229 protein-coding genes, 1 tRNA gene and 2 pseudogenes (1 of these 232 running past the window's edge) are annotated in these 220,643 nt (G+C 64.7%); 92 read left to right on the forward strand and 140 right to left on the reverse strand.

Annotation, left to right across the window (positions count from 1 at the left end; all coding sequences use genetic code 11):
• Positions 1 to 252: 252 nt before the first annotated feature.
• From U8L64_RS09930 to U8L64_RS10000, 15 genes are all read right to left on the reverse strand, one after another.
• Complete coding sequence (locus U8L64_RS09930) at positions 253 to 1,521, reverse strand: OprD family porin (protein WP_333396782.1); 1,269 nt, start codon at positions 1,519 to 1,521, stop codon at positions 253 to 255.
• 113 nt (positions 1,522 to 1,634) lie between these two features.
• Entirely contained in the window at positions 1,635 to 2,861 is a 1,227-nt protein-coding gene (locus U8L64_RS09935; RefSeq protein WP_043296351.1) for a benzoate/H(+) symporter BenE family transporter, read from the reverse strand.
• A 144-nt stretch (positions 2,862 to 3,005) separates the two neighbouring features.
• On the reverse strand, positions 3,006 to 3,944 hold the full coding sequence (catA, locus tag U8L64_RS09940; RefSeq protein ID WP_333396785.1) for a catechol 1,2-dioxygenase: 939 nt from the start codon (positions 3,942 to 3,944) through the stop codon (positions 3,006 to 3,008).
• A gap of 73 nt (positions 3,945 to 4,017) precedes the next feature.
• Positions 4,018 to 4,308 (reverse strand): muconolactone Delta-isomerase, encoded by a 291-nt coding sequence (catC, locus tag U8L64_RS09945; protein WP_138299593.1) that lies wholly within the window; start codon positions 4,306 to 4,308, stop codon positions 4,018 to 4,020.
• Between the two features lie 16 nt (positions 4,309 to 4,324).
• A complete protein-coding gene (locus tag U8L64_RS09950) occupies positions 4,325 to 5,446 on the reverse strand; it encodes a muconate cycloisomerase family protein (protein ID WP_333396789.1) in 1,122 nt (373 codons plus the stop codon).
• A 28-nt stretch (positions 5,447 to 5,474) separates the two neighbouring features.
• Positions 5,475 to 6,818 (reverse strand): MFS transporter, encoded by a 1,344-nt coding sequence (locus U8L64_RS09955; RefSeq protein ID WP_138299591.1) that lies wholly within the window; start codon positions 6,816 to 6,818, stop codon positions 5,475 to 5,477.
• A gap of 60 nt (positions 6,819 to 6,878) precedes the next feature.
• A complete protein-coding gene (locus U8L64_RS09960; RefSeq protein WP_333396794.1) occupies positions 6,879 to 7,658 on the reverse strand; it encodes a 1,6-dihydroxycyclohexa-2,4-diene-1-carboxylate dehydrogenase in 780 nt (259 codons plus the stop codon).
• A gap of 71 nt (positions 7,659 to 7,729) precedes the next feature.
• The gene (gene benC / locus U8L64_RS09965; RefSeq protein ID WP_043296338.1) at positions 7,730 to 8,740 is read right to left on the reverse strand and encodes a benzoate 1,2-dioxygenase electron transfer component BenC; all 1,011 of its coding nucleotides are present in this window, start codon (positions 8,738 to 8,740) and stop codon (positions 7,730 to 7,732) included.
• Between the two features lie 10 nt (positions 8,741 to 8,750).
• Positions 8,751 to 9,239: a benzoate 1,2-dioxygenase small subunit gene (gene benB / locus U8L64_RS09970; RefSeq protein ID WP_008568001.1), complete on the reverse strand. Its 489-nt coding sequence runs from the start codon at positions 9,237 to 9,239 to the stop codon at positions 8,751 to 8,753.
• The gene (gene benA / locus U8L64_RS09975; RefSeq protein ID WP_008568002.1) at positions 9,239 to 10,600 is read right to left on the reverse strand and encodes a benzoate 1,2-dioxygenase large subunit; all 1,362 of its coding nucleotides are present in this window, start codon (positions 10,598 to 10,600) and stop codon (positions 9,239 to 9,241) included. Before benA ends, benB begins: the two co-directional genes overlap by 1 nt.
• Positions 10,601 to 10,828: 228 nt before the next feature.
• On the reverse strand, positions 10,829 to 11,782 hold the full coding sequence (locus tag U8L64_RS09980; RefSeq protein WP_054093847.1) for an AraC family transcriptional regulator: 954 nt from the start codon (positions 11,780 to 11,782) through the stop codon (positions 10,829 to 10,831).
• Between the two features lie 252 nt (positions 11,783 to 12,034).
• On the reverse strand, positions 12,035 to 12,541 hold the full coding sequence (locus U8L64_RS09985; RefSeq protein ID WP_077683708.1) for an acyloxyacyl hydrolase: 507 nt from the start codon (positions 12,539 to 12,541) through the stop codon (positions 12,035 to 12,037).
• Positions 12,542 to 12,568: 27 nt separating this feature from the next.
• Positions 12,569 to 14,026, reverse strand: a complete 1,458-nt coding sequence (locus U8L64_RS09990) for an efflux transporter outer membrane subunit (RefSeq protein WP_043296330.1) — start codon at positions 14,024 to 14,026, stop codon at positions 12,569 to 12,571.
• Positions 14,023 to 17,169 (reverse strand): efflux RND transporter permease subunit, encoded by a 3,147-nt coding sequence (locus U8L64_RS09995; RefSeq protein WP_333396806.1) that lies wholly within the window; start codon positions 17,167 to 17,169, stop codon positions 14,023 to 14,025. Before U8L64_RS09995 ends, U8L64_RS09990 begins: the two co-directional genes overlap by 4 nt.
• Positions 17,170 to 17,183: 14 nt before the next feature.
• Positions 17,184 to 18,335, reverse strand: coding sequence for an efflux RND transporter periplasmic adaptor subunit (locus U8L64_RS10000; protein WP_333396808.1), 1,152 nt, complete (start codon positions 18,333 to 18,335; stop codon positions 17,184 to 17,186).
• A 211-nt stretch (positions 18,336 to 18,546) separates the two neighbouring features.
• Here U8L64_RS10000 and U8L64_RS10005 point away from each other — a divergent pair, with 211 nt between their 5' ends.
• The gene (locus tag U8L64_RS10005) at positions 18,547 to 19,326 is read left to right on the forward strand and encodes an IclR family transcriptional regulator (RefSeq protein ID WP_043296323.1); all 780 of its coding nucleotides are present in this window, start codon (positions 18,547 to 18,549) and stop codon (positions 19,324 to 19,326) included.
• Here the strand turns inward: U8L64_RS10005 and U8L64_RS10010 are convergent.
• Positions 19,317 to 20,216 (reverse strand): LysR substrate-binding domain-containing protein, encoded by a 900-nt coding sequence (locus tag U8L64_RS10010; protein ID WP_333396813.1) that lies wholly within the window; start codon positions 20,214 to 20,216, stop codon positions 19,317 to 19,319. The two genes, U8L64_RS10005 and U8L64_RS10010, sit on opposite strands and share 10 nt — an antisense overlap.
• A 134-nt stretch (positions 20,217 to 20,350) precedes the next feature.
• Here U8L64_RS10010 and ydiJ point away from each other — a divergent pair, with 134 nt between their 5' ends.
• From ydiJ to U8L64_RS10025, 3 genes are all read left to right on the forward strand, one after another.
• Positions 20,351 to 23,395 carry a D-2-hydroxyglutarate dehydrogenase YdiJ gene (gene ydiJ, locus U8L64_RS10015; RefSeq protein ID WP_333396816.1) on the forward strand — a complete coding sequence of 1,015 codons (3,045 nt, stop codon included), beginning with the start codon at positions 20,351 to 20,353 and terminating at the stop codon, positions 23,393 to 23,395.
• 614 nt (positions 23,396 to 24,009) lie between these two features.
• Entirely contained in the window at positions 24,010 to 24,387 is a 378-nt protein-coding gene (locus tag U8L64_RS10020; protein WP_138299560.1) for a hypothetical protein, read from the forward strand.
• Positions 24,388 to 24,850: 463 nt separating this feature from the next.
• A complete protein-coding gene (locus tag U8L64_RS10025; protein ID WP_138299559.1) occupies positions 24,851 to 25,297 on the forward strand; it encodes a hypothetical protein in 447 nt (148 codons plus the stop codon).
• Positions 25,298 to 25,413: 116 nt separating this feature from the next.
• Here U8L64_RS10025 and umuC read toward each other — a convergent pair whose 3' ends face one another.
• Positions 25,414 to 26,670 carry a translesion error-prone DNA polymerase V subunit UmuC gene (gene umuC / locus U8L64_RS10030; protein ID WP_333396822.1) on the reverse strand — a complete coding sequence of 419 codons (1,257 nt, stop codon included), beginning with the start codon at positions 26,668 to 26,670 and terminating at the stop codon, positions 25,414 to 25,416.
• Entirely contained in the window at positions 26,658 to 27,083 is a 426-nt protein-coding gene (locus U8L64_RS10035) for a LexA family protein (protein WP_138299557.1), read from the reverse strand. The genes umuC and U8L64_RS10035 overlap by 13 nt, the downstream gene beginning before the upstream one ends.
• A gap of 100 nt (positions 27,084 to 27,183) precedes the next feature.
• Here U8L64_RS10035 and U8L64_RS10040 point away from each other — a divergent pair, with 100 nt between their 5' ends.
• Positions 27,184 to 27,873 (forward strand): SOS response-associated peptidase family protein, encoded by a 690-nt coding sequence (locus U8L64_RS10040; RefSeq protein ID WP_333396825.1) that lies wholly within the window; start codon positions 27,184 to 27,186, stop codon positions 27,871 to 27,873.
• Between the two features lie 659 nt (positions 27,874 to 28,532).
• Here U8L64_RS10040 and U8L64_RS10045 read toward each other — a convergent pair.
• From U8L64_RS10045 to U8L64_RS10060, 4 genes are all read right to left on the reverse strand, one after another.
• On the reverse strand, positions 28,533 to 28,802 hold the full coding sequence (locus U8L64_RS10045) for a hypothetical protein (protein WP_156714228.1): 270 nt from the start codon (positions 28,800 to 28,802) through the stop codon (positions 28,533 to 28,535).
• Positions 28,803 to 28,835: 33 nt separating this feature from the next.
• Positions 28,836 to 29,387 carry a lysis system i-spanin subunit Rz gene (locus U8L64_RS10050; protein ID WP_333396828.1) on the reverse strand — a complete coding sequence of 184 codons (552 nt, stop codon included), beginning with the start codon at positions 29,385 to 29,387 and terminating at the stop codon, positions 28,836 to 28,838.
• Positions 29,384 to 30,016 (reverse strand): glycoside hydrolase family 19 protein, encoded by a 633-nt coding sequence (locus tag U8L64_RS10055; protein ID WP_333396830.1) that lies wholly within the window; start codon positions 30,014 to 30,016, stop codon positions 29,384 to 29,386. The genes U8L64_RS10050 and U8L64_RS10055 overlap by 4 nt, the downstream gene beginning before the upstream one ends.
• A gap of 64 nt (positions 30,017 to 30,080) precedes the next feature.
• Positions 30,081 to 31,064: a hypothetical protein gene (locus tag U8L64_RS10060; protein WP_333396833.1), complete on the reverse strand. Its 984-nt coding sequence runs from the start codon at positions 31,062 to 31,064 to the stop codon at positions 30,081 to 30,083.
• A 415-nt stretch (positions 31,065 to 31,479) separates the two neighbouring features.
• Here U8L64_RS10060 and U8L64_RS10065 point away from each other — a divergent pair, with 415 nt between their 5' ends.
• Together U8L64_RS10065 and U8L64_RS10070 are read left to right on the forward strand one after the other, a co-directional pair.
• Positions 31,480 to 31,839, forward strand: coding sequence for a hypothetical protein (locus tag U8L64_RS10065; protein ID WP_333396836.1), 360 nt, complete (start codon positions 31,480 to 31,482; stop codon positions 31,837 to 31,839).
• Complete coding sequence (locus tag U8L64_RS10070; protein ID WP_333396839.1) at positions 31,839 to 32,108, forward strand: hypothetical protein; 270 nt, start codon at positions 31,839 to 31,841, stop codon at positions 32,106 to 32,108. The genes U8L64_RS10065 and U8L64_RS10070 overlap by 1 nt, the downstream gene beginning before the upstream one ends.
• Positions 32,109 to 32,120: 12 nt before the next feature.
• Here U8L64_RS10070 and U8L64_RS10075 read toward each other — a convergent pair whose 3' ends face one another.
• From U8L64_RS10075 to U8L64_RS10225, 31 genes are all read right to left on the reverse strand, one after another.
• Entirely contained in the window at positions 32,121 to 32,534 is a 414-nt protein-coding gene (locus U8L64_RS10075; RefSeq protein ID WP_333396842.1) for a hypothetical protein, read from the reverse strand.
• Positions 32,531 to 34,081, reverse strand: coding sequence for a hypothetical protein (locus tag U8L64_RS10080; protein ID WP_333396845.1), 1,551 nt, complete (start codon positions 34,079 to 34,081; stop codon positions 32,531 to 32,533). Before U8L64_RS10080 ends, U8L64_RS10075 begins: the two co-directional genes overlap by 4 nt.
• A 21-nt stretch (positions 34,082 to 34,102) precedes the next feature.
• A complete protein-coding gene (locus U8L64_RS10085) occupies positions 34,103 to 34,561 on the reverse strand; it encodes a hypothetical protein (RefSeq protein ID WP_333396848.1) in 459 nt (152 codons plus the stop codon).
• A 12-nt stretch (positions 34,562 to 34,573) separates the two neighbouring features.
• On the reverse strand, positions 34,574 to 34,831 hold the full coding sequence (locus U8L64_RS10090) for a hypothetical protein (protein ID WP_333396850.1): 258 nt from the start codon (positions 34,829 to 34,831) through the stop codon (positions 34,574 to 34,576).
• Positions 34,828 to 35,406 (reverse strand): hypothetical protein, encoded by a 579-nt coding sequence (locus tag U8L64_RS10095; protein WP_333396853.1) that lies wholly within the window; start codon positions 35,404 to 35,406, stop codon positions 34,828 to 34,830. The genes U8L64_RS10090 and U8L64_RS10095 overlap by 4 nt, the downstream gene beginning before the upstream one ends.
• A gap of 20 nt (positions 35,407 to 35,426) precedes the next feature.
• Entirely contained in the window at positions 35,427 to 36,044 is a 618-nt protein-coding gene (locus tag U8L64_RS10100; RefSeq protein ID WP_333396856.1) for a hypothetical protein, read from the reverse strand.
• A gap of 12 nt (positions 36,045 to 36,056) precedes the next feature.
• Entirely contained in the window at positions 36,057 to 37,691 is a 1,635-nt protein-coding gene (locus tag U8L64_RS10105) for a hypothetical protein (RefSeq protein ID WP_333396860.1), read from the reverse strand.
• On the reverse strand, positions 37,688 to 38,122 hold the full coding sequence (locus tag U8L64_RS10110) for a hypothetical protein (RefSeq protein WP_138299547.1): 435 nt from the start codon (positions 38,120 to 38,122) through the stop codon (positions 37,688 to 37,690). The genes U8L64_RS10105 and U8L64_RS10110 overlap by 4 nt, the downstream gene beginning before the upstream one ends.
• Positions 38,123 to 38,124: 2 nt before the next feature.
• Positions 38,125 to 39,816, reverse strand: coding sequence for a hypothetical protein (locus tag U8L64_RS10115; protein ID WP_333396865.1), 1,692 nt, complete (start codon positions 39,814 to 39,816; stop codon positions 38,125 to 38,127).
• A complete protein-coding gene (locus U8L64_RS10120; protein ID WP_333396869.1) occupies positions 39,817 to 40,326 on the reverse strand; it encodes a hypothetical protein in 510 nt (169 codons plus the stop codon).
• A gap of 2 nt (positions 40,327 to 40,328) precedes the next feature.
• A complete protein-coding gene (locus U8L64_RS10125) occupies positions 40,329 to 42,458 on the reverse strand; it encodes a tape measure protein (protein WP_333396872.1) in 2,130 nt (709 codons plus the stop codon).
• A 176-nt stretch (positions 42,459 to 42,634) separates the two neighbouring features.
• Positions 42,635 to 43,000, reverse strand: a complete 366-nt coding sequence (locus U8L64_RS10130; protein ID WP_333396874.1) for a hypothetical protein — start codon at positions 42,998 to 43,000, stop codon at positions 42,635 to 42,637.
• Between the two features lie 57 nt (positions 43,001 to 43,057).
• Positions 43,058 to 43,429 carry a YqaE/Pmp3 family membrane protein gene (locus tag U8L64_RS10135; RefSeq protein WP_333396878.1) on the reverse strand — a complete coding sequence of 124 codons (372 nt, stop codon included), beginning with the start codon at positions 43,427 to 43,429 and terminating at the stop codon, positions 43,058 to 43,060.
• A gap of 49 nt (positions 43,430 to 43,478) precedes the next feature.
• A complete protein-coding gene (locus U8L64_RS10140; RefSeq protein ID WP_333396880.1) occupies positions 43,479 to 44,009 on the reverse strand; it encodes a DUF4124 domain-containing protein in 531 nt (176 codons plus the stop codon).
• Between the two features lie 86 nt (positions 44,010 to 44,095).
• A complete protein-coding gene (locus U8L64_RS10145) occupies positions 44,096 to 44,623 on the reverse strand; it encodes a hypothetical protein (protein WP_333396883.1) in 528 nt (175 codons plus the stop codon).
• Between the two features lie 60 nt (positions 44,624 to 44,683).
• Complete coding sequence (locus U8L64_RS10150; protein WP_333396885.1) at positions 44,684 to 45,139, reverse strand: hypothetical protein; 456 nt, start codon at positions 45,137 to 45,139, stop codon at positions 44,684 to 44,686.
• Entirely contained in the window at positions 45,136 to 45,417 is a 282-nt protein-coding gene (locus tag U8L64_RS10155) for a hypothetical protein (protein ID WP_333396888.1), read from the reverse strand. The genes U8L64_RS10150 and U8L64_RS10155 overlap by 4 nt, the downstream gene beginning before the upstream one ends.
• A gap of 40 nt (positions 45,418 to 45,457) precedes the next feature.
• A complete protein-coding gene (locus U8L64_RS10160) occupies positions 45,458 to 46,456 on the reverse strand; it encodes a major capsid protein (protein WP_333396890.1) in 999 nt (332 codons plus the stop codon).
• A 64-nt stretch (positions 46,457 to 46,520) separates the two neighbouring features.
• Positions 46,521 to 47,156 carry a head decoration protein gene (locus tag U8L64_RS10165; protein WP_333396892.1) on the reverse strand — a complete coding sequence of 212 codons (636 nt, stop codon included), beginning with the start codon at positions 47,154 to 47,156 and terminating at the stop codon, positions 46,521 to 46,523.
• The gene (locus U8L64_RS10170) at positions 47,157 to 48,311 is read right to left on the reverse strand and encodes a head maturation protease, ClpP-related (protein ID WP_333396895.1); all 1,155 of its coding nucleotides are present in this window, start codon (positions 48,309 to 48,311) and stop codon (positions 47,157 to 47,159) included.
• Positions 48,308 to 49,759 carry a phage portal protein gene (locus U8L64_RS10175; RefSeq protein ID WP_333396899.1) on the reverse strand — a complete coding sequence of 484 codons (1,452 nt, stop codon included), beginning with the start codon at positions 49,757 to 49,759 and terminating at the stop codon, positions 48,308 to 48,310. The genes U8L64_RS10170 and U8L64_RS10175 overlap by 4 nt, the downstream gene beginning before the upstream one ends.
• On the reverse strand, positions 49,759 to 49,983 hold the full coding sequence (locus U8L64_RS10180) for a hypothetical protein (protein ID WP_333396902.1): 225 nt from the start codon (positions 49,981 to 49,983) through the stop codon (positions 49,759 to 49,761). Before U8L64_RS10180 ends, U8L64_RS10175 begins: the two co-directional genes overlap by 1 nt.
• 17 nt (positions 49,984 to 50,000) lie before the next feature.
• The gene (locus U8L64_RS10185) at positions 50,001 to 51,992 is read right to left on the reverse strand and encodes a phage terminase large subunit family protein (protein ID WP_333396905.1); all 1,992 of its coding nucleotides are present in this window, start codon (positions 51,990 to 51,992) and stop codon (positions 50,001 to 50,003) included.
• A 4-nt stretch (positions 51,993 to 51,996) separates the two neighbouring features.
• A complete protein-coding gene (locus U8L64_RS10190; protein WP_333396907.1) occupies positions 51,997 to 52,563 on the reverse strand; it encodes a terminase small subunit in 567 nt (188 codons plus the stop codon).
• Between the two features lie 186 nt (positions 52,564 to 52,749).
• The gene (locus U8L64_RS10195) at positions 52,750 to 53,484 is read right to left on the reverse strand and encodes a hypothetical protein (RefSeq protein WP_333396910.1); all 735 of its coding nucleotides are present in this window, start codon (positions 53,482 to 53,484) and stop codon (positions 52,750 to 52,752) included.
• Positions 53,485 to 53,487: 3 nt separating this feature from the next.
• Entirely contained in the window at positions 53,488 to 53,835 is a 348-nt protein-coding gene (locus U8L64_RS10200) for a phage holin family protein (RefSeq protein ID WP_333396912.1), read from the reverse strand.
• Positions 53,828 to 54,178: a putative holin gene (locus U8L64_RS10205; protein ID WP_043296268.1), complete on the reverse strand. Its 351-nt coding sequence runs from the start codon at positions 54,176 to 54,178 to the stop codon at positions 53,828 to 53,830. Before U8L64_RS10205 ends, U8L64_RS10200 begins: the two co-directional genes overlap by 8 nt.
• Positions 54,179 to 54,455: 277 nt before the next feature.
• Complete coding sequence (locus U8L64_RS10210) at positions 54,456 to 55,028, reverse strand: hypothetical protein (RefSeq protein WP_333396915.1); 573 nt, start codon at positions 55,026 to 55,028, stop codon at positions 54,456 to 54,458.
• Entirely contained in the window at positions 55,025 to 55,357 is a 333-nt protein-coding gene (locus tag U8L64_RS10215; RefSeq protein ID WP_333396917.1) for a hypothetical protein, read from the reverse strand. The genes U8L64_RS10210 and U8L64_RS10215 overlap by 4 nt, the downstream gene beginning before the upstream one ends.
• A complete protein-coding gene (locus U8L64_RS10220) occupies positions 55,354 to 58,074 on the reverse strand; it encodes a DUF5906 domain-containing protein (protein WP_333396920.1) in 2,721 nt (906 codons plus the stop codon). Before U8L64_RS10220 ends, U8L64_RS10215 begins: the two co-directional genes overlap by 4 nt.
• A gap of 30 nt (positions 58,075 to 58,104) precedes the next feature.
• A complete protein-coding gene (locus tag U8L64_RS10225; RefSeq protein WP_333396921.1) occupies positions 58,105 to 58,335 on the reverse strand; it encodes a hypothetical protein in 231 nt (76 codons plus the stop codon).
• Between the two features lie 25 nt (positions 58,336 to 58,360).
• Here U8L64_RS10225 and U8L64_RS10230 point away from each other — a divergent pair, with 25 nt between their 5' ends.
• The gene (locus tag U8L64_RS10230; RefSeq protein WP_333396924.1) at positions 58,361 to 58,684 is read left to right on the forward strand and encodes a hypothetical protein; all 324 of its coding nucleotides are present in this window, start codon (positions 58,361 to 58,363) and stop codon (positions 58,682 to 58,684) included.
• A 19-nt stretch (positions 58,685 to 58,703) separates the two neighbouring features.
• On the opposite strand, the gene U8L64_RS10235 is transcribed toward U8L64_RS10230, so the two are convergent.
• The 3 genes from U8L64_RS10235 to U8L64_RS10245 form a co-directional block, all read right to left on the reverse strand.
• Positions 58,704 to 58,925: a TraR/DksA C4-type zinc finger protein gene (locus U8L64_RS10235; protein WP_333396927.1), complete on the reverse strand. Its 222-nt coding sequence runs from the start codon at positions 58,923 to 58,925 to the stop codon at positions 58,704 to 58,706.
• Positions 58,918 to 59,403 (reverse strand): phage regulatory CII family protein, encoded by a 486-nt coding sequence (locus U8L64_RS10240; protein ID WP_333396929.1) that lies wholly within the window; start codon positions 59,401 to 59,403, stop codon positions 58,918 to 58,920. The genes U8L64_RS10235 and U8L64_RS10240 overlap by 8 nt, the downstream gene beginning before the upstream one ends.
• A gap of 339 nt (positions 59,404 to 59,742) precedes the next feature.
• Complete coding sequence (locus U8L64_RS10245) at positions 59,743 to 59,967, reverse strand: hypothetical protein (RefSeq protein ID WP_333396932.1); 225 nt, start codon at positions 59,965 to 59,967, stop codon at positions 59,743 to 59,745.
• A gap of 98 nt (positions 59,968 to 60,065) precedes the next feature.
• Between U8L64_RS10245 and U8L64_RS10250 the strand changes: the two genes are divergently transcribed.
• The 12 genes from U8L64_RS10250 (at position 60,066) to U8L64_RS10305 (ending at position 66,554) form a co-directional block, all read left to right on the forward strand.
• Positions 60,066 to 60,731, forward strand: a complete 666-nt coding sequence (locus tag U8L64_RS10250) for a LexA family transcriptional regulator (protein ID WP_333396936.1) — start codon at positions 60,066 to 60,068, stop codon at positions 60,729 to 60,731.
• 141 nt (positions 60,732 to 60,872) lie between these two features.
• Complete coding sequence (locus tag U8L64_RS10255; protein WP_333396939.1) at positions 60,873 to 61,199, forward strand: hypothetical protein; 327 nt, start codon at positions 60,873 to 60,875, stop codon at positions 61,197 to 61,199.
• A gap of 786 nt (positions 61,200 to 61,985) precedes the next feature.
• Positions 61,986 to 62,258, forward strand: coding sequence for a DUF1654 domain-containing protein (locus U8L64_RS10260; RefSeq protein ID WP_333396942.1), 273 nt, complete (start codon positions 61,986 to 61,988; stop codon positions 62,256 to 62,258).
• Positions 62,259 to 62,366: 108 nt separating this feature from the next.
• Positions 62,367 to 62,564 (forward strand): hypothetical protein, encoded by a 198-nt coding sequence (locus tag U8L64_RS10265; RefSeq protein WP_081973318.1) that lies wholly within the window; start codon positions 62,367 to 62,369, stop codon positions 62,562 to 62,564.
• A complete protein-coding gene (locus U8L64_RS10270; protein ID WP_333396948.1) occupies positions 62,561 to 63,214 on the forward strand; it encodes a hypothetical protein in 654 nt (217 codons plus the stop codon). The genes U8L64_RS10265 and U8L64_RS10270 overlap by 4 nt, the downstream gene beginning before the upstream one ends.
• 11 nt (positions 63,215 to 63,225) lie before the next feature.
• The gene (locus U8L64_RS10275) at positions 63,226 to 63,501 is read left to right on the forward strand and encodes a hypothetical protein (RefSeq protein ID WP_138299519.1); all 276 of its coding nucleotides are present in this window, start codon (positions 63,226 to 63,228) and stop codon (positions 63,499 to 63,501) included.
• Positions 63,498 to 63,893 carry a hypothetical protein gene (locus U8L64_RS10280; RefSeq protein WP_333396952.1) on the forward strand — a complete coding sequence of 132 codons (396 nt, stop codon included), beginning with the start codon at positions 63,498 to 63,500 and terminating at the stop codon, positions 63,891 to 63,893. Before U8L64_RS10275 ends, U8L64_RS10280 begins: the two co-directional genes overlap by 4 nt.
• On the forward strand, positions 63,890 to 64,150 hold the full coding sequence (locus U8L64_RS10285) for a pyocin activator PrtN family protein (protein ID WP_333396955.1): 261 nt from the start codon (positions 63,890 to 63,892) through the stop codon (positions 64,148 to 64,150). The genes U8L64_RS10280 and U8L64_RS10285 overlap by 4 nt, the downstream gene beginning before the upstream one ends.
• Positions 64,151 to 64,190: 40 nt before the next feature.
• On the forward strand, positions 64,191 to 64,538 hold the full coding sequence (locus tag U8L64_RS10290) for a hypothetical protein (protein WP_043296248.1): 348 nt from the start codon (positions 64,191 to 64,193) through the stop codon (positions 64,536 to 64,538).
• A gap of 41 nt (positions 64,539 to 64,579) precedes the next feature.
• Positions 64,580 to 65,419 carry a DUF2303 family protein gene (locus U8L64_RS10295; RefSeq protein WP_333396959.1) on the forward strand — a complete coding sequence of 280 codons (840 nt, stop codon included), beginning with the start codon at positions 64,580 to 64,582 and terminating at the stop codon, positions 65,417 to 65,419.
• A gap of 53 nt (positions 65,420 to 65,472) precedes the next feature.
• Positions 65,473 to 65,958, forward strand: a complete 486-nt coding sequence (locus U8L64_RS10300; RefSeq protein WP_333396961.1) for a hypothetical protein — start codon at positions 65,473 to 65,475, stop codon at positions 65,956 to 65,958.
• Entirely contained in the window at positions 65,955 to 66,554 is a 600-nt protein-coding gene (locus U8L64_RS10305) for a phosphohydrolase (RefSeq protein ID WP_155552365.1), read from the forward strand. The genes U8L64_RS10300 and U8L64_RS10305 overlap by 4 nt, the downstream gene beginning before the upstream one ends.
• A 41-nt stretch (positions 66,555 to 66,595) precedes the next feature.
• Here U8L64_RS10305 and U8L64_RS10310 read toward each other — a convergent pair whose 3' ends face one another.
• Positions 66,596 to 67,102: a hypothetical protein gene (locus U8L64_RS10310; protein WP_333396966.1), complete on the reverse strand. Its 507-nt coding sequence runs from the start codon at positions 67,100 to 67,102 to the stop codon at positions 66,596 to 66,598.
• A gap of 122 nt (positions 67,103 to 67,224) precedes the next feature.
• Between U8L64_RS10310 and U8L64_RS10315 the strand changes: the two genes are divergently transcribed.
• The 3 genes from U8L64_RS10315 to U8L64_RS10325 all read left to right on the forward strand — a co-directional run bounded on the left by U8L64_RS10315 (position 67,225) and on the right by U8L64_RS10325 (position 69,609).
• Positions 67,225 to 68,817, forward strand: coding sequence for a DNA cytosine methyltransferase (locus U8L64_RS10315; protein WP_333396968.1), 1,593 nt, complete (start codon positions 67,225 to 67,227; stop codon positions 68,815 to 68,817).
• A 214-nt stretch (positions 68,818 to 69,031) separates the two neighbouring features.
• On the forward strand, positions 69,032 to 69,334 hold the full coding sequence (locus U8L64_RS10320; protein WP_333396971.1) for a hypothetical protein: 303 nt from the start codon (positions 69,032 to 69,034) through the stop codon (positions 69,332 to 69,334).
• Positions 69,331 to 69,609, forward strand: coding sequence for a pyocin activator PrtN family protein (locus tag U8L64_RS10325; protein ID WP_333396973.1), 279 nt, complete (start codon positions 69,331 to 69,333; stop codon positions 69,607 to 69,609). The genes U8L64_RS10320 and U8L64_RS10325 overlap by 4 nt, the downstream gene beginning before the upstream one ends.
• Here the strand turns inward: U8L64_RS10325 and U8L64_RS10330 are convergent.
• Complete coding sequence (locus U8L64_RS10330) at positions 69,580 to 70,743, reverse strand: tyrosine-type recombinase/integrase (protein WP_333396976.1); 1,164 nt, start codon at positions 70,741 to 70,743, stop codon at positions 69,580 to 69,582. The genes U8L64_RS10325 and U8L64_RS10330 overlap by 30 nt on opposite strands.
• Positions 70,744 to 70,849: 106 nt before the next feature.
• On the opposite strand from U8L64_RS10330, the gene dusA reads away from it, so the two are divergent.
• Positions 70,850 to 71,860, forward strand: a complete 1,011-nt coding sequence (gene dusA / locus U8L64_RS10335) for a tRNA dihydrouridine(20/20a) synthase DusA (RefSeq protein WP_333396979.1) — start codon at positions 70,850 to 70,852, stop codon at positions 71,858 to 71,860.
• Between the two features lie 130 nt (positions 71,861 to 71,990).
• Entirely contained in the window at positions 71,991 to 72,917 is a 927-nt protein-coding gene (gene tal / locus U8L64_RS10340; protein WP_333396982.1) for a transaldolase, read from the forward strand.
• On the opposite strand, the gene rssC is transcribed toward tal, so the two are convergent.
• Together rssC and rssB are read right to left on the reverse strand one after the other, a co-directional pair.
• Entirely contained in the window at positions 72,918 to 73,400 is a 483-nt protein-coding gene (gene rssC / locus U8L64_RS10345) for an anti-sigma factor antagonist RssC (RefSeq protein WP_003288338.1), read from the reverse strand.
• On the reverse strand, positions 73,397 to 74,581 hold the full coding sequence (gene rssB, locus U8L64_RS10350; protein ID WP_043296229.1) for a two-component system response regulator RssB: 1,185 nt from the start codon (positions 74,579 to 74,581) through the stop codon (positions 73,397 to 73,399). Before rssB ends, rssC begins: the two co-directional genes overlap by 4 nt.
• Before the next feature lie 206 nt (positions 74,582 to 74,787).
• Between rssB and U8L64_RS10355 the strand changes: the two genes are divergently transcribed.
• Positions 74,788 to 75,087, forward strand: a complete 300-nt coding sequence (locus U8L64_RS10355) for a PilZ domain-containing protein (protein WP_043296228.1) — start codon at positions 74,788 to 74,790, stop codon at positions 75,085 to 75,087.
• Between the two features lie 52 nt (positions 75,088 to 75,139).
• On the opposite strand, the gene U8L64_RS10360 is transcribed toward U8L64_RS10355, so the two are convergent.
• Positions 75,140 to 75,838, reverse strand: a complete 699-nt coding sequence (locus U8L64_RS10360; protein ID WP_043296226.1) for an MlaA family lipoprotein — start codon at positions 75,836 to 75,838, stop codon at positions 75,140 to 75,142.
• 217 nt (positions 75,839 to 76,055) lie between these two features.
• Between U8L64_RS10360 and U8L64_RS10365 the strand changes: the two genes are divergently transcribed.
• Positions 76,056 to 76,322: a DUF4404 family protein gene (locus U8L64_RS10365; RefSeq protein ID WP_043296224.1), complete on the forward strand. Its 267-nt coding sequence runs from the start codon at positions 76,056 to 76,058 to the stop codon at positions 76,320 to 76,322.
• A 15-nt stretch (positions 76,323 to 76,337) separates the two neighbouring features.
• On the opposite strand, the gene queF is transcribed toward U8L64_RS10365, so the two are convergent.
• The 3 genes from queF to U8L64_RS10380 form a co-directional block, all read right to left on the reverse strand.
• Complete coding sequence (gene queF / locus U8L64_RS10370) at positions 76,338 to 77,168, reverse strand: NADPH-dependent 7-cyano-7-deazaguanine reductase QueF (protein ID WP_333396989.1); 831 nt, start codon at positions 77,166 to 77,168, stop codon at positions 76,338 to 76,340.
• Positions 77,169 to 77,246: 78 nt separating this feature from the next.
• Complete coding sequence (locus U8L64_RS10375; protein ID WP_054093837.1) at positions 77,247 to 78,026, reverse strand: ABC transporter permease; 780 nt, start codon at positions 78,024 to 78,026, stop codon at positions 77,247 to 77,249.
• A complete protein-coding gene (locus tag U8L64_RS10380; protein ID WP_054093836.1) occupies positions 78,023 to 78,955 on the reverse strand; it encodes an ABC transporter ATP-binding protein in 933 nt (310 codons plus the stop codon). The genes U8L64_RS10375 and U8L64_RS10380 overlap by 4 nt, the downstream gene beginning before the upstream one ends.
• A gap of 160 nt (positions 78,956 to 79,115) precedes the next feature.
• Here U8L64_RS10380 and U8L64_RS10385 point away from each other — a divergent pair, with 160 nt between their 5' ends.
• From U8L64_RS10385 to U8L64_RS10395, 3 genes are all read left to right on the forward strand, one after another.
• Positions 79,116 to 79,940 carry a M23 family metallopeptidase gene (locus U8L64_RS10385; RefSeq protein WP_102827274.1) on the forward strand — a complete coding sequence of 275 codons (825 nt, stop codon included), beginning with the start codon at positions 79,116 to 79,118 and terminating at the stop codon, positions 79,938 to 79,940.
• Between the two features lie 17 nt (positions 79,941 to 79,957).
• The gene (locus tag U8L64_RS10390) at positions 79,958 to 80,500 is read left to right on the forward strand and encodes a hydrolase (protein ID WP_273526800.1); all 543 of its coding nucleotides are present in this window, start codon (positions 79,958 to 79,960) and stop codon (positions 80,498 to 80,500) included.
• A gap of 90 nt (positions 80,501 to 80,590) precedes the next feature.
• Entirely contained in the window at positions 80,591 to 81,880 is a 1,290-nt protein-coding gene (locus tag U8L64_RS10395) for a mechanosensitive ion channel family protein (RefSeq protein WP_043296214.1), read from the forward strand.
• 158 nt (positions 81,881 to 82,038) lie between these two features.
• Here U8L64_RS10395 and U8L64_RS10400 read toward each other — a convergent pair whose 3' ends face one another.
• Positions 82,039 to 84,231: a TonB-dependent copper receptor gene (locus U8L64_RS10400; RefSeq protein WP_043296211.1), complete on the reverse strand. Its 2,193-nt coding sequence runs from the start codon at positions 84,229 to 84,231 to the stop codon at positions 82,039 to 82,041.
• 54 nt (positions 84,232 to 84,285) lie between these two features.
• Positions 84,286 to 84,669 carry a DUF2946 domain-containing protein gene (locus U8L64_RS10405; protein ID WP_077683490.1) on the reverse strand — a complete coding sequence of 128 codons (384 nt, stop codon included), beginning with the start codon at positions 84,667 to 84,669 and terminating at the stop codon, positions 84,286 to 84,288.
• Between the two features lie 322 nt (positions 84,670 to 84,991).
• Here U8L64_RS10405 and leuA point away from each other — a divergent pair, with 322 nt between their 5' ends.
• From leuA to U8L64_RS10430, 5 genes and pseudogenes are all read left to right on the forward strand, one after another.
• Positions 84,992 to 86,662, forward strand: a complete 1,671-nt coding sequence (leuA, locus tag U8L64_RS10410) for a 2-isopropylmalate synthase (RefSeq protein ID WP_077683491.1) — start codon at positions 84,992 to 84,994, stop codon at positions 86,660 to 86,662.
• Positions 86,663 to 86,802: 140 nt separating this feature from the next.
• Entirely contained in the window at positions 86,803 to 87,858 is a 1,056-nt protein-coding gene (locus tag U8L64_RS10415) for an NAD(P)-dependent alcohol dehydrogenase (protein ID WP_077683492.1), read from the forward strand.
• A gap of 160 nt (positions 87,859 to 88,018) precedes the next feature.
• Complete coding sequence (locus U8L64_RS10420; RefSeq protein WP_077683493.1) at positions 88,019 to 88,726, forward strand: endonuclease; 708 nt, start codon at positions 88,019 to 88,021, stop codon at positions 88,724 to 88,726.
• Between the two features lie 72 nt (positions 88,727 to 88,798).
• Complete coding sequence (locus U8L64_RS10425; RefSeq protein ID WP_077683494.1) at positions 88,799 to 89,428, forward strand: DUF2238 domain-containing protein; 630 nt, start codon at positions 88,799 to 88,801, stop codon at positions 89,426 to 89,428.
• A 5-nt stretch (positions 89,429 to 89,433) separates the two neighbouring features.
• Positions 89,434 to 89,787 (forward strand): annotated as a pseudogene (locus U8L64_RS10430) (DUF2784 domain-containing protein); the annotation flags it as partial.
• Positions 89,788 to 90,052: 265 nt separating this feature from the next.
• Here U8L64_RS10430 and U8L64_RS10435 read toward each other — a convergent pair.
• The 21 genes from U8L64_RS10435 to trmJ all read right to left on the reverse strand — a co-directional run bounded on the left by U8L64_RS10435 (position 90,053) and on the right by trmJ (position 108,627).
• Positions 90,053 to 90,847, reverse strand: coding sequence for an amidohydrolase (locus U8L64_RS10435; RefSeq protein ID WP_273526793.1), 795 nt, complete (start codon positions 90,845 to 90,847; stop codon positions 90,053 to 90,055).
• On the reverse strand, positions 90,835 to 91,983 hold the full coding sequence (locus tag U8L64_RS10440) for a pyridoxal phosphate-dependent aminotransferase (protein WP_234302045.1): 1,149 nt from the start codon (positions 91,981 to 91,983) through the stop codon (positions 90,835 to 90,837). Before U8L64_RS10440 ends, U8L64_RS10435 begins: the two co-directional genes overlap by 13 nt.
• 92 nt (positions 91,984 to 92,075) lie before the next feature.
• Positions 92,076 to 93,560 (reverse strand): ribosome biogenesis GTPase Der, encoded by a 1,485-nt coding sequence (gene der / locus U8L64_RS10445; RefSeq protein ID WP_043296194.1) that lies wholly within the window; start codon positions 93,558 to 93,560, stop codon positions 92,076 to 92,078.
• Positions 93,561 to 93,665: 105 nt separating this feature from the next.
• Entirely contained in the window at positions 93,666 to 94,814 is a 1,149-nt protein-coding gene (bamB, locus tag U8L64_RS10450; RefSeq protein WP_043296192.1) for an outer membrane protein assembly factor BamB, read from the reverse strand.
• Positions 94,815 to 94,817: 3 nt separating this feature from the next.
• Positions 94,818 to 95,459: a YfgM family protein gene (locus U8L64_RS10455; protein WP_043296190.1), complete on the reverse strand. Its 642-nt coding sequence runs from the start codon at positions 95,457 to 95,459 to the stop codon at positions 94,818 to 94,820.
• 27 nt (positions 95,460 to 95,486) lie between these two features.
• Positions 95,487 to 96,776 (reverse strand): histidine--tRNA ligase, encoded by a 1,290-nt coding sequence (hisS, locus tag U8L64_RS10460; protein WP_054093823.1) that lies wholly within the window; start codon positions 96,774 to 96,776, stop codon positions 95,487 to 95,489.
• A 16-nt stretch (positions 96,777 to 96,792) separates the two neighbouring features.
• Positions 96,793 to 97,905: a flavodoxin-dependent (E)-4-hydroxy-3-methylbut-2-enyl-diphosphate synthase gene (ispG, locus tag U8L64_RS10465; RefSeq protein WP_043296186.1), complete on the reverse strand. Its 1,113-nt coding sequence runs from the start codon at positions 97,903 to 97,905 to the stop codon at positions 96,793 to 96,795.
• Between the two features lie 2 nt (positions 97,906 to 97,907).
• Positions 97,908 to 98,894: a RodZ family helix-turn-helix domain-containing protein gene (locus U8L64_RS10470; protein WP_333397021.1), complete on the reverse strand. Its 987-nt coding sequence runs from the start codon at positions 98,892 to 98,894 to the stop codon at positions 97,908 to 97,910.
• The gene (gene pilW / locus U8L64_RS10475) at positions 98,891 to 99,646 is read right to left on the reverse strand and encodes a type IV pilus biogenesis/stability protein PilW (RefSeq protein WP_333397023.1); all 756 of its coding nucleotides are present in this window, start codon (positions 99,644 to 99,646) and stop codon (positions 98,891 to 98,893) included. The genes U8L64_RS10470 and pilW overlap by 4 nt, the downstream gene beginning before the upstream one ends.
• 10 nt (positions 99,647 to 99,656) lie before the next feature.
• A complete protein-coding gene (rlmN, locus tag U8L64_RS10480; RefSeq protein ID WP_003288301.1) occupies positions 99,657 to 100,805 on the reverse strand; it encodes a 23S rRNA (adenine(2503)-C(2))-methyltransferase RlmN in 1,149 nt (382 codons plus the stop codon).
• A 19-nt stretch (positions 100,806 to 100,824) separates the two neighbouring features.
• On the reverse strand, positions 100,825 to 101,256 hold the full coding sequence (gene ndk / locus U8L64_RS10485) for a nucleoside-diphosphate kinase (protein ID WP_003288300.1): 432 nt from the start codon (positions 101,254 to 101,256) through the stop codon (positions 100,825 to 100,827).
• 137 nt (positions 101,257 to 101,393) lie between these two features.
• Positions 101,394 to 101,594 carry a Fe-S cluster assembly protein IscX gene (iscX, locus tag U8L64_RS10490; RefSeq protein ID WP_043296180.1) on the reverse strand — a complete coding sequence of 67 codons (201 nt, stop codon included), beginning with the start codon at positions 101,592 to 101,594 and terminating at the stop codon, positions 101,394 to 101,396.
• Between the two features lie 16 nt (positions 101,595 to 101,610).
• Positions 101,611 to 101,949 carry an ISC system 2Fe-2S type ferredoxin gene (gene fdx / locus U8L64_RS10495; RefSeq protein WP_043296399.1) on the reverse strand — a complete coding sequence of 113 codons (339 nt, stop codon included), beginning with the start codon at positions 101,947 to 101,949 and terminating at the stop codon, positions 101,611 to 101,613.
• A gap of 5 nt (positions 101,950 to 101,954) precedes the next feature.
• Positions 101,955 to 103,817, reverse strand: coding sequence for a Fe-S protein assembly chaperone HscA (hscA, locus tag U8L64_RS10500; protein WP_156716446.1), 1,863 nt, complete (start codon positions 103,815 to 103,817; stop codon positions 101,955 to 101,957).
• A gap of 42 nt (positions 103,818 to 103,859) precedes the next feature.
• Positions 103,860 to 104,381 (reverse strand): co-chaperone HscB, encoded by a 522-nt coding sequence (gene hscB, locus U8L64_RS10505; protein ID WP_333397031.1) that lies wholly within the window; start codon positions 104,379 to 104,381, stop codon positions 103,860 to 103,862.
• 7 nt (positions 104,382 to 104,388) lie between these two features.
• The gene (gene iscA, locus U8L64_RS10510; protein WP_333397034.1) at positions 104,389 to 104,712 is read right to left on the reverse strand and encodes an iron-sulfur cluster assembly protein IscA; all 324 of its coding nucleotides are present in this window, start codon (positions 104,710 to 104,712) and stop codon (positions 104,389 to 104,391) included.
• A 13-nt stretch (positions 104,713 to 104,725) separates the two neighbouring features.
• Positions 104,726 to 105,112, reverse strand: coding sequence for a Fe-S cluster assembly scaffold IscU (gene iscU / locus U8L64_RS10515; protein WP_043296172.1), 387 nt, complete (start codon positions 105,110 to 105,112; stop codon positions 104,726 to 104,728).
• A gap of 41 nt (positions 105,113 to 105,153) precedes the next feature.
• Entirely contained in the window at positions 105,154 to 106,368 is a 1,215-nt protein-coding gene (locus U8L64_RS10520; RefSeq protein ID WP_333397037.1) for an IscS subfamily cysteine desulfurase, read from the reverse strand.
• Between the two features lie 32 nt (positions 106,369 to 106,400).
• A complete protein-coding gene (gene iscR / locus U8L64_RS10525) occupies positions 106,401 to 106,892 on the reverse strand; it encodes a Fe-S cluster assembly transcriptional regulator IscR (RefSeq protein WP_043296168.1) in 492 nt (163 codons plus the stop codon).
• 178 nt (positions 106,893 to 107,070) lie between these two features.
• Complete coding sequence (gene cysE, locus U8L64_RS10530; protein WP_054093817.1) at positions 107,071 to 107,850, reverse strand: serine O-acetyltransferase; 780 nt, start codon at positions 107,848 to 107,850, stop codon at positions 107,071 to 107,073.
• Positions 107,851 to 108,627, reverse strand: coding sequence for a tRNA (cytosine(32)/uridine(32)-2'-O)-methyltransferase TrmJ (gene trmJ, locus U8L64_RS10535; RefSeq protein ID WP_054093816.1), 777 nt, complete (start codon positions 108,625 to 108,627; stop codon positions 107,851 to 107,853).
• A gap of 147 nt (positions 108,628 to 108,774) precedes the next feature.
• Here trmJ and suhB point away from each other — a divergent pair, with 147 nt between their 5' ends.
• Entirely contained in the window at positions 108,775 to 109,590 is an 816-nt protein-coding gene (gene suhB / locus U8L64_RS10540) for a type III secretion system regulator SuhB (protein ID WP_333397043.1), read from the forward strand.
• A gap of 61 nt (positions 109,591 to 109,651) precedes the next feature.
• Here suhB and U8L64_RS10545 read toward each other — a convergent pair whose 3' ends face one another.
• The 6 genes from U8L64_RS10545 to queA all read right to left on the reverse strand — a co-directional run bounded on the left by U8L64_RS10545 (position 109,652) and on the right by queA (position 115,692).
• Positions 109,652 to 110,185 carry a glycine zipper 2TM domain-containing protein gene (locus tag U8L64_RS10545; protein ID WP_043296162.1) on the reverse strand — a complete coding sequence of 178 codons (534 nt, stop codon included), beginning with the start codon at positions 110,183 to 110,185 and terminating at the stop codon, positions 109,652 to 109,654.
• 107 nt (positions 110,186 to 110,292) lie between these two features.
• On the reverse strand, positions 110,293 to 111,201 hold the full coding sequence (gene secF / locus U8L64_RS10550; RefSeq protein ID WP_175415082.1) for a protein translocase subunit SecF: 909 nt from the start codon (positions 111,199 to 111,201) through the stop codon (positions 110,293 to 110,295).
• Between the two features lie 13 nt (positions 111,202 to 111,214).
• The gene (secD, locus tag U8L64_RS10555; protein WP_043296160.1) at positions 111,215 to 113,077 is read right to left on the reverse strand and encodes a protein translocase subunit SecD; all 1,863 of its coding nucleotides are present in this window, start codon (positions 113,075 to 113,077) and stop codon (positions 111,215 to 111,217) included.
• Between the two features lie 64 nt (positions 113,078 to 113,141).
• Complete coding sequence (gene yajC, locus U8L64_RS10560) at positions 113,142 to 113,471, reverse strand: preprotein translocase subunit YajC (RefSeq protein ID WP_043296158.1); 330 nt, start codon at positions 113,469 to 113,471, stop codon at positions 113,142 to 113,144.
• Between the two features lie 41 nt (positions 113,472 to 113,512).
• Positions 113,513 to 114,628, reverse strand: coding sequence for a tRNA guanosine(34) transglycosylase Tgt (tgt, locus tag U8L64_RS10565; protein WP_175415081.1), 1,116 nt, complete (start codon positions 114,626 to 114,628; stop codon positions 113,513 to 113,515).
• A gap of 14 nt (positions 114,629 to 114,642) precedes the next feature.
• The gene (queA, locus tag U8L64_RS10570; protein WP_054093813.1) at positions 114,643 to 115,692 is read right to left on the reverse strand and encodes a tRNA preQ1(34) S-adenosylmethionine ribosyltransferase-isomerase QueA; all 1,050 of its coding nucleotides are present in this window, start codon (positions 115,690 to 115,692) and stop codon (positions 114,643 to 114,645) included.
• A 109-nt stretch (positions 115,693 to 115,801) separates the two neighbouring features.
• Here queA and U8L64_RS10575 point away from each other — a divergent pair.
• The 3 genes from U8L64_RS10575 (at position 115,802) to U8L64_RS10585 (ending at position 117,180) form a co-directional block, all read left to right on the forward strand.
• Positions 115,802 to 115,888 (forward strand) — tRNA-Leu (locus U8L64_RS10575).
• Positions 115,889 to 116,371: 483 nt separating this feature from the next.
• Entirely contained in the window at positions 116,372 to 116,584 is a 213-nt protein-coding gene (locus U8L64_RS10580) for a cold-shock protein (protein ID WP_003246255.1), read from the forward strand.
• Between the two features lie 98 nt (positions 116,585 to 116,682).
• Positions 116,683 to 117,180, forward strand: a complete 498-nt coding sequence (locus U8L64_RS10585; RefSeq protein ID WP_043296155.1) for an RDD family protein — start codon at positions 116,683 to 116,685, stop codon at positions 117,178 to 117,180.
• 118 nt (positions 117,181 to 117,298) lie between these two features.
• On the opposite strand, the gene lptG is transcribed toward U8L64_RS10585, so the two are convergent.
• Both lptG and lptF read right to left on the reverse strand, forming a co-directional pair.
• A complete protein-coding gene (lptG, locus tag U8L64_RS10590) occupies positions 117,299 to 118,360 on the reverse strand; it encodes an LPS export ABC transporter permease LptG (protein ID WP_077683506.1) in 1,062 nt (353 codons plus the stop codon).
• Entirely contained in the window at positions 118,353 to 119,474 is a 1,122-nt protein-coding gene (gene lptF / locus U8L64_RS10595) for an LPS export ABC transporter permease LptF (protein WP_054093811.1), read from the reverse strand. Before lptF ends, lptG begins: the two co-directional genes overlap by 8 nt.
• Before the next feature lie 185 nt (positions 119,475 to 119,659).
• Here lptF and U8L64_RS10600 point away from each other — a divergent pair, with 185 nt between their 5' ends.
• The 9 genes from U8L64_RS10600 (at position 119,660) to rlmF (ending at position 131,148) form a co-directional block, all read left to right on the forward strand.
• Positions 119,660 to 121,147 carry a leucyl aminopeptidase gene (locus tag U8L64_RS10600; protein WP_333397074.1) on the forward strand — a complete coding sequence of 496 codons (1,488 nt, stop codon included), beginning with the start codon at positions 119,660 to 119,662 and terminating at the stop codon, positions 121,145 to 121,147.
• Positions 121,148 to 121,219: 72 nt separating this feature from the next.
• Positions 121,220 to 121,639, forward strand: coding sequence for a DNA polymerase III subunit chi (locus tag U8L64_RS10605; RefSeq protein WP_333397076.1), 420 nt, complete (start codon positions 121,220 to 121,222; stop codon positions 121,637 to 121,639).
• 31 nt (positions 121,640 to 121,670) lie between these two features.
• Positions 121,671 to 122,045: a DNA polymerase III subunit chi gene (locus tag U8L64_RS10610; RefSeq protein WP_333397079.1), complete on the forward strand. Its 375-nt coding sequence runs from the start codon at positions 121,671 to 121,673 to the stop codon at positions 122,043 to 122,045.
• Between the two features lie 102 nt (positions 122,046 to 122,147).
• Positions 122,148 to 124,982 carry a valine--tRNA ligase gene (locus U8L64_RS10615; RefSeq protein WP_333397083.1) on the forward strand — a complete coding sequence of 945 codons (2,835 nt, stop codon included), beginning with the start codon at positions 122,148 to 122,150 and terminating at the stop codon, positions 124,980 to 124,982.
• A 294-nt stretch (positions 124,983 to 125,276) separates the two neighbouring features.
• The gene (gene nhaD / locus U8L64_RS10620; RefSeq protein ID WP_054093807.1) at positions 125,277 to 126,659 is read left to right on the forward strand and encodes a sodium:proton antiporter NhaD; all 1,383 of its coding nucleotides are present in this window, start codon (positions 125,277 to 125,279) and stop codon (positions 126,657 to 126,659) included.
• 66 nt (positions 126,660 to 126,725) lie between these two features.
• Positions 126,726 to 127,022, forward strand: coding sequence for a winged helix-turn-helix domain-containing protein (locus tag U8L64_RS10625; RefSeq protein ID WP_043296141.1), 297 nt, complete (start codon positions 126,726 to 126,728; stop codon positions 127,020 to 127,022).
• Between the two features lie 6 nt (positions 127,023 to 127,028).
• Positions 127,029 to 128,861 carry an SLC13 family permease gene (locus tag U8L64_RS10630; RefSeq protein WP_333397089.1) on the forward strand — a complete coding sequence of 611 codons (1,833 nt, stop codon included), beginning with the start codon at positions 127,029 to 127,031 and terminating at the stop codon, positions 128,859 to 128,861.
• Positions 128,862 to 128,939: 78 nt separating this feature from the next.
• Positions 128,940 to 130,109: a YbfB/YjiJ family MFS transporter gene (locus tag U8L64_RS10635; RefSeq protein WP_102827302.1), complete on the forward strand. Its 1,170-nt coding sequence runs from the start codon at positions 128,940 to 128,942 to the stop codon at positions 130,107 to 130,109.
• 46 nt (positions 130,110 to 130,155) lie between these two features.
• Entirely contained in the window at positions 130,156 to 131,148 is a 993-nt protein-coding gene (rlmF, locus tag U8L64_RS10640; protein WP_333397094.1) for a 23S rRNA (adenine(1618)-N(6))-methyltransferase RlmF, read from the forward strand.
• Positions 131,149 to 131,159: 11 nt separating this feature from the next.
• Here rlmF and U8L64_RS10645 read toward each other — a convergent pair whose 3' ends face one another.
• From U8L64_RS10645 to U8L64_RS10655, 3 genes are all read right to left on the reverse strand, one after another.
• Positions 131,160 to 131,351 (reverse strand): hypothetical protein, encoded by a 192-nt coding sequence (locus tag U8L64_RS10645; RefSeq protein ID WP_003288256.1) that lies wholly within the window; start codon positions 131,349 to 131,351, stop codon positions 131,160 to 131,162.
• A gap of 150 nt (positions 131,352 to 131,501) precedes the next feature.
• Positions 131,502 to 131,624 (reverse strand): hypothetical protein, encoded by a 123-nt coding sequence (locus U8L64_RS10650; RefSeq protein ID WP_256055286.1) that lies wholly within the window; start codon positions 131,622 to 131,624, stop codon positions 131,502 to 131,504.
• Entirely contained in the window at positions 131,624 to 132,838 is a 1,215-nt protein-coding gene (locus U8L64_RS10655; protein ID WP_003288255.1) for an MFS transporter, read from the reverse strand. The genes U8L64_RS10650 and U8L64_RS10655 overlap by 1 nt, the downstream gene beginning before the upstream one ends.
• 126 nt (positions 132,839 to 132,964) lie before the next feature.
• Here U8L64_RS10655 and yejK point away from each other — a divergent pair, with 126 nt between their 5' ends.
• The 3 genes from yejK to U8L64_RS10670 are packed head-to-tail and all read left to right on the forward strand — an operon-like array spanning position 132,965 to position 135,652.
• On the forward strand, positions 132,965 to 133,972 hold the full coding sequence (gene yejK, locus U8L64_RS10660) for a nucleoid-associated protein YejK (protein ID WP_077683515.1): 1,008 nt from the start codon (positions 132,965 to 132,967) through the stop codon (positions 133,970 to 133,972).
• Positions 133,973 to 133,988: 16 nt separating this feature from the next.
• Entirely contained in the window at positions 133,989 to 134,825 is an 837-nt protein-coding gene (locus tag U8L64_RS10665; RefSeq protein ID WP_138299488.1) for a polyphosphate kinase 2 family protein, read from the forward strand.
• Positions 134,807 to 135,652 carry a DUF4344 domain-containing metallopeptidase gene (locus tag U8L64_RS10670; protein WP_333397105.1) on the forward strand — a complete coding sequence of 282 codons (846 nt, stop codon included), beginning with the start codon at positions 134,807 to 134,809 and terminating at the stop codon, positions 135,650 to 135,652. The genes U8L64_RS10665 and U8L64_RS10670 overlap by 19 nt, the downstream gene beginning before the upstream one ends.
• A gap of 6 nt (positions 135,653 to 135,658) precedes the next feature.
• Here the strand turns inward: U8L64_RS10670 and U8L64_RS10675 are convergent, their stop codons facing one another.
• Both U8L64_RS10675 and U8L64_RS10680 read right to left on the reverse strand, forming a co-directional pair.
• Positions 135,659 to 136,597, reverse strand: coding sequence for a glutathione S-transferase family protein (locus U8L64_RS10675; protein ID WP_003288250.1), 939 nt, complete (start codon positions 136,595 to 136,597; stop codon positions 135,659 to 135,661).
• An 82-nt stretch (positions 136,598 to 136,679) separates the two neighbouring features.
• Positions 136,680 to 136,952, reverse strand: coding sequence for a GIY-YIG nuclease family protein (locus U8L64_RS10680; RefSeq protein WP_043296123.1), 273 nt, complete (start codon positions 136,950 to 136,952; stop codon positions 136,680 to 136,682).
• 258 nt (positions 136,953 to 137,210) lie between these two features.
• Here U8L64_RS10680 and mltF point away from each other — a divergent pair, with 258 nt between their 5' ends.
• Positions 137,211 to 138,671: a membrane-bound lytic murein transglycosylase MltF gene (mltF, locus tag U8L64_RS10685; RefSeq protein ID WP_043296122.1), complete on the forward strand. Its 1,461-nt coding sequence runs from the start codon at positions 137,211 to 137,213 to the stop codon at positions 138,669 to 138,671.
• A gap of 15 nt (positions 138,672 to 138,686) precedes the next feature.
• Here the strand turns inward: mltF and ybaK are convergent, their stop codons facing one another.
• Positions 138,687 to 139,157 (reverse strand): Cys-tRNA(Pro) deacylase, encoded by a 471-nt coding sequence (gene ybaK / locus U8L64_RS10690; RefSeq protein WP_043296119.1) that lies wholly within the window; start codon positions 139,155 to 139,157, stop codon positions 138,687 to 138,689.
• Positions 139,158 to 139,225: 68 nt separating this feature from the next.
• Between ybaK and glpD the strand changes: the two genes are divergently transcribed.
• Positions 139,226 to 140,785 (forward strand): glycerol-3-phosphate dehydrogenase, encoded by a 1,560-nt coding sequence (glpD, locus tag U8L64_RS10695; RefSeq protein WP_333397116.1) that lies wholly within the window; start codon positions 139,226 to 139,228, stop codon positions 140,783 to 140,785.
• Here the strand turns inward: glpD and metE are convergent.
• Positions 140,776 to 143,100 (reverse strand): 5-methyltetrahydropteroyltriglutamate--homocysteine S-methyltransferase, encoded by a 2,325-nt coding sequence (metE, locus tag U8L64_RS10700; protein WP_333397119.1) that lies wholly within the window; start codon positions 143,098 to 143,100, stop codon positions 140,776 to 140,778. The two genes, glpD and metE, sit on opposite strands and share 10 nt — an antisense overlap.
• Positions 143,101 to 143,342: 242 nt before the next feature.
• On the opposite strand from metE, the gene metR reads away from it, so the two are divergent.
• Entirely contained in the window at positions 143,343 to 144,269 is a 927-nt protein-coding gene (metR, locus tag U8L64_RS10705; protein WP_043296115.1) for a transcriptional regulator MetR, read from the forward strand.
• A gap of 12 nt (positions 144,270 to 144,281) precedes the next feature.
• Here the strand turns inward: metR and U8L64_RS10710 are convergent, their stop codons facing one another.
• From U8L64_RS10710 to U8L64_RS10720, 3 genes are all read right to left on the reverse strand, one after another.
• The gene (locus U8L64_RS10710; RefSeq protein WP_043296114.1) at positions 144,282 to 145,109 is read right to left on the reverse strand and encodes an aldo/keto reductase; all 828 of its coding nucleotides are present in this window, start codon (positions 145,107 to 145,109) and stop codon (positions 144,282 to 144,284) included.
• A complete protein-coding gene (locus U8L64_RS10715; RefSeq protein ID WP_054093800.1) occupies positions 145,109 to 145,573 on the reverse strand; it encodes a VOC family protein in 465 nt (154 codons plus the stop codon). The genes U8L64_RS10710 and U8L64_RS10715 overlap by 1 nt, the downstream gene beginning before the upstream one ends.
• A 69-nt stretch (positions 145,574 to 145,642) precedes the next feature.
• Complete coding sequence (locus U8L64_RS10720) at positions 145,643 to 146,269, reverse strand: LysE family translocator (protein ID WP_043296108.1); 627 nt, start codon at positions 146,267 to 146,269, stop codon at positions 145,643 to 145,645.
• Between the two features lie 339 nt (positions 146,270 to 146,608).
• Between U8L64_RS10720 and U8L64_RS10725 the strand changes: the two genes are divergently transcribed.
• From U8L64_RS10725 to U8L64_RS10765, 9 genes are all read left to right on the forward strand, one after another.
• On the forward strand, positions 146,609 to 147,259 hold the full coding sequence (locus tag U8L64_RS10725) for a helix-turn-helix transcriptional regulator (RefSeq protein WP_043296107.1): 651 nt from the start codon (positions 146,609 to 146,611) through the stop codon (positions 147,257 to 147,259).
• Positions 147,256 to 147,642 (forward strand): curli production assembly/transport protein CsgE, encoded by a 387-nt coding sequence (csgE, locus tag U8L64_RS10730; RefSeq protein WP_008568106.1) that lies wholly within the window; start codon positions 147,256 to 147,258, stop codon positions 147,640 to 147,642. Before U8L64_RS10725 ends, csgE begins: the two co-directional genes overlap by 4 nt.
• Entirely contained in the window at positions 147,639 to 148,049 is a 411-nt protein-coding gene (locus U8L64_RS10735) for a curli assembly protein CsgF (RefSeq protein ID WP_043296105.1), read from the forward strand. The genes csgE and U8L64_RS10735 overlap by 4 nt, the downstream gene beginning before the upstream one ends.
• Before the next feature lie 21 nt (positions 148,050 to 148,070).
• Positions 148,071 to 148,907, forward strand: a complete 837-nt coding sequence (locus tag U8L64_RS10740) for a CsgG/HfaB family protein (RefSeq protein ID WP_008568108.1) — start codon at positions 148,071 to 148,073, stop codon at positions 148,905 to 148,907.
• Positions 148,908 to 149,121: 214 nt separating this feature from the next.
• Positions 149,122 to 149,601, forward strand: coding sequence for a curli production assembly protein CsgB (locus U8L64_RS10745; protein ID WP_333397131.1), 480 nt, complete (start codon positions 149,122 to 149,124; stop codon positions 149,599 to 149,601).
• 42 nt (positions 149,602 to 149,643) lie between these two features.
• Positions 149,644 to 150,858 carry a hypothetical protein gene (locus U8L64_RS10750; RefSeq protein ID WP_333397133.1) on the forward strand — a complete coding sequence of 405 codons (1,215 nt, stop codon included), beginning with the start codon at positions 149,644 to 149,646 and terminating at the stop codon, positions 150,856 to 150,858.
• A 268-nt stretch (positions 150,859 to 151,126) separates the two neighbouring features.
• Positions 151,127 to 151,789, forward strand: a complete 663-nt coding sequence (locus U8L64_RS10755) for a TetR/AcrR family transcriptional regulator (protein ID WP_234302029.1) — start codon at positions 151,127 to 151,129, stop codon at positions 151,787 to 151,789.
• A 59-nt stretch (positions 151,790 to 151,848) separates the two neighbouring features.
• The gene (rloA3, locus tag U8L64_RS10760) at positions 151,849 to 152,385 is read left to right on the forward strand and encodes a retropepsin-like aspartic peptidase RloA3 (protein ID WP_043296098.1); all 537 of its coding nucleotides are present in this window, start codon (positions 151,849 to 151,851) and stop codon (positions 152,383 to 152,385) included.
• Between the two features lie 32 nt (positions 152,386 to 152,417).
• Positions 152,418 to 152,870, forward strand: a complete 453-nt coding sequence (locus tag U8L64_RS10765) for a DUF305 domain-containing protein (protein WP_102827318.1) — start codon at positions 152,418 to 152,420, stop codon at positions 152,868 to 152,870.
• On the opposite strand, the gene U8L64_RS10770 is transcribed toward U8L64_RS10765, so the two are convergent.
• Positions 152,867 to 153,820, reverse strand: coding sequence for a class I SAM-dependent methyltransferase (locus U8L64_RS10770; protein WP_043296094.1), 954 nt, complete (start codon positions 153,818 to 153,820; stop codon positions 152,867 to 152,869). The genes U8L64_RS10765 and U8L64_RS10770 overlap by 4 nt on opposite strands.
• A 193-nt stretch (positions 153,821 to 154,013) precedes the next feature.
• Here U8L64_RS10770 and U8L64_RS10775 point away from each other — a divergent pair, with 193 nt between their 5' ends.
• The 6 genes from U8L64_RS10775 to U8L64_RS10800 are packed head-to-tail and all read left to right on the forward strand — an operon-like array spanning position 154,014 to position 161,164.
• A complete protein-coding gene (locus tag U8L64_RS10775) occupies positions 154,014 to 155,249 on the forward strand; it encodes an MFS transporter (protein WP_333397144.1) in 1,236 nt (411 codons plus the stop codon).
• Between the two features lie 44 nt (positions 155,250 to 155,293).
• Entirely contained in the window at positions 155,294 to 157,255 is a 1,962-nt protein-coding gene (locus tag U8L64_RS10780; protein ID WP_333397147.1) for a TonB-dependent receptor domain-containing protein, read from the forward strand.
• A 54-nt stretch (positions 157,256 to 157,309) separates the two neighbouring features.
• Positions 157,310 to 158,344 carry a FecCD family ABC transporter permease gene (locus U8L64_RS10785; RefSeq protein ID WP_152947549.1) on the forward strand — a complete coding sequence of 345 codons (1,035 nt, stop codon included), beginning with the start codon at positions 157,310 to 157,312 and terminating at the stop codon, positions 158,342 to 158,344.
• Positions 158,345 to 158,346: 2 nt separating this feature from the next.
• Complete coding sequence (locus U8L64_RS10790) at positions 158,347 to 159,390, forward strand: FecCD family ABC transporter permease (protein ID WP_333397152.1); 1,044 nt, start codon at positions 158,347 to 158,349, stop codon at positions 159,388 to 159,390.
• Positions 159,390 to 160,226, forward strand: coding sequence for an ABC transporter ATP-binding protein (locus U8L64_RS10795; RefSeq protein WP_333397155.1), 837 nt, complete (start codon positions 159,390 to 159,392; stop codon positions 160,224 to 160,226). Before U8L64_RS10790 ends, U8L64_RS10795 begins: the two co-directional genes overlap by 1 nt.
• Entirely contained in the window at positions 160,223 to 161,164 is a 942-nt protein-coding gene (locus U8L64_RS10800; protein WP_333397158.1) for an iron-siderophore ABC transporter substrate-binding protein, read from the forward strand. Before U8L64_RS10795 ends, U8L64_RS10800 begins: the two co-directional genes overlap by 4 nt.
• An 893-nt stretch (positions 161,165 to 162,057) precedes the next feature.
• On the opposite strand, the gene U8L64_RS10805 is transcribed toward U8L64_RS10800, so the two are convergent.
• Genes U8L64_RS10805 through U8L64_RS10835 form a run of 7 tightly spaced genes read right to left on the reverse strand, consistent with a single transcriptional unit; the run spans position 162,058 to position 175,468 of the window.
• Positions 162,058 to 163,503 (reverse strand): amino acid adenylation domain-containing protein, encoded by a 1,446-nt coding sequence (locus U8L64_RS10805; RefSeq protein ID WP_333397161.1) that lies wholly within the window; start codon positions 163,501 to 163,503, stop codon positions 162,058 to 162,060.
• Positions 163,490 to 168,058 carry an amino acid adenylation domain-containing protein gene (locus U8L64_RS10810; protein WP_333397163.1) on the reverse strand — a complete coding sequence of 1,523 codons (4,569 nt, stop codon included), beginning with the start codon at positions 168,056 to 168,058 and terminating at the stop codon, positions 163,490 to 163,492. Before U8L64_RS10810 ends, U8L64_RS10805 begins: the two co-directional genes overlap by 14 nt.
• Positions 168,059 to 168,068: 10 nt before the next feature.
• The gene (gene dhbA / locus U8L64_RS10815) at positions 168,069 to 168,833 is read right to left on the reverse strand and encodes a 2,3-dihydro-2,3-dihydroxybenzoate dehydrogenase (protein WP_442965284.1); all 765 of its coding nucleotides are present in this window, start codon (positions 168,831 to 168,833) and stop codon (positions 168,069 to 168,071) included.
• Between the two features lie 4 nt (positions 168,834 to 168,837).
• Positions 168,838 to 171,939: an amino acid adenylation domain-containing protein gene (locus tag U8L64_RS10820; RefSeq protein ID WP_333397165.1), complete on the reverse strand. Its 3,102-nt coding sequence runs from the start codon at positions 171,937 to 171,939 to the stop codon at positions 168,838 to 168,840.
• Positions 171,936 to 172,808 (reverse strand): isochorismatase family protein, encoded by an 873-nt coding sequence (locus U8L64_RS10825; protein ID WP_008568127.1) that lies wholly within the window; start codon positions 172,806 to 172,808, stop codon positions 171,936 to 171,938. The genes U8L64_RS10820 and U8L64_RS10825 overlap by 4 nt, the downstream gene beginning before the upstream one ends.
• 12 nt (positions 172,809 to 172,820) lie before the next feature.
• Positions 172,821 to 174,446, reverse strand: coding sequence for a (2,3-dihydroxybenzoyl)adenylate synthase (locus U8L64_RS10830; protein ID WP_333397168.1), 1,626 nt, complete (start codon positions 174,444 to 174,446; stop codon positions 172,821 to 172,823).
• Complete coding sequence (locus tag U8L64_RS10835; protein ID WP_333397170.1) at positions 174,443 to 175,468, reverse strand: isochorismate synthase; 1,026 nt, start codon at positions 175,466 to 175,468, stop codon at positions 174,443 to 174,445. The genes U8L64_RS10830 and U8L64_RS10835 overlap by 4 nt, the downstream gene beginning before the upstream one ends.
• A 458-nt stretch (positions 175,469 to 175,926) precedes the next feature.
• Between U8L64_RS10835 and U8L64_RS10840 the strand changes: the two genes are divergently transcribed.
• The gene (locus U8L64_RS10840) at positions 175,927 to 177,387 is read left to right on the forward strand and encodes a hypothetical protein (protein WP_043296390.1); all 1,461 of its coding nucleotides are present in this window, start codon (positions 175,927 to 175,929) and stop codon (positions 177,385 to 177,387) included.
• On the opposite strand, the gene hda is transcribed toward U8L64_RS10840, so the two are convergent.
• From hda to U8L64_RS10855, 3 genes are read right to left on the reverse strand one after another with little or no spacing between them, the layout of a single operon-like run.
• Positions 177,388 to 178,092, reverse strand: a complete 705-nt coding sequence (gene hda / locus U8L64_RS10845; protein WP_077683537.1) for a DnaA regulatory inactivator Hda — start codon at positions 178,090 to 178,092, stop codon at positions 177,388 to 177,390. It lies immediately after the preceding gene.
• Positions 178,089 to 179,186, reverse strand: coding sequence for an AI-2E family transporter (locus U8L64_RS10850; protein WP_189328023.1), 1,098 nt, complete (start codon positions 179,184 to 179,186; stop codon positions 178,089 to 178,091). The genes hda and U8L64_RS10850 overlap by 4 nt, the downstream gene beginning before the upstream one ends.
• A gap of 50 nt (positions 179,187 to 179,236) precedes the next feature.
• Positions 179,237 to 180,277, reverse strand: coding sequence for a DUF2066 domain-containing protein (locus U8L64_RS10855; protein ID WP_333397176.1), 1,041 nt, complete (start codon positions 180,275 to 180,277; stop codon positions 179,237 to 179,239).
• Positions 180,278 to 180,588: 311 nt separating this feature from the next.
• Here U8L64_RS10855 and purM point away from each other — a divergent pair, with 311 nt between their 5' ends.
• From purM to dapC, 5 genes are read left to right on the forward strand one after another with little or no spacing between them, the layout of a single operon-like run.
• Positions 180,589 to 181,647: a phosphoribosylformylglycinamidine cyclo-ligase gene (gene purM, locus U8L64_RS10860; RefSeq protein ID WP_054093782.1), complete on the forward strand. Its 1,059-nt coding sequence runs from the start codon at positions 180,589 to 180,591 to the stop codon at positions 181,645 to 181,647.
• Complete coding sequence (purN, locus tag U8L64_RS10865) at positions 181,647 to 182,288, forward strand: phosphoribosylglycinamide formyltransferase (protein ID WP_054093781.1); 642 nt, start codon at positions 181,647 to 181,649, stop codon at positions 182,286 to 182,288. The genes purM and purN overlap by 1 nt, the downstream gene beginning before the upstream one ends.
• 8 nt (positions 182,289 to 182,296) lie before the next feature.
• Positions 182,297 to 183,007, forward strand: coding sequence for a DUF3108 domain-containing protein (locus tag U8L64_RS10870; protein ID WP_043296060.1), 711 nt, complete (start codon positions 182,297 to 182,299; stop codon positions 183,005 to 183,007).
• 50 nt (positions 183,008 to 183,057) lie between these two features.
• On the forward strand, positions 183,058 to 183,714 hold the full coding sequence (locus tag U8L64_RS10875; protein ID WP_333397181.1) for a COG3650 family protein: 657 nt from the start codon (positions 183,058 to 183,060) through the stop codon (positions 183,712 to 183,714).
• A gap of 46 nt (positions 183,715 to 183,760) precedes the next feature.
• A complete protein-coding gene (gene dapC, locus U8L64_RS10880) occupies positions 183,761 to 184,957 on the forward strand; it encodes a succinyldiaminopimelate transaminase (RefSeq protein WP_333397184.1) in 1,197 nt (398 codons plus the stop codon).
• 34 nt (positions 184,958 to 184,991) lie between these two features.
• Here the strand turns inward: dapC and U8L64_RS10885 are convergent, their stop codons facing one another.
• Positions 184,992 to 185,150, reverse strand: a complete 159-nt coding sequence (locus tag U8L64_RS10885; RefSeq protein WP_167136399.1) for a hypothetical protein — start codon at positions 185,148 to 185,150, stop codon at positions 184,992 to 184,994.
• 25 nt (positions 185,151 to 185,175) lie between these two features.
• Positions 185,176 to 185,412: a hypothetical protein gene (locus tag U8L64_RS10890; protein WP_077683542.1), complete on the reverse strand. Its 237-nt coding sequence runs from the start codon at positions 185,410 to 185,412 to the stop codon at positions 185,176 to 185,178.
• A gap of 127 nt (positions 185,413 to 185,539) precedes the next feature.
• Here U8L64_RS10890 and U8L64_RS10895 point away from each other — a divergent pair, with 127 nt between their 5' ends.
• The 5 genes from U8L64_RS10895 to U8L64_RS10915 all read left to right on the forward strand — a co-directional run bounded on the left by U8L64_RS10895 (position 185,540) and on the right by U8L64_RS10915 (position 189,116).
• Positions 185,540 to 185,869, forward strand: coding sequence for a thioredoxin family protein (locus tag U8L64_RS10895; protein ID WP_102827336.1), 330 nt, complete (start codon positions 185,540 to 185,542; stop codon positions 185,867 to 185,869).
• Between the two features lie 119 nt (positions 185,870 to 185,988).
• On the forward strand, positions 185,989 to 186,360 hold the full coding sequence (locus U8L64_RS10900) for an ArsC family reductase (protein ID WP_155552145.1): 372 nt from the start codon (positions 185,989 to 185,991) through the stop codon (positions 186,358 to 186,360).
• Between the two features lie 44 nt (positions 186,361 to 186,404).
• Positions 186,405 to 187,439, forward strand: a complete 1,035-nt coding sequence (gene dapD, locus U8L64_RS10905) for a 2,3,4,5-tetrahydropyridine-2,6-dicarboxylate N-succinyltransferase (protein ID WP_155552143.1) — start codon at positions 186,405 to 186,407, stop codon at positions 187,437 to 187,439.
• 64 nt (positions 187,440 to 187,503) lie between these two features.
• Positions 187,504 to 188,709, forward strand: a complete 1,206-nt coding sequence (locus U8L64_RS10910) for an aminotransferase class V-fold PLP-dependent enzyme (protein ID WP_333397196.1) — start codon at positions 187,504 to 187,506, stop codon at positions 188,707 to 188,709.
• Positions 188,706 to 189,116: a SufE family protein gene (locus tag U8L64_RS10915; RefSeq protein WP_156716413.1), complete on the forward strand. Its 411-nt coding sequence runs from the start codon at positions 188,706 to 188,708 to the stop codon at positions 189,114 to 189,116. Before U8L64_RS10910 ends, U8L64_RS10915 begins: the two co-directional genes overlap by 4 nt.
• Before the next feature lie 18 nt (positions 189,117 to 189,134).
• Here U8L64_RS10915 and U8L64_RS10920 read toward each other — a convergent pair whose 3' ends face one another.
• From U8L64_RS10920 to U8L64_RS10930, 3 genes are all read right to left on the reverse strand, one after another.
• A complete protein-coding gene (locus U8L64_RS10920) occupies positions 189,135 to 190,256 on the reverse strand; it encodes a beta-ketoacyl-ACP synthase III (RefSeq protein WP_043296044.1) in 1,122 nt (373 codons plus the stop codon).
• Positions 190,257 to 190,508: 252 nt separating this feature from the next.
• Positions 190,509 to 191,432 (reverse strand): c-type cytochrome, encoded by a 924-nt coding sequence (locus tag U8L64_RS10925; RefSeq protein ID WP_333397201.1) that lies wholly within the window; start codon positions 191,430 to 191,432, stop codon positions 190,509 to 190,511.
• Between the two features lie 11 nt (positions 191,433 to 191,443).
• Positions 191,444 to 192,082, reverse strand: coding sequence for a c-type cytochrome (locus U8L64_RS10930; RefSeq protein WP_003288186.1), 639 nt, complete (start codon positions 192,080 to 192,082; stop codon positions 191,444 to 191,446).
• A 232-nt stretch (positions 192,083 to 192,314) separates the two neighbouring features.
• On the opposite strand from U8L64_RS10930, the gene U8L64_RS10935 reads away from it, so the two are divergent.
• Positions 192,315 to 192,848 carry a hypothetical protein gene (locus tag U8L64_RS10935; protein ID WP_054093772.1) on the forward strand — a complete coding sequence of 178 codons (534 nt, stop codon included), beginning with the start codon at positions 192,315 to 192,317 and terminating at the stop codon, positions 192,846 to 192,848.
• Here the strand turns inward: U8L64_RS10935 and U8L64_RS10940 are convergent, their stop codons facing one another.
• On the reverse strand, positions 192,849 to 193,061 hold the full coding sequence (locus U8L64_RS10940) for a DUF3820 family protein (RefSeq protein WP_054093861.1): 213 nt from the start codon (positions 193,059 to 193,061) through the stop codon (positions 192,849 to 192,851).
• Between the two features lie 333 nt (positions 193,062 to 193,394).
• Here U8L64_RS10940 and U8L64_RS10945 point away from each other — a divergent pair, with 333 nt between their 5' ends.
• Positions 193,395 to 194,747 carry a cytochrome B6 gene (locus tag U8L64_RS10945; protein WP_234303389.1) on the forward strand — a complete coding sequence of 451 codons (1,353 nt, stop codon included), beginning with the start codon at positions 193,395 to 193,397 and terminating at the stop codon, positions 194,745 to 194,747.
• Positions 194,748 to 194,883: 136 nt separating this feature from the next.
• Positions 194,884 to 195,405: an ankyrin repeat domain-containing protein gene (locus U8L64_RS10950; RefSeq protein WP_333397208.1), complete on the forward strand. Its 522-nt coding sequence runs from the start codon at positions 194,884 to 194,886 to the stop codon at positions 195,403 to 195,405.
• Between the two features lie 25 nt (positions 195,406 to 195,430).
• Here U8L64_RS10950 and U8L64_RS10955 read toward each other — a convergent pair whose 3' ends face one another.
• From U8L64_RS10955 to U8L64_RS10965, 3 genes are all read right to left on the reverse strand, one after another.
• Positions 195,431 to 195,616 (reverse strand): diguanylate cyclase domain-containing protein, encoded by a 186-nt coding sequence (locus U8L64_RS10955; RefSeq protein WP_333397211.1) that lies wholly within the window; start codon positions 195,614 to 195,616, stop codon positions 195,431 to 195,433.
• Positions 195,617 to 195,690: 74 nt separating this feature from the next.
• Positions 195,691 to 196,410: an SIMPL domain-containing protein gene (locus U8L64_RS10960; RefSeq protein ID WP_043296035.1), complete on the reverse strand. Its 720-nt coding sequence runs from the start codon at positions 196,408 to 196,410 to the stop codon at positions 195,691 to 195,693.
• Positions 196,411 to 196,459: 49 nt separating this feature from the next.
• On the reverse strand, positions 196,460 to 196,789 hold the full coding sequence (locus U8L64_RS10965; protein ID WP_333397215.1) for a hypothetical protein: 330 nt from the start codon (positions 196,787 to 196,789) through the stop codon (positions 196,460 to 196,462).
• 309 nt (positions 196,790 to 197,098) lie between these two features.
• Between U8L64_RS10965 and U8L64_RS10970 the strand changes: the two genes are divergently transcribed.
• The 3 genes from U8L64_RS10970 to U8L64_RS10980 all read left to right on the forward strand — a co-directional run bounded on the left by U8L64_RS10970 (position 197,099) and on the right by U8L64_RS10980 (position 201,000).
• The gene (locus U8L64_RS10970) at positions 197,099 to 198,667 is read left to right on the forward strand and encodes a TerC family protein (protein WP_333397217.1); all 1,569 of its coding nucleotides are present in this window, start codon (positions 197,099 to 197,101) and stop codon (positions 198,665 to 198,667) included.
• Positions 198,668 to 199,099: 432 nt separating this feature from the next.
• Positions 199,100 to 200,332, forward strand: a complete 1,233-nt coding sequence (locus U8L64_RS10975) for a dicarboxylate/amino acid:cation symporter (protein WP_138299455.1) — start codon at positions 199,100 to 199,102, stop codon at positions 200,330 to 200,332.
• 5 nt (positions 200,333 to 200,337) lie between these two features.
• Positions 200,338 to 201,000 (forward strand): potassium channel family protein, encoded by a 663-nt coding sequence (locus tag U8L64_RS10980; RefSeq protein WP_043296030.1) that lies wholly within the window; start codon positions 200,338 to 200,340, stop codon positions 200,998 to 201,000.
• A 42-nt stretch (positions 201,001 to 201,042) separates the two neighbouring features.
• On the opposite strand, the gene U8L64_RS20360 is transcribed toward U8L64_RS10980, so the two are convergent.
• The gene (locus U8L64_RS20360) at positions 201,043 to 201,909 is read right to left on the reverse strand and encodes a methyl-accepting chemotaxis protein (RefSeq protein ID WP_442965286.1); all 867 of its coding nucleotides are present in this window, start codon (positions 201,907 to 201,909) and stop codon (positions 201,043 to 201,045) included.
• Positions 201,904 to 203,064: pseudogene (locus U8L64_RS20365) on the reverse strand (nitrate- and nitrite sensing domain-containing protein); the annotation flags it as partial. The pseudogene U8L64_RS20365 and the gene U8L64_RS20360, both read right to left, overlap by 6 nt.
• A gap of 370 nt (positions 203,065 to 203,434) precedes the next feature.
• Between U8L64_RS20365 and U8L64_RS10990 the strand changes: the two are divergent.
• From U8L64_RS10990 to modC, 5 genes are all read left to right on the forward strand, one after another.
• The gene (locus tag U8L64_RS10990) at positions 203,435 to 204,661 is read left to right on the forward strand and encodes an MFS transporter (RefSeq protein ID WP_165595245.1); all 1,227 of its coding nucleotides are present in this window, start codon (positions 203,435 to 203,437) and stop codon (positions 204,659 to 204,661) included.
• 216 nt (positions 204,662 to 204,877) lie between these two features.
• Positions 204,878 to 205,657 (forward strand): TOBE domain-containing protein, encoded by a 780-nt coding sequence (locus U8L64_RS10995; RefSeq protein WP_193749384.1) that lies wholly within the window; start codon positions 204,878 to 204,880, stop codon positions 205,655 to 205,657.
• Between the two features lie 11 nt (positions 205,658 to 205,668).
• Positions 205,669 to 206,421 (forward strand): molybdate ABC transporter substrate-binding protein, encoded by a 753-nt coding sequence (modA, locus tag U8L64_RS11000; RefSeq protein WP_333397229.1) that lies wholly within the window; start codon positions 205,669 to 205,671, stop codon positions 206,419 to 206,421.
• Between the two features lie 4 nt (positions 206,422 to 206,425).
• On the forward strand, positions 206,426 to 207,106 hold the full coding sequence (gene modB, locus U8L64_RS11005) for a molybdate ABC transporter permease subunit (RefSeq protein WP_043296026.1): 681 nt from the start codon (positions 206,426 to 206,428) through the stop codon (positions 207,104 to 207,106).
• On the forward strand, positions 207,103 to 208,191 hold the full coding sequence (gene modC / locus U8L64_RS11010) for a molybdenum ABC transporter ATP-binding protein (RefSeq protein ID WP_333397232.1): 1,089 nt from the start codon (positions 207,103 to 207,105) through the stop codon (positions 208,189 to 208,191). Before modB ends, modC begins: the two co-directional genes overlap by 4 nt.
• A gap of 6 nt (positions 208,192 to 208,197) precedes the next feature.
• Here the strand turns inward: modC and U8L64_RS11015 are convergent, their stop codons facing one another.
• Positions 208,198 to 208,593, reverse strand: a complete 396-nt coding sequence (locus tag U8L64_RS11015) for a RidA family protein (protein WP_043296024.1) — start codon at positions 208,591 to 208,593, stop codon at positions 208,198 to 208,200.
• Positions 208,594 to 208,727: 134 nt separating this feature from the next.
• Between U8L64_RS11015 and U8L64_RS11020 the strand changes: the two genes are divergently transcribed.
• The gene (locus U8L64_RS11020; protein WP_333397236.1) at positions 208,728 to 209,660 is read left to right on the forward strand and encodes a LysR substrate-binding domain-containing protein; all 933 of its coding nucleotides are present in this window, start codon (positions 208,728 to 208,730) and stop codon (positions 209,658 to 209,660) included.
• Here the strand turns inward: U8L64_RS11020 and U8L64_RS11025 are convergent.
• The 12 genes from U8L64_RS11025 to btuB form a co-directional block, all read right to left on the reverse strand.
• Entirely contained in the window at positions 209,657 to 210,388 is a 732-nt protein-coding gene (locus tag U8L64_RS11025; RefSeq protein WP_333397239.1) for an adenosylcobinamide-GDP ribazoletransferase, read from the reverse strand. The two genes, U8L64_RS11020 and U8L64_RS11025, sit on opposite strands and share 4 nt — an antisense overlap.
• A gap of 17 nt (positions 210,389 to 210,405) precedes the next feature.
• Positions 210,406 to 210,984, reverse strand: coding sequence for an alpha-ribazole phosphatase family protein (cobC, locus tag U8L64_RS11030; RefSeq protein ID WP_333397242.1), 579 nt, complete (start codon positions 210,982 to 210,984; stop codon positions 210,406 to 210,408).
• Positions 210,981 to 212,030, reverse strand: coding sequence for a nicotinate-nucleotide--dimethylbenzimidazole phosphoribosyltransferase (gene cobT / locus U8L64_RS11035; RefSeq protein ID WP_333397245.1), 1,050 nt, complete (start codon positions 212,028 to 212,030; stop codon positions 210,981 to 210,983). The genes cobC and cobT overlap by 4 nt, the downstream gene beginning before the upstream one ends.
• A complete protein-coding gene (cobU, locus tag U8L64_RS11040) occupies positions 212,030 to 212,548 on the reverse strand; it encodes a bifunctional adenosylcobinamide kinase/adenosylcobinamide-phosphate guanylyltransferase (protein ID WP_333397248.1) in 519 nt (172 codons plus the stop codon). The genes cobT and cobU overlap by 1 nt, the downstream gene beginning before the upstream one ends.
• Positions 212,536 to 214,008: a cobyric acid synthase gene (locus U8L64_RS11045; protein WP_333397252.1), complete on the reverse strand. Its 1,473-nt coding sequence runs from the start codon at positions 214,006 to 214,008 to the stop codon at positions 212,536 to 212,538. Before U8L64_RS11045 ends, cobU begins: the two co-directional genes overlap by 13 nt.
• Positions 214,005 to 214,988 (reverse strand): threonine-phosphate decarboxylase CobD, encoded by a 984-nt coding sequence (gene cobD, locus U8L64_RS11050; protein WP_333397255.1) that lies wholly within the window; start codon positions 214,986 to 214,988, stop codon positions 214,005 to 214,007. Before cobD ends, U8L64_RS11045 begins: the two co-directional genes overlap by 4 nt.
• Positions 214,981 to 215,892, reverse strand: a complete 912-nt coding sequence (cbiB, locus tag U8L64_RS11055; protein WP_333397259.1) for an adenosylcobinamide-phosphate synthase CbiB — start codon at positions 215,890 to 215,892, stop codon at positions 214,981 to 214,983. Before cbiB ends, cobD begins: the two co-directional genes overlap by 8 nt.
• Complete coding sequence (gene bluB, locus U8L64_RS11060) at positions 215,889 to 216,539, reverse strand: 5,6-dimethylbenzimidazole synthase (RefSeq protein ID WP_333397262.1); 651 nt, start codon at positions 216,537 to 216,539, stop codon at positions 215,889 to 215,891. The genes cbiB and bluB overlap by 4 nt, the downstream gene beginning before the upstream one ends.
• Positions 216,536 to 217,828, reverse strand: coding sequence for a cobyrinate a,c-diamide synthase (locus U8L64_RS11065; RefSeq protein ID WP_333397266.1), 1,293 nt, complete (start codon positions 217,826 to 217,828; stop codon positions 216,536 to 216,538). The genes bluB and U8L64_RS11065 overlap by 4 nt, the downstream gene beginning before the upstream one ends.
• A 139-nt stretch (positions 217,829 to 217,967) precedes the next feature.
• On the reverse strand, positions 217,968 to 218,570 hold the full coding sequence (cobO, locus tag U8L64_RS11070; protein ID WP_333397268.1) for a cob(I)yrinic acid a,c-diamide adenosyltransferase: 603 nt from the start codon (positions 218,568 to 218,570) through the stop codon (positions 217,968 to 217,970).
• On the reverse strand, positions 218,570 to 219,145 hold the full coding sequence (locus U8L64_RS11075; RefSeq protein WP_043296014.1) for a hypothetical protein: 576 nt from the start codon (positions 219,143 to 219,145) through the stop codon (positions 218,570 to 218,572). The genes cobO and U8L64_RS11075 overlap by 1 nt, the downstream gene beginning before the upstream one ends.
• Positions 219,146 to 219,168: 23 nt before the next feature.
• A protein-coding gene (btuB, locus tag U8L64_RS11080; RefSeq protein ID WP_333397272.1) for a TonB-dependent vitamin B12 receptor crosses the window boundary here: on the reverse strand, positions 219,169 to 220,643 show its 3' portion. 388 nt of this gene lie beyond the right edge of the window; the window shows 1,475 of its 1,863 coding nt (coding positions 389–1,863); the start codon falls outside the window, past its right edge; it ends in the stop codon at positions 219,169 to 219,171.

The raw sequence follows: 220,643 nt of genomic DNA on the forward strand, positions 1-220,643 counted from the left end.
CGCCTCCGATCAACCCGACCGAAGCCACCAACAGAACTCAACCACCACCCTGTCAGCCCGGCGCATTCTACTCGAATCCGCCACCAGCGCAACCCTCAATCTCAAAGCAACTTATTGATTTACAAGGGCTTTTAGCAGAGGACCGCGCCAGAAGTGGTGCGCATTATAGGGGGCTGAAGATGTGAGTCAACCGTTAATTTAGATATTTCTCTCAGCACCCCTGCGTTGCAGAATCGGACCTCGCCTTAGTTATTAGAACAAGGTCAGCGTGTAGCTCAGGATCAGCCGATTTTCATCGATATCGCTGCGGTAGTTGGATCGAGCGGCTACGTTGCGCAAGCGGATGCCGACATTCTTCAACGGACCACTCTGCACGGTGTAACCAATGTCCAGATCGCGTTCCTGAGCGTTGCCCTCGAAGCCTCTTCCGGTGTCGACGTTATCGCTGGCGATGTAGCGCATCGTCGCCACCAGCCCGGGAACACCAAGCGCAGCGAAGTCATAGTCGTAACGAGCCTGCCAGGATCGCTCGTCCTTCTCGGCGAACTCGTACGTCGGCACCTCGTTACCCAGCGGCGCGATGTTGTTGAACACACGCGGAAACGCATCGTCACCGAACATCGCCTGGTATCCGACCATCAAGGTATGGCCACTACGCCTAGCGGAAAGCTGCGAGAACGCCGCCTGGTTGTCGATGCTTCCCAGCAGCCGATCACCGTCTTCCCGCGAATCGTAGAAACCGATGTTCGCACCGAGTACCCACTGCCCCACCGGCAAACTGTGCTTGAGGCTGTAGAAACGCTGGTTATAGATATCTTCCAGCTGCGCGTACCACACCCCCACCGACGTGCGCTTGTCGTTGAAGGTGTAATCGGCACCCGCGTAGTGGAAACGGTCGCTGCTTCTATTGCTGCCCAGCCGTGGCGTACTGCCGAGCTTGGCGAACATCTCGCCATCGCCTGCCTCGTTCAGCAGGCTTCCCGAACGCAGCTGGCCGGCCTGCAGTGTCAGTCCGGTGATTTCGTTGGAAACGATGCTGGCACCCTGGTAAGTCGGCGGCAGCAAGCGGATATCGCTGAAGGCGAGCACTGGCAGGTTGGGCGTCAGCTCGCCGATACGCAGCTCGGTCTGCGACAGGCGCACCTTGAGCGCTGCACCGAGTCGACTGTAGTCGTCCTGCGCCTTGCCGTCGCTGCCGGTCGGTAGCAGACCGGTGTTGATCCGGCCGCCGCCGCTGTCGAGCTTGATACCCAGCATGCCGATGGCGTCGATGCCGAAGCCGACCTGTCCCTGGGTGAAGCCCGAATTGACCTTGAGAATGAAGCCCTGCGCCCACTCTTCGGCCTTCGACTGCGGATTGGGACCGACGATGTCGGAGAAATCCCGGCTGAAGTAATAGTTACGCGCCTGCAAGGTGGCGGTGGCATCTTCAAAGAACCCGCCGTCTGCGGCAAAGGCGGCGGGGATGGTGGTGGCGGTACCGATGGCCAGCGCAAGGCGGGAGATTCGAGTTTTCTGCATGGTGTCGCTCTCTTGTTTTTGTTTTCGGATGCACGCAGCCGGCCCTCCGACGAAGTCGGAAGAACGACAGATGGGTGGTTGGAACGCTAAAAAGCTACCTGCTCAGATTGAGGTCACCGTGCCGGCTGCTGCTCCTCGGAGCTCGTCGCGAGAGGCAATGCCGGAGCACTTCGGCGTTGTCGCAGCCCAAGCAGAGCGTGGGCGCAAAGGCCGAACACCAAGCCCCAGAACGCCGCCGACAGACCGAGGAACGACATGCCGGACGCCGTGACCAGAAAGGTGATCAGCGCCGCCTCGCGATCGGCCGGGACCGCCATCGCGCCGGACAATGCAGCGCCGATCGCTGCCAGCAGCGCCAAGCCGGCCAGCGCGGCGATCATCGCTGCGGGGAAGGCCGTGAAGAGCGAAACCAGCGTCGCCCCGAAGATTCCCAGCAACAGATAGAACACCCCGCCGGAAACGCCCGCGACATAACGCTTGTGCGGGTTTTCGTGGGACTCGCGGCCGGTGCAGATCGCCGCCGTGATCGCCGCCAGATTCAAGCCGTGGCAACCGAACGGCGCCAGCAGCAGCGAGCCCAGCGCGCTGCTGCTGATCAGCGGGCTGGCAGGCGTTGCGTAACCGTCATTGCGCAATACCGCCATACCCGGCATGAACTGCCCGGTGAGCGCCACCATCACCAGCGGAAAGGCAATATTGAGGATCACCTGCCAGCTGAACTCCGGCGCGATCCACACCGGCGTCGCCAGTCCGATCACCAGCGCCTCGCTGCGCAGCTCGCCCGAAGCGATCGCGATCGTCACACCGACCACCAATACCGCGAGTACTGCGTAGCGCGGCAGCGAGCGCTTGAACAACAGATAGGTGCCGAACATCGCCAGCACCAGCCAGGGCTGGTCCTTGACCGCGACGAACAGGCCGGTGCCGAAGCGGAACAGGATCCCCGCGAGCATGCCTGCGGCGATGGCCGCGGGCAGACGGTCGATGATGCGGTCAAAGGCACCGGACAGGCCGACCAGCAGCACCACTATATTGCTGACGATGTACGCCCCCACCGCCTGGTTGAGCGTGATGTCGGGCAGCATGGTCACCAGCAGCGCCGAGCCGGGCGCCGACCAGGCGATGACGATGGGGACCTTGTAGCGAATGCTGAGTGCAATGCCGAGCACACCGCTGCCGATGGAGATCGTCCAGACCCACGACGACAGCACATCATGCGGCAGGTCGGCCGCCTTGGCCGCCTGGAAGATGATTACCAGCGGACCGGCATAGGAAATCACGGTCGCGATAAAGCCGGCGACCACGGCGGACAGCGAGAAGTCTTTGAGTAGCGCTTTCATATCGCCTCGCAAGACAGGCAGGCGATCCGTGGCATTGCCCGGATCACTCTTGTTATGGGTGAAGCGACCGCTGCGTCCTGCATGTAGCTCCGTCAGCAGCAGGCAGCCTGGCGGCCGGAAAGCTCCCGGCCACCAGGGCGTGTATCAAGCCTGCTGCAGCGCGCGCGGGCGCTGGCTGCGCTGCTCGGCGTGCGGCGCGGGCGCCTTCTGCAGCTGAAAGTCGAAGTCGATTTCCGCGAAACGTCCCTGCACACCGCGGCTACGCGCAGCCTCGGCATCGTCGACAAAGCGGATGTCGCCGACCAGACCTTCGCGGGTGGCGTACGCGAAATCGTCCCACAGGTACTTGTCGCCCGCCAGGTTGATCTGAGTGGTCAGATGACGATGACCCGGCGCGGAAATGAAGAAGTGAATGTGCGCTGGACGCTGGCCATGGCGACCAAGCATGTCGAGCAGTTCCTGAGTCGGACCGTCGGGCGAGCAGCCATAGCCGGACGGCACGATACTGCGGGCGCGGTAGTAGCCGTTCTCGTCGGTGACAATGCGACGACGCAGGTTGTACTCCGACTGGCTCTTGTCGAAGTAGGAATAGTTGCCCTTGGTGTTGGCATGCCACAGATCGACCACCGCGCCGGCAACCGGCTGACCGTCCGGGCCGGTGACGCGGCCCTGGAGGAACATCGGCGTGGCAACGTCATCTTCGCTGCCGTCGTCCATGCGCGTCACGCCCTGGGCAAGCGGCGCACCCGCGACGTACAGCGGGCCTTCGATGGTGCGCGGCGTGCCGCCGGTGAGGCCTTCCTGCTCGTCCTTGGCGTCCTGCAGCAAGTCGAGGTAATGCTCCAGCCCCAGGCCGGCGATCAGCAGGCCGGCCTCGTGACGACCGCCGAGGCGATTGAGGTAATCCACCGCCTTCCAGAACTCGTCCTGGGTGACTTCCAGGTCTTCGACGATCTTCGCGGTGTCGACCAGAATGCGGTTGATCACCGTCTTCATGCGGCTGCTGCCTTCGTCATTGTTGAAGCCGCTGGCTTGCTTGAAGAAGGTCTGCACGTGATCGGAGTGGGAGATTTTTACAGTCATGGCTCAGGCCTCGTTTTGTAATTGTGGTGTCGCGGGTTAACTGACCGGGCATCGCCTGGTCCGGAGAAATCGATCAGCTGTCGTCCTCACGAATCGAAGACGGGTGACGGCACAGCGCGTTGACCTCGATTTCCATGTAGGGGAACAGCGGCAGTTGCATCAGCGTGTCGTGCAGTTCCTGCACGCTGGCCACGTCGAACACGCTGTAGTTGGCGTACTGCCCGGCGATACGCCATAGGTGGCGCCACTTGCCCGCGCGCATCAGACTCTGCGCCAACTCCTTCTCGTCTGCCTTGAGCTTGGCGGCCTTCGCCGGGTCCATGTCGACCGGCAGCTTCACGATCATCTTCACGTGGAAGAGCATCTCGAGTTCTCCTTTCTTACGTGCGGGCGAAGAACGCCAGGCGCTCTTCGTCGAGGGTCAGGCCCAGGCCCGGCGTGCGCGGCACTTCCAGCTGGAAGTCGCGATAGACCGGCGCCTCGGTGACGATTTCTTCGGTGAGCAGCAGCGGGCCGAACAGCTCGGTGCCCCAGGTCAGCTTGTTGAGGGTGACGAAGGCGTGCGCCGAGGCCAGGGTGCCGATGGCGCCTTCGAGCATGGTGCCGCCGTACAGCGCGATACCCGCTGCCTCGGCGATCTGCGCGGTGCGCAGCACGGCACGTGGGCCGCCGTTCTTGGCGATTTTCAGGGCGAAGATGCTGGCCGCGCCGTCGGCGGCCAGGCTGAAGGCGTCCTCGACGCTCTCGATCGACTCATCGGCCATGATCGGCGCTGGGCTGCGCTGGTTCAGGCGGATCTGCCCGCCGCGGTTGATCCGCGAGATCGGCTGTTCGATCAGATCGATGCCGTTGTCGCCGAGGATGCGGCAGGCGCGCAGCGCCACCGACTCATCCCAGGCCTGGTTGACGTCGACGCGCACGCTGGCGCGCTCGCCGAGGGCCTGCTTGATGGCGATGACGTGCTTGAGATCGGCGTTCACCTCGCCGGCGCCGATCTTCAGCTTGAAGAGGCGGTGGCGACGGATATCGAGCATGCGCTCGGCTTCGGCAATGTCCTTGGCGGTGTCGCCGCTGGCCAGCGTCCAGGCTACTTCCAGGCTGTCGCGCACCCGGCCGCCGAGCAGCTCGCTGACTGGCAGGCCGAGGCGCTTGCCCTGCGCGTCGAGCAGCGCGCTCTCGATGCCGGACTTGGCGAAGGTGTTGCCCTTGGCCGCCTTGTCCAGGCGCAGCATGGCGGCGTTGATATTGGCCGCATCCTGACCGACCAGCAGCGGGCCGAGATGGCTGTCGATGTTGGTCTTGATGCTCTCCGGGCTCTCGTTGCCGTAGGCCAGGCCGCCGATGGTGGTGGCCTCGCCGATGCCTTCGATGCCGTCGGCGCAACGCACGCGGATGATCACCAGCGTCTGCTTCTGCATCGTGTGCATCGCCAGCTTGTGTGGGCGGATGGTCGGCAGGTCGACGATGACCGTCTGGATGCTTTCGATCAGGGAATGGCTCATATCAGCTTCCGATTTCCAGTTTCAGTGTTCAGGCCTTCGCCGTCGTCAGCAGGGAGGGTGCCGTGGCACCGCTACGCTGGCTGGAGATGGCAAAGACGGTCATGGCCAGCGCGGCAATCGCACCCGGCACGGCAAAGGCCATGAAGTTGAGTTGCAGCGGCAGGTTGATGCCCAGCAGCGCCCCCCCCAGCAGCGGGCCGACGATGGCGCCGTTGCGGCCGATGCCCGAGGCCCAGCCGAGGCCGGTGGAGCGGATCGACAGGCCGTAGAACTGCGCGGCGGCGGCATAGAGCAGAATTTGCGTGCCGATCACGGTAGCGCCGGCGATGAAGATCAGCGTGTAGAGCACCGGCATCGGCGACTTGAAGCCCAGCAGGCTGATCGACACCACCGATACGGCGAAGAACGCCACCACCACCTTGGCCAGGTTGAAACGATCGCCCAGCCAGCCGCCGAAGATCGCGCCGGCCATGCCGCCGAAGTTCAGCGCCAGCAGGAACGACAGACTGGAACCCAGGCTGTAGCCGGCGTTGGCCATCAGCTTCGGCAGCCAGGAGCCCAGCGCGTAGACCATCAGCAGACAGCAGAAGAACGCCAGCCAGAGCGACACGGTGCGCACGCCGCGGCCGTGGCGGAACAGCTCCAGCACCGACGCGCTCTTACCCTTCACCTCGACCAGCACCGGCTCATCGCTGGCGCCCAGCTGCTGGTTCGGATCGACCCGGTTGAGCAGATCACGCGCCTGTTCGATGCGGCCCTGGCGCACCAGAAAGCCCACCGACTCCGGCAGCTTCCACAGGATCAGCGGCAGCAGGAGCAGCGGCACGGCGGCGGCGAAGAACATCGCTTCCCAGCCGAAGCGCGGCAGCATGTAGATGCCCAGGCCAGCGGAGAACATGCCGCCCAGCGAATAGCCGCTGAACATGATCGCCACCAGGGTGCTGCGCAGTTTCTTCGGCGCATATTCATTCATCAGCGCCACCACGTTGGGCATCAGGCCACCGCAGCCGAGGCCGGCGAGAAAGCGGAAGATGCCGAATTCAGTGGGCGTGCTGGCGAAGCCGTTGAGCACCGTGGCGCCGCTGAACAGCACGAAGCAGATGGCGATGCCCTTCTTGCGCCCGATACGGTCGGCCAGGGTGCCGAACACCAGCGCGCCGAACATCATGCCGAACAGTGCATAGCTACCCAGTGCGCCGGCTTCCAGCGGGGTCAACCCCCATTCCTTCATGATCACCGGCAGGACCACGCCATAGATGAACAGGTCGTAGCCGTCGAAGATCAGCAGCAGCGCGCACAGGCACATGACCAGCCAGTGGAAGCCGCTGAAGCGGGCGTTATCGATGATCTCGTGAACATCTACTTTTCGCATGACAAGGCTCTCTATTGTTTTTGTTGTGAAAACTGCGTTGCGTGTCGTTCGTTGCGGGGCTCAGCCCAGGTCGCCCCCGCCTACCGGCAGGGTCACGCCGGTGATGTAGGAGGCCTCGTCCGAGGCCAGAAAGAGGATCGCTCCGGCCTGCTCGTCGATGGTTCCGTAGCGCTTCATCAGCGTGGAATCGACGGTCTGATCGACGATCTGCTGGTACCAGAGCTTTTCCTGCTCGCTCTGCTCGGCGCTGTTGCGCGGGATGCGCCGTGGCGGTGCTTCGGTGCCGCCTGGAGCCGTCGCGTTGACGCGAATGCCGCGCTGCGCGTTCTCGAAAGCCAGGCACGCGGTCAGCGCGTTGACGCCGCCCTTGGCCGCGCCGTACGGCACGCGGTTGAGGCTGCGCGTGGCGATCGAGGAAACGTTGACGATGGCGCCGGCGCCCTGCTCCAGCATGTGCGGCAGCGCGGCGTGGCAGCACCACAGCGTGGGGAACAGCGAGCGGCGCACTTCGGCTTCGATCTCGTGTTCCTGATAATGCTCGAAGGGCTTGGCCCAGATGGTGCCGCCGACGTTGTTGACGAGGATGTCGAGGCGGCCGAAGCGCTCTTTCGCGGCATCCATCACCTGGTGGCAGTCGGCGAACCGTTCGAGATCGGCGGTCAGCGTCAGCACCTCGATGCCCTTGGCGCCGAGTTCATCGGCCAGCTCGTGGACCAGTTCGGAGCGGTCGACCAGCAGCAGCCGGCCGCCCTCCTCGCCCATGCGTTCGGCTACGCGGCGGCCGATGCCCTGGGCGGCGCCAGTGATCACGGCGACCTTGTTGTGAAAACGTGCGTTCATCTATCCAACCTCTTGCATGCGAGGGTTGCGGTGGGTGTCGCTGCGCGGACACCCACCCTACGAGCGGCGGATCAGGCGCTGGCGGCGAACTTCTCGTAGTAGAAATTGGCCGGCTGCAGCCCCTGTTCACGGATGAACTGGTTGACCGACTCGACCATCGGCGGCGGGCCGCACAGGTAAATGTCCACTTCACCTTCGTTCAGGTGCTTGGGCTCGATGTGCTGGGTCACGTAGCCCTTCTGCGGGTACTGACTGTCGCTGCTCGCTACGCAGGCGCTGTAGGTGAAGTTGGGGATGCGCGCGGCGAAATCGGCGAGCTTGTCCATCTCCACCAGATCGAAGTCGTTGGAGACGCCATAGATCAGGTGCAGCGGATGCGCGCTGCCCTGCTCGGCGATCTTCTCCAGCATCGCGGTGAACGGCGCCAGGCCCGTGCCACCGGCCAGCAACAGCAGCGGTCGCTTGATCTCGCGCAGGTAGAAGCTGCCCAACGGGCCGGCCAGCGTCAGGCTGTCGCCAGCCTTGGCCATGCCGCTCAGGAAGCTGCTCATCAGCCCGCCCGGCACGTTGCGGATCAGGAAGCTGACCTCGCCGTCCTTCTGCAACGAGCTGAAGGAGTAGGCACGGGTCTGGTCGGTGCCCGGCACCTGCAGGTTGACGTACTGCCCCGGCAGGAATGCCAGCTGGCTCAGCGCCTCGCCCTTGACCGACAGCGCGATGGTGCTCTGCGACAGCTGGCGCACGTTGCTGATGGTCGCCTGGTAGCTGGCCTGCGCGGTCTTGCAGACCTGCGAGGACGCCGGCACGCGAATCACGCAGTCGCTCTCGGCGCGCATCTGGCAGGTCAGCACGTAGCCTTGCGCGGCCTCGTCCTCGCTCAGCGCATCCTCGATGTATTCCTCGCCGAGGTCGTAGCTGCCGGCTTCGGCGAAGCACTTGCAGGCCCCGCAGGCGCCGTCGCGGCAGTCCAGCGGAATGTTGATGCCCTGGCGGTAGGCCGCGTCGGCAACGGTTTCGCCGAGGTTGGCTTCGATGAAGCGGGTCACCCCGTCTTCGAAATTCAATGCGATCTGGTGAGTCATGGCCTTGCCCTCACAGGTGGTAAACGTCGATCAACTGGCGGATGTAGTCGTTCTTCAGCACGACCTTCTTGTGCTTGATCAGCGGGCTCTCGCCGCGGGTGTCGAGCGTGTAGAAGCTGGTGCCGTAGAAGTGGTCGACGGTCTTGTAGCGGAAGCTCATCGTGTGCCAGTTGAAGCGCAGCTTGCAGAAGCCCTCGCCCTGCTCGATCAGCTCCAGGTTGCTGATGTTGTGCGAGGTGCGGGTGTCCGGAATGGTGGCGCTGGAGCGCTCGGTGCGGATGCGGAACACTCGGTCTTCCAGGCCGCTGCGGTTGCCGTACCAGATCAGCGAGATTTCCTTCTGCGGGTCTTCGGTGAGCTTGTCCTCGTCGTCCCAGGCCGGCATCCAGAAGGTCGCGTCAGCGGCGTACAGCTCCAACCAGCTGTCCCAGTCCTTGTCGTCGAGGTAGCGTGCTTCGCGGTAGAGGAAGTCGCGCGCGGCTTCGTAGGAGATGGTCATTACGCGCCCTCCACGTGGATCAGCTGGTCCTGTTCGGCCTTCACCGCCTTGATCATCTGCTGCTGCCAGTAGTGGTGCTGCAGCACGAACAGACCTTCATCCTCGGTGCGGGCACCGCTCATCAGCGGCTGCAGGTCGATCTCGCGCGCGCCGTCGTCGGCACCGTCGATCCAGTGCTTGGCGCCGCGGGACATGTCGTTCCACTCCATCGCGCGGCCGGCGAAGCCCTGCTGGCAGGCGCGAAATTCCTCGAGGTCGTCCGGAGTGGCCATGCCGGAGACGTTGAAGAAGTCTTCGTACTGGCGGATGCGGCGCGCACGCGCTTCGGCGCTCTCGCCCTTGGGCGCGATGCAGTAGATGGTGACTTCAGTCTTGTCCACCGACAGCGGCTTGGCGATGCGCAGCTGCGAGCCGAACTGGTCCATCAGGTACAGGTTCGGGTACAGGCAGAGGTTGCGCGAGTTCTCGATCATCCAGTCGGTCCGCGCCTGGCCGAACTCGGCAATCATCTCGTCGCGACGGGCGTACAGCGGGCGGTCTTCCGGGTTGTCCCAGCGGGTCCAGAGCAGCAGGTGGCCGTTCTCGAAGGAGTAGAAACCACCGCCCTTCTTGCCCCAGCCGCCGGCGCTCATGGCGCGGATGTCGTCGCCGGCTTCCTTGAGCTTGCGCTGCTGCTGGGTGGCGGCGTAGTTCCAGTGCACGGCGGTGACGTGATAACCGTCGGCGCCGTTCTCGGCCTGCAGTTTCCAGTTGCCTTCATATACATAAGTGGAGGAGCCGCGCAGAACCTCGATCCCTTCGGGCGACTGGTCGACCACCATGTCGATGATCTTCTTCGACTCGCCGAGGAATTCTTCCAGCGGGGCGACGTCCTCGCGCAGGCTGCCGAACAGGAAGCCGCGGTAGGACTCGAAGCGCGCGACCTTCTTCAGGTCATGCGAGCCGTCGCAGTCGAAGCTGTCGGGGTAACCGGCTTCCTTGGGGTCCTTCACCTTGAGCAGCTTGCCCGAGTTGTTGAAGGTCCAGCCATGGAACGGGCAGGTGTACGTCGCCTTGTTGCCACTCTTGAAGCGGCACAGCATGGCGCCGCGATGGCTGCAGGCATTGATGAAGGCGTTGAGCTGGCCGTCCTTGTTGCGTGCGATGAAGATCGGCTGCCGGCCCATCTGAGTGGTGTAGTAGTCGTTCTTCTCGGGGATCTGGCTCTCGTGCGCGAGGTAGATCCAGTTGCCCTCGAAGATGTGCTTCATCTCCAGCTCGAACAACCGCGGGTCGGTGAACATCTCGCGCTTGCAGCGAAAGATGCCCTTCTCTTTGTCTTCATCGAGCAGCGAATCAAGGTAATCGATTCCCAGGGACATGGCCGGGGCCTCCATTGTTATTGTTTCCACGTGATGAAGGCTAAGGCGCTGGCGGCGGCATCAATATCCGTTTTCTGCACGACTTCTATCCGTTTTCTGCACAACGCAAGAGGACAGATTGCCGCACGCACGCGCACGGTAAATCGCCACCCGGACTGGCGGTGAGGATGATCGAGCGCGGGAAGAAAAAGAGGCGCTGCCGTCAGAATGGCAGCGCCTCAAGGGGACTCAGTGATGGCGGCGCAGGGTGTCCGAAGGCAGCTCGCCGAAGGTGCTCTTGTAGCTTTCCGAAAAACGGCCCAGGTGCATGAAGCCGTAGTCCATGGCGATCTCGGTGATGTTGCGCACCTTGGCCGAGGGATCGCTCAGCCGCCCGTGGATCTGCTCCAGCTTGCGCTGGCGAATGTAGGACTTGGGCGTGGTGCCGACCTTGCGCTCGAACAGCAGATACAGCGAGCGCAGGCTCATGTTGGCCAGCTCGGCCAGCTGCTCGACGGAGATGTCCTTCTTCAGGTGCTCGTCGATGTAATCGCTGAGCCGACCGAACGACGGGCAGCTGTCGCCGAACGGATCGCGACGGATGTTGTTGGCCAGTGTGCAGAGCAGCTTGCTGGCAATGATCCGGCTGTACTGCTCCTGAATCTGCGGGATGCTCTGTGCGGAGCCGGCCTCACGGCAAACCAGGCCGATCAGGCTGTCGAAGCCGTCAAGCTCGCCGAGCGCATGACGGTTGCTGCTGAAGCGGATGCCCTCGGCCGGTGCGCGCCACTGGTTCTCGCTGCAGGCCTGTTCGAGGAATGAGGCCGGCAGCTTGACGATGAGCTTCTCGCAATCGTCCGAATAGGTCAGGTCGACCGGATCGTCGGGATTGATCAGCAGCAGTTCGCCGGGCGTGAAGTAATGCTCCTGCCCACGGCTGCGCCACAGGCAGTGGCCGCGCTGCAGCAGCTGCAGGTGATAGATGGTTTCCAGCGCCGGCGAGCTGACGTGCACGCTGCCGCCGTAGCTGATCTGGCACAGGTCGAGCTTGCCGAAGGTGCAGTGATTGAGGCTCGCCTGCGGGTTACCGGTGCGCGGCAGCCGAATGCAGTGCGCGCCAACGTACTGGTTGACGTACTCCGAAACGGCATGCGGATCGGCATGCGCGAAGATCCTGCTTCTTTCGTTCAGCAGTCGTTCCATCACAGGGGACTCGGTTTGTTTTTATAGTTCGCCTGCGGTGCGGTCTGGCCGTCACCGTTCTCGGGTCGCGATCACTGTCAACAGACACAACATTGATCGAGATCAAGAATAGCGAGTGATGCCAGCATAGGAGATTCGACCAACGGACAACACCCGTCCGTTCGGTTATCGCACGATTTCGGATGAATGCACCGGCGCCTCGGGACGGGCTGCGGCGGAATGCGGGCCTGGCTGCCGCCAGGCCCGGCCAGGTCAGAACGCCTGGCTGTAGAACAGCGAGTAAGACTCGATGCCGTCGTTCGGCTGCTTGATGCCGGCGTTGGAGTAATGCATGGCACGCAGGCCGACCTTGCGCTCGCCCGGCAGTTTCAGGCCGACGCCCAGGCGATCCTCGAAGTTGAACGAGGAGCCCAGCTGCTGCTCGCCGACGTCGGTCTTGGAGAAGAACGCGACGCCGATGCCGGCCTCGATGTACGGGGTGTAGCGCCAGCCGGCGAATTCATAGGTGAACACCGGACTGAACGACAGCGAGTGCGCACCGGAATAGTCGTCGCCCCCCTCCCAGTAGGTGTAGGCCGCATCCCAGTAGCCGCTCAGCTGACCGGTCTCGCTCTGCCACCAGCTCTTGTCCCAGGCCTGCGCTAAGCTGGCACGGAAGGTCATGTCGCCCTGCCCGGTGACGCCCAGAGCACCCGAGACTTCAGCGGCAGCCACGGGGCCGGCGGCCAGACCCAGCGCCAGCGCGCCGCCCAGAATCATGCGATTGATCAAAACGAACTCCTTACTTCAGTTCATGGTGAGTGTTGCAGGGCCATCAGCCCTCGCGGCCGAACGCTCGGCCGTGTCCGTCTTCCAGCCGCCACCCAGGGCGCGATACAGCTGGACTTCGCGGTTCAGCTGCAGCAGGTGGTCGCTGAGCAACTGGCGCTGCGACGCGAACAGCTCGCGCTGGGCGTCGAGCACGGTGAGGTAGGTGTCCACGCCCTCGTCGTAACGCTGGCGGGCCAGCTGGTAGTAGGCGCGGTTATTGTCGACCAGATCGCTCTGCGCCTGTACCTGTTCGTCGTAGGTACCGCGCGCGGCGAGGCCGTCGGCGACTTCGCGGAAGGCGGTCTGGATGGCCTTTTCGTAAGCCGCGACGTGGATGTCCTTCTGGATCTCGGCGTAGTCGAGGTTGGCCTTCAACCGCCCGGCCGTGAAGATCGGCAGGTTGATCCGAGGGACCAGACTCCAGGCGCCGGAACCGCCGTCGAACAGACCGTCCAGTTCGCTGCTGGCGGTGCCGGCGCTGCCGGTCAGGCTGATGCTCGGGAAGAACGCCGCGCGCGCCGCGCCGATGTTGGCGTTGGCGGCCAGCAGGCGGTGCTCCGCGGCGCGGATGTCGGGGCGACGCAGCAGCAGATCGGCCGGCAGCCCGGCGGGGAAGTCGGCCAGCGTATCCATCTGCAGCTTGCCACCAGCCGGTAGATCGCGCGGAATCGCCGCCCCCAGCAACAGGCGCAGGGCGTTGGCATCCTCGGCGATGAGCCGGGTATACAGCGCCTTTTGCGTACGCGCCTGATCGACCAGGGTGCGCGCCTGGCGCACGTCCAGCTCCGAGGCGGTGCCGGCTTCGGCACTGGCTTCGATCAGCGACAGGCTCTGCCGGTAGCTTTCCAGCGTGGCCTCGGTCAGCTCCAGCAGCGCCTGGTCGGTGCGCCAGGCGAAATAGGCGGTGGCGACGTCGCCGACCAGGGCGATGTGCACGCTGCGCTGGGCTTCTTCGCTGGCCAGGTACTGCTCCAGCGCGGCGCGGCTGAGGCTGCGGATGCGGCCGAAGGCGTCCAGCTCGTAGGATACGCCCAGCCCCACGTCATAGCGGCTCTGGATACCCGCCTCGCCGGTCGGCGAGAGGTCGTCCGGCAGGCGCTGGCGACTGCCACTGCCGCCCGCGTCGACGCCGGGGAACAGCTCGGCACGCTGGATGCGGTGCAACGCGCGGTAGGCCTCGACGTTCAGCGCGGCCTGACGCAGGTCGCGGTTGTTCTGCAGCGCCACGCCGATCAGCTCGCGCAGCGCGGCGTCGCGGAAAAACTCCTGCCAGCGCAGATCGGCCGCGCGCGTGTCGCCCTGCTCCGCCTGATCGTACGCCGCGCCCTGCGGCCAGTCGGCCTCGATCGGCGCCTGCGGTCGCTCGTACTGCGGGATCAGACTGCAGCCGCCCAGTGCCAGGGCAACCGCGAGGGTCAAAGGCTTGAACTTCATGCGGTTTCTCCTTCGGCTTCGGCAACGGCGTGCGGCTTCTTGCGGCCCTCGAAGAGCTTGACCACCACCACGTAGAACAGCGGCACGAAGAACACCGCAAGCACGGTGGCGGTAATCATCCCGCCGACCACCCCGGTCGCCACCGAATGCTGGCTGCCGGCGCCGGCGCCACTGGCCAGGGCCATTGGCAGCACGCCGAAGGTGAACGCCAGCGAGGTCATGACGATGGGGCGCAGGCGCAGACGCGCCGCGTGCACCGCCGCCTGGACCAGCGGCATGCCTTCCTTCTCGTAAAGGTCCTTGGCGAACTCGACGATGAGGATGGCGTTCTTCGCCGACAGGCCGACCGTGGTCATCAGGCCGATCTGGAAATAGACGTCGGCGGTGAGATCCCGGAACAGCGTGGCGAGCACCGAGCCGAGGATGCCCAGCGGCACCACCAGCATCACCGCCGCCGGCACCGACCAGCTCTCGTAGAGCGCCGCCAGGCAGAGGAACACGATCAGCACGGTCAGCGCGTAGAGCATCGGCGCCTGGTCACCGGTCTGGATTTCCTCGTAGGAAAGCCCGGTGTAGCTCAGGCCGATCCCCGGCGGCAGTTGCTGCATGATTTCAGCGATGGCCACCATGGCGTCGCCGGTGCTGTAGCCCGGTGCCGGTTCGCCGAGGATTTCCACCGAGGAGATGCCGCCGTAGCGCTCCAGCTTGGGCGAGCCGAAGGTCCATTCGCCGGTGGCGAAGGCCGAGAACGGCACCATCTCACCGAGGGCGTTGCGCACGTACCACTTGTCGAAATCCTCCGGCGTGATGCGCGCGGTCTCCTCGCCCTGGATATACACGCGCTTGACCCGGCCGCGGTCGATGAAGTCGTTGACGTACATCGAGCCCCAGGCCGCCGACATGGTCTGGTTGATCGACGCGATGCTGACCTGCAGCGCACGGGCCTTCTCATCGTCGATGTTGACCTGGAACTGCGGCTCGTCGTCCTTGCCGTTGGGGCGCACCGCGCGCAGCTTCGGATGCTCGCCGGCCAGTTGCAGGAACTGGTTGCGCGCCTCCATCAATGCCGCATGACCGACGCCAGCGTTGTCCTGCAGATAGAGGTTGAAACCCATCGCGTTACCCATTTCCAGGATCGCCGGTGGCACGAAGGCCATCACGGTGGCGTCCTTGATCGTCGCGAAATGGGCGTTGGCGCGCTCGGCGATGCTGAACACGTCCTGACCCTCCGCGGCGCGCTGGTCCCAGCCCTTGAGCATGACCAGACCGAGGCCGGAGTTCTGCCCACGACCGGCGAAGTTGAAGCCGTTGACGGTCAGCACGTGCTGGATCAGCTCGCCTTCCTCTTCCTTCAGATAGTCCTGCACCTGCTGAAGTACCGCACCGGTGCGCTCTGCGGAGGAGTTAACCGGCATGCGCACTTCCACCATCATCAGGCCCTGGTCCTCGTTGGGCAGGAAGGCCTTGGGAATCTGGGTGAACAGGTAGCCGGTGCCGGCAGTGATCAGCACGAAGGCCAGCAGGTAGCGCCCGCGGTGCTTGAGCATGCCGCCGACGCCGCGCTCGAAACGGGTGGTGCCGCGCTCGAAGGTGCGGTTGAACCAGCCGAAGAAGCCCTTCTTCTCGTGGTGGGCGTCGCCTTTGGGCTTCTTCAGGATGGTGGCGCACAGCGCCGGGGTGAAGATCAGCGCGACCAGCACCGACAGGCCCATGCAAAGCACAATGGTCACGGCGAACTGCTTGTAGATGATCCCCGCCGAACCGCCGAAGAAGGCCATCGGCACGAACACCGCCGACAGCACCAGGCCGATGCCGACCAGCGCACCCTGGATCTGCCCCATCGACTTGCGCGTGGCTTCCAGCGGCGACAGGCCCTCCTCGTGCATCAGGCGCTCGACGTTCTCCACCACCACGATGGCATCGTCCACCAGCAGACCGATGGCCAGCACCATCGCGTACATGGTCAGCACGTTGATGCTCAGGCCGAAGTACGGCAGCAGAGCGAAGGCGCCGAGCAGCACGACCGGCACCGCGAGGGTCGGAATCAGCGTGGCGCGGAAGTTCTGCAGGAACAGGTACATCACCAGGAAGACCAGCACCACCGCCTCGATGATGGTGTGCACCACCGAACTGATCGAGGCCTCCACCACCGGCGTGGTGTCGTAGGGATAGACCACCTCGACGCCTTCGGGCAGGTAGGCTTTCTGTTTTTCCATCGCGGCCTTCACCGCGGCCACGGTCTCCAGCAGGTTGCCGCCGGAAGCCAGGCGCAGCGCCAAGCCCGCCGAGGGTTCGCCGTTGCGCTTGCTGGAAATGGAGAAGTTGTCGGCACCCAGCTCGACGCGGGCGATGTCCTTGACGCGCACCTGCGAGCCGTCGGCCTTGACCTTGACCAGGATTTCCTCGAACTCCTCGGGCGTGGTCATGCGCGTCTTGCCCAGCACCGTGGCGTTGAGCTGCACGCCGCTGAGCGTCGGCAGACCGCCGAGCTGCCCGGAGGACACCTGCACGTTCTGTTCGCGGATGGCATTGGCGACGTCGCCAGGCGTCAGCTGGTAGCTGTTGAGCTTGGCCGGATCGAGCCAGATGCGCATGGCGTAAGGCGAGCCGAACAGCAGGTAGTCGCCGACACCGTCGATGCGCGAAATCGGGTCCTGCAGCTGCGAGGCGATCAGGTTGCCGAGGTCGAAGTTGCTCATCTTGCCGGTGGTATCGGCCAGACCGATGATCAGGAAGAAGTTCTTCTGGTACTTCACCACGCGCAGGCCCTGGCGCTGCACTTCTTCAGGCAGACGCGGGGTGGCCAGCTGCAGTTTGTTCTGCACCTGCACCTGGGCGATGTCCGGGTTGGTGCCCTGCTCGAAGGTCACGATGATGGTCATGCTGCCGTCGGAATTGCTCTCCGCGGACATGTAGCGGAAGCCGTCGAGGCCGCTGAGCTGCTGCTCGATGACCTGGACCACGGTGTCCTGCACGGTCTGCGCGGAGGCGCCGGGGTAGCTGACCTGGATGGCCACGGCCGGGGCGGCGATGTTGGGGTACTGGCTGATCGGCATTTTCACCAGCGACAACGCGCCGGCGAGCATGGCGACGATCGCCAGCACCCAGGCGAAGATCGGCCGGTCAATGAAAAAACGGGACATGTACGGCTTGCTCCTTAGTTGGCGACGGCGTCGGTCTTCGGAGCGAACTCGGCGACCATTCTGACGTTGCTGGCGGCCACCGGCTTGACCGTGACGCCGCTGCGTACCCGCTGCGTGCCTTCGGTGATCACCCGCTCGCCATCAGCGACGCCCTTGCTGATCAGCCAGGCATTGCCGACGGTGCGCAGGGTCTCGACCTCGCGCCGCTCGACGCTGTCGTCCGCCTTGACCACCCAGACACTGGGGACGCCGCGGACATCGCGACTGACCGCCTGCTGCGGCACGAGGATGGCGTCCTGCTGGGTGCCTTCCTTGAGCAGCGCATGCACGAACATGCCGGGCAGCAGCTTGCGGTCCGGGTTGGGGAACTCGGCGCGCAACGTCACCGAGCCGGTGGTCGGGTCGACGCTCACCTCGGAGAACTTCAGCGTGCCCGGCAGCGGGTAAGCGCTGCCGTCGTCCAGGGTCAGGCTGACCTCGGCCTGGTTGTCACCGGAACTCTGCAGGCGGCCGGATTCCAGCGCGCGGCGCAGGCCGAGCAGCTTGGTGATCGGCTGGTTGACGTCCACGTAGATCGGATCGAGCTGGGTCACGGTGGCCAGTTCCTGGGCCTGGCCGTTGGTGACCAGCGCCCCCTCGGTCACCGCCGAGCGGCCGATACGCCCGGAGATCGGCGCCAGCACCTTGGTGTACTGCACGTCGATGCGTGCCACCTGTACTTCCGCCTGGGCCTGCTTCCAGGCGGCCTGGGCGTCGTCGTACTGCTGGCGACTGACGGCGTTGGTCTTGAGCAGGCGCTCGTAGCGCTGGGCCAGGTTCTCCGCCGTGGTGAGGTTGGCCTCGGCACGCGCCAGCCGTGCCTCGTAGGTGCGCGGGTCAATCTGGTACAGCTGCTGGCCCTTCTTCACTTCCGTGCCTTCGGTGAACAGCCGCTGCTGCAGGATGCCGGAGACCTGCGGGCGGACCTCGGCGACCCGGTAGGCGCTGGTGCGTCCCGGCAGGTCGGTGGTCAGCGTCAGCGGCTGCGCCTGCACGGTGTAGACCCCGACCTCGGGTACCGGCGCGGCGGCCTGTTCCGCTGTCTTCTCGCCACAGCCGGCCAGCACAAGCAGCACCGCCAGCGGCGCCAGCCGAACTTCACGCAATGTTTTTCTTGGGTGTTTCACCTGTTCTTCTCCTTGAAGCGTCGCAAGACATGTATCGCATAGCGAGCAAGTGTACCATTATGCGATTCAGCTTAATGAGAAAAACCGTGAACGAATTTGTCCGCGCCAGGTCAGCGATACGCAATGCGGGATGCCGCGCCTAGCCTCGACGGCGGCACTGCTGGAGAATGCAGGCGGTGTTCAGGGCGCAACGATACAAAGGGAGAAACCGATGACGCAGACAGACCAGGGCAGCGATGCCAAACACGCCGGCATTCAGGTAATTGCCCGCGCGGCGGCGGTCATGCGCGCCCTCGGCAGCCACCCGCAGGGCCTGAGCCTGGCGGCCATCGCCCAGCTCGTCGATCTGCCGCGCTCGACCGTGCAGCGCATCATCGGCGCGCTGGAAGCGGAGCATCTGGCCGAAACCATCGGCCCGGGCGGCGGCTTCCGTCTCGGGCCGGCGCTCGGCCAGCTGATCAGCCAGACCCAGACCGACATCATTTCGCTGGTCAAACCGCAGATGCTCGCGCTGTCCGAGCAGCTGCAGGAGTCGGTGTGCGTGAGCACGCTGGTTGGCGACAAATCCTATGTGGTGGATCGCGTGGTCGCCGAGCGCGAATTGCGCGTGGTCTTCCCCATCGGCATCAACGCCCCCGCCTACACCACGGCCAGCGGCAAGGCGCTGCTGGCTGCGCTGCCCGATGACAGCCTCGCGCAGCTGCTGCCGGACCCGCTGCCCAAGGTCACGCCGGCCACGCCGGAGCGCGCCGCGCTACTGGAGCAACTGGCGCGGATTCGCGCCGGCACGCTGGCCGAAGAACACGACGAACTCATCGAAGGCATGAGCTCGTTCGCCGTGGTGCTGGATACCTACCTGGGGCGCTACGCCATCGCGGTCGTCGCGCCATCGGCGCGCGCGGCAACGCGCAGCGCGACCTTTCAGCAGGCACTGCGAGCCTGCAAGCAGACCGTCGAGCGGGCGATCGGACGCGCGACCGCTCAGGCCTGAGCGTCAGCCGAGCGCGGCAGCAGCCAGGCGCGAAACGCCTCCAGCGCCGGCAACACCGAGTTGCGCGGCGGATAGACCAGGCAGTAGGTGCGCTGGCTCGGGATAGGCGCGCCGATGGCGAGCAAATGCCCCTGCTGCAGTTCGTCTTCGACCAGCAGGCCCGGCACCAGCCCGACGCCAATGCCGGCGCGCACCGCCTGGATCAGGTGCGAGGTCAGCTCGAAGTTCGGCCCGCCGTGCATCCGCTGCGGGTCCAGACCGTTCTCGGCGAACCACTGCGCCCACAGCGGCGGATGGCTGGCCACCTGAAGCAGCGTCTGCTCGGCGATGGCTTCCGCTGTCGCCGGCACGCCCGCGGCGAAAATCGCCGGGCTGGCGACCACCACCATCGATTCCTCCAGCAACGGATGCACCACCCGGCCCGGCTGCTCGGGATTGCCGACGCAGATCGCCGCATCGATGTCTTCGGCATCGAAGTCCACCGGCTGGATGCGTGAATGGATATGCACCTGCACGCCGGGGTTGGCGGCATAGAAGGTGTTCAGCCGCGGCAGCAGCCACTTTGAACCGAAGGTCGGCAGCAGTGCCAGGCGCAGCGTACCGACCCCGGAACCATAGGCCACCGCCTGCAGCGTCGCGTTGCGGATCTGCGCCAGCGCGCCGGCCAGCTCGCGACGATACAGCCGGCCGACATCGGTCAGCACGATGTTGCGCCCCTCGCGGCGGAACAGGCTGACCCCCAGCAGCGCTTCGAGCGCCTGCACCTGGCGGCTTACCGCGCTCTGGGTCAGCGACAGTTCCTGTGCGGCGCGGGTATAGCTTTCATGTCGGGCCGCCGCCTCGAAAGCGAGCAACAGGGACATCGAGGGCGTCAGACGACGGTAATTCATTCAAGAAACTCATGGATTGGCGACTGAAAATACCTTTGTAGCATGTCACCTCAATGGCGAAAATTCGGCCATTTGATAAAAAGCGCCGACCCGCTGCGTCGCGTCGCGCGCCAGATGAGTGAGAACCGTCGACCATGATTGCCCGCCTCCCCACCAGCGCGCCCGCCGCACCCTATATCGCCTTCCTCGACGCCCTGCGCGCGGCCGGCTTTCGCGGCGAGATCGCCCAGGACCACGCCAGCCGCACCGTGCTGGCGACCGACAACTCGATCTACCAGCGCTTTCCGCAGTCGGCGGTGTTTCCGCTGGATGCGCGGGACGTGGAGACGCTGGCCCGCGTGGTCGCCGAACCGGCGCATCGCAGCGTGCGCCTGTCGCCGCGCGGCGGTGGCACGGGCACCAACGGCCAGTCGCTGACCGATGGCGTGGTCGTCGACCTGTCGCGGCACATGAACCGGATTCTGGAGATCAACGTCGCCGAGCGCTGGGTGCGCGTGCAGAGCGGCGTGGTCAAGGATCAGCTGAATGCCGCGCTCAAGCCGCACGGGCTGTTTTTCGCCCCCGAGCTATCGACCTCTAACCGCGCCACCATCGGCGGCATGATCAACACCGACGCCTGCGGCCAGGGCAGCTGCACCTATGGCAAGACGCGCGACCACGTGCTCGAACTGGACAGCGTGCTGCTCGGCGGCGAACGCCTGCACACCGCCGCACTAGACGATACAGCGCTGGCCGGGCAACTGGCGCGGCAGGATCGCATCGGCGAGGTCTACCGCTGCGCCGAGGGCATCCAGCGCGAGAAAGCCGCGCTGATCGAAGCGCGCTTTCCCAAGCTGAACCGCTGCCTGACGGGTTACGACCTGGCGCACCTGCGCGAGGCGGACGGCCGCTTCAACCTCAACAGCGTGCTGTGCGGCGCCGAGGGCTCGCTGGGTTTCATCGTCGAGGCCAAGCTCAACGTGCTGCCGATCCCCAGGCATTCGGTACTGGTGAACATCCGCTATGCGGGCTTCATGGATGCGCTACGCGACGCGCGCAGCCTGCTCGCGCTCAAACCGCTGTCAATCGAGACGGTGGATTCCAAGGTGCTCATGCTGGCCATGCAGGACATCGTCTGGCACGGCGTCGCCGACTATTTTCCGCAGGATGCGCAACAGCCGACGCTGGGCATCAACCTGGTGGAATTCTCCGGCGATGATCCGGCCGAGCTGGACGCACGGGTCGCCGCCTTCGTCGAACACCTGCAGCGCGACACTCAGGTGCAGCGCCTGGGCCATACGCTGGCGGTGGGCCAGGCGGCGGTCGGACGCATCTACGCAATGCGCAAGCGCGCGGTCGGCCTGCTGGGCAACGTGGAAGGCGAAGTGCGTCCGCAGCCCTTCGTCGAAGACACCGCCGTGCCGCCGGAGAACCTCGCCGAGTTCATCGCCGAATTCCGCGCCCTGCTCGACTCCCACGGCCTGGCCTACGGCATGTTCGGCCACGTCGATGCTGGCGTGCTGCACGTCCGTCCGGCGCTGGACATGAAGGACCCGGCACAGGCGGCGATGGTGCGGCCAATCTCCGATGCGGTGGCCGAACTCACCCAGCGTCACGGCGGCCTGCTCTGGGGCGAGCACGGCAAGGGCGTGCGTTCGGAATACGCGCCGGCCTTCTTCGGCGAACTCTACCCCTCGCTGCAGGCGCTCAAGAGCGCGTTCGACCCATTCAACCAGCTCAACCCGGGCAAGATCGCCACGCCGCTGGAAAGCCCCGAGGCGCTGCTGAAGATCGACGAGGTGCCCTTGCGCGGTGAGCTGGACCGACAGATCGACGAGCGCGTCTGGCAGAGCTACGGCACCGCCATGCACTGCAACGGCAACGGCGCCTGCTACAACTTCGACCCGGACGACGCCATGTGCCCGTCCTGGAAGGCCACCCGCGAGCGCGTGCACTCGCCAAAAGGGCGCGCCTCGTTGCTGCGCGAGTGGCTGCGCCTGCAGCAACAGGCCGGCGTCGACGTGCTCGCCCCGGCAGCACGCGGCCCGCTGAACTTCCTGCGCGCGCTGCCCGAACGCTGGCGCAACTCGCGCAGTGCCGAGGCGGACTTCTCCCATCAGGTCTACGACGCCATGGCGGGCTGCCTGGCGTGCAAGTCGTGCGCCGGCCAGTGCCCGGTGAAGGTCAACGTGCCGGAGTTTCGTTCGCGCTTCCTGGAGCTGTACCACCAGCGCTACCTGCGCCCGCTGCGCGACTACCTGATTGGCTCGCTGGAGTTCAGCCTGCCGCTGTTCGCCCGCGTCCCCCGCCTGTACAACGCCATCATGGCCGCGCCCTGGGTCGACAGGTTGCTGGCCGAGCGCATCGGCATGGTCGACAGCCCGTTGCTCAGCGATTTCGACTTCGATGAGGCCTGCCGGCGCTGGGACGTCGCAACGGCAACGCCAGCACTTTTGGCCGCGCTCGAGCCGGCGCAGCGCCAGCGCAGCCTGATCCTGGTGCAGGACGCCTTCACCCGCTATTTCGAGACGCCGCTGCTGGCCGCTTTCATCGAACTGGCCAGCCGGGTGGGCTTCAAGGTGCTCCTTGCGCCCTACTCGGCCAACGGCAAACCGCTGCACGTGCAGGGTTTTCTCGGCGCCTTCGCCCGCGCCGCCCGACGCAACGCCCGGCGCTTGCAGGAGCTGGCAACCTTCGACATTCCGCTGGTCGGTCTGGACCCGGCGATGACCCTGGTCTATCGCCAGGAGTACGCCAAGATCCCCGGCCTGCAGTGCCCGGAGGTCCTGCTGACCCAGGAGTGGCTGGCGCGCGCGCTGCCCGAGCGCACGGCCACGGCGGACGCGACGCCGCCGGCGAGCTACCGGCTAATGGCGCACTGCACCGAGAAGACCAACGCGGCACCGAGCACGGCGTTGTGGAACCAGGTGTTCGAACGCGCCGGCCTGACCCTGGCGACCCAGGCCACCGGCTGCTGCGGCATGTCCGGCACCTATGGCCACGAGGCGCGCAACCTGGCGACTTCGAAGGCGATCTTCGCGCAATCCTGGGCGCCGGCGCTGGCCGTGGACAGCCAGGCCGAGCCGCTGGCGACCGGCTACTCCTGCCGCAGCCAGACCTCGCGCCTGCACACCCACAAGTTGCGCCATCCGATCCAGGCGCTGCTCGACCATTATCGGGCCGGCGCATCGGCCGGCTGACCTGCCCTCCCGCCGCTGACGGCCCGAAGCGTTACCTGCCGTCTGCGGCTGCACCGCGCCCCTTCAGGGCTCCTGCGGCATGCCGCATAATTAGCCGAAACCTGATGGCAAGACGCCCGACCGATCTTCTCGATCCTGCCGAAAGGCGCCAATCAGGACTGCCACTCAACAACGCCCTGTCGGAGCAAACTCCCAGGATTGCGTTAAAGGATGCATGAAGTGATTTCCCCCTCAACACCCGAAGCTGCGGGACTTTCCGTGTCTCGCCGCTTCTCCGTCGCGCCGATGATGGATTGGACACACTTATCGGGAAAATTCATGTAAATCAATTGCTTATTATATAACTTGTCGCGCATGTAGCATATTTGGGGGAACAGCTTACGGGTAGAGGGCTTTCCGCCACCGATCATTGTCGGACTACGATCCGGGCGGCTGCTGACGCCCAGGAGCGGGCTCATTTGGCTGGAACTGAAAATGTTTGGGAAGTATCTTTAAGGCCTTAGTGCATCACAGCTACCGAGGCGCTCAAATCGCTCGCTTCACTCGCCGGCACTGGCTAAAGCCAGCCTCTTAGCTAAATCGTTAGCCCTATCCATCTAATACGAGCACCCCGGATGTTTGAATTTGAGAAAGACCGTAATCCAATCCGCTTCTTTGCCGTAATTTTTCTCCTATTGCTCGGTGGCCTTTCTTTCTACCTCTACTTTGGCCGCAACTGGTCGATCACAACAGCATTCAACCTAATTGGCATTGTGTGTAACGCCGCTGGCGCGCTGTGGATCGCATCTGGCGTCTATCTCTTCAGTCAAGAGAAAGAGCACCTGCAAAAAGGCAACCCAACAAGGAACAAGTACGCAAAGAAGCTAGCAGAATTACTTGTTTCTGCTTCGAGAGTAATCCCTCTTGGGGTTCTATACATTCTCCTTGGAAGCACATATCAAGCCTTCGTGCTAATCGGAACTGAGTTGAAATGGTTTCCAGCTAACCCATAAGTCCACCTGACCTGCGCGAAAAACCGCGCAGCCTGGTGAACTCAGACGTTATGTGCAAACAAGGATGTAACCTTGAAATATCGGGCATGGGAAACAAGCGCCTCTGTACTCCTCGCTTAACAAATCCTACCGATCTGCGAAAACATAACAACTAATTCAAACCGTTCTTTTCGCTCAACGGGACGAACTAAAGCCCGCCCTTTAACCAGACGTTAGGCTCCCCCCGGATTACAACTCAATCGTGATAAGAATATTTGTCTTACCTATCGTATTAACTATAATTCTAATATTTATCTTTGGATTCGTATTCGGTCAATCTGTTGACCTCGGCTGGCGTTTATCGCTGGGTACGTCCTTAACACTTTTTATTGCTTGCCTTGGTCTTTTTGTAACACTTTATAATTCCTATCTATCGAGACGCCATAACAGATTACTAGTAAAGCCTCACCTAATATTTGATAGCATGTTTGATAGCAGCTTTCGAGAAGATCACCACACTTACACTTTGAAAATTAAAAATGTCGGCCTTGGTCCTGCCCTAATCGAAAACTACAAAATCTCTCTAAATAAAGTAAACGAATTAGACCCTCATTCTGTATTTGAAGAACTACTACGGATGGTAAATACCAACACTCCCGCGAAAGGCCGCGCACATTGTGTTGCTAACTATCTGCACACCGGAGACGCAGTTGACAAAGGAAATGAGAAAATATTAATACAGGTCAGCTTGCCTACTGATGGTCGAAGCTTTATGGAAGGTCGGCAAATAGCTAAAGAATTGGTCAACATGATTGAATTATCGGTATTTTATAAGTGCCACTATGGATCAACACATGTGGCATCAAAAAAACACAATGCAGAACCTAACAAACGGCTCAAATCGTTCGCTACGCTCACAGGGACGGACTAAAGCCCGCCTCTTTACTTCAACGTTATAGCTGCCCGAGGTGCTACTGCGATGTTACGTGTCGGCTTTGTACTACCGCATGCCTGATTACCTACTTGTTCCATTCGCTCTCCGCGCGCTCACCGCACCACCATCAACTCCCCCCACCGCGTCGTATACCGCTGGCTCATCATCTCGCGCTTCATCGACCACTCCGCCGTGGCGGGGATGCGTCCAAGTCGCACCGTTCCTTTCCCCTCGCGCGCGTTGATCTGATCTACCACAGCCATCAGCCGGTCAGCACCTGGGCGCGGTACTTCGGCGAACAGGTCGCCGGTGAATTCGCCTCGCTGCCGCAAGTCCATCAACAGCACCTCCGCTTTGCTGTAGGCGTACCCAGGCCGGTAGATTGCCTCCAGGCCGCGCACAGCCGCGGCGGCCAGCACGCGGGTGTCATCGGTCGGGTACGGCAGCGGGCAGCTGATGGCATTGGCGTAGCGTGGCTGGTTGGGGTTGTGCATGCCGGTGCGGATGGCCACCTGCAGCGCGCCGGCCAAGCTCTGCTGTGAGCGGAGCTTCTCGGCGGCCTTGGTGACGTAGGCGACAACCGCTTCGCGTATCGGGGCGATGTCGCGCAGGCGACAGCCGAACATCTTCGATGAGCAAATCATCTGCCGCGGCGGTACCGCCTCCTCCAGCTCGAGACAGGAGATCCCGCGCAGCTCGCGGGCGGTTTTCTCCAGCACCACGCTGAACTGTCGGCGCAGCGATGCGGCGTCGTACTGCGCCAGGTCCCAGGCTGTTTCGATACCCAGCGGTCGCAGCCTAGCGGTCAGCCGACGACCAACGCCCCACACTTCGGCTACCTCGGTCATCTGCAACAGCTTGTCCCGTCGCTCAGGGTCGCGAAGGTCGATCACCCCGCCGGACTTGCGCCAGGTCTTGGCCGCCCAGTTGGCGAGCTTGGCCAAGGTTTTCGTCGGCCCAATCCCCACCCCTACCGGAATACCGGTCCAGCGCAGCACTCGCTCACGCGCCTCGTGCCCCAGCGGCACCAGGTCGCCCGTCATCCCTGTCAGGTCGGCAAATACCTCGTCGATGCTGTACACCTCGATTCGCGGAAACATCCCCTCCAATGTCGCCATCACCCGGGCGCTCATCTGCCCGTAAAGCTCGTAGTTGCTGGAGAAGCACACCACGCCCCACTCACGCATCTGGTCACGCCATTGGAAATACGGCGCCCCCATCGGTATGCCCAGGCGCTTGGCCTCGCGCGTACGCGCGATGACGCACCCGTCGTTATTGCTCAGCACCACCACCGGCACGCTGTCGAGCCAGGGCCGGTAGACACGCTCGCACGAGCAATAGAACGAGTTGCAGTCGATCAGCGCGAACATAGCTGGTGCAGATTGTGAGTGGCCACGCCCCATACGTGCAGGGACTCAGTAACGCGGAGCGCGCGGTAATCCGGGTTTTCTGGCTGTAGCCACACGCCCTCCGGCGTCACCTGCAACCGTTTGACCGTCATCCCACCATCAACATAGGCGACAACAATGTGGCCAGGGCGCGCCTCCAGCGCCCGATTCACCACCAGCACATCGCCGTCGTATATGCCGGCGCCGATCATGCTGGGGCCTTCTACCCTTACCAGGTACACGTGCGGCGTACGCAGGTCGACCAGCTCATCGATGGAGAGCGTCACCTCCTCATAGTCCGCTGCCGGCGAAGGGAAACCGGCCGGCACGCGGCTGTCGACGTACTGAAGGAATGTTGACGATGGGCCGAGCTGGCCCAGGAGGGTGGCGCGCATAGTACTGCTCTGCGATTACTGTATATGTGTACAGTAAACCGCGAGCACATCATGCGGTCAATGTAGAGAGTCAGCCATCCGATAGCAGGCTGGAGGGGATATGTGCGGTCGTTTCACGCAGTACCGAACAGCGGTCGAGTACCTGGATGCGCTGCGCTACGACAAACCCATCGAAGGAGGCGTCGACCCGGAGCCTATCAACCGCTACAACGTCGCGCCACGGTCTCGCGTAATGATTTTCTACGAGACGGACACGGGCCTGCGCATGGCCCGCCTGCCGTGGGGCTATCAGCCGTTCTGGGCCGTGGGTAAGCGCCCGCCAGCGATCAATGCGCGGGTGGAGACGGCAGCGACCAGCCGATTTTTCCGGGACATCTGGGCGACCGGCCGAACGCTGGTCGCTGCTGACGGCTGGTACGAATGGGTCAAGGCCCCATCGGACCCGAAGAAAAAGCAGCCCTACTACATCCGCCGCAAGGACGGCGAACCACTGTGGTTCGCCGCATTGGCGCAGATGGACCGTGCCGGCATGACCGATCGCGACGGTGACGGCTTCGTGATCATCACCGCCGATAGCGACCAGGGCATGGTTGATATCCACGACCGCCGCCCGGTCGTACTCGAGGCGGAACGAGCGAGAGAATGGATCGAACCGGATCTGCCACAGGAGCGCGCCGAGGAGATTGTGCGTGACTTGGCGCTGCCGGTTGAGGCGTTTGAATGGTTTGCGGTCGACCGCGCCGTAGGGAATGTTCGCAACGAAGGGTCGGAGCTGATCAGGCCTCAATAACACTCCGCTTGTTTTTCATGTGGCTCAGCGCCACCATCACGCTACAGATCAAACGAGGGACGGATGCAATGGACAACCGTCGAGTATGTCAGTGCTGTGGGCAGAGCATGAACCCAGTAACTGTGCGCTCAAAGGGAATCTATGCGGGCTGGAAGTATGGTGGGTGGCTAGGTGGCGGAGCGATTATTAGCACCCATTGCCCGCATTGCCACGCCGAGAACTGGGACGACCGTAACCGCCCAGTACAGCGATCCCCGAAACAAAAGACGCTGCTGCTTCTCGGTATTTTTCTCGTTATTGCAACTGTATGGGGATGCCTTGATTTGGCGGTCGACCTGGTGACTGACGCGCGTGCAAGCTCGTTCGACACTGTCGCTCAGTGGTGCCTGATCGGCATTGGTTTTTTGATGTACCGGCGGCATCGGATGGTCAAACGAGGTGGCCCATATTAAACGGGCGGTAGACCGGAGCCTTTATGTCGACAGTTACTGGATTTTCGAAGACGACTCCGCCATCACCCGGTCATAGACCTCCTCACAGGTGAGTCTGGTGCTGCGGGCGCAGTCAGCCTGTGCTGCCATTGCCCGACCTGCTGACTCCATCTCGACAAGCACGTCGGCGAACATAGCGCGAACGTCTCCCCGCACCGCCCCCGAGCGCTACCGATCTGTATCGAAGGCGACGACGCCCTCTCCGAGCGGCATCCACTCAGCCTCAGGTGCGCCCGGTTTACAGATTGCGATCTGCGCTTTGGCGCCGACCTTCGGCTCAGCTGGGGAAATGGCGGCGTGGCGATAAGGCGTGTAGTCCGGGGGGCTCATGTAGGAGCTGGCGGACCGATGAAACTCGAAAATGCCGTGCTTGCCGGAGCTGCCAATCTGGCGATCGAGCGTATAGGTCAGGCCCCCGTCCATCCGCAAAAGCAGCATAACTTCCCCCAAGCAAAGCGCCTCATGATACGCCTATTGGCTGCCCTGCTCGGCGTTAACAGCCCGAACGGCCCTCGCCCACTGCTGCAGGTAGGCCAGCTTCTCCTGGTCGCTGATCATTCCGGCTCGGATATCCCAAACAGCTGATCCAGCTGCTGCACTGAGTTCGACGCTGGCTGCATCGCCCACGCGGCCGGCGCTGGTGGCGGCGGACACGACGGCGTCGGCTCGGGCAATCTTGACGTCGATTCGCAGCCGGCGGCGCTCATCATCAGCAGAGCTATACAGGCGCTCAAGGCGATCGTTTTCGGTGAGTGCATGGTTCAGTTTCTCGGTTGATTGTTGGTCGGCGTCGGCCAGGCGCCGCTCAAGGTCCTGCCGGTCGGCCTGTTGCTGGAGGATCATCGCAGCATTCGCCTCGGCCACCTGACGCAGAAACACCTGGTGCTCGACATCCTTCTCGGCCAGCCGCTTGCCGTAGGCGTTGTCCTGCCACTGCCACGCGGCACCGAACGACAGGGAGCACAGCACGAGGACGGCCACACCTGCAGCGGCCAGCTTGTACTGCTTGAGCATGGCGATCATGCGAGCACCTCCTGCCCCGCCCGCCATAGCGCAAGGCGCTGCGGCTGGCCGTGCGTGCCGCCGTTGATGCGGCGGGTGATATCGGTGAAGCGGCCGGCGTCGGCGAGTTCGTTGAGGCCGTTGCTGGCCCAGTACCACGCGGCGGACAACGCGGCCCATTCGGGCTGCTCGAGCAGCTCGGGTTTCGTCAGCAGATCCGTGCCGATGGCATCGCCGCAGGCGCGGTAGTTGTCGCGCCCGGTGAGCTGGATCAGCCCTCGCCCGCGGTAGCGCCAGCCATCGCCGCTCGCCGTCGGCCCATTGCCCAGGCGACCGGCATAGACATGGTTGGCGATGGCCTCTGGCCGGCGCGCCAGCCGCTGCGCCAGTGCGTTCGGCTGCCCATCGGCGGCGCGGAATCGCGCTGGCCAGGTGGCGGCAAGGCCGGCGGCACTGTAGTTGAGGTTCTCCACCAGCCGGCGCAGGTGACCGGATTCATGCCCGACTTGCGCCAGAAAAGCCGCACGCCGTACCGGGCTGTCGATGCGGTAACGGCTCATGGCCCGGTTGAGCGCAGAAACAAAAACGCCCGCGACGGGGCGGGCGTTGGGGAGGATGCGCAGCAACTGCTGCTCAGTCAGTGGCCGCATGGTTTCTCCAGGCGAAAAAAAGCCCGCTAAGAGCGGGCCTTAAAATCGTTTCTCGAAATGTTTATTACATCCGGCTTAGCACACCAGTACGGTCGTTAAGCATGAATGCAGTTCCAGCCGCATCGCGCAAAATGATCTCGTTGCCCGCACGCCCATCCATGTCCGTGACCGAGTCGATGGAATAGTTTCCGCCGGCGATAGGGTAGTCGCGCGAGTATCCTTGGGCATGGGAGATGATGCGGATGAGGCCTTGCATGACCAGGATAATTTCATCTCCAGCCTTACCGTCCGTATCTGCCGTGCGCCCGTAAATTGCCCACGATGAACTCGTGGTAGCTGGGTATTCTTTCAGCCGCGGTGACTTAACCCCACCACTGATGACGTAGACAGTACCGGCGGTTCGGCCTACGACTTCAAGACCCGCTTTCGAATCAAGTTGGGATGTACTAAAGATCGCGCTGTAGCCTTGGAAAGTGAAATCCCTCATCTGATAAGTACGAGGGTCCATCAGTTTCACTCCGCCACCCATATTGATGACCAGATCAGGCCCCGCACTACCTAGGTTCGCTATGCCGAAAAGCGTCCAGGTTCCAGTATGATTGAAGTCGATATCCCTGAAATTTTGAGTCGCGTCATGAATGAACTTAATGCCGCGATAGGTATTGATTACAATCTCCTCGCCTGCCTTATTGTTAAGTTCAATAATGCCAACGATCGACCAAGACATGTTACCTACGGTATAGGTCCGCTTGGTTTGAGTAGCATGGGAGATTACCGCGAGATCGTTACCGGCACGCACCACCAGTTCAAGGCCTGGCTTTCCATCGGTGTCCCTTGCATCTACAAATGACCATGCCAGGTTTCCAATAGAGTAAATTCTCTGGTCCCCGCCTACATCCACAACCCGTATAGACGCTCCATCTTTATATACCGTCTGTTTCTTTCCAGCTCCCTTAAGGTCCCAAGAGCCTAGATATGTAGCAGCCGAACAGACTTGTGAGGCAAGTATGGAAATGCATGCAACCGCAATCAAACTCCATTTCTTCATTACCAACTCCTTTTTTAAGTGAGCCAAAAGTGTAGTTTGCACAATTATTGAAAAATATGATGAAGGTCAGATTTATAACGAAGCGTCATCGCTACCCGACGAGCGGTGGATTAATCCCGCAACAGGGTTAGCCCTATTAACGAATTCGTGGATAGCCAGGTGACGAGTTACTTGGGGAATGTTGCGGGCGTGCTCGGTTCTTGAGCGCGGTCATGGAGAGACTGATGAGTCATGGCACTATGCCACCCCGCCACAGGATCAAGCACGAGCAGCGCACGGCGGGCAAAAAAAAGCCCGCACTGGGCGGGCCTCGGGAGAACCACAGCTACACGAGAGGGCGTGCAGGTAGTGGCGATATGATGTCACTGTTTTGTGATCTGTGTCACAGTTTTTCGTTTGCCGACAGGGAGTCAGGATGAGCTACCAAGGGACCGACCGCCGCCAGTGCACCGCGCTGCGCAATCACATTGACGGACTTCTGGCTGACGGCGCCTCGCTGATCGGTCGAGATCCCGTCAGACTCATCTACAAGCAGCAGACGCTCACCGTTCAGCACGGCATGCTGCTCAGCGAACCGACACCCTCAGAACTTATAGATGCACTCAATGTGCTGGTTGAAGGCGAGGACGGCGCGCGAGCTGCAGCCATCGAAATATGCCTGCGGTACCTCGACAGCGCGCTAGCGCCCTACCCGCCGTTTCGCTACCGCACTCATGAGCTGAACGGGAATGCTGCTGTTGCGGGGTCGTTTTACGAGGATCAGGAATGTCAGTAATGCAACTGCTTTTGATCTCCGCATTTCTGTTTTTGGTTGTGCTGCCGGTGTATCAGGTCATAAACCTGATGCGCCACGATCACCGGCAGAAAAAACGCTGGAAAGCGCTCCCAACCGTGGACGAATACCTCGCGGTCAACAAGAGCACCAGAAACCGGGGTATCTGTTGTTCGAAATGCAATTCGAACCAAATTTCGGAATCCGACGTGTTTGATACCGGAAGCATCCACTATTGCAGGCGTTGCAAGACATCCCTCTATCGCACCTAGATCAGGATTGTGTCAGGCGAACACGACAGCCGCCGACCCCGTGAAGAACCGCGCAGCATTCGCCCAGCGCAGCGTGGTCTTGCCGCCCGATACGGTCAGCGTTGCGTTGCTCTTGTTGTAGGTCACGTTGTTGGCGTCAGCTACGCGCATGGTCGTGAATGGCAGGCTGGCCAGGGTGTAGCTGCCGACGATGACCAGTTCGAGTGAATAGGCGAGCGTCGCTTCGTCCTGCGTCGTGGCCAGTAGGTCGATCTGCCCCGCCGCGCCGGCGGTATTGGTTACGCCGTCGACGTTGGCATAGGCAGGGCTGATCGAGCCGTACACGCCACGACTGTAGCCCGTCGTCAGAGTCTGGTAGGTCGCGAATGTGGCGGTGATGGCGTAGCGGGATGCCACAGGAAACCCCGCCACCACACCGGGCATCATGCTGCCACCGTTTGGCCGATCACGTCCCATGCGTCCGTGGCGACCTTCTTTAGCGTGACCGTCATGCGGGCCGTTAGGCTGAGCGTACCGCCAGACGGAGCGTTGAGAGTTACGCCGCTGGCAGCGGCCAGGGTGATGTTGCCCGAGGCGCGGATGGTGATTTCTGTCCCGATCTCGAACGCCACCGAGGCGTTTGTCGGGACGGTCAGAGTGATGGCACTCGTCGTGCCGGGGCGCACGTAGTTCCAGGCGTCCGTCAGCGCCAGCGTTCGGGTCGTAGCCGTGGCGACGAGGGCCGACTTGTCCTGCTTGGTGGCGGGATTAAAGTTACCACTACTAAAGAACTCAACCCACTCCCCCCAGCTCGACGGCGAGGCATACCCCTGACCCCACATCCTGCGGCCTTGAGTAAACGTCCGGCAATATCCATTGGACCCGCTCCCATCTACCCAATGTCCATTAGCAGCAAGAACACCGTACGAATTGTTCCCCAGGCCAGGGATCTGTAGGCCATCGGTCCCTCCTCTAGCGAACCCGAATACTGTACCTTTTCCAAAATAGTCGGAAGGCGCCCCTGTTTCATAAGGAGTGTTTCTCAAGTCGCGGAATGATCCTAACCCAAACGCCCCAACCGGCATCAGCGCCCCCGCTGTTGTGTCGATCGGGCCGGTCTGCACATTCGCATTCGCCGCAGTGCCTAGCAGGTTTAGCCTCGCCTGAATCTTCCCGAACGCCGCCAGCACGGTATCCGTCGCTACCACCGCCGCTGAGCTGGCCAGGCTTAGCCCCGTCAGCACCGTGTTGCGCACGCGGTGTTCGCTGAAATACAGGTTCGTTGAGCCTTCAACCAGCGCATCCGTGGTCCCTGGAGACGGTGGGATATCTACATACGTTGTGCCGGTCCACCGCCACCAAACGGTAGGGTTCGCCGCGGTGCCCTGGTTGATGGCGATGTAGATTTTTCCGCCCTCGCCGGTGGCGGGGAAATCCTGGCGGGTCGGATACTCCAGCACGTCATCGACGTAGCTCGGCAGCTGGCTGGCCGGGATGCGGGCGAACTGGTCAAGGGTCGGGATGCCGCCAGACACGCCGCGCTCGGTCGTGTTGATCTTGCCGTCGAGCGCCGTTTGTAGGCCGGTGACGGTGCTGATTGCCTGCGTGCCGGTGTGAGTCGTTCGGTCGCGCAGCTGGGCATCCGTGGCATTCGCCGTGGCGCCCGCAGCAATACCGTCCAGCTTGGTCTTCATCGCGCTGGCAGCCCACCAGGCGGCGATGGCCTGGAACACACGCTGCGCGGTCCATGCGCGACGAGTCGTTGCGGTGCCCTGCTCTGCCTCTGCCTGGGTGACTGTCGTCGCCGTCCACTCGCGAGCGTCGGTGAGGCGGCTGTCGTTTGTCGCGATGCCCAGCTGCTTGACGGTGTTGTCGCTGTGCTTGGTGTATAGCTTGGCGTCGGCGGTATTGACCGCCAGTTCGCCAATTTCGAGGTCGGTTGCAAGCGGGACTTTAGCCGCCACGGTCGACTTCTTGGTGAGTACGCGCGCCATATTGATGGGCTCCGAACGGGATTAGAAGGTGCCGCCGTCGACCAACTCGACAGCCAGGGTGACGAAGCCATTGCTGGCGTCTTTGGTCATTGCCATTGAGGCGTTCATGCGAAGCACGCCGTCGGTGCCATCGGTTCCCCACAGGTAACCGGAAGTCCCGCCAGCCACTACGGCGACCTTCTCATCCGCAGTCCCTTCTGGAATGTTCAGCGCGGTCTTGAATGCGTTGAAGGTGAGTTTCTTCTCCTTCTGCCCGGCCGCCTCACTGGCGTCGTGAATGATCAGGAGGTCGGTTGCGCCATCGACCGCGGCAAGGGTTGCCAAGTCATCGATTGCCGGAACGACTGGCAGCTTCGTTGTGGCGTCGGTCGCGACGTGCAGAGTTCCGCGGTCAGTGGTGATCATCGGCTCGCCGGCGAGCATCCCGGAGGTGGGCAGGTTGGCCTTGATGCCGCGTTTCAGCTGAAGACGTGTTGCCATGGGTGTGATTCCTTAATTGAAGGTGCCGCCGTCGATGGTTTGCAGGTCGAGGTTGGCGCGCGCCTCGGCCTTGGCTTGTTCGGTCGTGAGTTCGGAGAATCGGTTGGCTACCTGGAAAAAGTCGCCAGTTGCGGAATTGACGCCGGGCGGCCCCTGCTCGCCAGCCATGACGACGACCGTCTCGGCGTCCGGCTCAAGACCTACGGCGTATTCGGCGCCAGCCTCAATGACCAGCACCTCCGGGTCACCGCAGATTGCAACGGTGCTCATACGGTGACCTCACGACTGACGGTGACGGCTCCTTGCAGGTAGCGCTGAACAGTGCCGTCCGGGAATTGCACCTCGAGGTCATACACGCCATCGGTCCACGCCAGCGCGGCGGTCTGCGTGGCGCTGAGGGTGCGGGTGATCGTGCCCAGGCCGGTGATGGCGAGCGCACCGTTCTCGGTGGTCAGCTCCAGCAGCACGGCGCCGCCGAGCTGGGCGCGGATCTGCATGCGTGCCGTGGCGCCGGTGAGGTCCACGGGCGGCTTGTAGATCAGCTGGCCGCCGCTGGGCGATAGGCCGAAGGCGGACAGCGCGTTGATTTCCAGCGTGGCGGGGTCGATCACCTTCACGCGGTGCGGCTTCTCAGTGCGTGGCGCGCGGTTGACGCCCTGCATGCCGCTCACACCCTCGACCCATACAAGCCAGTCGCCCGGTAGGCCGTGGTCGACGGTGAGGTGCAGTGGCGAGCCGCCGAGCGAGGCGATGGGCCGGTATTCGTAGCGCGGCTGCATCAGCCGCAGGCTGTCGCGCAGGGTCGAACCCTGCTCGATGCGCAGATCGTGTTTCGCTGGCTGCATGGTGACTCCGGCTAGCTCGGTTAAATGGGCCCTGCACTCGGCAGGAAGTCGCCGTAGGCGACCCATCTGTCAATGTCTATGCGCTTGATGGTGATGACGGCGTACGCGCTGCCGGCCTGGACGCTGTTGCTGGCTGAGTCGCCAAACATGAACATGACGAAATCACCGGCCACAGGTCCGCCGAGGATGCTGTAAGCGTCCCATCCGGCGAAGGTGATCTGCGCGCCCTCAGGCCAGGCAACGTCGGCATCCGACGGCACGGTCAGTGCGACGTTGCTGTTGTTCATCATCAAAAATGCCCCCTCGTCGGCGAGCGTGAGCGTGCGCGATGCGCTGACGCGCACGACCGGCGAGCGCGCTGGCGCCGCAGGGGCGGCCAACTGCGCCAGCGTCCCCGCCGTGAGCGAGCAGTAGATGACGCTCCCCTCTGGCCACGCCTGGTCCGTGGTGCCTTCCAGCGCGCGGGTGAGCGTGGCGGTGCCGGCAGCAACGGTGGCGTCGGTGATTTCCCAACGCGTCGGGGTAGTCGCGCTATCAGCCAACGTCAGGCGGTAGCTGCCATCGGGCAAATCCAGCGCGAGCGTGGTCGCACCGGCCGCCAGCGTCACCGGCCGGCTCCAGTTGTTCACGAAATTCATGGTTGTCCTCGGTCAGATCCAGCAGACGGGTTCGGTTTGATCGCGTATCACGGCGCCGGTGGCCGGGTTGTAGCTGCCGTAGTAAGTGCTGCCGGCATTCGTCTCCAAGCCACCGGCATCGATGCCGGCCGGATAGGCGGCAGCCGTGGTGCGGCGAGCGTAGAGGTACACCGCCGTGTCGAAATCGTAGGGGCCGCTCTCGACGAGCAGGCCAAGCAGGTAGTTGCTGTAGCGCCTCGGCGCGACGTTGGTGCGCTGCCAGGCAGTCATGTACATCTCCGCGCCAAATCCGCCGGCAAGCGCCTGGAGGCGCGGCAGGTTGGTGGTCGGCTCCGGCAGCTGAGGGGCCAGCCGCGAGGTGCTGACGTAGGTGAAGAACGGGGTGTTCGCGTCGAACGCCCGCGCCTCGGTGATCGCCCCGGACACGCCATCCAGTGCCCCGCTGCCGGTTTCCGTCCAGCTTTGCGAGGCGCCGGAGGGCGATGCCAGTACGCGGCTCAGTGTCATGGCGTTGCTGCTTGAGCCGCTGATCATCGCAACCACCTCTGCGCCGCGGCGCAAGGCGATGTTCACGGCCCCGGCCATTTGTCCGCTGCGGGTCACTTGGTGAGAGAGGCTGTCTTCCACCACTGTCACGTCACCGCCAGCTTTCGGGTGATGCTCTATGCGCCGGCCGCTGGTGGCCTCCTGCGGGACGGCATTGCCCCCGCTTTCGGTCCAGCTGTAATCGAGGGTCAGCTCCTCGAACCCGACGCCGGCATACCACAGCGCCAGGATGCGGTTGCTAAGGCTGATTTCGTTGTCGGCCGCGAGCCGGTCATAGCCGAACGTCTCGCCCAGCCCAGCCTGGTAGGTGTAGGTGACCTCGGTGTAGTCGCCCATGTCCACGCTGGTTGAGGTGAGGTCGGCCAGTGTGAGCTGCCCACTTCCGCTCCAATTGCTCTGGCGTACAACCGCCGCGCCGAGCGCCTGCGCACGCGTGCGGATTACGGCGAGGCTTGCCGTTAGACCCGTGGCGTCTCCCGCGAGGGTCAGCTCCAGCCAACCCAGAGGACGCTTGCCGATATTGGCGTTGCTGTAGCCCCACTGCTGCACGACGCCATACGGCACGTAGAGCATGAGCAGCGCCCGGCTGCCGTCCGGTTGCAGGTCGCACACGGCGATGCTCACGGTGGCGCTCACCGGCTTGGCCGGGTCGGGCTCGGCCTGGCCAATGTCGGCGAGTGTAGCGGTGAGCGTTTGCGTGCCGGGCATTGCGCCATCGAATTCGCCGAAACGGGTGGCGGTGATGCTCAGCGTGAGCGGCTGCTGCGCCTGCACGGTCGGGTACATGGCCGCGATGTGCCAGCGGCTGCCGTCCGGCGCGCAGTAGATGTAGCCGCCGAGCACCTGGCCGTACAGCTCGAAATCCGAGCCGGCGAGCAGCGCGTCGGTGCGCCAGGTGTAGCCCAGCTCAGTATCGCGCACGGCCTCCTCCGGGCTGCGTACCACATAGGCGGCAGGGCCACGCTGCAGCAGCGTCTGGCCGTAGTCGTCGGTCGTCTCGCCCCACGGTTGTGGGCAGGCGCGGCTGCCGCCGTTGGGCAGGCTGATGCTGCCGTTGCGGCAGAGCCCGCGGTACGGGTTGCCCCAGGTGATCTGCGTCATGCGCTCGGGTCCGCGTAGTCGAATACCACCTCGGCGCCGTTGGCGTCCTGCATCTGCACATGGCGGATGGCAGGCAGCACCAGCAGGCCGTCATTGCTCGGCCAGCCACCGGGCCAGTAGGTGCGCGTGGCTGCGCTGACCTCGGTTACCGGGCTGGCGATGCCGCCGGTGCCGGTGGCGGCCGGCGCCTTGTACGGCGCGCTGCTGCGCTGGGGAGGGATCGAGCCGACCGGGTCGAGGCGCTTGAGGCGAGAGGGCTGGCGTGGCGGGCGGACGATACTGTTGATGTCCTCTACCACCGACTCACCACGGCGCTCTGCCTCAATCTGTCGGCCAATGGCGCGGCGCTCCGCTTCGATCTGGCTGCCGATGTCGCGGCGCGACTGTTCCATCGCGCGGCCGCTGGCGCGGCGCGCATCTCCGAGTGCCATTGCTACATCTCCAGCAGATCGTTAGGAATGCCGACGCGGAACAGCGTGGTCGAGGCCAGCGCAAGTTCGTCGCGGTCGGCGGCGGGTATCTCAGGCGCCTCTAGAGCGAAGCGGCGCGGGTACTGTTCGCCCAGCCCGCCGCCTGACCAGTTGCCCGAGAAGCCGAGCTTTTCTTCGTCGTAGGGCGGATCGGCCAGGCGACCACCGATCTGGGTCGGCAGCACAATCGACGCCCCTTCGCCCGGATCGATCGGCGTAGCGCCGATACGCCCCGGCATGACAATCGGGTCGCTCGTGCCGCCGCCGCGCATGAGCGCGATGCTGAGCGCAGTCGTTGGCGCAGTCGTGGCCGAGCCGCTGGAGAGGTCGAACGTGTCGACCACGCGCCGGCACTTGCCGCGCGCACGCACGCCAGAGCAATCGACTTCCAGGGTGTGGATCAGGTCGATGCCGAGAACCATGCTGGTCGGCACCTGCCAGCTCAGCACGGTTTGCCGGCTTGCAGCGATCAGTTCGGTTTTCGCTTCGTTGACGACCACATCGAATACCGCAGCGCGGCGCGCATCGTCGAACTCATCCTGATAGGCAGTGGCCGCATCAGCCATGTCCCCTTCGGTCCACTCCTCCGCCGCTGCGCTCTCGACTTGCAGCGTGGCGCTCTGGCGCTGGACAACCTGCGTTGCCTCGACTTCGCCGGCGGGTGCGGCCAAAGTGAGCGTGTACGTCTCGGTGACGGTCTGCACCCAACGCCGCCCGCCAGTGATGCCGGTGCCGATGACGAGGTTGTCGAAATTATTGATCCACGGCGAGCCGGTGCCGCACGGGTCCGGGTCACTCAGGGGCGCGGTGACGTAGCTCTCGCTGACTATCGAGAACCCGGCGCCCGTTACCGCACCCTGCACCATGTCAATAGTCGGCAGATCGTGCGCATCCAGCCGCCACTCGCAGAACGACCCCGCAGGCACGAGCCAGGTGTAGTTCTGGTTGCGCTGCCACAGGCGCGAGTAACGGTAGCTGAACTCGATTTCGACGCAGTTCGTCGTGCTCGACAGATCAGACTGCTGCAGCTGCAGTGTCTGGTAGGCCACCGTGCCCTCACCAAACACGAACGCCGGCGCGCCGGCATACCAACTGGTCACGCGCATATCGCCCAGCGGCGAACAGTCCAGACTAACCGGCCGGGTGCTCAGGCGCTCCAGCGCGTAGTCCCAATGGCTGCGCCCCTCGACTTCTTCGAACACATCCGCCGACCAGTAGCCGCCGATCAGCGCATCGATGGCAGTAACCGTCATTCCCTCGACGCGCTGTTGCAGCTGGTCCGAGCATTCGCAGCTCAGCAGGCGGGTGACCGGGTTCCAGTTGGCAATGCTGACCTGGCCAGTGAAGCGCCGCGCCTCGGTTGTCACGCCCTGGCTCGTGGTGATGTAGTCGATGGTTACCGCGCGGCCCTTCCAGTCGGGAGGCACCACGGGCGTGCCGGGCGCGATGAACAGGTCGAAGCCTGCGATCCCCGCGGCGCCCTCCTCCCGGTCTACGGTGACCGTTCCAGTCAGCTGGGCCGTGAGGTTCACGCCGCCGACCAGTACGCGCAGCGCCCACACGAACGACTGCCCGCGCACGATGTATTCGGGTTCAGCGGAAGCGCTCGCCAAGCCGTTCAGCGGCACGGCGTTCAGTGGCGAGGCGTTGAGCATTTAGGTTTCTTCCCAGGTGATGGACCAGCTATGGCTGGCAGTTCCTGAATCCTGCGTTTCGGACGGCCGGCGAGCCTTGACGCTGTAGATCGGCATCCAGCAGACGCGGTAGAGCGCAGCGCCGGCGACGGCCGTTACGGTAGCGACGCCATCGGTGACGCTGCAGGCCGTATTGACCCAGTCGTCGCCGACCAGAGCTTGCCCCCACGGCGCAACGTCAGGCCGTGGCGTGCCGCGCAGGGTGTGCGCGAGGCCTGCCCCGACAATGCTGTGCACCTTCGTCGAGCGCAGCTCAAGCGGCTGGCTGTAGTCCAGGCCGTGAAGCCCCGGCGGCATCCAACCATTGCCGCTGATCGAGCCGGACATGCGCTCCCAATGCGTCATGGTTATCAGCGCGCCGTCGCTCATGCGCAGCGACGTTTCGCCGCCGATGGGTTCCTCGCTCAAAACCGGCGCGCCAGCGTGCAGCACGATCGGCACGCCGCCGAGCATGATTTGAGGTTGTGGCATGTTTAACTCCGGTGGGTGCGGCCGAATTTCTTGGCGGCGGTGCGAATCCTGTCGGCTTGGCCGGCATCGGCGAACAGCTGGAACGTGTCACCGCCGATGTTGAAATCCAGCGAGCCGATGTTGCGCGGCCCTGTGTCCAGGCTCGCAACTGTCCCAACCAGTCCGCCATCGGCAAACCGTGGAATCGGAATTCCGCGGTTGAGCAGGTCCAGCGCGTTCTTGCCCAGCTTGCGCACGGCCGCCGCACGGATGACGTACTCGCCGTTCGAGAGAAGCGCCGGAATGCTGTCGCTGGTTCCGGTGCCGGGGCCGCTGATGTAGCCGCCAGTTGCGTAGCCAGTTGGTTCGGGGCCAGGGTCTTGCAGGGTGTACGGCGTGGTGAAGTCGTACTGAGCACCAACCTGCACGATGATCTCGCGCTTGGCCAGCGCATCCAGCGCGGACTGCACTTGCGCCAGCGCGGCGTCGTCCATCTTCACGCTGACCGGCATGTCCTGCAGCGTGGCGGCTGCCGACTTGAGGTCGATCATTTCCTGCTTGATCTCGGCGATCTTCTGCTCGGCGCGGCTCTGCTCGATGTCGTTTGCGGCCAGTTCAATGTCGCGCAGTTCGCCGATGAAGCCCTCGAATCCGTAGGTGTTGGCACCTGCGGCGCGGAGTTCTTCCAGCATCCTCAGCGCGGCCTGCGCCTGTGCCTGCGCGCCCTCCACGTCACCGGCCTGTAGCGCCTGCCGAGCGCCTACCTTCAGCGACTGAGCCGCCCCATAGGAGGCCTCGCCGCCAGAGTTCATTCCGGCAAGCGCTTCCTGGTAGCGCTGCTCGATCTTGATTCGCTCGTCGCGAGCCTTCTGCAGCTCTCCGTTCGCTTTCTTCTCGGCAGCGACCAAGTCCTTGCCGGCCTGCTCTGCGGCGGAAACCATGCGCTCCTGCTGGGTTTTCAGGTCAGCGATGTACTTGTTGCGGGCGCTGATTTCCTGCTGTCGCTCCGCTTCGGCCTGTGTCGCGGCTGTGGCTGCCGCCGCGCTCAGTTCGGCATTCATGCCTGTCTGCTGCTCGACGATGGCGTTGCGAAAGGCCACCAGCGCCTCGCGCTTGGCCTTCAGCTCCTCTTCGCTGAACCACATGCCAGCCAGCGTGGTGTTTAGCCCTGTGCCGGAGAGGCTTCGGTCGATATCAGCGATTTCCTGATCGACCTGATCCAGCTCGGTGACCATGCCAGCCGCATTCGCGGCAACGAAACCGATCCGCTTGCCCAGGTCGACAAACTCGGATGCGCCATCTACAGCGGTGCCGGCGAGCGTCGCCAGCGCAGATGCCAGTCGAACCAGATTATCAATGACGACCGGGTCGCCAAGTGTCTCGCCGAGGCTGTTGATTGCGTCGATAAGCGGCTGCACATCGGCCTGACCGATTGCTTCGTTCCACTTGTCGGACAGCTCCGTCATGGCTCCGCCAACCGTGGCTGGCAGCGATTCAGCTTCGGATCGCAGCGTGCCGAGCTGCTCGACCAGCGCAGTGGTCACTACGTCAGCAGTCAACAAGCCCTGCGCCGCCATATCCTTCAGCGCGCCAACCGGCACATCCAGCGAATCCGCCAGCGCCTGCATGAGGCGCGGCGCCTGTTCTGCCACGCTGTTGAACTCGTCGCCACGCAGCGCGCCGGAGCCAAGGGCCTGGGCGAACTGGATCACGCCGTTCTCGGCCTCCTGAGCGCTGGCGCCGGAGACGCGGAACGAGGTGGCGACAGCCTCGGTAACCTTGAGAATGTCGGCCTGGCTGCGCCCCGCCTCTTTCAGCGGCCGGCTGATGCGCTGGTACAACGTCGCCAGCGATTCCAGCGGGGTCTGCGTTGCCGCTGCGATGCGCCGCAGCTCGCCCTGCGCGGTGTTGAATTCTTCCTGCGAGCCTGTTGCCAGTTTCAGCCGCGCGTTCATCAGGTTGTAACTGTCGGCCGCATTGGCGATGCCACGCACCGCGCCGGCAATGGCAGACACGGAGAACACACCGACCAGCGCCTTGCCTGCTGCGGCGAGCCTGCTGTTCATGGTTTCGATCTGGCCGTTGACCTCGTCGAACGCGCGCTTGGTGTTGTTCTTGCCGTCGATGACCAACTGGGTCTTGACCTGGGCCATTTAGGCGAACTCCTTGAGCAAGCGTTTGAAGTCTTCGGGTTTGGCATTGGCTGCCCGCGCCGCGATCAGCGCAACACGATTGTCGGCACGGTCTTCTTGGTCGATGGCGGCCAAGAAAGTTTCGATCTGCCGCAGGCTGTACTCCTGCACGTCAGCCAGGGAATGACCGGCGCCGATCAGCCGCTGGACGACGGAGCCCCACTCAGCGCCCTTACCATTGCCGGCAGGGCTTCGCCGAAAAAACTGGAATTGACCCGCACCACCTCGACGAACAGTTGCACCGAGACGGTCGCCGGCAGGAACCACAGCTGCCAGCGCTTGAGGCTGGTCGTTGCCAGCAGCACCTGGCGCAGCTCACGGCTGTGCGTGGCGGCATAGCGGTTGATCTGCTGCACGCTGGCCTGGCTGAACAGATCGACCAGGGCGCCGGCCGACTTTCCGTAACGCTCGAAGTGGCGCAGCTTCACCGGCAGGATCTTCACGCCACGCCCCATCACCTCGACGGTGACCGGCTCTGGAAACAGGATTTGCAACTCACTCATGCCGAACTCCGGGAAATAAAAAACCCGCCGGGGCGGGTTCGTGTGTTGGGTGGCGGCTTAGTCAATACCGAGTTCTCGCCTCGCTCTGGGCGAATTGATCGGAATCACGCCTGGATTCTTGCAGGCCGGACATACCTGTTGACGGGTGGTCAGGCGCCAGATGCTGTAGATGATGCCGGGCACCAAGAAGCACAGCCACAGGATGATCTCGATGAGTATTGAGCCGCGCGTATGCGTTTGCCCTTCGCTTGTCGTTCCGCACGCTGGACAGTAAAGGCTGCCATTGCGCGCCGCCCTACCCTCTGCAACAGCTGCTCGGGCGCCCTTCATGCCTTTCGCCAGCTTCTCGGCGACAGTTGGCGCTTTATAGGTGGCAAAGTTAGCGCCGCACTTCACGCAATCATCCGGGCTGAGCTGCATCTCGTTCATCGTTGGCTCGTAGCCACACTTTGGACACTGCATTGGGCTCCCTCCCGGATCAGTTTTTATGGCCGGACTGGTAGGTTGACCGGACGCAGCCGCCAGCATCGTAATTGACGCTTGTCACATCGACGTACTTGTCGTTCCAGTAGGTCGTGGCCCCTGCGCCGCGAGCGCTGCCGTCGCGATTGGCCGGGCCGTACATGCTCTCGACGTCCTTGCGTGACATGCCCGGCACGATTTCGCCACGGACCTTCGCAGTGCGTAGGTCGCGTTCAGACAGGCCGGTATCGCAGCCACGCTGCGGTGCGCTGCCACCGACAACCACTGGACCCTCGCTTGGCGCCTGCTCGGGGCGTTGCGCAGTATGGGCCGGCGCGGATGGGGTCGCCATCTGCACCGGTGCGCTCGAACCACTCGGTGCGGCGTTATGGGCGCGGACGACATCTTCAAGGCCACTGTTGCGGGGGCAATTGGCGTTCTTCGTAAACGTGACCTTCCCGGCCTCGTCGACGCATTTGAAGATAGTGGCAGCGCTGGCCTGCGAGGAAAGCAAAAGCGCCGCCAAGATGAAGCCGAAATTACGCATCAGGTTCCCTCCTTTTCGGACATGAGAACCATATCACGCAGCCAGCACCAACGCCCACCGAACACGATGGGCTTGGATTCGGGCGCTTAGGCAATGATGTCCATCTCGACCTTGAAGAACTGCGACTTGCCAGCCTCTACGATGCTGGTGTCGATCAGTACCTCACCAGTGATTTCCAGCGCACCGAACTCGTCACCGATGAGGCCGAGGCCCTGAGCGGCGCCGATCTTCGCGCGGTGCACGGTCACGGTCACTTTCTTGCCAGTTGCCGCCTCGTTCACGCCCTCGAAAGTCATCAAGAACGTCTGCGCGCCGGTGGTAAGCGCCTCGATGATCGCGGTGTTGTTGACGGTGTCCTCGGTAACGGTAGCGAACAGGACCATCGCGAGGTTTTCCGGCGACAGGTCGTGCAGGGTTGCCGTGAACTCGACCGACTCGATGCGGTTCACCTGAGCATAGGTGCCGCCGCCAGCGGTGCGGTAGTTTGGCAGCTTGATGATGTTTTCGTTGACGGTGAAGTTCAGCGCCGAGACGTTGCCTACGTCGCGAGCAGTGCCGCCGCCTTCAGGCGTGAGCTTGACGAGGCCCTTGCCCATGTATGCGTAGTTGGCCATGCGAGTTTTCTCCAGGCGAAAAAAAACCCGCTCGGGGCGGGCTTAGATGATGGTATGGCGCTATGGCCGAATGTTGATGGCAAGCTGAATCGGAACGAGCACGCTGGCTGACCGCTCACCGTTGCCAGGCGGGAAGTGCTCGGAAGTTGAAAGCGACACGCTGACAGTCCCGCGAGGCATCCAGTCCACCGGCCGGCCCTTGCCTGTAATCAGGCAGCGAATCACATCAAGCTCGATGTCCTCGAGCGCGTTGTCGTAATCGTCGAGGCCAACGTCGACGGCGCCAATCACGTAGAAGGCGGGCGTCAGCGTGATAACACCCGGTCCTTCCAGCGGATCGCCACCTTTGGCCCTCTGCACGCAGATCAGCGGAAATCCTACGTGCTCTGACTCAAGCACCTCGCTGAACCAGCCGGTGCGGACGTTTGTGCCAGCATTAGTCCGGTAGCCGTTTGCGACCGTGATCGTTTGCAGGCGCGTGACCAGGGCGAGTCGGGCTTGAGTGAGGATATTCATCGTTGCTCCATGCAGGCAGCCGTAGCCATGTGCCCGTCGTCTACGAGAATGTCTTCGACCAGATAGCGCCGCTTGCGGTAGACGAAGATGCCTCCCCGCCCTACCGAACACGGGATCGCCTGCCGCTGCCATGTGATGCCAACCACGTCGCTGCGATACAGCCCCTCGGGGCCGTTGATCTGCAGGTTGTGGTCGATGATCAACTCGACGTTGCGGATGACCTGTCCGTCCTGGTGTTGGTAATCCCCTGCCCCGTCTCCGAGGGACGCCATGATCATGGCGTCCATTTCGTCGGTCAGCTCAGCGAAGCCCACCGCGTCACACCTTGATCTCGCGCACCGCCAGAGGGCGAGTGCACAGGTGCAGCGGGTTGGATTGGGCCTCGCCCATGACGCCCTTGTCGAACGGCATGCGTTCGAGCTTGGCGTAGTACGGCAGCCCTTCGGTGTTGGCGGTTTCCATGTAGTCCGCAGGGGCGAATGCGCTGATGAACAGCTCCGGCACCCCCTCGGGGAAGACCCGAGCGCGATCGTCGGCGATGAACGCCGCGCCTGCGTGTTTGCCCACCGAGCGCTCCCAGAGGATGCCACCGAAGGTGAATGCCTGGCGCCGGTCACCACGAAGAGCGGACGCTGCCTCACTGGCCAGGTAGGTTTCGCGCACGCTCTGGTGAGCGATGAGCTTCGCCCAGAAGGCTTTCCCGCACAGTGCGCGAGCACCAGTACTGGTGACGTTGCCCAGCGCGTCTTCCTGTGCATCCAGCACCTCAACGCATTTTGCGCTGACGTCTGTCGCATCATTGGCGAGCTCGAACGAATAGACCGCGGGACGGTTGATCCCGAAGCGCTGGTAGATGTCGAGCAGTTCGGTCTTCCCATCTGCATCGAGTACTTTGCCTCCGAGGGCGCCGATGCGCTGGAACTCGTGGGTGAGATCGAGTTGGCGGCGGGCTTTCTCAACCCGGCGAGCAACCACCGCTTCCACCGCCTGCAACTCGGTCATGCTTCCGACCGCGCGGATGCCTTGGATCTCATCAGCGAGGATCTGAAAAACCTGAGGCAGGTGGACCGTGTTGAACGGAATCAGCTTGCGCTTGTCGGCGAGTACGGCGAAGCCGACCCCACCGCGTGGCGCCGCCGGCACCAATGCCAGAGTGGTGCCGTCTTTTTCGATCTGAACGGTGGTGGTGGAAACGCCCTGCTCTTCGAACAGGCCCATGCCGGCGATCTGGCCGGGCAAGGTGTGGTCTTCGTTGATGACAGTGAGCAGGGAGGAGACGCTGAACGCCTCGTCTTCAAAAATAGAAATCTCGGCCATGATGGGCTCCTGAAATGACAAACCCCGCGAAAGCGGGGTTGTGAGTGGGTTCGTGGTTGCGAAGTCAGGCGCGAACGATGATGCCCAGGGCAGCGAGGTCGGCAGTACCGTTTGCATCAAGGCCGGTGAGCAGGCGCTCGGTCACCTCGGCGTCGCGCACGATGGCGGTGGCCTGAACGTCAATCTCGGTCGCATCGACGGATGCATATACGATCGCACTCGCCGCGCGCCGCCCATCATCCGTGCCGGCATCGTCATACGGCACGTATTCGCCGAGCGCGGCCTTTACCGAGAGCGTGAAGCTGTCTCCGACAACGAAATCGGTTAGGCCATCGGCCAGGGTAAAGCTGATACCGCCAGCGCTGAACGCCTCGCCGACAGTGCCCCCACCAACCACTAGCCCGTCCGGACCGCTGAGCTCAAAAGAACCGCCATCCGCGGCGGCGCTGGTGATGGTGAGGGTATACGTCCCGCTATTCGCTGCGCTGGTGACGGCGGTCGAGCCGATGGTGCCATTGCCGGTATTACCGGCGGCGGCAGTGGCGGTCAACGCGTTGGCGGCGGTGATAACCGCAACCAAGGTGCCCGCCATAACAACGCCGGAACCCGCGGAGATCACGATGTTTTCGCGGCTGCGTTCGCCATTGGCCTCCGAAAGGAGGAATTCTCCGGCGTGCACGCCTTCGGTTTTGATGCTCATTTATGCGCTCCTTTCGAGGCGGTGGGATTTACGGCTGGCGTAGACAGCCTGAGGGGTTACTGCGCGGGCGGCCGGCGGCTGGTCATCCAGAACCGGTGGGTGATTATCGAGTTCGACCTGAGCGCTGGTAGCGACCAACTTGTCGAACAATTTGGCTCGTGCCTGCTCCGCGGTGAGCCCGTCCTTGATTAGCTGCTCCGCTTCGCCGGGCAACTTGGCAAGCACGCAGACATCCCGTACGGCAGCGGCGTTTTTGACGGCCGCCTGGACGGCCGCTGCGCTCTTCAGGCCGCTGGCATTGATGAGGACGTGGGCAACGTTCGCCAGACCTTCGGCATGGCATGCAGCGGTGAGCTGAGCTGCCAGCGCGACGGGGTCCTGTTCAAGCTCTGGCTCGGAAGGCTCTGGCTGGTTATTGATCAGGTCGAGAGCCGCCTGGGGGGTATTGCGGTAGCGGTTGAGAATCTTGCCGTGCGCGCTGTTGTCGATCTGCGGCAGGCTGCCAGCCAGAACGTGATCGACGAAGCCGGCGGCCTTAGCTTCTGCGGCGGTGAACCAGGTTTCTTCGTTGATGAGGCGCCGCAGCTCAGCATCGTCAACGGTGAGTTCCCGACGCTGATAGCTGGTAACGATGCCCTCAAGGGCCTTGTCCATCATGTCGGCCATCTTTCGCAGCTCTTCGCTGCCGCCGGCCATGTAGGTCCAGGGGTTGTGGATCATAAACAGGGCGTTGTCGGCCATCTCGACGCGATGCGCACCGCAAGCGGCCACGCTGGCGGCGCTGAAGCATGCGCCGACGATGCGCGCTGTGCAGCGCTCGCCAAGGGCGTTGAGCGTGTTGTGGATGGCAATACCGTCGAAAAGGTCGCCGCCGATGCTGTCGAACAGCACCAGCACCGGGGAGACTCCATCGTCCTGCGATTTCAGATCACGGATGAAGTCGCCCGAGGTGATGCCCCAATAGCCGATCTCTCCGTAGACGTAGATCTCGATAGTGCGCTGCTCGTCTTCGCCTACTGCTCTAATGCTGTACCAGTGTTCGGCCTGCAGATCGGGCGCTCCGGCTTTGTTGAAGGTGCGCGGCTGGTCGAGGGTGCAGGCCGTCATGCCGGCCAAGGCACAGGCCAACGCCAAGGCGCGTGGAATTGGTTTCATTTCTGATCCTCTTTCTCTGACGCCAGGTCGGCGGTGTCGGTGGAGTAGTTGAGGCCGAGCCCTGCTGCGCGCTGGTTATCCTCGGCGTTCTCCCTGTCGATGACTTCGGCGTCATAGCCGGTGCGCAGCACTTGTTCGCTGCGGCTGGTGAGCCCCGCGCGGATCTCAAGAATCTTGCCCTGCGGGTCTTGTACCGGGTGGATGTAGGTCCATCCCTGCGGCACCCACCGCGTGCGCAGGTAGGCGCGGCGTTTGCTGGTGTAATCCGGCAAATTGATTGCGCCGGACAGAACAGCCGTGTCGAGCCATGCGGCACGGATTGGCCGGCAGAGCTGGTGGACGTAAACAGCAAACTGCAGCTGCTCGATGCGGCGACGAAAATCGTTCAGCAACACGCGCAGCACGCGGTCGCTTATGTCGCCCATGTCGCCGGTAAGCAGTTCGTAGGGCAACTCGACGCCAACGGCGGCGGCCTGCAGTTGCTGCCGCATGAAGTCGACATAGGTGTTGCCGGCGTCTGGCGGGTCGGAGAACTCAACCTCTTCGCCTTCGAGAAGTTCCTGCATGGAGCCAGGTTCAAGGGCGACCAGCGGAGCACCGTCTCGATCTACCTGGATCGGCTGCCCGGTGAGCGGATCCAGCGGTGCAAGACCTTCGGGGGCTGGCCGCTTGATGAAGCCGGCAAACAGGTTGCTGACTTCCTGGCGAAACAGCACGGCGTCGTCGTAGTTATCCAGCGAGCGAAGGCGCAATAGGATCGGCGCAAGACGCGGAACACCGCGGAGCTGACCGGCATCGACTACTTCATAGATGTGCAGCACCTGGTCGGCGGGCACGCGATGCAGGGTGTTGTAGTGATAACCAGCCGCGGTGGAGTCACCGGGGTTGCTCTGGTACATCCAGTAGGCCACCCGCTTGCCGATCGGGCTGAACTCAATGCCGGCACGCACGACGTTTCCTGCGCGGGTTTTGAAGTTCTTGTCGAGCGGCACGAATTCGGCCGGCAGCACCTGCAGCTGCAGTGGAACGGCGAGGCCATCTTCCCGGCGCCGCAGGCGCAACCGCACGAAGCATTCTCCGGCCTCTTCAACCATGCGGCAGACCAGGGCCTGCAGGCCGTAGAAATCAGTCCGATCGTCGGCATCGGCTTCATCTACCCAGTCTTCCCAGAGTTGATGCAGGGCGGTGCGGTGGGTTTCGTCCTGCAGTTGCGAACGCGGGACGATACCGGTGCCAATGATATTGGTGACGCGCTTTCCGATAGCGCTGAAGGCGTAGGGGTCATTGCGTACTGCTGCACGCGCACGCTTGCGCAGCGCTGGCAATGCTGGGATTGCCACCGCGTTGAGGGCAGCCTCTGGCGCGTCCCAACCCTTTGCCCTTCGACCGGTACCGGCGCCTTCGTAGCTGTTGCGAATGCGCTTGGGGGTCTGGCGGATGCGTGTCATCAGATGCCTTTGCCCCCGTGGTAGAGCCGCGAGATACGCGAGCGTGGTTTGCTGTTGGATGCCTCGCGTGCAGCTTGCCGGGCGTACTGTTCTTCCAGCATGCGAAGGCTGGCCAGCTCGGCACGCTGGACCTCACGGTCGCCCTTGCGAAGACGTTGTCCCTTACGCAGTACTTCATCGATTTCCGCCCGGACGCTGTCCAGGCGCTGCTGTGCCGTAGTCATGCAGGCCTCGTCTTGTCTCAACGTCGTTTCAGGTAACCGCTACTGGAGCTGCGGCGGATGCTGGCTTTAGCCGGCGCTGGCAGGGGCGCGGCTGGGTGTACGGCACGCAATTCTTCATGCGATGCCGCAGTGGTGGGGGTTACGGGCGTGACTGTGGGCTGGTCGCGCTCGGCAAACAGGCTCCCTTGGCTTACCGCGGCGCTCAGGCGCGACCAGTCAGGTTCCTTGTACCGATGCAGGCCCAGGTAGTGCGCCATTGCCAAGTTGTAAACCAGAAGGTCTAGCGCTTCGTTGCGATCCGCTTTGCCCTTGACCCATTCGCTGCGCTTGTAGCCTTTGACGTAGCGGGTGATCTTCCGCTCGGCCACGCACTGGTCGTAGAAGTCCGCGGCCAGATCGATAGAAAAGTGCAGAGCCCCTGGGCCGTCATTTAGGTGGTAGCGGTTGTAGATCCAGTCCTTGGCAGTGTCGGTACCGATCATCCAGAGTTCGGCACCCTGCTTTTCGGTGGTTCCTTTCCAAGTCACGTCCACCTTCGACGGGCGCTGTGCGATCACTGGGCGGCCTGACTTGCTCGCGCCCTTGACCGCGAACACGTTGCGCCAGCGGCGCAAACGGCAGAACTGATAGACCTCGTCGGTGTGGTGACCACCGGAGTCGATGGCAGCGGCGCAGATAGCCAACTCGACGCCGGAGGTGTGCCGGTAGCGCATCTTCAGCCGCTCATCGAGAGAGGCCCAGGTGCGTTCGTCCGATGGGCTGCCTTGGATGACCTGATGGTCCACTACCCAACGTTCTAGGCCTTCGCCCCAACCGAGCACCATCAGTTCTAGCCGGTCTCCCTGGGTATCGACCGCGGCGGTGAGCATCAATGCTCCAGCGGGGACACTGCCGAGCCGGTATTCCTCAGCGCGGGCTCTAAGCTCGCTGGCCTTGGTCATTTCCTGCGCCGAGTCCCACACGCGTGCCAGGCGGGTGTTATAGAACACCTGCATGGGCTCGAGATCGCCGCGGGCCGCTGCATGCAGGGCCTTCGCGTACTGCTTGACCAGGTCGACCCAACTGAGCCAGCCGGGCGGCATATAGAGGGCACTCAGGGTGAAGCTGACGGTTTCGCCGTCGCCTTCGGCATGGGCGCGCCAGTCACCGGCTGCCAGCATCTGTCCTTTGTGATGTTCTTCGATCAGCGCGCCGCACTCGGCGTTGCAGCAGAGGTAGCCTGCCCAGCTGTAGTCATCCGACCATTTGAGGTTTTCCCACTCAAGCACCTGATGCTCGCCACAGTGCGGGCACGGCACGTAGTAGTGACGCTGATCTCCCTGCTGGTAGAGGTCTTCGATCCTAGACGCGCCCTTTATGGTGGGCGAGCTGGAGAAGTAGAACTTGGCGTTGCGACCGAAGGTGGTACCGCGCGTTTCGGCCAGTTCGATTGGGTCGCCTTCGTTGTCTACGTCGACATCCCAACGGTCAACTTCGTCTCCGTAGATGAAGCGAGCGGAGACTTCCGCCAGGTTGGCGGCAGAACCTGCAGTGGTGGCATACAGCGTTCCGCCTTCGAATTCTTTGGTGTCGAGAGTGTTGCGTGAATCCCTTGAGCGAGCAGTGGCAACACGGTCTCTCAGGACCGGAGTCGCCTTGATGGTTTTGTCTACGCGGCCACTGACGCGCTTGGCCAGGCCAAGGCTTGGCAGCAGCATGAGAATGTTGGCAGGGGCCATGTGGATGCAGCCGCCTATCCAGTTGAGTGCGATCTGCGTCTTCATCATCTGCGAGGCGACTTTCGTCACTACACGCTTGGCCGGATGGTTCGGCGACAGGCAGCGCATCGGCTCGCGGGCATAAGGCGTACGGTCAGTCCGGTAAGGGCCAGGCTCAGCCGCACCGCTGTCGCGCGGGATGCGCATGAACTCGTCGGCCCACTGGTCGATCCAGAGTTCAGGGTCTGGCTGCAGCCCACGCATAAACGCCGAGCGGTACTGCTCGGCACCGTCGGCGTAGTGTGGATTCATGGCGTTACTTCTGCGGGCTGAGCGCCCTTTCAAGGTCTGACTGACTCAGGCGGCTAGCGTCTTCCAGCACGCGCCGCAGATGGCCGGTGAGCTCGCGTTCGAGTTCCCACGGGTCGGTGATTGCAGCGAGGGCCGGACTGATCTGCTTAGGCACGCCGAGCAGCAGATCACGAATCAGTCGGCCTGCCGTGTAAGCGGCGTTCTCAACGGCCAGCCGCTCGACCAGCTCACCTGCACTCTTGCGGGCTTCGCTCTCTGCCAGCTGGGCGAGGAAGTACTCGCGCTGGGCACGGGACTTCTGGAAGTCGTAGACGTTTGCATGCGGTTCGCTGGGAGGTGCATCAGCGGCGACGTGCGCGCTGACGCCCTTCTCGATCCGATCACGCTGGTGACGATCCGCAACCCCTGCCTTACTGGGGTCGGCGCTCTCCTTGAGCAGCGCCTGGGTGGCCAAAACATCGACTCGGCCATCAGCGGCAAGGACAAGGCGCGACTGCTTACCGAGCTTCGACACGTAGGGCTTCGACCACCCCATCCGCGCCGCGAATTCAGACTTGGTCAGTAGTTCCATAGCGGCACCTGTTAACCATCTAACCCACAACGGTTAACCCGTTAACCCCTGTTAACTAACTTGCCGGCCCTCCCGCTAACGCAGAAACGCGGCGCGAATTACCCGCATCGTCTGGACTTCCTCAGGGGCCCCGGCGCAATCCCCGATGCCGCCAGCGACGTGCAGCTGGAACCGCGAAACGTGCGGTCACCTAGCGGTCGCAACAGCCTGCTCGAACGCCTTGGCGAACTCCTCATCGAAGCGAGCCTTCACGATGTTGTCGGCGATCTTGAAGAACGGCACGCGAACCCTGTAGCGCGGCGCAGCGTCGGTGAAGATGAAGACGGGCCGAACACCAATCTCCCGACCGATCTTCTTGCGTTCCCACACGCCCGCCTCGCCATCGACCTCACCGACGAAGTACCGCCAGGCGTTTCCCTTCTTGCGGCTGCGCTTACTGTTCGTGGCGTTATGTTGTGAGCCGGAGGTGGACTCCGCAGCACCCAAGCCGGACAGAATCTTCATCGCCAGCTGGCCTTTGATGTTCCCGTGCGGATCGAGGAAAGCCTTGTTAGGCATCGCATACTGATCGGGGCGCATCAGCCCTCTGCGGATCAGCGCCTTCTCGAACCGTTTGCGTGCACGGGTGCCGCCGTATACCTGCGCCTGCAGGTACTTGTCAGCCGGAATGCTCGCGCCGAACGCATCTTTCAGCCACACCTTGGATTGAAGTCGGGTCTTTGTTGCAGGCTTGATGAACACGCTGTTGAGAGTGGTCCTGGTCGGACGATCGAAGCGTTTCTCCATAACGGAGACCTCGCCCTTCTGCACACGCTTGGCCAGATTGGTCAGCGTCAACGCAGTGGCGAACGGCACCTGCTTGGCGAACTTATCGAGCTGGTCCTGGGCGACCCTCAGGTCTGGCGCCTTGATCGTTATCATCCGTCACCGCCTCACCACCCGCCTCTCCCGGAACACCGCGCCATGCCGGCGCTCTGCCCCGTCCCAACGTGGCGACTCAGACTTCAGCACCACAGCCAGATTGCCGCGCGCCCGCCAGATCGTGCAGGTAAACACCGCCAGCAGCACCACCAGCGGCCAGCTCTGCGGCTGCATGTGCAGCGAGCCCTGCAGGATGCTGATCATCGTCTGCCCGGCGCAGCCCATCACCAGCACCGCCACCAGCGAAATGCCACGCCGGAAGCGCGCGCCGCTGCGGCGATACGTGAACAGTCGCAGGAAGATCACCAGGCACAACCAGAACGTCACCTGCGTCAGCACCAGACTATCCATCGGCTTGCCCTCGCTGAGCCGGCAGAGCGCCGCGCTTGATTGCATTGAGCGACAGCGTCACCACCAGCACCGAACAGATGAACGCAGCCGGCCCGGGGAACGCGAACGGATGGACGCCGAACACCTCAAGATCGCCAACGGCCGGCGACAGCAGATAGCCCATCACGAACGAAGTCAGGAAGAACAACCCGCGCTGCCACAACGGCAGCTCACGCGTCGTCGTGAAATACAGCAGCGCGCCGAATAGCGCACCCACCGCCGCCTCCGTGTTCACGCCAGCCAGCACACCGGCCACGCCAACACCGACAGCGCCGGCAACCACCACGCCGCTCGGCTCGCTCATCACAACCTCCCACCGGCCAGCGGCCAAAAGAAAGGCCCACCGTTACGGGTGAGCCTTGGAATGGATGCCCCCTCTCGGGGGCTGGCCTGCCGGGGAACAGGCCGCGACACAGCACGTCGCTTGGTGGTTATCGCTGCGGGCGCAGCTCTACAACCATGCGCACTTTCTACAGCCGACATGCAACGGCGTAAACCCTCGAATTACGCCCCTCTCGAATCCTCCGCGAATGCTCCCGCAATCCTCCGCCAATCCTCGAAACACACCGGACGAACGGCCATCACGCAGCCCCCTTCGCCGCCGCCCTCACCGCCCGCGCCGCAGCCTTGCGCTCCCCTTCACGCCGGCGCTCGGCCACCAGCGCAGCCCGTGCGGCATCGCGCGCCACCCGTGCCCGCTTCACCGCCGCCGCATGTGCATCCGTGCCCCGCTCCGCCGCCTGCAAACGCGCCAGCGCCACCGGCCACTCCGCCATCAGCTCCGCGTGCAGCTCATCCACCTGCGTCCGATACGTCCGCATCGAGATACCCAGGCGCGCACACTGCGTCGCCACCGCCACCGCCTGCGGCCCCTGGCAGTAGCGCACATGCGCCAACCGCTGCAGCACCCGCCCACGCGAGCCAAGCCCTAGCGGCGCATCCTTCGCCAGCCCGTCCAGCGCCATCGTCACCGCCTGGCTCGCACGGCTGATCGCCACCGCGCACTCCACCAGCGACAGGCAACGATGCCCGCCCACGCCGCCCGGCGCATCGTCACCCAGCCGGCCCAGCGGCGAGGCGATGGCCACATCCAGAGCAGGGTCCACAACCTCACGGCCCCACGCCTGCAACAGCACCTCCATCGCCTCGATCATGCTTCACCCCCGACCCGACACAAAAACACCGAACCCAACACAAACCCGACACACTTAAAACCCTTACAAATCAACACCTTCAAAGTATCTGTGTTGGGTGTGTTGGGTTTGTTGGGTTTTTCAGCCCTCGCGTAGAAAAAAAACCAACCGTCACCGGTGCCGGCAACCAATCCCGAGCGCGATGCACGCATGCGCGCGCGCGCGTAAAACCCGACACACCCGACACACACCGCCGCAAGCCCCGCCGTTACTGGCCTGCCGCTGTGTTGGGTTGCAAAACCAAACCCGACACAACCCGACACACCCGACACACATTTGCGCCCAATCATGCCGCCACCTCCTTGACGTGATCCCAACCATCCACGTCCCAGCCCGCCAACTTCGCCCGCGCGCGCCACTCCCTCACCTGCTGGCCAAGCGCAGCGGCTTTCAGAGATAGGGGCGGGAAAGAGCCATCCTCCTCGCCTTCCCCCGCATCCGGCAGGAAGAACGCACCGAAGCGCCGATCGCTGCCGTCCGTCCACGGAATCGGCCGCGGCGTCTTGCCGACTTCCGAACTGATGAACAAGCTGAACTTCGTCTGGCTCATCGCGTGCTCGCGGTTGCGCTGGCACCACTCCAGAAACAGCGCATACAGGTCCGTCGACAGGCACGCGCCCCACAGCCCCTTGCCCAGCTCGCCCACCCGCCACTGATGCAAAAACGTCTGCCACCCCGCACGGGACAGCGCCACCAACCGCTGACGCGCATCCGTCTTCGGTGGCCGCGTGCGCTCATTGAAGTCGCCCAGGTCCACATCCAGCAGCCAGCCATACAGCGCCGCCACCCCACCGTTCGCCAGCTCCGCGCCGATCGCCCGCTGCCGTTCCTCCGGCAACGTCTCCAGCGGCCACATCACCAGAAACCGGCGGTCCGACTCACTGATCGGCCACGGCATGATCTCGTTCGAGAGGAACACCGCATTCATGTGGTTCGCCTCCTCCCAACCGTTGATGAACTTCGACTCCATCCGCACCGTCTTCCCGGTGATCAGATGCTTGATCTTGCCCACCTGGTTGTAACGCTGGTCCCGGCTTACCACCTCCTCGAACACCGCCCACAGCTTCCGGCTCTGCCACGCATTGAAGTTACTCTCCAACTGCGTCTGCCCCACCGTCGCCGCATACGGCCCGTACAGCGCCCCCAACGTATCGGCGAACAGCAGACTCTTGCCCGAGCCCTCCATCACCGAATGCATCAGCACCGCCGTATCCAGCTTCGCGCCCGGGTGCTGCAGCGGAAAGGCCAACCACTTCACCAGCCAATCCAGCGGCGCTGGCTCGTGGTTGCACAAAAAGGAGATCAGCCACCGCAGGTTCTCGCACGCCTTGTCATTGCGCACCGGCTCCAGCGGCAGCCCCTCGAACGTGTTGATGTACACCGCCGGGTCTTTCGTCATCGTCGGGTCGAACACAATGTGATCTACATCCACCGTCCGCCGCTCCGCGCTGTTCAGCCACAACGCATACGCATCGCCCAGCGCCATCTTCACCGCGCCCTCCGGGATGCGCCGCTTCTTCTCGCGGTCCCACACATCCTTCGTCCCATCGATGTACACATACCGCTGGATGGGCGTCATCCCCAGCGCACCGGCCTTCTTGCCAGCCATCCGCCGCGCCTGCTCGATCTCGCGCACCTCATCCGCGCCGATCAGCTTCTTGCCCGCATCCTCCGCCCAGCCCTTCGCCAACGGCTTCGTCACCAGCGCCTCGAACGCGGTCTTCTTCATCACCGCTTTCTTATCCTGGTCCCAGACGTGCGTCGTGCCTTCCACCAGCGCAAACCGCCGCAACACCTGTGCCGCCGTAAACCCCGCCCCCGCCCCCCCGCTTTCGGAGGAGCCGCCCGGCGCCGCGGCTTCGTCAGCGGATGGGGTCGGGGAAGGCTTACCACCAGCAACCGCAGCAGTAAGCTGCTCCGTCACCGCCTCCAGCCCCCACGCCACATGCACATCGTTCCAGTCCTGCCCCGCCTCGGCTTCAGCCGGCAGCGTAGGGAACGCCGCAATACCGCCAACCTCTCCCGCCGCCGCTTCCGCCTTCTTTCGGCCCGGGTTGCCCGGCTTCGTCGGGTCGTCATCGCCGGCCAGCACCAACAGCGCATCCGGGCACTGCGCCGCCAGGTCGCGCGCCACCGCCGGCATGTTGCCGGAGTCCAGCGCCATCGCCACGGGCCAGCCCTTCGCCATGTGCACGCTCGCCGCCGTCGCATAGCCCTCGGCCTCGGCGATCACCGCCGCACCGTCCAGCTCGCCCAGCACATGCCGGCACCCCGCCTTGCGCCCGTACTTCGGGAACAGCTTCGTGCCCTGCTCGTTGATCGCCTGCAGGCTCCACAACTTCCCCGCCGCATCGCGCAGCGGCACCGCCACAGTGCCGGCCTTGAACATCAGGAACGACAGCGAATCCGGCCTGGGCTTGGGCATCGCCGCGAAGAATGCACGCGCCTCGCTCCCCACCCATACATCGCACCGCTGGCGTTCGTCATCGATCGCCAGCACAACCGTGTAGTGGAAAAAGCCCACACCAAAAGCCCCCACCTGCTTGCGCTCCAGGTAGGGGCTTTCGCCTTCCGGCTTACAGTGCTTCGTCCAGATCAGCTCGCACGCGGCGGCCACGGCCTCACGCATCACCTGCGCCCGCGCCTCGTCCGCCTCGATCTCCGCCTGGCGCACAGCACGGCGCGCTTCCGCTTCGGCATTCAGCCGGCGTTTCTCCTCGGCGGTCATCGGCTCGCGGCGCGGGCGCCACCCGTTGTCCTTCGCCAGCTTGATCACCGTGCCCATGCCCGTGCCCGCCTTGCGGAACGAGCGCCACACCGTTTTCGCATCGGCCGCGTTATACCCGTCGCCGGTCGCACTCCAGGTATCCCAGGCATCGAACCCAGCGCTGGCAAACTCCGCCTTGATGCCCATCCCCACCTGCAACCACGTATCGCGGTCATCGGCGCGGATGAATTGCAGCAGCTCGGCGAGGTCGGCCAGGGTGAGAGGTACGCGGTCAGACATGTCTGTTCCCTCCCACCATCAAACGCCGGTTCAAGCGGCCGGCTGCGCTTCGCTCAATGCCTGCGCGAGGGACAGCACCCGCGCACGCTTCGGCGCCTCGAACGCGGTGCAATTGGTCAGCGCTAGGTCGCCGTCCCGCAGTCGCGCGCGGCCATCCCAGTTGTCTACGATTCGCTCGCAGCCCAACGCTTCCTTTAACGCTGCGGCATTCGTGGTCTTGCCCGCGCCCTGCGGCGCTACGATGATGATCAGCTTGTTCATGGATGGCCTCACTGGAGTAAAAAGCATGTTGAAGGGCGAACTGCGTCAAACCCACTTCCCCTATTGCCTCGATCGGCTGGAAGACGGCAGCTACGTGTTGCTCAACCGTAACTACAAGCCAATCGGGTTCATGACGGGCGAATGGATCAACTACGAAGAACACCCAATAGGCATGAGACTTCCAGGCCTCACTGAAACACTCGCCGCCGAGCTGGACGTCCGCGGTCGAGCGAATCTGGATCGAATCTATTTCTACAATGACGGCTGCCTGCCCACTGAAAGCGCTGAGCACATGCAGGTGTACCTGGCGCGACTGGCCAAGCTGATGGCGCTGCGCATTGAGGAGTGACGCACCGCAGGGGTGAGCATTAGCCACGCTTCACCCCCGCATTCCGCTTGTCCTCGAAGACCTGGCACTCCACGCACAGCCGGCACCCTTGCACCGCATCGCGCCGGGCCTGTGGAATCTCCACGCCGCACTCCTCGCACTCGCTCAGGCTCACGCCCTCATAACGCACGCGGGCGGCAATCGCCGCCTCCCGGTCGTCCAGCTCGCGCTGTTGCGCCATCTCGAATGCACGCTCATCCATGACAGCTCTCCCCCATCGCCTGCTCGGCGCCGGCGACGATCCCGAGAATCTCCCCGACCATCCGGTTCGCGTGGTAGCGCAGCGTCTCCACCTCGTGCGGCTCCCAGCGGTTATCCGCTGCGCCGTCATGCAGGCTGCCGACGAACTCACCCTCGGCCTGCAACAGCGCGCCCAGCGCCTTCAGCGCATCGCGCGTCGCTGGTACCGGCTGCGGCACGAACGCCACCGCCCCGGCCGGGCGCACCAATGCCGCCAGCAGGCGCGGATCGCGCGTTGTTGCGACGATCTCCTCAATGAACTCAGGGTGAATTGGGCGGTGGCCCTCAGGGTTGACGCGCTTGCTCAGCTCGTCCGGGTCCATGCCGATGGTCAGCGCCACCGCGTTCTGGCCCCCTGTTGCGTCGCGCGTGGCGCGGTACAGCGCCTGGCGGGTATTCAGCACCGGGCCTTTGCCCGGTAGTAGATCTCTGCGGCTCATGGCTTTAATGCCCCGGTAACGCTGTAGCCAGCTGCAGGGCGGTTGCCCTACAGTTGGCTCACAGCTTGCGACCTTCCCGATACGTGCTGTGTCCTCGGGTCGCGGGTTGAGGGAGTCAGGGGTGGTACCCGTCTCCCGGACCGCTGGGTCAAGGCTCTTACTTTGGTGAGTGGGCGCCTTGATTCCAGCCTCTACATCCACCTGCCGCCGTGGCGACAGGTTTGTTGCTCCTGGCCCTTGGGCCTGCCGGCTCCGGTCTGCTGGTGAGGCTCCCGGAGCCGGCCCCCGCCGCCTGAATCCTTGTGCTGTATCCCGGCGGGGTGTGCCCTTGGTGAGTAGTCAGGCTGCTGATTTGCGGGGAGCTTCCGACTCGCGCAGCGAGGAATCCGAACCGCCAACCTTCTGTGCGTAGAGCGATTCGATTGCCTTGCCTGTGGTGTAGCGAACATCGGAGCCATTCAGCGCCCGGTGGATCGTAGGCTGAGTGGCGCCCACCGCCTCGGCGATGGAGCCTTGGGTGTAACCCGCCTCAAGCAGCCCTTCGATCATGTTCTTGATGGTCATCGCTCAATCCTATGCGCATTCGCATTGGAATTGATAATACGCAGACGTATTGAGCGAATCAATACACTCGTCAATACGTTTTTGAATTGGAAACAGCCATGCATATAGGCAAGCGACTTGCCGCGAAGCTGGAAGAGCTTGGCTGGTCAGAAGGTGAGCTGAAACGTCGTTCCGGCGTATCGCAGCCGACCATCCACAGAATTATTACTGGTGAGTCTCAAGACCCTCGTCAGAGCAACGTCGAGAAGATCGCCCGGGCGCTCGGCGTAAACGCTCACTGGCTGCGGCATGGCGGCCCGAACGCCACAGGCCCAAAGGAAGGTCCGGCGTCCTACGCTATGGATATGGAGCCGGGCCCGGAAATCATTACCCCGTATCGTCCGATCAAGATCGTCGGCACCGCACAGCTGGGTAACGAGGGCTACTGGTATGCACTGGACGGAGGTGATGGCGTGGTTGACGTGCCCTCTCGCGACCCGGATGCCTACGCATTGCGTCTGCGCGGCGACTCGATGGCACCGGCGATCAGGTCAGGCTGGATCGCAATCGTTGAGCCGAATCATCGCTTGGTACCGCTCGAGTATGTGATGATCCGCCTACAAGATGGCGAGTGCATGCTCAAGGAACTGCTACAGGCGACCGATGAGGAAGTTGTCGTTCAGTCAGTCAACGAGCGCTTCGGACGGCGCACGATACCCACCGATCATATCGAAACTATTCACTACGTCGGCCACATCGTAGCCCCTAGCAAGCTTAGGCTCTAGTACGGCGCATTCACGTGCCATTGGCCTAAGAAATTCATAGCACGGCCCAGACGATCAGACTCGACGTGACGAAGTACATTTCTATACACTCGCGGCCGCGTCAACAACTCGCATGTTGGCATTTCTAACTGGGAGGGAACCATGGCAATCAGCGACGGCATGAAGCTGACTCACCTTCAGGACGAACGCTTCATCAATGAATATGCTGATCAGATAATTGGATTTGGCTTCTCCGCCACGACCGAGGCCAAAATCGCGCTCACATTTGGTCGCGATTTAGTTCAGATCAAGCATGAAGTGTTCAAAGAAGCGGCGCCAGGTACGTTTCAAACCATCATGACCGAGGAGGGCTTCGAGGTCACCCGAATTGATTTCGCAACCTTCACGATGAGCCTAGATGCGGCCGTCCGCCTTCGAGATCTTCTGAACCAGATGATCGAAAATGCAGGACAAGTGCCGCAGCAGTGATGGGATCACTCGCTTTCGCTTCGGCTAATTGCACAACGATACGACCCGCATATGTTGAACGCGGCGCGTCGTTTCGTGTCACTAGCACCGGGGATTTAGGCACGTTAGAGATCAAAAGCTCTCCCCGGGGCTGTGGTCAAATTCGCCTTTTTGAAGTGGAGCGAGTTAACCAGTCGGTACTGTTATCGCAGCTACTGCACTATGATTCATCAAGCATGCGCGGCCAATTTGCGGCACTTGACGCGGCAGGCTTGATTCATGTGGCTTTCCGCTTCATCGAGGATACGGACATGCCAGCTGGCGCTAGTCGGTCGAAGGATCTCTTTTTCCAAGTCACGCTACCAATCGTAGCGGCAATAATAGTCGCGGCCTGGACGCTATACACAAAGCTGGACGACAGCATTGAGAGTGTTCGCCTGGAGGCCAAACAGGACCTGAGCGCTTACAGTCGCGACGTCAATCAAAGGTTCGATAGAGTCGACGATAAGTTGGATTCGATTAGTGCGAAAGTGACCGAAGTGTCGTCCATGGTCACCACTGAGGTGTCAGATCTGAGAGTGCGCCAGGCCCAGATCGAATCGCGACGGTAGTCTCCAAACCCGCCTCAGGCGGGTTTTTTACATCCGTCTCAAGGTCCTCACCACCAAAATAAAGCATCGTGGCTGTATGTCGGCCTTAGCACCCGTGCCATTTTCTTACACATCAAATCTCGCCCGCCCCCCCTTTCGATTGAACTTTCATCAACCTCTCATTACTGTGCGTATATACAGCAGCGGGAAGGAAGCAATGAATCGGACTCACACCATCGGCCATCAGCGCCAGCTGTCCAGTTACAGCCGATTGGTGCGCCGCGTTAACCACGCAATCTCCACACCGCGCGCCCAGCGCGAATGCCAAGCCAACCTAGCCCCGCAGCAGGATGACCGGCCGGAAGACTGGGAGCGCCTGCTGGATGAAATCCAGCAAACGGACGGCGTCGCCATGACCAAGCGGTCAGATGGCAGCGTTCACGTCCGCTGGCGCTCTGCTGCGCGCTATTCCGAATCGTCGGCACTGTAACAACAGAAGTTCGCTCACCTATCCAATGCGCTTATTCGTTTACGCATTGACACGATCAATACGCTGACGTATTGTTCTCGCGTACCCACTCACCACGGGATCGCGACAATGGACACAGCACAGCACAGCAGCACCCGCTGCCCGGTCTACTTGCACCCGGCAGCGGCATCTAACCCCACCACCGTTGCAAGCATTCAGCGCGCCACCGGCCAGCTGATCGTGCTCACAGGTGGGCGCCCGCAACTCAAGCGCAACACCCTGCCCGCCCTCGAGAGCTTCGGCCCGTTCGGAGGGGATTGCGCATGAGCACCTTCACCCTCACCAGAGGCAGCGAAGCCGCCCTTGGCATGCTCGCCAGCCAGGCAGGCAGCGAAACCCTGCTGCTCACCCAGCCCGCCCGCGAGCTGCGCGCCGAGCTGAGCATCGAGCCATTCACCAGCGACAGCGGCGATCAGCTGCTGGCCGTGCTGTTCATGCGCGAGCAGCGCCACAGCATGACCCTCCAGCGCAACGACGGCGCCAACGCCCAGCACCTGGCCGATTGGATCGAAGCCGTTGCCAACGGCACGCTGGATACGGCCGAGGCCATACCGCAGCGCGCTGACCCGAGCGACTTGGCAGCGGCCCCTGCGGCATTCCACGCAGCCGCCCGCGAACTGAACGCGCAGGCAGAGCCAGCCCCGGCGCAGGATGAACTTGCTGCGTTCGGGGCTTGGTACATCACACCGGAAGCTTTCAAGGCAGGTGACAGCAATGGATGGCGTGGCGTGGCGTGGGCGGCGTGGCAGACACGGGCCAGCCTCTGCGCAGAACTGGTGGATGCGCTCGAAGCAATGGTTCGGCAGTACCCGAACCCTGATCTTTCGCATGTCGACTATCGGGTCCACGCGTGCAAGCAGGCCGAACATGCGCTTGGCAACTACCGCGCAGCCCTGGCCACCAGCCCCGCAGCCTGAGGCCCGCCACCATGAACCGCACTCTCGACCAAGCCGCCGCCGTGCTCGGCGTCGGCCCGCGCAAGCTGCGCGCACGCATGCGCGCGCTGGGCCTGCTCAACCACGCCGGCGAGCTGATCAGCAGCGAGCGCGGCCAGGGCCGGCTGTTCGTCGACACCCGCAGCCGCTGGAACCCGGCCATCAACAGCTACACCCATTACGGCGTGGTCATGGCCACCGAAGATGGCATCGCGTGGCTGGCCGAGCAGCTGGAAATCACCATCACCCGCAAGGACGTCGCCGCATGAGCACCTCCGCGACCCAACACGCGATCGGCGCCCTCAAGCTCGCCAGCCTGCATCTGGACCACCCCAGCGTGATCCCAGGCCGAATGCTGCGCGCCACCTGCGCCGAAGCCATCGACCGTCTGCAAACCAACCAGCCCCACGCGGATGACCTCGGCCGGCTCTGGTGCTCGCTGTTCGCGGTACTGCCGGGTGGCTACCTGCCACACGTCACCCTCACCACGGATCAGGCCGTGCCATTCGCCTGCGTCATCACCGACGCCACCGGCAACGTGGTCGACCGGCAGGCCGGCAAGACCATCGAGGGCATCACCGAGATCATCCGCCTGCGCCACTCACCCGGCGCGCCACGCTCCGTCGAGGGGCGCGGGGACCACGAAGGGGCCAGCCAGTGACCAGCACCTACGAGCAATTGCTGCGCCGCTACGACCGGCCCTGCCTGCCACTGGACGAAGTGCGCGCCGAGTACCTGCCGCACATCAACAGCATGGAGTATCTGCTGCACGAGATCCGCACCGGCGCCATCAAGCTGCGCTACACCCGCCTGCACGGCACCCGCAAGGCGCAGCCCGTGGTGTACCTGCAGGACCTGGCCAACTGGCTCGATGCACAGAACCCCACCCATTCCGCCGCCTCAACCAAGGCGGCATAACCCGCCCCCACCACGGGCAACCAAAGAGGCACAGCACGCCATGAAACCCACCGATACCAGTGACTTCATCAACTCCCTCAACGCCGGGGTCTTCGCCCAGCAGGTTGGTCGCGCACTGTCCGACGTCGCCGCCGGCGTGGTCGAGCACAGCAAGCAGGGCCAGGTGACGCTCACCTTCAAGCTCAAGCAGATCGGCCAGAGCAATCAGGTCGCCGTGTCGCACACGCTCGACTACGTGCAACCCACCAAGCGCGGCAAGAAGCGCGAGGACACCACCCTCGACACCCCGCTCTACGTCACCGCCAACGGCCTGGAACTGTTCCAGACCAACCCCACCGACCAGCTCTTCAAACCTGAGCAGGCGCCTGTCGTCGCCCGCGAAGTCTGACTCGCCTCACCAAGTCCCACTCACCAAAAGGAAGACACAGCATGTCGCTGAGCAAAGAAGCCATCCAACACATCGAGTCCCAGGCCGTGATCGCGGCGGCCAAGCCGCTCAGCATTCAGGACGGCACCACCGTGACGGTACTGCCGGAGAATATTCGCCTGCAGTCGCTAGAAGCATTCCAGCCGATGCGCGACCGCTTCCGCGGCACTATGGCTACCCACTCCCTGCAGGACTTCATCAAGTACACCGAAAGCCATGACGTTGTGGATGACAACGCACCGGTGAAGGCGCTCGGCTTCATCGACCAGGACGCCATGCGCGCCACCGTAATCTTCAACCTGGGCGAACCCGGCGCAGCGGGCCACGGTGATGATGTAGCCGTGCTCACCCTCAAGCCCACCGCCGCCTATTCCGCTCTGCTCGGTGTGCTCGGCAAGCCGCTCAGCCAGAAGGACCTCGCCGAATGGCTGGAGGACTGGCTACCCGCCCTGCAGGCGCTGGACGACGAGACGAACCTGCAGATGATCCAGGCCATCAACGCAGTGCGCCGCATGACCATCAAAGCCACCAGCCAGCGCGACAGCAACGTCGGCGACTTCTCCTCCAGCCGCTCAGCGATGGACGAGATTGAGGCCAAGAGCCAGGACACCCTGCCCTCCGCCTTCATCTTCACCACCGTGCCGTTCGAAGGGCTGGACGTGGCAGATATCAAGCTGCGCCTGTCCGTAATCACCGGCCGAGACGAACCGCAACTGAAGCTCCGGTGGGTCGGGGAGGAAGCGCAGCGCGAAGCCTTTGCCCGGGAATTCAAGGACGTGCTCGAGCAGGAAGTCGGCGGCCTGGTGCCGCTCACCATCGGCACCTTCTCCCTCGGCAAATAACCACCACCACCCGCCGGCCTCACCAGCCGGCGGTCACCACGGGGACACAGCACATGAACATCACCAGCATTCAAATACTTGCCTTGATCGGCTGCGTTGCCGCCGCGGCACTCGTGTTCGGCATCGGCTTCTATGAAGGGCTGCGCGCCGGCAAGCGCGAAGCGTTCGACACCGGCTACCAGCGCGGCCTGCAAGCCCACCGGCACGAGCTGCGCCGCCTGCACCAGCAGCGCGACAAGGCCCAGCACGAGCACACCATCACCCGCCTCGACGCCGCCCAGGCAATCGAGCAGCTGACCTCAGAGCTGGACACCTGCAAGGCTCAGATCGCCACCCTGCAGAACCGCGCCTTGACCGAGGCGGACGCCGACCACCTGATCGCGATGGCCGACAAACTCAGCCTGGCCGCCAACACCTTCGCCGGCCTGCGCTCGAACGACCAGGCTGAAACCTGCCGCCGCCTCTCCAACACCGCTCGCGCCATGTTCGACCGCTACTGGCAGACCCTACCCGTGCTGGAAGTGGAGGTGATGCAATGAGCTGGATTCTCACCCGCACCGGCCGCCGCTTCGACCTCCTCGCGCCCAAGGCCGACCAGGTAAGCACGCTGGACATCGCCCACGCGCTCTCGCAGCTCTGCCGCTTCAACGGCCACACCAGCCGGCACTACTCCGTCGCGCAGCACAGCCTGCTGGTGGCCAGCATCGTGCCGGCCGAGCATCAGCTCGCCGCCCTGCTCCACGACGCCACCGAGGCCTACGTCGGCGACATGACTCGCCCACTCAAGGCCCTGCTGCCGGACTTCAGCGCTATCGAGCACGGCATCTGGCTCGCCATCTGCGAGCGCTTCCAGCTCGCCCCGCAACTGCCCGAGTGCATTCACGAGGCGGACATGGTCGCCCTGGCAACCGAACGCCGCGACCTCATGCCCGAGCACGGCGAGAGCTGGCCATGCCTGGAAGGCGTGACACCGGCACCGTGGCAGTTGCCCGAATGGACCAACACCCACGCCTGCGTCCAGTACCACGGCAAGCTGCTCGAACTGCTGTCCACCACCCACCGCGCCCGCGCCAGCTCCACCTGGGAGCGCGTGGACACCGAACACACCGGTGCCGCCGCGCCGCAGTGCTTGTGAGGTTGGACGAAATGCCTCTAGAAATTAGCTGGTATACGCCCCTAGGTAGGACGCTTAAAGAATCTCAGATGGTCGGAAACGACGACCAAATGATGAAAAAGCGGTCCACGTTCATGGTCAATTACCTCCTCACCTGCAATCAGCCTGCTCGCCTGATACTTGGCGCCCTGAAGAGCAGAGATGATGCCAACGAGAGCCTCTACGGCTTCAGCAGATGGCATACGACTGAGGTCAAAAGAATCCAGTTCAGACCTGCTCGCATCTACATTTTCAATGTAGGGAATAAGACTGTCGACGTCCTCAAGATCCTGAATACATACGGCCATTTGGCTGTTGAGAGCATCCAGCCTGAAATGCGCCGCCCCACCCTTTCGATAGATAGCCGCAAACAACGCTCCCTCTTTTCTCGTTTCTCTGGCAATTGCATCCTTACGATCATTCCTGGCAACCTGAATAGCTACCAAAATCGCAATCAACGACCCGACCGCCTGTACCCAAGCAGCACCTGTCTGCCCGGCTTGGAGAGCGCACACGAAGAAAGTGGCCACTGCGAAAACTCCAACCACTCCCGCAGCCAAAAAGCCGTATTCACGCAATCGCGCAAGCCACACGTTTTAACCTTCCCTAGTTCACCTGACGAAGCCTGCTATTTAGCCGTAGGGGGTGTTCGGTGAACAATCTTTATCGTATCCACCCTCAACCGGCGTTCAACTTCAACGGCCTAGTCATCGATAACTTTGCCGGCGGCGGTGGCGCCTCCACAGGAATAGAGCTGGGCCTTGGCCGCCCTGTCGACATCGCCGTCAACCACGACCCCGAGGCCGTGGCCATGCACGACATCAACCACCCGCACACAAAGCATTTCTGCGAATCGGTGTGGGAGGTCGACCCGCGCGTGATAGTCGACGGTCACCCCGTCGATCTCTGCTGGTTCTCGCCCGACTGCAAGCATTTCAGCAAGGCCAAAGGCGGCGCACCGGTGAAGAAGGAGATACGCGGCCTCGCCTGGGTCGCCATTCGCTACGCCGCCACGGTCAAGCCGAAAGTCATCATGCTTGAAAACGTCGAGGAGTTCGTGACGTGGGGGCCGCTGGCCACCGACGGCCGACCCTGCCCGAAGAACAAGGGCCGCACCTTCACCAGTTTCGTGAACGCACTCCAGCGCCACGGCTACCAGGTGGATTGGCGCGAGCTGCGCGCCTGCGACTACGGCGCCCCGACCATCCGCAAACGCCTGTTCCTCATCGCCCGCTGCGATGGCCAACCCATCGTCTGGCCCGAGCCCACCCACGGAGACCCGGCGAGCGAGGCGGTCAAGGCCAAGCGCTTGACGCCCTGGCGCACCGCCGCGGAGATCATTGATTGGTCACTGCCCTGCCCGTCGATCTTCACCCGCAAGAAGGCGCTCGCAGAGAACACCCTGCGCCGGATCGCCCGGGGCATTCAGCGCTACGTGATCGAATCGAACCAGCCCTTCGTTGTTCAGGGCATGGCACCTTTCATCACCGAGCACGCCAATGGCAGTACGCAGCGCAACATGTCGGCAGATGCGCCGCTGCGCACCATCTGTGCCCAGGTGAAAGGCGGGCACTTCGCGCTGGTAGCGCCGGTCATCACCAAGTTCCGGGCGAATGATCGCGGCTCAACGGTCGAAGCACCGCTGGCAACCGTCACCGCGAACAGCTTCATCAAGAAGCCGGGCGGCGCCGCGCCGATCGGCCTCGTCGCCGCTTTCCTCGCCAAACACTACGGCGGCAACTACACCGGCCCAGGCAGCGGCCTGGAGAGCCCGGTGCCGACTGCGACCACCGTCGATCACAACGCACTGGTGACCAGCCACCTAGTGAAGCTGCGCAACAACTGCATCGGCCAGGACCTGCGCGAGCCAGTCCACACGCTGACCACCGGAGGTCATATGGGCGAAGTGCGCGCGTTCCTGCTCAAGTACTACGGCACCGGAGACGGCCAGCCGCTGCAGGAACCACTGCACACCATCACCACCAAGGACCGCCACGCACTGGTGATGATCAAGGGCGAGCCCTACCAGATCGTCGACATCGGCATGCGCATGCTCGAGCCACACGAGCTGTTCGCTGCCCAGGGCTTCCCAGCCGACTACATCCACGACCGTACCGCCGGCGGCAAGAAGCTCAGCAAAGCCGCGCAGGTGCGCATGTGCGGCAACAGCGTCTGCCCACCGGTAGCCGCCGCCTTGGTACGCGCAAACCTGGTGGATCAGCAGCAGAGCAAGGAGGCCGCATGACGAAGGAGCTCTATAAGCGCCCGCTTCATCAGAAACCAAAGGAGCGCGCGAAGGACTTCGCTATGAAGAGCGGCGACGAGTTTACGTTTGATTGCGCTGTACATGGTTGGCACCTCTTGATTGGGCGCCTCACACCATATGAGCCAACTTCGTCGCTACGTGCACTCCAACGCTTGCCCGCCGCTTCGCGCAGGCTTCCCGCGGGAGCACTTCAATGAGCTACACCATCTTCTTCAGCACCGAAATGCCCAACGACACCGCCCAGGTCAGCGGCCGCCTGCCGCGCAAGCCGCAGCGCTGGACGATGGAATGGCTGGTCAGGACGCCGGACGGCAAGACCCACGTCGACAACTCCCGCACCATCCAGCGCGCCACCTATGAGGAGGTGAACGCGATCATGGGCGCCATCATCGACGACATCAAAGCCGAGATCGGCGAGCTGGCCACGTTCATCAGCTACCGCCTGACCTGCCACGGCGGCACCAAGAAGCATCGCAAGGGAGGGAAGCGGCGATGAATACCGCATTTCTGCTGATGGCCCAGTACAACGGCCAGGCGATCATTCCTCTAGAGCGGGTGTGCTCGGACTATTTCAGCCATCTGACGCCGGACAAACTCCAGCGCAAGGTAGCCACTGGCGAAGTGGATTTGCCAGTGGTTCGCATCGAGGGAAGCCAGAAGGCCGCCAAGGGTGTGCACCTCACCGACTTGGCGGCTTACCTCGATGAGCAACGCCGAAAGGCCGTGGCCGAGAACGACAAACTACACGGTCGCTTCAAGCGAGCCGGCTGAGCTTTTGTCCGCTTCTTTCCCTCTGGCGCCCAGCTCAACGGGCGCCGCTATTATCCGCTCCAACCAATTCCAACCGGCGTAAGGGTCGCCGCGACCCCGCAAATGTGTGTAGCGCCGCAGCGAGTTCCAATCCCGATGGCCAGACACACTGGCCACCCGCGGGATGTCCCAGTCCATCTCGAACAGCCGGCTCACACCATCATGCCGGAGGTCGTGAAACGTCAGGTCGTCCAACTCCAGAAATTTGCCGGCCCGGGTGAACGCCGCGGAAATCGAGTCGCTGTTGTAGGGAAAGATCTCCTCACAGTGCCTCGGCATGCTTTTCAGAATCGCCCAGGCCTCATCAGGAAGGTGGCACCACACATCGTTACCAATCTTCTGACCGGGGTTCTTCATATCCCGAACCAGCACGGCCTGCCGCTTTTCATCCAGGTCGGCCCAGCGGATTCGCGTGATCTCTTCCTGACGGCGGGTGGAGAAAATGGCGAAACCGATGATCTTCGGCATGTTGATTGAGCTTGGCCGACGCTTCTGCGTCTCGAAGAAATACTCGAGCAGCTTGTCCAGCTCATCCGCCGTTGGCCGCCGATCGCGTTCTTTGCTCTTGGTGCGCACCCCGAGCTTTCGCAACACCTTGCGTGCGTCACCAACCGCATGCGGATCGACGTCATACCCCCAGGCAGGCTTTGCAACCGATAGCACCGCACCAAGGTGCGCCAGATCGTTGCCCACGGTCTGCCCCTTCACGCCGCCGCCCTCTGACCCCATCCGCCAGGTTGCGAACTCCACCAGCCGCTGACTGGTTACGTCGACGTCCGCCAAGTCTCCCAGCCAAGTGCTAGCGATCGCCTTCAATGTTGCACGTTTGGTCTTGCCCAGAGGGCGAATCCGTTCGTACTCCTCCAGGTACTGGTCGATGATGTCTCGCAGCGTAGACGCTTTCCGATTCGCACGAGCGAGCGCACCGGGCTCTGCCAGCTCCGTCTCCCGGCGCTTCACCCATGCTTGTGCAGTCTGCTTGCGGTCGAAGGTCTGGCTTTCTTGATAAACTACCTTGCCTTCGCGCTTGATCCTGATCTGCGCGGTATACCCAACCCCGCCGCCCTTCCGCGGCCGCGCCGTTATCGTCCCCATCCTTTGCCCCCGGTGCTACACGCCAAAATGGCGTCCTACAATGTAGCACCGAGCCTAAAAAAACGGGCAAAAACAGGCGAAAACGAGCAACAATCAGACAGCCGAAATGTTCGACAAACCAGCCGCAAACGCAGTAACCACGCGCCCCGGACCTTCACGCCGCTTTTCCGTCGCACCGATGATGGACTGGACGGATCGTCACTGCCGTTACTTCCTGCGCCAGTTGTCGCGTCACGCCCTGCTCTATACCGAGATGGTCACCACCGGCGCGCTGATTCACGGTGACGCCGCGCGCTACCTGCGATACGACGCGTGCGAGCACCCGCTGGCGCTGCAGCTGGGCGGCAGCGTTCCGGCGGAACTGGCGGTATGCGCGAAGATGGCCGAGGCCGCCGGCTACGACGAGGTCAATCTGAACGTCGGCTGTCCCAGCGATCGCGTGCAGAACAACATGATCGGCGCCTGCCTGATGGGCCATCCGGCGCTGGTGGCAGATTGCGTGAAGGCCATGCGCGACAGCGTCGGCATCGAGGTGACGGTCAAGCACCGGATCGGTATCAACGGCCGCGACAGCTATGCCGAACTGTGCGATTTCGTCGGTCAGGTGCGCGACGCTGGCTGCCGCAGTTTCACCGTACACGCGCGCATCGCCATCCTCGAAGGGCTTTCGCCGAAGGAGAATCGTGAGGTGCCGCCGCTGCGCTATGACGTGGCCGCACAGCTGAAACGGGACTTTCCCGATCTGGAAATCATCCTCAACGGCGGAATCAAGACGCTCGACGAGTGCGAAGCGCATCTGCACACCTTCGATGGCGTCATGCTTGGGCGCGAGGCGTACCACAACCCCTATCTGCTGGCTCAGGTGGACCAGCGGCTGTTCGGCAGCAGCGCGCCGGTCATCAGCCGCGCGCAGGCGTTGCGTGCCATGCGCCCGTACATCGAACAGCACTTGGCGAGCGGCGGCACGATGCATCATGTGACCCGCCACGTACTCGGGCTGGGCTCGGGCTTTCCCGGTGCGCGGCGCTTTCGCCAGATGCTTTCTGCGGATATCCACAAGGCCACCGACCCGCTCGCGCTGTTCGACCAGGCTGCCGCCCTGCTTGACGGACATTGATCGCCGACCAAGGGAACGCTGCCTTACCAGCCCCATCAAAGCACGCGTACCCGTGACTATCGGCCCGTTGTAGCGGGCTGGTGCGCTCGGGTAAGGTCATGCTCATTCACTGGACGGAGCCTCCCCTTTCATGACTTCCAAGCTGGAACAACTCAAGCAGTTCACCACTGTCGTCGCCGATACGGGCGACATCGACGCTATCGCCCGTCTGCAACCGGTGGACGCCACCACCAATCCGTCGCTGCTGCTCAAGGCCGCCGCGCTGCCGCGCTACGCCGAACATCTCAAGTCCGCAATGAGCCGCTGCCAGGGCGATGTCGGCCTGGCCTGCGATCTGTTCGCCGTCGCGGTGGGCGAGGAGATTCTCAAGCTGATTCCGGGGCGTATCTCCACTGAAGTGGATGCGCGCCTGTCCTTCGACAGCCAGGCGATGATCCAGCGCGCCGAGCGCCTGATCGGTCTCTACGAGCAGGCGGGAATCGGCCGCGAGCGCGTGCTGATCAAGATCGCCGCGACCTGGGAAGGCATCCGCGCAGCCGAGCAGCTGGAGAAGGCCGGTATCCAGACCAATCTCACCCTGCTGTTCTCCTTCACCCAGGCAGTGGCTTGCGCCGAGGCCGGCGTATTCCTGATCTCGCCGTTCGTCGGTCGCATTTACGACTGGTACAAGAAACACGAAGGCCGCGACTACCAAGGTGCCGAGGACCCCGGCGTGCAATCGGTCAGCCGCATCTACGACTACTACAAGGCGCACGGTTACGAAACGGTGGTGATGGGCGCGAGCTTCCGCAACGTTGGCCAGATCGAGGCGCTGGCCGGCTGCGATCGACTCACCATCAGCCCCGAGCTGCTCGGCCAGCTCAGCGAGGCCAGCGGCACGCTGGAACGCCGCCTGGCGCCGGGACGTGGCAGCGAGCCGTGCATCAGCCTGGATGAAGTCAGCTTCCGCTGGGGCTTGAACGAGGATGCGATGGCGACCGAGAAGCTGGCCGAAGGTATCCGCCAGTTCGCCCGCGATCAGGAAAAACTCGAAGCCCTGCTCAGGGCGCTCGCCTGATCAGGAACGCTCCAACGCGGTGACGAGGTCACGGAAGGCCTCGCGGTTGGATTCGTTGAGGCTCATCAGGATGCGGTGAGCCTCCAGCACCTTGGCCTTCACCACCTCTTCCGACTGGTCCTGCGATGGCAGGTCCGCCAGGCATTCCGGGCACGGTAACGGCCGGTCGACGATATTGAACACCTGATCGAAGCCCATCGACTGCAGCAGACGGGTGATGTCCGGGTGGGTGGTCACCAGCGTCGGCAGCATGCCGACCTTCTGCCGCGACAGGATCGACAGCTTGGCCAGCAACCCCAGCGTGGTGCTGTCGATGCTGCGGCTTTCCGTCAGGTCGATGACGATGGTGGAAAAATTCAGCGCCGAGAAAATCCGGTCGATGGTGGCGTCCAGCGCCGAACACAGCGTCAGGCGGATTTCACCGATGAACTTGAGGACGAAGGTGCCGTCCATCTCGGCGAACTGGATCTTACCCGTACTCATGCAAGGTTCCTGCTCAACACCAGCAAGGCGATATCGTCAGGCATGTCCGCCAGTTCGGCTAGGCCGAAGACACGGCGCAGGCCATCCAGCGTGCCACCGGCGCCGCTGATCAATTCCGGCAACGCCGACTCTTTTTCTTTGAGTGTATCGCCTGGCAAAAGGTCCAGAATGCCGTCCGAGAGCAGCGTGAGGCTGAAGGTTTCCGGGAGTTTCAGCTCGAAATCCTGATAGGTAGCCTCGACGAACAGCCCTACCGGCAGACCGCGCCCCTCCAGGTAATGGGCAGCGCCGCCGGTGTACAGCACCGGCATCGGCAGATGCCCGCCGATACTGTAGTGCAGCACGTCGCGCTCGATGTCGATCACCCCGCCGAGCATGGTCACGTGCTTGCCCAGCTTGCAGTTGATCAACCCACGGTTGATGTGATCGAGCACTTCGGAGGGTTTGAATTCACGCAGCGTGCCGCTGCGCCGCGACTCGTAGAGCAGCCGCGTGGTCATGAACTTCAGCAGTACAGTGACGAATGCCGACGACGCACCGTGCCCCGAGACATCGGCGAGGTAGAAACCGATCCGTCGCTCATCCACGCGGAAGTAGTCGACGAAATCGCCGGACAGGTACAGCGACGGGATGATCTGGTGGGCGAAGTCGAAACCGTCGGCGCTCCAGGGCGTCACCGGCAGCATGTTCATCTGTACCTGACGACCGGCATCCTGGTCTTCCTGCAGCAGGTGCAAGCTGGCCTGCAGATCGCGGTTGGCGGACTCCAGCTGCTCGCGATAGCGACGGTTTTCCAGGCGCAGACGGGAACGATCCAGTGCGCGACGCACCGAATGCTCGAGCATCGCCAGGTCTTCCAGCGGCTTGATCAGATAGTCTGCGGCGCCCAGGCGCAATGCCTCGACCGCATCGCTCATGACACCGGCACCGGATACCACGATGACCGGCAGATCGGTCTGGCGCTCGCTGATCTGGCGAATCAGTTCGAGGCCGTCCATCTGCGGCATGCGCAGGTCGCAGATCACCAGATCGGGCTGCTCGGCCTCGAACAGTGCCATGCCTTCCTGACCGCTGCTGGCCTGCAGGACGCGGAAACCACTGTCATCCAGATAGGCTGCAAGGCTGGCCCGCACCACATCGTCGTCATCTATGATCAGTAGCGTCGCGCTTGGTTTATGCATGTTCCTACCAGGCGATTTACGCCAGGATGATGAGCCAGTGCGTGGAGCCCGCGCGGTGCGCGGCACGAGGGATGTTTTCAAGGCGCAGACGGTACTCCCATACGAACAGCGTTTCAAGCCAGGCACCCTGGACCGGCCGCAGGCGTCGATGCCACGATGATCGCTGGCTATAAGAACTTCGACAAATAGATGAAAAGGACAAGCACATGAGCCAGAAAGACCGGGACTACAGCGAGAAGCGCGACTTCATCCGCATGCCTGTCGAATGCACCGTGCGGTTGCTGGACGGCGAACGGCAGATTCAGGGCAAGTGTCTCGACCTGTCGAGTACCGGCATGCAGGTCGTGGCGGCGACCAGCCTGAATGCCGGCGACCGGCTACGCGTGCTGATCGCCTCGCAACATCCGACGCTCAAGGGACTGGACGCCGAAACCGAAGTGATACGGGTCGCCACACTGGAAGACGGCCAGCAAAGCCTGGGCCTGGCGATACTGGCGATGGCCTGACGGAGAGGCCGCGTCAGGCCTTATGCCGGATTCATCGATCCGGCGGCGAGGATCAGAAGTCGTCTTCGACCTGGCCGTCGAGCGTGCGGAATTCGCGGTTCTGCAGGTAGGCGTTGCGGACGAACACATACTTGTCGCCAGTGATCATCTTCTCCGCCGACAGCAGGCCAGCACGGGTGTCGATCACATTCACGCCGCGCGTGAGGTTGCGTGACGGTACATGATCCATGTACGGATACGGCTTGAGGAAAGCATCCGGCACCAGTCCTGCGGTGTCGCGCACGGTGCTCGGCCCGAGCAGCGGCAGCACCACGTACGGTCCATTGCCCAGCCCCCAGACACCCAGCGTCTGGCCGAAGTCTTCATCATTCTTCGGCAGCCCCATGCGCGTCGCCACGTCGAAGAAGCCCAGCACGCCGAAGGTGGTATTGAACAGAATGCGACTGGTGTCGATGCCGGCATCGCGCACCTTGCCCTGCAAAAGGTCGTTGGTCAGCACCACCACATCGTCGAGGTTTCTGAAGACATTGCTGATGCCGTCTTCGAGAAAGGTCGGCGTCACCTTCTGGTAGCCCTGCGCCAGCGGTTTGAGGGTGTAGGTATCGAGCGTATCGTTGAAGCGGAACACCGCCCGGTTGACGCCCTCCCACGGGTCTTCCTCGGCAGCCTGCAGCGCCGGTACCGCCAGCGCTGCAGCGGCAACCAGAGCGACGTTGAAAAGCCCGAGGCACCGCGTGCCGAACTTGCGCATTGCAACTCTCCTGTTAGTCGGTGGCCGTGCCACCCTGCCGATCCAAGCGGCGAAGTATAGAACCATTCGCCGGCATTTCGGCAGCCTGCGGACGTGCGGAGGCTGCGCCGCCGCGGAGCATGGTGCAGACACAGACAAGCCAACGCGGCTGGTTTAACCTTCGTTCATCAGCACGGCTTGCCGCCGTGACGTTTCGCAACCATGAGAGGGAAGCAACATGCCGGCACATGATCTGCAGTCGCAGCTCGAAGAACTGCGTAGTCAACTGGCGCAGGACACCCCGCTGACCGAGGAGGAGCGCGCGTCGCTCCAAGCCATCGCCCTGGATATCGAAGCCCGCCTGGCCGATGACGGCGAGGCCGAGTACACCGACTCGCTGGTGGACGGCGTCAACCTCGCCGTGGAGCGTTTCGAAGTCAGCCACCCGAGCATGGCCATCACTCTGCGCAATATCATGCAGAGTCTGGCCAATATGGGCATCTGAACGGGACGACCGGGCTTACTGCCGCACCAGCCGGCGGTTGTCCGGCGTGAACGCCTCGGTGCTGCGGTACGGGTTGATGTCCAGCCCACCGCGGCGCACGTAGCGGGCGTAAACCGTCAGCCTGCGCGGCTGCAATAGCCGCTGCAGGTCGAGGAAGATGCGCTCGACGCACTGTTCGTGAAAGTCGGCGTGCTGGCGAAAGCTCACCAGATAGGCCAGCAGACTCTCCGGCAGCAGTGCCGGCCCGCTGTAATCCACCACCACGCTGCCCCAGTCCGGCTGGCCAGTCACCGGGCAGTTGGACTTGAGCAGATGGCTGTGCAGGCACTCCTCCACCTGGCGGCTCGCGTCACGGCGCAGCAGCTCCGGACGCGGCGCATCGTAATGCTCGATGGCGACGTCCAGCTCATCGACGCAGCGCCCCGGCAGCGTCGCCACGCCCTCTGCGGTCACTTCGTCGAGGCCGCGCAGGCGAACCGCGACCAGCTTGCCGGCGGCGGCGGAAAGATCGCGCTGCATGACCTCCAGCAGCGCCTCCTGCGAGGCGAAGATCGACTGGTTGAGCGAGTTCAGATAGAGCTTGAACGACTTCGACTCGATGATATTCGGCGAATCGGCCGGGATGGCGAACTCGCCGATGGCCACCACCGGCTTGCCCGACGGCAGCAGCCAGGACAGCTCGTAGCAGCTCCAGATGTCCACGCCGCGATACGGCAGCGTCGCCGCACTCAGGCCCAGCTCGGCCCATTTCGGCGCGCGCGGGATGGGGAACAACTGCTCGGGGCTGTAAGTGGCTATGTAGGCGCTGGACTTGCCCAGCGGCGAATGTTCTGCGGGATGCTGCATGGCGGGAACCTGAACGAAAAACGCCGCAAAGTGTAAAGCCTTGCGGCGTTTTTTTCAGCGCGGCGCGGTGCCAGGCGATTACTGGCGCATGCCGCGCCCACTCTTGAGCAGGCGCACGCAGAACAGGTATAGCAGCACCGCCGCCACGGCCATGAAACTGATCGCCACGCCGATGCGAATATCCGACACGCCGAGAATGCCATAGCGGAACGCGTTGACCATGTGCAGGATCGGGTTGGCCAGCGACAGCGTCTGCCAGAACGGCGGCAGCAGGTGGATTGAGTAGAACACCCCGCCGAGGTAGGTCAGCGGCGTCAGCACGAATGTCGGGATAATCGAGATATCGTCGAAATTGCGCGCATATACTGCGTTGATAAAACCCCCAAGAGCGAAGATCGTCGCCGTCAGCACGATCACCAGCACCATGACGCCGGCGTGATGGACCTGCAGATCGGTGAAGAACATCGACAGCAGCGTGACGATCACCGCCACCGCCAGGCCACGGGTGATGCCGCCCAGCGCGAAGCCGATGACGATGACCTGCGGCGACACCGGCGAGACCAGCAGTTCCTCAATGGAACGCTGGAACTTGGTGCTGAAGAAACTCGACACCACGTTGCTGTAGGAGTTGGTGATCACCGACATCATGATCAGCCCCGGCACGATGTAGTCCATGTAGCTGAACCCATCCATCTCGCCGATTCGCGCGCCGATCAGGCTGCCGAAGATGACAAAGTACAGCACCATGGTGATCGCTGGTGGTAGCAGCGTCTGCGGCCAGATGCGCGTGTAGCGGCGGATTTCGCGCTGCACGATGGTCTGCAGCGCGACCAGGTTGGGGCGCAACTCGGCACTCATGGGTTCACCTTCTGCAGATTGGTTTCCACCAGCGACACGAACAGTTCCTCCAGCCGGTTGGTCTTGTTGCGCAAGCTCAGCACCTCGATGCCCTGCGCGGCGAGCAGGCGGAACAGCTCGGTCACGCCCTGGCTCTTCTCCACCTGCACCTCCAGCGTGTGGTGATCGACCAGCCGCGACGGATAACTACCCAGCTCCGGCGGTACCAGCTGCGATTCCTTCAGGTCGAGCAGGAAGGTCTCCACGTGCAGCTGCTTGAGCAGTTCGCGCATGCTGGTGTTCTTGACGATGCGGCCGTGGTCGATGATGCCGATGTTGCGGCACAGCTGCTCGGCCTCTTCCAGATAGTGCGTGGTGAGAATGATGGTGATGCCCTCGCGATTCAGTTCGGTGAGGAACGACCACATCGAGCGGCGCAGCTCGATGTCCACGCCGGCCGTCGGCTCGTCGAGGATCAGCAGGCGCGGTTGGTGAATCAGCGCGCGAGCGATCATCAGCCGGCGCTTCATGCCGCCGGAGAGCATCCGCGAGGACACGTCGCGCTTGTCCCACAGCCCCAGCTGATGCAGGTACTTTTCGGCGCGTTCCCTGGCGATCTTCGCAGGAATGCCGTAGTAACCGGCCTGTGTGACGAGAATATCGAAGGCCTTCTCGAACTGGTTGAAGTTGAACTCCTGCGGCACCACGCCCAGGCAGCGCTTGAGCCCGGAAGGATCGCGATCCAGGTCGTGGCCGAACACGTTCACCGTACCGCTGCTCTTGTTCACCAGCGTGGAAAGAATGCCGATGGTGGTGGACTTGCCCGCGCCATTGGGGCCGAGCAAGGCGAAGAAATCGCCTTCGGCAACATCCAGGTCGATGCCCTTGAGGGCTTGGAAGCCGTTGCCATAGGTCTTGGTCAACTGCCGGATGGACAGAGCGTTATTCATATAAGAGGTGCACACAACGCCGAGGGATCATCCTAGATAAGGTCGCCGCGCCGTGATTGCAACCATCCATCGCCCGCCCGAGGTCCACCTGCCGGCAGAAGGCTTTCGCTGACCGGCCGTTTACGCGAGGATGGGCCGCCCCACCCAGACGGAACCGCTCATGCTGCGCACGCTCGTCCTTTCGCTGGCCCTGTGTCTGGCCGCTTCTGCCCAGGCTGACGGATTCATCACCCGCCTGCTGAACAAGCCGGTTCCGGGCGGCGTCGCCGTGATCGCGCTGGGCGACGCCGCCCAGGCGCCGCAGGTCCGTTATCAGGACAAACCAACGCTGGTGCTCCGCGAGGAAGGCCAGCGCTGGATCGCCATCGTCGGCATCCCGCTGTCAGCCCCGCCCGGTGCGCAAGCGCTGGAGGTCGACGGTCAGCCTCGGACCTTCCAGATCTCCGGCCGCGAATACCGCGCGCAGCACATCACGCTGAAGAACAAGCGGCAGGTCAATCCGAACCCGGCCGATCTGGCGCGCATCGAACGCGAACTGGCCGAACAGAATCGCGCCTATGCCCGCTTCAGCCCGAACCAGCCAAGCAACCTGCTGTTCGACCATCCGGTGGATGGCCCGCTGTCTTCGCCGTTCGGCCTGCGCCGCTTCTTCAACGGCGAGGAACGCAATCCACATTCTGGGCTGGATTTCGCCGCCCGAGCCGGCACCCCGGTGAAGGCTCCGGCAGCCGGCGAGGTGATCCTCACCGGCGATTACTTCTTCAACGGCCGAACGGTATTCGTCGATCACGGCCAGGGCCTGATCAGCATGTTTTGCCACCTCTCGGCGATCGACGTGAAGCTCGGCGACCGCCTGGAGCGCGGCGCCGTGCTCGGCAAGGTCGGCGCCACCGGCCGCGCCACCGGGCCGCACCTGCACTGGAACGTCAGCCTCAACGACACCCGCGTCGATCCCTCGATCTTCATCGGCGCGTTCAAACCCTGACCACAAGGAAAGCCACCATGCGCATCAGAGCCACGCAATCGACCCTGCTCATCATCGACATTCAGGAACGCCTGCTGCCGGCGATCCTCGACAGCGCGCTGATGATCGAAAACACCGCCTGGCTGCAGCAGATCGCGCAGCGTGTCGGCGTGCCGGTGCTGCTCACCGAGCAGTACAGCAAGGGCCTCGGCCCGACCGCCGCGGTGCTGCGCGAAGGCGTGCCGGATGCCGCGATTCTGGAGAAGATGGAATTTTCCAGCGCCGCCGACGGCGAACTGTTCAAAAGGCCCGGCGGCGAGCGCCAGCAGTTCGTGATCTGCGGCTGCGAGACCCACGTCTGCGTCATGCAGACCGTGCTCGACCTGCTGGAGCACGGCAACCAGGTGTTCGTTGTCGAAGAAGCCGTCAGCTCGCGCCGCACCTCGGACAAGGCGCTGGCGCTGACGCGCATGCGCCAGGCCGGCGCACAGATCGTTTCGCGTGAGATGGTGGCGTTCGAGTGGATGGAGCGCGCCGGCACCGAACTGTTCAAATCGATCAGCCGCGAATTCATCCGCTGATCCCTTCTGTAGCGCACCGGCGGTCGGGAATTTGCTAAGGTCCCGCCGTTCGGGCGGCCGCGCAAGCCGCCCTTCTCTGCTGGAGCGCCCATGAAGGAAGAACTGACCATCGCCCTGGACTGGCTCGGCAACCATCCCGAGCTGCAAACCCTGGCGGCCTGTACCGCCCTGATCTTCGCCGCCTGGCTTTCCAACTGGATCGTCAAACGCATTCTGGTGCGCGGCCTCTACCGACTGCTGCGCCATGCCGGCGACCCGCAGCTGCAGGACTTCGGCGTCATCAAGCGGCTATCCAACATCGTCCCGGCGCTGGTGCTGTCGATCGGAGTGAATGCCGTACCCGGCCTGCCGGAAGCGGCTGTGACGGTAGTACGCAACGTCTGCGGCGGCTTCATCGTGCTGACTATTGCGCTGGCGCTCGGCGCGGTGCTGGACATCGTCAACCTGCTGTACCAGCGCCGCGCGGACGCCCGCATTCACCCGATCAAGGGCTATCTGCAGGTGGTGAAGATCGTCGTCTACGCGATCGCCACCATCCTCATCATCGCCACGCTGATCGACCGCTCACCGCTGATCCTGCTCTCCGGCCTCGGTGCGATGGCCGCAGTGCTGATGCTGATCTTCCAGGACACCCTGCTGTCGCTGGTGGCCAGCGTGCAGATCACATCCAACGACCTGATCCGTGTCGGTGACTGGGTGGAAATGCCGCAGCTCAACGCCGACGGCGACGTCATCGACATCGCTCTGCATACCGTGAAGGTGCAGAACTGGGACAAGACCATCACCAGCATCCCCACCAAGCGCTTCATCTCCGACTCGTTCAAGAACTGGCGCGGCATGCAGGAAAGCGGTGGCCGACGCATCAAGCGCAGCCTTTTCCTGGATCAGCAGAGCGTGCACTTCCTCGACGCCGAGGAGCGCAAGCGCCTGTATCGCTTCAGCCTGCTGGAGGACTACCTGGTCAACAAGCGCAAGGAGATCGACGAGTGGAACGCCAAACTTGCCGAGCGCGGCCAGGAACCGGTCAACACGCGCCGCGCCACCAACATCGGCACCTTTCGCGCCTATGTCGAACGCTACCTGCGTGCGCATCCGGGCGTGCACCAGAACATGACGTTGCTGGTGCGCCAGCTGAGCCCGACCGCGGACGGCCTGCCGCTGGAAATCTACTGTTTCACCAACACGGTGGTCTGGGCGCAGTACGAAGCGATCCAGTCGGACATCTTCGATCACCTGCTGGCAATCCTTCCGGAGTTCGGCCTGCGGGTGTTCCAGCATCCGAGTGGAAGCGATATGCGTGATTGGCGCCAGTCGCTGGAATCGCGCGACGCGCCGGCGCTGCAGCAGCCGGACGAACATCCGGCCGAAGTGGTGGGTTAATCGTAGGTTGGCGCTGAGGCACGAAACACTCATCACAGCCTTGAGCACTGCCCATTGCGTCGTCCCTGACGCCAGCGCCGCGAGCTGCCCCGAAACGCTCCGCGCCTCAGCGCCAACCTACGTCCGGAGCGGGTGATCCCGCTCCTAGCAGCCGTGAATCAGAAACTCATGTCGACGCGCGCCCAGTAGGTGCGCCCCGGCTCGTTGACCCGTGTAGTCGGATCGAGCCCGTAATCGGCGAAGCCCGCGCTGCCGGCCAGGTTGAGGTGCTCGCTGTAGTTCTTGTCCAGCAGGTTGTCGATGCCGGTGCTGAACTTGAAGTTCTTGTTCAGCCGATAGGCACCGTTGACCGCCAATACCCCGAAACCCGAACTCTCGTCGAAGTCCTTGCCGACCACCGTACCCTGGTTTTCGGCGACCCGGCCCTGCGAAGCCACCACACGCCAGAGACCACTGGTGCTCCAGTTGTCACGTTCGTAGGTCAGGCCCAGACGTCCTTCCAGCGGCGGGATCTGCGGCATGGCACGATCATCGCTGCGGTTCTTGCCCCAGGCGTAGGCCAGGCTGGCATCACCCTTCCAGTTGCTGGTGAAACGGTAGCTTGCACCCGCCTCGGCACCGGCGATGGTGGCGTCGATGTTGCTGACATCGGCGCGCATCATTCCCGGCATCACCCCAGGCACATAGCTGAACAGGATGTAGTCCTCGACCACTCCGGCGTAGGCGGATACCCAGGCCTCCAGCGGCCCCTTGGCGTACTGCAGACCGACGTCCAGCTGCGTGGTCTTTTCCGGACGCACGGAGTCGAACGGCTGCACGGTGCCGACCGGCCCCGGATTGGAGACGAACAGCTCCCAGTAGTCGGGGAAGCGCTGCGCGTGGCCAAGCCCGGCATACCAGGTGGCCGGCAGGCTGGTCAGCTCCTCCTCGTAACGCACGAAGCCGCTGTACAGCGTATCGCGGCGGGTTTCGCCGGCGGTGGGGTTAGCCCAGTCACGCTTGACCATCGGCATGCTGGACGGATCGTGGCTATTGAAGAATTCGCGCTGATCCTCGGCCTCGTGCAGATCTACCCGTACGCCGCTGACCACTTTTTGAGTGTCCGTGATATCCCAGGTCAGCTCGCCAAACAGTCCATAACTGTGCAGCATCGCATCCGGTACCCACGGCAGAGCGCCGCTACCGGCCGCGAGCACCATTTGGTTAACGGCCTTGGTCGGATCCATCACCTTACGGTGTTCGCTGCGCTGCGCATCGACACCGGCCTTGAGCTCGACATCGGTCCACTGCCAGGTGCCGACCAGACGCCCACCGACGGTGCGACGATCGACCCGCGAAAGCGTTGGATTCGGCATCATTCCGCCCGGACTGCGCAGGCTGAAGTTGTCCATGATGTGATCGGCGTAGTTGTAGTAGACCTGCGCCTCCAGCCCGTAGAACGTTTCGCCGATATCGGTCTTCTTGAAGCGCAGCCCCAGGCTTTCGCGCTGGAACTGGCTGCCGTCCATGCCTCGTCCGGCATAGCGCGCATAGCCGTCGCCGCGCCCGGCGGTCAGTTCAACGAGCGTGTCGGCATCCGGCGTCCAGCCCAGCGCGACATCGGTGTTCCACTTGTCGTAGCGCGACGGCACGGTGTCGCCGTTGCCATCCTCGTAATCGTCGGCCTGAGAGCTGTTGGCCATCAGCCGCGCGTAGCCCTGCTCGCTGCCCGCCGCGGCATCGATATTGCGGTCGAAGCGGCCGTTGGAGCCGGTCAGCAGGCTGGCGTTGATGCGATAGTCCGGTTCGCTGAACTGCTCCGGCTCACGCTCGAACAGGATCGTTGCCGCCGAAGCCCCCGGGCCCCAGAGCACGCTCTGCGGTCCTTTGATGACGGTCAGCTTGTCGAAGGTATCCGGACTGATGTACGAACTCGGCGAGTCCATGCGATTCGGGCATGCACCCAACATCTCCCCGCCGTTGCTCAGCAGTTTCAGCCGCGAGCCGAACATGCCGCGAAACACCGGATCGCCGTTCACCCCGCCATTACGCACCGCAGAAAAGCCCGGGATGGTCTTGAGATAATCGCCGGCGTCGCTGGCCGGAACCGGCTGGCGCGGAATCTTCGGATCGGTGACCACGGTCAGCGGCGACTGCTGGGCGACGCCAGTGATGACCATCGGTGCCAGCTCGACCGAGTCGGCCGCCTCGGTGTGGTGCGAGTGATCCATCGGTTCGGCGGCCAGTGCAGCACCGCTGAGCAGGCTTAGCAATGCGGCGTGCGCCAGTTGCCAGCGGCGGCGCGATGGATGAAACGAAAAATCAACAGACAGGCGCGAGCGCGCCGCACAGCCAATAGTGTTACTGGACATAGTTCTTTCCACATCTGCATTTTTGAATAGCCGCATGTTGGCGGCCTTGAACATTCAACTCGGCAGATATGGCGGGGCACGCGGATGGCCGCTGCTGCGGCGCTCGGCAGACAGCAGCGGCGCCTGCGGCAGGGCGTGGAAATAGGCAGGACGATGCAGCGGCAGCGCCAGGTCGACGGACAGGCTCAGCGGCGGGTTGAGCGTGAGCAGTTCGCAGTAGCCACACAGCTCCAAGGCCGTCAGCCAGGCCGGACCGTCACTGGCAAGCGCTCGATGGTGCGCGACCGCCTTGGCCGGCGCGCCCTCCTCGGCGTGCTCATGCGCCGCGTGGTGATGCTCGCCCATGGCCGCCGGTTCCGGCGGTGGTACCTGGAGCGCGGAATACAGCGGGCCGACATGAATCATCAGCATGGCAAACAGGCCAAGCCAGATACTCAATGTCGAAAGCCCTTTGCGCGTCACCGACGAATCCCTTGCTCGAACAACCTGATTGACCGCCCAAGGCGGGTGCGGCGGGATGATCGCATGTCATCGCACCGAAGTGGTGCGGCATGGCGCCGCAGAATTACATAGCAAACGAACAGCTAATAATTTCCACAAGACAGAATCCTGTTGCCGAAACTGCGATTAATTGGTGGTTTCTGCCATTTTTAAAAGCATTGTTGCAATCCGCTCATATAAAACCATAACGTTGGCGTCATGAACGACTGCAGCGGCAGGTGAATCGCTTCCCTGCCTGCGCCAACAACAGGGAAACGCCATGACCATGCTCAAGAATCCGTCGACGAAATATCGCGCCTTTCCAACCCTCGCCATGCCGGACCGCACCTGGCCGTCGAAGACCATCACCCAGGCACCGATCTGGCTGAGTTCCGATCTGCGCGATGGCAACCAGTCGCTGATCGAGCCCATGGACGCGGCGAAGAAGATGCGTTTCTTCAAGACGCTGGTCGCGGTAGGCCTCAAGGAAATCGAGGTGGGCTTCCCCTCCGCCTCGCAGACCGATTTCGACTTCGTGCGCGAGCTGATCGAGGGCGGTCATATTCCCGACGACGTGACCATCCAGGTGCTGACGCAGGCCCGCGAAGACCTGATTACCCGCACATTCGAGTCGCTCAAGGGCGCCAAGCAGGCCATCGTTCACTACTACAACGCCACCGCGCCGAGCTTCCGCCGCATCGTCTTCAACCAGGACAAGGCCGGGGTGATCCAAATCGCCGTGAACGCCGGCCGCATCATCAAGCGCCTCGCCGAGCAGAACCCCGAGACCGCCTGGCGCTTCGAGTATTCGCCGGAGATCTTCAGCTCCACCGAGCCGGAGTTCGCCGTCGAGGTGTGCAACGCGGTGGTCGAGGTGTTCCAGCCGACCCCGGCGAACAAGCTCATTCTCAACCTGCCGGCCACGGTCGAGGCGGCCACGCCCAACGTCTATGCCGATCAGATCGAGCACTTCTGTCGAAACATCGCGCGTCGCGACAGCGTACTGGTCAGCCTGCACACCCACAACGACCGCGGTACCGGCGTGGCGGCGACCGAGCTGGGCCTTATGGCCGGCGCCGACCGGGTCGAAGGCTGCCTGTTCGGTAACGGCGAGCGCACCGGCAACGTCGACCTCGTCACCGTGGCGCTGAACCTCTACACCCAGGGCGTCGATCCGCAGCTGGACTTCTCCGACATCGATGCCGTGCGCAAGGTGGTCGAGGAATGCAACCAGCTGCCGGTACACCCGCGCCATCCCTACGTCGGCGATCTGGTCCACACCGCGTTTTCCGGCTCCCACCAGGACGCGATCCGCAAGGGCTTCTCCCAACAGGACCCAAACGGCATCTGGGAAGTACCTTACCTGCCGATCGACCCGGCCGACATCGGCCGCAGTTACGAGGCGGTAATTCGCGTCAACAGCCAGTCCGGCAAGGGTGGCATCACCTTCCTGCTCGAGCAGGAATACGGCATCAGCCTGCCGCGGCGCATGCAGATCGAGTTCAGCCAGGTGGTGCAGAAAGAAACCGATCGCCTGGGTCTGGAAATGAGCGCCAAGCAGATCTATGCGCTGCTGGAAGCCGAGTATCTGCAGGCAACCGCGCCGTACGCACTCAAGGGCCACCGGCTGCAAGAGGAGAACGGTACCAGCGCGCTGGATGTCGAAGTGCTCGCCGATAACCAGTCGCAGCACTGGCGCGGCATTGGCAAGGGCCCGCTGGAGGCGCTGGTCGCCGCCTTGCCGGTCAAGCTGGAGATCATGGACTACCACGAGCACGCCATCGGCGCCGGCAGCAACGCCAGGGCCGCGGCCTACATCGAGGTGCGCCTGGATGGCGAGCGCCCGCTGCATGGCATCGGTATCGACGAAAACATCACCACGGCGAGCATCCGCGCGCTGTTCAGCGCCCTGAACCGCGCCTTGCGTGAAGCCGGGACGAAGGCGGCCTGAAGCGAAACCGCACGATCGCAAGGGATGCCAAGGCATCCCTTTTTTTATCGCTGCTACAGCATCCGTCAGCAACCACGGCCACGCACGGGCGGTCTACCCTGTTCACCACCCCGCGCCCTCTCACGCACCAGGAGCTCTCCATGATCGATGCACAGGGCTATGCCGCCCAGAACGCTAACAGCCCGCTCGCACCTTACCGCTTCCAGCGCCGCTCGCCGGGCGAACACGATGTCGAGATCGAGATCCTGTTCTGCGGCGTGTGCCACTCCGACCTGCACACCGCGCGCAACGAATGGAACAACACGCTCTATCCCTCCGTGCCCGGGCACGAGATCGTCGGCCGCGTCAGTGCTGTCGGCTCGGCGGTGAGCACCTTCAAGGTCGGCGACCTCGCCGGGGTCGGCTGCCTGGTCGACAGCTGCCGCAACTGCCCCTCCTGCGGCGAAGGATTGGAGCAGTACTGCGAAAACGGCTTTGTTGGTACCTACAACGGTCCGGCGTTCGGCGGCGGCGAGAACACCTTGGGCGGCTATTCGGACCGTATCGTAGTGGATGAGAAATACGTGCTGCGCATCCGCCACACCGACAACCTGGCCGCCGTCGCGCCGCTGCTGTGCGCCGGTATCACCACCTACTCGCCGCTTCGCCAATGGAAAGTCGGCCCGGGACAGAAGGTCGGCGTGGTCGGCCTCGGCGGGCTCGGTCACATGGCGGTGAAGATCGCCAACGCCATGGGCGCGAAGGTGGTGCTGTTCACCACCTCGCCGGACAAGAAGGACGATGCCTTGCGCCTGGGCGCCTCGGAAGTGGTGGTGTCGAAGAACAAGGACGAGATGGCCGCACACGCCAACAGCTTCGACTTCATTCTCAACACCGTCGCCGCGCCGCATAACCTCGACGCCTTCGTCAACCTGCTCAAACGCGACGCCACCATGACACTGGTTGGCGCGCCGGCCTCGCCACATCCTTCACCCAGCGTGTTCGGGCTGATCTTCAAGCGTCGGCGCATCGCCGGCTCGCTCATCGGCGGCATCGCCGAGACGCAGGAAATGCTGGATTTCTGCGCCGAGCACGGCATCGTCGCGGATATCGAGATGATCCGCATGCAGGACATTAACCAGGCCTACGAGCGCATGCTCAAGAGCGATGTGAAGTACCGCTTCGTGATCGACATGTCGACACTCACCGCAGCCTGAGCGGACAACGCCTGCCCCCGCTCTCCGAACGAGGGCGGGACAGCCCGCCGTTCGTCGAAAAAATACACAACCTTTTGTTTTTATTGACCTTTCCTTCAGCGCAGAAGGCTAATATGCCGCGCCGCATGGATGCGTTACTCGTTCGGTTGTCGAGAATGCCATGCGCCGCTTCAGTCTTCTGCTGCTCCTTGTTTTCTGCGGTGCCGCCGCCCATGCCGACGCTCCGCGCACCTTTCGCGAAGCGAAAAAGCTAGCCTGGCGAATCCACGCCGAGCGCCCGGTGGATTTCTACTGCGGCTGCCGCTACCGCGGCAATCGCATCGACCTGGCCAGCTGCGGCTATATACCGCGCAAACAGCCACAGCGCGCCGCTCGTGTGGAATGGGAGCACATCGTCCCCGCCTGGGTGATTGGCCATCAGCGGCGCTGCTGGCAGCAGGGCGGACGCAAGCATTGCGCTGCCAACGACCCGGTATTCAGCCGAGCCGAGGCGGACCTGCACAACCTGGTTCCGGTGGTTGGCGAGGTCAACGGCGACCGCAGCAATTTCGGTTTCGGCATGCTTCCCGCCCGGCCTGGGCAGTACGGCGCATGCCCAATGGTGGTGGATTTCAAGCAGCGCACGGCGATGCCGCCCGAACGCAGTCGCGGCGCTATTGCCCGCACCTACCTGTACATGAGCGAGCGTTACCAGCTCCGCCTGTCCCGCCAGGACCGGCGGCTCTACGAGCTGTGGGATCGCCGCTACCCGGTCAGTGAATGGGAACGCTGGCGCAACCAACGCGTCGCCTGCGCGCAGGGCAATGCCAACCGGCATGTCGGGACCGTCAATCTGCAGCGCTGCACCGGCGACTTCGCCAGTCGCTGAGGCAGCCGGGCGGCTTGTCGCCGTTCATCGGCAGCGGCATGCTGTGGGCATCGATACCATCGCCAGGACGCCATGCAGAACAACACGCTCTACGTCACCCTCGGTCTGATCGTGCTGCTGGCGCTCATCCTGTCCGGCATCCAACCTTATGACCGAGCGACCTGGCTGCTGGAAGTCAGTCCGGTGCTGCTCGCCGCCCCCGTGCTGTTGGCGACCCATCATCGCTTCCCGCTCAGTCGCCTGCTCTACATTCTGGTCGCCTTCCATGCGCTGGTCCTGATCCTCGGCGGCGCCTACACCTACGCACGGGTTCCGCTCGGCTTCTGGGTCCAGGAGCTGTTCGATCTACAGCGCAATCCCTACGACAAACTTGGCCATTTCATGCAGGGGCTGGTGCCGATGCTGCTGACCCGCGAAATCCTGCTGCGGCGGCGCTACCTGACGCCTGGAGCGATGCTGAATTTCCTGGGGATCTGCGTGGCGCTGGCGATCAGTGCATTCTACGAGCTGATCGAGTGGTGGGTTGCGCTGATTGCCGGTGGCGGCGCCACCGATTTCCTCGGTACCCAAGGCGATCCTTGGGACACGCAGTCGGACATGCTGCTGGCCTTGCTCGGCGCCAGCGCGGTGCTGCTCGGCATCGATCGTCTGCAGGATCGGCAGATCACCGCGCTCAAGACGCACAGCAAGTCCGAGGGCTGATCGCCATGCCCTACCGCCTCGGTGCCGACGCACTGCTGATCCTGCATCTGGGATTCGTGCTGTTTGCCCTGTTTGGCGGGCTGCTGGTCGCGCGCTGGCGCAGGCTGCTGCCGATTCATCTGCTGGCAATGGGCTGGGCGATCTACGTCGAGCTGGCCGACCGCGGTTGCCCGCTCACCCACTGGGAACAGACGCTACGCCGGCTGGCTGGCGAGACGGGCTACAGCGAAGGGTTCATCGAGCATTACGTGCTGCCGCTGCTCTATCCCGGCTGGCTGACGCTGCCGGTGCAATACGTTCTGGCCGGCGTGGTGCTGATCAGCAATGTACTGGTTTACGCATGGGTCTGGCATCGCCGGCGCCGCTCGCACAACGCAGCGTCATCCCCCGAGCACGCCCGCATGTCGCCCGCTCCGGCTGCACAGCCTGTCGCTAGACTGCAAAGAGCATCTTGCTGGGCGCTCTACCGGATCGATGACAATGGCAACGAAGTGGAAATGCACCGTTTCAGCGATTACCGCGCAGCCGAACAGGCGATGCATGACTACGAACGGCGCGGGCACAAACAGGCCTACCTCCTGCGCGAGGTGCGCTAGCGCCCCAATTTGGCTTCGCGGCGCCGCGTTATAGCTGGAGCTCGAAGGCGTCGCCGTCGTGATAGGCCGGGAAGCGCTCACGGAACGCTGCCAGATCGCGCGCGCGCAGCGTGCAGCGCAGAACGCCGTCGTGTTCGCCGGCATCGAGGAGGGTATCGCCCTTGAAATCCAGCACTTGGCTGTCGCCACTATAGGCGTGTCCCTTGCCATCCTCGCCGATACGGTTGACCGCGGCGACGAAACACAGATTCTCGATCGCCCGCGCCGGTAGCAGGCGGTTCCACGCATCACGGCGGGCAGCCGGCCAGTTGGCGATGTACAGCAGCAGGTCGGTACCGTGCGGGTCGCGACTCCAGACCGGGAAGCGCAGGTCGTAACAGATGAGCGGCCGCACCCGCCAACCGTTCAGCTCGAACACCGCCTGCCGGGCCCCCGCCGTGTAATGCTGATGTTCGCCAGCCATGCGAAACAGGTGGCGCTTGTCGTAATGCAATATCTGGCCGTCAGGACGCGCCCAGAGTAACCGGTTGCGATGGCTGCCATCGGCGGCCTCGACGATCAGGCTGCCGGTCACCACCGCATCGAGCCGTACCGCCTGTTCGCGCAACCACGCGTAGGACGGCCCCTCCTCCGGCTCGGCCAGCGCCGCCGCCTCCATCGAGAAACCGGTGGTGAACATCTCCGGAAGGATGACCAGATCGGCGCCGCGGGCCTGTTCCAGCATGGTGGCGAAGCGCTCACGGTTGGCCGGCGCGTCGTGCCAGGCCAACGAAGTCTGGACCAGCGCCAGTTCGAGATCGGGCAGGTTGTTCAGATCGCGCATAGTCGTTCCGCCGCCTGACGCAGCGTCTCCTCTCGTTTGGCAAAGCAGAAGCGCACCAGCCGCAGCCCCTGCGGCGGCCGCTGGTAGAAGACCGAAATCGGAATGCTGGCCACCCCGTGCTCGCGGGTCAGCCACTGGGCCATCGCCACATCGTCGAGATCCGGGCGAATGGCCGAATAGTCGACCAGCTGAAAATAGGTACCCGCGGCCCGTTCGAAACGCAGGCGCGAGCCGGTCAGCAGATCGCAGAACAGATCACGCTTGGCTTGATAGAACGCCGGCAGCTCGATGACGTGCTCGGGGTGCTTGGCCATGAAATCGGCCAGCGCCCACTGCAACGGCGTCACCGCAGTGAAGCTGACGTACTGGTGCACCTTGCGTAACTCGTCCGTCAGCGCCGGCGGTGCGACCACGTAGCCGGTCTTCCAGCCGGTAACGTGGTAGGTCTTGCCGAACGAACTCACAACGAAGGCACGCTGATACAGTTCGTCATGGCGCAGCACGCTGGCGTGCTCACGACCATCGAACACCAGATGCTCGTAAACCTCATCACTAAGCAGGTAGATGTCACGCCCGCGAATCAGCTCGGCGAGGCGAGCCAGTTCGCTACTTTCGATCAGCGCGCCGCTGGGATTGTGCGGGGTATTCAGCACGATCATCCGGGTGCGCGACGTGAGCGCATCGGCAAGGCGCTGCCAGTCGATCCGGAAATCCGGCAGGGTCAGGGGCTGGTGGACGCACACACCGCCGGCCAGCTGCACGGCAGGCTCGTAGCTGTCGTAGCAGGGATCGAACACGATGACTTCGTCGCCGGCACGAACCACCGCCTGGATCGCGCAGAAGATCGCCTGGGTGGCCCCGGGACTGATGGTGATCTCGCGGTCGGCGCAGGCGTTTCGACCGTAGAGCGAACGCACTTTGGTCGCCACCTGCTCGCGCAAGGCCGGCAGGCCGGTCATTGGCGCGTACTGGTTGTGCCCGGCCATGACGTGCCGCGCCAGCGCTTCGCGCAGTGCCGGCGGACCGTCGAAATCCGGGAAGCCCTGCGACAGGTTGAGCGCCCCGGCTTCGGCCGCGAGCTGCGACATGGTGGTAAAGATGGTGGTGCCGACGTTCGGCAGTTTGCTGGTAATCATCGATACGAAACGCCAGGGCTCGGGGGCTTGGATTGAGACCGAGCATGCACGCCGCCGCCCGGTCCGTCCAGCCTCTGTCCCGGCGCTCGCCGCTAGCGCTTCTTGTCGCGACGCTTCTTCTCGGCCTTCTTGTGATGGCTCATCAAGCGGCGTTTCTTGTTGACCTGGCGATCGGTGAGGGTGTTCTTCTTGCCCTCGTACGGGTTCTCACCGCCCTTGTACTCGATGCGGATCGGCGTGCCGACCAGCTTCAGGACGCGTCGGTAGGTGTTCTCCAGATAACGCGAGTAGGACTTCGGCACCGCATCGACCTGATTGCCGTGGATCACGATCAGCGGCGGGTTGGCGCCGCCCAGGTGCGCATAGCGCAGCTTGATGCGGCGGCCGGCGACCATCGGCGGCTGGTGCTCGCGCACCGCGTCCTCGAGGATCTGCGTCAGGCGGCTGGTTGGCCAGCGAGTGACCGCGGAGGTGAACGACGCCTGCACCGACTTGTACAGGTGCCCGACCCCGGTGCCATGCTTGGCCGAGATGAAATGGATATCGGCGAAGTCGACGAAAAACAACCGGCGCTCCAGCTCGGTCTTCACGTAGTCCTTTTCGCCCTGCTCCATGCCATCCCACTTGTTCAGCGCGATGACCAGCGCACGACCGGTTTCCAGCACGAAGCCGAGCAGGTTGAGATCGTGCTCGACGACGCCCTCACGGGCATCCATGACGAAGATCACCACGTTGGCGTCCTGGATCGCCTGCAGTGTCTTGACTACGGAGAACTTCTCCACTGCCTCGAAGATCTTGCCGCGCCGACGCACGCCGGCGGTATCGATCAGCGTGTACTTCTCGCCATCGCGTTCGAACGGAATGTAGATACTGTCGCGCGTTGTGCCAGCCTGGTCGTAAACGATGACCCGCTCTTCGCCGAGCATGCGGTTGACCAGCGTGGACTTACCAACGTTAGGCCGGCCGATGATAGCGATCTTGATGCCATCCTTCTCGCTAGGCCCGGGGATGCGCTTGGCTTCCTGCCCCTGCGCAACTTCCTCGGCAACCTCGCCTTCGACCGTCTCGCCCTCTTCGGCGTTGTCCTTGGGGAAGATACCCAGCGCCGCATCCAGCATGTGGCTGATGCCACGACCGTGCGCCGCCGCGATAGGCAGCGCATCGCCCAGCCCCAGCGGGCTGAACTCAGCTCGCGCGAGATCAGGATCGACGGTGTCGACCTTGTTCGCCACCAGGAAGCTGCGCTTGTTCCGCTTGCGCAGGTGCTCGGCAATCATCTGGTCGGCGGCAGTCAGCCCCGCGCGCGAGTCGACCATGAACAGCACCGCATCGGCCTCCTCGATCGCCTGCAACGACTGTTCGGCCATCTTCGCGTCGATGCCTTCCTCATCACCGGAAATGCCCCCGGTGTCGATCACGATGTAGGTGCGCCCCTGCCATTTGGCCTCGCCATACTGGCGATCGCGGGTCAGGCCGGCGTACTCGGCGACGATGGCGTCGCGGCTCTTGGTGAGCCGATTGAACAGGGTGGATTTGCCGACGTTCGGGCGCCCCACCAGAGCTATTACGGGAACCATGCGGCTCTCCATTGCGATATTTCAGAAAACACGAAGGCCGCTGCGAGGCAGCGGCCATAAATCGAGCGCTCCGCCACGGCGGAGCGTCAGGGCAACTCAGGCGTATCAGTCGTCCCGACGGATGGTCAATGCGACCAGCTTGCCGTCGTTGCTGAACACGTACAGCCAATCGCCCTCGACAACCGGACGCGCGCGCAGTCCGGAGCTGTCGATACGCTCACGGGCCACGAAACGCCCATCCACCTGGCTCAGCAGATGCAGATAGCCTTCGCGATCGCCCACCACGACGTAACTGGAAAACACCGCCGGAGCCGAAAGCTGGCGGCGTGCCAGTGCATCGTTGCTCCACAAGGCCGTGGTGGAGCGCTCGTCGACTCCTTCCACGGTGCCGCTGGCCAAGCTCAGATAAACGCTACCGTAGCCCAGCGCAACGCCGGAATACGTGGAAGCATCGCGCTGCCACTGGATACGGCCGCTTTCGACATCCAGCGCCGCCGCACGCCCCTGATAGGTGGCGACGTACAGCGTGCCGCCGGACAGCAGCAGGCCACCGTCGATATCCACTACACGCTCCAGCTCGGAACGCCCTTGCGGGATTGCCACACGCTGCTCCCACACCGGCAGACCGCGGCGCGTATCCAACGCGATGACTTTGCCGTTGGACAGACCGGCGATCGCCAGCTGATTGGTCAGTACCGGTGCGCCGGTACCGCGCAGAGTGAGTACCGCTGGCGAGCCTTCGTAACTCCAGCGCTGCGCGCCAGTGTCTATCTCCAGCGCGATCAGACGATCGTCCTGAGTCTGCACCAGCACGATATCGCCATTCACCGCGGGAGCAGCCAGCACCTCACTGCTGACCCGACTGCGCCAGCGCTCCTCGCCGCTGGCGACGTCCAGCGCGATCACCTCGCCACGCAGCGTGCCGACTAACACCAGGCCATAACCCGCACCGACAGCACCGGAAACCGGTACTTCGAGGTCGGTCTTCCAGTTGACCTTGCCGGTCAGGCGGTCCACGGAAACCACCAGCCCCTCGACGTCGGCAGCATAGATCTGCTCGCCGTATACTGCAGGCACCAGCAGGTTGTAGGTTTCGCCCTGGCCCTCACCAATCGAGCGGCTCCATTGCTTCTGTAGTTCGACCTCGGCTTCGAACTTGGTCAGCTCCGCAGGCTCCGGCTCTTTCGTGTCATTGCTGCTGCACCCGGCGGCCAATACGGCAAGGGTCAGCAACGCGGCAGTCTTCCAGCGCATCGGTTACGCCTCCCCTCGGGCCAGATCGTCCAGCTTCAGCTGCAGACCGCCGATTGCGGCATCCTGCGACAACGCCTGCTTGGCCTTGGTATAGGCAGCGTGCGCCTCGTCCACGCGGCCCAGCTGCACCAGCAGATCACCGCGCAGCTCCTCACGGCCGGCGGCGAAGGCCTTATCGGCCTCGCCTTCGAGCAGTTTGAGCGCATCTTCGGCCTTGTCCTGCGCCGCCAGCACACGTGCCAGCCGCTGACGCGCCAGCTCGCCAAGCGTTGCGTCGGCGGGTTTGTCGACAATCCCGCGCAATTCGGCAGCGGCTTCGTCCAGACGGCCGCCCTCGACCGCCACCTTGGCGACGAACAGGCTACCGTACTGAGCGTAATGAGTACCGGCGAAGTCCTGCTTCAGCTGATTGCCCAGGCGCGCCACTTCAGCGGCATCCGCCTTGCCGGACTCCAGCGCGGCCGTCAGCAGTTGCTGATAAAGGCCAGACGCGTTATATGCCTGGTTAAGCTGATGGTTCTGCCAGAACTGCCAGCCGAACACCAGCGCCACGGCGAGCGCACCCCCCGTGAGCAAAGGCTTGCCGTTGCGCTGCCACCAATCCTTGATTTGCGCCAGTTGTTCTTCGTCGGTACCCGAGGTCACGCTGTCACTCCTTTTATTCGCTTAGTCTCAGACCTGCTCGAGGCAGGCAGCCAGACGCTCGGGTAGAGCATCCCAGGCAATGCTTTGTTGTTCGCTGTCATCGCGCAGCGGCTTGCAACCTACCACGCGCCCGGCAAGTTCGTCCTCACCGAGAATCAGCGCGAAATGTGCGCCGCTCTTGTCGGCCTTCTTGAACTGACTCTTGAAGCTGCCGGAGCCGGCATTGACCAGCAAACGCAGACCGGGCAAGGCGTCGCGCAGACGCTCGGCCAGACCGAGTGCCGCCAGTTCCGCCGCTTCGCCGAATGCGCAGATGAACGCGTGCGGCGGTCGATTCAGCGTTGCAGGGACCAAGTCGAGGGTTTCCAGCAGCAGCACCAGGCGTTCGACGCCCATCGCGAAGCCAACTCCCGGGGTGGGCTTACCGCCGAACTGGCTGACCAGCCCATCGTATCGGCCGCCGGCACAAACCGTACCCTGCGCGCCAAGCTTGTCGGTCACCCACTCGAACACCGTGCGGCCGTAATAGTCGAGTCCACGCACCAGCTTCGGGTTGATTTCGTAAGCGATTCCGACCGCATCCAGGCGCGCCTTCAGTCCGTCGAAATGCTCACGTGACTCTTCATCTAGGTAATCGTGTAGCGTCGGCGCATCGGCCAGCAGCGCCTGGGTCTGGGTATTCTTGCTGTCGAGGATACGCAGCGGGTTGGTAGTCAGTCGGCGCTGGCTGTCTTCATCGAGCTGATCGAACCGCTGCTGCAGGTAGGCGACCAGCGCGTCGCGATAACGTGCGCGCGCTTCGCTGGAACCAAGGCTGTTGAGCTGTAGCGTCACCGCTTCGCTCATGCCGAGCTGTTTCCACAGACGAGCCGTGAGCACGATCAGCTCGGCGTCCACGTCTGGGCCAGGCTGGTTAAACACTTCCACGCCGATCTGGTGAAACTGGCGATAACGACCCTTCTGCGGTTTCTCGTAGCGGAACATCGGTCCGGTGTACCAGAGCTTCTGGACCTGGCCGCCGCCGGTGAGACCGTGTTCGAGCACCGCGCGCACACAGCCGGCGGTACCTTCCGGACGCAGTGTCAGCGATTCGTCGTTGCGATCGCGAAACGTGTACATCTCCTTGTCGACCACATCGGTTCCTTCTCCGATACCGCGGGCGAACAGTTCAGTGTATTCGACGATCGGCAGACGAATTTCGCTATAGCCGTAGCTGTCGAGCAGCTGCGCGAAAGTGCCCTCCAGGTAGCGCCAGACCGGAGTCTGCGCCGGCAGAATGTCGTTCATGCCACGAATGGCTTGCAGGGACTTGCTCAAGGGAATTCCTTAACAATCAACTACGGGCGATGAGCGCGGCATCCGCGTCGAGCTTCTCGGCCGCCTTGCGACGGATCAGCTGCTCCAGCTCGTCCACCAGATTCTCGTTGTTCAGCTTCTGTGCCGGCTTGCCGTCGATGTACACCAGATTGCTCGGGCTGCCGCCAGTCAGGCCGATATGCGCCTCCTTGGCTTCGCCCGGGCCATTGACCACACAGCCGATGACTGCCACGTCCAGCGGCACCAGCAGATCCTCGACGCGCGCCTCCAGCTCGTTCATGGTCTTGACCACGTCGAAGTTCTGCCGCGAGCAGCTGGGGCAGGCGATGAAGTTGATGCCTCGCGAACGTAGGTGTAGTGATTTGAGGATATCGAAACCAACCTTGATCTCTTCCACCGGATCGGCAGCCAGCGAAACACGGATGGTGTCGCCGATGCCCTCGGCGAGCAGCATGCCCAACCCAACCGCCGACTTCACCGTTCCGGAACGCAGTCCGCCGGCCTCGGTGATCCCCAGATGCAGCGGCTGCTCGATCTGCTTGGCCAGCTGCCGGTAGGCCTCGACCGCCATGAACACATCGGAGGCCTTCACACTGACCTTGAAGTCGGGAAAATTCAGCCGATCCAGATGCTCGACATGGCGCAGCGCCGACTCGACCAGCGCCTCGGGAGTCGGCTCACCGTATTTTTTCTGCAGATCCTTCTCCAGCGAACCTGCGTTGACGCCGATGCGAATCGGGATGCCGCGATCACGCGCAGCCTCGACTACCGCCCGCACCCGATCCTCGCGACCGATGTTGCCCGGGTTGATGCGCAGACAATCGACGCCCAGCTCGGCCACACGCAGCGCGATCTGATAATCGAAATGAATGTCCGCGACCAGCGGCAACTGAACCTGCTGTTTGATCCGTCCAAACGCCTCGGCGGCCTCCATCGACGGCACGGAAACACGCACGATATCGGCACCGGCATCTGCCAGGCGACGAATCTGTCCGACAGTCGCGTCGACATCGCACGTCTCGGTGTTGGTCATGCTCTGCACGGAGATCGGCGCATCGCCGCCGACCGCAACGTTGCCTACCCAGATCTTGCGAGATGGGCGACGCTTGATGGGAGACTCTGAATGCATGCTTACTGCCCCAGCTTGATACGCGCCGTCTCGCCACGAACATACGGGGCAAGATCTACGGCCGCGCCGTTGTAACTGATCTGCGCGCCGCGCGCGTAGCCCAGATGGACATCGAGCGGCGCCTTGCCGGTGATGGTGCGCTCGCTGCCAGACTTGGCCAGGCCGCTATAGAGCACGCGACCGTCAGCATCGGTCACCTTCGTCCAGCAATCGGCACTGAACTTCAGGACCAAGCGGCCTTCACCGGCGGCGGGAACTACTGCCGGCTCGCTCGGGGTCTCGGTGGCTGGCGCACTCACCTGAATTTCCGGCGCTGTGGTGATCTGCGGCTCGGCACCGTCCGAGACCGGCGGCTCGACAGCGGTGTTTGCCTCATCGGCCGGAATCGGCATGCGCTGTTCTTCAGGCTGCGGCGTGGACTCGGTCGTCGACGGTTGTTCGTCCGTTGCCGTCGGCGGAGCGTTCACGACCTCTTCCTGATCTTCCGGACGGTCGAGCAGATGAATCTGCGTGGTACCGTCGGCCGTTTCCACTTCGATACTGTCCAGCGCCGCCACCGCAGGTGCGGTCTCTGGCTGCTGGATACGCTCTTGCCACCAGTAAAAACTGGCACCAGCCACGACCAGCAATAGAGCAAAGCCGAAGAAGCGCAAGACGCTCCGCGACAGCCGTCCAGGCTCTTCGATGCGACCTAGGCTGGTGACATTACTGCCAGTGGCGCTGGTGCCAGTATGCTGATCGAATTCCTGAACGAGCCGGTTAGGGTCCAGTTCCAGGAGCTTGGCGTAGGCTCTGACGTATCCACGGGCGAAGGTATGCCCCGGCAGCTGGCTGAAATCGCCGGCCTCGATCTGCGCGACCGAGCGGGCCGTCAAATTGAGCTGCTGGGCGACGGACGCTAACGACCAGCCCTTGCTCTCGCGAGCCTGGCGCAGGGTTTCGCCCGGATTGGCGCCCATCGGGGCCACCTCGTGGTTCGGCGCTGTCATCGTTGCTCCGAAAGGTATTGCTGATATTCCGTCGTACCGGGGTACAGGCGCTTGAGCTGCAGTGCCAGACTGGCTGCCCTGTCGCGATCCCCATGGATATCGGCCAGGTGGATACCAAGCAGCAAGCTACGGGCGTTCTGCTCGGCAAGTTGGCTGTAGCTGTCGTAGTAGGCTTTGGCGGGGACGTACTGTTTGGCGTCATAGGCCATCAGCGCGAGTTCCAGTAGCGCGCCAGGCTGACGACTGTCCAGGCGCAGCGCACGAGTGAAATACTTCTCGGCCTGCTCCGGCTGGTTCAATTTCAACGCGGTCATGCCCATGTTCTGGAAGACCCGCGCACGCTCGGGATACAGGTTGTCTTCTGAGGCCTGGGTGAACCGCTCGAGCGCTTCAGGGTAACGTTTCTGCTCGAACAGAAAACTGCCGTAGTTGTTCAGAATCCGCGCGTCCCGGCGATTGGCCAGCGCTTCGCGGTAATGTTTGTCGACCAGCTCGTTTTCCATTTCCGTCTGAAACACCAGCGCCAGCGCCGCGTGCGCGTCGGCGCTGCGCGGATCGAGTTCCAGAGCCTTGCGCAGCGGCGTCTTGGCGCGCGACGCGGTGCCCTGCTGTACGTAGCCGATCCCCAGCTGAATGTAGGCATCGCGTGCCTGCTGGCGTCCTTCTTCGGTTTTTAGCGGATCGACAGTACCGGTCGAAACACAGCCTGTTAGGCCGGCCAATAGCAACAGCAGCGCAACGCGCAAGGTCATCAGTACCCCCTCAGGATCGGTTCGAAGCAGCGCGCGCGGTATCGGGCTCGGTCTGCAGTTCGCGCACGGCGATGTAGCGCTCGCTGCGGCGGGTGCGGTCCAGCACCTGACCGACGAGCTGGCCGCAAGCGGCATCGATGTCCTCGCCGCGGGTCGTACGCACCGTCACATTGTGCCCGGCTTTGTGCAGGATGTCCTGAAAACGCCGGATGGCATTGTTGCTGGGGCGCTCATATCCGGAATGGGGGAACGGATTGAATGGGATCAGATTGATCTTGCAGGGAATTTTCGCCAGCAGCGCAATCATCTGCTCGGCATGCTCGGGCTGATCGTTTACGCCCTGCAGCAGGGTGTACTCGATGGTCAGCACGCGCTTCTCGCCGAGTCGCGATATGTAGCGCTGGCACGATTCCAGCAGCATCTGCAGTGGGTACTTTTTGTTGATCGGCACCAACTGGTCACGCAACGCATCGTTCGGCGCGTGCAGCGACAGCGCCAGGGACACGTCGATAACCTTGGCCAGCTCATCGATCATCGGTACGACACCGGAAGTCGAGAGCGTAACCTTGCGTTTGGAGATGCCGTAGCCGAGATCGTCCATCATGATCTGCATGGCGGCGACCACGTTATCGAAATTCAGCAGCGGCTCGCCCATACCCATCATCACCACGTTGGTGATGGCGCGGTCGACTTTCGCCGGGACGGTGCCGAAGGATTTGTTGGCAATCCACACCTGGCCGATCACCTCGGCGGCGGTAAGGTTGCTGTTGAAACCCTGCTTACCAGTGGAGCAGAAGCTGCAATCCAGCGCACAGCCTGCTTGGGACGACACACACAGCGTGCCACGTCCGGCCTGGGGGATATAGACGGTTTCGACGCAGCTGCCCGAAGCAACGCGCACGACCCATTTGCGGGTGCCGTCGCTGGAAATGTCTTCGCTGACGATTTCCGGGCCGCGTATCTCGGCGCAGGCCTTGAGCTTTTCGCGCAAGGCCTTGCCGATGTTGCTCATGGCGTCGAAATCATCGACGCCGAAATGGTGAATCCATTTCATCACCTGACCGGCACGGAAGCGCTTCTCCCCAATCGACTCGAAGAAGCTTTCCAGCTGCGGCTGGGTCAGGCCCAGCAAATTCACCTTACCGGTCGTGGCAATCATAGGATTCACCTTCGCTCGATCAGCGAATGCGTGCGCACACTTCGGTGGCCGCGAAGAAGTAGGCGATCTCGCGTGCGGCGGAGGCTTCCGAGTCGGAACCGTGCACAGCGTTCTCGTCAATGGAGACAGCGAAGTCAGCGCGGATGGTGCCCGCGGCGGCTTCTTTCGGATTGGTGGCGCCCATCAGCTCGCGGTTCTTGGCAATGGCATTCTCACCTTCCAGAACCTGAACGATGACCGGACCGGAAGTCATGAAAGCAACCAGATCCTTGAAGAAGCCACGCTCGCTGTGCTCGGCGTAGAAGCCAGCAGCTTCACGCTCGGACAGCTGAACCATCTTGGAAGCGACGACGCGCAGGCCGGCCTTCTCGAAACGGGTGGTGATTTCGCCAATCACGTTCTTGGCGACGGCATCGGGTTTGATGATGGAGAAGGTGCGTTGCAGGGCCATGTAAGGACTCCAAAACTGATGGGTTAAAGCGAACGAATAAACCCGCGAATCATACGCGGGTTCGGGTCAAAACATAAGAGTAGTCGGCAGCTAGGCGTTCGAGCGAAGCCGTATCGGAGCCCCGATAGAGTCGTTGGTTACTGCGCTTCTTCGATCCAGGCGGCCTGGATGGCTTCCAGCACTTTCTCGCCGCCACGCTGTGGGTCGTCGGAAAAATCCGGTAGATCCAGCACCCAGCGATGCAGCTCGACGAAGTTCACGTAGCGCGGATCGACTTCAGGCCGCGCTTCGGCCAGCTCGATGGCGATATCCAGCACATCGGTCCAATGCAGACTCATGAATGACGCCCTCGCCTCAATGCCCTTCGGAAACCTGGTTGATGGTGTATTTAGGGATTTCCACGACCAGATCGGCCTTGTCGACCACTGCCTGACAAGACAGACGCGAGGTCGGCTCCAGCCCCCAGGCCTTGTCCAGCATATCGTCCTCGAGCTCGTCGGATGGTTCCAGACTGGAGAAACCCTCGCGGATCACGACGTGACATGTGGTACAGGCACAAGACTTCTCGCAGGCGTGCTCGATATCGATGCCGTTGCGCAGCGCAGCATCCAGTACGGTTTCGCCGACTTGTGCCTCGATCACGGCGCCCTCTGGGCAGTGTTCGGCATTGGGCAGAAAGATGATCTGCGGCATCTGGGTCATTCCTCGATATCGTTGAGCCGTCGTCCGGCCAGCGCGGCCTTGACGGTTGAATCCAGTCGACGCGCAGCGAAGGCATCGGTGATATGGCTGAGTCGCTTGCTCTGACGCTCGATCGCAACGCCGTCCTGACTGTCGAGCAGCGCGCGCAGCGCATTCATCTGCTCTTCGATGGCTTCGCGCTCCTCAGCACTCAGCAGCCGCTCGCCATCAGCCGCCAGCGCCGCCTCCACAGCCTCCAGCAGCCGCTGGGCATCAACCAGCTGTTCGCGCAGGGCGCGGGCCTGCTTGTCCTCACCAGCCTTGCGGAAGGAGTCTTCAAGCATGCGCGCAATTTCGCCGTCCGTGAGCCCGTAGGATGGCTTGACCTGAATGCTCGCCTCAACGCCCGAGGTCAACTCGCGCGCAGAAACACTCAGCAACCCGTCGGCGTCGACCTGAAACGTCACACGGATCTTCGCCGCCCCCGCCACCATCGGTGGAATGCCGCGCAGCTCGAAGCGCGCCAGCGAACGGCAGTCGGCGATCAGTTCGCGCTCACCCTGCAGCACGTGAATCATCATGGCCGTCTGGCCATCTTTATAAGTGGTGAAGTCCTGGGCGCGTGCAACCGGAATGGTGGTGTTGCGCGGGATGATCTTTTCCATCAGCCCGCCCATCGTCTCCAGCCCCAGCGACAATGGAATCACGTCGAGCAGCAGCAATTCATTGCCGTCACGATTATTGCCAGCTAGCGTTTCGGCCTGAATCGCAGCACCGATTGCTACCACTTCATCCGGATCGATATCGGTCAGCGGCTCGCGACCGAACAACTGTCCAACCAGACTGCGCACCAGAGGAACGCGAGTCGAACCGCCGACCATGACGACTGCATTGACTTCACCCGGCTCGACGGCGGAATCGCGCACCGCGCGCCGACAGGCCTTGAGGCTGCGCGCAACCATCGGCTCGATCAGCGCATCGAAGGTCGCCCGATCCAACTGCCCTTGCCAGCCCGCATAGCTGATCGGCGTGCTATCGGTATCACTTAGATGCTCCTTCGCGGCACAGGCAATCTTCAGCAGCTCGCGCTGCGCACCCGGCTCAAGGTCACCGGATATGCCGGCCTGATCGAGAATCCACCCGGCCACGGCATGATCGAAATCGTCACCGCCCAAGGCGGTATCACCACCGGTGGCCAGCACTTCGAACACACCCTTGGTCAGGCGAAGAATGGAAATATCGAACGTACCGCCACCCAGATCGTAGATCGCGACCACACCTTCGGCCTGTCGATCGAGACCATAGGCGACCGCCGCAGCGGTCGGCTCGTTGAGCAGACGCAAAACATTCAGCCCGGCCAGTCGCGCCGCATCTTTGGTAGCCTGGCGTTGCGCGTCGTCGAAGTACGCCGGCACCGTGATCACCGCACCCACCAGCTCTCCGCCGAGCGTCGCCTCGGCACGCTCGCGCAGTGCTCGCAATATCTCCGCGGAAATTTCTACCGGACTCTTGGGCCCCTGCACCGTCTCGATGAACGGCATCTGCGACTCGCCACCGCTGAAGTGATAGGGGAGCTGCTCACCCAACTGTTTCACATCGGCAAGGCCACGCCCCATAAGGCGCTTGACCGAGCTAATGGTGTTGAACGGGTCGCTCGCTGCAGCGGCCTTGGCGGCGCGCCCCACTTCGACGCGGTCGGCGTGGTAGCGCACCACCGAAGGCAGTATTACCCGCCCATCGGCATCCGCCAGCGGTGCCGTAACACCACTGCGCAGAGCTGCTACCAGCGAATTGGTGGTGCCCAGATCTATTCCGACGGCAAGGCGTCGCTGGTGAGGCTGAGGGCTTTGTCCGGGCTCGGCAATCTGAAGTAAGGCCATATCTGTCTGATGTCGAGCGCAGCGCCAGGCGCCACGCGAAGGTTAATCGTCGAGGCGCTCTTCGAGTTCGCGCACTTCCTGGGACAGCTTGTCGAGAAACTGCATGCGTCGCACTAGGCGCTCGGCCTCTTCACGCGCTGAAGCATCACGCCAGATCTGCGCGAAGCGCTCATCCAGCGCGCGCTGGGCATCCCTGAGGCGCACCTTGAAAGTTGCGATCCCCGGGAGGTCGACCTGCTCATGCAGCGCCTCCAGCTCTTCGCGCCAGTGCATCTGCTGCATGAGGAATGTCGGGTCCTGCACGGTGGCTTCAAGAGGCAGGTCGTGTCCCTGCAGACTCAACAGATAACGCGCTCGCCGGGCCGGCGACTTGAGCGTCTGGTATGCCTCGTTGAGATTGGCCGAGCGCTCCAGCGCCTGGCGCTGCTCGGACTCGCCGGCGTCGGCAAAACGATCGGGGTGAACCTGGCGCGCCAGGTTTCGATAGCGCTCCGAAAGGTCGTTCAGATCGAGATCGAACTCCGGCTGCAGATCGAAAAGCGCGTAATGACAGGGATTGCCCACAGCGTCCTCAGATATTGAAGCTCTCGCCGCAGCCGCATTCGCCACGCACGTTGGGGTTATTGAACTTAAAGCCTTCGTTGAGCCCTTCGCGGACGAAATCGAGCTCGGTGCCGTCAAGATAAACGAGGCTTTTCGGATCGATGATGACCTTGACGCCATGACTTTCGAACACCGCATCGTCAGCGCTGGTTTCATCGACGAATTCCAGCACATAGGCCAACCCGGAGCAGCCGGTGGTCCTGACGCCCAGCCGCACGCCTACGCCCTTTCCACGCCCCTGCAACGAACGATTGACATGCTGGGCCGCGGCTTCGGTCATGGTGATAGCCATCGACAAACCTCCTTTAGAGCAGGCCTTTCTTCTCGCGATAGTCGCGCACGGCAGCTTTGATCGCGTCTTCGGCAAGTACCGAGCAGTGAATCTTCACCGGCGGGAGTGCCAGCTCTTCGGCGAGCTGGGTGTTCTTGATGGTTTCTGCCTCTTCCAGCGTCTTGCCCTTCATCCACTCGGTAGCGAGGGAGCTGGAGGCGATGGCCGATCCACAGCCATAGGTCTTGAACTTGGCGTCTTCGATGATGCCCTGCTCGTTGACCTTGATCTGCAGCCGCATCACGTCGCCGCATGCCGGCGCGCCGACCATGCCGGTGCCGATGTTCGGATCCTCGGCGTCGAACTTGCCGACGTTACGCGGATTTTCGTAGTGGTCAATGACCTTTTCACTGTAAGCCATGATGCAATCCTCTCTGAATCAAGCGTTGCGGAGCCGACGGCTCAGTGGGCCTGCCACTCGACCTTGGAAATATCGACACCGTCTTTGAACATGTCCCACAGGGGGGACAGCTCACGCAATTTGGTTACCGCTTCGCTGACCTTCTGTGCTGCGTAATCGACTTCCTCCTCCGTGGTGAAACGACCGAAGGTGAAGCGAATCGAGCTGTGCGCCAGTTCGTCGTTGCGCCCCAATGCGCGCAACACGTAAGAGGGCTCGAGCGATGCGGAGGTACAGGCAGAACCGGATGACACTGCCAGGTCCTTGAGCGCCATGATCAACGACTCGCCTTCCACATAGTTGAAGCTGAGGTTGAGGTTGTGTGGCACCCGGGCGGTCATGCTGCCATTCACATACAACTCTTCCAGATGCTCGACCTGCCTGAAAAAACGGTCGCGCAAGGCGCGAATATGTTCGCGTTCCTGGACCATCTCCTCCTTGGCAACGCGGAAGGCTTCGCCCATCCCAACCAGCTGATGGGTCGCCAGCGTACCGGAGCGCATGCCGCGCTCATGTCCACCACCATGCATCTGCGCCTCGAGGCGCACCCGCGGCTTGCGACGCACATAAAGCGCACCCACGCCCTTCGGCCCGTAGGTCTTGTGTGCCGAGAACGACATCAGATCGACCTTCATAGCCTCCAGATCGATCTCGACCTTACCGGTAGACTGCGCGGCATCAACATGGAAAAGAACGCCGCGGGCACGGGTCAGTTCGCCAATGGCGGCGATATCGTTAATGGTGCCAATCTCGTTGTTCACATGCATCACCGACACCAGGATGGTGTCCTCGCGCAGCGCCGCCTCAACCATCGCCGGCGTGATGATGCCGTCCTCGCCCGGCTCGATGTAGGTCACCACGAAGCCTTCGCGTTCTAGCTGGCGAGTGGTATCCAAAACCGCCTTGTGCTCGATCTTGGTGGTGACGATGTGCTTACCTTTGCTGGCATAGAAATGCGCCACACCCTTGATCGCAAGGTTGTCCGACTCGGTAGCACCGGATGTCCAGACAATTTCACGGGGATCAGCATTCACCAGCTCTGCCACCTGACGACGAGCATTCTCTACTGCTTCTTCGGCGCGCCAGCCAAAGGCATGCGAGCGGGAAGCCGGGTTGCCGAAATTGCCATCGATAGTCAGGCATTCGATCATCTTCGCGGCAACGCGGGGATCAACCGGAGTAGTGGCGGAATAATCCAGGTAAATCGGCAATTTCATTCGCTTGTCTCCTAATCAGGCGGTCGTCCGACTCATTCGATGGCGGACGCTTCGATCTTATCCAGCTGCGGTGAGGCACCGTTGGCACGACGCATGTCTTGGCGCAGGGCAACCTGCTGCACATCCTGGCGCTTTACTAGATCAGCCAGGCTGATGCTGCTTAGAAATTCGTGTATCTGCTGGCTCAGATCGCACCATAGATGGTGAGTCAGACAGGTATCTCCGGAATGACAGCCTCCGAGCCCCTGGCAGCGCGTGGCGTCGACCGATTCATTGACAGCATCGATCACCTGGGCGACCTGGATACCCGCCATGTCACGCGAGAGCTGATAGCCGCCACCAGGCCCACGCACACTGGTGACCAGACTGCCGCGCCGCAACTTGGCGAACAGCTGTTCGAGATAGGAAAGCGAAATCCCCTGCCGCTCCGAAATATCGGCGAGAGAAACCGGTCCATGCTGCGCATGTAGCGCTAGATCGAGCATGGCGGTCACGGCATAACGGCCTTTAGTGGTCAATCGCATCGGCTTGCACCAAGCATCACGGTTTGGATGCGATTATGCTATTTCCGAGTATTTAGGTCAACTATATGACCCATTAAATTACTCAGGAATTGGCCGTACCATCCGGGTCAGCGGAAAGTGGACCGGGCAGTCACGCCAGAACGGCCGGCATGATAGCAGCTGCCCACCACCCCTCGCATCAAGAGCGCGGGACATCCTCCTCGGCCGCCTTGACCTCCGTGAAGTCCTCCTCGCGCAGCTGCGGCAGGTCCTCAGCGCAATAGTCGCTCCCCAGGGCCTTGAGAGCCCCACACATGCCTTCCAGACGGTCTTCCACCGCCTGAACGTGATCGAGCAGCTGGCCGATCGCACGCGCAACAGGATCCGGCATGTCGCCGCTGACACCGTACGCATCGAAGCCGATCTTTTCGGCGATTGCCTTGCGCTTTGCTTCCTGCTCGTCATCCGACTTCACGATGATGCGCCCCGGAATGCCCACCGCGGTCGCCCCAGCCGGCACTGCCCGAGTTACCACGGCATTCGAGCCGATCTTGGCGCCAGCGCCCACCGTAAATGGCCCGAGAATCTTGGCGCCAGCACCGACGATCACCCCATCCTCCAACGTCGGATGGCGCTTGCCCTTGTTCCAGCTGGTACCACCTAGCGTGACGCCGTGATAGAGCGTGACATCGTCGCCGATCTCGGCTGTCTCGCCGATCACGATCCCCATGCCGTGATCAATGAAGAAGCGCCGACCGATACGTGCCCCCGGATGAATCTCGATGCCGGTGAGCCAACGCCCCAAGTTCGAGCTCATACGCGCCAGCAGCTTCCATTCGCGCACCCAAAGCCAGTGCGAAAAACGGTGGATCCAGATCGCGTGCAGGCCCGGATAGCAGGTAACGACCTCCAGCGAGTTACGCGCAGCCGGGTCGCGATGAAATACGCTCTGGATGTCTTCGCGCATGCGTTCGAACATTTATTCCTGCCTCCGCTTGTGGGGCTCACCGCGAACAGCCTTCTGTGTCTCGGTGAGAATACCGCGCAGAATATTCATTTCCAGCTTGCTGATGCCACTGCGCCCGTAAAGCCGACGCAGACGCGGCATTAGATGGCGAGGCTTGGCAGGATCGAGGAAGCCGATCTCGATTAACGTCTGCTCTAGGTGACCGAAATAGTGCTCAAGCTCGTCCGCCGTGACAGGCTGGACATCGAGCATCGCCGTGGTTTCGAGCTTTTCCATCTTGGTGGGCTGTCCCTGTGCGGCGAGCCATGCCATGCGCACCTCATAGGTCAGCACCTGCACCGCGGCGGCCAGGTTCAGCGAGCTGAATTCCGGACTGGAGGGAATGTGCACGTGAAAATGACAGCGCTGCAGCTCCTCGTTGGTGAGTCCAGCATATTCACGACCGAACACCAGGGCCACCTCACCGCCCTGCTCAGCCCGCTCAAGACTTGCTCTTGCGCATTCGCGCGGGTCGAGCAGCGGCCAGGGAATGCGGCGGTCGCGCGCGCTCGTTCCCAGCACCAGCGTACAGCCCGCCAGCGCCTCCTCGAGTGTCGCCACGACCTGGGCCTCATCGAGTATGTCGGTGGCACCGGAAGCTCGGGCCACCGCATCCGAGCTGGGAAAGTCCTCCGGATCGACCAGCACCAGGCGTGACAGGCCCATGTTCTTCATGGCGCGAGCCGCACCCCCGATGTTGCCGGCATGACTGGTGTTGACCAGCACCACACGGATATTTTGCAGCGACACAGTGGTTTCTCGGTGCGAAAAAACGGACGCGAAGCTTACCGCAGCACGGCGCAAACCATCCAGCGAACGCCGTGCATCGCCCGCTACATGCGCGGCGGCTTTCCTGATAGAATTTCCGGCTTTCTTTAAACGACCAGGTATCGATCCATGCAGCCCATGCTGAATATCGCGCTGCGCGCCGCCCGCAGCGCCGGCGAACTCATTGTCCGTTCCACCGAGCGCCTGGACGTCATCTCGGTCAGCGAAAAGGACAGCAAGGACTACGTCAGCGAGATCGATCACGCCGCCGAACAGGTGATCGTCAATGCGCTGCGCAAGGCCTACCCGAGCCACGGCATTCTCGCCGAAGAAAGTGGATTGCTCGAAGGCAGCGGCGACGGCAGCGACTACCTATGGATCATCGACCCACTGGACGGCACCACCAACTTCCTGCGTGGTGTACCCCACTACGCCGTGAGCATCGCTTGCAAATACCGTGGCCGTCTGGAACATGCCGTGGTGCTCGACCCGGTGCGCCAGGAAGAATTCACCGCCAGTCGCGGTCGCGGCGCAGCACTCAACGGTCGCCGCCTGCGTGTCAGTTCGCGCAAGAGCCTGGAGGGTGCACTGCTTGGAACCGGCTTTCCGTTTCGTGACGGCCAGCTGGATAATATCGACAGCTACCTGAACATGTTCCGCAGCCTGGTCGGACAGACCGCCGGCCTCCGCCGCGCAGGTGCTGCAAGCCTGGACCTGGCCTATGTGGCGGCCGGCCGTTACGACGCGTTCTGGGAATTCGGTCTTTCCGAGTGGGACATGGCAGCCGGAGCCCTGCTGATCCAGGAAGCCGGCGGACTGGTCAGCGACTTCGCCGGCGGTCACGAATTCCTGGAAAAGGGCCAGATCGTGGCAGGCAACGCCAAGTGCTTCAAGGCGGTACTGACCGCCATCCAGCCTCACCTGACACCATCGCTCAAACGCTGAGACTGAGACGAATAAAAAACGCCCCGATTGGGGCGTTTTTTATTTCGGGTTAAACCTGAAATTACTGTTGCGACAACACCAACTGGCCATCGCGCACCGGGATGGTGTCGCCCGGCTCTCGATCCATACGGACCTGTCCCACCTCACCCGCCAGATCGTACTTAACGTCGTAGCCAACGATACGATCTTCAACGTCGGTCACGGTGTCGCAGCGCGTTTCCGTCGTCGTATAGGTGTCGCCAGCCTGCATGTTGCCCTGAATCTTGTTGCCTGCGTAACCGCCGGCGGCCGCGCCAGCCACGGTGGCGATCTTCTTGCCATTGCCACCACCAATCTGGTTGCCCAGCAGACCACCAGCCACCGCACCGATTACCGTACCGGCGATCTTGTGCTGGTCCTGAACAGGGCGCTGCCGTGTCACCGCAACGTCCTTACAGACCTCGCGGGGTGTCTTGATGGACTCCGTTACAGCCTTGACCGCCAGGACCTTGGCAAACTCGGGCTCACGATCGACCAGACTATAGGTCGCTAACGCCCCACCCGCAGTCGCCACAACCGCACCCAGAATCGCCCCTGTCACCATTGACTTGTTCACTTCTTGCTCTCCTTCTGCAGAGCGCAGCCTGCCTGTGCCGATCAGACAGACTGGAGCGCAAAAAGTTTCCCAATGCAGACGCGCTGCGCGCAGGATGCGTGGCGCGATCAGGGTCGCTCATCCACCTCGCTGGCAGCCGGCGGCATGAGGTCGGCGGCAGTCAGCTTCAGCCATACCAACACCGTTGCCCCGATATAAACAGACGAGTAGGTACCCACCACCACGCCGATCAGCAGGGCCAGCGCGAAGTTGGCCAGCGTGTCCCCACCGAAGACTAGCAACGCGATGAGCGCGAGCGCCGTGGAGAAAGAGGTCGCCATCGTCCGCAACAGCGTCTGGGTAACCGAGATATCGATGTTCTCGATCAGATCCGCCTTGCGCAGTACACGGAAATTCTCGCGAATCCGGTCATAGATGATGATCGTGTCGTTGAGCGAATAACCGATCATTGCCAGGACCGCCGCCAGAACCGTCAGGTCGAACGGAATCTCGAAAAACGCAAGAATACCCAACGTCAGAATGGTGTCGTGCGCCAGCGAGGCGATCGCCCCGACCCCAAACTTCCACTGGAAGCGGAATGCGAGATAAACCATGATCCCGCCCAGCGCCAGGAGCATCGCCAGGCCACCTTGATCGCGCAGCTCCTCGCCTACCTGGGGGCCGACGAATTCGACACGCTTGACCTCGAAGCGGGCCGAAGGATCGATGGTCTTCAACGCCGCACTGATCTTGCTGCCCAACTGCGGATCATCACCGGCCAGGCGGATCAGTACATCCGTGGTCGCACCGAAACTCTGAACCACCGCATCGGCATACCCCGCCTGGCCCAGTTCACGCTTGATCACTTCCAAATCGGCCGGCTGCTCGTACTGCAGCTCGATCAACGTGCCGCCGGTAAAATCCAGGCCGAAGTTGAGGCCCTTGCCGATAAGCGCCACCAGGCCGACAACAGTTAGCAGTACCGTGATGGCGAACGCGATATTGCGGATCGCCATGAAACGAATGGTGTTCTTGATCATGGTCGTGCCCTCAGATCCACAACTTCTTGACGTTACGACCGCCGAAAATCAGGTTGACCATACCGCGGGTAAACATGATGGCGGTGAACAATGAGGTTAGAATCCCCAGCGACATCGTCACCGCAAAACCCTTGATCGGCCCGGAGCCCAGCGCAAACAGAATCCCGCCGACCAGCAGGGTGGTCAGGTTACTGTCGAGAATCGCCGAGTACGCGCGATCGAAGCCCTCATGAATCGCACGCTGAACCGAAAGCCCATTTTTCAGCTCCTCGCGAATACGCGAGTAGATGAGCACGTTCGCATCCACCGCCATGCCAAGCGTCAGCACGATACCGGCGATACCAGGCAGCGTGAGCGTGGCACCGATGACCGACATCAGACCGACCAGCAGCACCAGGTTGAACGCCAGTGCGACAGTCGCCAGCACGCCGAAGAACTTGTAGATGAGGATGACGAAGATCGACACGAAGACCAGCGCCCACCAGGTGGACTCGATTCCCTTGTCGATGTTCTCGGCGCCCAGGCTTGGGCCGATGGTCCGCTCTTCGGCGAAATACATCGGCGCCGCGAGCCCACCGGCGCGCAGCAGCAGCGCCAGTTCGGAAGATTCACCTTGTCCGTCCAGTCCGGTAATGCGGAACTGGCTGCCCAGAGGTGACTGAATAGTCGCCAGACTGATGATCTGCTTCTCTTCCTGGAAGCTCTGCAGCATGACTTCCTGCTCCACGCCGTCGACGTTCTGTCGTACATAGCGGGTAACCGGCTTCTGCTCGATAAAAATGACCGCCATGCTGCGCCCGACGTTATTGCGGGTGGCGCGGTTCATCAGATCGCCGCCGTGACCATCGAGACGAATGTTGACCTGAGGCCGGCCGTTTTCGTCATAGCTGGCCTGAGCGTCAGTCACCTGATCACCGGTAATGATCAGGCTGCGCTCGAGCGCTACCGCCGGGCGACCTGGCTCACGAAACTCGAAGGACTCGGTAGTTGCGCGCGGTGCGTCGGGCTCGGCGGCGAGACGGAACTCGAGGCTCGCCGTCTTACCGAGGATGCGCTTGGCTTCGGCGGTATCCTGAACACCCGGCAGCTCGACGACGATTCGGTTGGCGCCCTGACGCTGGACCAGCGGCTCGGAGACGCCCAGTTCGTTGACCCTGTTACGCACGGTGGTCAGGTTCTGTTTGATCGAATACTCGCGAATTTCCGCCAGCTTGGCCTGGGTCAACGCGACGTTCAGAACCTGCTGTCCGCTACGCTCGGTGCTGGTCAGTTCGAAATCCGTGAAGTTCTTGCGTACCAGCGCCTGAACACGCCCCAGGGTTTCGCTGTCGGCAAAGCCCAGCTGGAACGCGTCGCCGCGCGACGGCAGGCTGCGATAACGAATCCGCTCCTTGCGCAGCAGTGCCTTGACCTCGCCCTCATAGACTTGCATGCGCGCGGCAACGGCCTTCTCCATGTCAACCTCGAGGAGGAAATGCACGCCACCGGACAGGTCAAGCCCGAGCTTCATCGGACTGGCGCCCAGATTGCGCAGCCATTGCGGCGTCGTCGGAGCCAGATTCAGAGCGACTACATAGTCGTCTCCCATGACCCGGCGCACGGCTTCCTTGGCCGGCAGCTGGTCCGACAGTCGCTCCAGACGCAGCAAGCCACCGCTCTCGGTAACCTCGGCGGCTTTCACCGCAATGCCAGCCTGCTTCAACGCTCCAACCGCACGATCGAGCGCGGACTGATCGACCTTTAGCGTCGTGCTGGCGCCGGTAAGCTGAATTGCCGGGTCGTCGGGATAGAGATTAGGTGCGGAATAGACCAGGCCAATAGCCAGCACTGCCAGGATCAGCAGATATTTCCACAGGGGATACTTGTTCAGCATGATGCCGCCCACTTAAAGACGCGGGGCGCCTTGCGCGCCCCGTCGTGGTATTGAATAACTCGGCTCAGATGGCCTTCAGCGTGCCTTTTGGCAACGTTGCGGCGATTGCCATTTTCTGGAACTTCAGTTCGACGTTATCGGACACCTCGACTACCACGAAGTCATCGGCAACCTTGGTGACTTTGCCTGCGATGCCACCAGAAGTGACAACTTCGTCGCCCTTCTGCAGACCGCCAATCAGGTTCTTGTGCTCTTTTGCGCGCTTGGCCTGAGGACGCCAGATCATCAGATAGAAGATGACCAGAAAACCGACCAGGAAAACCCATTCGAAACCAGTACCGGCAGGACCAGCAGCAGCCTCCTGGGCATGGGCGACGGGGATCAGAAAGCTCATGTAGCACTCCTGTTGCTTAAGATATGGATTCTAGAAATTTGTCATGCAACCGGCGGCGTTGGCATACCGCGTCGGGCATAGAAGGCGTCGACAAAGGCCGCCAATGTACCTTGTTGAATAGCGTCGCGTAAACCAGCCATCAGACGCTGATAATGTCGCAAATTGTGGATTGTATTCAGCATGCTACCGAGCATTTCACCGCACTTGTCCAGGTGATGCAGATAGGCGCGGGAGAAGTGCTGGCATGTGTAGCAATCACAACCGGCATCCAGCGGCGAGTTGTCGTGCCGGTGAATCGCATTGCGAATCTTGATCACGCCCGTGTCGGTAAAAAGATGACCATTGCGCGCGTTGCGGGTCGGCATCACGCAGTCGAACATATCGACGCCACGACGAACGCCTTCGACGAGATCCTCCGGCTTGCCGACTCCCATCAGATAACGTGGTTTGTCCGTGGGCATGCGCGGCGGCAGGAAATCGAGCACACGAATCATCTCTTCCTTCGGCTCGCCCACCGACAAACCGCCGATCGCCAGACCGTCGAAGCCGATTTCGCAAAGACCGTCCAGAGAGCGCATGCGCAGCGATTCATACATGCCACCCTGGACGATGCCGAACAACGCCGCCGGACTATCGCCATGCGCGACTTTCGAACGCTTGGCCCAGCGCAGCGAAAGCTCCATTGACCGCTGCGCTGTCTCCTCGTCGGCCGGATACGGAGTGCACTCGTCAAAGATCATGACGATATCCGATCCCAATTCACGCTGGACCTGCATCGACTCTTCCGGTCCCATAAACACCTTGGCGCCATCGACAGGGGATGCGAAATACACGCCCTCCTCCTTGATCTTGCGCATCGCCCCCAGGCTGAACACCTGAAAGCCACCGGAGTCGGTCAGAATCGGCCCCTGCCATTGCATGAAATCGTGCAGATCACCGTGCTGCCTGATTACTTCAGTGCCAGGACGCAGCCAGAGGTGAAACGTGTTGCCGAGTATGATCTGCGCCCCAATACCTTCGATATCGCGCGGCAGCATGCCCTTGACCGTGCCGTAGGTACCCACCGGCATGAACGCCGGCGTTTCGACCGTTCCACGGGGAAACGTCAGTCGACCCCGGCGCGCCTTGCCGTCGGTGGCAAGCAACTCGAACGACATGTGACAGATGCGACTCATTGGTTTTCCTCGGGTCCGCGCGCAGCCTGGTTGCGCGTTATGAACATGGCGTCGCCGTAACTGAAGAAGCGATAGCCCTCCCGCACCGCCTCGGCATAGGCCGCCATCGTTTCGCGATAGCCGGCAAAAGCCGCCACGAGCATCAACAGCGTGGACTCTGGCAGATGAAAATTGGTTACCAGCGCGTCCACCACATTAAAGGGCTTGCCGGGATAGATGAAGATATCGGTATCGCCACTGAACGGCCGCAGCTCGCCGCTGCGCGCAGCCGTTTCCAGCGACCGCACGCTGGTGGTCCCCACCGCGATGACTTTGCCACCTCGCGCGCGGCAGGCAGCCACCGCATCGACCACCTCCTGGCTCACCTCCAACCATTCCTGGTGCATGTGATGATCTTCGATTCGCTCGACACGCACCGGCTGGAAGGTCCCGGCGCCGACATGCAGGGTGACAAACGCGGTTTGCACGCCCTTGTCCCGCAACGCCGCAAGCAGCGCCGTATCGAAATGCAGACCGGCCGTAGGTGCCGCAACGGCTCCGGCATGCTGTGCGTAGACGGTCTGGTAACGTTCCCGGTCCGCCTGCTCGTCGGCACGATCTATATAAGGAGGCAAAGGCATGTGTCCAACCCGCTCGAGCAATGGCAACACTTCTTCGCTGAAGCGCAGCTCGAACAGCGAATCATGCCGTGCCACCATCACCGCTTCGCCGCCGCCGTCCAGAACGATTACGCTTCCGGCCTTGGGAGATTTGCTGGCCCGCACATGCGCGAGCACGCGATGACTGTCGAGCACCCGCTCGACGAGTATCTCAAGCTTGCCGCCAGACGCCTTGCGCCCAAACAAACGCGCAGCAATCACCCGAGTATTGTTGAACACCATCAGATCGCCGGACCGCACATATTCAAGCAGATCGACAAAGCGGCGATGCGCCAGATCGCCTGTCTCTCCATCGAGCACCAGCAGGCGACTCGCACGGCGCTCCGCCAGAGGGTGGCGAGCGATTAGAGAATCTGGGAGTTGAAAAGAGAAATCAGAGACTTGCATGGTTTTGGCGGGATATTGGCGGGGCGCAAAGCTTAGCGGAAAGACTCCCCAATCGCTACGTCAGCGATTGACCACTCAACCGCTCATCCCTATACTGCGCCGCCACTGTGCCTCGATGGCGGAATCGGTAGACGCAGCGGATTCAAAATCCGCCGCTGGCGACAGCGTGAGAGTTCGAGTCTCTCTCGGGGCACCATTCATTGCCGACGGCCACGGTCCGCGGCAGCACCATGTCATCCTGATCGGCAGAAACTTTCGGCAAACGAACCAACTGCGCCAGGTCGGAACGACAGCGAAACGATCATTGCGATCTGCAAAGCTTCATCCGGACAGCAACACGATCCGAAGCGTCACAAGTCGGCATTCAGTTCATGCTCTTCGCACGCAGAACCCAGGCGCGCTTGAAAGCAACAGCATCGACTTGGCATCACTCTACATCGCATGAATATGCATCGCCGAAGAGGCACTTTCACATGACTTTGAGGGGTTGGCATTCCCCGACAAGTTATCGTAGAGTGTGCCCACTGTGTTTGCATGGGTCGCTGTTGAATCGTGACCTGGTGCAGTAGATCTTCAGATCCGCTCTCCGCTCGACTCTCTTACTCTTTGCAACCAGTTCCAGCTTTCCTGCGCCATTGCAGGAGGCAATTCTACTTTTGAGTTTCAAGGATACAAAGACATGTCGAATCGTCAGAACGGTACCGTCAAGTGGTTTAACGACGAGAAAGGTTTTGGTTTCATCACTCCCGAGAGCGGTCCGGATCTGTTCGTGCACTTCCGCGCGATCGAAGGCAACGGCTTCAAGAGCCTGAAAGAAGGCCAGAAAGTCAGCTTCATCGCCGTGCAAGGTCAAAAGGGCATGCAGGCTGATCAGGTTCAGATTCTGGGCTGAGTCACCGCTCCGAAAAGCCCCTGATGGCAACATCAGGGGCTTTTTTATGCGCGCAATTCCGTAGAATGCGCGCCTTGTACCAACCACCAGGATTCGAGATGAGCCGACACCTGCTCAGCCCGCAGGGCCAGTTCCCCGCCGCCAGCCTGATACGCCGCCTCGCCGCCATGTTCTACGACAGCCTGCTGTGTATCGCATTGATGATGGTGGTGACCCTGTTCTACCAACAGGTGCTGCTGCGACTGTTCTATGGGAGCGAACAACTGAAGGCCGTGGCCGACGCTGGCGGCCTGGATATCGACCCACTGCTTTCGACGCTACTGATGTTCAGCCTGTTCGCCTTCTTCGCCAAGTTCTGGACCCACAATGGCCAGACGCTCGGCATGCAGGTCTGGGGTATCCGCATCCAGAACAAGGACGGCACGGCCATCGACCTGTGGCAGGCGCTGCTGCGTTTTCTGATCGCGATCATGTCCTGGCTGAGCCTGGGACTGGGGCACCTCTGGATGCTCTGGGACAAGGACAAACGTACCTGGCAGGACATTTACTCGGAAAGCCAGGCCGTACAGTTGCCGAAAAACATTCACAAGAAGTAAGCCGAAGGCGGAACAGGCTTCAGACCAGCCCCCCCCGTCGAGCCAACGGCTCAAGCGGCGGAATCGATCTGAACATGAGCACTCAATGCGCCCCGCCGCTTGAAGCCAGTTCCACCACTCATCCCGCCCGCCGCAACAGCCAGACACCGATCAGCGCACAAACTCCCGCCGGCAGTGCGACCGCCAGCAACGGCGAGAAGCCAAACACCTGACTCGCCGGCCCGAGCAGATCCTGAATGATGCGGAAGACGAATCCGACCACCACGCCGGTGAAGATGCGCTGCCCCAGCGTCACCGAGCGCAGCGGGCCGAAGATGAACGAGATTGCGAGGAGCACCAGTGCAACAGTTACGGCGGGCTGCAGCACCTTCGTCCAGAATGCCAGCCAGTAACGGCCGTTGTTGAGCCCCTGATCCGCCAGGTAATGGATGTAACGCCACAAACCGGTGATCGACAGCGACTCCGGGGCCACCACCACGATCCCCAGCAGTTGCGGCGTCAGCTGCACATCCCAGCGCTCTTCGCTCGCCTGCGCTACTTCGGTGTGATCGCCGCGAAAATGCGTGGTCGCAATGTTGCTCAGCAACCAGTGATCATTCCGGTAGCTGGCGCGCTTGGCGAAACTGGCCGACAGCAAACGTCGCTCATCGTCGAAACGGTAGCGCGTCACCCCAACCAGCACGCCCCCCGGCTGCACGGCATTGACGTGCACGAACTCGTTTTCCTGTCGATGCCAGAGGCCGCGCTTGCTGCTCTGCGCCTCGCCCGCACCCTGCGCCAGCGAACGGCGGGCCTGGGCGATGTCTTCGGTCCAGGGCGCCGCGTATTCACCGATCAGTACGCCGACCAGCAGCAGAACGAGGGTCGGCTTCATAACCGCCACGACGATCCGGCCGAGCGAAATGCCGGCGGCGCGCATCACGGTCAACTCGCTGCTGCTGGCCAGCGTACCCAGACCGATCAGACAGCCGATCAGCGCCGCCATCGGCAGCATCTCGTAGAGCCGGCGCGGCGAGGTCAGCAGCACATACTCCAGCGCATCCGCCAGACCGTATCCACCCTCTACATCGCCCAACTCGTCGATGAAGGCAAATAGGAGGGCCAGGCCGACGATAATGCCCAAAACGGTCAGAATCGCCAGAAAGACATGGATCGCGATGTATCGATCGAGCTTAACCATGCACCACCCCCGGCGCCGCCCGACGCTTCTTCAACCTCAGCATCAACGGCTCCCAGTACAACATCAGCAGACCTATCGCGAAAAACAGTCCGTGCACCCACCACAAACCGAGTGCCATTGGAATTCGCCCCTTGTCGAGCGCACCGCGCACAGCGATGAGCAGCGCCAGATATGTCATGTAAAGCAGGATCGCTGGCAGCAGCTTGAGGAAACGCCCCTGACGCGGATTGACGCGAGCCAGCGGCACAGCGAGCAGGGTCACGACGAATACCAGCACCGGCATGGACAGGCGCCACTGCAATTCGGAGCGATGGCGCAGGTTGTCGCTGCCAAGCAGCTCCCGCGTCGGCATCGCCTCGCGCTCGCTCAGCTCGACGGCCACCTGCGGCTTGGGCAGCAGCACACCGTAGGTGTCGTATTGGATGGCGCGATAGTCCGCCTGCCCGGGATTGCCGTCGTAGCGAAAGCCATTCTCCAGAATCAGGTAACGGCTGCCGTCAGGCTGGATTTCCTGTCGCCCGCTTTCCGCCACCAGCACGGAAACCCCACGCGCCTGTCCCGAACGGGCCGAAGTGTTGGTCTCGGAAATGAATACCCCTGCCAGCTCGCTGCGGTCGGCCGATAGCTCGCGCGTATAGGTTACCCGCGAGCCATCGCGCAGGTTCTGAAAACGCCCCGGCACCAGGGTGTCGAATTCGGTCAGCGAATCCTGCTGATTGAGGATCCGGTCCACTTCGGCAATGCCCTGCGGCGCAAGCCCAAGGCTCAGCCAGCCGACGAGCGCAGCCACCAGGGCCGCCGGCGCCAGACTGTACAGCAGCAGGCGACGCTGGCTCATCCCGGTGGCCGAGAGCACCGTCATTTCGCTATCGAGATACAGCCTTCCATACGCCAGCAATATTCCGAGAAACAGGCCGAGCGGCAGAATCAACTGCAGGAAGCCTGGCAGACGGAATCCCATGATCAACAGCAGGACGCTCGGATCGAGCAACCCCTGAGCAGCCTGGGCCAGGTACTTGATGAAGCGCCCACTCATGATGATCACCAGCAGCACGGCGCTGACTGCGCTGACGGTGACCAAAAGCTCGCGGGACAGATAACGAAAGACGATCAAACCGGACACTCCAGGGTTGTCAGGCTCCGACGGCTACGCTCAAACTAGCCGCCAGTTGCCGGTTCGCCGAGATAGGCCATTGAAATGGCAGCACATCCGCCGTCAACAGCCGGCAGGCGAACCACCGGAAAAATTGGCCTGGCATTATCCTGCAAACCCGACTCTTTGTCTTGGGGACTCCTGTCATGGAATTCGTTGTAAAGACCGCGAAAGCTTCCGCGCTGAAAACCGCCACGCTGGTTCTGCCAGTCGGTGAAGGGCGCACCCTCGGCGAAACGGCCCAGGCCGTCGATATCACCAGTGGCGGTGTCATCGGCTCGATCCTCAAGCGCGGCGATCTCGACGGCAAGGTCGGGCAGACGCTGCTGCTGCACAGCGTGCCGAATCTGAAGGCCGAACGCGTGCTACTGCTCGGCGTCGGCAAGAACAACGAGCTGGACACCCGCCAGTGGCGCAAGGCGCTCGGTGCCGCTGCCGGCGTACTGAAGAGCCTCGGCGGTGCCGATGCGGCATTCGCCGTGCAGGATGTGCAGGTCAAGGGGCGCGACACTTACGCCAAGGTCCGCCTGCTGGCTGAGCTGCTCGCTGACAGCGCCTACGTGTTCGAACGCTTCAAGAGCAAGAAAGCCGACCCGCGCGCACTGAAGAAAATCGTCCTGCTCTGCGACAAGTCACAGCAGGACGACATCGAGCGCGCGGCCCGTCACGCCTCAGCCATCGCTTCGGGCATGGCGTTGACCCGCGACCTCGGCAACCTGCCGCCGAATCTGTGCCACCCGAGCTTCATGGCCGAGCAGGCGCGGCAGCTCGGTAAATCCTTCAAGGGTTTGAAGGTGGACGTGCTCGATGAGAAGAAGCTGCGGGATCTGGGCGCCGGTGCGTTCCTCGCCGTAGCCCAAGGCAGCGAGCAACCGGGCTGCATCGTGGTCATGCAGTACAACGGCGGAGCCAAGGGCGAGCAGCCTTACGCGCTGGTCGGCAAGGGCATCACCTTCGACACCGGCGGCATCAGCCTCAAGCCGGGCCTGGGCATGGACGAGATGAAGTACGACATGTGCGGCGCCGCCAGCGTGCTCGGGACCTTCCGTGCAGTCCTCGAGCTCCAGCTGCCGATCAACCTCGTCGGCCTGCTCGCCTGCGCGGAGAACATGCCCAGCGGCAAGGCCACCCGTCCCGGCGATATCGTCACCACCTTGAGCGGTCAGACCGTCGAGATCCTCAACACCGACGCCGAAGGTCGCCTGGTGCTCTGCGATACGCTGACCTATGCCGAGCGCTTCAAGCCGCGCGCGGTGATCGATGTCGCCACCCTCACCGGTGCCTGCATCGTCGCGCTGGGTAGCCACACCTCGGGGCTGCTCGGCAACGATCAGGAACTGGCGCAGCAGCTGCTCGGCGCCGGCGAGCAGGCCGGCGACCGCGCCTGGCAGCTGCCGTTGTTCGACGAGTATCAGGAGCAACTGGACAGCCCCTTCGCCGACATCGCCAACATCGGCGGGCCGAAGGCCGGCACCGTCACCGCGGCCTGCTTCCTGTCGCGCTTCACCAAGCAGTATCCCTGGGCGCATCTGGACATCGCCGGCACCGCCTGGATCAGCGGTGGCAAGGAAAAGGGCGCGACCGGTCGCCCGGTCCCGCTGCTGACCCAGTACCTGCTGGACAGGGCCCTCTGAAATGCCCTCCCGCCCGCGTACGCCCACCTGCCGGAGCGGCTTGCCGCGCGCCGGCAGTGACGGAACGCACCGATGACCCGCATCGAGTTCTACGTGCTGCCCGACGACAATCCGCTCGGGCGCCTGCGCGCGGCCTGCCAGCTGGCCGCCAAGGGCTGGCAGCACGGCCTGCCGGTGTTCATCCGCTGTCACGACGCCGCACAATGCCAGCAGCTCGACGAGCTGCTATGGAGTTTTCGCACGGAGCGCTTCATCCCTCACGAGCACTACGCGGACGATCCCCAGGCACCGGTGGTCCTCGGCCTCGAGCAGGCGCCGGCGCAGCCGCAAAGCCTGTTGATCAACCTAGCGACGACGCTGTCGCCGCACGTCGATCAGTTCAGCCGAATCATTGAGATCGTCAACCAGGAACCGGACCTACTGACGGCCTGCCGGGACAACTTCCGCCTCTACCGACGGCACGGTTACGACCCCAAGCGGGTCGAACTGTAGACCGCTGGAAGCTCAAGCCCGGACATTCGCCATGACACCCAAATCCCCCGACAAACCCGCTCAGCTGCTCGACGATCTGGAGTCCATCCGCGCCCTGCTCGGCGACCAGGATCCGCCTCTGCTGACCGAACAACTGGACCCAGCCAGCATTCCCCTGCTCTCGGATGTTGTAGCCCCCGCACCTGCGCCTCAACCCGTTGCCACACCGCAGCCCGAGCGGCGCGAACCGGCGGCACGGGCCGCTTTCCGCTCGCTGGCCGAACGACACCTGGACCACGAGTTGCGCATGGCGGCTAATCTCATTCTGCAGGAGGTGATCGACGATTTCGTCCCGCAGATCGAGGCCGAGCTGAAGCGTCGCCTCGAACGTCGCGTGGACGAACTGGTGCGTACGCCCAAGAACTAGCACGCCGCGCCGCAACGATTCCTGCGCTGACGCCTAGCCCGGATGCGATTTGGCTTTATACTCGCCCGTTTTTCCGATCAGCCGTTCTAAGGGTCCCGCCGCATGGACAAGACCTACCAGCCGCACGCCATCGAGACTTCCTGGTACCAGACCTGGGAATCGAACAACTATTTCGCGCCGCAGGGTTCCGGCGAGCCCTACACCATCATGATCCCGCCGCCGAACGTCACCGGCAGCCTGCACATGGGGCACGGTTTCAACAACGCGATCATGGATGCGCTGATCCGCTGGCGCCGCATGCAGGGCCGCAACACCCTGTGGCAGCCGGGCACCGACCACGCGGGCATCGCCACGCAGATGGTGGTCGAGCGCCAGCTGGGCGCGCAGGGCGTCAGCCGCCACGATCTGGGCCGCGAGAAATTCCTGGAAAAGGTCTGGCAGTGGAAGGAAGAATCCGGCGGCAACATTACCCGTCAGATCCGTCGTCTGGGATCTTCGGTGGACTGGTCGCGCGAGCGCTTCACCATGGACGAGGGTCTGTCCGAGGCAGTCAAGGAAGCCTTTGTGCGCTTGCACGAGGATGGTCTGATCTACCGCGGCAAGCGCCTGGTCAACTGGGACACCAAGCTGCACACCGCCATTTCCGATCTGGAAGTGGAGAACCACGACGAGAAAGGCCACCTCTGGCACCTGCGCTATCCGCTGGCTGACGGTGCGCGCACCGCGGACGGCAAGGATTACCTGGTGGTCGCCACCACCCGCCCGGAAACCATGCTCGGCGATGCGGCCATCGCCGTGCATCCCGAGGACGAGCGCTACAAGAGCCTGATCGGCCGTCACGTCATGCTGCCGCTGGTCAACCGGCTGATTCCGATCATCGCCGACGACTACGTCGACCTCGAGTTCGGCACCGGCTGCGTGAAAATCACCCCGGCCCATGACTTCAATGACTACGAGGTCGGCAAGCGCCACCACCTGCCGCTGATCAACATCTTCGACCAGAACGCCTGCGTGCTGGCCCGCGCCCAGGTGTTCGATATCGACGGCACGGTCAACGACAAGGTCGATGGCAGCCTGCCCGACGGCTATGCGCACATGGACCGCTTCGATGCGCGCAAGGCGATCGTCGCCGAGTTCGAGGCGATGGGCCTGTTGGAAAAGATCGACGACCACGCATTGAAAGTGCCGCGCGGCGACCGCTCCGGCACCATCATCGAGCCGTGGCTGACCGACCAGTGGTACGTCTCCACCAAGCCGCTGGCCGAAAAGGCCATCGCTGCGGTGGAGAATGGCCAGATCCAATTCGTGCCCAAGCAATACGAGAACATGTACTTCAGCTGGATGCGCGATATCCAGGACTGGTGCATCAGCCGCCAGCTGTGGTGGGGCCACCGCATCCCGGCCTGGTACGACGAGGCGGGCAACGTCTATGTCGGCCGTGACGAAACCGAAGTGCGCAAGCGCTACGAAATCCGCAACGACGAACCGCTGCGTCAGGACGAAGACGTACTGGACACCTGGTTCAGCTCCGGGTTGTGGACCTTCTCGACCCTCGGCTGGCCGCAGCAGACCGAATTCCTCAAGACCTTCCACCCCACCGACGTGCTGGTCACCGGTTTCGACATCATCTTCTTCTGGGTTGCCCGGATGATCATGCTCTCGACCCACCTGACCGGACAGATTCCGTTCAAGACTGTCTACGTCCACGGTCTGGTGCGCGACGGCCAGGGCCAGAAGATGTCCAAGTCCAAGGGCAACGTGCTCGACCCGCTGGATATCGTCGACGGCATCACCCTCGACGAACTGCTGCAAAAACGCACCAGCGGCATGATGCAGCCCAAGCTGGCCGAGAAGATCGCCAAGCAGACCCGCGCCGAGTTCCCGGAAGGTATCGCCAGCTACGGCACCGACGCGCTGCGCTTCACCTTCTGCTCGCTGGCCTCCACCGGCCGCGACATCAAGTTCGACATGGGCCGCGTCGAGGGCTACCGCAACTTCTGCAACAAGCTGTGGAACGCCGCCAACTTTGTCTTCGAGAACACCGAGGGCAAGGACACCGGCGTAAACGGCGAGCCCGTCGAGCTGTCGGCGGTGGACCGCTGGATCATCTCCACCTTGCAGCGCACCGAGGCCGAAGTCACCCGCCAGCTGGAAGCGTTCCGCTTCGACCTGGCCGCCCAGGCGCTGTATGAATTCATCTGGGACGAGTACTGCGCCTGGTACCTGGAGCTGGTCAAACCGCTGCTGTGGGACGAGACCGCCAGTATCGAACGCCAGCGTGGCACCCGCCGCACTCTGGTGCGCGTGCTGGAAACCGCGCTGCGTCTGGCGCATCCGTTCATGCCGTTCATCACCGAGGAAATCTGGCAGCGCGTCGCACCGCTGGCCGGCAAATCGGGCCCGACATTGATGCTGCAGCCGTGGCCGGAGTTCGACCCGGCGCGCCTGGACGAAGATGCCGAAGGCGACATCGAGTGGATCAAGGCCTTCATGCTCGGCATCCGCCAGATTCGCGGCGAAATGAACATCTCGATGGCCAAGCGCATCGACGTGGTGCTGAGCAACGCCGCGCCGCTCGACCTGCGTCGACTGGCCGATAACGAGCCGCTGCTGAAGAAGCTGGCCAAGCTGGAAACCGTGCGCACCCTCGCCGCGGGCGAGGAAGCGCCGCTGTCGGCCATCGCCCTGGTTGGCGATCTGCAGGTGCTGGTGCCGATGGCTGGGCTGATCGACAAGGATGCCGAACTGGCGCGGCTGGACAAGGAGATCGCGCGGCTGGACGGCGAGGTCAAGCGCGTCGGCGGCAAGCTGTCCAACGCCGGCTTCGTCGACAAGGCGCCGCCAGAGGTGATCGACAAAGAACGCGCCAAGCTGGCCGAGGCCGAACAGGCCAAGGCCCGTCTGGTCGAGCAGCGCGAGCGCATTGCCACGCTGTAAGCGCAAGGCCGGCATCGATGCCGGCCTTTTGTTATCGATGATCTTGATTGATCGCAACGCATCGCCGGCGACGAGCAGCCATCATGTCGCCGCCATATTCGAACAAAAAACTGACAGAGCCGCATAACGCTTCACGTCAGCGAATCCCGCCTGTAACGCCAGCCTTCGATTCCGATCGGTGCATGTCGTCTGCGCGCGTTGTTCAGCTGCAGAAGCCGCCGCCAAGCGTCTGTCGATGCTGTGCCGGTTGCTCATTCGGCGACCGGTACCTTTCCAGATGGGAGCTTTTCTGCGATGTACGCACTCATGGCCGTGGTATTCGTCATCGGTTATCTCTGCATAGCCTTCGAACATCCACTGAGAATCGACAAGGCAGCCGCCGCCTTGCTCACCGCGGTGCTGACCTGGACCGTGTTGGTCCTGGGGGCCGATGAGATTCTGCCGCTGCTGCAGCCTGGCACCCATGACCCGGCGGATTCGTCGGCCACGGTGGTCGAAGCCCTGCGCCATCATCTCGGCGAAATCTCGGAGATCCTGTTCTTTCTGCTCGGCGCGATGACCATTGTCGAGCTGATCGACTCCCATGAAGGCTTCAAGGTCATCACCGACCGCATCCAGACGCGCAAGCGCGTGCACCTGCTGTGGATCGTCGGGCTGATCACCTTCTTTCTCTCCGCGGTGCTGGACAACCTCACCACCACCATCGTCATGGTCTCGCTGTTGCGCAAACTGATCCGCGGGCGCCCTGAGCGCTGGCTCTACGTCGGTATCGTGGTGATCGCCGCCAACGCCGGAGGCGCCTGGTCGCCGATCGGCGACGTGACCACCACGATGCTGTGGATCGGCACGCAAATTTCCGCAGGCGGCATCATCACCGGCCTGTTCGTGCCCAGTCTGGTCTGCCTGCTGGTGCCGCTGCTGATTCTCAGCTTCCGTCTGCGCGGCGAAGCTCCACGGCCGCGGGCGCGGGCACACCTGGCGGAGCAACAGCCACCGGCCACCACGGTGTTCGAGCGCAATCTGGTACTGGGCCTGGGTCTTGGCTCGCTGCTGTTCGTCCCGATCTTCAAGACCATCACCCACCTGCCGCCGTACATGGGCATTCTCTTCGGCCTCGGCCTGCTGTGGATCACCACCGAATACATCCATCGCGGCAAGAACGATGAACACAAGCACCCGCTTTCGGTGGTCGGCGTGCTGCGCAAGGTCGATACACCCAGCGTGCTGTTCTTCCTCGGCATTCTGCTGGCGGTTTCCAGCCTCGCCACGGCTGGCCATCTGACCCAGGTGGCTGAAGGGCTGCGCCAGTCGCTGGGCAACATCTATGCGATCAACTATGCCATCGGGCTGCTGTCGGCAATCGTCGACAACGTGCCGCTGGTGGCCGGTGCCATGAAGATGTATCCGCTGGTCAGTCCCGAGACGCTTGCCGCGGCCGCTCCGGAGGAAACCGGCTGGCTGTCGCAGTTCCTCACCGACGGCACCTTCTGGGAGCTGCTCGCCTACTGCGCGGGTACTGGCGGCAGCAGCCTGATCATTGGCTCTGCGGCGGGCGTCGCGGCGATGGGCATGGAGAAGATCAGCTTTACCTGGTATCTCAAGCGGGTCAGCCTGCTCGCGTTCCTCGGTTACACCGCCGGTGCGGTGACCTACATCGGCATGCTCGCGCTGACCTGACGATCACTCGCGACCAACTCATCCGAGGCATTGCAACCCGCAATGCCTCGGACAAGAGGCTCCTCCATGACCACCAGCAAGACCAGAACCAGCTTCTACCGCCGACTCTACGTCGCCTGGCTGATCGACAGTGGCGCCGCCACCAGCGTCCCGGCGCTGATGACAATCACCGGCATGCCGCGCCGCACCGCGCAGGACACTCTCGCCGCGCTGGCCGAGCTGGACATCGACTGCCACTTCGAGCAGGACGACGGCGAACGACACAACGCCGGCCATTACAGCATCCGCGACTGGGGAGCCATCGACCGAAGCTGGATCGAGCGCAACCTGCCGCGCCTCAAATCCGTTCTCGGCTATCCCTGACCCTCCATGAACGGCGATCTGCTGTTGGTTCTGGGCCTGCTGGCCATCTGCGTCGGGCTGTTCATCGCCAACCGTCCGCGCATGGATGTGGTCGCGCTGCTGGCGATGGCCGCCCTGCCGCTGTCCGGCGTGCTGACCATCGACGAGGCGCTGGCCGGCTTCAGCGACCCCAGCGTACTGCTGATCGCCGCGCTATTCGTCATCGGCGACGGGTTGGTGCGTACCGGCATCGCCTACCGCCTGGGCGATTGGCTGATGCGCCGCGCTGGCAGCAGCGAGAGCCGGCTGCTGATCCTGCTGATGCTGGCGGTCGCGGGACTCGGCTCGGTGATGAGTTCCACCGGCGTGGTAGCGATCTTCATCCCCGTGACGCTCGGCATCGCCGCGCGCATGCAACTGTCGCCGCGCCGGCTGATGATGCCGCTGGCATTCGCCGGTTTGATCAGCGGCATGCTGACGCTGGTCGCCACGCCGCCGAACATGGTGGTGCACAGCGAACTGCGTCGTGCCGGCCTGGACGGCTTCGCCTTCTTCGACTTCGCGCCCATCGGCCTCGCCATCCTGTTGCTCGGCATCGGCTACATGCTGCTGGCGCGACGCTGGCTGGGCGGCAATGACCGGCATGAACAGCCGCGACCGCGCCTGACGCTGGCCGACCTGGCCCAGGCCTACTGCCTCGGCGAGCGCGAGCGGCGGCTACGCGTCAAACCCGGCTCGATCCTCGGCGACCGCGTGCTGGACGAGCTGGAACTGCGCAAGCAGTACGGCATCAACGTGATCGCCATCGAACGCCAGCACCGTTTTCGCAAGCTGTTGCTGGTGGCTACCGGCAATACCGAGCTGCTCGTCGGCGACGTGCTGCTGGTCGATCTGGCCAGCCCGGCGATCGGCCTGCTCGGCGCCTTCGACGAACTCGGCCTGGAGCCTCTGCAACTGTCGCGCTCCTATTACGCGGATCATTCGCATGAGCTGGGCCTGGCCGAGGTCGCGCTGCCACCTGACTCCAGCCTGCCAGGCAAGACGATCCAGCAGCTGGGCTTTCGCAGTCATCACAAGCTCAACGTGGTCGGCCTGCGGCGCAATCACCAGGCGCTGCGTGGTCTGCTGGTGGACGAGAAGCTCAAGCCAGCCGATACCCTGCTGGTCGCCGGCAGCTGGAAGCACATCCACCGTCTGCAGGGCCTGAGTCGCGACTTCCTGGTGCTCAGCTTGCCGGCGGAGGTGGATGACGTGGCGCCCGCCGCCCGCCGGGCGCCGTTCGCCCTGTTAAGCCTGGCGGCGATGGTGGCGCTGATGGTCAGCGGCCTGGTGCCGAACGTGCTGGCAGCGCTGATCGGCTGCCTGCTGATGGGGCTGTTGCGCTGCATCGACATGGACAGCGCCTACAAGGCCATTCATTGGCAGAGCCTGATTCTGATCGTCGGCATGCTGCCCTTCGCCCAAGCGCTGCAGAAGACCGGTGGCATCGCCCTGGCCACCAGCGGGCTGATCGGCCTGCTGGGCGACGCCGGGCCGTATGCGCTGCTGGCCTGCCTGTTCGTGCTCACCGCCGTGATCGGGCTGTTCATCTCCAACACGGCGACCGCCGTGCTGATGGCGCCGATCGCGCTGTCGGTGGCCGAACAGCTGGGGGCGTCGCCCTATCCCTTCGCCATGACCGTCGCGCTGGCCGCCTCGGCCGCCTTCATGACACCCGTCTCTTCACCGGTGAACACCCTGGTGCTGAATCCCGGGCATTACCGCTTCACCGATTTCGTGCGCATCGGCGTGCCCTTCACGCTGCTGGTGATGCTGGTCTCGCTGCTGCTGGTGCCGTTGCTGTTCCCATTCCAGGGCTGATGGCCGGCAATAAGTGGCATGGTCGCCGGCGCCGTGGGCGGTTACTCTCGGCCTCCCATACCAACAAGAAATCCCCCCATGTCGCACCGCCCTGCCCTGTTCCCGGTTCTGCTCGCCGGCGCCACGCTGCTGCTGGTCGTCCACGGCCTCGGTCGCTTCGTCTACACCCCCCTGCTGCCCTGGTTGGTGGAAGATGGCCTGCTCAGCGTGCAGCAGGGCGCCAGCATCGCCAGCTGGAACTACCTTGGTTATCTGATCGGCGCGCTGCTCGCGTTGCGCTGGCACCGCGTTGCGCAGATTCGCCGCAGCCTGCCCTGGGCACTGGCGCTGCATCTGCTCAGCGCACTGCTGCAAACCCAGGCGCAATCGCCCGATGCGCTCGCCGCGCTGCGTCTGGCCAACGGCATCGCCAACGGCCTGGTGTTCGTGCAGGCGCCATCGTTGATTCTCGAGTGGCTGGCTCGCCATCAGCGCGCGTCGTCCAGCGGCCTCGTCTATCTGGGCGTCTGCGTCGGGCTGATCGTCTCCAGTCTGCTGGTCAGCCTGAGCGATGGACTGCTGCAGGGTGCCGAGCGCTGGTGGCCGGCGGCGCTGCTGTCGCTGCCGCTGGCCTGGTGGGGCTGGCGCCAGCTGGCGAAGCTGGATCTGCCGAACGAAACGCCGGCCGGCGATCCGGCCACGGCACCCAGCGGCCGGCTGTTCGACCGGGCCAGCACGCCGCTGTTCCTCTCCTATGCCGGCGCCGGCATGGGCTACATCCTGCCGATGACCTTCCTGCCGATGATCGCGAGATTGCAGGTCGAGCCCGGCGATTTCCTCATCGATGGCAGCTGGTTGGTGGTCGCCCTGTCGACCCTGCCTTCGCCTTGGCTGTGGAACCGCCTGGGCGTGCGCCTTGGCGACGATATCGCACTGCGTCTGAGCTACTTGATGCAACTGCTCGGCGTGCTGGCGGTGCTGCTGTTACCCGGCGCGAGCGGCATCCTGCTCTGCGCGGTGCTGGTCGGTGGCACCTTCCTCGGCACCGTGCTGCTGACCCAGCGCCTGGCGCGTACGCTGCATCCGCATCAGGGGCCGCGCCTGTCCGCGGCGCTGATTGCCCTGTACGGCCTGACCCAGCTCGCCGCGCCCTGGCTGACCAGCCTCTGGATGGGTGTCGGCGGCAGCCTGCACAGCGCCTTCTGGCTCGGCGCCGGCGCGCTGCTCTGGGGCTTGCTATGGATGCTGGCGGTGCCGCGCCGGCGGTGAAACCTGTGGGACAATGCGCGCCCCGTTCGCAGCGATTCGTCCCACCATGTCCGTCCGCAAACCCAAGGCCCCGGCCAGCGCCAAGCCCGACCGCCCGCTCCTGCATCCGCGCAACCGCCACAGCGGGCGCTACGATTTCCCTGCGCTGATCGCCGGCTGCCCGGCGCTGGCCGACTTCGTCATCGTCAATCCGTACGGCAAGCAGAGCATCGATTTCGCCGACCCGGCCGCGGTGAAGGTATTCAACCGCGCGCTGCTCAAGCAGTTCTACGGGATCGAGCACTGGGACATCCCAGCCGGCTACCTGTGCCCGCCCGTACCCGGGCGCGCCGACTACCTGCACGGCCTGGCCGACCTGCTGGCCGCCGACAACGCCGGAAGCATTCCGCGCGGCCGGCAGATCCATGCGCTGGATATCGGCACCGGGGCCAACTGCATCTATCCGCTGATCGGCCACTGCGAGTACGGCTGGCGCTTCACCGGCTCGGATATCGACACCGTCGCACTGAACGCCGCGCAGACGATCGTCGCGGCGAACCGGCTGAGCGACGCCATCGAGCTGCGCCGGCAGCCTGATCGCCGGCACATCTTCCAGGGTCTGCTGCAGGCGGACCAGCGCTTCGATCTCAGCCTGTGCAACCCGCCGTTTCATGCCTCGGTCAGCGAAGCGACGGCCGGCAGCCAGCGCAAATGGCGCAACCTCGGCAAGCTCGACCCCAAGCGCAAGCTGCCCGTGCTGAACTTCGGCGGACAGGCAGCGGAGCTGTGGTGCGAGGGCGGTGAGGCGGCGTTCATCGCCCGGCTGGCCGAGGAAAGCGTGGCGGTCAGCCAGCAGATCTGCTGGTTCAGCACGCTGGTCTCGAAAGGCGGCAACGTCGCCCCGCTGCAGGCCAGGCTGCGCAGGCTAGGGGCGCGGGAGGTACGGACGCTGGACATGGCCCAGGGCCAGAAGCGCAGCCGCTTCGTGGCATGGACCTTTCTCGACGTGGATCAGCGTGCGCAATGGCGCGCACGGCGTGGGTTACAACAACAGGTCTGATCGGGCGGCGATCAGACCGCCAGATCCCAAAGCTGCTTGTTCTTCAGCGCCAGCGTCTGGATGTAGCGCGGTTCACCGTTGATTTCTTCCAGCTCGGTCATGCCGGCCAGTTCGCCCACCACGCGATAGCGCTTGCCGGCGCGCTTGTCCTGCAAAGGATAGAGCTTGGCGATGTGCTGGGCGAGTTCGGTGAGGGTGGTCATGTGTGGGCTCCATAAAACTGCGTGCAGCAGCTTTTTACAGTGCTTTGATTACGGTTCTGCGACAGAGATTGCCGCCTCGCTCGTTGGAACCCGACAACGGCGATTTGATTCCGTACACGCGGCGATTTTTTCCGAACGGCGGCGAACCGCTCAACAAATCCCCATTCCCAGCTGCAGCAGCGCCAAACCGCCACGCTGCCAGCCGAGCCACGCCAGCAGGAGCAGACCGCCGAGCAGCGCGGCCAGCACCACGGCGAATCCCAGCCGGCGCATCACCCACCCGCCTGCGCGGCGCGCAGCCGCGCCACCGGCTGCTCGCGGATCGGCCAGTTCAACGCCGCCGCCATCAGGCTGAGGGCGATCGCGATCTGCCAGACCAGGTCGTAACTGCCGGTACGGTCGTACAGCCAGCCGCCCAGCCAGCCACCGAAGAACGAACCGATCTGATGGAACAGGAAGGCAATCCCGCCGAGCATCGACAGATTGCGCACACCAAACATCGTCGCCACCGTGCCGTTGGTCAGCGGCACCGTGGACAGCCACAGCAGCCCCATCGCGACACCGAACGCATAGGCGCTCCACACGCTCAGCGGTGCCAGCAGAAACGCGCTGATCACCACCCCACGAATCAGATACAAGGCCGCCAGCAAGCGCGGTTTCGAATAGCAGCTGCCCAGCCAACCGGCGGTGTAGGTGCCGACGATATTGAACAGCCCGACCAGCGCCAGCACCGTGGTGCCGACCTGCGCCGGCAGGTGCTGATCGACCAGATAGGCCGGCAAATGCACGCCGATGAATACCACCTGGAAGCCGCAGACGAAGAATCCCAGCGCCAGCAGGCGAAACCCGGAATGCCCGACCGCCTCACGCAGCGCCTCGCCAAGCGACTGCTGCGCGCCCGCCGGCACCGGCGCCTGGCGGTCGCCGCGCATCATCGCCGCCAGCGGCACGATCAGCGCGATCAGCAGCCCCAGCGCCAGCAGCGCCGAGGACCAGCCCAGCCACTCGATCAGCCCGAGGCTGCCCGGCAGCATGATGAACTGGCCGAACGAACCGGCCGCGGCGGCGATGCCCATCGCCATGCTGCGCTTCTCCATCGGCACGGCACGCCCCACCGCCCCGAGAATCACCGAGAAGGAGGTTCCCGAAAGCCCCAGGCCGATCAGCACACCGGCACTCAGGCTCAGCGCCAGCGGTGTGTCCGCACTGGCCATCAGCACCAGGCCGATCGCATAGAGAATGCCGCCGACCAGCACCGCGCGCGCGACGCCGAAGCGATCGGCCAGCGCCCCGGTGACCGGCTGCGCCAGCCCCCAGATCAGGTTCTGCAGCGCGATGGCAAAGGCGAATACCTCACGCCCCCAACCGAACTCCGCGCTCATCGGCGGCAGGAACAGGCCAAAGCCATGCCGCACACCGAGCGACAGCGCGAGGATCAACGAGCTGCCGAGCAGCATCCAGCCGCAGGTACGCCATGCCGAAGTCATCAGTGTTCATTCCTTGGGAAAAGACGGCCAGTTTACTCAGTGCTCCCCCCAGCGCCGCAACTGCTCATCGGACTGTCCCGCTCGGTTAAACTGCAGCTGTTCTGCCCCTCCCTGAATGAGTAGCCCATGCCGATTCGCCACTGCATTGTTCATCTGATCGAGAAAAAGCCCGACGGCAGCCCTGCCGTGCTCCATGCGCGCGACTCCGAGCTAGGCGCCTCGCAGGCGATGGAAAACCTGCTGGCCGACCTCAACGAGAGCTACAACGCCAAGCAGGGCAAGGCCTGGGGCTTTTTCCACGAGGAGTCCGGCGCCTACCCGTTCAGCGGCTGGCTGGGCCAGTACCTGGACCAGGCGAGCGACTTCACCGCGTTCAGCCGCCAGGCGGTCGAGCACCTGCAGAAGCTGATGGAAGAATCCAACCTTTCCACCGGCGGCCACGTGCTGTTCGCCCACTACCAGCAAGGCATGACCGACTACCTGGCCATCGCCCTGCTGCATCACAGCGAAGGCGTGACCGTCACCGACGCGCTGGACGTGGCGCCGGCCCGACACCTCGACCTCGGCCAGTTGCACCTCGCCGCGCGCATCAACATTTCCGAGTGGCAGAACAACAAGCAGTCCCGGCAGTACATCTCCTTCATCAAGGGCAAGAACGGCAAGAAGGTTTCGGAATACTTCCGCGACTTCATCGGCTGCCAGGAAGGCGTCGATGCGCCGGGCGAGACCCGCACGCTGCTCAAGGCGTTCAGCGATTTCGTCGAAAGTGAGGACCTGCCCGAAGAGCAGGCCCGCGAGAAAACCAGCGCACTGGTCGACTATGCCAGCACGCAGGCCAAGCTCGGTCAGCCGATGACCCTCGAAGAGCTGTCCGGGGTGATCGACGAGGACCGCCCGAAGGCGTTCTACGACCACATCCGCAACAAGGACTACGGGCTGTCGCCGGAGATTCCGCCGGACAAGCGCACCCTGAACCAGTTTCGCCGCTTCACCGGGCGCGCCGAGGGTCTGTCGATCAGCTTCGAGTCGCACTTGCTGGGCTCGAAGATCGAGTACGACGAGGCGCGCGACATGCTGATCATCCGCCAGTTGCCGACGCAGCTGAAAGACCAGCTCAAACGCCGCAAGGACTGATCACCCGAGGCCCCTCATGTCGCGCTTGCCCGATGCCGTTCTCGATGATTGCCTGTGCAACCCAGCGGCACCGCTGGCCGGCGACCCCGCCCGTCAGTACGGTCTGGACAAGGCGCAGGCACAGGCGCAACTGCTCACGCTCAAGGGCTGGCTGCGCGAACGGCTGACCATGCTCTGGGCCAATCGCCACGCTGCCTTGCTGCTGGTGCTGCAAGGCCCCGACTGCGCCGGCAAGAATGGTGTCATTCGTCGCGTACTGAGCGGGCTCGACCCGCTGGCGCTGGCCGCCAGCAGCTTCCAGGCGCCGAATGCCGAGGAGCGCACGCACGACTTCCTCTGGCGCTATCGGCGGCGTCTGCCCGCGCCCGGCACGCTCGCCATCTTCGACCGCAGCTATTACGAGGCACTGGTCAGCGACCTGCGCGACGGCCTGTGCGAGACCGCCGATTTGGCGCCGCGGCAGGCCGCGATCCGCGCGCTGGAAGAGGAACTGCCGAGCCTGCACATCCGCCCGCTGAAGTGCTACTTGCAAATTTCCTGCGCCGAGCAGAAGCGCCGCCTGCATCAGCGTCTGGAGCAGCCGAACAAGCGCTGGAAGCTGAGCGCCAGCGATCTCGACGATCACCGCGACTTCGCCCACCGCGAGGCGCGCTGGGCCGAGGTGCTCGCCGCCAGCCATCTGCCGAACGCACCCTGGTATGTGATCCCCGCCGATCATCGCTGGCTGCGGGACCTGCTCGTCGCCAGCCTGCTCGCCCGGGAGCTTGAACAGCTGGCACAGGATTGGCCGCAGCGGCCGGCGCCCTTCAGCGCCGACGATCTGCAAGGCATTGCGTGCGAACCCCGGCGCTGACCGCGCTGGGCTGGCTGCTGGCCAGCCTCGTCGCCCCGGCTGCCGCGCAGGAGCAGGCGCCCGGCCTGTCCGCGCAGGCGCTGCGCTTCACCGTGGCCAATGCCGAATTCACCCTGATGCACGAAATGGGGCATCTGCTGATCAGCGAACTCGGCCTGCCCGTGCTCGGCCGCGAGGAAGATGCCGCCGACCAGCTCGGTTTCATGGGGCTGTTTCTGCTGCACGACCGCCAGCATGACGCCGCGTTCTACGCCAAGCTGATGGACGTCGCCGACTACTGGCGGCTGGAATGGCGCAACGCCGAGCGCAACGGCGACGGTATCGCGCTCTGGGACAGCCATGCGCTGGATGCGCAGCGCTTCTACAACATCGCCTGCCTGGCCTACGGCAGCGACCCGGACCGGCTCGACTGGGTGCTCGACGTCAGCGGGCTGCCGGCCGAGCGCGCGCTCTACTGCCCCGAGGAATACCAGCAGGTAGCGCACGCCGTGCGCTGGCTGCGCGAGCACCTGCAACCGCCGGCGCCCGGCACACCGCGGCATCGGATCGCCGTGGTCTACGACGATCCGCCGGGCCATCTGGCGGACGCGGCGGCGCTGCATCAAAAAATCCGCGCCAGCGGCGAGCTGGAAGCGGTGGCGCGCAAGGCGAGCGAGGCCTTCGACCTGCCGCGCGACCTCACGCTGCGCATGACCACCTGCGGCGCGCCCGACGCCTGGTTCAACCGCATCAGCGGCGAACTGACGCTGTGCTACGAGCGCGTCGCCTATTTCCGCGATCTGGCCGCCCAGCTGCCCGCCGAACGCGCGCCGCAACCTGCCCGCTGACGCCCCTCAGCAGGCTTCGATGCGGTAGCCCAGGCGCGGGAAATGCACGTGGACCACACCCGCGCGCGCGTCTTCGCGGCGCAGGATCAGCTCCTCGCTGCCGGCGAACAGCAGCTCGCCCTCCACCGGATCGCTGCCGTAATCCACCGCACGGATCACCACGCGCTGCCCCTGGGCGAAGCCGTTCGGCTCGGCGAACGGCTCATCCGGCAAGGCCGCCGGCGTCGCCTCGCGGGCGATCTGCAATGCGTGCTCGGCCGGCAGCTCGCTGAACGAGCCATGCCCGACGCCCAGCACCTTGCCCAACCAAGCGCGGACATCCGGGTAATCGTCCACCAGCGGCGCGGTCACCGGCGTCGCCCGCAGGAACCACAGGCAGTGCGCCACGGCAAAATCGGCCAGCGACGGCGCGGCACCGAACAGGAACTCACCCTCGCTGCGCGCCAGCTGCTGCTGCAGCCGCGCCATGTAGGTCGGCCAGTCGTTCTTCGCCTGCGCCAGCGAAACGCGGCTGACGCTGCCGTTGCTGAACAGCTGCGCACGATCCTTGCCGAAGGTCTCGACGAATTCCTTGGGCACATTGGCAAAGCGCAACGCCATCGACTCCGGCTGGAACACCAGGCTCACCGCAGTAAGGAACAGCACCGAATCAGCCCATGCGGCGAGCACCGCGACGTTGAACTCCTGGCCCTCGGGAAACAGCTCAGGCGTAGCCTTCTCAGCCTCCAGGCGCCGGGCGATCAACGCGGTGTCGCAGTACACGTCGGCACCGACCTGCAGCACCGGCGTGCGCCGGTAGCCGCCGGTCAGCGCAGTCAGATCGGGCTTGGGCATCACCGGCGGAATCAGCACCGAGCGCCACGACAGCTGTTTGAAGCCCAGCAGCAGACGCGCCTTCTCGGCAAAGGGCGAGGTGGGATAGTGGTGCAGGATCAGCTCGTGCATGGACAGGCTCCGCCGGATGTAGGAAAGAGCCTCAGCTTAGACGCTCGGCCGACGCCAGCCTATCGGCCGATTGATGCGTCATTCACGACGCCGGGGTTTCGGTCACCAACCGCTCCTTGGCGCTCTTGCTCAGGCGCTTGATGGCGATTTCGCGCCGCAGCGCCGCGCCCTTGTCAGCACAGGCCTCGACATACACCAGCGCCATCGCCGGGCTGGAATGGAAGAAGCGCGCGCCGCGCCCCCGCTGATGCTCGGCGAAGCGCCGCTGAGCGTCGTCGCTGATGCCGCAGTACAGCGCGCCATTGGCGGCACGCACCAGATAGACATACCAAGGCTTTGAATCGGCGACGGTCATGGGCGGTGAAGAATCTCGGGGCAACAGGCGCGCCGCATTATGCCGTAGCCAGCCACGTGCCGTGGACGGAACGACGCAATCGTCCGCCACTGGCCGGGCAAACGACCGAAGCCATCAAGCGGCGCTGCAGGCCGCGAAGGGCGGGCGCTGCAGCGCCATTGCCGCCTTCTGACGCGGCGCCGGAGTGGCGTGCTCGTAGCAGACAGCCGTTTCGCTGTCCAGATATGGTGGCCGAACGCCTTTGCGTATACTGCGCCGATGTTTTCTCAAACTGCGTTCCGCAAGCGCTGCGCCTGCTGGCTGTTGGCGACCGGAGTCCTCCTGATGCTCGGCAGTTGCGCTGAAAAGCCCAACGAGCTCGAACGGATACAGGAGGAAGGCGTGCTGCGCGTGATCACCCGCAACAGCCCCGCCACCTATTTCCAGGACCGCAACGGCGAAGCCGGCTTCGAGTATGAGCTGGTCAAGCGCTTCGCCACCGAGCTGGGCGTCGAGCTGGAAATCGAAACCGCCGACAACATCGACGAAATCTTCACCCGCCTCAATCGCCCCGGCGGTCCGGCGCTGGCCGCTGCCGGAATGGTCGCCAGCGAAGGTCGCCAGGCGCTGGCGCGCTTCACCCATTCCTACCTGGATGTCACCACCCAGGTGGTCTACCGCAACGGCCAGCGCCGTCCGCGCAAACCCGAGGACCTGGTCGGCAAACGCATTCTGGTACTCAAGGGCAGCAGCCAGGCGGAAAAGCTCGCCGCCCTGCAGCGCGAACTGCCGGAGCTACGCTACGAAGAATCCGCCGCGGTGGAGGTGGTCGACCTGCTGCGCATGGTCGACGAGGGGCAGATCGACCTGACCCTGGTCGAGTCCAACGAGCTGTCGATGAACCAGGTGTATTTCACCAACATCCGCACCGGCTTCGACCTCGGCGAGCAGAACAGCCTGTCGTGGATTCTCGCCAAGGGCGAAGACGACAGCCTGCTGCAGGCCGCCAACCAGTTTCTCGACCAGGCACAGACGAACGGCACGCTGCAGCGCCTGCGCGAACGCTACTACGGGCATGTCGACGTGCTCGGCTACGTCGGCGCCTATGCCTTCGCCAAGCACCTGCAGCAGCGCCTGCCGCGCTACGAGAAGACCTTCCGCGAGACCGCCAAGGAGCATGGCATCGACTGGCGGTTGCTCGCGGCGATCGGCTATCAGGAGTCACACTGGCAACCCGATGCGACCTCCAAGACCGGGGTGCGCGGGCTGATGATGCTCACGCTCAACACCGCCAACGCGATGGGCGTGACCAACCGCCTGGACCCGAAACAAAGCATTCGCGGCGGCGGCAAGTACCTGGTGCAGGTGCGCGACAGTCTGCCCGAGAGCATCGAGGAGCCGGACCGCACCTGGTTCGCGCTGGCCGCCTACAACGTCGGCGGAGGCCATCTGGAGGACGCGCGCAAGCTCGCCGAGGCCGAAGGCCTGAACCCGAACAAGTGGCTGGACGTGAAGCGGATGCTGCCGCGCCTGGCGCAGAAGCAGTGGTACAGCAAGACGCGCTACGGCTATGCGCGTGGCGGCGAACCCGTGCATTTCGTCGCCAACATCCGCCGCTACTACGACATTCTCACCTGGGTGACCCAGCCGCAGCTCGAGGGGCAGAAGCTGGTACAGGGCAATCTGCACGTGCCCGGCATCTACGCCACCGAAATCGAAGAGAACCTGCCGCCGCTGTGATCCGCCGGGCCGCGCTCAGCCGCGACCGATCGGCGCGAAGACCGCGCGGGTCTGTTCGGCCAGCAGCGCGGGCGCCAGCTCGACTTCCAGCCCGCGCCGACCGGCACTGACATGGATGCTCGGCTGCGCCTGTGCCGAACTGTCGATGAAGGTACGCAGGCGCTTCTTCTGCCCCAACGGGCTGATGCCACCGAGCAGATAGCCGGTGGTGCGTTGCGCCACCTGCGGATCGGCCATCTCCACCTTCTTCACGCCGGCCGCCTGTGCCAGCGCCTTGAGGTCGAGCGTGCCGGCCACCGGCACCACCGCCACCAGCAACTCGTTCTTCTCGCTGCAGGCGAGCAGCGTCTTGAATACCCGCGCCGGATCGAGGCCGAGCTTTTCGGCGGCCTCTAGCCCGTAGGAGGCCGTCTTCGGGTCGTGTTCGTAGCTATGCACGCGATGTTCGACGCGCGCTTTTTTCAGCAGATCGATGGCAGGTGTCATGTTCTGTAATGATGTGGCTGGCTGAATGCCTGTACCTTAGCAGGCAACGCATCCGCGGTGAGCACTCCATGCAGCATCCTCCCCTCGCGCCTGTCGCCGAAATCTACGATCTGGCCGTGGTCGGCGGCGGTATCAACGGTGTCGGCATCGCTGCGGATGCCGCCGGGCGCGGCCTGTCGGTCTACCTCTGCGAGCAGGGCGACCTGGCGCAGCACACCTCGTCAGCCAGCAGCAAACTGGTGCACGGCGGCCTGCGCTATCTGGAGCATTACGAACTGCGCCTGGTGCGCGAGGCCCTGGCCGAACGCGAAGTGCTGCTGAACATGGCGCCGCACATCGTCGCGCCGCTGCGCTTCATCCTGCCGTACCGCCCGCATCTGCGCCCGGCCTGGATGATCCGCACCGGCCTGTTCCTCTATGACCACCTGGGCCGGCGCGAACGCCTGGCACCTTCGCGCAGCCTGCGGTTCGGTACGGACAGCCCGCTCAAGGCCGAGATCACCCAGGGCTTCGAGTATTCGGACTGCTGGGTCGACGATGCGCGCCTGGTGGTGCTCAACGCCATGAGCGCCCGCGAGCACGGCGCGCACATCCACACCCGCACCCGCTGCGTCAGCGCGCGGCACAGCAAGGGGCTCTGGCATCTGCATCTGGAACGGGCCGACGGCAGCCGCTACTCGCTGCGCGCCCGCGCACTGGTGAATGCCGCCGGGCCGTGGGTAACCGACTTCCTACGCGAATCGCTGCGCCAGCGCCCGGCGCACGCCATCCGCCTGGTCCAGGGCAGCCACCTGATCGTGCCCAGGCTCTACGACGGCGAACACGCCTACATCCTGCAGAACGACGACCGGCGCATCGTCTTCGTGATTCCCTATCTGGAGCAGTTCAGCCTGATCGGCACCACCGACCGCGAATACCGCGGCGATCCGGCCCAGGTGACGGTCACCGAGGACGAAATCCAGTACCTGCTGGCGGTGGTCAATCGCCACTTCAAGCAGCAGCTGCAGGCCGAGGACATTCGCCACCGCTACGCCGGCGTGCGCCCGCTGTGCGACGACGAATCCTCCGATCCGTCGGCGATCACCCGCGACTACACCCTGGTGCTGAATGCCGAGGGCCACGAGCCGCCCCTGCTGTCGGTGTTCGGCGGCAAGCTGACCACCTATCGCAAACTCGCCGAAGCAGCCCTGGCCGAACTCGCCCCCTGGTTCGCGCGGATGAAACCGGCCTGGACCCACGACGCGCGCCTGCCCGGCGGCGAAGACATGAGTACCCCGCGCGATCTCGCCGAGGCGCTGTGCACCGGCGCGCCCTGGCTGCCCGAGGCGCTGGCGCGGCGCTGGGCACACAGCTACGGCAGCCGCAGCTGGAGGCTGCTGCACGGTTTGCACGACCTGGCCGATCTCGGCGAACACTTCGGCAGCGGGCTGTATGCCCGCGAGGTGGATTATCTGATCGCCGTGGAATGGGCACTGAGCGTCGAGGACATTCTCTGGCGGCGCAGCAAGCTCGGCCTGTTCCTCGATGCCCAAGGCCGGGCACGTCTGGACGACTACCTGCAACGGCAGACACCCGAACGCCTGCCGCTGTTCGCCGCCCCCGACGCCGCTACGCTGCGTCAGGCCTGAGCCGCGGCGACAGCGCGCGGTAGGCGAGCATGGCTGCGGCGCAACTGCCGCGCGGCAGCCACCATGTTCACCAGCGCCGCCTCGGTCTCCGCCCAAGCGCGGGTCTTCAGCCCGCAGTCGGGGTTGACCCACAAGCGCTCGGCGGGGATGCGCTCGGCGGCCTTCGTCAGCAGCTCGACCATTTCCGCGGTGTTCGGCACCCGCGGCGAGTGAATGTCGTAGACGCCCGGGCCGATCTCGTTGGGATAGTCAAAGGCCCGGAACGCCTCCAGCAGCTCCATCTGCGAGCGCGAGGTCTCGATGGTGATGACGTCGGCATCCATCGCCGCGATGGCCTCGATCACGTCGTTGAACTCGCTGTAGCACATGTGCGTATGGATCTGCGTCTCATCGCGCACGCCGCTGGCGCACAGGCGGAAAGCCTCCACCGCCCAGTCGAGGTAGCCCTGCCACTGCGCGCGGCGCAGCGGCAGCCCCTCGCGGAACGCCGCCTCGTCGATCTGCACGATGCGGATGCCGGCGGCCTCCAGGTCGCAAACTTCATCGCGGATCGCCAGCGCCAGCTGCCGCGCCTGCACCTCGCGGCTCACATCCTCGCGCGGGAAGGACCACATCAGCATGGTCACCGGGCCGGTGAGCATGCCCTTCATGACCTTGCCGGTCTGCTGCTGGGCATAGCGGATCCACTCCACCGTCATCGGTCGCGGACGGCTCAGGTCGCCGTAGATGATCGCCGGCTTCACGCAACGCGAACCGTAGCTCTGCACCCAGCCGAAACGGGTGAAGGCATAGCCATCGAGCTGCTCGGCGAAGTACTCGACCATGTCGTTGCGCTCGGCCTCGCCGTGCACCAGCACGTCCAGACCAAGCTGTTCCTGCACCGCCACCGCGTGCCGAATCTCCGCCTGCATGGCGGCGATGTAGTCGGCTTCGCCGAGTGTGCCAAGTCGATGGGCCTGACGCGCCTGACGGATCGCCGCCGTCTGCGGGAAGGAGCCGATGGTGGTGGTCGGAAACGCCGGCAGCTGCAGATGCGCGCGCTGCTTCGCGATGCGCTCGGCAAACGGCGATGCGCGGCGGCTGTCTGCGGGCGTGATGGCGACCAGCCGCGCGCGCACCGCCGGGTTGTGGATGCGCGGCGATGTGGCCCGCGCCTGCTGCACCGCGCGGCTTTCGGCCAGCGCGGCTTGCACCTCGGCGGCGTCCGGCTGATTGACCGCGCGGGCCAGCAGCGCTACTTCGGCGCATTTCTGCACGGCGAAGGCCAGCCAGCTCTTCAGCTCATCATCCAGCCGGTCCTCGCGTGCCAGGTCCACCGGGCTGTGCAGCAGCGAGCAGGATGGCGCCACCCACAGCCGCTCGCCCAGGCGTTCGGCGGCGTGGCGCAGCACCGCCAGCGCCTTGTCCAGATCGCAGCGCCAGACGTTGCGTCCGTCGACCAGACCGAGCGAGAGCACCTTGTATGCCGGCAGCCGGTCGAGAATCACCGGATACTGGTCCGGCGCACGCACCAGATCGATGTGCAGACCATCCACCGGCAGCACGGCCGCCAGCCCGAGGTTGTCTTCCAGGCCGCCGAAATAGGTCGCTACCAGCTTCTTCAGCGGCGCACGCTGCAGCACGTTGTAGGCGCGCTCGAAGGCGTTCTTCCAGTCCTGCGGCAGGTCCAGGGCGAGGATTGGCTCGTCGATCTGCACCCATTCCACGCCCTGCGCCGCCAGCCGCTCGAGCACCTGACCGTAGACCGGCAGCAGGCGTTCGAGCAGGTCCAGCTTGTCGAACTCCGCGCCCTTGGCCTTGCCCAGCCACAGGTAGCTCAGCGGACCGATCACCACCGGCTTGACCGCATGGCCCAGCGCCAGCGCCTCGTCGACCTCCTCGAACAGCTGCGTCCAACTCAGCTCGAACTGCTGCTGTGCGTCGAACTCCGGCACCAGGTAGTGATAGTTGGTATCGAACCACTTGGTCATCTCCTGCGCCTGGGCATCGCGACCGCAGCAGCGCTGACCGACACCGCGCGCCATCGCGAACAGCGTGTCCAGGCCGATCGCGCCGCTGGCCGGGCGGAAACGCGGCGGGATCACGCCGAACATCAGCGAATGGCTCAGCACCTGGTCGTACCAGGCGAAATCGCCCACCGGCAGCAGCTGGATGCCGGCATCGGCCTGCAGCTGCCAATGCCGCGCGCGCAACTGGCGACCGACCTGGCGCAGGCCGGCCTCGTCCAGTTCGTGTTTCCAGTACGCCTCCAGGGCTTTTTTCAGTTCGCGGTCGCCGCCGATGCGGGGGAACCCAAGGGAGTGCGCTACGGCCATGACAATCTCCATTCAATTTCAAAATTCAGATGGGTATTGTCGGCCAGCGCTTTCAGTGAAACAAACTCATGCTCTTAACGTTAATCATCAGAACTGTTCATGTAGCAGAGCGGAACCAGCGGTTGGCGCAATCGCCCGCTCGACAGCCCCCGCCCCCTGCGCGAAACTGCGCTCGATGAGCGATTCTCATAACGCTGCCGGCACCAGGGCAGCGGTTTCCTGTCAAACCAAGGATTGCCGACATGCTGGAAATTCGCCACCTGAAGACCCTTCATGCGCTGCGAGAAACCGACAGCCTGGTAGAAGCCGCCGAGCGGCTGCACCTGACCCAATCGGCGCTTTCCCATCAGTTCAAGGAACTTGAGGAGCGCCTCGGCGTGCAGCTGTTCGTGCGCAAGACGCGCCCGGTGCGCTTCACCAGTGCCGGGCTGCGACTGCTACAACTGGCCGACAGCCTGCTGCCGCAACTGCGCAGCGCCGAGCGCGACCTGGCGCGGCTGGCCGGCGGCACGGCGGGTCGGCTGCACATGGCGATCGAGTGCCACAGCTGCTTCCAGTGGCTGATGCCGACCATCGACCAGTTCCGCGACGCCTGGCCGGAGGTCGAGCTGGACCTGGCCTCGGGCTTCTCCTTCGCGCCGCTGCCGGCGCTGGCGCGCGGCGATCTCGATCTGGTCGTCACCTCCGACCCGATCGACCTGCCGGGTATCACCTACGTGCCGCTGTTCACCTACGAGGCGCTGCTCGCCGTGGCCAACCAGCACCCGCTGGCCACCCGCCCCTACGTGCGCCCGGAGGACCTGGCCACGGAAACGCTGATCACCTACCCGGTGGAACGCGACCGCCTGGACATCTTCACTCGTTTCCTCGAACCGGCCGACGTCGAACCGGCGCAGGTGCGCACCTCGGAACTGACGGTGATGATGATGCAGCTGGTGGCGTCCGGCCGTGGCGTGTGCTGCGTGCCGAACTGGGCGCTGCATGAATACAGCGCGCGCGGCTACGTCACCGCCAAGCGGCTGGGCGAGAAGGGTTTGTTCGCCACGCTGTTCGCCGGCATCCGCTCGGACATGCTCGACTCGCCGTTCATGCGCGACTTCCTGCTGACCGCCAAGGACACCTCGTTCGCCACGCTGGAAGGCGTCAGCGCGGCGGCACGCGGCCGTTAAGCAAACGGGCCGCTAAACCATCTGCAGCGGCTGCGCGCGCTGCGGCGGCGCAAAGGCAGCGTCGATCAGCGCGAGATCTTCGGCCGTCAGGCGCAAATCGTGCGCCGCGGCATTGACGTGCACATGCGCCGGCTCGACGGCCTTCGGAATCACCAGCACACCGGGCTGACGCAGCGCCCAGGCGAGCGCCACCTGGGCGGGCTGCACGCCATGCCGTCGCGCGACTTCGAGCAACGCCGCATGGCGCAGCAACGGGCCGCCCTGACCGAGCGGACAGTAGGCCATCAGCGGCATGGCGTGCGCCTGGCACCAGGGCAGCAGATCGAATTCGATGCCACGCGCCTGCGGGTTGTAGAGCACCTGATTGACTGCGCAGGCCGCGCCGTCCGGCAGCTCCTGCAGATCGGCCAGATCGAGATTGGACACACCCCAGGCGCGAATCCGCCCGGCGGCCTTCAACTGCTCGAAGGCCTCGACGGTTTCGGCCAGCGGATACTCGCCGCGCCAGTGCAACAGGTAGAGGTCCAGATAATCGCACCCCAGACGCCGCAGACTGCGTTCGCAGGCCTGCGGGATGCCACGCCGGCTGGCGTTGTGCGGATAGACCTTGCTGACCAGAAAGACCCGCTCGCGGCGGTTGGCGATGGCCTCGCCGACCACCTCTTCGGCTCCGCCCTCGCCGTACATCTCGGCGGTATCGATGAGCGTCATGCCCAGCTCGACGCCCAGGCGCAGCGCCGCCACTTCGCGCGCTCGCTCGGCAGGGCGCTCGCCCATGTGCCAGGTACCCTGACCGATCACCGGCACGGTGCGGCCATCTTGCAGACGCAGCGTGCGCATCAGCTGCCCTCCGCGTTCGCCAGCTCGGCAGCAGCCGGATCGGCCCAGGGGTCGTAGGTGCCGAAGCTCCACAGATGGCCCTCCGGATCACGGCAGGTGAAGCCGCGGCCGCCGTAATCTTCATCCTTCAGCTCGATGACGATCTGCGCCCCCGCCGCCTTGGCTCGGGTGTAGAGCGCGTCGGCGCTGTTGACCACGACATAGATGCCCTGGGTGGAAACGCCGCCGAGCTGGTCAGGCTGGCGCAGCAGTTGGCCGTAGGGCGAGTCCACCACCGGCCCGAGCATCAGCATGCCGTTGCCGAAGCTCAGCTGGGCATGGATGACGCCTGCCAGCGGGTCTTCGACGACCCGCTGGCGCTCGAAGTCGAACGCCTGGCACAGCCAGTCGAGGGCACGCGGCACATCGCGATAGCGCAGGCAGGGGATCAGCGTGGCCGTGGTGTTCTTGCTCAGGCGTGACATTCGCGTGCCTCCGGCGGCGTCAACAGGGATAAATCTCTGACCCGCGGCAGCCGCGGATGATTCCTGCCGCTAGAGCTGTTCGCTCAGCCCGAGGCGCACCCCCAGGCCAACCAGCAGCGAGCCCATCACGCGATCGAGCCAGCGGCCGACGGCCTGATGGCTGCGCAGCGCCTGACTCGCGCGCGTCGCCAGCACGACCAGCGCACACTCGACGATGATCGCCACCAGCACCACCAGCACGCCGAGGACGAAGAGCTGCAATGCCACCGCGCCGTGGTCGGGACGGACGAACTGCGGCAGGAACGCCATGAAGAAGATCGCCGCCTTGGGGTTGAGCACATCCACCAGCACACCCTGACGAAAGGCACGCCAAGCCGATACCGGCGCACGCGCCTCGATCCGCACGCCGCCGGTCGAGCGCAACGCCTGGAACCCGAGGTAGATCAGATAGGCCGCGCCGACATACTTGACCACCGCGAACGCCACCGCGGAGGTGGCCAGAATCGCCGACAGCCCCAGCGCCGCTGCAGCCACATGCACCAGCGCGCCGGTACAGACGCCGAGGGTCGAGACCAGTCCCAGCCGTCGACCGCCGGACAGGGTGCGCGACAGTACATAGAGCAAATCCGGCCCCGGCGACAGATTGAGCGCCAGCGCGGCGGAAAAGAACAACAGCCAGAACGACAGATCTTCCATCAGCAACCTCGGCGACCCTTGGGCAGGAAAACGGAGGGCAATTCGGACCGCGACGGGTCGGTATGACGAGCATCCGGCACGCCGCGAGTCATGGCAAGACGCAAATCGGGCCATCAGGCGGGCCCTTCAGCTATCGGCATCGGCCAAGCGTGGCGACATTCGGATTCCTTGCATCCGGGCGCAAATGCATTTCGTCGGAAAACTGTCTACCTTCCATATGAGTGACTTTTTATTGTCGCAACACTGAACTAACCTTCCTTTCGTACTGTCACTACGCCACCCCGCGAATGTGCAGGGACATCGGAGACCATTCGGTCACATTCAGCAAAGGATCTGCGAATGAATGACAACGCCTCATCGGCCGTCGCGCCGTTATCGCCACGTCTGGTACTGCTTTCCCACAGCGAACTGCTCGACGGTGCGCTGCGTCAGCATCTGCTCGAACATCCACGCTGCAGCTTGCAGCGCACCACGACGCTGCGTGCCGAGCACACCCAGTGCGAGCTGCTGCTGCTCGATCTCGGCAGCTTCAGCCACGAAGACAGCCTGCAACTGCTGCGCAAGGCTGGCGACACGCCAATCGCCCTGATCAACGCGCTGCCCGAACAGGCGCATCGACTGGTCGAACTGCATCCCTGGATTCGCGGTGTGTTCTACCGCTCGACCCTGCGCAGCAATTTCATCAGCGGCATTCGCACCCTGCTTGCCGGCGGCGACTGGCTGCCGCGCGCGCTGATGGAAAAACTGCTGCTGCGCTACCGCCAGCTGACTCATGCCGACCACTGCATCGATGCGCTGACGCTGCGAGAAAAACAGATTCTCGCGCTTGCCGGCAAAGGCCTGTCGAACGCCGCGATCGGCGAGAAGCTGTACCTGAGCACCCACACCATCAAGAGCCACATCCACAACGCATTGCGCAAGCTCGGCGCGAACAACCGCGCGCAGGGCGCGTCGATTGTCCTGGCCCACGTCTGCGAGCCGGAGCTATGAGACGCCTCGCCCTGCTCTGCCTGCTGGCGCTGGGAATCTCCGGTGCCGCAGCCGATGAAGCCGAACTCATGGGTTTCATCACCAACGGCACCATCTCGCGCTCCGGGCAGGAGTTCTACCTCAAGTTCTGCGAACGTCTGAACGACACCAGCCGCCTGGATTTCAACCTGGCCGTCAAGGAACGCCCCTCGGCGCGCTGGGGCATCCTCGTCTGGGTCGAATACGAGGACAAGACGCTCTACCGCCGCTTTCTTCAGCCCAACGTCGCGGATATGGAAGACACCGCCTACGAGGCTGCCGATTTCGTACTGCAGGAAATCAACAGACGAAAGATCGAAGCGTTTTTCGAAGACCACACTGATCTAGCCAAGGACGAGTTATGAACAGGCACATTCCCAAGAACCTCGGCGTGCTGGCTGGCGCCCTGCTGCTCAGCGCCGGCGCCAGCGCCACCGAACTGGTGTACACCCCGATCAACCCCTCGTTCGGCGGCAGCCCGCTCAACGGCTCCTGGCTACTGGGCAACGCCCAGGCGCAGAACGACCACAAGGACCCCGACGCACCGAGTCGCTCGGCGAGCAGCCTGTCGGCGCTGGATCGCTTCACCAGCCAGCTGGAGTCCCGGCTGTTGAGCGACCTGCTGGTGAACGTCGGCAACGGCGAGACGGGTTCGCTGACCACCGATGACTTCATCGTCGACGTTACCGAAAACGACCTGGGCGACCTGGTCATCGTCATCACCGATCGCGCCACTGGCGAAACGTCCGAAGTTGTCGTCGGACAAAACTGAACAGCAAGGAGAGCCAAGGCCATGAGAAGCCTGTTCATCGCCATCGGGATGATGGCTGTACTGCAGGGTTGCGCGGTGCGCGACCCGATGCCCGCGGATCAGAAGGCGCCGACCCTGACCCCGCGCACCTCGACCTATCAGGATTTGCTGGCGCTGCCGCGTCCCAAGGGCCAGCTGGTCGCCGCGGTATACGGTTTCCGCGACCAGACCGGGCAGTACAAGCCCACCCCCGCCAGCTCCTTCTCCACTGCAGTGACCCAGGGCGCAGCCAGCATGCTGGTCGACGCTATGCAGGCCAGCGGCTGGTTCGTCGTGCTCGAGCGCGAAGGTCTGCAGAACGTGCTGACCGAACGCAAGATCATCCGCGCCTCGCAGGGCAAGCCGGATGTAGCGCCGAACATCCAGTCCGAACTGCCTTCGCTGCTGGCGGCCAACATCCTCATGGAGGGCGCCATCGTTGCCTACGAGACCAACGTGCGCAGCGGCGGCCTCGGCGCGCGCTACCTGGGCGTGGGCCTGTCGCAGGAGTACCGGGTGGATCAGGTCACGGTGAACCTCAGGGCCATCGACGTGCGCAGCGGCCGGGTGCTGTCCAACGTGATGACCACCAAGACGATCTTCTCGATCGGACGCAGCGCCAACGTCTACAAGTTCATCGAGTTCAAGGAACTGCTGGAGGCCGAGGCCGGCTACACCACCAATGAACCAGCGCAACTGTGCGTGCTGTCGGCCATCGAAGCCGCCGTCGCCCATCTGGTCGCGCAGGGCGTGGATCGGCGCCTGTGGCAGACGGCCGAAGGCCACACCGGCGACCATCCGGCGCTGGCGAAATACCTTGGCAAGCCCGAACCGATCTGAGCCTCGCCCGCCCCAAAAGCCCTCTTCGGAGGGCTTTTTCTTGGATCGGTCGCAGCTCTTGCCGCCAGACCGCACCCATTCGCCGCCACACGGCCTCGGCACAGCCGCAACACCGCATGCACCGGAACGATGCATTTTCAATCATTGGATGGATTTCGCCTGCGCCGATCCGCAACCAAGATGATTCCAGTGCCAATTGACCAGGGACGAAGCGATGCAAACCATGCAAAGGATTGCCCAACAGCTCCTGCTGTCCGTACTGCTGACACTGGCCGCCGCTGCCAGCCATGCCAATCCAGACCTAGCAGCGAACGAACTGGCCTGGCAATCGGACAGCCTCACCTCGCCTGCCGCCGCCAACCAGGCCGCGCTGGCTTCAATCCAGCAATCAGGCTCGGCACTGGTCGGCAACATCGCCCAGAGCGGCTCGGAGCTGGAGGCCTACATCCTCCAGGCCGGCTACGCCAATACCGCCGACATCAACCAGATCGGAACCGACAACGCAGCGTTGATCATGCAGTCGGGCGACTTCAACCAGGCCCGTATCGATCAGGACGGTTCCGGCAACGTCGCCGCCATCGCACAGCAGGGCGCCAGCAACAGTGCGCTCATCGAACAGACTGGCTCAGGGTTGAGCAGCAGCGTCAACCAGATGGGTCAGGGTCTGACGGTAGTGGTTCGCCAGTACCGGTGAAGGAAGTACCGCAGTACTTAAAACATCCATGGAGAGATAAATATGTTTAAGTTCACCCCCCTCGTAGCCGCCATGCTGGTTGCCTCTGCCCCGGTCCTGGCCGCCGACAACACCTCCGAGCAGAACCAGATCGGCATCGACAACGTGGCCGAAGTCCTGCAGAGCGGCGGTTCCGGCAACTTCGCCGAGCAGAATCAGGGCGGCTTCGCCAACGACGCGGCAATCGAGCAGCTCAGCTCGTTCGGCAGCACCGCCGAACAGAACCAGTTCGGCAATTTCAACGATGCCGACGCCCAGCAGAGCTTCGCTGTCGACAGCACCTCCACGCAGAATCAGCGTGGCTGGGACAATACCGCCACCGTCACGCAGAACGGCACGCTGCATACCACCATCACGCAGACTCAGAACGGTTCATACAACAGCGCCGCCACCAGCCAGTCCGCGGCCTTCCACAGCGACGCGAGCACCAACCAGCTCGGCGATCTGAACGATGCCAGCATCACCCAGGTGGCCAGCTCCTTCGACAAGGCAACCATCGACCAGGACGGCGACAACAACGACGCGCGCATCACCCAGCTGCTCAGCTCCGGGTCGGTCGCGGAAGTCGAACAGGTCGGTGTCGGCAACGACGCGCAGGTCGCCCAGACCGGTTTCAACCACGAGGCGTACGTCTACTCCAACGGGATTGGCAACAACGTCGACGTGGATCAGGACGGCAACGCGCAGAACGCCTTCGTCCTGCAGTACGGCGTGGCCAACGACTCGCGCATCGAGCAGACCAACGGCTGGATGGGCGGCAACAACACCGCAACGACCGAGCAGTTCGGCACCGGCAACAGCGCCGACGTGTTCCAGGACGGCCGCAACCAGACCGCCAAGACCACCCAGGTCGGCGCGTTCAACAGTGCCGAAGTCGATCAGCAGGGCCGCGGCAACGAGCTGTACTTCGGCCAGAACGGCACGGGCAACGAGCTGACCGCGGTGCAGGACGGCACCGACAACCAAATCGTCGGCCTGAGCGTCGGCTTCGGCAACAGCGTCGACGTCGCGCAGGATGGCCGCGACAACCTCGCCGGCATCCAGCAGAACGGCGTCGCCAACGAAGCCAGCCTTACCCAGACCGGTGCGGCGCACCTGGCCAGCGTCAATCAGACCGGCTGGGACAACAGCGCGGTGGCCACGCAGAGCGGCTATGGCAACGCGGCCTACATCAATCAGAATGGCTGGAACAACAGCGCCACGGTCACTCAGAACTGAGTGCACCGGCGTCATCCAACTGCCGGCCTTCGGGCCGGCAGTTGCGTTTGTACGGGCCGCCGGGTTGCCCGGCATGGCAGAGCCACCCGACCACTCTCTACGGTCTTCGCGATGATTCATCACGGCTTACGTTGCAGGTTTGCGGATGGAGCTACCGCGGCTCGCGCAGCAAGCGCAACGGCTGCGCCGAACGGCCAACTCGGGCAGAATCCATGCCGTCGGCGTCAAGCCAAGTCCGCCGGATGCGCCACCTACGCGAGCCAGAACCATGAACGAGCACGACACCCCAGCCGTATCCGGCAAACCCGCCGGTCGCATCCGCCAGAAGAACGAGGAAACCATCCTCGCCGCCGCCGCGGCCGAGTTCGCCCGCTATGGCTTCAAGGGCACCAGCATGAACGCCATCGCCACCCGCGCCGGGCTGCCCAAGGCCAATCTGCACTATTACTTCAGCAGCAAGCTCGGGCTGTACGTCGAGGTGATGCGTCACATCCTCGAACTGTGGGACACCGCGTTCGACGACATGCGCGCGGAGGATGATCCGGCGACCGCCCTGGCCAACTACATCCGCATGAAGATGGAGTTCTCCCGGCGCCATCCGCAGGCCTCGAAGATCTTCGCGATGGAGGTCATCAGCGGCTCGGAGTGTCTCGCCGAGCATTTCGGCCAGGACTATCGCGACTGGTTCCGCGGTCGCACTGCCGTTTTCGAGGCCTGGATCGCCGCCGGCAAGATGGACGCGGTGGACCCCATGCACCTGATCTTCCTGATCTGGAGCGGCACGCAGCACTACGCCGATTTCTCCGACCAGATTCGCCGCATCGGCGGCAAGCGCATGACGCGCCAGGACTTCGCCGTGGCTACCGACAACCTCATTCAGATCATTCTCAAGGGCTGCGGCCTCACTCCGCCGGCCACGACGACCGACTGAACAATCACAACCTCGACGACTCTACTTTTCCATGTCCGTCGTTCGTCGAGGAAAACCGTATGCCCTTGCGCCAACCCGCTTCGCGCCGCCTGCTCTGCGGACTCGCCTCGCTCCTCGTTTGGTTTAGCGCCACCGCGCTCGCCGATTCACGCCCGGTGCTGGGTTGGGTCGAGAAAGGCCTGATCCTGCCCGAAGGCATCGCGGTGAAATTCAAGCTCGATACCGGCGCGCTGACCTCCTCGATGCACGCCGAAAACATCGACCGCTTCGAGAAGGACGGCGAAAAGTGGGTGCGCTTCGATCTCGATCTGGAGGACATCAACACGGATAAACGGGTCGATAGCCGCGTCGAACGCAAGATCGAGCGCGAGCTGACCGTGCGCGGTGCGGCCGGCAAGGAGGATCGCCCGGTGGTCAAGATGAAGGTGTGCCTGGGCAAGCAGGTCTACGAGGAGGAATTCTCGCTCAACGACCGCGACGACATGCTCTATCCGGTACTGCTCGGCCGCCGCACGCTGGAGAAGCTGGGCCCGGTGGATGCCTCGCGCACCTTCACCGCCGAGCCGGACTGTTCCGTTTCGAAGACCGACGGCTGATCCTGTCGAAACCGCCATCCGGGAGCCTACCGATGCAGAACTATGCGAAGTTCGGCGCGATGATCGCGACCTCCACACTGGTCATGTTCGGCCTGATGTACCTCAACACCTACCAGCTCGACCACGTGTTCTTCAGCGAAACACGCGCTTATATGGCGCTGGTGATGGGCGCGAGCATGGCGATCGTCATGCTCGCTTTCATGCCCAAGATGTATCCGCGACGAGGGGTGAACCTGGCTATCTACGCGAGCAGCCTGCTGATCTTTGCCGTGTCGCTATGGCTGGTGCGCAGCCAGGCCACGGTGGATCAGGTGTCTTGGATGAAGGCCATGATTCCCCACCACTCCATCGCCATCCTTACCAGCGAACGTGCCGATATCCGTGACCCGCGCGTACGCAAACTGGCGGACAGCATCATCGAGGCACAGCGCCGCGAGATCGATGAGATGAAGGGGCTGATAGAAGAACTGGAAGCACGACGTTAGCGTTCTGTCTGTTCCTGCCGGGCAAAGAGCAGTGTCTTCAGCCCGGCGTCCGGATCGACGTCGGCGAACTCCGGCGGGTTCTCCAGCCGCCGCACGAAGCGCAGTTGCGGCGCCTCGGCGGCCATCTCCTCAATGAGAAAGTCCGGGCCAATGTCCGGATCGTTGATGCAGGCGAGCACCTCACCGTGCGCATCGAGCAGTTCCGGCAGGCGGCGCAGAATCTTCCGGTAATCGGTACTCAGAACGAAGCTACCTTTCTGGAACGACGGCGGGTCGATGATGATCAGGTCATACGGCCCGAGCTTCTTCACCTTGCCCCACGACTTGAACAGCTCATGACCGAGGAAGCTCACCCGGGACAGATCGTGTCCGTTCAGGCGGTGGTTTTCGCGGCCACGGCTCAACGCGGCGCTGGCCATGTCCAGATTGATTACGTGCCGCGCGCCACCGGCGATCGCCGCGACCGAGAAACCGCAGGTGTAAGCGAACAGGTTCAGCACGCGCCGCTCGCGCGCGTGCTCCTGCACCCAGCGGCGTCCGTAACGCATGTCGAGAAACAGCCCATTGTTCTGCTTGCGTCCCAGATCCAGCTTGTAGCGCAAACCGTTCTCACTGATCAGCCATTCGGCCGGCAACTCGCCCAGCAGCGCCTCGGTGGGGCTGTCCGGCAGATAGCGATGCTGCAGCAGCAGCGCATGCGCCTGGCTGCGCTGCCACGCCGGCGTTTGCCCCAACGCACGCAGCAGCTGCTTCAGCGCATCCAGCTGCGCAGCCTCCGGCGCGCGGAACAACGCCACCAGCAGCACGCCCTGCAGCCAGTCGGCCGTGACGTGTTCGAGACCCGGCCAGCAACGCCCGCGGCCATGAAACAGCCGGCGCGTTTCCTCCGGCACCGGATCGAGGCCGTCTAACAGCAGCTGTTGAAGGGTGGCGAGCGCGTCGGCGTGCATGGATTCCCCGCGGAGAAGGCATTGAGGCGCAGCATTCTACCGCCTCACCGGGCGCCCGCAGGAAGGCACGCACCCACGCGTATCCGCGAGGCACACCGAGCGATGGCAATCTGCCGCATAGATGAGAACGATTAGTATTTGAAATAGCGTTTGAGATTGCCTACCATGCTGCCGCCCCAGCCACCCGAGTACGATGCAGATGGACGCTGATCGACAAGCGCAAGCCGCCGTTCACCTGGCCATGCTCATCAACATGTTGTCGATCGGCAGCCTGATGATGGTGATGCCGCTCGGTCCGGATTTCGTGCGGGCGCTGGGCATGCAGGCCAGCCACGTTGGCTACCTTGCCGGTGGCGCCACCCTCGCCGCGGCGCTGAGCGCGGCGCTGAGCGCCGCCTGGCTCGACCGTCTGGAGCGCAAGCGCGCGCTGATCGGCCTGCAGGCACTGCGTTTCGCCCTGCTGCTGGCATGCGCGCTGGCCAGCGGGCCGCAACAGCTGATCATCCTGTTCGTGCTCTCCGGTCTGGTCGCCGGTCCCATGGGCGCGGTGTTGATGGCCGCGATGCTCGACCTGATCCCGCCCGCCGAACGTGGCCGCAAACTCGCCTATGTCGCCATGGGTTATTCGCTGGCGGCCATCGTGGTCACGCCGCTGGCGCTGGAGCTCGCCGCGCGCGGCGGCTGGCAGGCACCGTTCGTGCTGTTCGGTGGTGCCGGCGTGCTGCTCGCGTTGCTCTGCCTGCGAATGTCTCCCACCCCGCCGACCCATGCCCGCAGCGCGACGCGTCTGTGGCCGCTGCTGCGCACGCCGCTGTGCCAGGGCGCGTTGTCGATCGTGGCGCTGCAGATGTTCGGCCACTTCCTGTTGGTGCCGCACTTCTCCAACTACTTCCAGTTCAACCTCGAATTTCCGCGCCAGCACATTGGCCTGCTCTACCTCTGCGGCGGCCTTGCCAGCCTGGCGGCGATGCATCTGGGCGGCGTGCTGATCGACCGCGGCAATGCCGCAACGGTGGTGCTGCTCAGCAGCGGCTGCCTGGCCGCCATCACCCTGCTCGGCTTCGCAGTGCCGCTCGGGCTCTCGCTGTATCTGGTGTTCACGCTGTTCATGGCGCTCGGCGCGGTGCGCAGCAGCAGCACGCTGACCATCGCCGCGGCCATTCCGCAGCCCGAGCAGCGCGCCGCCTTCATGGCGCTGCAGAGCACCGTATCGAATATCGCTGCCGGCCTCGGCAGCCTGTTCTCCGCGGCCTACCTCACCGAGGACGCAGCTCGCCGCCTGGTCGGCTTCGACGACCTGGCCTGGCTCTACGCCGGCGCCGGAACCGCCGCCGGCATCGGCGTGCTGGTGCTGCTGCGTGCGATCCACGCACGCTCAGACGCCAGCACCACACAAGAAGGCAGGACCCAACCTGCCGGGGAATCGTGATCAGTCCGCGCTGTACAACAACTACTTGGCAACGGAGCCTGCACATGCAGCTTGTACGAAGAATCGGCCGTCCCCGTCATCTCTCCCTGACCCTGCTCGGCAGCCTGCTGCCGCTGGCAGCGCTGGCTGATACCCCGGTCACCCTGAAGAACGAAGTCATCACCGCCACCCAGACCGCCCACAGCGAACTCAGCGCCCCGGCCAGCGTCTCGGTGGTCACCCGCGAGGAGCTGGACAAGCTGCCGGTGTATAACCTGGCCGATGCGGTCAAGTACCTGCCGGGCGTGCACATCAACCCGTCGTCCACCTATGGCCGCAAGGAAATCAAGCTGCGCGGCATGGATTCGGACTACACCCTGCTGCTGGTCAACGGCCGGCGCATCAACTCGCGCGATGCACTGTCGTCCAACTACGCCAACGACTTCGACCTGTCGTCGATCCCGATGGCCGCCATCGAGCGCATCGAAGTGATCCGCGGGCCGATGTCCTCGCTGTACGGTGCCGATGCGCTGGGCGGCGTGGTCAACGTGATCCTGCGTCAGGCCACCGACGAGACGCGCGCCGGCGTGGCCTACACCTACGAACACCCCAGCGAAGGCGAGTCCGGCGACAGCCATCAGGCCAGCGGCTACGTCAGCGGCGCGCTGATCGACGGCAAGCTGCGCGGCAACCTGTTCGTCGAGAAAACCGACCAGGCCGCCTGGCTGAGCGAGCAGACCGTCAACCCCAACACCGACGCGGTGGAACAACGGCAGAACGGCAGCGTCTTCGGCTCGCTGAACTGGCTGCTGGATGAGCGCCAGACCGTCGACCTCGATTTCACCCATCGCAAGGACGATCGCGAGGCCGAATGGAACAACTTCGGCGCCGTCGTCCCCAACGTGCAGGAGATGGAGCGCTGGAGCTTCGGCCTCGGCCACAGCGGCAACTGGGACGGCTTCAACACCCGCGTGCGCTACTACTACGAAGACGTCGACCTGATGGACGACTCGCAGATCATGACCACGCTGCGCGGCAAGAAAGGCGACATCCAGCAGAACAACCACACCGTCGACGGCCAGCTCAGCGCCGCGCTGGGCAGCCACCTGTTCACCGTCGGCAGCGAATGGCGGCGTACCGAACTGGCGCACAACCAGAACCTCGGCGCGGACACCGAAGTCGACCAGAAGGCGCTCTACCTGCAGGACGAGTTCTCCCTCGGCGATCTGGACATTACCCTCGGCGGTCGCTGGGACGACCACGACACCTTCGGCGGCGAGTTCAGCCCGCGTGCCTACGGCGTCTACAACCTCACCGACAACTGGGTGATCAAGGGCGGCGCCGGCAAATCGTTCAAGGCGCCGAGCATCTATCAGTCCGACGAGACCTACGGCGTACTGGCTTGCCGCGGCATGTGCACGCTGATCGGCAACCCCGACCTCAAGCCGGAAACCGCGACCAGCTACGAGATCGGCACGCTTTACCAGAACGAGCGGCTGGAGGCCGGCATCATGTTCTTCCACAACGACATCGAAGACATGATCGTCACCGATACCTGGCGCGTCGGCTACCGCCCGCCGGTAATGACTTACAGCAACGTCAGCAAGGCGCGGGTGCAGGGCTACGAACTGCACAGCCGTTATGCGCTGACCGACTCCATCGGCCTGCGCGGCAACTACACCTACTCGGATGCGGAGGATCGCGACACCGACGAAGCGATCCGCAACTCGCCGCAGCATGTCGCCAACCTCGGCGTCGACTGGCAGGCCATGCCCAAGCTCGGGCTGAACCTCGACTATCAGTACACCGGCAGTCAGCTGCTCTACGTCTCGGCGGCCGAACCCAACGTCGAGAGCGGTGCGTTCCATCAGCTCAACCTGGGCGCCAAGTATCAGGCGACGCGAGAGCTGTCGCTGCGCGCGGGGATGAACAACCTGACCAACGAAAAACGCGACGACGTCGCTCAGTCGGTCGACAACATCCTCATGGGCCGCACCTTGTTCGTCGGTTTCAACTACGACATCTGACCCATCCCGGCCCGGCGGCAACGCCGGGCTACCGGAGCCAAAGACCGATGAACCATGCCAACTGATTCGACGATGCCGGCATTCCAGAAGGCCACCCTCGTTGCCGGGGGCGGCCTTCTGCTCGTGTTGCTAGCCCTTTCGCTGGCCACCGGCGCCGGCGTGTATGGCGCCGAATCCGTGCTCGGCTACCTGCTCGGGGCGCCCGAGTACGTGGCGGACGACAAGCTGGCGATGGTCGTCGATACCCTGCGTCTGCCGCGCACCTTCGCCGCGCTGGTGGTCGGCGCCAGTCTGGCGATCGCCGCCTCGCTGCTGCAGAGCGCGACGCGCAACCCCCTGGCCGAACCCGGCCTGCTCGGCGTGAATGCCGGTGCGGTACTCGGGTTGGTGATCGGCCTGATCTATTTCGGCGTCGAGTCGACCCAGGGCTACCTGCTCTGGTCGGGGCTCGGCGCGCTGCTAGGCAATCTGGTCGTACTCGGCATCGGCCTGATGCTCGGCCAGGCCAGCCCGCTCAAGCTGATTCTCGCCGGCGTGGCGCTGGGCGCCATCTTCGGCGGACTGGCGAACTACCTGCTGCTGTCCACCCGCGTGGCCCTCGAACAGTTCCGTTTCTGGAACCTTGGCTCGCTGTCCGCCTCGCGCCTCGACGCGCTCGCCACTGTCGCCCCGCTCGCCGTGCTCGGGCTGATCCTCGCCGCGCTGCTGTGCCGGCAGCTGACGCTGATGCAGATGGGCGACAGCCAGGCACGCGCGCTGGGCATCCACACCAGCTGGGTGCGCCTCGGCGTGCTGGCGGCGTCCACCCTGCTCACCGCCTGCGCCATTTCCCTGGCCGGCCCGGTGGGCTTCGTCGGCTTCCTCGCTGCCTACTGCGCGCGGCTGCTCGAGCCGGTGGCGCTGTTGCGCCAGCTGCTGTTCTCGACGCTGTTCGGCATGCTCTTCCTGCTCGCCGCCGATGTGCTGGCGCGCTGGCTGCTGCAACCCTACGAGCTGCCGGTCGGCACGCTGCTGGCGGCACTCGGCGCGCCGGCGCTGATCGCCATCGTGCTGCGCGGCGGCTTCCGTTCCCTGCTGACGGTGAGGTAGCCATGACGCCCCTTTCCCCCTCCGGCGTCTGGACGCTGCGCATCGGCGGCCTGAGCCTGCTGCTGCACCGGCGCAACTGGCTGATGTTCGGCCTGCTGGCGCTGCTGCTGGCCGCCCTCGCGGTGCTGGCGATCAGCCTGGGCAGCGGCAGCCTCGGTGTGCGCGACGTGATCGCCACGCTCGCCGGCCGCGGCAGCAAGCTGCAGGAGATCATGGTGTTCAAGCTGCGCCTGCCGCGGGTCGCGGCGGCCATCGTCGCCGGACTGGCCATGGGCATGGCCGGCTGCCTGATCCAGACCCTGGTGCGCAACCGCCTGGCCACGCCGGACATGATCGGCGTGAACGAAGGCGCGTCGCTCGCCGTGGTCGCCTTCGCCCTCTACCTGACGCTCGGCAACTGGCCCTGGTGGGCTTCGCCGCTCGGCGCCCTGCTCGCCGCCGCCGCGCTGTTCGCCCTGTGCCGGCGCCCCGGCGAGCAGGGCTACCTGTTCATCGTCATCGGCATTGCGCTGTCCGAGCTGCTCGGCGCCATCGGCGACTTCGCCATGTCGACCCAACCGCTGGTGCACCTGGGCAGCATCTACCTGTGGACGATGGGCCACTTCGCCGGCATCAGCTACCAGACGGTCAATCCCATCGCGGTGCTGCTGGCGCTGCTCTGCCCGCTGCTGGCGCTGGTCAACCGGCCGCTGGCGCTGCTGCGCTTCGGCGATGCCACCGCGCAGAATCTCGGCATCCGCGTGCCGATGATCCAGCTCGGCGTGCTCGCCCTGGCGATCCTGGTGGCGGCGCTGGGCACCGCCATCGGCGGGCCGGTGGTGTTCATCGCCATGGCCGCGCCGATCCTCGCCTCGTGGCTGGCGCGCGACAATCTCGCGCCGATCTGGCTGTCGGCGCTGTGCGGCGCGCTGCTGCTGCTCGGCAGCGATACGCTGGTGCGCGTGCTCGCCCAGCCCGAGGAAATCCCCACCGGAATCATGACGCGCCTGCTCGGCGGCATCCTGCTGCTCGGCCTCTTGATCAAGGACAGACGAGGAGCTGACTGATGACTGCCCTGCGTGCAGCAAACCTGCATTTCGCCTATCAGGACAAGGTCGTGCTCGACGACGTGTCCTTCAGCCTGCCGCGCGGCAAGCTGATCGGCATCGTCGGCCCCAACGGCAGCGGCAAATCCACCCTGCTCAAGCTGCTGGCCCGCCAGCTGCCTTTGCAACGCGGCACGGTGGAGATCCACGGCAAGCCACTGACGCACTATTCGCTCAAGGCGCTGGCGCGCGAGCTGGCCTTCCTGCCGCAACGCCCGGTGCTGGCCGAGGGCATTCGCGTCGAGCAACTGGTGCAGTACGGCCGTCACCCGCATCAGGGCTGGTTCAACCAGTGGAGCGAGGAAGACGCCGATCAGGTCGCCCGCGCCCGCGAGGCGATGCAGCTCGACGCCATCTGGCAGCGCAGCGCCTCCTCGCTCTCCGGCGGCCAGGCGCAACGGGCCTGGCTGGGCATGATCCTGGCGCAGAACACCGACCTGATCCTGCTCGACGAACCCACCAGCGCACTGGATATCGGCCACCAGGCCGAGGTGATGGAGGCGGTACACGGCATCGCCGCCGCCGGGCGCACGGTGCTCATCGTGATCCACGACCTCGGCATCGCCGCGCGCTATTGCGACGAGCTGATTGCCCTGGCCGACGGCCGCGTGCAGGCCATCGGCCCGGCGCGAAAGGTGATGACCAAGGCGCTGATCGACCGCCTCTACGACACCGACGTGGACATCCTCCACGCTCCCGGCGACGGCGCCCCGGTGATCGTGCCACGCCGCCGCCAGAGCCACGTCGCACCGCAACTGCTGCGCCACGAACACCCCGAAAAGGAACGCATGCAATGACCCTGAAGATGCCCCGCAGCCTCGTCGCCGTGCTGCTCGCCGGCCTGCTCGCCCTGCCCGCCTACGCCGACACCCGCCAGGTGACCGACGCCATGGGCAACACGGTCACGGTGCCGGAAGCACCCCAGCGGGTGATCACCCTCAGCGAGATCGACCTGGACACCGCACTGACCCTCGGCGTCACCCCGGTCGGCACCATCAACGGCCGCGGCCAGGCCGCGCCGCCACGCTATCTGGACGGCAAGCTGCCGGCCGGCATCGAGGTGGTCGGCGACATCGACAACCCCAATCTGGAGACTCTGCTGGAACTGGAACCCGACCTGATCCTCACCGGCCCGGTGAAGCCGGAGCAGCTGGCGATCCTCAACGAGATCGCGCCGACGGTGATCACCTTCAACTGGGCGCGTCCCTGGCAGGAAAGCATGCAGCGCACCGCGCAGGCGCTGAACAAGGAAGCCGAAGCCAAGGCCGTGCTGGAGCGCTATCGCGCACGGGTCGAAGCCGCGCGCCAGCGTCTGGCGGCCCATCAGGGCGAAACGCTGAGCATCGTGCGCTGGAATCCCAAGGGGCCGTCGTACATGTTCAAGGATGCCTTCGCCAGCACCGTCGCCGAAGACGTCGGGCTGCTCCGCCCCGCTCACCAGCAGGACCGCGGTCACACCCATTCGATGGCGCTGAGCCTGGAATCGCTGGAACTGCTCGACGCCGACTGGCTGGTAATCGGCACGCTGGCGACCAGCGGCGAGGCGGTCGAGGCGATGAATCAGGCCGAGCAGACGCCGGCCTTCCGTCAGCTGTCGGCCATTCAGGCGAAGCGCTTCGGTGCGGTGGACGGGTCGTTGTGGACTTCGCTTGGCGGGCCGATGGCGGCGCTGCAGGTGATCGATGATATCGAGGGGTTGTTGGGGAAGGCGGAGGCTGAGGTGGTGAAGGATTGAGGATCGCGGTGAATTGAAAGTTTGCGTTTATGGCGATTCGCGAGCCGCTTGAGAGCTTGGTTTCGCCCTGCTGGGCGAGTGCCTTTTGGCAACCGTAGGGTGGAAAATCGCGCAGCGTTTTCCACCTTGTTTAAGATGGGTTCCGGCGTGTGCCTCGGTGTATGACGCCGCGCTTTCCTCGGCCCGGACTGCAGGTGAATGACGGTTTGCTTTCGAAGCGATTGGCGAGTTGCCTGACAACATGGTTTCGCCCTGCTGGGCGAGTCACTTTTGCCAATCGCGGCAAAAGTAACCAAAACCGCTTGCCCCTACATCCGGCCCCGGCTGCGCCGGGGTTCGTTCGCTCCATCGCCACTCCGAGGGTCGTCGTACAAGGGCCATCCCTGGCCCTTTACGACTCTCGCCGCATCCCTGCGGCTCGCCCCTCTACGCAACGATTCCACTCACCCTCCTGAAAGGGGCGTGGGTGCCGCCTGACAGGCCGTGCAGAGAAAAAGCAAAGCCAAAGCCAAAGCCAAAGCCAAAGCCAAGCACAGTGAAGCTTGCTTCTCGATCTTCCAGGTGACCCGGCCCCCTTCCCCGTCAGGAGGCCGAGTAGAGGTGTCGCGCAGGGGGCCGCGAGGCATGGACGACAAGCGTGTCATGAAGGCCGGGGCCGCCTAGGCAGGGACGTCCCTTCATGAGGGAGCGCCGAGCCCGGCCCCCGGAGCGAGGGAAGTTCTGCGTAGCAAAACCCGGATGTCGGGCGCACTTTCTCTTTGGTTACTTTCTCTTTCGCGCCGGCCGGCGATCCGGAGCAAAGAGAAAGTGACTCGGCCGAGGGGACGAAACCCGGAGTGCAGGCAAACGCGGTAATCGCCAGACTTCCGACCGACAAGCTACAAAACACCCCTTCAAACCACCTCCACCAACCGCTTACGATCAATCTTCCCGCTGGCCGTCTTCGGCAAACACTCCAACAACACAATCCGCCCCGGCACCATGTAGTGAGGCAGACTGCGCTGCAACTCACGCCGGATCGCCACCCGGCTCAGCGCACCAGCCTCGCGCAGCTCCACATAGCCCACCAGGCAGGCCTCGTCGCCCTCGCCATGCAGGCGCACCGCGGCGTCCTGCACGCCCGCCAGCCGGCGCAGGCTGGCCTCGATCTCGCCCAGTTCGATGCGAAAACCGCGCAGCTTGATCTGGTCGTCACGCCGTCCGCAGTACAGGTAGACATCCTCGCCGACGCGGCGCGCCCGGTCGCCGGTGCGATACAGCCGCCTGCCGTGCCAGTCGATGAAGGCCTGCGCGGTGAGGTCGTCGCGCTGCCAGTAGCCGTCGGCCAGCGACGGCCCCTCAATGCACAGCTCGCCCTCGCCGCCCAGCGCGACCGCGTCGCCGTGCTCGTCCAGCAGCCAGTGACGGTAGCCGTCCAGCGACTGGCGCAGCAGCACGCCTCCCTCTTCGAGCGGCAGTTCGACACGCGCCATCAGCGACCACACCGTCGCCTCGGTCGGTCCGTAGCAGTTCCACAATTCGCCCACGCAGCCGCCCAGACGGGTCGCCAGCGTCGCATCCAGCGCCTCGCCACCGCACAGCGCCCGCAGCCCGGGCCGTCCTTGCCAGCCGGCCTTGAGCAGCATGCGCCAGAACGCCGGGGTGGCCTGCAGGGTATTGAGATCGCTGCGCCGCGCGAGCACTTGCAGCAGCTCGACCGGGTCCTTGTGGGTCGGCGCACAGATCACCTCGACATAGCCGCCGCTCCACAGCGGGCCGAGCATCTCCAGCAGCGAGATATCGAACGCCGGGGTGGTGGTGAACAGCCAGCGCGTCGCCGGGCCGATGCCGAGGCGCGCGGTCGCCGCCGCGAGGAAGTTGGCCAGCGCGGCGCGGTTGATCACCACACCCTTGGGCCGGCCGGTGGAGCCAGAGGTGAACATCATGTACGCCGGCAGGCGCTCGTCCTGGTCGGGCCATTCCAGCTCGCCGGCCAGGCCGGGGCGCAGCTGCCAGGTTGGCTGCACAAACGCCACCGGCTGGTCCTGCAGCACCAGGTTCAGCTGCGCATCGCTGGCGATGCCCTGCAGCCGTTCGTGCGGGAATTCCGGTTCCAGCGGCACGAAGCACAACCCTTCGCGCAGGCAGGCGAGCACGCTGGCGACCAGATCCGGCGAGCGTTGCAGGTGGATGCCGACCCGCTCGCCGGCCCGCAGACCGCACTGGCGCAGCTGCATGGCGATGGCCGCGACCCGCGCCTGCAGCTCGGCGTAGCTGAAGCTGTCGCCCAGACAACCCAGCGCCGGGCGCACGGCGTGGTGCTGGAACTGCTCGGTGAAGTGCCGCTCAAGCGCATGCATGGCTGTCCTCCGTTTGCTCGGCCAGCTCCAGCAGGTTGTCCTGCAGCAGGGCCAGCAGCTGCTCGTTCAGCTCGGCGCGCAGATTGCCGATCTGGCGCAGGGTCAGGCGTCCGTCGAACACGCCGCCGTGCAGGCTGATCAGCTCCGCCGAGGGGTTGTCCGTCGCGCTCGGCCGGCCGGGGGCGATGGGCAGTGCCTGCCAGGCATCCGTGCCGCTCTGGTAGACACCGAGGTAGTTGAGGGCTACCGCCGGCAGCGGCAGCTGCGCTCGATACTCGGGATTGGCGCGCAGCGGCAGGTAGCCGACGCCCTTGTCCGGCACCCGTCGCAGCTGCTCGGCGACGTGGCGCAGCAGCTGCGGCCAGTCCGCCTGATCGCGCAGCGCCAGCGGGAACATGCTGGTGAACCAGCCGACCGTGCGGCTGACATCCAGCGCCGGGTCGATGGCCTCGCGGCCGTGGCCTTCGAGCATGATCCACTGCCGCTCGCCCAGCCCGAGGTCGTGCAGCGCGCGGGTCAGCGCGGCCAGCAGCAGCTCGCGCATGTCCACCGCGAAGTGCCGGGTGGCCTCTTGCAGCCGCCGCGTCAGTGCCTCGCTCAGTTCCAGCTTCTGTTCACGCGGCGCGCCGCTACCCGCCCAGCCCGCCGACGCTGTCTCGGGCATACCGGCGAGTTCGGCCTGCCAGTACGGCAGCTGCGCTTCGGCACGACGGGCATAGGCGGCCAGCCCCTCGCCCCACTGGCGGTAGCTGCTGGTCTTGGCCGGCAGCGCCTCGCCGCGCGCGAGCCGGCGCAGGTCATCGACCAGGATGCGCCAGGACACCGCGTCGATGGCCAGATGATGCACGGCGATGAACAGCCCGCGCGTACCGCCGGCGAGGTTGTCGATCAACGCCCAGGCCAGGTGGCGCCCCTGCGCCGGCTGCAGGTGCGCCTGCAGCTCGGTCAGCGCCTGCTGCAAGCCTTCCTCGCCGAGCGTTGCCGCATCGAGCCGCGCCGGCTCGCTCAATTTCACATGTGTCAGATAGCGCTGGCCGCGCGCAGCGACCGCCAGGCGCAGCGCGTCGTGATGACCCAGCAGCTGGCGCATGCAATCCATCAGCTGCGCTACCTCGATGGCGGCCGGCAGGCGCAGCACCACGCCCTGATTCCAGTGTTGCGGGCTGGCGAACGGTTGCTCGAAGAACCACTGCTGGATCGGTTGCAGGGCGAATGCCTCTCCCTCCAGCACGCCCTGCTCGGCGCGGATCGCCATGGACTCGCGCGGCTGGCCGAGCACGCGGCACAGGCGGCGCACGGTGCGCGCCTCGAACACTTCCCTGACCGTGCAGGCATGGCCGGCATCGCGCAGGCGGGTGGTCAGCTGGATGCTCAGGATCGAATCGCCGCCGAGGGCGAAGAAGTCGCTCTCCACCCCCAGCGGCTGGTCGAGCACGCCCTGCCAGATCGCCAGCACCGCCGCTTCCAGCTCGTCCGCCGGCGCCACCAGCACGGCGCTGTCGGCCAGTTCCACCGGCGGCAGGCGCCGCAGGTCGAGCTTGCCGTTGGCGGTCAGCGGCATGCGCTCGAGCAGGATCAGCCGCACCGGCAGCATGTATTCCGGCAGGCGCCGCGCCACGTCCTGCAGGATGGCGTCGGCGTCTGGCATGGCTTCACCCGCTTTGACCGAGGCGTAGGCCACCAGCGCCTGGCGCTGACCCTGGCGGGCGACGATGACCTTGACCTGTTGCAGCGCCGGGCAGCTGATGGAGAGCTGCGCCTCGATCTCGCCGGGTTCGATGCGATAGCCGCGCAACTTGATCTGCTCGTCGATGCGGCCGAGGTACTGGTAGTCGCCGTTGGCTAGCAGCCGCGCGCGGTCGCCGGTGTGATACAGCCGCACCGTCACGCCGGCGATCTCGTGCTCGCGGAACACCGCGGCGGTGCGCTGCGGCTGGTTCAGGTAGCCGCGCGCCAGACCCAGCCCGGCCAGGCACAGCTCGCCCGGTACGCCGACCGGACAGAGCCGGCCATGCGCGTCGAGCACCAGCGCCTGCATGCCGTCGATGGGCCGACCGATGCTCGGCGTCGCGTCGGGCTCGATGAGCTTGGTCAGCGCGGTGACGGTGGCCTCGGTCGGGCCATACATGTCGATCAGACGGAACTGCCGGCCCCAGCGCTCGGCCAGCATCGGCGGACAGGCCTCGCCGCCGAAGCCCACCGCCTTCATCGATGGCAGCGGCCGCGCCGGCAGGGTCGCCAGCAGCGCGGTGGCGAAGATCATGTGGGTGGTGTGCGTGCGCTCGATCTCATCCAGCAGGCCTTCGCCGGGGTCGGCCCAGCGCAGGCAGGCGCCGTGGCTCAGCGGCAGCAGCGCACACATGTTGCCGGCGTCGAAGGACAGCGACATGCAGGCGAGCATGCGGTCGCCCGGGCCGATGGCCAGACGGCGGCCGTGGTCCAGCAGCAGGTTGGCCAGCGCGCCGTGCTCGATCATCACGCCCTTGGGCAGGCCGGTGGAACCCGAGGTGTAGATCACCTGCGCCAGCTGCTGCGGCGCGTCACTGCGCGGCGGCGCCGTGGGCGACCGGGCATCCAGTTGCGCGCCCAGCTCGGGGTCGTGCAGGTCGACCCAGCGCAACTCGCCCAGCGCGAACGGCGCTGCGCCGGCACCGAGCAGCAGGTCAAGCCCGGCGTCGCTGACGATATGCGCGATGCGCTCGGCCGGGTAATCCGGGTCCAGCGGCACGTAGGCGCAGCCGGCCTTCCATACTGCGAGCGCGGCGACGGCGAAGGCGTTCTCGCGTCGCGCCAGCACGCCGACCAGCGCCCCCGGCTGGCAGCCCTCGGCCTGCAGCCAGTGCGCCAGGCGGTTGGCCCGCGCATCCAGCTCGGCGTAGCTGATGTGGCCTGCACCTTCATGCAGCGCCACGGCCTGCGGCTGGCGGCGCGTCCAGTCCTCAAACAGCGACAACGGCGTCAGCCCGTGCGGATAGCCCGCCGGCAGCGCCGCCAACCGCTCGCCGGTGGCGCGCAGCAGTTCGTCATCGAGCAGTGGCAGTTGCCAGATGTCCTGCTCGGGGTCGGCGACCACCGCCTGCAACAGCCGCAGCAGGCGGCTGGCGTACCCCTCGACGGTGCTGCGCTCGAACAGCGCGGTGGCGTACAGCCAATCGACCCGCACCGCATCCATCAGCTCGGTGACCTTCACCGAGATATCGGTCTTGGCCGGCAGCGCCGGCGAGGTTTCCTCCACCGCCGCGCAACCGGGGATCAGGTCGTTGAAATCGACCCGCGCCTGGTACACCAGCATGATCTGGAAGATCGGGTTGATCGCCGTATGGCGGTCCATGCCCAGCGCCTCGCCAAGTGCCTCGAAGCGGTACAGCTGGTGGTCGACGGCTTCCAGATCGTCCCGCCGGCACTGGCGCAGGTAGTCGCTGAACGATTGCTGCTCGGGCAGCTGCGTGCGCAGCACCAGAGTGTTGACGAAGAAGCCCACCAGCGCCTCGATGTCCGGGCGTTCGCGGTAGGCCAGCGGGGTGCCGACGACGATGTCGCGCTCGCCGCTGTGGCGCGCCAGTAGCAGGGCGAACAGCGCATGCAGGCCGATGAACGGCGAAGCGCTGTGGCGCTGGCAGAGCTGCTTGAAGCGCGCCCACAGGCCATTGTCGATGACCGAGAACACCAGTGCGCCGCCGCTGGTCTGCTGCGCCGGGCGCGGCCGGTCCAGCGGCAGGCTGTGCACCTCGGGGATGCCGGCCAGGCGCTCGACCCAGAACGGCCTGTACTCGGCGTGGTAGTCGCGAAACAGCGGCGAGTTGAACCAGTGCGCGTAGTCGATGAAGGTCAGCGGCGGCTCGCCCCAGTCCAGCGGCTGGCGGTTCTGGTAGGCGAGGAAGGCGGTCTTGAGGTCGGCGAACATGTTCTTCACCGACCAGCCATCGGAAATGATGTGGTGCTGGTTGATCAGCAGCACGTGCTCGCGCGCGCCCAGGCGCAGCAGGTGTACGCGGGTCAGCTCGCCGTTGGCGAGATCGAACGGCCGCTCGATTTCCTCGCGCACCCGTTCGGCCACTCGTGCCTCGCGGGCCGATTCCTCCAGCCCGGTGAAGTCTTCGTGGACCAGGGCGAAGCCGCGATGGGCGACGATCTGCTGCTCGCCCTTGCCCTCGGCGTTGCGCACAAAGCGCGTGCGCAGGCTGGCGTGGCGCTGCACCAGGGCGTCGAAGGCGAATTCCAGCGCGGCCACGTCCAGCTCGCCGCTGAGGCGGAAGAACACCGGCATGTTGTACAGGTGCGAATGCTCCTGGTACTGCTCGATGAACCACAGCCCGCTCTGCGACGAGGACAGCGGGCCAACCTCGGTGTGGGTCGGCTCGATGGGCGCGTCGAATGCCTGGCGCGCGCGCAGGCAGCGGACGATGGCGTCGCGATGGGTGCGGATCAGCTGCCCCAGCTCGGGCGTCAGCGCCTCCCTGCTCGACTGCGAGACCAGCTGGCCCTCGGCATTGAGCGCCAGGTGTACGCCCTGTCCGGCGAGCTGCCGGAGCAGGCCGATGATGTTGTCGTGCATCTGCTACCTCTCAGGCTGCCAGGGTGGCACCGCCGTCGACGACGATGTCCTGCAGGGTGATATGGCTGGCCAGGTCCGAGGCGAGGAACAGCACCGTATTGGCCACCTCGTCAGGCGTGGCGATCTTCTGCAGCGGGATGCCGAGCTTGAACTGCTCGGGCAGGCCGGCGATGGTCCGCGCGCGGCCGCTATCGTCGGCCCACATGCCGCGCTGCATGGCGGTGTCGGTGGAACCCGGCGACACCAGGTTGCAGCGCACGCCGCAGGCCGCCAGCTCCAGCCCGGCGGTGCGGATCAGGCTGGTCAGCGCCGCCTTGGACGCCGCATAGGCGGCCATCTGCATGCGCGGCACCCGGGTCGCGTTGCTGCTCACCGCCACCACCGCGCCACGGCCTTGGGCGCGGAAACGCGGCAACAGCTCGCGCAGCAGGTAGAACGGCCCGGAGACGTTGACCCGCAGCGAGTCGTCCCAGTCGTCCAGGCTCAGCGCCTCGATCGCGCCGAGGCGCAGGATGCCGGCGACGCTGGCGAGCACGTCGATGCCCTGCCCCGGCGCCAGCAACTCGGCGCAGGCCTGACGCACCGCGGCGGCATCGCCCACATCGAGCACATGGGTGCGATAGCCGTAGTCGCATTCCGGGAACGCCCGATCCAGCCCCACCACTTCACCGCCGAGCCGGGCAAAGCCCTCGGCCACCGCGCGGCCGATGCCCTGACCGGCGCCGGTGACCCAGATGCGCCGCCCGTGAAAATCCATCTGCTGTGTCATCTGCATGTCCTCACCAGACCCGTTCCACCTGCGCTTGCCCCTGCCGCAGACGGCTGTCGAGGAAGCGGCAGAAATCCGCCAGACAGGGGTTGTCGAACACATCCGAGACCTTCACCGCGGTGCCGAACTCGGCGGCCAGGCGGTTGACGATCTGGATGGTCTGCAACGACTGGCCACCAAGTTCGAAGAAGTTGTCCTGCGCCTGGATGCCGCCGACGCCGAGGATCTGCTGCCAGATGGCGCTGACCCGCTGCTGGGTGGCATCGTCCAGTGCCTGGATGGTCGCGTCCTGTAGGTACTCGGCCTGCAGGCGCTTGCGGTCGAGCTTGTTGCTGCCGGTGCGCGGCAGCGCGCGATAGTGGCGGTAATCGGTGGGCACCATCGCTGCGGGCAATACCTGACCCAGCGCGCGGCGAATCGCCCGCAGGTCGTCACAGGGGCCAGCGACGAAGGCCACCAGCCGGCGCAGTCCGCCGCCCAGCTCCAGGCCGAGCACGCAGGCCTCGTCGACGCCGTTCAGCGCCAGCAGGCGCGCCTCCACCTCGCCGGGCTGGATGCGGTAGCCGCTGATCTTGAATTCGTTGTCCAGCCGGCCTAGGTAGACCAGCTGGCCGTCGACGCGACGCACGCGGTCGCCGGTGCGGTAGACGGTTTCCTCGTGCGCACCGATGCGCAGGCGGGCGAAGGCCGCGGACGCGCTGTTGAGATAGCCGTTGGCCAGCTGAGGGCCGCACAGCACCAGCTCGCCCTCGGCGGCCGGGCGCTCGCCGCGTTCGAGCACCAGCGCCTGTACGGTCGCCAGCGGCAGCCCGATGGGCAGGCGTTCGGCGCTGGCATCGACCGTCTGCAGGTCGCAGCTGCTGGCGACCACCGTGGCCTCGGTCGGCCCGTAGGTGTTGATCAGCCGCAGCTGCGGTCCGGCCACCCGCTGCCAGGCGGCGAGCTGTTCGGGAAATACCGCCTCGCCGCCGATGATCACCGTCTTCAACCCGGCTGGAATCCGCGTCTGGCCGCTGCGCAGCGCCACCACCCACTCGTTCCAGAACGCGGTCGGCAGGTCGACGATGCTGATCGCCTGCGCCTCGATTCCATCGACGAAGGTGGCGATCGACTGCAGCAGCGCATCGGTACGCAGCACCAGGGTCGCGCCGGCACTGAGGCTGACGCAGACTTCCTCGATGCTCGCATCGAAGTTGAACGGCGCGAACTGCAGCATGCGGTCGTCCGCCGTCACGCCATAACGCAACCGCGCCGCCGCGCTGAAGTGATCCAGCGCGCGATGGCTGATCTCCACACCCTTCGGCGTGCCGGTGGAGCCGGAGGTGAACATCAGATAGGCCGCCGCCTCGCCGCTGCGCGGCGCATGCCGGCGTTCACAGGTGGCGAGCTGGCCGAGCAGCTGGATCGGTCCGGCGTAGCTGTCGGCCAGACGATGCCGGTAGGCCGCCTCGGTGATCACCAGCGCCAGTTCTGCGCTGGCGCAGATCAGTGTCTGCCGTTCGGCCGGCTGTTCGGCGTCCAGCGGCACATAGACGGCGCCCGCCAACAGCACGCCGAGCTGCGCAAGGATCGCCTCGGGCGAGCGGGCGAGCATCACGCCGATCCGCTCCCCGGGCTGCACGCCCTGCTCCCCCAGCGCCGCGGCGATCTCCTCGGCGCGTGCCAGCAACGCGGCGTAGTTCAGCCGGCGCTCGCCCTGACACAGGGCGATGCGCTCCGGCTGGCGCTCGGCGTGCGCGCGGATCGCCGCCAGCACGCTGGTCACCTCGCCCAGCTGAACCTGTTCCGCGGCCGGCGCGCTGAGGCGCTGGTGAAATCGGTAGTCGGCCATCCAGGCCTCGAGGATCAGGTCGCGCGGCATCTGCGGTGCCGCCAGCCAACGGCGCAGCAGCTCGAATAGCTCCTCCTGCAATGCCCGCAGATGCTCGGCGCTGTAGCACGCCGGGTTGGCGTCGTAGTCCAGTTGCGGGATGCCATCGGCGCCGACCTGTACCTCCAGGGTCAGGTCCTCCACCGGCCCGGCGCTGAGGTTGAGCGTGCGCGCCGCCAGCTCGCCGTAGGCCAGCGGGCGGTCGAACGGCATGATGTTGATCAGCGGGCCGAACAGCCGCTGCTCGCCGCCGACGCGGCCGAGGTCGCGGCGCAGCGCTTCGTAGCGGTAATGCTGGTGCTTGCGGCTGGCGCGGCGCAGCTTGCCGATGGCCTTCGCACTGGCGATCAGACTGGCCTCGCCATCGGCCTGCAGGCACAGCGGCGCGATGTTCATCTGCATGCACGGCACGTTGAACGCCGCCGAGCCGATACGATTCATCACCATCAGGCCGAACACCTGAGCATCGCTGCCGCTGACCTGGCGCAGCTGCGCGCTGAGCGCGGCCAGCAGCAGATCGGCCCAGCCGATGCCGTGGGCCTCGGCGGTGGCGCTCAGCAGCTGCCACAGCGGTGCCGGAAAGCGCGCACCGTGCCGCACGAAGGTCGCCGAGATCGGCGCGCTGCGCTCACTGAAGCTGACCGGCGCCGGCAGCCGCGAGAACGTCTCCAGCCAGTAGCCGCGCGCGGCGGCGGTCTTGTTCTGCGCGTCGCGCTCGGCGTCCTCGGCGAGCACATCGGCGTAACGGCCGAAGCCGCAGGCCGGTGCCAACTCGCCGCGCACAGCGGCGCCGTAGAGTTCGGCGATGCGCTGGTACAGCAGGTTGCTGCCGTAGCCGTCGAGCGCAATGTGGTGCACGCAGCTGTAGAGAAAATCCTGCCCCGCCGCCCGCAGCAGGACGAAGCGGCAGGCCAGTTCGCGCTCCAGGTCGAACGGCTGGCGGATGTCGGCCATCGCCCAGTCGCGCACCCAGGTTTCGGCGTCGGCAAACGCCGGCACGTCCAGCTGCGCCACCGTCAGCGGCAGCTCGCAGGGGTCGAAGCACACCGTCTCGCCGTCGATCACATATAGCCCGCTGAGTGCCTCGCACTCGCCCACCGCCTGCTGCACCGCGGCGATCAGCAGCGGCGCCTGCACCTTGCCGGCGAAGGCGATGCACTCGGCGGTGTTGAACATGGCGCGATCTTCGTTGAGCAGGTAGCCGTACCACAGGCCCTGCTGCGCATTGCCCAGCGGCCTCATGCGGCACCCCCATGCTGCTGGATCTGCGCCCACCAGCCGTTGAGCGTCGGCGTCTTCGCCAGATCGGTGAAGCTCAGTTCCAGCCCCTGCTCGCGCCACTCGCTGAGCAGCGACATCACCTGGATCGAATCCAGGCCGTAGTCGAGCAGGTTCTCGTCCGGGTCGAACGGCTCGTCGATCTCATCGAGCATGGCCAGCAGGCGCGCCTGCAGCGCCTCGCGGGTCAGCCTCAGACCTGCTGCATGCCCCAGCCCGAGCACCTCGCGGCATTCGATGACCCGACCGCAGCGCGTGGCGATGTAGTTCAGCGCCATCTGGTGGTCGGCCTGAGTGAAGTCGGCAATGCCGTCGGCCAGCAGGAACGGCTGGATGTCGCGCATGAAGGCGTCGCAGGCGGTCATCAGGCAGCCGATGTGGCCGTATATGCCACCGATGATCAGCTGATCGCGGCCCAGCTCGCGCAGCAGGTGTTCCAGCGGCGAACGCTGGAAGGCGCTGTAACGCCATTTGACCAGCACGGTGTCGTCCGCCGCCGGCGCCAGGCCGGCGACGATGCCCTGACGCGCCGGATACTGGGTGATGCCCGGGCCCCACATGTCATTGAGCAGGGCCCGCTCGGCACCAGCCTGCTGGCCCGGTTGTGCGGTGTAGACCACCGGGATGCCGAGCGCCTTACAGCGCGCGCGCACGGCGGCCAGGCGCTCGACCAGCGCGGCGACGAAGGGACTGTCCTCGCCCCAGAAGTCGCAGAAGTAGTCCTGCATGTCATGGATCAGCAGCACCGCGCGCGCGGGGTCGACCGGCCACTGGACCTTGTTCACCGCCCATTCGCTGGGCAGGCTGTAGGGCGTGAGCGTGGGAATCGTCATGGAGCGAAGTCCTTATTCAGTAACGGTCAGTTGTTCGGCGAGACGGCGGCGCAGGCGGGTCTTGTCGACCTTGCCCACCGCCGTCATGGGCAGCGCCGCGACCTGCTCGATGCGGTCCGGCAGCTTGTAGTCGGCCAGCCCGAGGCCGCGCAGGTACTTGCGCAGGGCAATGCCCTTGAGCGCCGGGTCGCGGCTGACGATGAACGCACAGCTCTTCTCGCCCATGCCCGGGTCCGGCATGGAAACCAGCGCGGCGTGGGTGACGGCTGGATGCGCCATCAGCAGGTTCTCGACTTCCTCGGCCGCGATCTTTTCGCCGCCGCGGTTGATCTGGTCCTTGATGCGCCCGACCACCACCAGGTAGCCGTCCGCGCGCAGCTGCACGAGATCGCCGGAGCGGTAGAAACCTTCGGTATTGAAGGCTTGGGCGTTGTGCTCCGGGCTCTGGAAATAGCCGCGGATCGTGTAAGGCCCGCGGGTCAGCAGCGCGCCGGTCTGCCCCGGCGCCACCGGTCGGCCGTCGCGGTCGACCACCCTGACCTCGTCGTCCGGGCTCATCGGCCGGCCCTGGGTCAGGTAGACATGCTCGTCGTCATCGTCCAGACGGGTGTAGTTGACCAGCCCTTCGGCCATGCCGAAGACCTGCTGCAAACGACAACCGAGCACCGCCGGGATGCGCCGCGCCTGCGCCTCCGGCAGCCGGGCGCCACCGACCTGCAGCAACCGCAGCGAGGTCAGCTCCGCCTCGTGCCCGGGCGCCGCCTGCAGCCACAGCGACAGCGCCGGCGGCACCAGCGCGGCGACATTGACCTGCTGCGCGGCGATCAGCGCAAAACAGCTGGCCGGACCGGGATCGGGCGCGAGCACCACGCGGCCACCGGCGACGAACACGCCCAGCGCGCCGGGCGAGCTGAGCGGGAAGTTGTGCGCCGCCGGCAGCGCGCAGAGGTAGCGGGTGTCACGGTCGAAACCGCACAGTTCGACGCTGCGCCGCACGCTGTAGTAGTAGTCGTCGTGGGTACGGGGGATCAGCTTCGGCGTGCCGGTGCTGCCGCCGGATAGCTGGAAGAACGCCACCTCGTCGGCGGGCGTCGGCGCAAAGTCGCGTTCGACGGCCACCGGTTGCAGCCAGGCCGCCAGGCTGCGCTGCGCCAGACCGTCGGCATGCAGCAAGGCGGTGTCGATGCCGGCCAGCTGCTGCAGCTCGGCGAGAAACAGGTCGTCGTTCTGGAACAGCGGATGCAAACGGCTGGCGATCAGCAGGCGCGGACGGATCTGCTCGGCATAGGCGCGCAGTTCCAGCCGGCTGTGGCTGAACAGCGCGTTGACTGGCGCAATCCCGGCCTTGAGCAGCGCGAAGAACACGATGTACAGCTCGGCCTGGTTGCCCAGCTGTACCAGCGCCCGGTCGCCCGGCCCGAGGCCGTGATTGGCCAGCCGCTGGGCCAGGTTGGTGGACAATGCATCCAGCTCGGCGTAGCTCAGCTCGCGCTCGCCGCAGACCACCGCGATGGCCTCGGGCTGCGTTTCAGCCTGAACCGCGAGCATGTGGCTGAGCGGCTTGCCCAGCCAGTAGCCGGCCTGGCGATAACGTTCGGCGAATGCGGCGGGCCAGCGGGTGAACGGAATCAGGCTCACACGGCCTCCTTGTCGAGGCCGAAGGCGGCGAGCATGGTGCCGAGCTTGGTGCCGGTTTCGCGCCATTCCGCCTCTGGGCAGGACGCGCTGACCAGACCGGCGCCGGCGAACAGGCGCACGCGAGTCTGCTGGATGATCCCGCAACGGATGACCACCGCCCATTCGCCATTGCCGGCGGCATCGCACCAGCCGACGATGCCGCCGAACACGCCACGGTCGAATGGCTCCAGCTCGGCGATCACCTGTTTGGCGGCAGCGGTGGGAAAACCGCACAGCGCCGGCGTCGGGTGCAGCCGGCAAGCCAAGCGCAGCGCCGACAGCTCGTCCTGCAGCTCGCCGTCGATCCGGGTCGACAGGTGCCAGAGCCTGGCGGTCTTGAGCAGCGCTGGCGCTGGCGGGACGTTCAGCGTGCGGCACAGCGGGCGCAGCTGGCGTTCGAGATCGTCGATGACCAGCCGGTGCTCGCGCTGATCCTTGGCCGAATCGAGCAGCGCGCGGGCGGCCTCCTCGTCGGCCAGCGGATCGGGCGAACGTCTCGCCGAGCCCGCCAGCGGGTTGGTGCTGAACGCGCGCCCCTGCTTGCGCAGCAGCAGTTCCGGGCTGGCACCGATCAGCACGCCCTCGCCCGGCAGGTCGACCGCGAAGTGATAGGCCTCCGGGTTCTGCTGGCGCAGGCCCTGGAAGATGGTCTGCGCGCAGGGCGGCTCGTCGAACTCGAGTTGCAGCAGCCGCGACAGCACGGCCTTGTCGATGCGGCCTTCACGCAACAAATCCAGCGCCTGATTGACCGCATCGTGGAAGCCAGCGCGCCCCGGCTGCTCGATGCAGCTGCGCGCGGCGCCGCAGGGCAACCCGCAGATCGCCGTGGGCGGCGCGCTGGGCGGCAGGAACGCCAGGTGGCGCGGCACGAAGAGCCGCGATGGTTGCGCCTTGTCGAAGGGAATCACCCCGACCACCGTAGGAGTGCTCAGCCCGGCCCGACGCGCATCGTCGAATGCCTGCTGCATGCTGCACTCGAGCATCTGCCCGTCGTCGCCGCAAGGCACGGCCAGCGAAGCGAAACAACCGCTTGCCTCGACTCCGCCTGTGGGCGAATAAAATCGGAAACCAGGGTCAAAGATACGGCTCTGGCGGGCGCCAGAGAGTACTGCCTGAGCCCATGCGTTCACCGCAACCTCCTTAGCCAAACTTAATCAGAATTATTATCATTTGCATGAAAGAGCGACGAATCTAGCCACGCCAATCAGGTGCGTCAAATTATTTCGAGTGAAATTTTCGAATCGACATGCATGCCAAAATGCCAGCACAAAGCGCGCGATCGAGCACGAACTTCGGCAATCCACCGGCATCGAAACGGCGTTATTCGTTCGCTAAAGGAGTCGAAATGCGCGACAGATCGAGCCCCAACGCTAACCAGCGCAAGGCCCTGCCAGCGACCGGCGTGGGCCCTTCCGGTCTGTTGCGGCACCTGCGCTCCGGCATGTTTGCGCTGCTGGCGACGGCCGCCGCGCTGCCCGCCTGGGCGACGAGCGGGACCGCGCTGGCCGAGCGCGACGCGCACAACAAACGCCTGAGCGAACAGCTGCAGCTGGCACCGAACGGCCAGGCAGCCGCACCGACTGCGCGCTACAACCACATCATCACCTTCGGCCAGTCGCTCGCCTCGGCGGCCGAAGGCTGGCCGGCACTGTCGACCAAGGCCCGCTACGACAACCTGATGCTCGGCCAGGCGGTGCGCTCGGCCACCTTCAGCGGCGCGTCCTTCGAGCCCGTCGGCAAGGCGGCCTTCACCCCGCTGCGCGCGGTGGTGCAGCACAAGAGCGATGCGCGGGTCATTCTCGAACCGGCGCAGGTAGCCCAGCTCGAAAAGCACGCCCAGGAGGAAGGCGAATCGGTGGATATCGGCGCGCTGAACATGGCGCGACGCCTCTACCTGCACCAACGCGGCAGCGATTCGGACCCGCAGCACCTGTTTCTAGCCAGCAACGCGGCAACCTCCGGACGCTCCATCGCGCAGCTGTCGAAGACCGGCGGCACCCACGAATACCGTCGCGTACCGCAAGCCATGGACCAGGCGAAGGCGCTCGCCGACGCGGAGAACGCCAGCTATGCCGTCAGCGCGTTCTTCTGGCTGCAGGGCGAGTTCGACTATTCCCACACCAACGGCGGGGTGAACGACAAAGCGCGCTACAAGCAGCTGGCGCGCCAGTTGCGCGACGACCTCTATGACGACACCCGCGCCATTACCGGGCAAACGCGAATGCCCGCCTTCATCAGCTATCAGACCGACGCCAAATCGTCGGTGAAGGACGGCTCGCTGGCGGTCGGCATGGCGCAATGGGAACTGGCACAGGAGGAGCCCAACTGGTTTCTCGCCGGCCCGGTGTACCCGTACGTCGACAAGGGCGTGCACCTGTCGGCCAACGGCTATCGCTGGTTCGGCCAGATGCTCGGCAAGGTCTACCATCGGGTCGCCGTCGAGGGCCGCAAATGGCAGCCGCTGGCGCCGCGTCGGGCCACGGTCGCGGGACGCGAGATATTGCTGGATTTCCACGTGCCCGCGCCGCCGCTGCAGTTCGCCGAACCCTACATCGGCCACGTCGCGCGACCGGTGAAAAACAAGGGCTTCATGGTCTATGACGATCAGGGCGAGGTGCCGCTGGAAGCGGTGGACATCGCCGCCGACACCATCGTCCGCCTGCGCGCCGGGCGCGATCTGGCCGGACAACCGCGCATTACCTACGCGAGTTTCCAGGTCGGTGGCGCCGGCCAGCTGCGCGACAGCGATGCCACGCAGGCCGACGCCAGCTACGAATACCTGCCGGAACAGGGCATGCCCGAGGAGGCGAATATCCCCGCGCTGGTCGGTAAGCCCTACCCGTTGCAGAACTGGAGCATCGCCTTCGAGCTGGTGGCAAAACCTGGACAGGCGTTGCCCTAGCTACCAGCCGAGGGTTTCTTTGAGGAAAGGAATGGTCAGCTTGCGCTGCGCCTGCAGCGAAGCCTGATCGAGGCGGTCGAGCAGCTCGAACAGCGCGCTCATGCTGCGCGCGCCACGGGTGAGGATGAAGCGGCCGACGTCGTCCGGCAGATTCAACCCGCGGCGCGAGGCACGCAGCTGCAACGCACGCAGCTTGTCTTCGTCGGATAGCTGCTGCAGCTGGAACACCAGCGCCAGACTCAGCCGCGATTTGAGGTCAGGCAACTGCACCGCCAGCTCGCGCGGCGAGGCATCGGCGGCCAGCAGCAGTCGTCGACCGCTGTCGCGCAAGCGATTGAACAGGTGGAACAGCGCCTCCTCCCACACCGCATCGCCGGCCACCGCGTCGAGATCGTCGAGGCAGACCAGTTCGCACTGCTCGAGGTTGTCGAGCAAGGCCGGGCCATATTCGGCGACCTCGGCCAGCGGCAGGTAGACCGCCTGCTCGCCACGCTCCTCGACACGCAGGCAGGCCGCCTGCAGCAGATGGCTGCGACCGACGCCAGTACTACCCCACAGATAGATCAGTTCGTCCGACCAGCCCGCTGCCGGCGAGCAGAGCCGCTCGACATAGCCGAGCGCCGCGGCGTTGGCGCCCGGATAGAAGTTGGCGAAGGTGGCATCGTCGCGCAGACGCACGCCGAGGGGCAGCTGGATGGGTTTCATGGCTCGGATGGTGGTTCGGCCGCGACAGCGGCAGGCTTTGCGTAAAGGTCCGAGAGTTTATAGAGATCATGCACATGGCGCAGCAGAACCATGATCACCGCTGCTACCGGCAGCGCCAGCAGCACGCCGGTGAAGCCGAACAGCTGGCCGCCGGCAAGCACTGCGAAGATCACCGCCACCGGATGCAGGCCGATGCGATCGCCCACCAGCAGCGGCGTCAGCAACATGCCCTCGAGCAGCTGCCCGACCGTGAAGACCGCGGCAACGCCCAGCAGCGGATAAGGCTCCAGGCCGAACTGGAATAGCACGGCGATCACCGCTGCGGCGAAGCCGACGACGAAGCCCATGTACGGCACAATGCTGGCGAGCCCCGCGAGCACGCCGATCAGCAGGCCCAGCTCCACGCCAACCAGCATCAGGCCGGCGGCATAGATCACCGCCAGTGCCAGCATCACCAGCAGCTGGCCGCGCAGGAAGGCGCCGATCACGTCGTGGCATTCACCGATCAGCGCGACCACCACGCCCTCGCGCCGACGCGGCAGCAAGCTGCGCAGCTTGGCCATGATCAGGTCCCAGTCACGCAGCAGATAGAAGCTGACCACCGGCACCAGCAGCAGATTGCCGACCCAGGCCAGCAACGCCAGGCTCGACGCCGTCGCCTGGCTGAGAATCACCCCGACGATGTCGGTGGTGCTGCCCAGATGCCCGGACAGCGCCGCCTTTAGCTGATCGAAGCGCCAGAAGTCCTGCTCCAGCCCCAGCTGCTCCTGCACCCACGGCAGCGCCTGTTGCTGCAACCAGTCGAGCGCCAGCGGCGCAAGCTGGTAAAGATGCATCAGCTGCTTGCCAAGCATCGGCAGCAGCACCAGCAGGAGCAGCAACAGCAGCAGACTGAACAGGCCGAACGTAGCGATCACTGCCCAGGTGCGCGAGCATCTCCAGCGCTCCAGCCGATCGACCAGCGGATCGCCGAGATAGGCCAGCAGGATACCCACCAGGAACGGCGAGAGAATCGGCGTCAACAGGTAGACCAGCCAGCCGCACAGCAGCAGGCCGGCCAGCCACAGCCAGCGGTTGGAATCGGTCATGTTCATTGCGCGACGCCTTGCAGTCAGGAGGCTCGAAGAAAAGGTTGGAGTAGCACCTACCAGCGGTAGCGCAGCACCGTGTCGGGCTCAGGCTGTGCCGCCTGCGGCTGGTCGGGTGCTACCGGCGCCGCATTGCCATCGAGCGGGGCTGGCTCGGCCGGAACCTCCTGCAGACGCGCCAATTCCAGCTGGGCGCGCAACTGCTCGGGGCTGGCAGTCACGCGATAGACCAGACGGTCGCGCTCGACACTCAGCAGCTTGCCGCCAAGCGGCTGCAGCAGCTTGTCCAGCTCGGCGAAGCGGGTAATGTCCGCGCCGAGCACTTCCAGCGTCAGCTCCTTGGCTGCGCCCGGCGCAACGACGTAGCGCGGCGCCAGGTATTGGCTCACTGCCAACATCACGGCGTCGGCGACAGCCGCCTGGCTATCGCCCTTGGCCTGGCCGCTGCCGTGGGCATCATTCAGCCAGAGGTTCCAGCGCGCCTGCCAGCCTTCCTCGCCCTCACGCGCATGCACCGTCAGCAACGCGTCGGCGGCGTAGCGTTCGGACGGCTCGCGCAGCGCCTGTGCGTCCGCGGCGCCGAGCGTTTCGGGCGTTGCGGCAAGCTGTTCCTGCAAGTCGGCCAGCGGCAGACGCAACGGCAGGCCACGATGACGCGCCGCACCCTGCAGCGTGGTCGCGCCGTCCTGCGCGTCGCCCAGCAGCTGGGTGCCATTGGCCGTCTCGCTCAACCACCACGCCAGCACCACCGGCCGATTGGCACCCCACAAGGCCAGGCCAGCCTGGCGCAGGGTGCGTTCGGTGGTGGCCGGGTCGAAATCGACCACCAAGCTATCGCCCTCGTAGCCGTAACGGCTGATCAGCTTTTGCGGGTCCTTGCGCAGTTCCGCCAGCGCCGGTTTGCCGGAACTGTCGGAATCGCCGGTCAGGCGCAGCAGCAGCGTATCGAAGGAGCGCTGCAGCGCTTCGCCGCGCGCGTCGGCCTGCTGGCTGGGCACCGGCTCGCGCACCTGATAGAGCGTGCGCAGCGGTTCGGCGAACAGCGGCGACGCCGCGAGCGCGAGGCAGACGACGAGGAAACGGGAAACTAGGCGCATGGAGGGTTCTCGCGAGAGCGGCTGATCGCCGGCGGGGAACGGGAGCGCATACCTTAAACAGCCGCCGGATACCCGGCAACCGACACACGCCCGGCCTGTCGGCTGCGTCACCGCCGTCTCCGGTCGGAGCCGCCCGCGCGGCGCGCCCGGGCGGGATGGTCGCTGCGTGGCAAGCCTGATAAAATCGCGCGCTTTCCGCAGACCGACTCCGACGCCCCACCGCGGGCCGGAAATCCTGCGCCAGCCGAAGGCATGCTTCCGCTGGCCATCGCACGGTCGAAACCCGCACTCCTCGCACAGGCCCGGACTCTATGAGCAAGCAACCCTCCATTAGCTACAAGGACGCTGGCGTCGACATCGATGCAGGCGAAGCGCTGGTCGAGCGCATCAAGGGCGTGGCCAAGCGTACCGCGCGCCCTGAAGTGATGGGCGGCCTGGGTGGCTTCGGCGCGCTGTGCGAGATTCCGGCCGGCTACAAGCAGCCAGTGCTGGTGTCCGGCACCGATGGCGTCGGCACCAAGCTGCGCCTGGCGCTGAACCTGAACAAGCACGACAGCATCGGCCAGGATCTGGTTGCCATGTGCGTCAATGACCTCGTCGTCTGTGGCGCCGAACCGCTGTTCTTCCTCGACTACTACGCCACCGGCAAGCTCAACGTCGACGTGGCCGCCACCGTGGTCACCGGCATCGGCGCCGGTTGCGAACTGGCCGGCTGCTCGCTGGTCGGCGGCGAAACCGCCGAAATGCCCGGCATGTACGAGGGCGAGGACTACGACCTGGCCGGCTTCTGCGTCGGCGTGGTGGAGAAGGCCGAGATCATTGATGGCTCGAAGGTGGCCACTGGCGACGCGCTGATCGCCCTGCCCTCCTCCGGCCCGCATTCCAACGGTTACTCGCTGATCCGCAAGATCATCGAAGTCGCCGGCGCCGATATCGAGAGCGTGCAGCTCGACGGCAAGCCGCTGGCCGATCTGCTGATGGCGCCGACGCGCATCTACGTCAAGCCGCTGCTGAAACTCATCAAGGACACCGGCGCGGTCAAGGCCATGGCCCACATCACCGGCGGCGGTCTGCTCGACAACATCCCGCGCGTGCTGCCCGAAGGCGCCCAGGCGGTGATCGACGTGGCCAGCTGGACCCGCCCGGCGGTGTTCGACTGGCTGCAGGACAAAGGCAACGTCGACGAGCACGAGATGCACCGTGTGCTCAACTGCGGCGTCGGCATGGTCATCTGCGTCGCCCAGGACCAGGTCGACGCCGCACTGACCAACCTGCGCGCCAGCGGTGAGCAGCCGTGGGTGATCGGCCGAATCGCCGAAGCCGCCGAAGGCGCGGCGCAGGTCCAGCTGAACAACCTGAAAGCCCACTGATGCCCTGCAACGTCGTCGTCCTGATCTCCGGGTCCGGCAGCAATCTGCAGGCGCTGATCGACAGCCAGAGCGACAGCAACCCGGCACGCATTGGCGCGGTGATCTCCAACCGCGCCGATGCCTACGGACTGCAGCGCGCCCAGGCCGCCGGCATACCCACTCAGGTGCTGTCGCACCGTGAGTTCGCCGACCGCGAGGCTTTCGATACAGCACTGATGGCGGCCATCGACGCCTTCCAGCCGGATCTGGTCGTGCTCGCCGGCTTCATGCGCATCCTCACGCCCGGCTTCGTCCGCCATTATCAGGGGCGCCTGCTGAACATCCATCCGTCGCTGCTGCCCCGGCACAAGGGGCTGGATACGCACAACCGCGCCGTGGCTGCCGGTGATACCGAACACGGCTGCAGCGTGCACTTCGTCACCGAAGAGCTGGACGGCGGACCGGTGGCGATCCAGGCGGCGATCCCGATTCGCGCGGATGAAAGCGTCGCGCAACTGACCGACCGCGTACATGTCGAAGAACATCGCATCTACCCGCTCGCCGTTCGCTGGTTCGCCGAAGGGCGCTTGCGCCTCGGCGAGCAGGGCGCGATGCTGGACGGCGAAAAACTGCCGGCCTCCGGCCATCTGATACGAACCTAGGAGAGATTATGCGTCGCGCCTTGCTGCTCGCTCTCGCCGTGCTGGCCCTGCCGGCCCACGCGCTGGAGCTCAAGCCCTTCTCCGCCAGCTACACCGCCGACTGGACGCAGGTACCGGTCAGCGGCACCGCCGAACGCAGCCTGGCGAAACTGCAGGACGGCCGCTGGCAGCTCGATTTCGAGGCTTCGATGCTGGTTGCCAGCTTCAGCGAGCGCAGCACGTTTCGCATCGAGGGCGACACCTTCCTGCCAGATAGCTATCGCCTCGAACGCGGCGGCCTGGGCAAGGGTAAGAAGATCAAGCACGACTTCGACTGGCAGGCCAAGCAGGTGGTCGGCAGCGACCGCGGCGATCCGGTCAAGCTGACGCTGCATCGCGGCCTGCTGGACAAATCGACCTATCAGGTCGCTCTGCAGCAGGAAGTGGCGGCAGGCAAGCAGAGCATGAGTTACCAGGTGGTCGACGGCGACGAGATCGAAACCTACGACTTCCGCGTGCTCGGTGAGGAAAAGGTCGACACCCAGGCCGGCCAGGTCGACGCGATCAAGGTCGAGCGCGTGCGCGATCCGACGCAGAGCAAGCGCGAGACCATCCTCTGGTTCGCCAAGGACTGGAACTACCTGCTGGTGCGCCTGCATCAGGTGGAAAAGGATGGCAAGCAGTACCAGATCATGCTGCAGGAAGGCAGCGTCGACGGCCGCGCCGTCAAAGGCAACTGATCACCCGCGGCACCGCCCTGCGCTGCCGCCCTCTCCCTGTCGAGTACCCCATGACCGCCGCTCGCGCCCTGTTGCTCGTCCTGCTGCCACTGTTCGCTGGTTGCCAGTCGCTGTTTCGCACCGAGGCACCTGCGCCGACCGGTGATCGTTTGCAGGGCATGCTGACGCGCCAGGGCGATGCCTGGCAGCTGCAACCGTGCGGTCAGTTGCCGGCGCTGCGGTTACGTGACATCAAGGACGGCGGCCTGCTCCAGCCGGCCAGTGAGCTGATGGCGGACGGGCAGGGGCAGCTGTTCGCCGATGTACGCGGAGCGCTCGATCTGCAGCACGCCACGCTGGCGGTGAATCGCCTCTACCGCCTACAGGGCGAAGGTCCCGGTTGCAACGATAAGAATTTCCCACGCCTGATCCTGCGCGCCAGCGGCAACGAGCCCGACTGGAGCCTGCTGGTCACCAGCGACGGTTTGCTGCTCGAACGCCCGGGCGAACCCGCGCTTGCCCTACCCTATCTGGAAGAACAGCTGCCCGAGGGCCAGCTGGCCTTCACCAGCGAGGCCAACCGGCAAAGGCTGCAGCTCTGGGTCACGCCACAGCGCTGCCAGGACAGCGCCAGCGGCGCCGTCACGCACCTGAGCGCGCAGCTGCGCCCGGATGACGGCAAGGTCCTGCGCGGGTGCGCCTACTACGGCGGCGCCCGCACCGATTGAACCCACCGAGGCGCAGCGCGCCCCGCGACTGACAAGAACCAGAACCATGAACGACGCACTGTCCCTGCTGCAGCCCTACCCCTTCGAGAAACTGCGTGCCCTGCTCACCGGCGTAGTGCCGCCAGCAGACAAGCGACCGATCGCGCTGTCGATCGGAGAACCCAAGCATCGCTCGCCGGACTTCGTCGCCCAGGCGCTGAGGGACAACCTCGATCAGTTGGCGGTCTACCCGACCACGCTGGGCATCCCGGCGCTGCGCGAAGCGATTGCCGGCTGGTGCGAGCGGCGCTTCGGCCTGGCCGCGGGCGCGGTCGATCCGGCCCGGCAGGTGCTGCCGGTCAACGGCACGCGCGAGGCGCTGTTCGCCTTCACCCAGGCCGTGGTCAGCCGCGCCGCCGACGGCCTGGTGATCAGTCCCAACCCGTTCTATCAGATCTACGAGGGCGCGGCGCTGTTGGCCGGCGCCACGCCGCACTATCTGCCGTGCCTGGCCGAGAACGGCTTCAATCCGGATTTCGATGCGGTGCCGAGCGACGTCTGGCAGCGCTGCCAGATCCTGTTCCTCTGCTCGCCGGGCAACCCTACCGGGGCACTGGTACCGCTGCAGACGCTGCAGAAACTTATCGCCCTGGCCGACGAGCACGACTTCGTGATCGCCGCCGACGAGTGCTACAGCGAACTCTACTTCGACGAGGCCAACCCGCCGGCCGGCCTGCTGAGCGCTTGCGCCGCGCTCGGTCGCCACGACTACAAGCGCTGCGTGGTGTTCCACAGCCTGTCCAAGCGCTCCAACTTGCCGGGCCTGCGCTCGGGTTTTGTCGCCGGCGATGCCGACATCCTCAAGGCCTTCCTGCTCTACCGCACCTACCACGGCTGCGCCATGCCGGTGCAGACCCAGTTGGCCAGCGTGGCGGCGTGGAACGACGAGATTCACGTGCGCGCCAACCGCGAGCTGTATCGGGCGAAGTTCGACGCCGCGCTGCAGATTCTCGCGCCCGTGCTCGACGTACAGCGTCCCGATGGCGGCTTCTACCTGTGGGCGAAGACGCCGGGCGACGATCAGGCCTTCACCCGCGAGCTGTTCGCCGAAGAGCACGTCACCGTGGTGCCAGGTTCCTACCTGTCGCGCGAGATCGACGGTCTCAACCCCGGCGCCGGTCGGGTGCGCATGGCGCTGGTGGCCCCGCTGGCCGAATGCAGCGAGGCCGCACAGCGCATCCGCGACTTCCTCGAACGCCGCTGAACGGCCGCAGGCCCGCTGCAACCGCCCGCTGCGTTCAGTAGACGCCGGGCGGTATGGCGTCCTTGCCGTAGTTGCGCAGCTTCTTCAGATTCTCCGGCTTCATGTGTTCCGGCAGATCGGCCTCGCGCCGCTCCTCGTCCGGCTCAGTCCGCTCGGACCGTTCTGGTTGGTGCTGCCTGTTCTGTTCGCTCATGTCAGACTCCTCGCCTTCAGTGGGCCTACCCTTCCCAGATCGGTTCGCCGTCGGCATCGATCTCGCGCAGCCTGTTCAGCGCGGCCTCGGCGACACTCTGCGCCTCGGATTGCAGATCGAACCGGCGCCCGTCCGCTACTTTGACTATATGCACGTGCTCGTCGCTGTCCCGCCGCTGTACGGCGATGATCGCCTGATAGCCATCCTCCAGCGGGATGGCCGATGACAGCGCCTCGAAATGTTCGAAATGTCTGCGTGCCATGAAGTGCCCCGTCGTTGCGATTGTCACCAATGGACAACAAGACGCTGGTAAAAGATCGCCGACCCGGCTCGAACGCGCCCGCCGTGCCACGCTCTGAATACAACCATAGCCCTGCCGGAGAAGACCGATGACCATGACCGAAGAATATGCCGCGAGCGAACCCAGCCGCGCGGCGGTCGATGCCCTCGACGGGCTGACACTGCTGGAGTTCGGCGCACCCTGGTGCGGTCATTGCCGTGCTGCCCAGCAACCGCTGGCACAGGTTCTGGCCGAGCGTCCGGCGCTGCGTCACCTGAAGATCGAGGACGGCCCCGGCCGTCCGCTCGGACGCTCGTTCCGCGTCAAGCTGTGGCCCACACTGATCCTGCTGCACCAGGGCGTCGAGATAGCACGCGCGGTTCGCCCAACCACCGTCGATGCCATCGAGCAGATCCTCGGCAATGCCGGCCAGGCCTGAGCCGCGCGACATTTCCGGTCACACCCGCGGCGGCGCTCCGAGACCGGCGCGCACCGACATACAACAGCCGGGCATGGCATAATCCGCCACCGGTTTTGCAGGAGTTTGGAGAGGCATCCATGCCCAATGACAACCAGGGAATTTGCCTGTACGGCATCAAGGCCTGCGACACGATGAAGAAGGCGCGCAGCTGGCTCGACGAGCAGCACGTGGACTATGCCTTCCATGACTACAAGAGTGCCGGCATCGACCGCGCTCACCTGCAGGCCTGGTGCGAGGAACATGGCTGGCAGACGGTGCTGAACCGCGCCGGCACGACCTTCCGCAAGCTGGATGACGCACAGAAAACCGATCTCGACCAGGACAAGGCCATCGAACTGATGCTGGCCCAGCCGTCGATGATCAAACGCCCGGTGCTCGACCTGGGCAGCCGGACCCTGATCGGCTTCAAGCCCGATCTCTACGCCGCCGCATTGGCGAACACGAACTGACAGCGGCCCGTCGGCACGGACCGCCACACGAAAAGGATTCTTTTATGTCTACCACTCTCTTCAGCCTGGCCTTCGGTGTCGGCACCCAGAATCGCCAGGGCGACTGGCTGGAAGTCTTCTACTCGCTGCCGCTGCTGCAACCGGCCGGCGAGCTGGTCGCGGCGATCAGCCCGATCCTCGGCTACACCGGCGGCAACCAGGCCATCGCCATCACCATCAACCAGGCCGCCGAGCTGGCCGATGCGGTCAAGCCGCTGGATGCCAAGCAGCACGCACTGCTCACCCGCCTGGCCGAGAGCCAGCGCCCACTGGTGGTGACGCTGCTGGCCGAGGATGCTGCGCCGACCTCAACGCCCGAGGCCTACCTCAAACTGCACCTGCTCTCGCACCGCCTGGTCAAGCCGCACGGCCTGAACCTCTCCGGCATCTTCGCGCTGCTGCCCAACGTCGCCTGGACCAGCCAGGGCGCGGTCGATCTCGCCGAACTGGGCGAGCGCCAGCTGGAAGCCCGCCTGAAGGGTGAGCTGCTGGAAGTCTTCTCGGTGGACAAGTTCCCGAAGATGACCGATTACGTGGTCCCGACCGGTGTGCGCATCGCCGACAGCGCCCGCGTGCGCCTGGGCGCCTATGTCGGCGAAGGCACCACGGTGATGCACGAAGGCTTCATCAACTTCAATGCCGGCACCGCCGGCCCGGGGATGATCGAAGGCCGCGTGTCGGCCGGCGTATTCGTCGGCAAGGGTTCGGACCTCGGCGGCGGTTGCTCGACCATGGGTACCCTGTCCGGCGGCGGCAACATCGTAATTTCCGTGGGCGAAGGCTGCCTGATCGGCGCCAATGCCGGCATCGGTATCCCGCTGGGCGACCGCAACACCGTCGAATCCGGTCTGTACATCACCGCCGGGACCAAGGTCAGCCTGCTCGACGAGAACAGCCAGCTGGTGCAGGTGGTCAAGGCACGCGATCTGGCCGGTCAGCCGGACCTGCTGTTCCGCCGCAACTCGCAGACCGGCGCGGTGGAGTGCAAGACCCACAAGTCGGCGATCGAGCTGAACGAAGCACTGCACGCGCACAACTGAGCGCCGACCAGGGTTACCGGTGCGCTTGTCGCCCGGTAGCCCGCGCACCACGCCGAGGCCAGACATGATTTTGCATTCCCCCTGGCGTGCCGACTTTCCGGCCCTGGCCGTGCTCGAAGCCCAGGGCCAGACCTATCTCGACAGCGCCGCCACCGCACAGAAGCCGCAGGCGCTGATCGACGCGCTGACCGGCTACTACACCTGCGGCGCCGCCAACGTCCACCGTGCCCAGCACCAGCCGGCCGAACGCGCCACGCGCGCCTTCGAGGACGCACGGGTCAAGGTTGCGCGGTGGTTAAATGCCGCCGGCCCGACCGAGATCGTCTTTACCCGTGGCGCCACCGAGGCGCTGAACCTGCTGGCCTACGGGCTGGAGCATCTGCTGCAGGCCGGCGACGAGATCGTCATCAGTGCACTGGAGCACCATGCCAATCTGCTGCCCTGGCAGCAGCTCGCGCTGCGCCGGGGTGCCCGTCTGGTGGTGCTGCCGCTGGATGATCAAGGCCTCATCGACCTGTCGGCCGCGGCGGCACTGATAGGCCCGCGCACACGCCTGCTGGCGGTGAGCCAGCTATCCAACGTTCTGGGCAGCTGGCAACCGCTGCAGGCACTGCTGGCGCTGGCCAGGGCGCAGGGCGCGCTGACCATCGTCGACGGCGCGCAAGGCATGGTGCACGGTCGCCACGACCTGCAGACGCTCGCCTGCGATTTCTACGTGATGTCCAGCCACAAGCTCTACGGTCCGGACGGCGTCGGCGTGCTCTATGGCCGTGGCGAGTCGTTGCTGCAGCTCAGGCACTGGCAGTTCGGCGGCGAGATGGTGCGCATCGCCGAGTACCACAGCGCCGAGTTTCATGCGGCGCCGCTGGGCTTCGAGGCGGGCACGCCGCCGATCGCCGGGGTGATCGGCCTGGGCGCCAGCCTGGATTACCTCGCCGGATTGGACGCAGCAGCGGTCGAGGCGCATGAACAGGCGCTGCACTACGGCCTGCTCGACGGCCTGCGCCAGCGCGAAGGCGTGCGCCTGCTCGGCGCGCCCAGCGTCGCGCTCGCCAGCTTCGTCGTCGACGGCGTACACCATGCCGATCTGGCGCACCTGCTCACCGAGCAGGGCATCGCCGTGCGCAGCGGCAACCACTGCGCGATGCCGCTGATGAAGGAACTGGGCCTGAGCGGCGCGATCCGTGTATCGCTCGGTCTGTACAACGACGGCGGCGACCTGCGGCGCTTCTTCGAGGCGCTGGATCGCAGCCTGGAGCTGTTGCGATGAGCGCCCTGCCCTCGCGCGCCGAACAGGCGCTCGCCGCCTTCGGCGCCGCGCCAGGCTGGGAGCAGCGCGCACGCCTGCTGATGCAGTGGGGCGAACAGCTGGAACCACTCGCCGACAGCGAGCGCTGCGAGGCGAATCGGGTCCGTGGCTGCGAAAGTCAGGTCTGGCTGGTCGGCGAGCGGCGCGACGGCCGCTGGCATTTGCGCGCCAGCAGCGATGCACGCCTGTTGCGCGGCCTGCTGGCGGTGCTGCTGGCCCGTATCGATGGACTGGAGGACAGCGAACTGGCGCGCGTGGATCCGAACGCGTGGTTCAGCGAACTCGGGCTGGCGCGCCAGCTGTCACCGTCGCGCAGCAACGGCATGCATGCCGTGCTGCAGCGGGTGCGCGAGCTGACGGCGGGCTGAAGCCGCCGTCGGGATAACTCAACGCTTGCGCAGGATCACGCTGCCGATCGAGTAGCCGGCGCCGAACGAGCTGAGCACCCCTAGGCTGCCGCTGGGCAGGTCATCCTGGTGCTTGTGGAAGGCGATCACCGAACCGGCCGAGCTGGTGTTGGCGTAAGTGTCGAGAATCACCGGCGCTTCCTGCTCGGTAGCGTCTCGGCCCAGCAGCCGGCGCACGATCAGGTGGTTCATGTTGAGGTTGGCCTGGTGCAGCCAGAAGCGCTTGACCGACTCCACCGCGATACCGCTTTCCTGCAGGTGCGCACCGATCAGTTCGGCGACCATCGGGCAGACTTCCTTGAACACCTTACGGCCTTCCTGGATGAACAGCTTGTCCGGATCGTCCTTGTGCTCTTCGGCGGCGCGGTTGAGGAAGCCGAAGTTGTTGCGGATGTTGTTGGAGAACTCGGTCACCAGCTTGGTGCTGACCACATCCCACTGGTGTTCGGAGGTCGCCAGATCGGCACGCTCGATGATCACCGCGGTGCAGGCGTCGCCGAAGATGAAATGGCTGTCGCGGTCGCGGAAGTTCATGTGGCCAGTGCAGATTTCCGGGTTGACCATCAGAATCGCCCGCGCCTGGCCTAGCTTGACGCTGTTCACCGCGTTCTGGATGCCGAAGGTCGCCGAGGAACAGGCCACGTTCATGTCGAAGCCGAAGCCCTTGATACCCAGCGCGGCCTGCACTTCGATGGCGATGGCCGGATACGGCCGCTGCAGGTTAGAACAGGCAACGATCACGCCATCGATATCGGCGGCCGTCTTGCCGGCCCGCGCCAACGCCTCTTCCGCCGCCTTGACCGACATTTCGCAGAGGATCGACCATTCCTCGTTGCTACGCTCGGGAATGCGCGGAACCATGCGCTCGGGATCGAGAATGCCGGTCTTGTCGGTGACGTAACGGCTCTTGATGCCCGAGGCCTTTTCGATGAAGGCTACGCTCGACTCGGCCAGCGCTTCGACCTCACCGGCGGCGATGGCAGCCGCGTGGTCGCTGTTGAAGCGCTGCACGTAGGCGTTGAACGACGCCACCAGTTCTTCGTTGGAAATGCTGCTGGCAGGGGTGTAAAGGCCGGTACCGCTGATGACGACGTCGTACACAGTCGTTCCTCTTGAATGATTGGCTGATCGTTTCTCTAACGTTCGGAGCGCGTCGACCACGGCCGTACGAGTGCTCCCAGCGCCGGGGTTAATGCCGGCTATTGTGCATTAAAAGTCCGAAGAATCCGCAACCTGGCAGCGAAACCAGAGGAAAAACCGACAATTACGCAACACCTGACCGTGACCGCCCGGTCGCAAAACAAAGAAGGCGTCTTGCGACGCCCTCTTTGTGTATAGACCAACCAGTCGGATTCACTTGATGCCCTGGCCGAGCAGCACGCCATTGACCTCCTTGCCGTACAGATTCACCCCGTCGTTGGCGTGGTATTTGTCGCGGGTCTTCGCGATCGATCCCTCGATCAGCCGCGGATCCTGCGGGCGCTCATGGCTGTTCATGAAGGCGGCGACGTTCCACGCCTGCTCGTCGGTCAGCGAGCCGCCCTTGCCCAGCGGCATGCTCTGCTTGATGAATGCCGCGGCGGTGTTGATGCGGTGCATCCCCGCGCCCCAGTTGAACGAGTCCTTGCCCCAGAGCGGCGGGAACACATAGCTGCCGCCCGCCTTCTGCCCCTCGCCATTGGCGCCGTGGCAAACCGCGCACTGCTCGACATACACCTGCTTGCCCTGGGCAATGTCGTAACCGGCCTTCGGTTGCGGGATCTCGGGGTAGGCGCGGCCAGGCAGTTCCTGGCCGGTCGGCGCGCCCGTAGACAACCAGTAGGAATAGGCCGTCAGCGCGTTGATCACATGGCTGTCGGCCGCCGGCGGCTTGCCGTTCATGCTGAACTGGAAGCAGCCCTGTACGCGTTCGGCGTAGCTGTTGACCTTGTCGTTCTTCTTGCGATACGCCGGGTACATCGGATACGCACCCCACAGCGGCGCAGAGTTGGCCTTGCGTCCCTGGTCGAGGTGGCAATTGGTGCAGTTCATGCCATTGCCGACGTATTCGGCAGCGTACTTCTGGGTATCGATGAAGATGGCACGGCCATCCTGCACCAGCTTGCCGAAGGCATTGTCCGGCAGGTCCTTCTCATGCGGCGGCTGGAAAAACGCCTCGCTCGGCGCCTTGCTGGCGCTGGCAACCAGTTGCGACTGGTCGTCCATGCGGATTTTTTCGGCGGCCTGCAGCGGCGCACCAACAGCCAGAGCCAGGAGCGCTGGGATAAGAGTGTTCATCGGCAGTCTCCTTATGGCTGGCTCAGATTGGCGAAATATTCCGAAACCGCTTGGACTTCGGCATCGGTCAGCCCGCGGGCGACATGGCCCATCAGGTCATTCGGATCGTTCTTGCGCGTCCCCTGGCGCCAGGCCTGCAACTGGCCAGCAATATATTGCGCGGGCTGCCCCGCCAGCGCCGGGAAGGCGTCACCCACGCCGATGCCGCTCGGCCCGTGACAGGAAACACATTCGGGGATGTTGCGCGCCCAGGCACCACGTAGCGCGAGCTGCGCGCCGAGGTCATCGGCCTTTTCCACCCGCGTCACCAGCGGCACGTCGACGGCCGGCAGCGCAGCGAGCATGTCGGTCACCGCGGTGATCTCCTCGTCCGTCAGCGCGGCCGCCAGCGGCTGCATCACAGGTGCGCTGCGCGCACCGCTGCGGATGTCCTCCAACTGCTTGCGCATGTAGGCGGCGGAAAGTCCTGCCAGGCGCGGAAAACCACTGGCCGCCATCCCTTCGCCATTGGCGCCATGACATGTCACGCATGCCAGTGCAGCCGGATTGGCGCCCCCCTGGCTGTAGATTTTCTGCCCATCGGCAGCGTGCACCTGCAACGCAAGTATCAGTGCACCGGCGCCGGCCAGCGCCCTGCTTGGAATTTTCATGCAACCCTCATCAGCGTTTATTTTCTGATTTCTTCTGCTCCAGCGCCGTCAGGCAGTGCGGCAGTCTGTCGCAGCGACCCGAAGCTAACACAGGCATAACCCTTCAGCCAGTAACGGAATAAACTTAGAACCGTTGAGAATATATCTTTGTGCCCTATACCCCCTGGGGCATGATCACGCGGTAGCCGGCTCTGTCTCGGTTATGCTTGCGTCCCCTGACCAGGACTGCCCCATGAAAGACCAACTCGAAGAATTGCTTCGCCTGATCGGCTCTGGCTGCATGAGCGACGAAGAAATAGCGCGGATCGCCGACGAAGCGGCGCAGGCCTATGCCGACCCGGCGGCCTTTCTCGCCGCAAACCCGGACATCAACTATGACGACGACTTCCCCATCCCACTGGGCGAATGGGTGGTCGTCGGCAGCCTTCCGGAAACCGTGCTGTTCCAGGCCGACGATTACCAGCAGCTGTTCGAGCGCATCGTCGCGTCGTTCGGTCCGCAGGTCTCGTTCGTGCTCAAGGCCAAGCAGCTGGCCAAGACCGAGCCGCTGAAGGCGCTTAATCGCATTCAGGTGCAGCTGAGCAGCCTCTACCCGGAGAAAGGCGGCTACGTGCTGGTGGATTTCAGCGAACCGCTGGACGACGAACTGCAGGCCGTACTGGTCTACAGCTGCGATGTCGAACGGGTGATGCAGCTGGCGGTGGAGGTCGGCATCTATGCCGCACCGGCGCTCGATGCGCTCAAAACCGAACTCGAAGAGGAGTGATCAGCCCCGGCGCAACGGCTCGAGCAGCGGTTTGAGACCGTTGTGATCGATCTCCTGCATCAGCGCCAGCAGGCGACCGATGTCGCCGGGCGGAAAGCCAACCCGGGCGAACCAGTTGAGGTAGTGCCCGGGCAGATCGGCGATCACCCGGCCCTTGTACTTGCCGTAAGGCATGGTCTGGGTGACCAGACGCTGCAGGTCTTCGGGTTTCATCGAGGCGCTCGGCTTGGCGGGACGGCAATACTGCCACAGGACCGCGGCGGGCCGTTCGCTGGCCACTGGCCTTTTATCGATTCGGCATAAACGCCCGCCGCAGGTACTCGGCCGTAAATATGGCAGCGCGCCATCCTTCCCGGTAACCCCGGAAATAGACCGGTTGATCGCTGCTCGCCGAGGTTCCAGGCAATCCTTCAATCGGCATCATAGGCATTGTCTATTTTTCGTTGTCCGCGAGTTGACCTAGGCCTTCAGACGGCTTACCCGTCCACTTGCGGAGAACAATAAATGAACGCACCACTTACGTACGGCGGCCTTTTCGCGCTGGCCATGAGCCTCGCGTTGCCCGCCGTGCAGGCCGCCGAAACCGACAGCATCCCCACCAGCTACTCGCCGGTGGTCATCGCTGAGCGCTTCGACACGATCATGCAACGCATGGCCGGCGAGAAGGCCGGCATCATGCAGCGCCACCGGGAACTGCTCGAACAACGCTACGACCTTGCCGACAAGCCCGCCGACGGCGTGAAGATGACGCGCGGCAAACCGGTCCAGAGCGGCGTGCGGGTCAAGCTGGCGGACGGCACGAGCTGGGACGAGCTGGCCGGGCTGAGTCCCGAGCAGATTCGCGAGCAGCGGCGCTTTCCCCTCGGTTTCATGCCGCTGCCGCACCCCAATCACCCCGAAGGCGGCATGGTCTTCCCGCAGTTCCAGATCGACGAGGTGAAGAAGCTCGAGAACCGCGACCTGACGCGCTTCGACCTGGATTTCGACCTGCCCGAGCATTTCCTGCCGGAATTTCCGGCGCCGATCTTTCTCACCACCCGCCCCGACCTTGGCGACGTGTCCCAAGGCAAGCTGGTCAACATCCGCAACTACTTCGAGCTGTTCAACGGCATCCTCAATCCCAAGCAGCTCGAAGGCCTGCGGCTGCTGGTCACGACCTTTCCGCAGCAGCAGTTCAACGCCACCGACGACCGTCGCAGCGAGCACCCGCACCCCGGCGTGGCCTGCCTGGACTGTCATGCCAACGGCCATACCAATGGCGCGACGCACCTGGCCGGCGACGTGCGACCGCAGCCATTCCGCCACCGCATCGACACGCCAACCCTGCGCGGCGTCAACATCCAACAGATCTTCGGCTCACAGCGCGCACTGAAGACGGTGGAAGACTTCACCGAGTTCGAGCAGCGCGCAGCCTACTTCGATGGTGACATCGTGATGGCCGCGAAGAAGGGCGTGAACGTGCTCGAACGCGGCAGCCAGGTGCACTTCATGGGCGAGTTCCAGGCGCTGCTGGACTTCCCGCCGGCACCCAAGCTGAACGTCGAGGGTCGTCTCGATCCGACCAAGGCCAGCGAGCAGGAGCTGCGCGGCGAGCAGGTCTTTCATGGCAAGGGCGCCTGCGCCGGTTGCCACGTACCGCCCTACTACACCGATAACCTGATGCATGATCTGCAAACCGAGCGTTTCTACGAGCCGCAGGAATACAACGGTGTGATGGCCGTGGGCGACGGGCCGATCAAGACCTTCCCGCTGCGCGGCATCAAGGAGTCGCCGCCGTACCTGCATGACGGCCGCCTGCTGACCCTCGAAGACAGCGTGGAATTCTTCAACCTGATCTTGCAGCGCAACCTCAGCCAGCAGGAGAAGGCCGATCTGGTCGCCTTCCTGCGCACGCTCTGAGGCACCGCTTATCCGGCGCCTCTCGCGGCGCTGGATAAAGCGCGGCTATCCACGGCATAGGCAGACTCCGCTTGGCCGGCGCCGTGCTGGCGGCCGACAATGAGCCCATCGCCAGCCGAGCACCCAGGATCCGAACATGCAAGCGCCCAAGCCAACCCCCGAACTGGACGACGCCACCCTCGCCTTCGCCGAACAGGTCTTCGACTGCGCGCGCCAGGGCGACAGCGACCGGCTGAGCGAACTGCTCGCCCAAGGGCTGCCGGCCAACCTGCGCAACCATGCCGGCGACAGCCTGCTGATGCTCGCCAGCTACCACGGTCATCTCGACACCGTGCGCCTGCTGTTGCAGCACGGCGCCGATCCGCAGCTGCGCAATGCGCGCGGCCAGACGCCACTGGCAGGCGCCGCGTTCAAGGGCGACCTGCCGATGATCCGCCTGCTGCTGGAACACGGCGCCGACGTCGAGGGCGCATCCCCCGACGGCCGCACCGCGCTGATGATCGCCGCGATGTTCAATCGCAGCGAGATCGTCGAATTCCTGATTGCCCAGGGGGCCGATCCGCATGCCCGCGATGCGGGCGGCGCGACGGCGCTGGCGGCTGCGTCGATGATGGGCGCGACCGACACCCAGGCCCTGCTCGCCCGGCTGAGCGGCTGAGCGGCTGAGCGGCTGAGACGCAGGCTTAGAGCGCGACGACCAGCGGAGCCTCATGCGATACCCACGGCGACGCGACGCTGATGCGATTGCGTCCGTCAAGCTTGGCCGCGTACAGCGCCCCATCGGCGGCGTCGATCCGTTCCAGCGCATCCTGCATGCCCGACTCGAAGGCCGCGACACCGATACTCAGGCTGGTCGATAGCTGCGGCATGATAGGAACGGCCAGACCTCAATGCAGCCCATCGCCATGACACCAAACCATCGCCGAACGACGGTGCGGCACGGTCAGTCCAGCGCGTACTGGAAGGTGCTGACCACCCGCAGGCGCTTGCCGATGGTACGGCCGCTTTCCATGTCGCTGCCGTCGTCGTCGATGACCCGGATCACGCCCTGGTTGGCGTTGCGCAACTCGCCCAGCCGTGCGCCGGCATCGTCCGCGAAACGCGTCGCCTGTTCGCGCGCGTTGGCGGTGGCCTGCTGCAGCAGAACGGGCTTGAGTTCGTTGAAGCCGCGCAGCTGGTAGCGCGGCCCGGTGGCGCCGCCGCTTTCGCTGTCCAGCTGCACGCCGGCCTGGATCAGCGGATCGAGCGCATTCGCCGCCGCGGCCACCGCATCGACCCGCGCGGTCTTGACCAGCACCTGACCCTGGCCGTTGAAGCGCAGCGCCACTTCCTGCGAACCCCATTCACGCGCCAGCAGATCCTGCACCTGCAACGGGCGCACTTCGATCTCCGCCTCGTCGAAGCCCTGCTCGCGCAGAAAGGCAACCACCGCCTGGCGATCCCCCGCCAGCCGCTGCTGCAGCTCGGCAAAGTCATCGCCACCGCGACGAAAGCCGAGCGTCCAGATCGCGAAGTCGCTCTTCACGTCCATCTCCGCGAGGCCCTTGACCGTCACCGAGCGATCGGCGAGGCGAAAACGCTCGACGCCCTGCCCCACCGACCACCCGGCAAACGCCACCGCCGCGGCGAGCAGCGCCGCCGAAAAGAATCCCACACGCACCATGACGCCTCCTCCTGTTGGCCGCCTCGCCGCGCCGGCAAAGCGCTGCCGATCAACCTCGTCCCATTCGCTCCAACGCTTCCAGACGAACCGCCAGATGCTGTTCCAGCTCGCTCAGACGCCGCTGCAACGCCGTGCGCTCGTCTTCCGTCAGCGCTTCCTGCAGCCGTTCGCGCAAGCGGACGCGCTCGTGCAGCAGATCGATTTCCCGTGGCGGCACACCCGCGCTCTTCAGCACCTGGAACGGCAGGCGCAGCCCTTGGGGCGTCTGCAGCCAGGCGTTGTCGATCGGCAGCGGCGCGCCGCGGGAAGTGACGCCGCGCTGCCATTCGGCGACCTGCTGCGCGATCCGCCGTTCGATGTCCTGGTCGATGGTGCTCATTTGCGCTGCTCCGCCAAAACCTGTCGCAAGCCTATCGCAGCGCGCGCGGACTGCAACGACCGAAGATTGAAAACCTCTGTAACCAATCGCCGCTGACGACTGCCGCCGCGGACTTTATTCTGGCGCCTCCTTTGTCCTGAAAGAGCTGCATGAACATTCCCTGTACCCAGCCGCGTTCGTCGCCCCTGACGAATGCGGCGCCCGTCTCCGGCTTCGGCCACGCAACCACTTCACTCTTAGGCCCGGCAGCAGTTGCCCGGCACCGCGCACGCCAGGTGCGCTATTTCCTCACCACACGAGGCCCCATCGATGGAATGGCTCGCTGATCCCACGGCCTGGCTAGGCCTGTTCACGCTCATCGTCCTGGAAATCGTCCTGGGTATCGACAACCTGGTATTCATCGCGATCCTGGCGGACAAACTTCCGCCGGAGCAGCGCGACCGCGCGCGCGTCATCGGCCTGAGCCTGGCGCTGGTGATGCGCCTCGGCCTGCTGGCGAGCATCGCCTGGCTGGTCACTCTCACCGAGCCGCTGTTCGAGATATTCGGCAAGAGCTTCTCCGGGCGTGACCTGATCATGCTCGGCGGCGGCCTGTTCCTGCTGTTCAAGGCGACGATGGAGCTGCACGAGCGCCTCGAAGGTCGCATGCAGCAGCACAGCGGCAGTAAGGCCTATGCGCGCTTCTGGCCGGTGGTGGCGCAGATCATCGTGCTCGACGCGGTGTTCTCGCTCGATGCGGTGATCACCGCCGTCGGCATGGTCGAACACCTGCAGGTGATGATGATCGCGGTGGTCATCTCGATGACCCTGATGCTGCTGGCAAGCAAGCCGCTGACTGCGTTCGTCAACGCGCGGCCGACGGTGATCATGCTGTGCCTGGGCTTTTTGATGATGATCGGCTTCAGCCTGACCGCCGAGGGCTTGGGTTACCACATTCCCAAGGGCTACCTGTACGCGGCCATCGGCTTCTCGATCGCCATCGAGTTCTTCAACCAGCTGGCCCGCGCGCGCCGCAAGCGCAGCCTGCAGGGCACCCGGCCGCTGCGCGAACGCACCGCGCATGCGGTGCTGCGCCTGCTCGGCGGCAAACTGGAAGCCGACGAGGTGGACGACGAGATCGCCGACATGCTCGGCCCGGACGGCGCCGCCGCCACGCCGTTCAACCGCCGCGAGCGGGTGATGATCAGTGGCGTGCTGCACCTGGCCGAGCAGTCGATCCGCACGGTGATGACCGACCGCATGGAGGTGGATCGCATCAACCTCGACGACGAAACGGCAAAGGTGCAGGCCGGGCTGCTCAACTCGCCGCATTCACGGCTGGTGGTCACCCGCGACGACGCACCGGACGAGCCGCTGGGCTACGTGCACAAGAAGGAACTGCTGCGTGCCCTGCTCAACGGCCAGACGCCGGACATCGAACCGCTAGTGCGCACGCCGATCAACCTGCCCGACAGCTGCACCGTGCTCAGCGCCCTGGAACAGATGCGCCAGGCCTCGACGCACGTTGCCTTCGTGGTCAACGAATTCGGCGGCTTCGAGGGCCTGGTGACGCTGACCGACATCCTCGAAGCCATCGCCGGTGAACTGCCGGATGCCAGCGAAGTGGAAGGCCCGGACATCGAGCCGGTCGACGGCGGCTATCGCGTCAACGGTGCGGTCAACCTTGCGGTGCTGCGCGAGCGGCTGGGGTTCAGAGCGGCAGTCACCGACGATTACCAGACCCTGGCGGGGCTGGTGATGAGTCTGCTGGATCGACTGCCGATGATCGGCGATCAGGTGGAGCATGCCGACTGGCGGCTGCATGTCACCGAGGTGAAGGAGCGGCGGGTGACTGGGGTGCTGCTCAAGCGCATCGAGGCAGCCGACCAGGTGGGGTAATTGGCGCCTCTGGGACTCGAACCCCGAACCGTAGGGTGGAAAACCGCACAGCGTTTTCCACCGGGAGTGGCGCGACCGCTTGCGTCTGACGTCACGCTTTCCTCGGCTCGGCGTGCTGGTTGCGCGAGGCATGGACGCCGAGCGAGTCAGGAAGGAGCGTGCCCCTGGAGCAATGCCGGAGTGAGGGAAGCCTGGTCGCGCAGCGGCCAGACCCGAATGCAGGGGTGGCCTTCTCTTGATTACTTTTGCTTGGCCCAGGCGGCGTTCCGCGGACAAGAGAACGTGACGCGCCGTGCAAGGCGCAACCTGTAGCTCCAGTCACCGGTAGCGCTGCGCTGTTCCCCCACCGCTCTGTATCATTCCCTCCGAGCGAACCGCGCCCCAAAGCACCGGTCTGCTCATCGCAAGAACAAGAAACGACAAGGACACCCCATGCCCAGTCTCAACCTGCAGATTCTCGTCGCCGCCTGCCTCGGCGTGCTGATCGGCTGGCTCGTTGGCGGCCAGCCCGAGGAAGCCGCCCTGCGTGAAGGCACGCTGTATGCCGCCGGACTGGTCTCCAGCGTGTTCATCGGCATGCTGAAGATGGTGCTGATCCCGCTGGTGTTCACCTCCATCGCCGTCGGCGTCGCCAGCCTGCAACAGCACCAGCAGGTCCACCGGGTGTGGATCACCACGCTGATCTATTTCACCAGCACCACGGCGCTAGCCATGCTGCTGGCGCTGACGGTGGCGAACATCTTCAAGCCAGGCGCCGGGTTGTCGCTGGACCTGTTCGCCGACCAGCTGGCGGATTTCCAGGCAAGCCAGCTGACCCTGCCGGAGTTCTTCCAGCACTTCTTCGCCGGGCTGTTCCAGAACCCGTTTGCCGCCTTTGCCGAGAACAACGTGCTGGCGGTGGTGGTCTTCGCGCTGTTCGTCGGCATCGCGCTGGTCGCCGGTGGCGAGCGCTACCGCAACATCCTCAACGTGCTGCAGGAATTTCTCGAGATGCTGCTGCGCATCGTCGGCTGGATCATGTGGCTGGCGCCGCTGGGCATCCTCGCGCTGCTGATCCGGCTGGTCGCCGAGCAGGACGCCGCGCTGCTCTCGGCGGTAGGCGGCTTCGTCATGCTGATCTTCGCCACCACGCTGTTCCACGGCGCGGTGGTGCTGCCGCTGATTCTCTACTTCACCACCGGTCGCTCGCCGCTGTGGTTCTGGCGCGGCGCGCGGGATGCGCTGATCACCGCCTTCGCCACCAGCTCCAGCTCGGCAACGCTGCCGGTGTCGATCCGCTGCGCCGAAGAGAACCTCAAGGTAGAAAAACGCTACGCCGGCTTCGTTCTGCCGCTGGGCGCAACCATGAACATGGACGGCACCGCGCTGTATGAGGCCGCCGCGGCGCTGTTCGTCGCCAATCTGGTGGGCGTCGACCTGACGCTCGGCCAGCAGGCCGTGGTGTTCTTCACCGCGATGGTCGCCTCGGTCGGCGCGCCGGGGATTCCCAGCGCCGGCATGGTGACGATGGTGATGGTGCTGCAAGCGGTCGGCCTGCCGGCCGAGGCCATCGCCATTCTGCTGCCCATCGACCGCCTGCTGGACACCATTCGCACGGCGATCAACGTACAGGGCGACATCACCGGCAGCGTGGTGGTGCAGCGCCTAGCCGGGGAACGGGCCTGACGATCATGAAGCGCCATAACCCGTTCCACTACGTCGTGCAGTACCCGTCCGCCGGCCTGCTGCTGATTCAGCTGCTGGGCATCGTGCTCTACCCGTTCATGGAGGGGCTGCCCGAACCGCGCGCGTTCTTCGGCGCGTTCAGCGCCATCGTGCTGGTCTCGGCGCTGCGCATGGTGCGTCGTGGCCCGACGCTGCAGGGCGTGGCCTTCGGTCTCGCGGCGCTGATCGTCACGCTGAACGTGGTCGGTGTGTTCGTCGAGCGGCCGGGGCTCGATCTGTGGCTATTCGCCCTGGAGGCCGGCTTCTATTTCTATGCGACCGTCAGCCTGATCGGCTACATGAACGAAGACCAGCGCGCCACCACCGACGAACTGTTCGCCGTGGGCGCCACCTTCACGCTGCTGGCATGGGCCTTCGCCTATGTCTTCATGGCCTGCCAGATGCTCTATCCCGGCAGTTTCACCGGCGCCGCGCAGCCGGATTCGCCACGCAGCTGGATGGAGATGCTGTTCCTCAGCGTCACCCTGCTCTCCGGCGTCGGCCTGGGCGACATCCTGCCCGTGACGCCGCAGGCGCGTGCAGTGGTGATGCTCGAGGAAATCGCCGGGGTGATGTACATCGCCCTGGTGGTGTCGCGTCTGATCGGTCTGACCATCGTGCGACGCTGAACATCGACGGCGCCGCTCGGCAAAGCCGGCGGCGCCGCATAATCAACTCGCCTTGAAGCGACTGACGTTGTCCAGCAGCGTCCCGGCCAGGTCGCTCAGGCGGCTGGCGGTGTGGTGGTTGGTGCCAACCGCCTCGCCGTTCTCCTCGGCCATGCGTGCGATGGTGCTGACCTGCTGGGCGATCTCGGCGGAAGCGGCGCTCTGCTCGCGCAGCGCATGGGAGATTTCCGCCACGGTGTCGAGCACCTGATTGGCCGCCTCGCGAATACCGCCCATCGCCTCGCCGGCCCGCTGCGCACGGGCAACGCCTTCGTTGACGCGCACCACGCCCTGCTCCATGCCCTGCACGGCACCCTCGGTGCCCTGCTGGATCGCGGCGACCATCTGCGAGATTTCCTTGGTCGACTGGGCGGTGCGCTCGGCCAGCTTGCGCACCTCGTCGGCGACCACCGCGAAGCCGCGGCCCTGCTCGCCGGCGCGCGCAGCCTCAATCGCCGCATTCAGCGCCAGCAGGTTGGTCTGCGCGGCAATATCGCCAATCACCCCGACGATTGCCGAGATCTGCCCGGAGCGCTCGCCCAGCTCGGCGACGGTACGCGCCGAATCGCCCACCGACACCGCAATCTGGCTGATTTCCTCGACCACCGCCGCAACGATCTCGCCGCCCTGGCGCGACAGCTCGCCGGAACGGTGCGCCAACGCATCGGCATCGCCGGCGTTGCGCGCGATGCTCTCGATGCCCACGGTCATCTGCTCGACCGCCGCCGCCATGCTCGCCGCGGCATCGCTCTGGCACTGCGAGGCGACGTGAATCTGCCCGGACGCCGCGACCAGACTGCGTGCCGAATCGGCGACATGGTCGGAGTTGTCCTTGATATTGCCGATCAGCCGGCGCATGGCGTCGGCCATGTCGTTAAAGCTGCCGGCCACGTAGCGCAGCTCGTCGCGTGCCGTCAGCTGGATATGCGTGGTGAGGTCGCCGGCGGCGAGCTTCTCGCTGCCTTCGCGCAGGCTGCGGATGCTGGTCATCACCGACAGGTAGGCGCCGACCGACAGGTAGCCGATCACCGCGAGCACACCGGCCAGCACGGCGAGGTTCAGGTACAGCACCTGGCGGGCGTCGGCGATGCGCTGGTGCAACAGCTGGTCGAGGGTCGGCAGCAGCACGTCGTGCATCTGGCTGTAGCCGATGCCGATGGCCTCGGTCGCCATGTCGAAGAACTGCACCGAGGTGGTGCTGGTGAAGTCGCCTTCGAAGACCAGCGCATGCATGACGCGCTCGATGTTCTGGCCGCGCTCGTCCATCGCCGTCACCGCCTCGGTAAGGCGCGTACGCAGCTCCGGGCGCAGCGCGACGACCTTGTCCAGGCTGTCGCGCATGTTGCCGGTGGCGGTCTTGATCTGCTCGCTCAGCACGATCAGCGCGGTGCGCCGCTGATCGTCGACGTTGCCCTGCGCCAGCGCGGCCGCGCCGCTGCCACGCAGCTGGCCGATGCGCTCGATCAGGCTGGGCATGTGATTCAGCGCGGCGGACATCAGGTAGAAGGTTTCCGCCTCGGGATCGAAGGTCAGGCCATAGGCATCGGCCAGCTGGGTCTGGAAGCTCAGCAGCTTGCCGATCAGCGCGGTGTGCGCCTGGAAGTTGCGACTCTGCGGCCAGCTCAGGCCGTCACGACGGATCTCGTCCCAGGCCTGGCCGATCCCCTGCCATTGGGGTAGTGCGCGCTTGTCCTCAGCCAGCGTGCGCTCGAGCAGCGCCAGCGCCGCCTCGATATCCGTCTCACGCTCGCTGCGGCGCGTGGCCAGCGCGCTGTTTCCACCCAGCAGCATCGACGACATGCCGCGGTGCTGCTGCACCAGTTCCACCAGTTTGGCCATCGGTCGCGACAGCGAAGAGGCGACCAGCTCGTTCTCCGAGCGCTCGATGGTGCGATTGAGCTGGCCGGCCAGGCTCAGCATCAGGCTGGCGAAGATGGCGGTGACCAGCAGCCCGAGCAAGCCGAACTTGATCGGATAGCTGAGCCGGTTCATCAGAGCTTCGGCGGGCAGGAAGAGCTTTTTCATGGAGTGGGTCCTGAAGGGGTCGCAGGCGCTGCACGAAGCCGCTCGAGCCCTAAGGCTGTGATCACCGGCTCCGGCAGAACATCCAGTTTCAGGCGCCAAAATACGGACGTGACCAGACAGTCTCCCTGACCGGAATCAAGGATGCGGCTCGCAAGATGGCTATCCGCCATACCGCTTGTCCGATAGGTCAGAAAATGCACTGCCAACATCACCAAATGCGACCATCCAACCTTTTCGCCGATTGCGCCGAACTCCTGCGCGCCCCTGCAATCCATTCAGCCTGAGCCGGCGGCAGGCACGGCAACCAGAGCTTTACCACCACGCCAGCCGGTGAATAATGCCGGCCCTTTGCATTCGCTTCGAGGTGACCATGACGGCGCAAGCCACCGCAACGATGCCAGCTCTTTCCGCTCGCGCCGTACTGCTGATCGAACTGGCGCTGGCCATGGGTGGTTTCGCCATCGGCACCGGCGAGTTCGCCATCATGGGGCTGATGCCCGAGGTCGCCCGCGGCCTGGCCATCAGCGAGCCGCAGGTCGGTCATGTGATCAGCACCTACGCGCTCGGCGTGGTGGTCGGCGCGCCGTTGTTGGCGATCCTCGGTTCGCGGCTGTTCCGCCGTCACCTGCTCTTGCTGCTGATGGGCTTCTTCGCTCTGGGCAACTTCGCCAGCGCCCTGGCGCCGGACTATCACACGCTGATGGCCTTCCGCTTCGTCACCGGCTTGCCGCACGGCGCCTACTTCGGCGTGGCGATGCTGGTGGCAGCCTCAATGGTCGCGCCGGACAAACGCGCCCAGGCCGTGGCCCGGGTGCTGATGGGCCTGACGGTGGCGATCCTGATCGGCAACCCGATCGCCACCTGGCTCGGCCAATGGCTGAGCTGGCGCTACGCCTTCGCTCTGGTCGGCGCCATCGCGTTGCTCACCGTGCTGCTGGTGGCGCTGTTCCTGCCACTCAATCAGGACGAGCCGCGCAACAGTCCGCTGCACGAGATCCGCGCGTTCCATCGGCCGCAGGTCTGGCTGGCCCTGGCGATCAGCTCGATCGGTTTCGCCGGCATGTTCTGCGTGTTCAGCTACATGGCTCCGACGCTGCTGGAAGTCACCCGCGTCAATGCCGGCTGGATTCCCTTTGCCCTCGCCGCGTTCGGCCTCGGCGGCATCATCGGCAACGTCGTCGGCGGCTGGCTGTTCGACCGCCTGCGCTTTCAGGCCGTCGCCTGGCTGTTGCTGTGGAGCGCGCTGGTGCTGCTGGTATTCCCGCTGGCGGCGCATTCGACGTGGACGATCTTTCCGGCGGTATTCGCGGTGGGCACCATGGTTTCGCTGTCGCCGGCTCTGCAGACCCATCTGATGGACGTCGCCGCGGATGCCCAGACGCTCGCCGCGGCCTCCAACCACGCCGCCTTCAACATCGCCAACGCCCTCGGCCCCTGGCTCGGCGGCCTGGCGATCAGCGCCGGTTTCGGCTGGACCTCTACCGGCTACATCGGCGCAGCGACTGCGGTCGGCGGCCTGCTGGTGTTCGCCTGGGCCTGGAAGCTCCAGGCGAACGCACAAACGAGCGGCGAACCGCGCACACCGTGTTGCGGCTGAGCGTAACGCGGCCGACGACGCTGCCCCACGCTAGCACCGGCTGACGGGTATACCTCCGCAGCGCTATATACAAAACGATATAGCGCGCTCCAGAATGCCACCTTTCCCAGCAGCAGCGGATCGCTCATGAGCCGTTCTTCAGGTGACACGGAATCGAGCAGGTTGCCAGCCGGCTCGGCGGAGCAAACAACGGGTGAAGCACACCTGCCTCTGCGCGTGGACGGCCAACTCTGGTTCAACCGCGGCGACAAGGGCTACCTGGGTGGCAAGCGCATCGACCTGCTGGAGCAGATCGAGGCCACCGGCTCCATCACCCGCGCCGCCAAGGCGATCAAGCTGAGCTACAAGGCCGCCTGGGACGCGGTGGATGCGATGAACAACCTGTCCGAACGGCCGCTGGTGATACGCACCGCCGGCGGTGCCCAGGGCGGCGGTACGCAGCTGACCGATTTCGGCCGCGAGATGCTGCATGTCTGGCGGCGCATGCAGGCCGAGTATGAACGCTTCCTCGCCCAGGTCGCCCAGGGCGTCGAGGGCTTCGACGACATCGACCGGCTGCTGAGGGCCATCGCCATGAAGACCAGCGCACGCAACCAGTTTCGCGGCCGCATCACCGCCGTCAGCAAGGGCGCCGTCAATGGCAGCCTGAACCTGGACATCGGCGCCGGCCAGACCATCACCGCCACGCTGACCAACGACAGCATCGACGAGCTGCAGCTCGAAGTCGGCAAGACCGCCATCGCACTGATCAAGGCCAGCTTCGTGCTGCTCTCGCCCGACCCGCAGGTGCAGATCAGCGCGCGCAACCGCCTGACCGGCACCATCAGCGCACTGCTGCCCGGCGCGGTGAACAGCGAGGTCAAGCTGCTGCTGCCGGGCGAGCGCACCCTCGGCGCGGTGATCACCAACGAAAGCGCCGAGGAATTGGGCCTGGCGGTTGGCCAACCATGCACGGCGCTGATCAAGGCGTCCCACGTCATCATCGCCATCGATTGAAAGGAGTCGATATGCGCCCCCTTCTTCACCTGTGCAGCACCCTGCTGCTCTGCCTGCCCTTCACCGCCAGCGCCGACGAGGTGCGGGTGGCGGTAGCCGCCAACTTCACCGCGCCGATGCAGAAGATCGCCGAGGCCTTCGCCCGCGACACCGGCCACCGTGCCGTGCTGGCCTTCGGCGCCACCGGCAAGTTCTACGCGCAGATCAACAATGGCGCGCCGTTCGACGTGCTGCTGGCGGCCGACGAGCAGACCCCGCAGCGCCTCGAAGACGAAGGCCAGGGCGTGGCGGGCAGCCGCTTCACCTATGCCGTCGGCAGCCTGGTGCTATGGTCGGCGCGCGAGGGTTACGTCGATCCGCAGGGCCGCGTGCTTGCCGACGGCGACTTCCGCCACCTGGCGCTGGCCAACCCGAAGACCGCACCCTACGGCGCCGCGGCGCTGCAGACGCTGGAGAAGCTGGGCCTGCGCGAACGCCTGCAACCGCGCTTCGTGCAGGGCGAGAACATTGCCCAGACGCACCAGTTCGTCGCCAGCGGTAACGCCGAGCTGGGCTTCATCGCCCTCTCGCAGGTGATCGAGGACGGGCGCATCGCCCGCGGCTCGGCCTGGCGGGTACCCGCCGATCAGCACCAGCCGATCCGCCAGGACGCCCTGCTGCTGCAACGTGGCGAACACAATCCGGCGGCACGCGCGCTGCTCGATTACCTCCGGAGCGCCAGCGCCGTCGCGCTGATCCGCGCCTACGGCTACGAGGTGCCATAAACCAATGATGCTCGACAGCGTCGACCTCGCGGCGATCTGGCTGACCGTGAAGCTGGCCAGCACCACCACCGTGCTGCTGTTGCTGCTCGGTACCCCGCTGGCGTGGTGGCTGGCGCGCACGCATTCCAGGTGGCGCGGGCCGATTGGCGCGGTGGTGGCGCTGCCGCTGGTGCTGCCGCCGACCGTGCTGGGCTTCTACCTGCTGGTGGCGATGGGGCCGAACGGGCTGCTCGGCCAGCTCACCCAGAGCCTGGGCCTGGGTTTACTGCCGTTCAGCTTTGCCGGCCTGGTGGTCGGCTCGGTGCTGTATTCGATGCCCTTCGTCGTGCAGCCGTTGCAGAACGCCTTCGAGGCCATCGGCGATGCGCCGCTGGAAGCCGCCGCGACGCTGCGCGCCAGCCCGTGGGACAGCTTCTTCAGCGTGGTGCTGCCGCTGGCGCGGCCGGGCTTCGTCACCGCCAGCATCCTCGGCTTCGCCCATACCGTCGGCGAGTTCGGCGTGGTGCTGATGATCGGCGGCAACATTCCCGAGAAGACCCGCGTGGTTTCGGTGCAGATCTACGATCACGTCGAGGCGATGGAGTACGCCCAGGCCCACTGGCTGGCCGGTGGCATGCTGCTGTTCTCCTTTCTCGTGCTGCTGGCGCTGTATGGCAGCCGCCAGCGTCAGGGGTGGCGCGGATGAGCGGCGTCCAGGCAATTCGCGCCCGCCTGCGCGTGGACTACGCCGACTTCCGCCTGGACGTCGACCTGGCGCTGCCCGGGCGCGGCGTCACGGCGCTGTTCGGCCACTCCGGCTCGGGCAAGACCACGCTGCTGCGCTGTGTGGCCGGGCTGGAACGCGGCGCCAGCGGACACTTGGAGATCAACGGCGCATGCTGGCAGGACAGCGCCCGCGGGCTGTTCGTGCCGCCGCACCGGCGCGCCATCGGCTACGTGTTCCAGGACGCCAACCTGTTCACGCACCTCTCGGTGCGGCGCAACCTGGAGTTCGGCATGAAGCGCGTGGCGGCGGAGGAACGTCGCGTGGCCTGGGATCAGGCAGTGGACCTGCTGGGCATCGGCCATCTGCTCGAGCGCATGCCCGCGCGGCTGTCCGGCGGCGAGCGTCAGCGCGTCGGCATGGCCCGCGCGCTGCTCACCAGCCCGCGCCTGCTGCTGATGGACGAACCGCTGGCGGCGCTGGACCTCAAGCGCAAGCACGAAATCCTGCCCTATCTCGAACGCCTGCACGACGAGCTGGACATTCCGGTGCTCTACGTCAGCCACTCACCGGACGAGGTGGCTCGGCTGGCCGATCATCTGGTGCTGCTCGACCAGGGCCGGGCCATTGTCCAGGGCGAGCTGCGCGAGACGCTGGCACGGCTCGACCTGCCGACCGCCTTCAGCGACGACGCCGGCGTGGTGGTCGAAGGTGAGATCGCCGGACACGACCCCGCCTATCACCTGACCCGGCTGGTATTTCCGGGCGGCGAGGTGCTGGTTTCGCAACGCCCGCAGGCCATCGGCCAGCGCCTGCGTTTTCGCGTGCACGCGCGCGACGTCAGCCTGGCGCTGGAGCGTGCCGAAGGCAGCAGCATCAGCAACCTGCTGCCGGCCCGGGTCGAGGCGCTGGCGGTGGCCGACACCCCGGCGCACGTGCTGGTGCGCCTGGATGCCGGCGGCACGCCGTTGCTGGCACGCATCACCCGGCGCTCGGCGGACCAGCTCGGCGTGGTTCCCGGCAAGGCGCTGTGGGCGCAGATCAAAACGGTGGCGCTGCTGGGCTGAGCCCGCTCAGACCGCCTCTGGCAGTTGGGCGATGACCTTGATCTCGAACTGGAAGCCGTAGAGCCAAGTCACCCCGACGGCCGTCAGCGTCGGATGCGGCGCCGCGCCCCAATACTGCGCCACGATCTGCCAGACCCGCTCGAAGATCGCCGGCGGATCGACCAGGAACACCGTCACGTCGACCACATCCGCGAAGGTGCAGCCTGCGGCGTCGAGAATCGCGTTGAGGTTGTCGAACGCGCGTCGGACCTGCGCCTCCAGCTCCGGCTCCGGCGAACCGTCCTCACGACTGCCGACCTGCCCGGAGACGAACAGCAAGCCATTGGCGCGGATCGCCGGGGAATAGCGGTTGCGCTCGTACAGGGCCTGGCGCGCCGGCGGAAAAACAACGTCACGGGCCATGCTTCTCTCCTTTTGTGGGGTCGCTGCCGACCCGTCGATGAATACGCAGCCACTGTAGGGTTGCCGCCCGGCTGGATAAACTCGCGAGCCCGGCCAAGACTGTTCGTGAAAACCAAACAATCAGCGGAGCGCAGATGGACCGTTTCGATGCAATGCAGGCCTTCGCTCGCGTGGTGGAAACCGGCAGCTTCACCAAGGCGGCCGAAACGCTGCAGATCGGCAAGACCAGCGTCACCCAGATGATTCAACAGCTGGAGGCGCGGCTGCGGGTCCGCCTGCTCAACCGCACCACACGCAAGGTCAACGTCACCGCCGACGGCGCCGCCTACTACGAGCGCGTGGTGCGTCTGTTGGCCGAGCTGGATGATGCCGAGACCAGCCTGTCCGGCGCAGCCGCCCTGCCCAGGGGGCGCCTGCGCGTGGACGTGCCCAGCCCGCTGGCACGCCTGATCCTGATCCCGGCGCTGCCGGCCTTCCACGCGCGCTATCCGGACATTCAGCTGGACATGGGCGTCAGCGACCGACGGGTCGACCTGATCGACGAGAACGTCGACTGCGTGGTGCGCGGCGGCGAGCTGAGCGATCAATCGCTGATCGCCCGCCACGTTGGCGACCTGCGCCTGGCCGTCTATGCCGCACCTGGCTACCTGCAGCGCGCCGGCACGCCAACGCATCCCGGCGAACTGGAAAACACCCACCACCGGATCGTCGGTTTTCTCTGGGCGCGCACCGGCAAGCCCACGCCGTATGCCATGCTCCGCCAGGGCGAGCGAGTGCAGGTACAGGGCCGCTACGTGCTCGCGGTGGATGACGGCAACGCCTACCTCGCTGCCGGACTGGCCGGAATGGGCGTGTTCTGGCTGCCCGACTACATGGCCGACCAGCACCTGGCGAACGGTGAGCTGGTGCGCCTGTTCGAGGACTGGCAACTCGAGCCGATGCCGCTGTACCTGGCCTTCGCGCCGAACCGCCACGTCAGCGCGAAGCTGCGGGTGTTCATCGACTGGATCGTCGCGCTTATGGCGCAACATGCGCCGGTGATCGAGCGGGCACCAGGACGAGGCTAGACCTGCAGCGCCAGCCCCAGCAGCACGGCACATTCCACCAGTTCCAGCAGCGCGCCGGCGGTATCGCCGGTGGTGCCGCCCAGACGACGACACATGGCGCGGCGCGCCAGCAGGAAGGTCACCGCGGCGCAGCCCAGCGCGAGCTGCCCGCCGACGCCGAGCGGCAGACAACCCATGACCACCACCGCCAGCACGCCGCGCGCGCGCTCACGCGGCAGGTTCGTCGCCAGTGCGTGGCCGAGACCGTTCGGCCGCACATAGGCCGTCGAGAGGAACAGCGCCAGTAGCGCCGTGCGCCCGAGCAGCGGCGCCAGCAGCAGCGCCACGAGCTGCTGCGCCTGCAACAGCACCAGCAACGCGACGAACTTCAGCAACAGCAGCAGCACCAGCACCACCACGGCCACCGGGCCGCTGCGCGGGTCCTTCATGATTGCCAGGGTGCGTTCGCGGTCGCCGAAACCGCCGAGCCAGGCGTCGGCACTGTCGGCCAGACCGTCGAGGTGCAGCGCGCCGCTCAGCGCGACCCACAGCGTCAGCACGAGGGCGGCCTGCAGCACCGGCGGTGTACCGCCCAGCAGCAGCGCGGCCAGCCACAGCAATGCGCCGAGCAGCAGGCCCACGCTCGGGTAGTGCAGCAGCGAGCGCCCCTGCTGCTGCGCGGTCGGCATGACCGGCAGGCGGATCGGCAGGCTGGTGAGAAATTGCACGGCGATGAGCAACGGCAGCATGGGCATTCCAGGCAGGTTCAGGGGTTGGGCCAGGCGCTGTCCATCGGCCAAGGCAAACTCAGCGGCAGCAGTTCGCCATGCGCCACGCTGACCTCGAGCAGACGCTCGCACGGCAGGCCGCGCGCCCGTGCCAGCAGCAAGCGCATCACGCCGGCATGGCCGATCAGCAGCAGCCGTTGCCCCGCATACTCGCGTTGCAATCGCGCCACGGCGGCGAACACACGGTGCCGGAAGTCCACCAGCGGCTCGCCCGCCGGCGGCGTGAACCTGAAGGGATCGGCCCAGAAGCGCCCCAGCGCCTCGGCATCGGTCTGCATCAGCTCGGCGGCGCTGCGGCCTTCCCAGTCGCCGAAATGCAGCTCGCGCAGGTCCGGCTCCAGCCGCAGCGGCAGTGCACGCTGCGCGGCGAGCTGGCTGGCAAACGCGGCGCAGCGTTGCAGCGGCGAGCTGATCAGGGCATCCCACGGGCCCGCGCCGTGCAGCGCGGCGTGCATCTGCTGCCAGCCGCGCGCCGTCAGCGCGTCGTCGAGGCTGCCGCGAAAGCCGCCGCCGCGCTCGGTCTCGCCGTGGCGCAGCAGATCGATGCGCAGGCTCACACGGCCCCTTCCGCCACCGCCGCCTCGGCGAAGGTGGCCATCTCGTTGTGCAGCGCGCAAGCCTGCTGCAGCAGCGGCACCGCCAGCGCCGCACCGCTGCCCTCGCCCAGACGCAGGCCGAGGTCCAGCAACGGTTCGGCTTCGAGCGCCTGCAGCACCGCCAGATGGCCCGGCTCGGCGGAGCGATGGGCGAACAGCAGCCACGGCCGGCACGTCGGGTTCAGCCGCACCGCGCAGAGGGCCGCGGCGCTGCAGATGAAACCATCCACCAGCACGGGGATGCCCTGCTGCGCACAGCCCAGGTAGGCGCCCGCCAGCGCCGCCACTTCGAAGCCGCCGAGCCGGCGCAGCGTTTCCAGCGGTCCGGCGCAGTGATCGGCGTGCAGTCGCAGCGCCGTCTGCACCGCGGCGAGCTTGCGCCGCACGCCGGCGCCATCCAGCCCGGTGCCCGGCCCGACCAGGGTCAGCGGCGAATGCGGCAGCAACGCCGCGGCCAGCGCGCTGGCACAGGTCGTGTTGCCGATGCCCATCTCGCCGCCGATGAACAGCTGCGCCGCGCCGGCTGCCGCGCGGCGCGCCGTGTCGCGGCCGGCGCCGAGCGCCTGCTGCAACTGCTGGTCGCTCATCGCCGCCTCGCGGGTGAAGTTGGCGGTGCCCGGCCCCAGACGCAAATGACTGACACCGGCCAGCTGCAGCGGCTCGACGGTGCCCAGGTCGATCACTTCCAGCACCGAACCCAGCCGCCGCGCCAGCACCGCCAGTGCCGCGCCGCCACCGACGAAGTTGCGCAGCATCTGCCCGGTCACCGCCTGCGGAAAGGCCGAAACGCCCTCCTCGACCACGCCGTGGTCGCCGGCGAACACGCTGACATGCACGCGTTCGACCTGCGGCCGCTCGCTACCCTGCAGTGCCGCCAGCTGCACCGCCAGCTCCTCCAGCCGGCCGAGCGCACCGCGCGGCTTGGTCAGCTGATCCTGTCGCGCCAGCGCGCGCTCGCGCATCACCGCGTCCAGCGGCTGGCATGCTCCCTTCCACCACTCATCCATCACTGCGCTCCTTTGAGAGTCATCGGCAGGCCGGCGACCATGAAGGTCACCCGCTCCGCCTGGTCGGCCACGGCCTGGTGCAGCCAGCCGGCTTCGTCCACATAACGCCGGGTCAGCTCGCCCAAGGGCACCACGCCGAGCCCGGTTTCGTTGCTGACCAGGATCACCCGCCCCGGCAGTTCACCCAGGCATTCGAGGAAGGCATCGCGTTCCTCGGCAAGGCGCGCCGGGTCCTCCAGCATCAGCAGATTGGTCAGCCACAGGGTCAGGCAGTCGACCAGCAGGCAGCGCTGTGCGCCGGCCTGCTCGCGCAGCACCCTGGCCAGTTGCAGCGGCTCCTCGACCAACGTCCAGTGCGTCGGGCGGCGCTGACGGTGGTGGACGATGCGCGCGGCCATCTCGCCGTCCAGCGCCTGGCTGGTGGCGATGTAGGTCACCGACAGATCGCTGTCGGCAGCCAGCCGCTCGGCCAGCCGGCTCTTGCCGGACCGCGCGCCACCGAGGATCAGCTCGAGCATGCCCGACCTCCCAGCCCGCAGAGTTCGCGCAGCCGTGCGGTGTCCAGATGGGCCTCGACCAGATCGGCCAGACGCTCGATCTCGCGCTCGCGCAGCGCGTGGTAATCGACAGGTTCCACCGTGCCCAGACCGCCCCAGCGCAACAGTGCGGCGCAGGCGGCCGGGCCCTCGAACAGGCCGTGCAGGTAGGTGCCGAGCACCTGGCCGTCGGCGCTGAGCGCGCCATCGCGGCGGCCATCGTCCAGCTCGACCGCGGCGCGCTCGAGCGCCGGCCCCGTGCTGACGCCGGCATGAATCTCGTAGCCGCTGACGGCCGCGCCCTCCAGCATCAGCCGCCCCTGTACGTTGTGCAGCTGCTTTTCGGCAGCGAGCTCGGTGGTGAAATCCAGCAGGCCCAGCCCGGCGCTTTCGCCCGGCGCACCTTCCAGGCCGAGCGGATCGGCGATACGCCTGCCGAGCATCTGCAGCCCGCCGCAGATACCCAGCAGCCGGCCGCCGTAACGCAGGTGCCGGCGGATCGCCGTCTCCCAGCCATTGGCACGCAGAAACGCAAGGTCGGCGCGCACGCTTTTCGAGCCGGGCAGGATCAGCAGGTCCGCCGGCGGAATCGGCTGACCGGGACCGACGAACTGCAGATCGACCTGCGGGTGCAGGCGCAGCGGGTCGAAATCGGTATGGTTGCTGATGCGCGGCAGCACCGGCACCACCACCTTCAGCGTCGCCGCAGCCTTGCCGACCTGGCGCGTATCGATGGCGTCCTCGGCCTCCAGATGGAAGTCGGTCAGGTACGGCAGCACGCCCAGCACCGGCTTGCCGGTGCGCTGCTCCAGCCAGTCGAGCCCCGGTTGCAGCAGGGCGATATCGCCGCGAAAACGGTTGATGACGAAGCCGCGCACCCGCGCCTGCTCTGAAGCCGACAGCAGCTCCAGGGTGCCGACCAGATGGGCGAACACTCCACCGCGGTCGATATCGGCGATGAGGATCACCGGGCAGTCCACCGCCTCGGCGAAGCCCATGTTGGCGATGTCGCCGGCGCGCAGGTTGATCTCCGCGGGCGAGCCGGCGCCCTCGACCATCACCACCCGGTAGGCCGCGGACAACCGCCGATGCGAGTCGAGCACCGCCTGCATGGCGACACGCTTGTAGTCGTGATAGGCGACGGCATCCATGCTGGCGAGCGCGCGGCCGTGGATGATCACCTGGGCGCCGATGTCGCTGTTGGGCTTGAGCAGCACCGGATTCATGTCGGTGTGCGGTGCCAGATTGGCGGCCTGAGCCTGTACGGCCTGGGCACGGCCGATCTCGCCGCCGTCCGCAGTGACCGCGCTGTTGAGCGCCATGTTCTGCGGCTTGAACGGCGCCACCGCGACGCCCTGGCGGGCCAGCCAGCGGCACAGCGCGGTCACCAGGGTGCTCTTGCCGGCATCGGAGGTGGTGCCCTGCACCATCAGCGTGGTCATGGAGATAGCGTCCTCAAGGCGGTTTCGAGACGTTGCCAACCGGCTTCATCGGGCGGCAGGCCGAAGCGCAGGCTTTCGGGCTGCGCGAACAGGCGGACCAGAATGCCGCGGCGGGCCAGTTGTTCGTGCAGCCAGGCCGCCCGTGGATCGACGCACCACTGGAACAGCGCGCAGCCGCCCAGCGGCGCCAGCGCATGCTGGCAAAGCAGCCTGGCAAGCCGCTGGCCATCGGCCTGCAGGCGCTGACGCTGGCGGTGCTGGGCGTCACCAGCGGCGAGCAGCGCGGTGCCGAGCAGGCGCGTCGGGCCGCCGACCGACCAGGGTCCGAGCAGCTCGTCGAGGGCCGCAAGCAACGCGCGCTCGGCCAGCACGAAGCCCAGCCGCGCGCCGGCCAGGCCGAAGAACTTGCCGACCGAGCGCAGCACGATCAGCCCGCTGCGCCCAGCGTATCCGGCCAGACTGTGCTGCGGCGTGCAGTCCATGAACGCCTCGTCGACCACCAGCCAGCCGCCGCGCGCGGCCAGGCCGGCGTGCCAGTGCAGCAGCTGCGCCGCATCGAACAGCCGGCCGCTGGGGTTATTCGGATTGATCACCACCAGCACGTCGAGCTGCTCAAGCGCGCGCGGCACAGCGGCTTCGCTCAGCTCCACCAGCGCGTGGCCCTCGCGCTGCCAGGCGGCGGCGTGTTCGGCGTAACAGGGGGCAACGACACCGACCCGCGCCCGCCGTCGCAGGCGCGGCAAGGCCTGGATCGCCGCCTGCGAGCCGGCCACCGGCAGCAGTTCGGCGCTGCCGTAGTAGTCACGCGCCACGCCTGGCAGGTCGTCGTCGGCCTCCGGCAGGCGCGCCCAGGCGCTGACGGGAATGTCAGGCAAGGGCGGCGTGTAGGGCGCCACGCCAGTGGAAAGGTCGAGCCAGTCGGCCGGGTCGATGCCGTACTGGCGCGCCGCCGCGTGCAGGCGTCCGCCGTGCTCAAGCATGCAGCCAGGCTCCGAGCAGCAGTGCCAGTAGCCAGACGCCGACGCCGGCCCAGACCAGATCCAGCGCACGCTCGATATCACGCGCGCCCGGTGCCCTGCCCTGGCCGAGCAGCGGGCGCGCGTGGCGCTCGCCGTGGTAGAACGCCGGCCCGCCCAGCTCCACGCCCAGCGCACCGGCACCGGCGGCCATCACCGGGCCGGCGTTGGGGCTGTCCCACAGCGGCGCCTGGGTGCGCCAGCAGTGCAGCGCGCGACCGGTGCGGCCGAGCAGTGCGTAGGTCAGCGCGGTGAGGCGCGCCGGCAGATAGTTGAGGACATCGTCGATCCGCGCCGCCGCCCAGCCGAAGCGCTCGAAGCGTGCGGTGCGATAGCCCCACATGGCATCCAGCGTGTTGCTCAGCCGATAGAGCACCACGCCCGGCGCGCCGGCGACGGTGAACCAGAACAGCGCGGCGAACACCGCGTCGCTGCCGTTCTCCAGCACCGACTCGGTGGCCGCGCGGGACACGCCGGGCACATCCAGTGCGGTGGTGTCGCGGCTGACGATGTGCCCGACGCAGCGCCGCGCCTCTCGCAGATCGTTGCGCCACAGCGCGCGTGCCACCGGCAGCGCATGGGCACCGAGGCTGCGCAGACCGAGGGCGAGGTAGAGCAGGACGATCTCTACCAGCCAGCCGACGCCCGGCAACCGTGCGAGCAGCCAGGCCAGTGCCGTCAGCGGCAGCACCGCCAGGCACCAGGCGGTCACGCCGTGGCTGCGCCAGCCGCGTCCTTCGGGGCCGTTGAAGCGTCGCTCCAGCGCATCGGCCAGACGACCGAAAGCCACCAGCGGGTGCGCCCGCTTGGGCTCGCCGAGCAGCGCATCGAGCGCGATGCCGGCCAGGCAGCTCAACGCCAGGCTCATGGCTGCTCGCCCCAGCGGTCCTGATAGAGCAGCTCTTCCAGCGGCCGGCCCTGAGTCCAGCCTTCCAGCTCCAGCATCGGCGCCGGATAGAAGGCGTGCACCGGGCCGAGGCAGAGAATCGCCATCGGCTTGGCGCCGGCCGGCATGCCGAGCAGCTCGGCCAGTGCCTGCGGATCGAACAGCGATACCCAGCCCAGGCCCAGCCCTTCGGCGCGCGCGGCAAGCCAGAGATTCTGGATCGCACAGGCCAGCGAGGCGAGGTCCATCTCCGGCAGGGTGCGCCGACCGAACACGTGCGCCTCGCGCCCCTCCATCAGCGCCGCCACCAGCAGCTCGGCGCAGTCATGGATGCCTTCGACCTTGAGCCGCAGAAACTCGGCGGAACGCTCGCCCAGCGCCTCGGCGGTGCACTGGCGCTCGGCCTCGACCAGCGACGCGATGCGGGCGCGCAGCCCGGTCGAGGTGATGCGCACGAAGCGCCAGGGCTGCATCAGGCCGACACTGGGCGCGCGGTGCGCGGCCTGCAGCAGCCTGGCCAGCAATTCGGGCGCCACCTCGCCGCCGCTGAAATGGCGCATGTCGCGGCGCTCGGCGATGGCGCGGTAGACGCCGGCGCGCTGTTCGTCGGTGAAGGCGTGTTCGTTCATGGTCGCAACAGGGCCGCGGCCGCCACGGGATCGGACGGCATATGGAAGTGGATGTAGGACGCCGTCAGCCGCCCCTGCCGATAGACGGCTTCGGCGGTCCGCCGGTAGTTCGGGCACTCGCCGCGCGCCAGCGGTTCGAGCGGCGATTCCAGCTCCGAATGGTGGAAGGTGTGCCCGCGCAGACGGCCTTCCGGCAGGGCCACTTCCTGCAGGGCCAGGGCGGTCAGGCGCGAACGCATCCGCGCTTCGCCAGGCAGCAGGCCGAGCATCGGCTCGCGCACCCCGGTGCTGTCGGTCAGCCCGTCGAGCAGGTAGAGCATGCCGCCGCACTCGGCGAGGATCGGCTTGCCGGCGGCGTGGTGTGCACGGATCGCCTCGGCCATCGGCCGGTTGCGCGAGAGGCCGCGCAGGTGCAATTCCGGATAGCCGCCCGGCAGATAGAGGCTGTCGACGGCCGGCAGACGGGTGAAGCGCAACGGCGAGAAGAACAGCAGCTCGGCGCCCAGCGCACGCAACAGGTCGAGGTTGGCCTGGTAGAGAAAGGCGAAGGCGGCATCGCGCGCCACGCCGATGCGCACGCCGGCCAGCAGCGGCTCGACCGGCGCCACCCGCGGCGCGGCGAAGGTCACCGCCAGCGGCAGTTCGGTATCCGCGCTCTGCGCCAGCGCCTCGGCGGCGGCATCCAGGCGGGTATCCAGATCGGCCAGTTCCTCGGCCTGGACCAGCCCCAGATGGCGGCTCGGCAGCTCCACCTCGGCGCTGCGCGGCAGCGCGCCGTACCAGCGCAGCGGCGCCGGCAGGCTGTCGCGCAGGATCTCGCCGTGCCGCACGCTGCCGACACGGTTGGCCAGCACGCCGGCGAACGGCAGGTTCGTCTGGAAGCCCGCCAGCCCGTGCGCCAGCGCGCCGAAGGTCTGTGCCATCGCCGAGCCGTCGATCACCGCCAGCACCGGCACGCCGAAGCGCCGCGCCAGGTCGGCGGCCGAGGGTGCGCCGTCGAACAGCCCCATCACCCCTTCGATGAGGATCAGGTCGGCCTCGCCCGCCGCCTCCCACAGCAGGCGCCGCGACTGCTCCTCGCCAACCATCCACAGATCGAGCTGGTACACCGGCTGGCCGCTGGCGCGCGCGAGGATCATCGGGTCGAGAAAATCCGGCCCGCACTTGAACACCCGCACGCGCCGCCCGGCCTGCGCGTGCAGGCGTGCCAGGGCGGCGGTGACGGTGGTCTTGCCCTGGCCGGAGGCCGGCGCGGCGATCAGCAGGGCCGGACAATTTCTGCTATTCATCGCAGCCTCACGGGGCGGGTTGAGTCACGGTGGATGTAAAGAGCGGCATCCCCGCTACAGTTCCGAGGCCTGACGTAGGGTGGATGACGCTTCACCCATCCACCGAAAACGCGCTCCGTGAAGGTCTTGAGCGCCGGCATCAGAACTCCACGCCCTTCTGCGCCTTCACCCCGGCCTTGAACGCGTGCTTGACCAGGTTCATCTCGGTCACCGTGTCGGCGGCCTCGATCATCCCCGGCAGCGCGCCGCGCCCGGTCACCACCACGTGCTGCAGCAGCGGCCGCGCGGCGATGTCGGCGAGCACGCTGTCCAGCTCCAGATAGCCGTACTTCAGCGCGATGTTCAGCTCATCGAGCACCACCAGGCTGATGCGTTCGTCGTCCAGCAGCTCGCGCGCGACGGTCCAGGCTTGCTGCGCCTTGGCGATATCGCGCTGGCGATCCTGGGTTTCCCAGGTGAAGCCCTCGCCCATCACGTGGTAGCGCACCTCCTCGGGGAAACGGCGGAAGAACGCCTCCTCGCCGGTGCTGGCCGCGCCCTTGATGAACTGCACGATGCCGACCTGCATGCCGTGACCCAGCGCGCGGGCGACCATGCCGAAGGCCGAGCTGCTCTTGCCCTTGCCGTTGCCGCTGTGCACCAACAGCAGGCCGTACTCGTCCTGCGCCTGGGCGATCTTCTCGTCCACCACCGCCTTCTTGCGCTGCATGCGCGCGCGGTGCCGCTCGTCGCGGGCGTCCATCAGTGCGCCTGCCGTAGACGGTTCAGGCGCAGCGCCGAGACGATGCCGACGTGCAGCACCAGCGCGGTGCCGACGTAGAACGCCAGATTGCCCAGATGCCGCGGCACGTACTCGGCGATGCGCGGCAGGAAGCCGGCCAGCGTCGGCTCGGGGTAGCGCCCGGAGAAGAAGTAGAAGCCGCCGCCAGAGAGCAGGTAGGCGACGAAGGCCGCCGCCACCAGCGTCGGCACCAGTAGCGCGAGGCTGCGCAGGTCGCCGCGCTGCCAGCCGGCGAACAGCCGCCCGGCCAGCCACAGGCTGCCGTAGGCCGGCACCAGCGCCCAGTACGCGGGCGACAGGCACCAGTCGCTGATGGTGCCGCTGGCCAGGGAGGCGAAGTCCAGCACGGAGGCTTCGGCAAACAGCAGCGCGAACATCGCGCGTGGGCGCAAGTAGAAGCCGGCGAGGAAGAAGATCGACCAGCTGGCGCTGGGCAGGTTCTCGACGCTGGCGAAGTGCTGGCCGCGGGTCATGGCCAGCAGCAGGATCAGCGCGACGCCGATTGCCAGTTGAGCGCGGGTGGAAAGGACGTGCATGCGGTGCTCCTCGGGTGGGGGGTTCAGATCGCCTGGTAGCGGACGGTGAAGTACACCGCGCGGCCGGGCTGTTCGTAGGTCTGGGTGGTTTCGTAGTCGCGGTCGAACAGGTTCGCCAGCTTGACCTGCAGGCGCCAGGCATCGTCGATGCGGTACTCGCTGCGCAGGTCCATCAGGGCGTAGCCGGGCATGCGCGTGTCCTCGGCGTTGCTGGCCTTGTCGAAGCGCTCGCTGGACGCATACAGCGAGGCGCCCAGGCCGATGGCGCCGAACTGGCGATCCACGTCGAGATTGAACTGGCGCTTGGCGCGGCGCTGCAGCAGGTGGCCGTGGTTGGCCTTGCTGCGGTCCTGCGGGTCCATGACGGTCAGGTTGGCGGCTACGTCCCAGCCGGCCAGCACTGTGGCGACGCTGGTCTCGATGCCGCGGATGCGCGCCACGTCGACGTTCTCCGGGCGCATGGGGCTGGTGCCGGCCCAGACGATCAGGTCGTCGATCTGGTTTTCGTAGGCGTTGACGCTCCACTCGCCCCAGCCGTGACTGCCGCGGATGCCCAGCTCGTAGCTTTGCGACTCCTCCGGCTTGACGTCCGGGTTGCCGGCGGTGAAGGCGCTGGCCGGGTAGTACAGATCGTTGAAGGTCGGCGCGCGGTAGGCGGTGCCGTAGGCGGCAGTCAGCGTCAGCGCCTCGCTCAGCTCGAAGCTGTAGCCGAGGCTGCCGGTATCGTGGGAGCCGAAGAACTCGTCCTTGTCGCGGCGCAGGCCCGCCTGCACACCATGACGGCCGAAGGCAGCCTGATACTGCACGAAGTAGCCGCGGTTGTAGCGGCTGTCCCGGGCGTAGTCGTCGCTGCTGTCGATGCGGTCCTGCTGGTAGTCCATGCCGAGGCTCAGCACCTGCGCCTCGCCGACATGGAAATCGTTCTGCCAGCTGAGACTGTCGCGGCGGGTGTCGAAGCGCGAGTAGAAGGCGCCATCCTGAAAGTTGTCGCTCAGGTCCTCGCTGTGACCGGCCTGCAGGGTGACGTCCCAGAAGGCCAGCGGCGCGAACCGCGCGCGGCCGCTGAGCGCCTGCAGGGAGCCGTCGCTGTAGGCATCGCGACCGCTGGTGCCGCGCGTCGACCGGGTATCGAAGTCGCCGTGGTTCTCGCTCTGCAGCCAGCTGCCGTCGAGTTCCAGGCCATTGTCGAAGCGATAACCGGCGCGCAGCTGTGCGGACAATTCGCGGTAGCCGTCGGCGTCCGGCTCGTAGGCATTGGGTGCGCTGGGCCGATAGGCCCGCGCGTTGATGCCGTCGGTGGATTCGCCGGCCACGCCGAGGTTGAACCAGCCGTTGCCCTGACCGCCGGATAGCCCGGCCGAGCCACTGTAGCTCGAACGCGAACCGGCACCAGCCGAGAAGTACGGTTTGACACCGGCGTCGCCGCCGCGACGGGTGAAGATCTGGATCACCCCGCCCATCGCCTCCGAGCCGTACAGGCTGGATCGCGGTCCGCGGA

This window comes from Pseudomonas sp. FIP_A4 (assembly GCF_036701605.1).
GTDB lineage: Bacteria > Pseudomonadota > Gammaproteobacteria > Pseudomonadales > Pseudomonadaceae > Stutzerimonas > Stutzerimonas phenolilytica.

Excerpts from the sequence above, each read along its gene's own strand:
- U8L64_RS09930 (WP_333396782.1), bottom strand. The coding sequence starts at position 1,521 with ATGCAGAAAACTCGAATCTCCCGCCTTGCGCTGGCCATCGGTACCGCC.
- U8L64_RS09935 (WP_043296351.1), bottom strand. The coding sequence starts at position 2,861 with ATGAAAGCGCTACTCAAAGACTTCTCGCTGTCCGCCGTGGTCGCCGGC.
- catA (WP_333396785.1), bottom strand. The coding sequence starts at position 3,944 with ATGACTGTAAAAATCTCCCACTCCGATCACGTGCAGACCTTCTTCAAG.
- catC (WP_138299593.1), bottom strand. The coding sequence starts at position 4,308 with ATGCTCTTCCACGTGAAGATGATCGTGAAGCTGCCGGTCGACATGGAC.
- U8L64_RS09950 (WP_333396789.1), bottom strand. The coding sequence starts at position 5,446 with ATGAGCCATTCCCTGATCGAAAGCATCCAGACGGTCATCGTCGACCTG.
- U8L64_RS09955 (WP_138299591.1), bottom strand. The coding sequence starts at position 6,818 with ATGCGAAAAGTAGATGTTCACGAGATCATCGATAACGCCCGCTTCAGC.
- U8L64_RS09960 (WP_333396794.1), bottom strand. The coding sequence starts at position 7,658 with ATGAACGCACGTTTTCACAACAAGGTCGCCGTGATCACTGGCGCCGCC.
- benC (WP_043296338.1), bottom strand. The coding sequence starts at position 8,740 with ATGACTCACCAGATCGCATTGAATTTCGAAGACGGGGTGACCCGCTTC.
- benB (WP_008568001.1), bottom strand. The coding sequence starts at position 9,239 with ATGACCATCTCCTACGAAGCCGCGCGCGACTTCCTCTACCGCGAAGCA.
- benA (WP_008568002.1), bottom strand. The coding sequence starts at position 10,600 with ATGTCCCTGGGAATCGATTACCTTGATTCGCTGCTCGATGAAGACAAA.
- U8L64_RS09980 (WP_054093847.1), bottom strand. The coding sequence starts at position 11,782 with ATGGAACGACTGCTGAACGAAAGAAGCAGGATCTTCGCGCATGCCGAT.
- U8L64_RS09985 (WP_077683708.1), bottom strand. The coding sequence starts at position 12,541 with ATGATTCTGGGCGGCGCGCTGGCGCTGGGTCTGGCCGCCGGCCCCGTG.
- U8L64_RS09990 (WP_043296330.1), bottom strand. The coding sequence starts at position 14,026 with ATGAAGTTCAAGCCTTTGACCCTCGCGGTTGCCCTGGCACTGGGCGGC.
- U8L64_RS09995 (WP_333396806.1), bottom strand. The coding sequence starts at position 17,169 with ATGTCCCGTTTTTTCATTGACCGGCCGATCTTCGCCTGGGTGCTGGCG.
- U8L64_RS10005 (WP_043296323.1), top strand. The coding sequence starts at position 18,547 with ATGACGCAGACAGACCAGGGCAGCGATGCCAAACACGCCGGCATTCAG.
- U8L64_RS10010 (WP_333396813.1), bottom strand. The coding sequence starts at position 20,216 with ATGAATTACCGTCGTCTGACGCCCTCGATGTCCCTGTTGCTCGCTTTC.
- ydiJ (WP_333396816.1), top strand. The coding sequence starts at position 20,351 with ATGATTGCCCGCCTCCCCACCAGCGCGCCCGCCGCACCCTATATCGCC.
- U8L64_RS10020 (WP_138299560.1), top strand. The coding sequence starts at position 24,010 with ATGTTTGAATTTGAGAAAGACCGTAATCCAATCCGCTTCTTTGCCGTA.
- U8L64_RS10025 (WP_138299559.1), top strand. The coding sequence starts at position 24,851 with ATGTTTGATAGCAGCTTTCGAGAAGATCACCACACTTACACTTTGAAA.
- umuC (WP_333396822.1), bottom strand. The coding sequence starts at position 26,670 with ATGTTCGCGCTGATCGACTGCAACTCGTTCTATTGCTCGTGCGAGCGT.
- U8L64_RS10035 (WP_138299557.1), bottom strand. The coding sequence starts at position 27,083 with ATGCGCGCCACCCTCCTGGGCCAGCTCGGCCCATCGTCAACATTCCTT.
- U8L64_RS10040 (WP_333396825.1), top strand. The coding sequence starts at position 27,184 with ATGTGCGGTCGTTTCACGCAGTACCGAACAGCGGTCGAGTACCTGGAT.
- U8L64_RS10045 (WP_156714228.1), bottom strand. The coding sequence starts at position 28,802 with ATGCTGCTTTTGCGGATGGACGGGGGCCTGACCTATACGCTCGATCGC.
- U8L64_RS10050 (WP_333396828.1), bottom strand. The coding sequence starts at position 29,387 with ATGATCGCCATGCTCAAGCAGTACAAGCTGGCCGCTGCAGGTGTGGCC.
- U8L64_RS10055 (WP_333396830.1), bottom strand. The coding sequence starts at position 30,016 with ATGCGGCCACTGACTGAGCAGCAGTTGCTGCGCATCCTCCCCAACGCC.
- U8L64_RS10060 (WP_333396833.1), bottom strand. The coding sequence starts at position 31,064 with ATGAAGAAATGGAGTTTGATTGCGGTTGCATGCATTTCCATACTTGCC.
- U8L64_RS10065 (WP_333396836.1), top strand. The coding sequence starts at position 31,480 with ATGAGCTACCAAGGGACCGACCGCCGCCAGTGCACCGCGCTGCGCAAT.
- U8L64_RS10070 (WP_333396839.1), top strand. The coding sequence starts at position 31,839 with ATGCAACTGCTTTTGATCTCCGCATTTCTGTTTTTGGTTGTGCTGCCG.
- U8L64_RS10075 (WP_333396842.1), bottom strand. The coding sequence starts at position 32,534 with ATGATGCCCGGTGTGGTGGCGGGGTTTCCTGTGGCATCCCGCTACGCC.
- U8L64_RS10080 (WP_333396845.1), bottom strand. The coding sequence starts at position 34,081 with ATGGCGCGCGTACTCACCAAGAAGTCGACCGTGGCGGCTAAAGTCCCG.
- U8L64_RS10085 (WP_333396848.1), bottom strand. The coding sequence starts at position 34,561 with ATGGCAACACGTCTTCAGCTGAAACGCGGCATCAAGGCCAACCTGCCC.
- U8L64_RS10090 (WP_333396850.1), bottom strand. The coding sequence starts at position 34,831 with ATGAGCACCGTTGCAATCTGCGGTGACCCGGAGGTGCTGGTCATTGAG.
- U8L64_RS10095 (WP_333396853.1), bottom strand. The coding sequence starts at position 35,406 with ATGCAGCCAGCGAAACACGATCTGCGCATCGAGCAGGGTTCGACCCTG.
- U8L64_RS10100 (WP_333396856.1), bottom strand. The coding sequence starts at position 36,044 with ATGAATTTCGTGAACAACTGGAGCCGGCCGGTGACGCTGGCGGCCGGT.
- U8L64_RS10105 (WP_333396860.1), bottom strand. The coding sequence starts at position 37,691 with ATGACGCAGATCACCTGGGGCAACCCGTACCGCGGGCTCTGCCGCAAC.
- U8L64_RS10110 (WP_138299547.1), bottom strand. The coding sequence starts at position 38,122 with ATGGCACTCGGAGATGCGCGCCGCGCCAGCGGCCGCGCGATGGAACAG.
- U8L64_RS10115 (WP_333396865.1), bottom strand. The coding sequence starts at position 39,816 with ATGCTCAACGCCTCGCCACTGAACGCCGTGCCGCTGAACGGCTTGGCG.
- U8L64_RS10120 (WP_333396869.1), bottom strand. The coding sequence starts at position 40,326 with ATGCCACAACCTCAAATCATGCTCGGCGGCGTGCCGATCGTGCTGCAC.
- U8L64_RS10125 (WP_333396872.1), bottom strand. The coding sequence starts at position 42,458 with ATGGCCCAGGTCAAGACCCAGTTGGTCATCGACGGCAAGAACAACACC.
- U8L64_RS10130 (WP_333396874.1), bottom strand. The coding sequence starts at position 43,000 with ATGAGTGAGTTGCAAATCCTGTTTCCAGAGCCGGTCACCGTCGAGGTG.
- U8L64_RS10135 (WP_333396878.1), bottom strand. The coding sequence starts at position 43,429 with ATGAACGAGATGCAGCTCAGCCCGGATGATTGCGTGAAGTGCGGCGCT.
- U8L64_RS10140 (WP_333396880.1), bottom strand. The coding sequence starts at position 44,009 with ATGCGTAATTTCGGCTTCATCTTGGCGGCGCTTTTGCTTTCCTCGCAG.
- U8L64_RS10145 (WP_333396883.1), bottom strand. The coding sequence starts at position 44,623 with ATGGCCAACTACGCATACATGGGCAAGGGCCTCGTCAAGCTCACGCCT.
- U8L64_RS10150 (WP_333396885.1), bottom strand. The coding sequence starts at position 45,139 with ATGAATATCCTCACTCAAGCCCGACTCGCCCTGGTCACGCGCCTGCAA.
- U8L64_RS10155 (WP_333396888.1), bottom strand. The coding sequence starts at position 45,417 with ATGATCATGGCGTCCCTCGGAGACGGGGCAGGGGATTACCAACACCAG.
- U8L64_RS10160 (WP_333396890.1), bottom strand. The coding sequence starts at position 46,456 with ATGGCCGAGATTTCTATTTTTGAAGACGAGGCGTTCAGCGTCTCCTCC.
- U8L64_RS10165 (WP_333396892.1), bottom strand. The coding sequence starts at position 47,156 with ATGAGCATCAAAACCGAAGGCGTGCACGCCGGAGAATTCCTCCTTTCG.
- U8L64_RS10170 (WP_333396895.1), bottom strand. The coding sequence starts at position 48,311 with ATGAAACCAATTCCACGCGCCTTGGCGTTGGCCTGTGCCTTGGCCGGC.
- U8L64_RS10175 (WP_333396899.1), bottom strand. The coding sequence starts at position 49,759 with ATGACACGCATCCGCCAGACCCCCAAGCGCATTCGCAACAGCTACGAA.
- U8L64_RS10180 (WP_333396902.1), bottom strand. The coding sequence starts at position 49,983 with ATGACTACGGCACAGCAGCGCCTGGACAGCGTCCGGGCGGAAATCGAT.
- U8L64_RS10185 (WP_333396905.1), bottom strand. The coding sequence starts at position 51,992 with ATGAATCCACACTACGCCGACGGTGCCGAGCAGTACCGCTCGGCGTTT.
- U8L64_RS10190 (WP_333396907.1), bottom strand. The coding sequence starts at position 52,563 with ATGGAACTACTGACCAAGTCTGAATTCGCGGCGCGGATGGGGTGGTCG.
- U8L64_RS10195 (WP_333396910.1), bottom strand. The coding sequence starts at position 53,484 with ATGATAACGATCAAGGCGCCAGACCTGAGGGTCGCCCAGGACCAGCTC.
- U8L64_RS10200 (WP_333396912.1), bottom strand. The coding sequence starts at position 53,835 with ATGGATAGTCTGGTGCTGACGCAGGTGACGTTCTGGTTGTGCCTGGTG.
- U8L64_RS10205 (WP_043296268.1), bottom strand. The coding sequence starts at position 54,178 with ATGAGCGAGCCGAGCGGCGTGGTGGTTGCCGGCGCTGTCGGTGTTGGC.
- U8L64_RS10210 (WP_333396915.1), bottom strand. The coding sequence starts at position 55,028 with ATGATCGAGGCGATGGAGGTGCTGTTGCAGGCGTGGGGCCGTGAGGTT.
- U8L64_RS10215 (WP_333396917.1), bottom strand. The coding sequence starts at position 55,357 with ATGATTGGGCGCAAATGTGTGTCGGGTGTGTCGGGTTGTGTCGGGTTT.
- U8L64_RS10220 (WP_333396920.1), bottom strand. The coding sequence starts at position 58,074 with ATGTCTGACCGCGTACCTCTCACCCTGGCCGACCTCGCCGAGCTGCTG.
- U8L64_RS10225 (WP_333396921.1), bottom strand. The coding sequence starts at position 58,335 with ATGAACAAGCTGATCATCATCGTAGCGCCGCAGGGCGCGGGCAAGACC.
- U8L64_RS10230 (WP_333396924.1), top strand. The coding sequence starts at position 58,361 with ATGTTGAAGGGCGAACTGCGTCAAACCCACTTCCCCTATTGCCTCGAT.
- U8L64_RS10235 (WP_333396927.1), bottom strand. The coding sequence starts at position 58,925 with ATGGATGAGCGTGCATTCGAGATGGCGCAACAGCGCGAGCTGGACGAC.
- U8L64_RS10240 (WP_333396929.1), bottom strand. The coding sequence starts at position 59,403 with ATGAGCCGCAGAGATCTACTACCGGGCAAAGGCCCGGTGCTGAATACC.
- U8L64_RS10245 (WP_333396932.1), bottom strand. The coding sequence starts at position 59,967 with ATGACCATCAAGAACATGATCGAAGGGCTGCTTGAGGCGGGTTACACC.
- U8L64_RS10250 (WP_333396936.1), top strand. The coding sequence starts at position 60,066 with ATGCATATAGGCAAGCGACTTGCCGCGAAGCTGGAAGAGCTTGGCTGG.
- U8L64_RS10255 (WP_333396939.1), top strand. The coding sequence starts at position 60,873 with ATGGCAATCAGCGACGGCATGAAGCTGACTCACCTTCAGGACGAACGC.
- U8L64_RS10260 (WP_333396942.1), top strand. The coding sequence starts at position 61,986 with ATGAATCGGACTCACACCATCGGCCATCAGCGCCAGCTGTCCAGTTAC.
- U8L64_RS10265 (WP_081973318.1), top strand. The coding sequence starts at position 62,367 with ATGGACACAGCACAGCACAGCAGCACCCGCTGCCCGGTCTACTTGCAC.
- U8L64_RS10270 (WP_333396948.1), top strand. The coding sequence starts at position 62,561 with ATGAGCACCTTCACCCTCACCAGAGGCAGCGAAGCCGCCCTTGGCATG.
- U8L64_RS10275 (WP_138299519.1), top strand. The coding sequence starts at position 63,226 with ATGAACCGCACTCTCGACCAAGCCGCCGCCGTGCTCGGCGTCGGCCCG.
- U8L64_RS10280 (WP_333396952.1), top strand. The coding sequence starts at position 63,498 with ATGAGCACCTCCGCGACCCAACACGCGATCGGCGCCCTCAAGCTCGCC.
- U8L64_RS10290 (WP_043296248.1), top strand. The coding sequence starts at position 64,191 with ATGAAACCCACCGATACCAGTGACTTCATCAACTCCCTCAACGCCGGG.
- U8L64_RS10295 (WP_333396959.1), top strand. The coding sequence starts at position 64,580 with ATGTCGCTGAGCAAAGAAGCCATCCAACACATCGAGTCCCAGGCCGTG.
- U8L64_RS10300 (WP_333396961.1), top strand. The coding sequence starts at position 65,473 with ATGAACATCACCAGCATTCAAATACTTGCCTTGATCGGCTGCGTTGCC.
- U8L64_RS10305 (WP_155552365.1), top strand. The coding sequence starts at position 65,955 with ATGAGCTGGATTCTCACCCGCACCGGCCGCCGCTTCGACCTCCTCGCG.
- U8L64_RS10320 (WP_333396971.1), top strand. The coding sequence starts at position 69,032 with ATGAGCTACACCATCTTCTTCAGCACCGAAATGCCCAACGACACCGCC.
- U8L64_RS10325 (WP_333396973.1), top strand. The coding sequence starts at position 69,331 with ATGAATACCGCATTTCTGCTGATGGCCCAGTACAACGGCCAGGCGATC.
- U8L64_RS10330 (WP_333396976.1), bottom strand. The coding sequence starts at position 70,743 with ATGGGGACGATAACGGCGCGGCCGCGGAAGGGCGGCGGGGTTGGGTAT.
- dusA (WP_333396979.1), top strand. The coding sequence starts at position 70,850 with ATGTTCGACAAACCAGCCGCAAACGCAGTAACCACGCGCCCCGGACCT.
- tal (WP_333396982.1), top strand. The coding sequence starts at position 71,991 with ATGACTTCCAAGCTGGAACAACTCAAGCAGTTCACCACTGTCGTCGCC.
- rssC (WP_003288338.1), bottom strand. The coding sequence starts at position 73,400 with ATGAGTACGGGTAAGATCCAGTTCGCCGAGATGGACGGCACCTTCGTC.
- rssB (WP_043296229.1), bottom strand. The coding sequence starts at position 74,581 with ATGCATAAACCAAGCGCGACGCTACTGATCATAGATGACGACGATGTG.
- U8L64_RS10355 (WP_043296228.1), top strand. The coding sequence starts at position 74,788 with ATGAGCCAGAAAGACCGGGACTACAGCGAGAAGCGCGACTTCATCCGC.
- U8L64_RS10360 (WP_043296226.1), bottom strand. The coding sequence starts at position 75,838 with ATGCGCAAGTTCGGCACGCGGTGCCTCGGGCTTTTCAACGTCGCTCTG.
- U8L64_RS10365 (WP_043296224.1), top strand. The coding sequence starts at position 76,056 with ATGCCGGCACATGATCTGCAGTCGCAGCTCGAAGAACTGCGTAGTCAA.
- queF (WP_333396989.1), bottom strand. The coding sequence starts at position 77,168 with ATGCAGCATCCCGCAGAACATTCGCCGCTGGGCAAGTCCAGCGCCTAC.
- U8L64_RS10375 (WP_054093837.1), bottom strand. The coding sequence starts at position 78,026 with ATGAGTGCCGAGTTGCGCCCCAACCTGGTCGCGCTGCAGACCATCGTG.
- U8L64_RS10380 (WP_054093836.1), bottom strand. The coding sequence starts at position 78,955 with ATGAATAACGCTCTGTCCATCCGGCAGTTGACCAAGACCTATGGCAAC.
- U8L64_RS10385 (WP_102827274.1), top strand. The coding sequence starts at position 79,116 with ATGCTGCGCACGCTCGTCCTTTCGCTGGCCCTGTGTCTGGCCGCTTCT.
- U8L64_RS10390 (WP_273526800.1), top strand. The coding sequence starts at position 79,958 with ATGCGCATCAGAGCCACGCAATCGACCCTGCTCATCATCGACATTCAG.
- U8L64_RS10395 (WP_043296214.1), top strand. The coding sequence starts at position 80,591 with ATGAAGGAAGAACTGACCATCGCCCTGGACTGGCTCGGCAACCATCCC.
- U8L64_RS10400 (WP_043296211.1), bottom strand. The coding sequence starts at position 84,231 with ATGTCCAGTAACACTATTGGCTGTGCGGCGCGCTCGCGCCTGTCTGTT.
- leuA (WP_077683491.1), top strand. The coding sequence starts at position 84,992 with ATGACCATGCTCAAGAATCCGTCGACGAAATATCGCGCCTTTCCAACC.
- U8L64_RS10415 (WP_077683492.1), top strand. The coding sequence starts at position 86,803 with ATGATCGATGCACAGGGCTATGCCGCCCAGAACGCTAACAGCCCGCTC.
- U8L64_RS10420 (WP_077683493.1), top strand. The coding sequence starts at position 88,019 with ATGCGCCGCTTCAGTCTTCTGCTGCTCCTTGTTTTCTGCGGTGCCGCC.
- U8L64_RS10425 (WP_077683494.1), top strand. The coding sequence starts at position 88,799 with ATGCAGAACAACACGCTCTACGTCACCCTCGGTCTGATCGTGCTGCTG.
- U8L64_RS10435 (WP_273526793.1), bottom strand. The coding sequence starts at position 90,847 with ATGCGCGATCTGAACAACCTGCCCGATCTCGAACTGGCGCTGGTCCAG.
- U8L64_RS10440 (WP_234302045.1), bottom strand. The coding sequence starts at position 91,983 with ATGATTACCAGCAAACTGCCGAACGTCGGCACCACCATCTTTACCACC.
- der (WP_043296194.1), bottom strand. The coding sequence starts at position 93,560 with ATGGTTCCCGTAATAGCTCTGGTGGGGCGCCCGAACGTCGGCAAATCC.
- bamB (WP_043296192.1), bottom strand. The coding sequence starts at position 94,814 with ATGCGCTGGAAGACTGCCGCGTTGCTGACCCTTGCCGTATTGGCCGCC.
- ispG (WP_043296186.1), bottom strand. The coding sequence starts at position 97,905 with ATGCATTCAGAGTCTCCCATCAAGCGTCGCCCATCTCGCAAGATCTGG.
- U8L64_RS10470 (WP_333397021.1), bottom strand. The coding sequence starts at position 98,894 with ATGACAGCGCCGAACCACGAGGTGGCCCCGATGGGCGCCAATCCGGGC.
- pilW (WP_333397023.1), bottom strand. The coding sequence starts at position 99,646 with ATGACCTTGCGCGTTGCGCTGCTGTTGCTATTGGCCGGCCTAACAGGC.
- rlmN (WP_003288301.1), bottom strand. The coding sequence starts at position 100,805 with ATGATTGCCACGACCGGTAAGGTGAATTTGCTGGGCCTGACCCAGCCG.
- ndk (WP_003288300.1), bottom strand. The coding sequence starts at position 101,256 with ATGGCCCTGCAACGCACCTTCTCCATCATCAAACCCGATGCCGTCGCC.
- iscX (WP_043296180.1), bottom strand. The coding sequence starts at position 101,594 with ATGAGTCTGCATTGGACCGATGTGCTGGATATCGCCATCGAGCTGGCC.
- fdx (WP_043296399.1), bottom strand. The coding sequence starts at position 101,949 with ATGCCGCAGATCATCTTTCTGCCCAATGCCGAACACTGCCCAGAGGGC.
- hscA (WP_156716446.1), bottom strand. The coding sequence starts at position 103,817 with ATGGCCTTACTTCAGATTGCCGAGCCCGGACAAAGCCCTCAGCCTCAC.
- iscA (WP_333397034.1), bottom strand. The coding sequence starts at position 104,712 with ATGGCTATCACCATGACCGAAGCCGCGGCCCAGCATGTCAATCGTTCG.
- iscU (WP_043296172.1), bottom strand. The coding sequence starts at position 105,112 with ATGGCTTACAGTGAAAAGGTCATTGACCACTACGAAAATCCGCGTAAC.
- U8L64_RS10520 (WP_333397037.1), bottom strand. The coding sequence starts at position 106,368 with ATGAAATTGCCGATTTACCTGGATTATTCCGCCACTACTCCGGTTGAT.
- iscR (WP_043296168.1), bottom strand. The coding sequence starts at position 106,892 with ATGCGATTGACCACTAAAGGCCGTTATGCCGTGACCGCCATGCTCGAT.
- cysE (WP_054093817.1), bottom strand. The coding sequence starts at position 107,850 with ATGTTCGAACGCATGCGCGAAGACATCCAGAGCGTATTTCATCGCGAC.
- suhB (WP_333397043.1), top strand. The coding sequence starts at position 108,775 with ATGCAGCCCATGCTGAATATCGCGCTGCGCGCCGCCCGCAGCGCCGGC.
- secD (WP_043296160.1), bottom strand. The coding sequence starts at position 113,077 with ATGCTGAACAAGTATCCCCTGTGGAAATATCTGCTGATCCTGGCAGTG.
- yajC (WP_043296158.1), bottom strand. The coding sequence starts at position 113,471 with ATGAGCTTTCTGATCCCCGTCGCCCATGCCCAGGAGGCTGCTGCTGGT.
- tgt (WP_175415081.1), bottom strand. The coding sequence starts at position 114,628 with ATGTCGTTCGAGTTGCTTGCCACCGACGGCAAGGCGCGCCGGGGTCGA.
- queA (WP_054093813.1), bottom strand. The coding sequence starts at position 115,692 with ATGCAAGTCTCTGATTTCTCTTTTCAACTCCCAGATTCTCTAATCGCT.
- U8L64_RS10580 (WP_003246255.1), top strand. The coding sequence starts at position 116,372 with ATGTCGAATCGTCAGAACGGTACCGTCAAGTGGTTTAACGACGAGAAA.
- U8L64_RS10585 (WP_043296155.1), top strand. The coding sequence starts at position 116,683 with ATGAGCCGACACCTGCTCAGCCCGCAGGGCCAGTTCCCCGCCGCCAGC.
- lptG (WP_077683506.1), bottom strand. The coding sequence starts at position 118,360 with ATGGTTAAGCTCGATCGATACATCGCGATCCATGTCTTTCTGGCGATT.
- U8L64_RS10600 (WP_333397074.1), top strand. The coding sequence starts at position 119,660 with ATGGAATTCGTTGTAAAGACCGCGAAAGCTTCCGCGCTGAAAACCGCC.
- U8L64_RS10605 (WP_333397076.1), top strand. The coding sequence starts at position 121,220 with ATGACCCGCATCGAGTTCTACGTGCTGCCCGACGACAATCCGCTCGGG.
- U8L64_RS10610 (WP_333397079.1), top strand. The coding sequence starts at position 121,671 with ATGACACCCAAATCCCCCGACAAACCCGCTCAGCTGCTCGACGATCTG.
- U8L64_RS10615 (WP_333397083.1), top strand. The coding sequence starts at position 122,148 with ATGGACAAGACCTACCAGCCGCACGCCATCGAGACTTCCTGGTACCAG.
- nhaD (WP_054093807.1), top strand. The coding sequence starts at position 125,277 with ATGTACGCACTCATGGCCGTGGTATTCGTCATCGGTTATCTCTGCATA.
- U8L64_RS10625 (WP_043296141.1), top strand. The coding sequence starts at position 126,726 with ATGACCACCAGCAAGACCAGAACCAGCTTCTACCGCCGACTCTACGTC.
- U8L64_RS10630 (WP_333397089.1), top strand. The coding sequence starts at position 127,029 with ATGAACGGCGATCTGCTGTTGGTTCTGGGCCTGCTGGCCATCTGCGTC.
- U8L64_RS10635 (WP_102827302.1), top strand. The coding sequence starts at position 128,940 with ATGTCGCACCGCCCTGCCCTGTTCCCGGTTCTGCTCGCCGGCGCCACG.
- rlmF (WP_333397094.1), top strand. The coding sequence starts at position 130,156 with ATGTCCGTCCGCAAACCCAAGGCCCCGGCCAGCGCCAAGCCCGACCGC.
- U8L64_RS10645 (WP_003288256.1), bottom strand. The coding sequence starts at position 131,351 with ATGACCACCCTCACCGAACTCGCCCAGCACATCGCCAAGCTCTATCCT.
- U8L64_RS10650 (WP_256055286.1), bottom strand. The coding sequence starts at position 131,624 with ATGCGCCGGCTGGGATTCGCCGTGGTGCTGGCCGCGCTGCTCGGCGGT.
- U8L64_RS10655 (WP_003288255.1), bottom strand. The coding sequence starts at position 132,838 with ATGACTTCGGCATGGCGTACCTGCGGCTGGATGCTGCTCGGCAGCTCG.
- yejK (WP_077683515.1), top strand. The coding sequence starts at position 132,965 with ATGCCGATTCGCCACTGCATTGTTCATCTGATCGAGAAAAAGCCCGAC.
- U8L64_RS10665 (WP_138299488.1), top strand. The coding sequence starts at position 133,989 with ATGTCGCGCTTGCCCGATGCCGTTCTCGATGATTGCCTGTGCAACCCA.
- U8L64_RS10675 (WP_003288250.1), bottom strand. The coding sequence starts at position 136,597 with ATGCACGAGCTGATCCTGCACCACTATCCCACCTCGCCCTTTGCCGAG.
- U8L64_RS10680 (WP_043296123.1), bottom strand. The coding sequence starts at position 136,952 with ATGACCGTCGCCGATTCAAAGCCTTGGTATGTCTATCTGGTGCGTGCC.
- mltF (WP_043296122.1), top strand. The coding sequence starts at position 137,211 with ATGTTTTCTCAAACTGCGTTCCGCAAGCGCTGCGCCTGCTGGCTGTTG.
- ybaK (WP_043296119.1), bottom strand. The coding sequence starts at position 139,157 with ATGACACCTGCCATCGATCTGCTGAAAAAAGCGCGCGTCGAACATCGC.
- glpD (WP_333397116.1), top strand. The coding sequence starts at position 139,226 with ATGCAGCATCCTCCCCTCGCGCCTGTCGCCGAAATCTACGATCTGGCC.
- metE (WP_333397119.1), bottom strand. The coding sequence starts at position 143,100 with ATGGCCGTAGCGCACTCCCTTGGGTTCCCCCGCATCGGCGGCGACCGC.
- metR (WP_043296115.1), top strand. The coding sequence starts at position 143,343 with ATGCTGGAAATTCGCCACCTGAAGACCCTTCATGCGCTGCGAGAAACC.
- U8L64_RS10710 (WP_043296114.1), bottom strand. The coding sequence starts at position 145,109 with ATGCGCACGCTGCGTCTGCAAGATGGCCGCACCGTGCCGGTGATCGGT.
- U8L64_RS10715 (WP_054093800.1), bottom strand. The coding sequence starts at position 145,573 with ATGTCACGCCTGAGCAAGAACACCACGGCCACGCTGATCCCCTGCCTG.
- U8L64_RS10720 (WP_043296108.1), bottom strand. The coding sequence starts at position 146,269 with ATGGAAGATCTGTCGTTCTGGCTGTTGTTCTTTTCCGCCGCGCTGGCG.
- U8L64_RS10725 (WP_043296107.1), top strand. The coding sequence starts at position 146,609 with ATGAATGACAACGCCTCATCGGCCGTCGCGCCGTTATCGCCACGTCTG.
- csgE (WP_008568106.1), top strand. The coding sequence starts at position 147,256 with ATGAGACGCCTCGCCCTGCTCTGCCTGCTGGCGCTGGGAATCTCCGGT.
- U8L64_RS10735 (WP_043296105.1), top strand. The coding sequence starts at position 147,639 with ATGAACAGGCACATTCCCAAGAACCTCGGCGTGCTGGCTGGCGCCCTG.
- U8L64_RS10740 (WP_008568108.1), top strand. The coding sequence starts at position 148,071 with ATGAGAAGCCTGTTCATCGCCATCGGGATGATGGCTGTACTGCAGGGT.
- U8L64_RS10745 (WP_333397131.1), top strand. The coding sequence starts at position 149,122 with ATGCAAACCATGCAAAGGATTGCCCAACAGCTCCTGCTGTCCGTACTG.
- U8L64_RS10750 (WP_333397133.1), top strand. The coding sequence starts at position 149,644 with ATGTTTAAGTTCACCCCCCTCGTAGCCGCCATGCTGGTTGCCTCTGCC.
- U8L64_RS10755 (WP_234302029.1), top strand. The coding sequence starts at position 151,127 with ATGAACGAGCACGACACCCCAGCCGTATCCGGCAAACCCGCCGGTCGC.
- rloA3 (WP_043296098.1), top strand. The coding sequence starts at position 151,849 with ATGCCCTTGCGCCAACCCGCTTCGCGCCGCCTGCTCTGCGGACTCGCC.
- U8L64_RS10765 (WP_102827318.1), top strand. The coding sequence starts at position 152,418 with ATGCAGAACTATGCGAAGTTCGGCGCGATGATCGCGACCTCCACACTG.
- U8L64_RS10770 (WP_043296094.1), bottom strand. The coding sequence starts at position 153,820 with ATGCACGCCGACGCGCTCGCCACCCTTCAACAGCTGCTGTTAGACGGC.
- U8L64_RS10775 (WP_333397144.1), top strand. The coding sequence starts at position 154,014 with ATGCAGATGGACGCTGATCGACAAGCGCAAGCCGCCGTTCACCTGGCC.
- U8L64_RS10780 (WP_333397147.1), top strand. The coding sequence starts at position 155,294 with ATGCAGCTTGTACGAAGAATCGGCCGTCCCCGTCATCTCTCCCTGACC.
- U8L64_RS10785 (WP_152947549.1), top strand. The coding sequence starts at position 157,310 with ATGCCAACTGATTCGACGATGCCGGCATTCCAGAAGGCCACCCTCGTT.
- U8L64_RS10790 (WP_333397152.1), top strand. The coding sequence starts at position 158,347 with ATGACGCCCCTTTCCCCCTCCGGCGTCTGGACGCTGCGCATCGGCGGC.
- U8L64_RS10795 (WP_333397155.1), top strand. The coding sequence starts at position 159,390 with ATGACTGCCCTGCGTGCAGCAAACCTGCATTTCGCCTATCAGGACAAG.
- U8L64_RS10800 (WP_333397158.1), top strand. The coding sequence starts at position 160,223 with ATGACCCTGAAGATGCCCCGCAGCCTCGTCGCCGTGCTGCTCGCCGGC.
- U8L64_RS10805 (WP_333397161.1), bottom strand. The coding sequence starts at position 163,503 with ATGCATGCGCTTGAGCGGCACTTCACCGAGCAGTTCCAGCACCACGCC.
- U8L64_RS10810 (WP_333397163.1), bottom strand. The coding sequence starts at position 168,058 with ATGCACGACAACATCATCGGCCTGCTCCGGCAGCTCGCCGGACAGGGC.
- dhbA (WP_442965284.1), bottom strand. The coding sequence starts at position 168,833 with ATGCAGATGACACAGCAGATGGATTTTCACGGGCGGCGCATCTGGGTC.
- U8L64_RS10820 (WP_333397165.1), bottom strand. The coding sequence starts at position 171,939 with ATGAGGCCGCTGGGCAATGCGCAGCAGGGCCTGTGGTACGGCTACCTG.
- U8L64_RS10825 (WP_008568127.1), bottom strand. The coding sequence starts at position 172,808 with ATGACGATTCCCACGCTCACGCCCTACAGCCTGCCCAGCGAATGGGCG.
- U8L64_RS10835 (WP_333397170.1), bottom strand. The coding sequence starts at position 175,468 with ATGCTCGAGTGCAGCATGCAGCAGGCATTCGACGATGCGCGTCGGGCC.
- U8L64_RS10840 (WP_043296390.1), top strand. The coding sequence starts at position 175,927 with ATGTTTGCGCTGCTGGCGACGGCCGCCGCGCTGCCCGCCTGGGCGACG.
- hda (WP_077683537.1), bottom strand. The coding sequence starts at position 178,092 with ATGAAACCCATCCAGCTGCCCCTCGGCGTGCGTCTGCGCGACGATGCC.
- U8L64_RS10850 (WP_189328023.1), bottom strand. The coding sequence starts at position 179,186 with ATGAACATGACCGATTCCAACCGCTGGCTGTGGCTGGCCGGCCTGCTG.
- U8L64_RS10855 (WP_333397176.1), bottom strand. The coding sequence starts at position 180,277 with ATGCGCCTAGTTTCCCGTTTCCTCGTCGTCTGCCTCGCGCTCGCGGCG.
- purM (WP_054093782.1), top strand. The coding sequence starts at position 180,589 with ATGAGCAAGCAACCCTCCATTAGCTACAAGGACGCTGGCGTCGACATC.
- purN (WP_054093781.1), top strand. The coding sequence starts at position 181,647 with ATGCCCTGCAACGTCGTCGTCCTGATCTCCGGGTCCGGCAGCAATCTG.
- U8L64_RS10870 (WP_043296060.1), top strand. The coding sequence starts at position 182,297 with ATGCGTCGCGCCTTGCTGCTCGCTCTCGCCGTGCTGGCCCTGCCGGCC.
- U8L64_RS10875 (WP_333397181.1), top strand. The coding sequence starts at position 183,058 with ATGACCGCCGCTCGCGCCCTGTTGCTCGTCCTGCTGCCACTGTTCGCT.
- dapC (WP_333397184.1), top strand. The coding sequence starts at position 183,761 with ATGAACGACGCACTGTCCCTGCTGCAGCCCTACCCCTTCGAGAAACTG.
- U8L64_RS10885 (WP_167136399.1), bottom strand. The coding sequence starts at position 185,150 with ATGAGCGAACAGAACAGGCAGCACCAACCAGAACGGTCCGAGCGGACT.
- U8L64_RS10890 (WP_077683542.1), bottom strand. The coding sequence starts at position 185,412 with ATGGCACGCAGACATTTCGAACATTTCGAGGCGCTGTCATCGGCCATC.
- U8L64_RS10895 (WP_102827336.1), top strand. The coding sequence starts at position 185,540 with ATGACCATGACCGAAGAATATGCCGCGAGCGAACCCAGCCGCGCGGCG.
- U8L64_RS10900 (WP_155552145.1), top strand. The coding sequence starts at position 185,989 with ATGCCCAATGACAACCAGGGAATTTGCCTGTACGGCATCAAGGCCTGC.
- dapD (WP_155552143.1), top strand. The coding sequence starts at position 186,405 with ATGTCTACCACTCTCTTCAGCCTGGCCTTCGGTGTCGGCACCCAGAAT.
- U8L64_RS10910 (WP_333397196.1), top strand. The coding sequence starts at position 187,504 with ATGATTTTGCATTCCCCCTGGCGTGCCGACTTTCCGGCCCTGGCCGTG.
- U8L64_RS10915 (WP_156716413.1), top strand. The coding sequence starts at position 188,706 with ATGAGCGCCCTGCCCTCGCGCGCCGAACAGGCGCTCGCCGCCTTCGGC.
- U8L64_RS10925 (WP_333397201.1), bottom strand. The coding sequence starts at position 191,432 with ATGAACACTCTTATCCCAGCGCTCCTGGCTCTGGCTGTTGGTGCGCCG.
- U8L64_RS10930 (WP_003288186.1), bottom strand. The coding sequence starts at position 192,082 with ATGAAAATTCCAAGCAGGGCGCTGGCCGGCGCCGGTGCACTGATACTT.
- U8L64_RS10935 (WP_054093772.1), top strand. The coding sequence starts at position 192,315 with ATGAAAGACCAACTCGAAGAATTGCTTCGCCTGATCGGCTCTGGCTGC.
- U8L64_RS10940 (WP_054093861.1), bottom strand. The coding sequence starts at position 193,061 with ATGAAACCCGAAGACCTGCAGCGTCTGGTCACCCAGACCATGCCTTAC.
- U8L64_RS10945 (WP_234303389.1), top strand. The coding sequence starts at position 193,395 with ATGAGCCTCGCGTTGCCCGCCGTGCAGGCCGCCGAAACCGACAGCATC.
- U8L64_RS10950 (WP_333397208.1), top strand. The coding sequence starts at position 194,884 with ATGCAAGCGCCCAAGCCAACCCCCGAACTGGACGACGCCACCCTCGCC.
- U8L64_RS10955 (WP_333397211.1), bottom strand. The coding sequence starts at position 195,616 with ATGCCGCAGCTATCGACCAGCCTGAGTATCGGTGTCGCGGCCTTCGAG.
- U8L64_RS10960 (WP_043296035.1), bottom strand. The coding sequence starts at position 196,410 with ATGGTGCGTGTGGGATTCTTTTCGGCGGCGCTGCTCGCCGCGGCGGTG.
- U8L64_RS10965 (WP_333397215.1), bottom strand. The coding sequence starts at position 196,789 with ATGAGCACCATCGACCAGGACATCGAACGGCGGATCGCGCAGCAGGTC.
- U8L64_RS10970 (WP_333397217.1), top strand. The coding sequence starts at position 197,099 with ATGGAATGGCTCGCTGATCCCACGGCCTGGCTAGGCCTGTTCACGCTC.
- U8L64_RS10975 (WP_138299455.1), top strand. The coding sequence starts at position 199,100 with ATGCCCAGTCTCAACCTGCAGATTCTCGTCGCCGCCTGCCTCGGCGTG.
- U8L64_RS10980 (WP_043296030.1), top strand. The coding sequence starts at position 200,338 with ATGAAGCGCCATAACCCGTTCCACTACGTCGTGCAGTACCCGTCCGCC.
- U8L64_RS20360 (WP_442965286.1), bottom strand. The coding sequence starts at position 201,909 with ATGGCCGACGCCATGCGCCGGCTGATCGGCAATATCAAGGACAACTCC.
- U8L64_RS10990 (WP_165595245.1), top strand. The coding sequence starts at position 203,435 with ATGACGGCGCAAGCCACCGCAACGATGCCAGCTCTTTCCGCTCGCGCC.
- modA (WP_333397229.1), top strand. The coding sequence starts at position 205,669 with ATGCGCCCCCTTCTTCACCTGTGCAGCACCCTGCTGCTCTGCCTGCCC.
- modB (WP_043296026.1), top strand. The coding sequence starts at position 206,426 with ATGATGCTCGACAGCGTCGACCTCGCGGCGATCTGGCTGACCGTGAAG.
- modC (WP_333397232.1), top strand. The coding sequence starts at position 207,103 with ATGAGCGGCGTCCAGGCAATTCGCGCCCGCCTGCGCGTGGACTACGCC.
- U8L64_RS11015 (WP_043296024.1), bottom strand. The coding sequence starts at position 208,593 with ATGGCCCGTGACGTTGTTTTTCCGCCGGCGCGCCAGGCCCTGTACGAG.
- U8L64_RS11020 (WP_333397236.1), top strand. The coding sequence starts at position 208,728 with ATGGACCGTTTCGATGCAATGCAGGCCTTCGCTCGCGTGGTGGAAACC.
- U8L64_RS11025 (WP_333397239.1), bottom strand. The coding sequence starts at position 210,388 with ATGCTGCCGTTGCTCATCGCCGTGCAATTTCTCACCAGCCTGCCGATC.
- cobT (WP_333397245.1), bottom strand. The coding sequence starts at position 212,030 with ATGGATGAGTGGTGGAAGGGAGCATGCCAGCCGCTGGACGCGGTGATG.
- cobU (WP_333397248.1), bottom strand. The coding sequence starts at position 212,548 with ATGCTCGAGCTGATCCTCGGTGGCGCGCGGTCCGGCAAGAGCCGGCTG.
- U8L64_RS11045 (WP_333397252.1), bottom strand. The coding sequence starts at position 214,008 with ATGACCACGCTGATGGTGCAGGGCACCACCTCCGATGCCGGCAAGAGC.
- cobD (WP_333397255.1), bottom strand. The coding sequence starts at position 214,988 with ATGCTTGAGCACGGCGGACGCCTGCACGCGGCGGCGCGCCAGTACGGC.
- cbiB (WP_333397259.1), bottom strand. The coding sequence starts at position 215,892 with ATGAGCCTGGCGTTGAGCTGCCTGGCCGGCATCGCGCTCGATGCGCTG.
- bluB (WP_333397262.1), bottom strand. The coding sequence starts at position 216,539 with ATGAACGAACACGCCTTCACCGACGAACAGCGCGCCGGCGTCTACCGC.
- U8L64_RS11065 (WP_333397266.1), bottom strand. The coding sequence starts at position 217,828 with ATGAATAGCAGAAATTGTCCGGCCCTGCTGATCGCCGCGCCGGCCTCC.
- cobO (WP_333397268.1), bottom strand. The coding sequence starts at position 218,570 with ATGGACGCCCGCGACGAGCGGCACCGCGCGCGCATGCAGCGCAAGAAG.
- U8L64_RS11075 (WP_043296014.1), bottom strand. The coding sequence starts at position 219,145 with ATGCACGTCCTTTCCACCCGCGCTCAACTGGCAATCGGCGTCGCGCTG.